The following is a 174,298-nucleotide window of genomic DNA, read 5'->3' as shown; positions in this document are numbered from 1 at the left end:
GTGTGGCTGGAGGCGGGCCGGGTGCCGGCCCGCGCCGAGCTGCGGGACTGGCTGGTGGAGCAGCTGTTCGCGATGCTCGGGGTGACCGTGGCCCGCGACCCGGACGCTCAGTTCTCCACGACGCCGAGCGCGTTGGGCACCAGCCGGTAGGCGTCCTCGGACGGGCTGTTCACGACCTGGCCGCGGAACACCATCGTCGAGGAACCGCCCCCGTCGAGGTTGACACCGTCGACGGCGCCCGCCCGGCGCAGCTGCTCGGCGGTCTCGGCCAGGGTGATGCCGACCGAGGTCGACTCGCGGCCGTCGGCGGTGAGCAGGATCAGCCGTCCCTGCGCGGTGAGGCCCGCGGCGCTGCGCGGGTCGCGGGAGCGGGCGTCCAGCCCGGCGCCGGGTGCACCGTCGCGCAGGATCGGCGACGCCCCGACCGCGGTCCGCGGCGGTGTCCCCGACGCGGCGGCGAGCGCGTACCGGACGGTGACCCGGTCGCCGACGGCGAGCCGTCGCAGCGCGGCGGCGCCCTGGTCGCGGCCGGCGAGGACCTGGTCCCCGGCCGGGATCGCTCCCCCGCCGGGCGGGCGGACCGCGGTGACCGCGCCGTCGCGGACGACGACCTCGACCCGGTCCGGTGCGCACGGCGCGTTCCGGTCGGTGTCGCTGCCGCACAGCGTGGCGGCCCGGTCGCCCGCCCAGTCGGAGGTGAACAGCCCGATCCCGCCGACCGGCACGGCGTAGGCATTGAGGTGTTCTCAGTAGCGGGTTGATCATGTCGTGCGGTCGTACTCGGTGTGGAGTAGTACGAGCGCAGCTGCGGTGATCGCGCCGGTGCGCCAGGGACATAGCGTGACTCGCCGCAACGCGGCGAAGGTGGTCTTGAGCAGGGCGTTTCCGCGTTCGGCCAGAGCACGAAGGGCTGAGTGCAGGGTGTTGACGGTGCGCTGGTTGACCGTCTGCCCGCGGCCGGGGGCGAGTTTGATGGGCACGGTGAGCCGGTCGGCTTCGCCTTCGTAGCCGAGGTCGCCCAGCGCGGCGTGGGTGTCGTCGGTGAACGCGGCCAGGCCCTCGAGCAGCCCGGGGTGGGTACGGGCGCAGCGGGTGTCGTGCTCGCGGCCCGGCCGCACGTCGCTGGTCCATAGCGGCCATCCATCAGGTGCGGTGAGGACCTGGATGTTCCCGCCGTGGCGGCGGTGCTTGCCCGACCACCACAGGTCGACCCCGGGGGTGAGGCCGAGCGCGCGGCACCGGTCGGTGGCGATCAGGGTGCCGTCGAGATTCACGTGGGTGTGCCCGGCTGTGCGGGCGGCGAGCAGGGCTCCGTGCAGGCCGGGTGCGGCCGCGGCGAGGACGTCGATGCCTTCGTGCAGGTAACGGTAGGCCGTTGCAGTGCTGATCGCGTTGTCACCGGCCAAACATCGGACCCGGGTAGCATCACAGAACCAGCGGATCACCAGCACTGCCTGGGCGAACGGGGTCAACGCCCGCCGCCGGGTGCCACGTCGACGGCGTTGAAGGACCAGGAGCCGCGCCAGATAGGCCACGGTGCGCTCCCCGATCGGGAGGACAGCGGTGTAGGTGACAGGATCAGACATGCAGGACCTCGGTGACGGTGTCGATCTGTGCTGGACCGAACCGATCTACCGGGGTCCTGCCCCGTTCCCGCTCATCTCACCACCCTCGGCGTGTCGCCACGACCTGCCACCCCGCTACTGAGAACACCTCATTGAGGGTGTCGATCCGGAGGCGGCCCTGCGGGCCGGTCGCGGAGGCGTCGAGGGTGAGCCGGTCCAGGCGCGGGGTGCCGTCGTCGTCGACGGCGAGCACGTCGCCCTGCTCGGCGCCGGGGACGCCCGGGGCGAGCCGCCGCCCCGGTGGGACGGCGGAGGTCAGCGCGCGGCCGTCGCGGACCGAGGGCCCGGCGGGGGCGTTGCTGCGCCCCAGGTCGAAGAAGTCACCGTTGATCGCGGCTGCCGCCCCGCCACGCTGCGCGTGCGCGGGAACCGAGGACCGCTCGCCGACCGTCGCACCGGTGAGCAGGGTGGCGCGCAGCTCGGCCCGGTTCAGGTCGGCGACGACGACGTCGACGGTCACCGGCCCGGCCGGGGTGTCGACCCGCTCCTCGCGGTGGGTGATGGCGGGGGCCTGCGGGGCCGGGGCGACGGGCGCATCGGCCCCGGTGGACCCGGACGTCGCCGTGGACCCGAGCGCCACGGTGGACGGGGTCTCGCCAATGGAAGCGGTCTCGGCAGTGGACGCGGTCTCCGCGGTGGCCCCGGTGGACGCGGTCTCCGCGGTGGCCCCGGTGGACGCGGTCTCCGCGGTCTCCGCGGTGGGCCCGGGCGCCGCGGGGACGACGGCCGCGACGGGCGGCGCGACCCGGGCGGGGCCCGCGGACGCCTGCTGGGTGACCGGTACCAGCAGCCCGACCACGACCGCCGTCGCCACCGCCGCGCCCCGGCTGCCCGTCCATCCCGCCATGCCCGCACTCCCCCGATCGCCACCCGGCCGGGGCCGAGGTGACCACGCCGGTGCGGCGATGGCGCGGGGCGTCACGCGACGGTGGCGCAGGGCCACCCGGTCGGGGTCCGGTGGTCCCCGACGGGGTGACCGGGGCTCCGTGAACCCGGGCCGTGCGCCCGGGGCTCCGCCGATGATCGCCGGGAGTGGAGCGCCGGAGGCAGTGCACCCGTCCGGCCGCTCCACTCCTGGCGATCACCCGAGCCGGCGCGGGGTCGGGGTCCGGCACGGGGCCGGGGTCCGGTGCGGGGTCAGCGGCTCCGGTGCGGGTCAGCGGGTCCGGTGCGCCGCACCGGGGTGGTCCTTCGCGAGCCGGGCGCCGTCGCCGGTGCCGTACCGCTCGCGCAGGGTGGGGCCGCCCGCGTCGGCGGGGGCGGGCATCCGGCCGCGGCGTCGCAGCTCGGGAACGACGTGGGTCACGACGTCGGCCATCGTCCCCGGGGTGACGGCGTAGGCCAGGTTGAAGCCGTCGAGGTCGGCCTCGTCGGCCCAGCGCTCCAGCTCGTCGGCGACCGTCACCCCGGACCCGACGACGACCGGCCCGCGCCCGCCGACGGTGATGAACTCCGCGAGCTCGCCGACCGTCCAGTCGCGGTCCGGCCCGGTGAACGACGCCAGCGCCGAGCGGGTCGCGTCGGTCTGCACGTACTCGAGCTTCTGCTCCGGCTACGCCCCGGCCAGGTCGACGCCGGACCAGCCGCCGAACAGCGCCAGCGCCGCCGACGGGTCGGCCAGCTCCAGGTACTCGGCCAGGGTCGCGTGGGCGGCGTCGTCGGTCTCCCCGGCGATCGCGGTGAGCATCGCGAACACCTTCACCGAGCGGGGGTCCCGCCCGGCGCGGGCGGCCTCGGCGCGCACCGCGTCGACCGAGCGGCGGACCACCGCGGGCGACGGGCCGGACACGAAGACGGCCTCGGCGTGGGTGCCGGCGAACCGGGCGCCGCGCGGCGACGCGCCCGCCTGGAAGATCACCGGGGTGCGCTGCGGGGACGGCTCGGACAGGAACGGGCCGGGCACGTCGAACCAGCGGCCGTGGTGGGCGATGTCGTGCACCCGGTCCGGCTCGGTGAACACGCCGCGGTCGCGGTCGCGGACCACGGCATCGGTGTCCCAGGAGCCCTCCCACAGCTTGTAGCAGACCTCCAGGAACTCCTCGGCGAGCTCGTAGCGCTCGTCGTGCGGGATCTGCCCGGACCGGCCGAGGTTGCGTGCCGCGGAGTCCAGGTAGGACGTGACGACGTTCCACGCGACCCGGCCGCGGGTGAGGTGGTCGAGGGTGGTGAACCGCCGGGCCAGCGCGTAGGGGTGCTCGTAGGCGACCGAGACGGTCACCCCGAACCCGAGCCGTGAGGTCACCCCGGCCATCGCGGGGACCAGCAGCAGCGGGTCGGCGAGCGGGACCTGCGCGGCGGCGCGGACGGCCGCGTCGCGGGAGCCGCCGTAGACGTCGTAGACGCCGAGGACGTCGGCGAGGAACAGCGCGTCGAAACCGCCGTCCTCCAGCATCCGGGCGAGCGAGGTCCAGTGGTCGAGGTCGGTGTAGCGGTGCCCCTCGTCGGACGGGTGACGCCACAGCCCCGCGGACTGGTGGCCCACGCAGGCCATGTCGAAGGCGTTGAGCAGGATGCGGCCGGTCATGCCACCACCTTCTCGCGGGCGGTGCGGAGCCCGCCGCGGTGGGTCTCGGGCAGCAGGACGGTGGAGACGATGCAGATCGCGAACAGCACCCCGAGGTAGGCCCAGATCAGCCACGGGGTCCCGCCGCCGGCGTAGAGCAGGGCGGTGGCGATCAGTGGCGTCGCCCCGGCGAGGACGGAGCCGACCTGGTAGCCCAGCGAGGCCCCGCTGTAGCGCAGCCGGGTGTCGAACAGCTCGCCGTACCAGGCGGCCTGTGGGCCGTACATGGCGTCGTGGAACAGGTTGACCAGCACGACCATCGCGACGACGACCAGCACGGTGGCCCCGGTGTCGAGGAGCAGGAAGAACACCCCGAGGAACAGCGGCGCCCCGATCGCGCCGAACAGGTAGACCGGCTTGCGGCCGACCCGGTCGGACAGGACCGCCCACAGCGGCGTGGAGAACAGCCCGATCGCCGACGCGATGATCACCGCGGTCAGGCCGGCGCTCTCGGCCGCGCCGGACTCGCCCCGGGCGAGGTAGGTGAGGGCGAAGGTGGTCGCGAGGATGTAGAGCGCGTTCTGCGCGATCCGGCTGCCGACGGTCAGCAGCACGGTGCGCCAGTCGGTGCGCAGCACCTCCAGCACCGGACGGCGGGACAGTGTCCCGGCGTCGCGGGCGGCGGTGAACACCGCGGGGTCGGCGAGGGTGAGCCGGATGGCCAGCCCCACGACGACGAGCACCGCGCTGAGCAGGAACGGGATCCGCCAGGCGCCGGCGAGGAACGCCTCCCTGCCCGCGATCGCGAGCACCGCGGTGTAGACGCCCGAGGCCAGCAGCATCCCGGCCGAGGAGCCGATCTGCGGGAAGCTGCCGAACAGACCGCGCCGACGCTCGGTCTCGGCGTGCTCGACGGCCATCAGCACCGCACCGGCCCACTCCGCGCCGACGGCGAGCCCCTGGGCCAGCCGCAGCACCACCAGCAGCACCGGGGCCAGCAGCCCGACGGTCGGATAGGTCGGCAGCAGCCCGATCAGCGTCGTCGCGACGCCCATCAGCACCAGCGACCCGACCAGGACGGCGCGGCGGCCGATCCGGTCACCCAGGTGCCCGGCGACGACCGCGCCGATCGGCCGTGCCCCGAACCCGGCGGCGTAGGTCGCGAAGGAGGCCAGCACCCCGGTGGCCGGGTCGGCGTCGGTGAAGAACAGCGGGGCGAACACCAGCGCCGCGGCGGTGGCGTAGAGGTAGAAGTCGTACCACTCGATGGTGGTCCCGACGAGGCTGGCGACGGCGGCGCGGCGCGGGGTGGCGCCGGGCGTCGCAGAAGGGGAACTGGACACGGGTGACCTGCCGGTGTGAGGCGGAGCGGGGGGCGTCGGGGGCGGGTCAGCGACAGGCGTGCGACGACAGGCGGCCGTGGTCCAGCCACCGCCGCCGGGTCAGCTCCGAGTGCTCCACGTCGCCCACCCGAGCAGACCGCCACCGCCCGGCGCAACGGAGCGGGACCGGGGTCACCTCCGCCCGGCCACCCTGGCGTGCAGCCGGACCCAGTGCCCCGCGTCGAGGTCACGCGGCAGCGTCCGCGGCCCGAGCCCGCACTCGCGCGCCCAGTCCCGTGCCAGCGCGCGGCCGAACCGCCGCCCGACGACGTCGACGGCCCCGCGACCACGGCCGGTGAACACCGCGTCGACGATCCGGTGGTGGTCCCGGGGCCGGGCGTCGAGCAGCGGCACCTCCCGGCGGGCGATCTCCAGCACCCCGCCGTCGACGGCCGGGACCGGCCGGAACGCCCTGGCCGGGACCCGGTCGTGCAGGGTGAAGGTGAACCACGGCCACCAGCGGGCGGTGAGGGCGCTGGTGCCGCCGACCGCGGCCCGCTTGCGGGCGACCTCCCACTGCACCAGCAGCAGCGCGTGCGCCCAGCGCGGGGCGGCCAGCAGGCGTCGCAGCAGTGGGGTGGTCAGGGCGAACGGGACGTTGGACACCACGTCGACGGGCCGGTCGAGGCGGACGTCGAGCAGGTCGCCGTGGACGACGGTGAGGCCGCCGCCGAAGCGTCGTCGCAGGCGGGCCACCCGGTACGGGTCGAGCTCGACCGCGGTCAGGGGCCTGCCGGGCAGGCGCAGCAGCGCGGCGGTCAGCGCGCCGTCACCGGGGCCCAGCTCCAGCAGCGGCCGGGGCGGGTACCCGGCGACGACGGCGGCCATCGCGGCCGGGACGGCGTCGTCGACGAGGAAGTTCTGGCCGTGCTCGTGACGGCCGAGCGGACGTGGCAGAGGGGATCGCACAGGAGGCTCCCGGATGGGGAGCCGGGGGCGCGGCGGGGCGCCGCCCGGCAGGGGTACGAGGACCGGCTGCTCGGACGGCGGCGCCAGGAGATCGGCAGGGATCAGGTGTGGCGCCGCCGTCGGGCGACGCGCAGGCGTATCGAGGCCACGGGGGCACGGTAGGGGCGCCGGGGGCACCGGCGCACCCGGATTTCAGTCCGTCAGGTCGGCGGGCGGGGCGGGCCAGTGCGGCAGGACGTGGCCGGGGTAGTCCTCGGAGACGGTGTCGGGGAAGGCGGGCGGGCGCTTCTCCAGGAACGACGTGACGCCCTCGGCGACGTCGCGGCCCTGCCCGAGGTGCGCGATCGCGGCCGAGTCGGCGCGGTGGGCGTCCCACGGGCTGGGCGCGCCGAGCATCCCCCACAGCAGCTGCCGGGTCAGCGCGACCGACACCGCCGAGGTGTTGTCGGCGATCTCGCGGGCGATCGCGTACGCCGCGCCGAGCAGCTCGTCGTCGGGCAGGACGCGGGAGACCAGCCGGCCGTCGAGGGCCTCGGCGGCGTCGAACACCCGGCCGGTCGCGGCCCACTCCATCGCCCGGGAGACGCCGACGATCCGGGGCAGGAACCAGCTCGACGCGGCCTCCGGGACGAGCCCGCGGCGGGCGAACACGAACCCGAACCGGGCCGAGGCGCCGGCCAGGCGGATGTCGGCGGGCAGCGTCATCGTCGCCCCGATGCCGACCGCGGGCCCGTTGACGGCGGCGATCACCGGGGTGCGCAACGCCGCCATCCGCATGGTCACGGTGCCGCCGCCGTCGCGGACGACGCCGCCGATGGTGCCGATGCCCGCGCGGTCCGCGGCACGCTCCGGGTCGGTCGGGTCGAACGAGGAGCCGCCGCGGCCCAGGTCGGCGCCGGCGCAGAAGCCGCGGCCGCGACCGGTGAGCACGATCGCGCGGACGGTGTCGTCGGCGTCGGCGCGGTCGTAGGCGGCGATCAGCTCGCGGGCCATCGTCGCGGTGAACGCGTTGAGCCGGTCCGGACGGTCGAGGGTGATCGTGGCGACCCGGTCGTCGACGTCGTAGGAGATCTCGGTGAAGGCGGAAGCGTCGGTGCTCATGACCGGCGAGTCTGCCCCGCCGCGTCACCGGGTGGTCGGGAACCGCCGGGTGTGCACCGTCACGCCGCCGTCCGGCCGGCCGCCGGCGATGGCGGCCGCCCGGATGCAGGCGTGCGTCCACATGTTGAACTGCACCTCCTTGGCCACGCGCAGCGTGTTGTAGAGCACGTGCGACAGCCGGTCCCCGGGCCGTGCCCAGGACTCGATGTCGAAGCGCAGCATCTCCGGGTGATCCGGGTCGCGACGGGTGCGGAAGTCGATCCGACCGGCCTCCAGGTGCCCGTCCAGGGTGACGAAGGAGAACTCGGTGGGCCCGGCGGCGGCCACCCGCACCGGGCCGTCCCACGGGCCGGGCATGCGGATCAGGAACTCGTCGCCGACGTCCATCCCGCCGGGCTCGCCGCGAGTGCGGCGGAACACCGCGAACTCCGGTGACCAGCGGTCGGGGTCCGCGGCGAGGCGCGTCATGAGCTCCTCGGGGCTGCACCGGGACCCGCGGATGCGCACGCCGTAGCGCCGGTGCAGCAGGGTGCCGTACCCGTCCGACGGGCGCTGGACGTCGTCGGCGTCGGCGCCCTGCGGCGAGGCGGGCGGGAGGTCACCCAGGTCGCCGACGACGTCGCTGCGGTGGATCGGTGTGGTGCGCCAGAAGTAGCGCCACGACACCAGCAGCAGACCCACCGGCCAGCGGAGCACCGCCGACACCCGGCGGGACCGCCGGTCACCGGTGACCGGGGTGGTCCGTCCGCTCGTCGAGGCCGTCGTGGGGGTCCGCATCGACCACGGGTACCCCCTGTGCGGGATTACATCCGCCGGCAGCGGGGAACGGACCGCCATGACGGTCGGACGTGTCCTGCACCGGGCCGGTGTGCGCGGTGCCCAGCTCCAGTGGTTCTCCCTCGGCTCGGTGGGCTTCGCCATCGCGCTGTGGCTGCGCGCGAAGACCGTGGACCAGGACGAGCGCGGCAACGCCGAACGCCGCGCGATCTTCGTCGGCCTGTGGCCGTCGATGTTCTGGCTGATCGGCGACGCAATGCGGCGCGAGGAGAAGGGCGCTCGGTCCTGAAGCGCCCCGGCCCCGAGGACCGTCGCGCCGACCTGGACGGGCTCGCCGCACGCGGCGTGAACTTCGACGACGCCGAGACCCCCATCGACTCCCACGACCCGCGCTGGCACGTCGACCACGGCCGGGCGCTGGTCGGCACCGAGCCCCCCGGTGACCCGGTGCCCGACGGCGCCTGGGAACGCGCCTGCGCGATCCTGCGCGACTACCAGTTCACCGCCCCGAACCGGCTGCGTGGCGTGTTCCGCCCGGCCGACCCGCTGCTGGGCCGCGACATGCTGCTGGAGGGCCGGTTCGGGCCGATGCGCTTCCACCTCGGCGTCCGGGTCACCGGGCTGGTCGACGAGACCGTCGACGGCCGGCGCGTCTGGGGCTGGACCTACGAGACCCTGCACGGACACCTGGAGGAGGGCCGGCTCACCTACGAGGTGGTCAAGACCCTCACGACCGGCGACGTCGAGTTCGTCATCCGCGCGTTCTCCCGGCCCGCGCACATCCCGAACCCGCTGTTCCGGCTCGGCTTCGGGCTGTTCGGCCGGGCGGTGCAGCTGGAGTTCTACCATCGGGCCGGGCAGCGGGTGCGTGAGCTCGTCGCCGACGCGGCGGCGGGCAGGCCGCTGCCGCAGCCGCTGCCGGGTGCCGACGGTGTGACCGTCGCCCCGCAGAACGCCGGACGGCACTGGACGGACCCGTTCGCCGTGCTCGTCCGGCATCCGGGTGTCTGACCCGGGTGCCCGACCCGGAGGGAACCTGCAGATGGACGACCCGATCCGGCGGCCGAACCCGTTCCGCTGGGTGGCCTACGCCTTCGGCGCCCGGCTGCCGGCCCGCAACCGGCGCTGGGTGCTCCACGACGTCACCACCCGCACCTGGGTGCTGCGCCACCTCGTCCGCACCACGGTCCAGCTGATCCCGCTGCTGGCCCTGCTGTACCTGGTGGTGCCCGGCCCGCCGTGGGTGCGGCTGGGCGCCATCGCCTCGGGCGCGGTGATCGGTTACTTCTACTCGGCGGTCTACACGGTCGAGGCGTGCGAGACCCGGGTGATGAAGGCCGGCTACCCGGTGGGGGCGGCCGCGGCGACCCGGGAGGCGCGCCGTGCCGAGCAGCACGTCGACGCCCGGCTGCGGCACGACCGGGAGTTCGGGGCGGAACGCGAGCGGGACGACCGCCGGGGCTGAGCGGCCGCGGTCACGCCGCGCCGTCGAGGACCGCCCGGTGCTCCTCGGTGAGGTGCAGGTCCCGGGCGTCGAGGGCCTCGTCCAGCTGGGCGGTCCGGCTGACCCCGACCAGCGGCCATGCCGGTCCGACGGCGAGTTCGCCCGCGAGCCCGGTCCGGCCGTGCCCCCCGGTCATGATCCAGGCGAGCACGACCTGGTTGCGGGTGGCGCCGGTGTCGGCGGCGACGGCGTCGAGCGCGGCCAGCCGTGCGGTGGTGCCGGGGTGGTCGTAGGCGTCGGGCAGGGCGCGGTCGGTGCGGGTCAGGGCCCCGTTGACCAACGGCGTGTAGGCCCACAGGGTCAGGCCCTCGGTCGCCGCGAGATCCGCCGCGCCGGCGTCGAGCAGCATGTGCCCGGAGTCGGGCAGCGCCGCGCCCGGGCGCGGGAGCACGTAGGAGTGCCGGTACTGGACGGCGTCGAACGCGGCGACGCCCTGCGCGGCGGCGGCCGCACGGGCCCGCTCGACCCGCCACGACGCGTGGTTGGACGCGCCCAGCCGCGCCGCCAGCCCGTCGGTGACCAGGGCACCGAGCGCGGCGACCGTCTCGTCGAGGTCGGTGCGGCGGTCCTCGACGTGCGCCCAGAACAGGTCGACCGACCCGACGCCGAGCCGGTCCAGGCTGCCCCGTGCGGCGGTGCGGACCGCGGCGGCTCCGAGCCCGCCCCGCACCCCGGTCTTGGTGGAGATCCGGACCTGCTCGCGGACGCCGGGCCGCGCCGCGAGCCACGCTCCGAGCACCCGCTCGCTCCGGGCTCCCCGGCCGGGTCGTTCCAGAACGCGTAGACATCGGCGGTGTCGAGCCAGACGCCGCCGCGCTCGACGAAGCGGTCGAGCAGCGCGAACGAGGTGGCCTCGTCGACCCGGGTGCCGAAGTTCATGGTGCCGAGCACCGGCTGCGGTGTGGTCACGGGAGTCATGTCCCGAGGATCCGGCCCGACGCGCGCCGCGGTTCACCCGGATACCCACCCCGACACGTACCGGTGCCCCGGGCCGGCGCGCGGCACCCACCGTCGGGGTGTCGCACGGCGGCCCGGGGCGCCGGGTGTGGGATCAGGGGATGACGACCGGACCGGTGGTCGGCGCCGGGTCGTCGGCCCAACGGTGCCCGGTCTCGCGCGGGGTGACGCCGTCCTCGGTCCACGCGGCCAGCAGCTGCGCGACCTTGGCGTGCATCACGGTGCGCAGCCGGTCGAAGGAGTTCTGCGGGTCGTCGTCGACCTCGCCGAGCAGCAGCCACCAGGCCCAGGCGACCGCACCGGCGTTCGCGACGAAGTCCGGCAGCACCGGCACCCCGCGCGCGGCGAGCATGGCCTCGGCCTCCGGGGTCGTCGCGGCGTTCGCGGCCTCGACGATCACGCGGGCGCGGACGTCGTAGGAGTTGTCCGGGGTGATCGCGTAGGAGATCGCGGCCGGCACCAGGATGTCGACCTCGGCCGACAGGATCGCGGTGCGCGGGAGCTGCTCGACGCCGGCGGGCAGCCGGGAGCGGTCGATCTCGCCGTAGCCGTCGCGCAGGTCCAGCAGCGTGGGCACGTCGAGCCCGTCCGCGCAGTGCAGGGTGCCCGCGGCGTCGGCCAGCGTGGTGACCTTCATCCCGGCCTCGTGCAGGTAGTAGGCGGCCGCACCGCCCATCGTGCCGACACCCTGGATCGCGACCGTGGTGTCGGCCGGGATCTGGCCCCAGGACACCGCGGAGGCCAGGCAGGCGTGCGCGACGCCGTAGCCGCCGATCACGTCGCCCAGCTCGAACCCGCCGTCGACCTCGGCCTTCAGCCCGGTGCGGACCCGCTCCAGGGTGGCGGCCGGGTCGGCGGCGCGGCTGATCGCGGCGTGGTAGCTCTGGCCGAGGCCGAGCTTCTCGAAGACCTCGTCGATCAGGTGCTGCGGGACGCCGAGGTCCTCCGCGGTCACCCAGTGCGCGTCGATCCAGGGGCGCATGGCCTCGCAGAAGCGCTGCAGCACCTCGACGGCACGCGGGTCCTTCGGGTCGAAGTCGATGCCGCCCTTGGCCCCGCCGATCGGCAGGTCGAAGGTGGCGGTCTTGTTGGCCATGCCGCGTGCGAGGTCCTCGACCTCGGACAACGTACAGCCGGCCCGCATCCGGGTGCCGCCGGTGGCGAGCCCCGCCCGCAGGGTGTGCACGACCAGGTAGCCGACGGCGCCGGTCACGGCGTCGTTCCACTGCAGGCGCATGTAGGGCTCGGGACGGCGGACGACCGGGGCGACGGTGGGCGCCGGGGCGCCGGGGACGTAGGGGGCGGCCGTGGCCGCCGTCTGCGGGGTGCCCCCGGCCGGGTTCTGCATCGTCGTCATGGCGACCCACCTCCTGCTCGTACTGCACCGGTCGTCGCCACCAGGGGCCGTTCCGGTCTCGTCGACATCGCGGACCTCGTCGTCCCCCCGGCGGCAGTCGTTCCCGACCGGTGGCCCCAGGTTGCGGGCGCACCGGGCCCCGCGTCCATTTACGGATCATTCACGCCGCTGTTCACCGTTCCTGCACAGCGCAATAGGCTCGGTCGCATGGAGCTGTCCCTGTCTCGGCTTCGGATGCTGCGTGAGCTGCACCGGCGGGGAACCATCACGGCGGCGGCGACGGCGCTGCACTACACGGCGTCGGCGGTGTCCCAGCAGCTCGCGCAGCTCGAGCGCGACGTCGGGACGCGGCTGTTCGAGCGGAGGGGGCGCCGGGTCCAGCTCACCGACCTCGGTGTCCTGCTGGCCGAGCACGCCGAGGAGATCCTCGCCTCGGTCGAGCGCGCCACCCAGGCGCTGGAGGAGGCGGGCGAGACCGTTGCGGCGAAGCTCACCGCCGGGGTGTGGGCCTCGGTCGCCTCGGGTCTGCTGCCCGACGCGCTGACCGCGCTGGCCCGCACCCACCCCGGTGTCGAGGTCCGCACCCGCGAGCTCGCCCCGGAGGAGACAGCGGCCGCGGTGCGCGACGGCGAGCTCGACCTGTCGTTCGTCATCGACTACTCGAACTACCCGATGACGTGGGACAAGGGCCTGGAGCGGGCGGTCATCGCCGTCGAGCGGGTCTACGCGGCGGTGCCCGCCGGGGCGGTGCCCGCCGCGAGCGTGATGCTGGCGGAGCTGGCCGAGCACCCGTGGATCGTCTCGCCCGCCCGGTCGCACTTCGGGCAGGCGGCCCGCCTGGCCTGTCAGAGCGCGGGCTTCGAGCCGCGGATCGACCACGAGGTCGAGGAGCAGGCCACCGCCATGGCGATGGTCGCGGCCGGGCTCGGTGTCACCCTGGTGACGGACCTGGGCCTGGCGCTGCGCCCGCCGGGGGTCGACATCGTCGCACTCGGCGACGCCCTCACCCGCACGGTGTCGCTGGCCTACCGCACCACCACCGCGCGGCGGGCCGCGGTGCCGCTGGTGATCGAGGCCGTCCGGACCGCGGCGGCGCAGAAGGGGCTCGGCGCCGACGCCCCGATCCCGGTGCAGCCGGAGTCGCTCGGCCTGACCTGACCCCGTTCCGCGGCGGAATCCGCGGGCCGGTCGAACCGTTTCCGCCGGGGTTCCGAAGAACGGTTGTGCTGACCGAGAACCGGACCGAGGGAAACGGGCCCCTGGTCCTTCCGTCGCGTTCCGTGGCGATCCTGGTGGAACTGCTGGCGATCGCTGCGGCGGTGGCGTCGGGGCACCTCGTGGCGGCCCTGGTGGCGCCGGCGTCGTCACCGTTCGTGGCGGTCGGCGACGCGGTCGTGCGGCTCTCGCCGCAGCCGGTGGTGGAGTTCGCCAAGTCCGCGTTCGGGACGGCCGACAAGCCGGTCCTGCTCGCCGGCATCGGTGTGCTGCTGGTGCTGCTCGGCGCACTGGCCGGGCTCGCGGCGCGCCGGCGGGCGGTGGTGGGAACCGCCGCGGTCGCCGTGCTGGGGCTGCTCGCGGTGGCGGCGGTGCTGACCGGGCCGGTGCCGACCGCGACCGACCTGGCCGCGCCGGTCGTCGCGCTGGTGGTGGGTGTGGCGGTGCAGCGGGGGCTGGACGGCCTCGCCCGCCGTCCCGGCACCACCCGCACCGGGGACGGCGGCGCCGGTGACGGTGACGGTGTCCCCCGGCGCACCGTGCTCACCGGGGCGTCGGCGGCGGTCGCCGCCGGGACGCTCGTCGTGGGCGGGACCGGCCTGGCGCTGTCCTCCGCCGGCAGCGGGATCATGGCCTCACGGGCCGCGCTGACCGGCAGGCTGGCCGCGGCGACGCTCGCCGAGACCGCGCCGCCGGTGCCGGCCTCGGCCGCGTTCCCCCAGCTCGGGACCGTTCCGTTCGTCACCCCGAACGCCGACTTCTACCGGATCGACGTCGCCCTGACGATCCCCGCGGTCCGGGCCGAGGACTGGTCGCTGCGGGTGCACGGCCGGGTCGGGCGCGAGCTCGTCCTCACCGTCGACGACCTGCTGCGACGTCCGCTGGTCCAGCGGACGATCACGATGACCTGCGTCTCCAACACCGTGGGCGGGAACCTGGTGTCCACCGCGGACTTCGTCGGCGTCGAGCTGGCCCCGCTGCTGCTGGAGGCCGGCGTCGACCCGGCCGCGGACCAGATCGTCTCCACCAGCCGCGACGGCTGGACCGCGGGCACCCCGACCGCGACCGTGCTGGAGCCCGGCCGCGGCGCGCTGCTCGCACTCGGCATGAACGGCGAGGCGCTGCCGGTCGAGCACGGGTTCCCGGTCCGCATGGTCGTCCCGGGGCTCTACGGCTACGTCTCGGCCACCAAGTGGCTCGCCGACATCGAGCTGACGACCTTCGCCGAGCGCAGCGTCTACTGGCGCGACCGCGGCTGGGCCGAGCGCGCCCCGATCAAGACCCAGTGCCGCATCGACGCCCCGGTCGGGTTCTCCCGGCTGCCGGCGGGGCGCGTGCAGGTCGCCGGGGTCGCGTGGGCGCAGCCGGTCGGGATCACCGCCGTCGAGGTCCGCGCCGACGACGGCCCGTGGGTCCGCGCCGAGCTGGCCACCGAGGTCAACCCGAACACCTGGCGGATGTGGCGGGCCGAGCTCGACCTCTCCCCCGGCAGCCACACGCTCACCGCCCGCGCCACCGACCGCCGCGGGCTCGTCCAGACCGACGTCCGTGGCGACCCGATCCCGGACGGTGCGACGGGGTGGCCCAGCACCATCGTCACCGTCGTCTGAACCGATTCCCGAGCCGTCGAAAAAAGATCCGGAAATCTTCCGGAACACCCGAACCGCCCGGCCCCACGACCCGAACAATCAATCGACAGTCCATGTAGGACAGACAGTTTCCTCGAAAGGGAATCCAGCCATGCGCGCTTCTCGCACCCTCGCCACCGTCGGTCTGCTCGCCACCCTGTCGCTCGGCCTCACCGCCTGTGGCGGCGGCAGCGACACCGCCGCCCCGCCGGCCGCGGCCCCGGCCACCTCCTCGGCACCGGCAACCACCGCCGCCGCCGACGGCGTCACCACCAACGCCGACGTCTTCGGCCCGGCCTGCAGCCAGCTGCCGCAGGGCAACGAGCCCGGCTCGCTCGACTCGATGGGCCCGCAGCCGGTCGCCACCGCCGCGAGCACCAACCCGCTGCTGACCACGCTGGTCACCGCCGTCGGCAAGGTCCCCGGCCTGGCCGACACCCTGAACCAGCAGAAGGGCATCACCGTCTTCGCCCCGGCGAACGACGCCTTCGCCGCGGTGCAGAAGCAGCTCGGCGAGCAGAAGTTCAACGCCCTGCTGGCCGACACCAGTGCCCTGCAGGGGCTGCTCTCCTACCACGTGACCCCCGAGCGCCTGGACGCCGCGGGCATCGTGGAGAAGAAGACCCTCACCGAGCTGGCCGGCGGCGACCTCACCATCGGCGGCACCCCCGAGGCCCCCACCGTCACCGACGGCCAGGGCAACACCGCGAACATCCTCTGCGGCAACATCCCGACCGCGAACGCCACCGTCTTCGTGATCGACAAGGTCCTCATGCCCAAGAGCTGACGACCGCCGCACGACACGACGGGCCCGGGGTGCGAACCCCGGGCCCGCCGTCGTACGAACACCCTGCTGTCACGACGGACGTGGCGCATCGAGATCGAACCGGGACCCGGTGAGCGCACCCTGCGCGTGCGCGCGACCGAGCGGACCGGCACGGTGCAGACGGAACGGGAACACGGCTCGATCCCCGACGGCGTGACCGGCCTGCACACGGTGCCGGTCGCCGCCGTCGGACGGACGGCCCGGTCCCGCGCCGCGCTCCCCCCGCCGAGTCGATCCGGAAGTCGATGCACCCCTCAGACCGCTCCGCCCCGTCGCCCGTCTCCCGTCGCCTGGTGGTCGCGACCCTGGTCGCCGGACTGCTGGCGGGGTTGTTCGCCGTGCTGGTGCCGTTCGCCCCCGTCGACACCCGCACGACGACCGTGTCCTGGCCGCGGGCGGGCGAGCGGCCCACGTCGACGACGGCGGCGTTCCAGCCCGCCGCGCCGGAGGCGGTGCGCGTCGAGGTGCTCTGCCGGGTGCTGCGCGCCGCGCAGGCCCGCTCCGCCGGAACCGGGGTATCGACGACCGTCGTGGGCTCGGAGCGGCCCGGTGCCCCGGGGACCGGGTTCGCCGTGCTCACCGGGGCGGGCGGGGAGCTGCGGGTCCAGGTCGGCGGCCGCGAGCTGCTGCGCGCGCCCGTCCCGTCCGGCGACGCCTGCGGGCTGGTCCTCGACACCGACGAGGCCGGGTCCCGGGTCACCCTCGGCGACGGCGCCCCGCGCGCCTTCCCCGGCGATGTCGTGCGCGCCGTGGCCGCGTTCGGCACCCAGCTCTCCCCCGCCGACGCCGACGGGCTGCGGGTCACCGCGCGGACCGCGGACTGGTTCGCCGCCGCCTCGTCGCCGGCCAAGACGGCGCTGCTCGGGCTGCAGTGGCTCGCCGCCGCCGTCGCCGCCGTGCTGCTGGCCCGTCTGGCCGGTGACCGGTTCCGGCGCCGCCGCGGGACGGCCCGCGTCCGGCGGGCCCGGCTGGCCGCGGTGGGCACCCCGGCCGGGATCGGGCGGGCCGCCGCGGACGTGCTCGTCGTCGCCACGCTGGCGGGGTGGACGGTGCTCGGGCCGCTGTCGACCGACGACGGCTTCACCGAGGCCATCGCGCGCAACGCGACCGGCACGGCGACCGGCGACTTCGGCAACGTCTACCGCTGGGGCAACGCCTCGGAGGCGCCGTACACGCTGGTGATCCGGCTGGTCCGGGCGCTGGCCGAGACCGGTGTGGGGCCGTTGGTGCTGCGTGTGCCGTCGGTGCTCGCCGGGATCGCGGTGTGGCTGCTGCTGTCGCGGGTCGCGCTGCCCGCGGTGCTGGCCCGCCACCACCGACGGGCCTGGGTGCGGGGCACGCTCGGCGTCGCACTGCTGGCGTGGTGGCTGCCGCTGAACCTCGGGGTCCGCCCCGAGCCGTTCGCGGCGCTCGCGACGACCGCGGCGCTGTGCTGTGCGCTGCGCGCCGCCGCCCGGCCCGGGCTCCGCGGCGGGACGTGGACCGCGGCCGCGGCGCTGACCGCGGGGCTGGCGCTGGCGGTGACGCCGTCGGCGGTGACCGTCGCCGGTCCGCTGGTGCTGCTGCTGCCCGCGCTGTGGCGGCGGGTCGTCCGCCACCGCGGCGGGGGGATCGCCGTCGGGGTGGCGGCGACCGTCGCCGCGGCCGGGATCGCCGCGGCGGGGCTCACGCCGGTGTTCACCGGGCAGAGTCTGTACACGGTCGCGCGGGCCACGCAGATGCACCAGTTCTACGGTCCGGCCACACCGTGGTTCCAGGAGCTGCGCCGATGGGACTACCTGCTCGGATTCGGCACCGAGCAGGGCGGCCTCGGCCGCCGGGTGCCGGTGCTGCTCGCCATCGCCCTGCTGGTCGCGGCGCTGCCGCTGGTCGCCCGCGGCGCGCACCGGTGGGGTCCCGGTCTGCGGTGGGCCCCGGTGCCGCTGGTCGGGCTCGCACTCGGGTTCGTGCTGCTCACCCCGGCACCGTCGAAGTGGACCCACTACTTCGGGACGCTCGCCGGGGTCGGGGCGCTCGCCGCCGCGGCGGGGGTGGTGCTGGTGGTGGCCGCGGCCCGGCGGCCCGGCGACCCGACCGTGCGCGGCGCGGCCGCCGCCGGGACCGTGGCGGCGGCCGTACTCGCCGCGCTGGCCTTCAGCGGGCGCAACGAGTGGTTCCTGTGGTCCGGCTGGGGTGTGCCGCGCGCCGACGGCCCGTTCACGCCGCTGGACTCGCCGCTGGTGTGGGCGCTGGTGGCGCTGGCGGTGCTGGTCGTGTCGGCCGCCGCGGTCCACCGGGCGGGCCGACGAGCAGGTCTGCTGGCAGGTCGACGGGCGGATCACGGACGGCACCGGACCGGGCGGGACTGCGTGGCCCGGGCCGCGGCGGCGCTGCCCGCCGGGGTGGTCGTGGTGGCCCTGCTCACCGGGGTGTCGGTGGTGGTGGCGTCGTTCGTCGTCGCCCCGGTGCGCCAGGGCGGGGGCTACAGCGTCGGCGGACAGCTGTGGAGCGAGCTGACCGGCCGCGACACCTGCGGGATCCTCGACCACGTCACGGTCGGGGTCGACGGGGGCGCGCTGCCCGCCGCGGGCGGCGCCGACACGCTCACCGGGTTCACCGAGGGCCGTGGCTGGGTCGACGCCCCGCCGCGCGGCGGGCTCGCCTGGGGCAGCCTCGACGGCGGAGCGGGCACCACCGGCGAGCTCCGGACCCGCTGGTTCGCCGTCACACCGGGGCCACCGGACCGGGTGCTGTCGGTCGACGTCGCCGGGCGGACCGGGCAGGGCAACACCCTGGAGCTGGAGTACGCCCGCGCCGGTTCGCCGGGCCCGGACGGCCGGGTGTCGTTGGACGACACCGCGACCGGCGCCCGCGGCACCTACCCCGCCGAGCGGGTGCAGGAGGCCGTGCCGCTGGACCGGTCGGGCTGGCGCACCGTGCGGGTGCCCGTCTCCGCGTTCCCGGCGGACGTCGACCGGGTGCGGCTGCACGCCGTCGACACCACCGTCGGGCCGGGCGGCTGGGTGGCCGCCGCCGCCCCGCGGGTGGTCACCTCGGCGCCGGTGGTGCCGATGCTGCGCGACGCCGACGGGCCGGTCTACGTGGACTGGTCGATCCTCTGGGCGGCGCCCTGTCTGCGCGACCTGCCCGCCGTCCGGGCCGGTCTGGTGCAGACCCCGCGCTACCTGGTCCTGGGTCCGTCGTCGCTGGGGTTCGCCGTGGACGTGTCCTTCGCCGACGTCGCCGGGGGCAGCTTCGCGGCGATGCGCCGCACCACCACCGAGCAGGTCGTCGCGACCCGGATCGACACTGCCGACGTCCCGGGCCAGGCCGACTGGGGTGCGGTCGTCCGGATCGACACCGACCTCGCCGTCGACGCCTACGACGTCAGCTCGGTCCCGGTGCGCCGTTGGGGCTGGGAGGGCGACCGGAGTCCGATCGGGTACCCCGCCCTCCCGGTGCCCTGACCCCCGTGGGTCGGGGATGTGTCCGGACACATCCCGCCGCAGGTCCATCCGGTGGACGGCTCCTTGCTCCGGACCGGGTATCGCGATCGAATCATGCGGTGATGCGCACCCTGCTCGAGCCGTTCTGGCCCGGTCGGCGCATCGTCGCGTTCGACGAGCTGTGTCGGTGGGCCGCGTAGCGACCCCCGGGTCGCCGCGTGGCCGCCCCGTGCATCGCGCGCGGGTACGACGCCCGCGTCACCGACCACCACTCCGGAGGACCCCGTGTCCGTCACCGACGAACTGCTCGAGAACAACGCCCGCTACGCCGAGAGCTTCTCCGGCCCGCTGCCGCTGCCGCCGGCACGCAAGATCGCCGTCGTCGCCTGCATGGACGCCCGGCTCGACGTCTACCGCATCCTCGGCCTGGCCGAGGGCGACGCCCACGTCATCCGCAATGCGGGCGGCGTCGTCACCGACGACGAGATCCGCTCCCTGACGATCAGCCAGCGGCTGCTGGGGACCGAGGAGATCATCCTCATCCACCACACCGACTGCGGGATGCTGACCTTCACCGACGACGCGTTCAAGGCCTCGATCCGCGACGAGACCGGCATCAAGCCGCAGTGGGCCGCCGAGGCGTTCGACGACCTCGACGAGGACGTCCGCCAGTCGCTCGCCCGGATCCGGACCAACCCGTTCATCCCGCACACCGACGCCGTCCGCGGCTTCGTGTTCGACGTCGCGACCGGGCGGCTGAACGAGGTGAAGTAGGCCCGCCGCACCGCCCGTGCGGTCGTCGCACCCGTCGCGGCGGGTGCGACGACCGCGGCCCGGGTGCGACCGTCGGCGAACCGCCACCGGGGCCGCGGGGGTCAGGACGGCAGCAGCACCAGCACCGCCGCCCCCGGTGCGCCGGCCTCGCCCAGCAGGTAGGCCGTGCGCTCGACACCGCCCAGGCGTACCCGGGGCCGCCCGAACGCGCCGACCCCGCGGCACTCCCACAGCGGGGCCCGCTCCGGGGCCTCGGCGTGCAGGACGTCGCGGACCCCGCGGGTGCCCGGGGCGGCCGGGTCGAGGTCGGAGGCCATCCGGAACCTGCGGTGCAGTGCGGTGAGCAGCTCGTCGGGGTCGGGGCCGATCCGGGCACGGGCCGCGGGGTCGGCGGCCAGCTGCCACAGCACGTGCCGGCGTCCCGGGTGCCCGTCGGCCGGGCGGCCGATCGCGGCCTCCCAGGCGTCGTTCACCGCGACGACGCCGAGCTGGGCGTCGAGCAGCGCCGCCGGGTCACCGGGCCAGCTCGTGAGCACCGGCAGCAGCTCCTCGGGCGCCGTCGCCGCCGGGGCCGCGCCGTCGCGGGACAGCCGGACCAGGTGTGCGACCCCGGGGGCGTCGATGCCGAGCACCCCGCCGACGGCGGCGAGCACCTCGTCCGAGGCGGTCACCCGGCCCTGTTCGAGCCACGTGTACCAGGTGAGACCGACCCCGGCGAGCGCCGCGACCTCCTCGCGGCGCAGCCCCGGCGTGCGGCGCCGGCCGCGGTCGGGCAGACCGACCGCGGCCGGCGCGACGCGCTCACGGTAGGAGCGCAGGCAGGCGCCGAGTTCCCGGCGGCGGTCGGTCGTCGTCGTGGGCCGCACACGCGCCGACGCCGATCCTGTCACCACGGGTACCCCCATCGGTTCGCTCCTGGTCCGGTCCCGGCCGCCGGCGGACGGTGGACCCCATGATCGGTATCGGTGTCAACCTCGCGGCCGGGCTCGATGATCCCCCACCCGCGAACCTGGTCGAGGAGATCGTGGCGCGGGCGCGGGTGGTGGCCGCCGCCGGGCTGCGCACGGTGTGGCTGCCCCAGGGGTACGGGGCCGACACGCTCACCCTGTACGCCGCCGTCGCCCGCGAGGTCCCCGACGTCGAGCTGGGCGCGTCGGTCGTCGTGGTGCAGCCGCGGCACCCGCGGGTGCTGGCCGCGCAGGCGCTGACCGTGCAGGCGGCGTCCGGTGGGCGGCTCACGCTCGGTCTCGGGGTGAGCCACCCGGGATTGCTGGAGGTGTACGGCATGCCGTTCACGCGGCCGGTGGCCGCGCTGACCGACCACCTCGACGTGCTCGCCCCGCTGCTGCGCGGCGAACGGGTCCCCGGCTCGTCCGGTCCCGGGTCGGACCCGGCGGACACGGCGGTGCCCGGCGCCACGCCCGAGGTCCCGCTGCTGCTCGGTGCGCTGGGCCCGCGGATGCTGCGGCTGGCGGGTGAGCGGACCACGGGCACCATCACCTTCCTCACCGGGCCGCGGACGATCTCCGAGCACGTCCGGCCGCTGCTCGACGCGGCGGCCGCCGGACGGCCGTCGCCGCGGGTGGTCGTCGGGGTGCCGGTGTCGGCGACGACCGCACCGGACCGGGTGCGGGCAGCGGCCGCGGTCGACTACGCGGACTACGCCCGGCTGCCGTCCTACGCCGGGGTGCTGGAACGGGAGGGGCTGGGCTCCCCGGGCGGGCTCGTCGTCGCCGGGGACGAGGACACGATCGCGGCCGGGATCGCCCGCTACGCCGACGCCGGCGCCACCGACCTGCTGGTCAGCCCGCTGGGCGACGCCGCCGAGCGGGCCCGCACCGTGGCCGTACTCGGCCGGATCGCGCGGTCCTGAGCAGTACCGCGCCCGGGCGGTGGCCGTACGCCGGCTGCCCGGTGGCACCGTGGCGCGCGCTCCCTCGCCCGCCGAGATGCGGCCCAGCGGGCGCACGGGGTCACTCCGCGCCCCTTGAGCTGCATCTCGGCGTCGTCCCGGGTCCGCCGGGACGCGACGGGCGTGCCGCGTCCCGGCGGACGGGGATCAGGCGACGCGCGGTCGGCGGCGCAGCGCCGTGCGGGCCGCCGCGAGCTGCTGGGCCACCTCGGCGGTGATCAGCTCGGCGTGCAGGGCGTCGTTGACGGGGTCGCCGCCGCCACGCAGCGCGCGGTGGCGCCGCACGAGGGCGTCGAGCCCGTCGAGCAGCTGGGTACCCGGATCGGTGGTGGGCAGGGTCGGAACGCTCATGGGATGTCTCCTGGTGACGTGGCTGTCGGGGTCGATCGGTCGGGTCGATCGGCCGCGACGACACAGCGTCGAGGAGATCCGCACGTAGTCGATGTGACGCCGCCGGGACAGGACGGTGCGGGTCACGACACCACCCCCGCCCGTCTACCGGCGATCGCAGCGAGCAGCTCTGCGGTGTACTCGTCCTGCGGGTCGTCGAACAGCTCCGCGGTGGGCCGCAGCTCGCGGAGCCGTCCGTCGCGCAGGACGCCGGTACGGTGCGCGACCCGCCGCACCACGGCGAGGTCGTGCGAGATGAACAGGTAGGACAGGCCGTCGCGCTGCTGCAGCTCGGCGAGCAGCTCCAGCACCTGGGCCTGCACCGAGACGTCGAGCGCGGACACCGGCGCGTCGGCGACGACGAGGTCCGGCGAGAGCGCGAGCGCGCGGGCGATCGCGACCCGCTGGCGCTGTCCCCCGGACAGCTCCTCGAGCCGCCGGTCGAGCACCCCGGCCGGCAGCGCGACCCGGTCGACGAGCTCCGCGGCCCGGTCGGCCTGCTCGGCGGCCGACCCGACGGAGAACGCCCGCAGCGGCTCGGTGACGATCTCGCGGACGGCGAACCGGGGGTCCAACGAGGCGTAGGGGTTCTGGTAGATCAGCTGGGCGCGGCGGCGCAGCTGACGCCACGCCTCGCCGCGGACGCGGGTGACGTCCTCGCCGTCGAGGAGCACCTGCCCGGAGGTGGGGTCCTCCAGGCGCAGTAGCAGCCGCGCCGTCGTCGACTTGCCCGAGCCGGACTCCCCGACCAGCGCGACGGTCTCGCCGCGGGCGATCGTGAACGACACCCCGTCCACGGCGCGGTGGGTGCGCCGCGTCCAGGACCCTCGCGCCCGCGGCAGCGGGAACTCCTTGACCAGGTCGCGGACCTCGGCGACCGGGGTCCCCGCCGTGTCGACGGGCGGCAGCACCGGCGGGGCGGTGATCGCGAGACCGGGGGCGGCGGCGAGCAGCTCCCGGGTGTAGGGGTCCTGCGCCCCGGCGAGCAGCTCGGCCGGGGTGCCCTGCTCGACGACCCGACCGTGCCGCATCACGACGATCCGGTCGGCCCGGTCGGTGGCGACGGCGAGGTCGTGGGTGATCAGCAGCAGCGCGGTGCCCCGCTCGCGGCGCAGCGCGTCGAGGTGGTCGAGGATCCGGCGGGCGACGGTCGCGTCCAACGCGCTGGTCGGCTCGTCGGCGACGACCAGCGAGGGTCCGGCGGCGAGGGCGATCGCGATGAGCACCCGCTGGCGCATCCCGCCGGACAGCTGGTGGGGGTACTGCCCGGCGCGGGTCCCCGGATCGTCGAGACCGGCCGCGGCCAGCAGCTCGACGGCGCGGGCCGCGGCCGTGCGGCGGTCGGCGAGCCCGTGGGCGCGCAGGCCCTCGGCGACCTGCACACCGACCTTCTGCACGGGGTTCAGCGCGACGCCCGGGTCCTGCGGGATGAACCCGATCCGGGCTCCGCGCACCGACCGGTAGGCGCGCTCGGACAGCCCGGTGAGGACGGTGCCGTCGAGTGCGACCGTGCCCGCGGTGACCGACCCTGCGGCGGGCAGCAGCCCGAGCACCGCGGAGGCCAGGGTGGTCTTGCCCGACCCGGACTCCCCGACGACGGCGACGACCTCCCCGGGCGCGACGGTCAGGTCGACGCCGCGCACGGCGTGCACCGTCCCGCCACCGGCGGCGTAGGCGACCTCCAGACCCGTCACCTCCAGCAGGGCGCTCATGCCGACCGCCTCCACTCGCCGTCCAGGGCCCGGGCGATCCGGTTGACCGACAGCACGGTCGCGGCGATGACGAGGCCCGGCATCGCGCACACCCACCAGGCGACGGCCAGGTAGTTCCGGCCGTCGGCGACCAGCGAGCCCCACTCCGAGGCCGGTGGCGGGGCGCCGTAGCCGAGGAAGCTCAGCGCGGACACCGCGAGGATCGCCAGCCCGAACTCCAGCACGGCGAGCACGGCGACCGGTCCGGCCGCGTTGGGCAGGACGTGGCGCCACAGCGAGACGTACCAGCGGGTGCCGACGGCGCGGGCGGCCTCGACGTAGAGGGCGCGGCGCACCCGCAGGGTCTCGGCACGCATCACCCGGGCGAAGCTCCCGACGCTCGCCACGCCGACCGCGATCGCCACCTTCACCGTGCCGAAGCCGAGCGCGGTGATGAGCGCGAGCGACAGCAGGATCGCCGGGATGGCGAGCAGCACGTCGACGCCGCGCATGAGGACCTCGTCGACCCAGCCACCGGCGAACCCGGCGACCAGCCCGATCAGCCCGCCCGCGAGGAGCGCGACGGCGACCGCGATCACCGTGGCCTGCAGCGACAGCGAGGCGCCGTGCACGACGCGGGTCCACACGTCGCGGCCGAGGTGGTCGGTGCCGAACCAGTGGCCCGGTCCGGGCGGGGACAGCCGGCGTGCGGTGTCGCCGACGGCGGGGTCGCCGGGGGCGAGCAGCGACGGCACGAACGCCGCGGTCAGCACCAGCAGCACGATCGCCGCGGCGAGCACGAGCCCGGGCCGGGCCCGCAGGAGGCGGCCGAGCCGGGCCGCCGGGCGGCGCGGGGCCGGAACCGGCTCCGCGCCGGGCGCGGGAGCCGGGGTGGCCAGGTCGCGGTCGAGCAGGGTCATCGGGAGCTCCCGGAGGCGACGGCGACCCGCGGGTCGAGCAGCGGGTAGGCCAGGTCGACGAGCAGGTTGACCACGACGAACGCGAGTGCCGCGAACAACACGATGCCCTGGACGACGGGGATGTCCTGCGCCCCGACCGAGGCGACGGTGAGCCGGCCCAGGCCGGGTCGGGTGAACACCGTCTCGACGACGACGGACCCGGCGAGCACGTTGCCGACGACGTAGCCGAGGACGGTGAGGGCGGGGATCGCGGCGTTGCCCAGCGCGTGGCGCAGGTGCACCGCGGCCTCGCCGACGCCCTTGGCGCGGGCGGTGGTGACGTAGGGCGAGTCCAGTGCCTGGCCGAGGCTCTTGGCCAGCACCTGGGCGACGAGCGCGCCGGTCGGGAGCCCGAGGGTGACCGCGGGCAGCACCAGCGACTCCGGACCGCGGTCGCCGACCGACGGCAGCCAGCCGAGGGAGAACGAGAACAGCTGCACCAGCATCAGCCCGACCCAGAACACCGGCAGCGACACCGCCAGCGACGGCAGCGACGCCAGCACCTGCCGCAGCCACGGCGACCGGACCCAGGTCGCCGCGACGGCGACCGCGGTGCCCGCGACGACCGCCACGACCAGCCCGGCCGCGGCGATCTGCAGGGTCGGCGGGAGCGCCTCGGCGACGGCGGTCCGCACGTCCTGCCCGCTGACGAAGGAGGTCCCGAGGTCGCCGTGCAGCGCGGCCCACAGCTTGGTCACGTACTGCACCGGCAGCGGCTGGTCCAGGCCGTAGCGGGCGCGCAGGGCGGCGAGCTCGGCCGGGGAGACCGGCTCGCCGTCCGACGCCGACGCCATGGTCGCGACCGGGTCACCGGGCAGCAGGTACAGCACGACGAAGCTGACCGTCCACGCCGCCCACAGCACGACGGCGGCGAGCCCGAGGCGGCGCAGCAGGTAGGGAAGGGTCATCGCGCGTCGGACTTCCAGGCGTCGTGGAGCTGGATGCGCGAGGACGCGTCGAACGCGACCCCGTGCGCGTCCGGGCCGACGCCGAGCACCGTGGTGAGCTCGACGACGGGCGCGGTGTCGAAGCGCTGCGCGAGCAGCGCCTGCGCCTGCCCGACGAGTGCCGCGCGCCGCGCGGGGTCCACCGTCGCGGCCTGGGCCAGCAGCGGTGCCTGCAGCGGCCCGTCGGGCAACCGGTACCGGTTGACTCCGTCGGTGCCGTAGGTCGACCGCAGGATGTCCGGGTCGGCCCGGGTCAGGTTGCCCCACGCGGCGACGAAGTCACCGCCGTCGAGGACGGCCTGGGTCTCGGCGATCTGGACCTCGCGCAGCGCCACGTCGATCCCGATCCGGCGCAGCTGCTGCTGGATCAGCTCCAGCGCGGGCTTGGTCGTGCCGATGTTCTGCGCGAAGGTCAGCGGCACGGTCAGCCGCTGCCCGCCCTTGGCGCGGATGCCGTCCGGACCGGGCACCCAGCCGGCGCGGTCGAGGGCGGCGGTCGCGGCGGCCGGGTCGTAGCCGACGAGCGCGGACTGGTCGGCGTAGGACGGCGTCGTCGACGACAGCGGGCTCGTCGCCGCGCGGGTCTGGCTCGGGTACACCGCGGCGACGACCTCGTTGCGGTCGATGCCCCGGCTCACCGCCTCCCGGACGGCGGCGTCGGCACCCAGCGGCGTGCCCTGGTTGAACGTGATCCCGAACGGCAGGCCGGGGTTCGGCCGGGCCGGGAGCTGCACGCCCGCCGCGGTGAGCGGGGCCTCGTCCTGCTGGCCGACGCTGGCGATCGCGTCGACCTCGCCGGACTGCACGCTGCCCGCCCGCACCCCGGACTCGGGGACGACGCGGAACTCGGCCCGGTCGAGCCAGGCCTCGCCGGGGTGGGTGAACAGCTGCGAGCCCCAGTCGTAGCCGGCCCGCTTGGCGAGCACGGTGACGTCGTTCTTGGCGTAGCGCTCGAGGGTGAACGGCCCGGAGCCGACGACGCCCGCGCAGCGCTCGTCGTCGGAGCGGGCGGCGCTGGCCGGGGAGAGCAGGCCGAGGCTGTGGGTGGAGGTGCCCTGCAGGAACTGCACGTTGGGCCGGGAGAACCGGACGGTGAACTCGGTCGGGCTCGCGACGTCGGTGCCGACGTACCCGGCCAGGTAGCCCTTGGGCAGGCTGCCGCGGGCGCCGAGCGAGCCGACCCGGTCGAAGTTGGCCTTGACCGCGGCCGCGTCGACCGGGGCGCCGTCGGAGAAGGTCGCGCCCTGGCGCAGCGTGAAGGTCCAGGCGGTGGCGTCGGCGTTCGACGACCAGCGGGTCGCCAGCCACGGCACGATCGCCCCGGTGGACGGGTCCTGGTCGGTGAGCGAGTCGACGATCTGGCGCAGCGAGTAGATCGAGTCGTTGCTCTGCACCTGCTGCGGGTCGGCGCAGCCCTGGTCCGAGGACACCGCGAACACCAGGGTGCCGCCGGGACGGGGCGGCCCGGCATCGTCACCGGCGCCACCGGCGCCCGATCCGCAGGCCGTGAGGACCAGCGCGGTGGCGGCGAGCAGCACCGCGCAGCGGCCGGCGGTCACGCCCCGCCCGGACCCGAACCGGCGGCTCACGCCGTCACAGCCGGGGTGTGGCGCTCGCCGAACCGCGACGGGTGCGCGAGACCGAGGTTCTCCCGCAGCGTCGCGCCCGGGGTGTAGTCGGTCCGGAACACCCCGCGCTCCTGCAGGATCGGCACCACCCGGTCGACGATCTCGTCGAGGCCGGACGGGCTGACGTGGGAGCCGAGGATGAACCCGTCGGAGGCGTCGTTCTGGACGTAGCGGTCGATCTCGTCGGCCACGTGCTCGGGGGTCCCGACGAACACGGCGCGGTCGAACACGTGCTTGACCGTCTCGCGCAGCGAGTACCCGTGGGCATCGGCGAGCTCGCGCCAGGCGGCGACCGTGGCGTGCGCGTCCTGGGTCAGCGGGGCCCGGCCCTCGATCCACTTCGGGGCCTCGGGGGTGGGCTCGACGTCGGGCAGCGGCCCGTCCGGGTCGTAGCCGGACAGGTCGCGGTTCCAGACCATCTCGGCCAGCACGATCGAGGTCCACGGGTCGACCTGCTGGTCGTGGATGTACTCGTGACGCTCGCGGGCCTCGGCGTCGGTGTCGCCGAGCACGACGCCGGCGCTGGGCAGGATCCGCACCTCGTCGGGGTCGCGGCCGGCCTTGCGGACCCGGGCCTTGACGTCGTCGTAGAAGGCGCGGGCCTCGTCGAACTTCTGGTACCGGGAGAAGATCGCGTCGGCGGACGCGGCGGCGAAGTCGCGACCGGCCGGGGACTCGCCGGCCTGCAGCACGACGGGGTGGCCCTGCGGGCTGCGCGGGGTGGTGAAGCGCCCGGCGATGTCGAACTGGTTGCCCGAGACCGCGAAGTCGCCGACGTGGCCGTCGCGCAGGAAGGTGCCCGACGCGGGGTCGGCGACGACGGCGTCGGAACCCCAGGAGTCCCAGAGCGCCCGGACCGCGGCGAGGGTCTCCCCGGCACGCTCGTAGCGCTGGTGGTGGCCGAGGTAGGCGCCGCGGCGGAAGTTCTCGCCGGTGGGGGCGTCGGAGCTGGTGACGACGTTCCACGCCGCGCGCCCGCCGGAGAGGATGTCCAGCGTCGCGAACCTGCGGGCCAGCTCGTAGGGCTCGTTGAAGGTGGAGTTGATCGTCCCGGCCAGACCGATGTGCTCGGTGACCGCGGCCAGCGCGGCGAGCACGGTGAAGGTGTCCGGGCGTCCGACGACGTCCTGGTCGAAGATCTCCCCGCCGCGGGTGCGCAGCCGCAGGCCCTCGGCGAGGAAGAGCAGGTCGAGGCGCCCGCGCTCGGCGGTGCGCGCCCAGTGCTCGAACGACTCCCAGGCGATGTGGCTGCCCGAGGCCGGGTCGCTCCAGACGGTGTCGTGGTTGACGCCCGGGAAGTAGGCGCCGAGCACGATCTGCTTCCTGTTGCTCATGCGGTGGCTCCGGAGAAGGTCGGGACGACGGCGGACACGGCCCCGGCGGCGTAGCGGCTGGCGGGCCTGGGCAGCCCGAAGCGCTCGCGCAGGGTGGTCTCGCCGTAGGCGGTGCGGAACGCGCCGCGGGACTGCAGCTCGGGGACCAGGCCGTCGACGACGGCGTCGAGGTCGGTCGGCAGGACGGCCGGGCGCAGCCGGTAACCGTCGAGCCCGGCGCGGCGCCAGGACAGCAGGGTGTCGGCGAGCCCGGCGGGGGTGGTGGCGAGGATCGCGGCGTCGGAGGAGAGCGGGTCGAGTGCGTCGAGCCGGGCGAGCCGCTCGCGGGCGGCGCGCTGGGTGTCGGCGAGCACCACGACCACGTCGCCGAGGATGCGCAGCGGCGGTGCGGTGCGGCCCGCCGCGGCCTCGGCGGAGCGGACCTGGGCGACGATGCGGGCGGCGTCGTCGGCGTCGTGCGGGGTGGTGGCCACGACGTCGCCGACCCGGGCGGCGAGCAACGCCGGCTCGTAGCCGTGGGCCAGTGACAGGACCAGCGGCTGGCCCTGCGGCGGACGCGGCACGATCGAGGGGCCGGCGACGCCGAAGTGCTCCCCGGCGAAGTCGACCCGGTGCAGCTTGTCGCGGTCGACGAAGCGCCCGGTGAGCGCGTCGCGGATCTCGGCGTCGTCCTCCCAGGAGTCCCACAGCCGGCGCACGACCTCGACGACGTCGGCGGCCTCCCCGAACAGCTCGGCGACCAGCGCGCGGCCGGCCGGGGTGTCGAGGTCGGCGCGGCGCAGCCCGGGGACGGTGCGGCGCCCGAAGTGGGCGGCCTCGTCGGCGCGGACCGAGGTCTGCACCCGCCAGCCGGCACGGCCGTGGCTGTCGTGGTCGAGGGTGGCCAGCGCGGACGCGACGTGGAACGGCTCGGTGTGGGTGGTGGTGACGGTCGGGACCAGCCCGATCCGCGACGTCAGCGGGGCGAGGAAGGCGGCGACCAGCGAGGCGTCGAGGCGTCCCTGGACCCGGTCGGTGCGGCGCTGTGCCCCGTGGAGGTGGTCCCCGGACTGCAGGCCGAACCCGTCCTCGATCGTGAGCAGGTCGAGCAGCCCGCGCTCGGCGGTGCGGGCGAGGTCGGCCCAGTAGCGCGCGGTGAACAGCTCGCCGGGCCGGGCGCCGGGCTCGCGCCAGGCGGCGGGGTGCCAGCCGGCGCCGTCGAGCGCGACGGCCAGGTGCAGCGGCCGGCCTGAGGTGTCCGTTGTGGACATGAGGGCATCGCTTCCTCGTCGCACGGGGCGCGACGGAACGGGTGGGACGTCACGGGGGGGCGGACGCCACCGCCGACGGGGCGCCGGCGGGCGACGCGCAGCGCGGGACGGGGCGGTGTCAGGCCCGACAGGTCGCGCCGGCCACCCGCATCAGGTCGACGTGGCGCCGGTACCGAGGGTGGTGCGCGCCGCGCACCTGCTCCGCGATCGACCGCATGATCTCCTCCATCGAACCCGGCTGGAGCACCCGCACCCGCTGCTGCGGGGGGTTGCTGCGGCGTCGTCGAGCCGGGTCTCTCGGCCGCTCCGGATGGTGTGCACCCCGACTGTAGGGAGCCCGTGCCCGATGGTGTCAACCCGCGGAGCCGGCCCAGTGATGCCCGCCGCACCGAAGCTCCCGACCGGCGGAATCGGGACGCCTAACCGGCTCGACCTGTCCGGACAAGCCGGTCGCTTTCCTGGGGGGTGGACACCAGGTTGTCCGGAGAGGTGACCACGACGCACCCTGGTCGGGTGACGACGAGCCGACGGAGGCCCTCGCGCCCCCACCGGTTCGCAGGGGGTGCGACCGAGCCCTCCCCCCACCAGCCGGCCCGAGCCGCACGGCGCGCGGTGCCAGTGCGTCCGACCGGCCTCGAGCCGTTCTGGCCGAGCCGGCGCGCCCCCGCCTACAGCGAGCTCTGTCGCTGACCGAGCCGTACCGGTCCCCGCTCTTCCGCGGACGGTAACGCTCTTCCGCGGACGGTAACGCCACACGTCCGGCGTCCGACGCATCCGCCGGAACAGGGATCGCCCGCCGGACACCGGTCCGGCCCGCCACCCGTCCCGCATCCCGGCACGCCGTCCCGGCCGGCCGGACCCGGCGCGCCGTGGTCGTCCCGACCGCCCGCCGCCCACCACGGAAGGACCCCGTCCCGCGATGTCCCCGCACGTCCTGCGCCCCGGCTCCCGGGTGCGCACCGCCGCCGTCCTGCTCGCGCTGCTGACCGCGCTCGGACTCATGGCCGGCTGCTCCCGCGCCGCCGAGAGCACCACCGCCGCAGGTGCCACCTCCCCCGCCGCCGAGGTCCGCGTCGGCTACTTCCCGAACATCACCCACGCCCCCGCGCTGGTCGGGGTGAAGCAGGGCCTGTTCGCCAAGGAGCTGGGCAGCACGAAGCTCACCACCCAGACCTTCAACGCCGGCCCGGACCAGGTCAACGCCCTGCTCGGCGGCTCGATCGACGTCGCGTTCATCGGCTCCGGCCCGGCGATCAACGCCTTCACCAAGTCGAACGGCGAGGCGGTGCGTCTGGTCGCCGGCTCCACCTCGGCCGGGGCCCAGCTGGTGACCAGCCCGGACATCACCTCGCCCGAGCAGCTCAAGGGCAAGATCATCGCGACGCCGCAGCTGGGCAACACCCAGGACATCGCCTTCAAGACCTGGCTCAAGGAGAACAACCTCCCGATCGGGGACGGCCCGGACGCGGTGACCGTCCAGAACATCGACAACCCGCAGACCCTCGACCTGTTCAAGCAGGGCAAGCTCGCCGGCGGGTGGCTGCCCGAGCCGTGGAGCTCGCGCCTGGTCGACGCCGGCGCGAAGGTGCTGGTCGACGAGAAGGCCCTGTGGCCGGACGGGAAGTTCCCGACCACCGTCGTCATCGCCCGGACCGAGTTCCTGCAGCAGCACCCCCAGACCGTCGAGGCGATCCTGCGCGGCGAGCAGGCCGCCATCTCCTTCATCCGCAGCGACCCGGCGCAGGCCAAGACCGTGTCCAACGCCGCGATCGGCGAGATCACCGGCAAGCCCCTGGCCGCGAACATCCTCGACCGCGCCTTCACCGAGCTGTCCTTCGACACCGACCCGCTCGCCTCGACCTTCCCGCAGCTGGCGAAGGACTCCGTCACCGCCGGCATCGCGCAGAGCGAGGCGAACCTGACCGGTTTCCTCGACCCGACCGCGATCGACGCGGTCCGCACCAGCTCCGGGGAGGCCGCCGTGGACCCGGCCGGTCTCGCCGCCGCGAACTGACCATCCCGACCGACGAGGGGAACCACCGATGACCGTCGACCTCACCACCCGGCGCCCCCCGGCCCGCGACACGGCCGTGGAGCTGTCGGGGGTCGCCAAGACCTTCGGCACCGGCCCCGGGGCGGTGACCGCGCTCAACGGGATCGACCTGCGGGTCGGCGACGGCGAGTTCGTCTGCGTGCTCGGTGCCTCCGGCTGCGGCAAGTCGACGCTGCTCAACCTGCTCGCCGGGCTCGACGAGCCGACCGCGGGCGAGGTCGCGGTGGGGTCCGCCCGACCGTCGTTCATGTTCCAGGAGGCCGCGCTCATGCCGTGGCTGACCGCGCTGCGCAACGTCGAGCTGCCGCTCAAGCTCGCCGGGCACGGCCGGGCGGCCCGGCGTGAGCGGGCCGAGGAGCTGCTCACCCTGGTCCGGCTGGAGGGCGTGGGCGGGAAGCGGCCGCACGAGCTGTCCGGTGGCATGCGCCAGCGCGTGTCGCTGGCCCGGGCGCTCGCCGCCGCGACCGGACTCGGCGACGAGCCCGGCACCGGCGGGCTGCTGCTGATGGACGAGCCGTTCGCCGCACTCGACGCGATCACCCGAGACGTGCTGCAGGGCGAGCTCCTGCGGGTCTGGCGGGCCACCGGCACGACGATCGTGTTCGTCACCCACGACGTGCGCGAGGCGGTCCGGCTGGCCGAGCGGGTCGTGCTGCTGTCCTCGCGTCCCGGCACCGTGGTCCGCGAATGGTCGGTGCCCGCCGACGGACACGACGCCGAGGCCCAGGCCGAGCTGCACGACGACATCACCGGACGACTGCGGCAGGTGATCACCAGCCATGCCGCGTGAGGACTCCTCGATGACGGTCGTCGACAACGACCGGGACTCCGCCGCCGCGGTCGCCGGGCTCGACGCCCTCGACACCCCGGTCGAGCGCACCACCCCGTGGTGGCAGCGGTTCCTGCGGACCTGGCTGCCACCGCTGGTCGCGCTCGCCCTGATCGTCCTGGTCTGGCAGATCGTCTGGGCCTCGGCGATCACGCCGGAGTACAAGCTGCCCGCACCGGGCGCGGTGGCCGAGGCGTTCGGCGCGACGGTCGCCAGCGGCGAGATCTGGTCGATCCTGTGGACCTCGATCAGCCGGGCCGCGCTCGGCTTCCTGCTCGCCCTGGTGATCGCCACCCCGCTCGGCGTCCTGGTCGCCAAGGTGCCGGTGATCCGGTCGGCGATCGGCCCGCTGCTCACCGGCCTGCAGTCGCTGCCGTCGGTGGCCTGGGTGCCGGCCGCGGTGCTCTGGTTCGGGCTGACCAACACCACGATCTTCTTCGTGGTACTGCTCGGCTCGGTCCCCTCGATCGCCAACGGCCTGGTGGCGGGGATCGACCAGGTGCCGCCGATCCTGCCGCGAGCGGGCCAGGTGCTGGGCGCCACCGGCTACCAGATGGCCCGCTACGTGCTGCTCCCCGCGGCGCTGCCCGGCTACCTCGCGGGCTGCAAGCAGGGCTGGGCGTTCTCCTGGCGCTCGCTGATGGCCGCGGAGATCATCGCCGCCGGCCCGGCGCTGGGGGTCGGGCTCGGCGCCTACCTGAAGAACGGCGCCGACGTGAACGACATCGTCCAGGTGTTCGCCGCGATCCTGCTGATCCTCATCGTCGGCATCGGGGTGGAGCTGCTGGTCTTCCGCCCCCTGGAGCGACGGGTGCTGCGGGCCCGGGGGCTCGCCCTCACCGTCTGACCCGCCGGTACCCGAGCGGGCCGTCCGGACGTACCCCGTACGGACGGCCCGCTCGTGCCGTGTGCTGCCCAGGTGTCCGGACGGGCGATCAGAACCGTTCCCACCAGCCGAAACGCCGTGACCCCAATCCCAACTCCAGGGGTTGGGTTTCGGACGCGGGCCGGTTACCGTCACCGTATGTCCGTTCCGGTTCCGCTGACCACGCGCGCGCACATCGACCTCGCGCGCGTCGCGTCGGCGCTCTGTCGGTCCTGACACCGCTCCCGCCGCGCCGCGCCGCCGACCGCACCGCCCGGCCGACCGCGGCACCCGACGGTGACCGCGACCGCACCACCGGCGAACCACGACCGCGGTGCCGGCCCGGCACCCGGCCCACCGGAACGGTTCCCGCCGGGGTCCACCTCGTTCCGGGGCGGTGCGGCGGTTCCCCACAGCGCCGCCGCACCGGCCCCACCGAGGCACCGGACCGCCCGGCAGCACTGACCCCACCGGCCGACGCGAGGGCACCGGTCCCGCCGTACCGCCCGACGCGTCGAGCCACGGCGTGCCGGCACCGCCGGCGCCCCACCCGCACCCGACCCGCCCGGCGACGGCCCACCCGCACCACACCGCCACGTCCGTCCGGCACCGACCTCCGCACCGGACCTCCGCGTCCGGCATCCGCATCCGGCATCCGCACCGCCCGAGCCGCACCGGCGACCCGGGCCGGCCGGGCATGCCCTCCGAGCCCCAGGAGCCCCCATGACGACCACCTCCGAACGGGAGCGCACCAGCTCCCCACCCGAGGTCGAGACCCTCCGCACCCGCCACACCCGAGGCCCGGACCGGGTGCCCCGCTGGGTGGTCAAGACCGCCTCCCCGGTCGTGCTCATCGCGCTGTGGCAGGTGCTGTCGAGCACCGGGATCCTCCCCCGCGACGTCCTCGCCTCGCCCGCGACCGTCGCGGTCACCGCCGCCGAGATGTGGGCCGACGGCGCGCTGCAGAGCGCGGTGGCCGTGTCGAGCGTGCGGGTGCTGTCCGGCATCGCGATCGGCCTCGTCGCCGCCGTGCTGCTCGCCACCCTGTCCGGGCTGTTCCGCCGCGGCGAGGACGTGATCGACGCGCCCGTGCAGATGCTGCGCACGGTGCCCGTCATCGGGCTCATCCCGCTGCTGATCATCTGGTTCGGCATCGGCGAGGAACCCAAGATCGCGCTCATCGCGCTCGCCGTGACCTTCCCGCTCTACATGAACCTGTTCGGCGGGATCCGCAACGTCGACGCGACCCTCGTCGAGGCCGCCCGCACCCTGGGGCTCGGCTGGTTCGGCCAGGTCCGCCACGTGATCCTGCCCTCGGCGATGCCCCAGTTCCTGGTCGGTCTGCGCTACGCGCTGGGCACCGCGTGGCTCGCCCTGGTCTTCGGCGAGACGATCAACGCCACCTCCGGGATCGGCTACGAGATGAACACCGCCCGGGAGTTCTTCCAGACCGACGTGATCGTCGTCTGCCTCGCGCTCTACGCGGTGCTCGGGCTGGTCGGCGACCTCGTCGTGCGCACCCTGGAGAGGGGGCTGCTGTCGTGGCGACCGGCGTTCAGCGGACGGTGAGCACCACTGCGCGACCCGTGTCGGTCCGGGGCCTCGGCCGGCACTTCGGTGACCGGGCCGTCCTGACCGACCTCGACCTGGACATCGAGCCCGGTCAGTTCGTGGCGCTGCTCGGGGCCTCGGGCTGCGGCAAGTCCACCCTGCTGCGGATCCTGGCCGACCTCGACAACGACGTCAGCGGCGAGGTCACCGTCGCCCGCCGACGGGCCGTCGGGTTCCAGGCGCCGCGTCTGCTGCCGTGGAAGAAGGTGTGGCGCAACGTCGTGCTCGGCCTGCCAGGGCGCCCCGACCGCGCCCGCGCCGAGGCCGCCCTGACCGAGGTCGGCCTCGCCCACCGCACCGACGTGTGGCCCAAGGTCCTCTCCGGCGGCGAGGCCCAGCGCGCGGCGCTGGCCCGCGCCCTCGTCCGTGACCCGGACCTGCTGCTGCTCGACGAGCCGTTCTCCGCGCTCGACGCGCTCACCCGGATCACCGCCCGCGGGCTCGTCGACGAGCTGTGGCAGCGCCACCGGTGCGCGGTGCTGCTCGTGACCCACGACGTCGAGGAGGCGCTCGTGCTCGCCGACCGCGTCCTGGTGATGGACGGCGGCCGGATCGCGCACGACGCACCGGTGGATCTCCCCCGCCCCCGCGACGTCACCGACCCCGACTTCCAGCGCCTGCGTGCCGACCTGCTCGGCCGCCTCGGCGTGCACCGACCCCAGGAGCGCACATGAGCATCGAGTTCATCGGCATGATCGGGACCCAGGAGGTCTCGGAGATCCTGCCGGCCACCGGCCCGGTCCTCGACCCGGCGCTCGTGCGCCGGTTCGCCGCCGTCCACGAGGAGGCCGGCTTCGACAAGGTCCTCATCGGCCACTCGTCGTCCACCCCGGACGGGCTGCAGGTCGCCGCGTACGCGGCCGCGCACACCGACCGGCTCGGCTTCCTCGTCGCGCACCGGCCCGGCTTCACCGCCCCCACCCTGGCCGCCCGCCAGTACGCGACGCTCGACCACTTCAGCGGCGGTGGCCGGGTCGCGATGCACGTCATCTCCGGGGGCAGCGACACCGACCAGCGCCGCGACGGCGACTGGCTCGGCAAGGACGAGCGCTACGCCCGCACCGACGAGTACCTCTCGGTCGTGCGCCGGGCCTGGACCGAGCGCGAGCCCTTCGACCACGCCGGCGAGCACTACCGGGTCGCCGGGGTCGCCCAGGAGATCCGCCCGCTCGGCCCGATCCCGGTGTACTTCGGCGGGTCCTCCGAGGCCGCGTACCGGGTGGGCGGGCGGCACGCCGACGTCTTCGCACTGTGGGGCGAGCCGCTGGCCGGGACCGCCGAGCAGATCGCCCGGGTGCACGAGGCCGCCCGCGCCGCGGGCCGCACCGAGCCGCCCCGGATCAGCGTGTCGTTCCGCCCGATCCTCGGCGACACCGAGGAGCAGGCCTGGGCCCGCGCGCACGACGTACGGGACCGGATCGTCGCCGCCCGCGGCGGTCACGGCTCGTTCACCGGCACCCGGATGCGCGAGCCGGGGGCGCCGGCCAACGTCGGGTCCCAGCGCCTGCTCGCCGCCGCCGAGGCCGGGGAGCTCCACGACCGCTGCCTGTGGACCGCCACCGCGGCGGCCTCCGGAGCGGCCGGCAACTCCACCGCGCTGGTCGGCACCCCGGACACCGTCGCCGCCGCGCTCGCCGACTACGTCGACATCGGTGTCACCACGCTGCTCATCCGCGGCTACGACCCGATCGACGACGCCCGCCGCTACGGCCGCGAGCTGCTGCCCGCGGTGCGCGCCGAGCTCGCCCGCCGCGGCGCGGCCGCCGGGGTGGGGGTCCCCGCGTGAGCGCACCCGCCACCACCGGCACGGTGTGGACGCCCGAGGGGACCTCGCGGGGCACCGTCGCCGTCCTGACCGGCCGCGGCGAGCACCCCGGCCTCTACGCCCGCCTCGGGCGGCGGCTCGCCGTCGACGGGTGGACCCTCGCCGTGCCCGCTCCCGGTGCCGGGGCCGACGAGGTCACCGCCGCACTGGCCGGCGCGACCGGGGCCCGGGTGCTGCTCGGGTCCGACACCGGCGCGCTGCGCGCCTGGGAGCTGGCCGGGGCCGTCCGCCCGGACGGGCTCGTGCTGGCCGGGCTGCCCACGGGCGCCCCGGGCGAGCCGCCCGCGGACCGGGCCGGGGAGCTCGACGCCCGGACCGCCTGCCCGGTGCACCGCGGGCTCCTCGAGTCCGACCCCGACTTCGCCTGGGGCGCGCTCGCGCAGGTCCCGCCCCCGCCGCCGTCCGACCCGCTGCCCGACGCGGCGGTGCTGTGGCTGCACGGCGACGCCGACCCGGTCGCCCCGGTCGCCGGGATCCGGTCGCTGGCCCGTCCGGGCGACGACGTGGCCGTCGTCGTCGACGGGGTGCACGACGTGCTGAACGACCAGTTCCACCGGATCGTCGCCGCACGGCTCGTGCAGTTCCTCGAACGCCTCGCCAAGGGTGCCCGCTTCGCCGAGGAGGTGGCGCCCGTCGCGGCGGGGCCCGCCCGGTCGCGCCGCGCCGCGCCGCTGAACGTCTCCGCGCGGCTCGACCACGCGATGCGCGCACTCGCCGAGCTCGTCGCCGCCGACGGTGCGACCGTCACCTGCGACGCGATGGCCCGCGCCCGAGGTGTCCCGCTCAACTCCCTGGTCAACGTGATGCTCGCGCTGCGCCGGGCCGGTCTGGTGACCAGCCGTCGTGGCTGCGAGGGCGGCTACCGGCTGGCCCGCCCGGCCGCGGAGATCACCGTCGCCGACGTCGTGCGCGCCACCGAGGGCTCGATCGCCTCGGTCCGCGGGACCGGCCCGGCCGCCCCGCTGTGGGCGGACCTGGAGCGCACCGTCGCCGACTTCCTGACCACCCGCACCCTGACCGCCCTGGAGGGCGATACCCGGTGACCACGCACGCGCACGGGACCGACCCGTTCCACCCCGACCTCGCCCCCACCCCGCCGGACCACGCCCGGGTGCACCTCGTCCGCGGTGCCGACCTGTCCGGCGACACCGCCCAGACCAGCGGCATGTCCCGCCGCGAGGCCGTGAGCGGACGGACCGTCGGCTCCTCGAAGCTCTGGACCGGCGAGACCCACGTCGCCCCCGCCACGAACTCCGGCGACCACCACCACGGCGAGGCCGAGACCTCCATCTACGTCGTCTCCGGCCGACCCCGGTTCGTGTTCCACGACGGCACCGGCGAGGTCGTCCTGCAGACCGAGCCCGGCGACTACGTGTTCGTGCCGCCGTGGGTCCCGCACCGCGAGGAGAACCCCGACCCCGAGGTGCCGGCCGTCGTGGTCATCTCCCGCAGCACGCAGGAGGGGATCGTCGTGAACCTGCCCTCGCTCACCCCGCTCACCGACCCGGAGACCACCCCGTGACCCGCCGTCCGCTGCTCGCCCTGCCCGCCCTGCTCGCCGCGCTCGCGCTGCTGCTCACCGGCTGCTCCGGCGCGGCCGACGACGGCCCGGTCGACCTGTCTCAGGTCACCCTGCGGGTCGGTGACCAGGCCGGCATCCAGCAGGCCCTGCTCAACGCCTCCGGCGCGCTCGACGGCGCGCCGTACCGGGTCGAGTGGGCACAGTTCCCGGCGGCCGCGCCGCTGCTGGAGGCGCTGCGCAGCGAGGCGATCGACGTCGGCGTCGCCGGCGACGCACCCACCCTGACCGCGCTGTCCTCCACCGACCGCATCAAGATCGTCGAGGCGACCCGGTCCCCCAGCCAGGGCGGGCTGGCGCTGCTCGTGCCGAAGGACTCGCCGATCCGGTCGGTCGCCGACCTGCGCGGGAAGACGGTCTCGCCGACCACCCAGGGCAGCATCGGGCACTACCTGCTGCTGCGCGCGCTGGAGGAGGCCGGGGTGCGGCCGGACGAGGTCACCATCTCGTTCCTGCAGCCGGTCGACGCCGCCGCCGCGATGAACTCCGGCGCGATCGACGCCTGGTCGACCTGGGACCCCTACACCGCGGTCGCCCAGCAGGAGTCCGGCGCCCGGGTCCTGCGCGACGCGAAGGGCCTCGGTACCGGGCTGACCTTCCTCGACGCCAACACCGCGGCGCTGGACGACGCCGGCACCCGCGCGGCCCTGACCGACTTCACCGAGCGCTACGGCCGCGCGCTGCAGTGGGCCCGGGAGAACTCCCGGGAGAACGCCGCCATCTACGCGGAGCTGACCAAGCGGCCCGCCGCCGTCGCCGACCTGATGGCGCAGCGGGCGCTGCGCGACACCCAGCCGCTGTCCCCGGAGCTCGTCGCCGAGCTGCAGGGGGTGGCCGACCGCTACTCCGACTACGGCGTGCTGCGCAACCGGGTGGACGTGGCCTCCGCGGTCGAGGACCTGCGCGCCCCCTCCGGCTCCTGACCCGGCCGGACCTGCCCCACCGATCGGTGGGGCGGGTCCGGTCCGTCCTGCCGCGCCACGGCGGGCGCGGCGTGGTTCACGTGCGGTAGTCGGCGGCGAACGGCACGGAGCGGGCGGCGTCGGTGACATCGGCGACGCCGTCGGGCGGGGTCCACAGGCCGCGCTCGCGCAGCACCGGCATGACCCCTTCGCCCATCCACCACGCCTCCTCCAGGTGGGGGTAGCCGGAGAGGACGAACTCGTCGATGCCGGCCTCGTGGTACTCGGCGATCCGATCCGCGACCTCGGTGTGGCTGCCGACGAGCGCGGTCCCCGCACCACCCCGGACCAGGCCGACACCGGCCCACAGGTTCGGGGCGATCGTCAGCTCCTCGACCGAGGTCTTGACCCCGCCGTGCAGCGCGCGCATCCGGCGCTGGCCCTCCGACTCGCTCGCGGCCAGACCCGCCTGCACACCCGCGATGGTCTCGGGGTCGAGCGCGTCGAGGAGCCGGTGCGCCTGCGCCCACGCCTCGTCGGCGGTGTCGCGGGTGATCACGTGCAGCCGGATCCCGAAGCGCACGGTGCGCCCGCGGTCTGCGGCGAGCTTGCGGATCCGTTCGATCTTCTCGTGGACGGCCTCGACCGGTTCGCCCCAGGTCAGGTAGACGTCGGCGTGCTCGGCGGCGACCTGGGCCGCGGCCGGTGAGGAGCCGCCGAAGTAGACCGGCGGGACCGGGTCGGGCAGCCGCGACAGCGACGCCTGCTCGACCCGCACGTGCTCGCCGTCGAGGTCGACGGTCTCGCCGCGCCACAGCCGGGTGACGACCGAGAGGAACTCCCCGGTGCGGGCGTAGCGGGAGTCCTTGTCGAGGAAGTCGCCGTAGGCGCGCTGCTCGCGCGACTCGCCGCCGGTGACGACGTTGAGCAGCAGCCGGCCGCCGGAGTGCCGCTGGAAGGTGGCGGCCTGCTGGGCGGCGAGCGTCGGGGAGATCGACCCGGGCCGGAACGCGACGAGGAACCTCAGGCGCTCGGTGTGGGCCACGAGCATCGCGGTGGTGAGCCACGCGTCCTCGCACCAGGCGCCGGTCGGGGTGAGGGCACCGTCGAACCCGGCCTGCTCCGCGGCACGAGCGACCTGGGTGAGGTAGCCGATCGAGGCGGGGCGGAGGGCGCCGGCGGACCCGGTCGCGTTCCCGTGGCCTCCCCCGACGAGATGGCGGCCGGCGCCCATCGTGGGCAGGAACCAGTGCAGCGTGACTCCCATCCGGCAGACGCAACAGGGCGGAACCGGCCGGCGCAAGTCGGTGGGGACCACGGTCACACCATGCTCCACAGTGGACCGTCCACCCCGCGGGACACCTGTCCGGACGCCTGGGAGCGGGTCTCCCACCAGGCAGGACGCCGGTGATCCGGGTCGCCGACGCCTTGGGAAGCGGAGCCGGTCGCGGCTACCGTGGACCCCGTGACCGGATCGGTGCTGTTGACCACGCGGGGCCATGTCGACCTCGCGCGCGTGGCGTCGGCGCTGTGTCGTCGCCCGCTCCGCCGCCGCTGAGGCCGCGCACCCACAAGCCCGGATCCGCTCCGCGCCCGCCCCACGCGCCCGCCGCACCGGGACCGCCTCCGACGGCCACCTCCGGCCGGCCCGCCTGCCGCAGGGCGGAGCGGACCCGCCCGTGCGACCGGCCCCGCACGGCGGCGACCGTCCGTGCCCCGACCCCGCCACCACCGCGCCACCACCCCGCCACCGTGCCCGGCGCGCCACCGGCCCCACCGGAAGGACCCCCATGACCACGACCTCCCCCGCCCCCACCGGCACCGACGGCCGGGCCGCCTGGACCGACGAGCAGCTCGACGCCGTCTTCGCGCCGGTGTTCGCCCGCATCGCCGAGGGCGCGGTCGCCCGTGAGCAGGGCCGCACCCTGGCCCACGACGAGGTGGCCGCGCTGCGCGCGGAGCGCTTCGGCGCCCTGCGGCTGCCCGTGGAGCTCGGCGGCTACGGCGCCACCGTGCGCCAGCAGTTCCGGCTGCTCGTCGACCTCGCCGCCGCTGAGTCGAACCTGCCGCAGGCACTGCGCGTGCACTGGTGGTACGTCGACGACCTGCTGCTGGCCGCCCCGGGCCCGGACCGCGACGCCCGGCTGGCGGCCGTCGCCGAGGGGCGGCTGGTCGGCAACGCCATCACCGAGCCCGGCGTCGGCGCGATCGACCGCTACCGCACCACCCTGACCTCCGACGGCGACGGCTACCGCCTCGACGGCACCAAGTACTACTCGACCGGCAGCCTCTACGCCGACCAGATCCTGGTCGCCGCCGACCTCGACGGGCAGCGCGTGTCCGTGCTCGTCGACGGCGACGCCCAGGGCGTCGTGCAGCACGACGACTGGGACGGCTTCGGGCAGCGCCTCACCGCCAGCGGCACCACCGAGTTCCACGGCGTCGCCGTCCCCCGCGAGCGGGTCCTCGGACCCGGGTACGGCACCGAGGGCCGCGGCTGGGGCACCTCCTACCTGCAGCTCGTCCAGCTCGCCGTGCTCGCCGGGATCGCCCGCCGCGCCACCGACGACGTCAGCGCCTGGGTCCGCGAGCGCACCCGCACCTTCACCCACGCCCCGGCCGACCTGCCCCGCCACGACCCGCTCGTCCAGCAGGTCATCGGGCGGCTGTCGGCGGCCGCCTGGTCCTCGCGTGCCCTGGTGCTGGCCATCGCCGAGCAGCTCGACACGCTGCTCGCCGCGGGCGGGGAGGACCCGGAGCTGCTCGACCGGGTCGAGCTCGACGTCGCCCATGCCCAGGCCACGATCATCCCCGCGGTGCTCGACGCGACCACCCAGCTGTTCGAGGTCGGCGGTGCCTCCGTGACCTCGGAGAAGCTGCGGCTGGACCGGCACTGGCGCAACGCGCGGGTCATCTCGGTGCACAACCCGTTGATCTACAAGCTGCAGTCGGTCGGGGACCACGTGCTCAACGGGACCGACCTGCCCTACGCCTGGAGCGCCGGCAAGCGATGAGCCGCGCGATCGACCCGGCACCGCGCCGCATCCATCTGAACGCCTTCGACATGACGTGCGCCGGGCACCAGTCACCCGGCCTGTGGCGCCACCCGCAGGACCGCTCGCACACCTTCCACGACCTGCGCTACTGGACCGAGCTGGCGCAGCTGCTGGAGCGCGGCGGGTTCACCAGCCTGTTCATCGCCGACGTCGTCGGCCTCTACGACGTCTACCGCGACGGCCCCGAACCGGCGATCCGCGACGGCGTGCAGGTCCCCGTCGGCGACCCGACCCTGGCCGTCTCGGCGATGGCCGCGGTCACCGAGCGGCTCGGCTTCGGGATCACCGTGTCGCTGACCTACGAGAAGCCCTACGCGCTCGCCCGGCGGTTCTCCACCCTGGACCACTACACCCGGGGCCGGGTCGCGTGGAACGTCGTCACCTCCTACCTGGAGTCCGCGGCCCGCAACCTGGGGCTGGAGAAGCAGGTGCCGCACGACCGGCGCTACGACGTCGCCGACGAGTTCATGGAGGTCTGCTACCAGCTGTGGGAGGCGTCCTGGGACGACGACGCGGTGCTGCTCGACCGGGACAAGGGTGTCTACACCGACCCGGCGAAGGTCCGTCCGATCGGCCACCACGGCGAGTTCTTCGACGTGCCGGGCATCGGCCTGACCGAGCCCTCCCCGCAGCGCACGCCGACGATCTTCCAGGCAGGCGCCTCCGCACGCGGCACGACGTTCGCCGCCCGGCACGCCGAGGGCGTCTTCGTCATCTCCCCGACCCCGGAGACACTGGCCCCGCGGGTCGCCGAGCTGCGCAGGCAGACCGCCGAGCAGGGCCGCGACCCCCGTGCGGTGAAGGTCTTCACGATGGTCACCGTGGTCACCGGCGCCACCGACGAGCAGGCCAGCGAGCGCTACGCCGACCTCGCGCAGTACGTGAGCCTGGAAGGTGCCCTCACCCTCTACGGCGGCTGGTCCGGCCTGGACCTGTCCACGATGGACCCCGACGAGCCACTGCGGTTCGCCGAGACCGAGGCCATCCGCAGCGCGGTCGAGCTGTTCACCACGGCCGATCCGACACGGGAGTGGACGCCGCGGGCGATCGCCGAGCACATCGGGATCGGCGGGATGGGCGCCGTCGTCGTGGGCGGGCCGCAGACGGTCGCCGACGAGCTGGAACGCTGGGCCGAGGTCGCCGACGTCGACGGCTTCAACCTCGCCTACGCGGTCACCCCCGGCACCTTCGCCGACGTCGTGGAGCACGTGGTGCCCGAGCTGCGCCGGCGTGGGGTGCTCGCCGAGGCCCCGGAGGGCGCGACCCTGCGCGAGCACCTGCAGGGTGCGGGCCAGGCACGGGTCCGTGCCGACCATCCCGCGGCCGTCCACGCCCGGCGCCGGGGCGCCGCCCCCGCCTGACCCCGGTTCCCGGTCCGGACCCGGCCCCGGCCCCACGGTCCTGCTCCCCACTGCACGAGCGGACCGGTCGTACGGACCCTGCCGGACGACCGGTCCGCTCGTGCGGGGCGGGTGTCAGATCCGGGCGGGGACGCGGGGCACGGTGTCGACGAGGCGGCGGGTGTAGTCGTGCCGCGGGGTCCCGAACACCTGGGCCGGCGTGCCGAGCTCGACCACCTCCCCCGCCCGCAGGACGGCGACGCGGTCGGAGACCCGGTCGACGACCGCGAGGTCGTGGCTGACGAACAGGCAGGCGAACCCCAGCTCGCGCTGCAGCGACGCGAACAGCTCCAGCACCTCGGCCTGCACCGACACGTCCAGCGCGCTGGTCGGCTCGTCGGCGATCAGCAGCCGCGGCGACAGCGACAGGGCCCTGGCCAGCGCGACCCGCTGGCGCTGCCCGCCCGACAGCTCGCCGGGCCGGCGGGTCGCGAACTCCCGTGGCAGGCGGACCGACTCCAGCAGCTCGCCCACCCGGGAGCGCAGCTCCGGGCCGGTCCGGGCGCCGTGCACCCGCAGCGGCTCGGCGACCGAGTCCTCCACGGACCGGCGCGGGTCCAGCGACGCCGCCGGGTCCTGGTGCACCATCGCCAGCCCGCGACGCACCCGGCGCAGCCCGGAGCGCGACAGCCCGGCCAGGTCGGTGCCGTCGAGCAGCACCCGGCCCTGCGCCGGCGGGAGCAGCCCGGCCGCTGCCCGGCCGATCGTGGTCTTGCCCGACCCGGACTCGCCCACGAGCCCGACGACCTCGCCGGGCGCCACGTCCAGGCTCACGGCGTGCACGGCCCGGAACGCGGGCCGGCCGCGCCGGGGCGGGTGCACCACCGACAGGTCCTGCAGGGACAGCACCGGCACCGGCCCCTCCGGGTCGCGCGGCGCGGGGACGTCGGCGGCCTGCGCCACCGCCGCGACGGCGCTCCCCCGCGGCCGGTCGGCGAGCGTCGGCACCGCCGCGAGCAGAGCCCGCGTGTAGTCGGTCGCCGGCCGGTCGAACAGGTCCGCGACGGAGCGCTGCTCCACCACCCGGCCGCGGTGCAGCACCACGACGCGGTCGGCGAGCTCGGCGACGACGCCCATGTTGTGGGTCACCAACAGCACGCCCACGCCGGTGCGGTCGCGCAGGTCGCGCAGCAGCTCCAGGATCCGCGCCTGCACGGTGACGTCGAGCGCGGTCGTCGGCTCGTCGGCCAGCAGCAGGTCCGGCTCCCCGGCCAGCGCCAGGGCGATCACGACGCGCTGCTTCTGGCCGCCGGAGAGCTGGTGCGGGTAGGACCGCACGCGGCGCTCGGGCTCGGGCAGGTCGACCAGCCGCAGCAGCTCCACCGCCCGGCGGCGGGCCTGCGCGCGCGGCACCCGGGCGTGCGCCCGGATCGCCTCGACGAGCTGCCAGCCGACCGTGCGCACCGGGTTCAGCGCGGTCTGCGGTTCCTGGAACACCATCGCGGCGCGGGTCCCGCGGACCCGGTCCAGCGCCTCCTCGGGTGCGCCGAGGACGGAGTCCCCGGCGAGCTCGACCGAGCCGGACGCCGTCGCGGCGTCGGGGAGCAGGCCGAGCACCGACCGCGCCGTCAGCGTCTTGCCCGACCCGGACTCACCGACCAGCGCGACGACCTCCCCGCGGCGCACCGTGAGGTCGACGCCGTCGACGGCGACCGTGTCGCCGAAGGAGATACGCAGGTCCCGCACGCTCAGCACGGTGCTCATCCGGCCACCCGCCGTCCCGCCGCGAGGGCCTGCGCGACGAGCAGGAAGCCCAGCGTCAGCATCGTGACCACGGCCAGCGGGCCGAGCGCCATCGCCGGGTTGACGTCGAGGTACAGCACCGAGTCGGCGACGATCGACCCGAGCGAGGGGTCCGGTGGCCGGACCCCGATACCGATGAAGCTCATGGCACCCTCCACGAAGACGGCGACGGACAACGACACCGCGACCTGCACACCGGCGGGCTCGGCGGCGCCCGGCAGCACGTGGCGGCGCAGCACCCACCAGCGCCCGGCCCCGACCACGGTGGCCGCCTCGACGTAGGGCATCTCCCGCACCCGCAGCGCGGCACCCCGCACGAGCCGCCCGAAGATCGGGATCTCGGCGAGGACGATCACCACGACCACCGCCGTCGTGCCCGGCCCGAGGACCGCGGCCAGTGCGATCCCGAGGATCAGCACCGGGAACGCGAGCAGCACGTCGAACACCCGCTGTGCGACGACGTCGACGGCCGCCGACAGACTCGACACCAGACCGACCAGGCCACCGGCGACCGCCCCGAGCGGCACCGCGACCGCGATGATCGACAGGTTGGCGAGGATGCCGTACAGCGTCCGGCTGAAGACGTCGCGGTTCACCTCGTCGGTGCCCAGCCAGTGCGCACCGGACGCGGGCAGCAGGTTCGCACCCGGGATCTGCGCCAACGGGTCGTACGGCGCGAGCAGCGGTGCGGCGAGACCGGCGAGCACGACGACGCCGACGAGCACCGCCCCGACCAGCCCGCGCCCGCGGTACAGCGCCGACAGCGCGTGCGGGCGGCGGGTGGGACCGGGCCGGGCCGGCGCGGCCGTCCTCGCCGGGAGGATCTCGCCGGGGGCGGTGACGGTCATGCGTTCCCTCCGATCCGCACCCGCGGGTCCAGCGCGGCGTGCAGGATGTCGGTGACCAGCTGGACGGCGACGAACACCGCGACCGACAGCAGCAGCAGGACCTGCACCACCGGGTAGTCGCGGCGGCTGATGCCCTGCTCGATCAGCTGACCGAGCCCGGGCCAGGTGAAGATCAGCTCGACCAGGACGGCGCCGCCGAGCAGGTTGCCGATCTGCAGCCCCAGCACGGTGGCGACCGTGGGGAGCGCGGCGGGCAGGGCGTGGGCGAGCACCAGACGCCGGCGGGGCACGCCGAGCGCGCGGGCGGTGAGCACGTAGGGCTGCGCGAGCTCGGTGCGCAGCGACTCCACGACGAACCGCGACAGCGCGCCGGCGACCGGCAGGGCCAGGCACACCGCCGGCAGCAGCAGGTACTGCCACGTCAGGTCGGGGCGGGCGAGGAACCCCCCGGGCGGGGTCCCGCCGGAGGGCAGCACCGGGAAGGCGACCGCGAACAGCAGCACCAGCACCACACCGGTGACGAACGTCGGGACCGCGAGCGCCAGCGTGGTGAACCCGGTGACGACGGTGTCGACCCACCGGGCCCGCGACAGCACGGCCGCGACCCCGACGACCAGCGACAGCCCCACGGCCAGGACGAGCGCGGCGCCGGCCAGCCAGAGCGTGTTGACCAGGCCGGCCGCCACCAGGGTGCCGATCTCACCGCCGATCAGGTACGAGCGGCCGAGGTCACCGGTGAGGACGTTCCCCAGCCACAGCACGTACTGCTCCCACACCGGCCGGTCGAGCCCGAGCGAGACCCGGATCGTCTCGACCACCTCGGGCGAGGCGTCCGGCCCGGCGAGCGTGGTCGCCGGGTCGCCGGGGACCAGGCGCAGCAGACCGAAGATCAGCACCGAGGCGAGGAACAGCACCGCGACCGCCGACGGCAGCCGGGAGATGACGAAGCGCAGCATGTCAGGCCGCCGTGTACGCGTCGGTGAGGTCGATCTCGGCCCGCTTGGACCAACCGACCCCCTGGACCCGGTCCGAGGCGGCGAGCTGGTTGAGCACCACGCCGATCTCGACCAGGAACAGGTGCTCGAGCAGCTCGTCGGACAGCGCCGTGTAGGCGCGGCCGAGGCCGGCGGTGTCGGTCGCGGGCAGCGTCCACGCGGTGGCGGCGGCCCGCTGGTAGTCGGGCGAGACGAACCGCGAGGAGTTCTTCTGCGCGTTGAAGGGGTAGGCGCTGACGGTCAGCGTCGACGGGGTGTGCTGGGCCCACGAGTGGAACGTCGTCCACAGCCCGGGGAACTGCGCGCCGATCAGCTGCTTCACGAACTGCGCGGAATCGACCGGCTGCAGCGTGGTGGTGATGCCGATCTCGGCGAGGTCGGCCTGCACGATCTGCGCGACCGGTTCGTGGACGGGGTGGCTGGCCGGGAACGTCAGCGGCTGCGGTGGCACGGTGCCGACCTCCGCGACGAGCGCACGGGCCCGGTCGAGGTTGCGGGTGTAGGTGGCGTTGCGGGCCTCGTCGTAGGCCGGGGAGCTCTTCGGCCACGGCAGGTTGATCGGGTAGCCGGAGCCGCGCAGCACCTCGTCGACGACCCGTTGCCGGTCGATCGCGTAGGCGACGGCCTGGCGGACCCGCACGTCGGACAGCCCGGGGGCGGTGACGTTCGCGCCCACGTAGGTCTGCAGCTCCGCGCCCTCCATGGTGATCGCGTGGAAGCCCTCGGCCGCGTCCAGGGTCGCGATGTCGCGGAACGGGAGCCCGCCGACGACGTCGAACCGGTTGGATCGCAGGCCGGCCAGCAGCGCCTGGGCGTCGCCGCCGATGCTCAGCTCGACCCGGTCGAGATAGGGCCGCTCGGGGTCGCGGAAGTGCTCGTTGCGCACGTAGACGATCGAGGTGTTCGGGGTCCAGGACTCGAACCGGAACGGGCCGGTCCCGACGAACGCCTCGCCACGCCCGAGCGCGTCGATGGTCGCGGAGTCCAGGATCGGGACGGTGTCGAGCAGGTCGAGGATGTTCGACAGGGGCTCCGCGAGCCCCAGCACCACCCGGTGCGGCTGCGAGGTGTCGAACGAGGTGACGGCGGCGGCGGTGCTGCGCAGCTGCGCGGTCCACTTCGGGTCGGCGTAGGTGCGGATCGAGAACTCGACGTCGGCCGAGGTGAACGGCCGGCCCCGCTCGGTGCCGCGGCCGTGGAAGAAGACGTCGTCACGCAGCTGCAGGGTCACCGTGCGGCCGTCCGGGCTGATCTCCCAGGACGTCGCGAGCCGCGGCTGCGGCTCGAACCCGGTGTTCGGCCGGCGGACCAGGGTGTCGTAGACCAGGCCGACGGTGGTCGTGACGCCGTCGTTGGAGTTGGTGAGGAAGTTGCCGGGCACCAGGTCGGTCCGAGCGGCCAGCTTCAGGGTCCCGCCGCGCACCGGTGCGCTCGCGGCGGCGTTCCCGGCGGCACGCCGCTCGTCGACGGCGGAGGCGCACCCGGTCAGGCCCGCACCGGCCGCGCCGGCGGCCAGGACACCGAGTCCGGCGCGGCGCAGCAGGCTGCGCCGGTCGAGCGGGGAGGACAGGAGTCGGGTGGTCATCGGTGGTTCGCCTCTCGGGGGGTGGTGGGGGTCGGGAACGGCCGAGGCGCCGCGCGCGCGTCGGCGGCGACCGCGGCGGCGCGGCGGGTGGTGCCGAGCGGGTCGGCGTAGATCGGGCGCAGGCCGGCGGTGCACGCGGCGACCGCCTGCAGTGCGGACCCGAAGGTGCCCGCCTGCAGGCTGATCGGCGGGAGCGCGCTCGCCTCGGCGAAGCTCCGGGAGACGTGGGCGAGCCCGGCCCGGTAGGCGGTGAACGCCTGCCCGGCGAGGACGACGCGGTCGGGGTTGAGCACGTCGCGGACCAGCGCGACGCCGCGGCCCAGCAGGGCGGCCCGCTCGGCGAGCAGGTCGTGCGCCCGTCGGTCGCCGCCCTCGGCCGCGCCGACCACCTTCTCGATCACGGGTGCGTCCACGATCCCGGCCGCGTGCGCGGCGCGGGCCACGGCGGAGTCGCCGGCGGCGGCCTCCAGGCAGCCGGTCCGCCCGCAGTGGCAGCGTTCCCGCCCCAGCACCCCGTCCCCGCCGACGGGCAGGTGGCTGACGGTGCCGGGTCCGCCGGCGGGGGCGTGCACCCTGCCGTCGACGGTGAGCACGGCACCGACGGCCTCGCGGGCGTAGACGTGCAGGGTGGTCCCCTCGTCGACGTGCGGGGACAGCAGCGACTCGGCGCCGGCCATCGCCTCGATCTGCGGGACGACGACGACCCCCGGCAGCCCGACCCGGTCGACGATGTCGGCGAGCGGGGCGGGGTCCCAGCCGAGCCGGGGGTGACCGAACCGGTCGCGCTCACCCGACACCTGGCCGCCGACCACGAGGCCGACCTGCAGCACGGTCCGCCCCGGGCCGCGGGAGGCGAACCGTCGCAGCCGGGCGGCGAGCCCGGCCAGCGCGGTGCCGGGCTCGGCGTCGCGCGGGGTGGGCACGTCGGTCGCCGACACCACGGTGCCCCGCAGGTCACCGACGGCGAGCGTGGTGCGGTGCAGACCGACGTGCAGGCCGAGCACGCCGAACCGGTCGGTGTCGATCTCCAGCGGGATGCGGGGCCTGCCGACCGTGCCCGTGGGCACGAGGTCGGGCCGCTCGCGGACCACTCCGGCGGCGACGAGCGCGACGACCTGGCGGTTCACCGTCGCGTGCGACAGCCCGGTGGCCGTGACGAGCTCGTCGCGGAACACCACCCCGGCTCGCCGGACGGCGCCGAGCACCGCCGCCGCGGCCGGCACGCCCGCCCCGGTGACCGGCTCGGGGGCCGCGGCGCGCACGACGGCGCGGTGGGCGGGACGGTGGCCGCCGACGTGGCGGACGTGGTGCGGACGGGGCCGGGCCGACGGGCGTGCGGTCGGGTCGGCGGGGGCGGAGGGGAGGTCGGCAGGGGGTCCGGGCGTGGTGGGGCCGGGCATCGGCGGTCCTCGGGGCGCGGGCCACGACGTCGCGCGGCCCCTCGGTGGGGTCCGCGGCGCGCGGTGGCCGGGTGGTCCTGGGTGTCGGCGGGCCCCGTCCGGGCCGCGGCGGCGGACGGTCGGGGCACGGCGGCGCCGGTGGGACGTGGACCCGGCGGGGCCGATCGAGGGGGCGCGCGGTCCGGGCGGGACAGTGCGGCGGGACCGCGGGTGCGGTGGCGCCGCGCCCGCTCCGGGGTCGCGGGACGCGTCAGGGCGTCGGGTTGGTCAGACCGGTCGACAGAGTGCGGTCGCCGTGCGGCACAGATCGACGTGCCGGCGCAGGACCAGGAAGGGCAGGACGCCGGGGACCAGGCCGCGGCGCACGCCGGGCCGCGGCCCGGGTCGGTCGCGGTCGTCACTCACACCGGTGACGCTAGCAGCGGCCGGGAGACCGGGTCGATGCCTGGAATCACGGCAGCGGATCACATTGACAACCGCGGCCCGCGCGGTCCCGGCGCAGGGGTTGGGATCGGCATGAGCGCAACCGTTGCCGCCGCCGCGGGCGCCTCCCTACCGTCGACGACGTGCCGGGACCGTGGTGCCCCGCTCCCCCACTCCGTCCGGAGTGGACGGTGGGCGGCCCGCCCGCCGGCGTCCTCCCGCCCCTGCCGCCGCGACCGGCGCCCCCGGGCCACCCGCACCCCACGTCTGGAGATCCGATGACCCTGCAGGCCGAGAACCCGACCCCCACCGCAGCCGCGCAGCCCGTCGTGCGCAAGGTCGGCGGACGCATCGGCGCCCGCGTCGAGGGCGTCCGCCTGGGCGGCGACCTCGACGCCGCCACCGTCGCCACGCTGCGCGCGGCGCTGCTCGAGCACAAGGCGCTGTTCTTCGGCGGACAGGGCCACCTCGACGACGAGTCGCACCTCGCGTTCGTCTCGCTGTTCGGCAGCCCGACCACCGCGCACCCGACCGTGCGCGGCGAGAAGACCCACGTGCTCCCGGTGGACTCCGACCGCGGCAAGGCCAACAGCTGGCACACCGACGTCACCTTCGTCGACCGCATCCCCGCGATCAGCTCGCTGCGCACGCTGGACCTGCCGCCCTACGGCGGCACCACCGTGTTCGCCAACACCGGCGCCGCCTACGCCTCGCTCCCGCTGCCGCTGAAGAACCTCGTCGACGAGCTCTGGGCGGTGCACACCAACGCCTTCGACTACGCCCGCGACGCCGAGACCACCACGGCGCCCGACGACGACCGGATCGCCGCCTACCGCGCCGAGTTCCGTTCCACCACCTACGAGACCGAGCACCCGGTGGTGCGCGTCCACCCGGAGACCGGCGAGCGGGTGCTCGTGCTCGGCCACTTCGTCCGGGAGTTCGTCGGGCTGAACTCCAAGGAGTCCCAGACCGTCTACCACCTGCTCCAGGACCGGATCGTCCGGCTGGAGAACACCGTGCGCTGGAACTGGTCCGACGGCGACTTCGTGCTGTTCGACAACCGGGCGACCCAGCACTACGCCGTCGCCGACTACGACGACCACCACCGCGCCCTGCGCCGGATCACCCTGGCCGGCGACATCCCGGTCTCGCCCAGCGGAGCGCGCAGCGTCGTGCGCACCGGCGACTCCTCGCACTACACGAACTAGGCCCGGCCGCCGGCCCGGCGCCCGCCCCCGCGGACGCCGGGCCGGCCCGCGTCACGCGCCCGTCCGCTTCCCGCCCGTCCCCGCCCGGAGGTCCCGTCGTGCCCACCGATCCCCCGCCCACCGCGGCCTCGCCGGTCCCGTCCGTCCCGCCCGGCGCACGGGGCTACGACGGGTTCGGCGGCACCATCGGCCGGACCGCCGCGACCTCGACGCGCTGGTGGCCGCCCGAGCCCGAGCGGGTCCGGCGACCGAACGTCGTCGTGGTCGTCGTCGACGACCTGGGCTACAGCGACATCGGCCCGTACGGCTCGGAGATCCCCACCCCGCACCTCGACCGGCTGGCCGAGGCCGGGCTCACCCTGGCCGAGCACCACACCGCACCGCTGTGCTCCCCGGCCAGGGCCGCGCTGCTGACCGGGCTCAACCCGCACCGGGCCGGGTACGGCTGGGTCGCCAACGCCGACCCCGGCTTCCCCGGCATGCGCCTGGAGCTGGGCGACGACGCCGCGACCCTCGCCGAGCACCTGCGCGCCGGCGGGTACGCCACGTTCGCCGTCGGCAAGTGGCACCTGGTCCGCGACGCGAACCTGGCACCCGGCCGGCCGCGGGACTCCTGGCCGACCCGGCGCGGGTTCGACCGCTACCACGGCTCGCTGGAGGGCCTGAACTCCTTCTTCCACCCCAACCAGATCACCGTCGACGAGCACGCCCTCGACGTCGACGAGTACCCGCCGGGCTACTACGTCACCGACGACCTCACCGACCGCGCGTGCGCGATGGTCTCCGAGCTGCGCGCGCACGACGCCACCCGGCCGTTCCTGCTGTACCTCGCGCACGTCGCGATGCACGGACCGCTGCAGGTGCCCGCCGCCGACCTCGCCGACCAGGAGGGCCGCTACGCCGCCGGGTGGGACGCCGTCCGCGAGGCCCGCTTCGCCCGCCAGCTCGACCGCGGCCTGTTCCCGCCCGGCACCCGGCAGGCCCCGCGCAACCCCGAACCCGGCTACGACGTGCCGCCGTGGGAGTCGCTGTCGCCCGACGAACGCCGCCGCTACGCCCGCTACATGGAGGTCTACGCGGCGATGGTGTCCACCGTGGACGCCTCGCTCGGCCGGGTCACCGCCCTGCTCGAGGAGCTGGGCGAGCTCGACGACACGATCATCGTGTTCACCTCCGACAACGGTGGCACCGCCGAGGGCGGCCCGGAGGGCACCCGCAGCTACTTCACCCGCTTCGTGCACCATCCCGTCCCCGCGGACTGGGAGCGCGACGTCGACCACGACGAGTCGCTCATCGGGTCCGAGGAGCTCGGCGTGCACTACCCGCGCGGCTGGGGACAGGTGTCGAACACCCCGTTCCGGTTCTACAAGGGGCAGACCTACGCCGGCGGGGTGCGGGTGCCGCTGCTGGTGTCCTGGCCGCGGGGCCTGCCCGCCGGACGGGTGCTGCGCGACTACACCTACGTCACCGACCTGGTCCCGACGCTGCTCGCGCTGACCGGGGTGCCCCGGCTCGCCGAGCGCGCGGGCACGCCGACCGCCGAGCCCGACGGCGTCGACCTGGGCGGGTTCCTGCGCGGCGAGGTGACCGCGAGCCCGCACATCGAGCAGTACTCCGAGATGGGCGGGCACCGCGGCCTCTACCGCGACGGCTGGAAGCTGCTCGCCCGCCACGAGCCGGGCCACCGCGACATCGACGACCCGGTTTGGGCGCTCTACGACGTGCGCACCGACCCCGCCGAGCTGGTCGACCTCGCCGCCGCCCATCCGCAGCGGGCCGCCGAGCTCGCCGCGGCCTGGGAGCGCACCGCCTGGGAGAACACCGTGTTCCCGCTGCTCGACCGCGGTGACCTGGCGGTGCGACGGCCGGGCGAGGCCCGCCTGGCCGAGCCGGTGCGGATCCTGCCCGGCACTCCGGTGCTGGAGCGCTACCGGTCCGCGCAGCTGGTCGCGTTCCGGTCGTTCGACGTCGAGGTCACCCTCGGCGGGCTCGCCCCGGGCGACGAGGGCGTGCTCGTCGCGCACGGCGACGCGTTCGGCGGCTACCTGCTCGCCGTCGAGGACGGGCGGCTGGTCGTGCTGCACAACGCGGGCGGCCGGGTGTCCACCGCGGACGGCCCGGCCCCGGCCGGAGCCCGCAGGGTCGTCCTGTCCGTGACGGCGACCCCGGACCTGCGCTGGCACCTCGCCGTCTCCGCCGACGGGGTCCCGGTCACCGCGCTGCCCGACCGGTGGGCGCTGACCGGGATGGCACCCTGGACCGGCATCTCGGTCGGCCGCGACGCCCGCGGGCCGGTGTCCTGGGCGCTGCGGCGGCGGCGCGGGATCTTCCGGTTCACCGGCGACCTGCGCGCGGTGACCTACCGGCCGGGCGCCCGCGTCGTGCCGGACGAGGTCGCCCGCACGGTCACCGCCGAGGCCGCGTCCCGGGCGGACTGACCCGTCGAACGGGCGGCCGGGCGGCGCCGTCGCGCTTCCCCCGTCCGCCCCCGGGCCGACCCCCACCGCCCGCCGTGCCTCAGCGCAGGCACGCCCAGAACCCGGTCAGCGCCGCGGCCCCACGGGCCGGCTCACGGGTCATCCACCAGTGGCCGAGACCGTCGAGGACCGCGACCCGGGCCCCGGCGCGGGTGGCCGCCCGGCGGCGTTGCTCCTCGGTGCCGACGACGTGGTCGGCGGTCGCCAGGACGGCGAGACCCGGCCGGGCCGCCGCGCGTTCCAGCGGCAGGCCGAGGCCGGGCGCACCGGCCGCGGCGGCGGACCGGTACAGGGAGAGCACCGCGCGGCCCATCTCCTCGCCCTGCCCGGCCGCGACGCGCGCCGCGACCGCCCGACCCATCCCGCGTTCCACCAGCACCGCGGCGCGCTCGGCGGGCGCGGCACCGAAGCGCGCCGCGACGTCGGCCTCGCCGACGCCCGGGGTCTGCCAGCGGCGGGCGAGCTCGTGCCACTCGTGGTCCGGGTCGAACACTCCGAGGGCGTCGCTGACCCAGCTGCGGACCAGGTGCGGGTGGCTCAGCACGACGTTGAGGACGTGGATGCCGCCGAAGTCGTGACCCACCAGGTCCACCGGCTCGCCGAAGGCCGCCAGCTCGCCGGCCAGCCAGTCGCGGTAGCCGGCCGGGGTGGCCTCGAACCCGGCGGGCAGGGGCGCACCGAAACCGGGCGGCGACAGGCACACCACGTCGGTCCGCGTGGGCGCGAGCTCCGCCAGCAGCAGGTCCCAGACCGCCGCCGTCTCGGGGTTGCCGTGGACGAACACCGCGGGCATCAGCCCGTCACCGGCGTCGTCGGCTGCAGGACCGACTCCACCAGCGCCTCGGTGCGCAGGTGGGTGATCGCCTGGTACTCGGGATCGCGCACCATGGCCGCGAAGGCCTCCCGGTCCGGGTAGCGGACCAGCACCACCATGTCCCACGCCTGCCCGCTCTCGGCGACCAGCGCCGGCTCACCGACACCGAGGTACACCACCTGCAGGCCGTAGCGGGGGTTGAGCTCGGCCCGGAGAGCGTCGGCGTAGCGCTGGTAGCTCTCCCGGCCGCCGTCCGGGCGGAACCGCAACAGGTTCAGCATCACGACCGGGCCACCGGGGTCGTCGGCCAGCAGGGCGTCCAGGGCGTGGTCTTCGATCTCGATCATCGGAACCTCCTGACACCCACCCTACACATACTTGTTGGATGACACGCAAATTTGTTTGCTAGTGTCCGGCCATGCGCCGTACCCAGCAGGAACGCCGCGACCAGGCCGAAGCCGCGTTGCTCACCGCCGCCGCCGAGCTCGTCGTCGAGCAGGGCGTGCGGTCGCTGACGCTCGCCCGTGTCGGGGAACGGGCCGGGTACAGCCGCGGCATCGTCACCCACCACTTCGGCGGGAAGCAGGCGTTGGTGGAGCGGCTGGCGCGCGCCACCCAGGCCGGGTTCGTCCCGGGACTCGACGACCTCCCGCCCGGCCTCGACCGCCTGCTGCGGCTGATCGACGGCTACCTCGGGGAGCTCGGCCGGATCGGTGCGTTCCACCAGGCCTTCCTGCTGCTGTGGGCCGAGGCCGCCACCCAGCCCGAGCTCGCCCCGATCTTCCGCGAACGGGACGCGGCCTTCCGCGCCGACCTGCGCGACGACGTCGAGGCCGGCATCGCGGACGGCAGCATCACGGCGGACGCCGGCGCGGACGAGGTCGCGACCGCCGTCGTCGGGCAGCTGCGCGGGATCGCGTTGCAGCGGCTGCTCGCCCCGGACAGCGTCGACACCGAGGCGCTGCGCCGGAGCGTCACCGCCCAGTGGCGCCGTGCCCTGGCCCGGTAGCCCGCTCCAGGTCCCGCAGCCACGGGGGCGCCGACACCGGGGCGGCGCCATAGGGCGCCCGTCCGGTCCTGGGAGAGGGCGCCGGATTCCGCTCCCGGCACCGCGTCGTCGGGTGCCCCACAGGGGTGCGACCCGGCACCGCCGGCCGGACCGATCGCGCAGGACGATCGACGGCGATGGCGGATCGTCGTTGGACACCGCCGGTCCCGGCCGCCTTGACTCGGACGGTGGCCGTCCCCGCTCCCCCGCCGGCCGCCCGCCACCACAGCTCGCACTGGGGTTCGTTCCGGGCCGTCACCTCCCCCTCCGGGCTCGCCGTGTTCCCCCGGCCCGGCGACCCCGACCCGTCGCCGCTGCTCGGCAACGTCGCCTCCGCCGTCGACCACCCGGCACGGGTGCGGCGCCCCGCGGTGCGGCTCGGGTGGTGGACCGACGGCCCCGGCCCGGACGCGCGACGCGGCGCCGACCGCTGGGTCGAGGTCGGCTGGGACGAGGTGCTCGACCGGCTCGCCACCGAGCTCGCCAGGGTCCGCGACACCCACGGCCCGCAGGCCGTCTACGGCGGCAGCTACGGCTGGGCCAGCGCGGGCCGGTTCCACCACGCGCAGAGCCAGGTCCACCGCTTCCTGAACACCGTGCTCGGCGGGTACGTGCGCTCGGTCGGCACCTACAGCGCGGCCGCCGCGGAGACGGTGCTGCGCCACGTGCTGGGCCCCACCGACGTCGTCTCCAAGGGGCCGGTGACCTGGGACCAGGTGGCCGCGCACACCGACACGGTGCTCGCCTTCGGCGGGATGAACCTGAAGAACTCCACGGTCGGGGCGGGCGGGATCAGCGCCCACGTGGAGCGCTCGGCGCTGGCCGCGGCAGCCGCGCGCGGCGCGCACCTGGTGAACATCGGGCCGCTGCGCTCGGACCTGCCGGCGCAGGCGCGCCCGCGGTGGCTGTCGCTGCCGCCGGGCACCGACACCGCGCTGATGCTCGGGCTGCTGCACACCCTGCTCGAGGAGGACCGGCACGACCGGGCGTTCCTGGACCGGTACTGCGTCGGCTGGGACCGGGTCGCCGGGTACCTGCGCGGCAGCGACGACGGCGTCGTCAAGGACGCCGTCTGGGCGGCGGGGATCACCGGGGTGGCGGCCGAGGCGATCCGCGGGCTCGCGCGGTGCGCGGCGGCCGGGCGGACCCTGGTCACCGTCGCGCAGTCGCTGCAGCGCGCCGAGTTCGGCGAGCAACCGGTCTGGGCGGGGATCGCCCTGGCCGCCGCACTCGGCCAGATCGGGCTGCCCGGCGGCGGGTTCTGCTACGGGCTGGGCTCGATCGGGCACTACGGCAGGCCCCGGGTCGACGTCGCGATCGGGGCGCTCCCCCAGGGCACGGGTGGCGTCGACGAGGCGATCCCGGTGGCCCGGGTCGCGGACATGCTGCTGCACCCCGGCGAGCTCTACGACCACGACGGCCGCCGCGGCCGCTACCCGCACGTGCGACTCGCCTACTGGGCGGGCGGCAACCCGTTCCACCACCACCAGGACCTCGGGCGGCTGCGCCGGGCCGTCGCCCGGCTCGACACCTTCGTGGTGCACGAGCCGGCCTGGACCGCGACCGCCCGGCACGCCGACGTCGTGCTCCCGACGACCTGGACGATCGAGCGTGACGACATCGGCGCGAGCCGCCACGACCCGGTGATGACCGCGATGCACCGGCTCACCGACCCGCCCGGCGAGGCCCGCGACGACCATGCCGTCCTCGCCGCGCTCGCCGAGAGGCTCGGCGCGGGCGCGGCGTTCACCGGCGGCCGGGACACCGACGGCTGGCTCGCCCACCTCTACGAGGTGACCCGCGCCGACCTGGCCGCCCGCGGTCTGCCCGCTCCGTCCTACGGCCGGTTCCGCGTCGAGGGCGAGCTCGCGCTCCCCACCCGTCCCGACGACGGGGACGTGCTCGCCGCGTTCCGCGCCGACCCCGCAGCGCACCCGCTGCCGACGCCGTCGGGCCGCATCGAGCTGTACTCGGCGACCGTCGCCGCATTCGGCTACGCCGACGCCCCCGGGTACCCGGTGTGGCGGGCACCGACCGACGCGCCGACCGCGCGGCACCCGTTGTGGCTGGTCGCGAACCAACCGGCGACCCGGCTGCACTCGCAGCTGGACTTCGGTGCGCACAGCGCCGCGCACAAGATCGACGGCCGCGAGGTCGTCGCCGTCCACCCGGACGACGCCGCGACCCGCGGCATCGCCGACGGCGACCTGGTCCGGCTGCACAACGACCGCGGGGCCTGTCTGGCCGCGGCCCGGGTCACCGACGAGGTGCGGGCCGGGGTGGTGCAGCTGCCGACCGGGGCCTGGTTCGACCCACTGGACCCGGCGGCGGAGCGGCCGTTCTGCGTGCACGGCAACCCGAACGTGCTCACCCGCGACGTGGGCACCTCGCCGCTGGCGCAGGGCTGCACCGGCCAGCACGCGGCCGTCGAGCTGACCCGCCACGACGAGCCGGTGCGCCCGGTGGGGGCGCACCGGCCGCCGGTGTGACCCGGGCGCGGGTCAGGCCGGGGACCAGCCCCAGGCCGGGGCGACGGCGGCGAGGTCGGTGAGCAGCCGGACGTTCGCCCCGGGCCCGAAGCCCGGTGGCAGGAACAGCACGACCTCGTCGGCGGCGGCGATCCCGGGGTCGGCGAGCACCGAGGCGGCGACCTCGTCGGGGGTGCCGTGGTGCACCGGGCTGATCCGCTGCCCGGCCGGGAGCTGCGCGCCGACCACCGGTTCGAGTGCGCCGCGCGGCCGGGACGCGGCCATCCCCTCGGTGCGGCGCTGGTGGTCGTAGGCGGCGTAGGTCTCGCGCAGCGCCGCGGTGGTCCCGGGCAGGATCGACGCGGCGACGGCGACCGGCGGCGGGGTGGAGCCGTGCACCTCGTACCAGGTGTCGCGGTAGGCCGCGATCACCCGGGCCTGGTACTGCGCGAACGTCTCCCCCTCGGCGAGGCCGTGCAGCACGGTGCCGGTGATCAGGCCGAGCCCGAGGCGGGCCGCGCGGCGCGCGGAGTCGGTGCTCGCCGCGCCGATCCGCAGCCGGCCGCGCAGCCCGGGGCTGTGCGGGGTGACCCGGATCGGGGTGCCGACCGGGGCGCCCTGGCCCGGCCCGTCGACGACGTGCAACGGCTCGCCGGACACCCCGGCGAGGAACCGGTCGAGCCGGCGCAGCGCCTCGGTCCGCGGGTCGGTGTCGACACCGCCGAACACCGCGTCCCACGACGCCTGGGAGCCGGTCGCGAGCGCCAGCTCCAGCCGGCCGCCGACGAGCAGGTCGGTGGTCCCGGCGGCCTCGGCGAGCAGCACCGGGTCCTGGTAGCGCATCGGGAGCACCGCGGAACCGAGCCGGATCCGCGACGTGTGCTGCCCGACGGCGGCGAAGAACGGCAGCGGCGAGGACAGGTAGTGGTCGAAGTGACGCTGGTAGGCCCACCCGGCGTCGTAGCCGAGGTCCTCGGCGGCCCGGTAGAGCGCGATCCCCTCGGCGAGCCCGGCGGCGGGGCCGTGGTCGTCGGACCAGGACACCCGGGTGTTGAAGCCGAGCCCGGTCACCGGGCGAGGCCCGCCCGCCGGAGCGGCCGTCCGTGGGCCCGACGCGGTCGACGACGTGGCCGGGGCGTTCACGCGGCGGCCCGCCCGGTCCCGGGCAGCGAGGCGAGCAGCGTGCGGGTGTACTCCGCGCGCGGCTCGTCGAAGATCGACGCGACCGGACCGGACTCGACCACGCGTCCGTGCTGGAGCACCGACACCGTGTGCGCGAGCTGGCGGACCAGTGCCAGGTCGTGCGAGACGAACACGTAGGTGAGCCCCAGCTCGGCCTGCAGCCGCAGCAGCGTCTCCACGATCCCGGCCTGCACCGTGACGTCGAGCGCGGAGGTCGGCTCGTCGAGCACGATCACGTCCGGTCGCAGCACCAGGGCGCGGGCGAGCGCGACCCGCTGCCGCTGCCCGCCCGACAGCGCGGCCGGGCGCCGGTCGAGCAGCTCCTCGGCCAGACCGACCGAGGCGAGGGCGGCCCGCACCAGCGCGGTGCGCTCGCCGCGGTCGCCGACCCGGAACCGGTCCAGCGGCTCGCGGACCAGCCGTCCGACCTTCCATCGCGGGTCCAGCGAGGTGAACGGGTTCTGGTAGACGAGCTGCAGGTGGCGACGGATGTCGCGCAGCTCGGCGCGCGAGCGGCCGTGCAGCGTGCGACCCGCGACGACGATCCGCCCGGCGTCGGGCCGCTCCAGGCCGAGCAGCATCCGGACCGCGGTCGTCTTGCCCGACCCGGACTCACCGACCAGCGCGTGGGTGGTGCCCGACGGCACGCGGAACGACACATCGTCGGCGGCGACGACACCGCCCGGGAAGGTCTTGGCGACGCCGTCGAGCTCGATCCGCGGCTCGGCCCCGGACCGTGCCCGTCCGACCGCGCGCAGCTCGGCCCAGCGGTCGGGGTGCAGCGCGGGCACGTCGGCGTGCAGCCGGCGCGCGTACTCCGAGGCCGGGCGCTGCGAGACCTGCCGGGTCGGGCCGGTCTCCTGCACGGTGCCGTCCTTGAGCACGAGCAGCTCCTCGGCCCGGTCGGCGGCGACGGCCAGGTCGTGGGTGATCAGCAACAGCCCGATCCCGAGCTCGGTGCGCAGACCGGTGAGCAGGTCGAGGATGCGGCGCTGCACGGTCACGTCGAGCGCCGAGGTCGGCTCGTCGGCGACCAGCAGCGACGGCTGGGGCAGGACCGCGAGGCCGATGAGGACGCGTTGCAGCATCCCGCCGGAGAGCTGGTGCGGGTAGGCACCGTAGACCCGGACCGGGTCGGGCAGCCCGACGCGCTCCAGGGTGTCGAGCACCAGGGCGCGCCGGTCCGCGGGCGCGACGCCGGCGGCGAGCGCGGCCGCCTCCAGGGCCTGCGAGCCGATGGTGCGGACCGGGTTGAGCGAGCTGGCCGGATCCTGCGGGACGAACCCGAGGGTGCGTCCCCGCAGTGGCCGGAACGCGCGCTCGGACAGGCCCAGCACCTCGCGGCCGTCGACCTCGACCCGGCCGGTGGCCCGGCCGGGTGTGGGCAGCAGCCGCAGCAGCGAGCGGGCGATCGTGGACTTGCCCGATCCGGACTCGCCGATCACCGCGAGCGAGCCGCCCGCGGCCAGTGTCAGGTCCACACCGGACACGACGCGGTGGTGGCCGTAGTGCACGGTCAGGTCCGAGACCCGCAGCAGCGGCGGTCCGGGCAGGTCGGTGGGTTCCGCGGCGCCGGCGGGATCGGCACCGGTGTCGGTGTCGGTGTCGGTGTCGAGGACGGTGCCGGTCAGTCGGTCGTGCGGAGCCATCGGCTGATCCTGTTCACGGAGAGGACGGTGACGATCGTGACGAGTGCCGGCGCCCAGACGAGCCAGGGCGCCAGCGGGTAGTCCTTGCCGGTCGCGACGAGCAGACCCCAGTCCGAGGCGGGCGGCGGGTCGCCGTAGCCGAGGAACGCGAGGCTGGCGATGACCAGCACCGAGAGCCCGAACTGCAGGACGGCGAGCTGCAGCACCGAGCGCGAGGCGTTGGGCAGGACGTGGCGCAGCAGCACGTGCCAGCGGGAGCCGCCGAGCAGCAGGGCGGCCTCGACGTAGACGGCCGAGCGGGTCTTGAGCACCTCCGAGCGCATCACCCTGGCGAACACCGCGATCGCGGAGATGCCGGTGGCGACGGCGGCGTTGATGGTCTGGAACCCCAGCGCGCTGACGATCACCACGGCGAGCAGGAAGCTGGGGATGGCGAGCAGGACGTCGACGAGCCGGGCGAGCACGACGTCGACGAGGCCGCCGAGGAACCCGGCGAGCAGCCCGATCGCGCCACCCACGAGGACACCGATCGCAACCGCGACCAGCGCGCTGGTCACCGAGGACGCGGTGCCGTGCACGATCCGGGCGAACACGTCACGGCCCAGCTGATCGGTGCCGAGCAGGTGCCCGGCGCCGGGTGGGCGGAACAGCTCCGAGGGGATCCCGTCGACCGGGTCGTGGCTGGTGAACAGCCCGGGCGCGACCGCCCAGGCCAGCACGAGCGCGACGACCACGAACGAGGCCAGCACCGTCGGCGGCGCCCACCGACGGGTCCGGGCGGCGCGGGCGTCCGGCTCGGGTGCCCCGTCGGTGCGGGTGAGGGCGGGGGCGCTCATGCGGTCACTCCTGCTTCCTGGCGGGCCACCGGTCGCACCCGCGGGTCGAGCAGCGGATAGACCAGGTCGGCGACGAGGTTGACGACGACGAACACGACGGCGGCGAGGGTGACCACCGCCTGCAGGACGGGCAGGTCCTGCATGGCGACCGAGCGTTCGACGAGACTGCCGAGCCCGGTGCGCCCGAAGACCGCCTCGATGATCACCGCGCCGCCGAGGACCTCACCGACCATCAGCGCGAAGACCGTCACCACCGGCAGCGACGACGGCCGGAGCAGGTGCCGCGCCAGCAGCCGGGTCCGGGTGAGCCCGCGGGAGCGGGCCACCGCCACGTACTCCTGGTCGGCCTCGTGGTCGAGGTTGGCGATGAGCACCTCGGCGATCTGGGCGGAGACCCAGATCCCGAGGGTGAGCGCCGCGAAGAAGGTCGCGACGGCGGAGTCGGCGTCGATGGCCCGGAACCACCCGAGCCGGAAGGAGAACACCTGGATCAGCAGCAGCCCGACCAGGAAGGTCGGCGCCGACAGCGACAGCGCGGGCACCGACCGCAGGATCGAGCTGTACGGGGCGGGCAGCCGGTGCACACCGAACGCGACGCCGAAGGCGATCACGACGGCGATCGTCATGGCCGATGCGGCGAGCGCCAGGGTGGAGGGCAGCGCCTCGGCCACCATCCCGGACACCGGCAGGTTGGACCGCAGCGAGAGGCCGAGGTCGCCCGTCACGAACCGGGACGCCGACTCCCACAGCTGGACCGGGACGGGGCGGTCGAGGCCGTAGTAGGCCACGATCCGCGCGATCTCCTCCTCGGTGAACCCGTTCTCGGGGTTGCGCAGCGTCGTCGTCACCGGGTCGCCCGGCAGGACGCTGATCACGACGAAGGTGAACACGTAGGCGAGGGCCACCACGACGAGCGACTGCCCGGCGCGGCGCAGCGCGTAGCTGACGTAGTCCCGGTTCATCGCGCGATCAGTCCTGCAGCCATGCGGTGTAGTAGTTCGCGTAGGCGACGCCGTTGTAGGTCACGCCCTGCACCCGCGGGGACTGCGCGTAGATGCGCTGCACGATCTGGGTGATCGGCACGAAGTACCCCTGGTCGAGGACGTGGGCCTGCAGCTGGTCGAGGAGCTCGTTGCGCGCGGCGGGGTCCTTCGCCCCGGCGATGCCGTCGGCGAGCTGGTCGAGCTTCTGGTCGCTGCGGCCGAGGCCGAACCAGTTCTCCCCCTTGTTCGCGTCGGTGAGCACGCCGGAGACGGTGCCGGCGTCGATGAAGCTGCGGGTGACCTCGTAGGCGGGCACCGTGGGGCTCCCGACGACGACCTTCTGCGTGTAGTTGACGACGTCGAGTGCCTGGATCGGCGCCTCGATCCCGACCTTGCGCAGCTGCTGGGCGATCAGCTCGTCGATCGCCCTCGAGGTGGCGAGGTAGGGGTTGGGGTGCAGCGTGACCGAGAGACGCTTCCCGTCCTTGACGCGGATCCCGTCGGGGCCGGGCACCCAGCCGGCCTGGTCGAGCAGCGCCGTGGCCTTCGCCACGTCGAAGGCGAACGACGACGAGTGGTCGGTGGCACCGGGGACGTTGCTCTGGATGAACGACTCGGCCTTCTGCCAGTCCGGGGTGTAGACGGTCGCGATGATCTCGTCGCGGTCGATGGCGTGCTGCACGGCCTGGCGGACGCGGACGTCGTCGAACGGGGCGACCGTCGTGTTCAGCGCGAAGCCGTTGACGAAGCCGAGGTAGCGCGGGGTGGCGGTGGTCAGGCCCTGCGCCTTGAGCGTCTCCAGCTCCTTGGGCGAGGGGTTGTAGGCGACGTCGGCCTGCCCGGACTGCACCGAGGAGGTGCGGACCTGCTGCTCGGAGACGACCTTGTAGGTCAGCGTGTCGATCCGGGCCGGGCCCTGGTGGTCCAGCGCGGCGGGCGCCCAGTCGTAGTCGGGGCGCTTGCGGAGCACGACGTTGTCGTCGTCGCGCCAGGACTCGACGACGTACGGGCCGGAGCCGATGTCGTTCGACAGGTCGGCCTGCTGGGCGGCGGGCAGTGCGAGCGTCTTCGGCGAGATCAGGATCGAGCCGTGGTAGCCCAGGGTCGGGATGAAGCCCAGCGTCGGCGAGCGGAACGTGACCTGCACCGTCGTGGGGTCGACCGCCCGGGCGGCCTGGTAGGTCTTCGGGAACAGCCCGATCGGCTTGATGCCCTCGTCGGGGCGGCCCTTGGCCCAGATGTCGAGGTTCGCGACGACGGCGGCCGCGTCGACCGGGGACCCGTCGGAGAACGTGACACCGGGACGCAGCTTCAGGGTGAACTCGGTGGCGTCGGCGTTCTGCTGCCAGCTCTGCGCGACCCACGGCGACACGGCGCCCTTGTCGTCGACGTAGACGAGCTTGTCGGTGACGTGGCCCCACACGTGGCCCTGGAAGCTGGAGATCGAGCTGTCGTTCGGGACCCAGGTGTCGCCGAGCGAGTCGATGAGGAAGGTCAGGTCGCCGCCGTCGGTGGGGGCGCCGGCGGCGGTGTTCTGCACCGCTCCGGTGCCGCAGGCCGACGCGAGGACGGCGGCGGCGAGGACACCGGCGGCGGCGCGCAGCACCGACCGGCGGGAGGGGGTGGTCATCGGGGGTTCTCTTCCTGCGGGGTGGGGCGGGACAGGAGGCGGCGGCCGGCGTCGAGGAACGCGGCGTCCGCCTGCGGCGGGTGGACCCGCACGCAGAGCACGTCCCGCAGGTGCCGTTCGAACGGCAGGTGTCGGGTGAGCGCGGGGTTGCCCAGCGCGGCGACGGCGGTCTCGACCGCCGTGATCGCCGAGCGGGCGATCTGCACCTTGAGCAGCGAGAGCTGCGGCAGGTGCGAGGTCTCGCCGGAGCCCGCGCGCAGCAGGGCCCCGTACAGGAGGGTCTCGGCCTGCGCGACGTGGGCGTCGATCTCGCCGGCGACGGTGCGGATGCGGTCGGTCTCGGCGATCGGGCGCCCGAGCGCGGTGGGGACCCGCTCGCGGGCGTAGCGGACGAACGCGGCCCGGGCGGCGCGCGCCACCCCGACGTAGAGCGCGGGGTGGCCGAGGCTCGCCGGGCCGGTGACGGCGGCCGGGTCGCGGTAGACGCCGTCGTCGCCGCGGGGGATCTCGACGAACGCGTCGAGCGGGAGCGCGACGTCGTCGTAGACCACGTCATGGGTGTTCGAGGCGCGCAGGCCCAGGTGGTCCCAGGTCTCGACCCAGCTGATGCCCGGGGCGTCGGCGGGCACGAGCAGGTGCCCGACGCGCGGCTCGTCGTCGTCGGTGACCGCCCAGACCACGTGGTGGGCCAGCGCGGTGCCACCGGTGGCGTAGGCCTTGCGGCCGGAGAGCGACCAACCGTCGCGGGTGCGGCGGGCGACGGTGGCGGGCAGCCCGCCGCGGGCCGGGGCACCCAGCTCGGGCTCGGCACGCACCGCGTTGATCAGGACCGGCTCGTGCACCGAGCGGCGCAGGATCTCCGCGTAGGTGGCCTCCGGCCAGGTCGCGGCGGCGGCCTGGCCCTGGTGCGCGTTGAGGGTGTTCGCGGTGATCAGGGCGACCGAGGGGTCGCCCTCGCCGAGCGCGACGAGGATCCGGGCCGCGTCGAGCAGCGACACCCCGGGGCCGCCGTGCCGCCGGGCCACGGTGGCGGTGAGCAGCCCGGCCCGGTGCACCGCGGCGATGCCCGCCTCGGGGACGGCACCGCTGCGGTCGTAGGTCTCGGCCGTGGCGGCGAGCTCGGCGGTCACCGCGGCCAACGCGGCGTCGGACAGGTCCGGGACCGGGAGCGCCGCGGTCCGCTCGTCGAGCGCGGTCACAGGACACCGGCCAGCGCGTCGGCGTCGAAATCAGGGGCGAACGCGCCCGGGTGGTCGGCCTGCAGGGTGCCCCGGCGCCCGGTGGCGTCGCGGTGCGCGAGCTCCTCACGGACCAGGGGCAGCACCCGGCGGCCGTAGTCGGCGGCGTCGGCGAGGGTGTCGTAGCCGCGGATGGACACGAGGTCGGCACCCAGGTCGATGTAGTCGACGATCGCCGCGGCGACGGTCTCGGGGGTGCCGACCAGCGCGGTCGACGCACCGCCCGCGTTCGTGACGGCGGCGGTGCGGGTCCACAGCGCACGGTCGTAGACCTCGGCGCGAGCGGCGAACTCCAGTGCCCGCTGCGAGCCGACGTTCTGCGGGCTGCCGGTGAAGCGGTGCTTGGTCGCGCCGCGCCGGAAGCTCGCACCGATGGCGTCGGCGTAGCGGTAGGCCTTGGCCCACGCCAGCTCGTCGGTGCGGTCGACGATCGGGCGGAAGGTCACCCAGATCCGCGGCCGCGGCCGGCCCGCGGCGTCGGCGATCGCGTGCACCCGGCCGATCTGGGCGCGGATGTCGGCGAGCGGCTCGCCCCAGAAGCTGAACACGTCGGCCTGCCGGCCACCGATCTCGAACGCCTCGTCGGACTGGCCGCCGATGGAGATCGGGATGGTGTCGCCGTAGGGCGCGAAGCCGGGCCCGAAGTCGTCGAAGCGGTAGAACTCCCCGTCGTGGCCGAACGCCTCGGTCTCGGTCCAGGCGCGGCGCAGCAGCGTGATGAACTCGCTGGTGCGGGCGTAGCGGCGGGCCTTGGGCAGGTAGTCGCCCTGGCGGGCCTGCTCGGCGTCGCTGCCGCCGGAGATGAGGTGGACGACGGCGCGCCCCTCGGTCAGCTGGTCGAGCGTGGCGAGCTGCTGGGCCACCACCAGGGGGAAGGCGGTGTTCGGCCGGACGGCGACGATCGGGCGCAGCCGCTCGGTGAGCTGTCCGACCGCGGAGGCCACGACGAAGGAGTCCGCGGTGTTCGAGCCGTAGGGCAGCAGCGTGTAGTCGTAGCCGGACTCCTCCAGGGTGCGCACGTAGCGCCGGAAGTAGGGCAGGTCGATGCCGCGGGTCGGCAGCGGGGCGAGCTCGGTGGAGGGGTTCAGGTGCGACAGCGAGATGAACTCGACGCGGCGGGCGGCCGTCTCGGGAACGGTGTCGGACGGGGCGGTCACGGGCGTGTCGGGCACGGTGTCTCCTCGGTGCGGGTACGGGCGGACGGCCGGGGCGCGGCGGTGCGGCACGTCCGGGGCGGGTGTCGGGTCACGGGTGGGCGGTCGGGCGCTGCGGCCCGGGGAGGTCAGAGGGCCTTGCCGGGGTTGAGGACGCCGCGGGGGTCGAACACCGATCGCAGCCGCTGCTGCAGGTCCACCAGGTCGTCGCCGAGCTCGTCGCGCAGCCAGCGGCGCTTGAGCAGGCCGACGCCGTGCTCCCCGGTCAGCGTGCCGCCCAGGCGCAGTGCCGTCGCGAACACCTCCCCGGCGACGTCCCACACCTGCTGGTCGAGCTCACGGCCCGGTTCGAGGACGAGGATCGGGTGCAGGTTGCCGTCGGCGGCGTGCGCCATCGTCGCGATCCGGATCCCGCTGCGGGCCGAGATCGCGGCGATCGCGGTGACCGCCTCGGCGAGCCGCGAGCGCGGCACCGCGACGTCCTCGACGAGGACCCGGCCCAGCCGCTCCAGGGCCGGCAGTCCGGCGCGGCGGGTGGCGAGCAGAGCCTGCGACCCGGCGTCGTCGGTGGCGAGGTCGACCCGCGACGCGAGCGGGGCGACCACGGCGCGCACCGCGTCGATCTCCGCGGCGGCGCCGAAACCGTCGGTCTGGACCAGCAGGAACGCCGCCCCGTGCGACGCGGCCCCGCCGGCCGCGGCGATCGCGTCCAGGCACGTCGTGTCGAGCAGCTCGGCGACGGCGGGCTGCAGCCGGGCCGCGGTGATCGCGGCGGCCGCGGCGGCGGCCGTGGTGACGTCGTCGAACCAGGCGGCCAGGGTCGCGGTCGCGACCGGGACCGGCCGCAGCCGGACGGTCGCGCCGACGACCACCCCGAGGGTCCCCTCGGAACCGACGAACAGCCCGGTCAGGTCGTAGCCGGCGACGCCCTTGACGGTGCGCCGTCCGGTGGCGACCCGGCGGCCGTCGGCGAGGACGACGTCCAGGCCGAGCACGGCCTCGCGGGTGACGCCGTACTTGGCGCAGCGCAGCCCGCCCGCGTTGGTCGCGATGTTCCCGCCGATCGTGGAGATCGCCGCGCTGGCCGGGTCCGGGGCGTAGCGCAGGCCGTGCGCGGCGGCCGCGGCATCGAGGTCGGCGGTGAGGACCCCGGCCTCGACGACGGCGAGCTCGTCGACGGGGGAGATCTCCACGATCCGGTCGAGACCGCTCAGGTCGAGCACCACGCTCCCGGCCCCGGCGACCGCTCCCCCGGACAGCCCGGTCCCGGCCCCGCGGACGACGACCGGGGTGCCGGTGGCGTGGGCGTGGGTCAGCAGCTCGACGACGTCGTCCACCGAGCGGGCGGCGACGACGGCATCCGGGATCGAGCCCGGGTCGAACCCGGAGCGGTCCAGGCGGGCGGCGGTCCGGACGGCCGGGTCGGTGCTCCATCCCGTCAGGGCGGACGGGTCGGTACGGGGGTGGGTCACGGTGCTGACGGCACGGCTGGGCGCAGGGAGGTCTGCTTCCGGTTCGGCGCCCCGCCGCGGACCGCAGGGCGGTACGGCGGGGGCGGGCCCGCCGGGAGGGCGGGTCGGGAGGGCGGCGCGCGGTGGGGGCACGCAGGGACCGGAGGAGGGACCCGGGGGGCGGCGCTGCGGCCGGGTCTCAGCGGGCGCGACAGCCCGCGGAGAACACGGTGCCGTGGTCGATCACGCGGCGCCGGGTGAACCCGGTCGGCGCGGGCGGCGGGCACGACGGTGCCGGACGGCGGCGCGGCGCCGCGGGCCCGGTCGAGGTCGTCGTGTCCACACCGACGAGTGAATCCCGGACGACCGGTCGGGGTCCAGCGACGAATCGGGATCGGTTCCGATCACGCGACGCGATCGATGACCGCGTGGCGCCCCGTCCGGGCGGCGTGCGGGCCTCGGCGCCGGTCACGGCCGCGCCCCGGTGGCGACCGGGCGCGCCGGGTCGTTCGACCACGCCGACCAGGACCCCGGGTACAGCGCGGCGCGCACACCGACCGCGGCGAGCGCGGCCACCTGGTGGGCGGCGGTCACCCCGGATCCGCAGTAGACACCGACCGGCCGGTCGAGCGCACCGAGCGCGGCGAAGCGGGCGCGCAGCGCGGCGGGGTCGCGGAAGCGGCCGTCGGGGGCGAGGTTGCCCCCGGTGGGAGCGCTCACCGCGCCGGGGACGTGCCCGGCGCGCGGGTCGACCGGCTCGGTCTCACCGCGGTAGCGCTCCCCGGCGCGGGCGTCGAGCAGCAGCCCGTCGCGGGCCAGCGCGGCGGCGGAGTCGGCGTCGAGGACCGGCAGCGCGCCGCCGGTGAGCACGACGTCGCCGGGCTCGGGGTCGGGCACGTCCCCGGACTCGACGGGCAGGCCCGCGGCGGTCCAGGCGGCCAGGCCGCCGTCGAGCAGCCGGACGTCGTCGTGCCCGGCCCAGCGCAGCAACCACCACGCGCGCCCGGCGGCGAGCCCGCCGGTGGCGTCGTACACCACGACCGGGCGGTCGGCGCGCACGCCCCAGCGCCGCGCCGCCGTCTGCAGGGCCGCGACGTCGGGCAGTGGGTGGCGGCCGTCGCGGGGGTCGTCGGAGTGCGCGGCGAGCTCGGTGTCCAGCGGCACGTACACCGCGCCGGGCAGGTGCCCGGCACGGTGGTGCTCGCGCCCGTGCGGGTCGCCGAGGGCCCAGCGGACGTCGAGCAGCACCGGCGGGGTGTCCCCCGCCAGCTCGGCGGCCAGCGCACCCGCGTCGACGAGCACGGACACCGAGGGCAGGGTCGCGGCCAGGTCGGCGTCGTCGAGGTCGTGCGCCCCGGCCCCGTCGGCGACGGCGCGGCGCACCCGGTCCGCGACGGCGGCGTTGCGCGGCGCCGTGGTGCCGTGCAGACCGGCGAGCAGCACGATCTCGCCGTTGAGGAAGTCGGTCTCCGGGCTCACCCCGCGGCGCAGGCTCTGCCAGGTGGAACGCCCCGCGGCCGGTGCTCCGGGCACCGGCCGCACCACCAGCGAACCGAGGTCCGCGGTGGACTCCGCACGGTGGTCGGCCGGGTCGACGCCCGCGGCCCGGTACACCTCGCGGGCCTCGGCGCGCAGCGCGGCCGCGGCCCGCTCACGCAGTCGCCCCGGCGGGTAGAGCGCGTCGAGCGCGTTGCCCAGCACCTGCGGGAGCTTGCCCGCCTTCCAGCGCGGCACGTCGTCGACGAGCTGGGTGGGGTGGCGGGCCGCGGTCAGGTCGGCGGCGATCTCCTCGGCGCGCGCGTCGCGGCCCGCCGGGTACCGGCCGAGCCAGACCAGCCCGGCCGCGGGTGCGCCCGGCGAGACGACCTCGCCGGGGGTGAGGTAGGCCGTCGGCGAGCGCACGACGGCGCCGTACACGGTCGTGAACCGGCGCAGCGCGGCCCGCTCGGTGTCCAGGCCGTTCTGCAGCACGACGACCGGGAGCGACACGGCCGCGGTGCCGTCGGCGACCGGGCGTGCGGCCCAGTGGGCCAGCGCCGCGTCGGCGTCCTGGGCCTTCGTGGCCAGCAGGAGCACGTCGTCGGCGCGCAGGGTCACCTCGTCCTGCGCGGCGGCGGGTACGCCGACCCGCCGCTCCCCCTCGGGACGCAGGTACCGCAGGCCGCCGCGGAGCGCGGCGAGCTGCGCACCGCGGGCGACGAGCACGACCTCGCGCCCGGCGAGGTGCAGCTCGGCGGCCAGCGTGGCGCCGACCGCCCCGGCGCCGACCACGACGTAACGCGTCACCGCGGCACCGCCGCGACCTCGACCCGGGCCAGCGGGGACCCGACACGCAGCCGCTCCAGGAACAGCACCGCGGTGGCGGCGGCGATGCGGTGGGTCGCGTCGTTGAGGGCGTCGTGCACACCGCCGGCGACGCCGACCAGCTCCCCGTCCGGGAGGGCGGCGTAGAAGTCGCGGACGTCGGCGAGCGGGCTGACCGCGTCGGCGGCGCCGTGCAGGCCGAGGACCAGCACCCCGATCGCGGCCGGGCGGGCCCGGTCGACCCAGCCGTCGGGGAGCCGGCCGGTGAGCGCGCCGCGGCGGACGGTGTCGTCGGCGTCGAGGCGGCCGCGATGGGTCGGGCAGGACGTGCGCAGCGCGAGCTCGTCGGCCCAGTCCGGTGCGCCCGGGGTGGTGTGCAGCGGGAGCCCGGCCAGCACGAGGCCGTCGATGCCGGCCGCGCCGTCGGCGACCAGCCCGGCCGCGAACAGCGCGCCGGTGTCGGAGCCGACCAGCACCCGCGGCGGCGGACCGGCCTCACCCGGCTCCTCGGACGGGGTGCGGTCGAGCAGCGAGCGGATCTGACCCAGGGTGCGGGCGGCGTCGACGGTGGGGTCGCTGACCGCCCAGACGCGGTAGCCGTCGGCGGCGATGCGCCTGCCGAACCGCTCGTAGACCGCGGCGTGCTCGCCGCGGCCCGGGACGACGACGACGGTGCCGCGGGGACGGATGCCCTCGGGCTCGGTCCAGGACGCGAGGACCGGGGTCGTGCCGACTGCAGTCATGGAGGACTCATCTCTTTCTCGGGTGACGTCGTCTCGGGTGACGCCGGAGGACACCGGCCCGGGGAGGGCCGGCGGAGGGCGACCGGGGCCGCGCGCTCCGGACGGGTCGCGACCGACCCGTGGTTCAGCGGGCCGGACAGGCCGCGGAGCAGACGGTGCCGTGGTCGACGACCCGGCGACGCGTGAGCCCGCCGTCACGGCACGCGACGGCGGCCGGAACGTGCCGGCCGGGGGTCGCGGAGCGCGGGCGGGTCATGCCCACCATCACAGACGGCCGGGGCGCCCGGGTCCAACGACGAATGCGCATCACAACCGATCGCGATCCGCGATCATTGTCGGTAGCCTCGGTACCGTGCCCGCCGTCCTCGACATCACCGCGCTGCGGAGCATCGTCGCCGTCGCCGACCAGGGCGGGTTCCACCGCGCGGCGCAGTCCCTGACGTTGTCCCAGTCCGCGGTCAGCCAGCACGTCCGTCGCCTGGAGAAGGCCGTCGGACGCCCGCTGGTCCGCAAGGACGGCCGGGTCAGCCGGTTCACCGCCGAGGGCGAGGCGCTGCTCGGCGAGGCCCGTCGCATCCTGGCCGCCCACGACGACGCACTGCGCCGTCTCGGCGTCGGCGACACCCGCGAGTCCCTGGTGCTGGGCTCCACCGAGCACGCCGCGGACGAGCTGCTGCCCCGGGTCATGGAGCGGCTGCAGGAGGTGTTCCCCGGTACCGCGGTGCGCTTCCGGCTCGACCGCTCCAGCCGGCTGAACGACGCCGTCGACCGCGGCACGCTCGATCTGGCGATGTACATCGGCGACGTGGTCGAGGGCCCCGGCGTCGCCGCCGGGGCGATCCCGCTGACCTGGTACGCGGCGCCGGGCTGGCGTCGTCCCGCGGACGGTCCGGTGCCGCTGGTCGTGATCGACTCGCCGTGCACCATCCGGCGTCGCGCCCTGCAGACGCTGTCCGCCGCCGGGATGGCGGCGACCGTCGTCGGGGAGGCCGCCTACCTCGCCGGGGTGCTGAACGCGGTGCGCGGTGGTCTGGGGGTCGCGCTCGTCGCCGGGCTGGGCGACCCGCCCGAGGGGCTGGAGGAGTGCACCGACCTGCCCGGGGCGCCGTCGGAGCCGCTGCACCTGCGGGTCCGGGCCGGGGCCGACCCCCGGCTGGTCGAGACGGCCAGCGCGGCGCTGGCCGCGGTGCTGCCGCCGGCCGGGGACCACCCGCCCCCGGCCGGCTGACCGCTCGCCGCTCAGGACGCCGCCCGGCGCGGCAGCCCGGGCGGGTTGATCCGGGAGTCCTGCAGCGCCTCGTTCTCCAGGTGCCACCGCGCCAGCACCTCGCCGTACTTGCCGCTCGCGATGAGCGCGTCGATCGCCTCGTGGATCGGGCCGACCAGCCCGTCGCCGCGGCGGGTCATGGCCGCGATGTCGGCCTGCACTCCCCCGCCGCCGCCGTTGAGCGAGCCGACCGCCTTCGTCGTGCCACCGGTGGCGACGTGGTAGGCGACGCCGGGGTTCGGGCCGAGGTAGGCGTCGAGGCGTCCGGAGTCCAGGGCGAGGTAGTAGTCACCGGTGTTCTGGTAGTACTGGATCGTCGCCGGTGCGACCCCCGCCGCCTCGTTCTGCCGGTTCCACTCGACCAGGATCTGCTCCTGGTTGGTGCCGGGCGCGACACCGATGGTGAGCCCGGAGATGTCGGCGGGCTTCTCGATCCGCTCCACCCTCCCCGCGTTGCGGGCCTCGAAGGTGACGGTGTCGACGCGGTAGGTCGCGAAGTCGTACTTGTCCTTGCGCTCCTCGGTCACGGTGATGTTGGAGAACCCCGCGTCGTAGGTGCCGGACTCGACCCCGAGGAACAGGTTCTCCCACGACGTCGGCTGCAGGTCGAGCCGCAGCCCGAGCGTGTCCGCGACGAGCTGGGCCAGGTCCGGCTCGACGCCGATGACGGTGCGGTCGTCGTCGGCGCGGAAGGACAGCGGCGGGTTCCCGCTGCCGGTGGTGGCCACGGTGAGCTCTCCCGACTCGCGGACCGCGGCGGGGACCGTCGCGGCGATGGCCTCGATGCGGTCCGCACGGACACGGTTCTGCTCCGGGCTGGTGTTCACCGCCGTCCCGGGGTCCACCGGGGCGGCCTGGTCGGGATCGGCGCCGGCGCAGCCGACGGCGGCGACCAGGGGCAGGACGAGGGCGACGGCCGCGAGGCGCAGGTGGCGCAGCGGCCGGGGGATCCGGGACATCGATACTCCTGTGGGGAGGTCGGCGCAGACCGGGGTCAGCGCAGGACCGCGCCGAGGAAGGCGCGGGTACGGGGTTCACGCGGGGTGTCGAGCACCGCGGCGGGCGGGCCGGACTCGACGACGCGGCCCTCGTCGAGGAACACGACGGTGTCGGCGACCTCGCGGGCGAAGCCGATCTCGTGGGTGACCACGACCATCGTCGTGCCGTCCCGGGCGAGATCGGAGATGACCTCGAGGACCTCGCCGACGAGCTCCGGGTCGAGCGCGGAGGTCGGTTCGTCGAACAGCAGCAGCTGCGGGTGCAGGGCGAGCGCGCGGGCGATCGCGACGCGCTGCTGCTGACCGCCCGAGAGCCGCCGCGGGTACTCGTCGGCCTTGTCGGCGAGCCCGACCCGGGCGAGCAGCTCACGGGCCTCGGCGTGGACGGTGGCACGGTCGCGGCGTTGCGCCGACAGCGGCGCCTCGACGACGTTCTCCAGCACCGTCAGGTGGGCGAACAGGTTGAAGCTCTGGAACACGAAGCCGATCCGGCTGCGCCGGCGCAGGATGCGCCGCTCCGGCAGTTCGTGCAACCGGTCGCCGACCCGCCGGTAGCCGATCAGCTCGCCGCCGACCCGGACCGTGCCGCGGTCGACCTTCTCCAGGTGGTTGATGGTGCGCAGCAGGGTGGACTTGCCCGACCCGGACGGCCCGATGACGACGGTGACCTCGCCGGGGGCGACGGTCAGGTCGACCCCGCGCAGCACCGGCAGCGGACCGAAGCTCTTGTGCACCCCGCGCAGCTCCACCATCGGGGCAGTGCCGGCGGCGGTCATGCCGTGGCCCCCCGCCGGCGCCGTCCGGACACCGCGGCCCGCGCGCGTTGCAACGGGGTCGGTGGCAGCGTGCGCTGCGCGCCGCGGGCGTAGTACCGCTCGACGTAGAACTGGCCGACCGACAGCGCACTGGTCAGCACCAGGTACCAGACGGCGGCGACCAGCAGCATCGGGATGACCCGTCCGGTCCGGGTGTAGATGACCTGCACCTGGTAGAAGAGCTCGGACAGCGCCATGATGTAGACCACCGAGGTGCCCTTGACCAGGCCGATCAGCTCGTTCGCCGCGGTCGGGACGATGATCCGCATCGCCTGCGGCAGCTGGATCCGCCGGAACCGGCGCCAGGCCGGGATGCCGAGCGCGGTGGCGGCCTCCAGCTGGCCGGCGTCGACGCCCAGGAACCCCGAGCGCACGACCTCGGCGGCGTAGGCGGCCTGGTGCAGGCCGAGCCCCAGCACCGCGGCGGTGACCGGGCTGACCAGCTCCATCGTGCCGAACTCGACGAACGACGGACCGAACGGGATGCCGATCGAGAGCCGGTCGTAGAGCAGGGCGAGGTTGTACCAGAACAGCAGCTGCAGGATCAGCGGCACGGACCGGAAGATCCAGATGTAGGTCCAGCTGACCGAGCGCAGCAGCGGGTTGGGCGAGAGCCGCATCACCGCGAGCACCGTGCCGAGCACGAACCCGACGACGATGCCGAGCACCGTGAGCTGCAGCGTCAGCAGCACCGCGTTCACGATGGACGGGGCGAACAGATAGCGGCCGACGGTCGGCCAGTCCCAGGCCGGGTTGGTGACCAGCGCGTTGACCGCCATCGCGGCCAGGACCGCCACCACCGCGGTCCCCGCCCACCGCCACGGGTGCCGGGCCGGGACGACCCGCAGGCCGGCGTCGTCGTCCCCGGTGGGCGGGACGGCGCCCGGGGCGGCCCGGGCCTCGGTGCGGCTGCTCACGCGAAGCCCCCGGTCAGGTACTTCTCGAACGGGTGCGGCCCGACCGTCTCCGGGTGCAGGGTCCGGTCGTAGAGCGGCGTGTAGCCCGCGGCGAGGTAGAGGTGGCGGGCCTCGGGCTGGCGCGGACCGGTCGTCAGGTAGATGCGCCGGTAGCCGCGGGCGGCGATCGTGTCCTCCAGCTCGGTGAGCACCCGGCGGGCCAGGCCGCGGCGGCGGTACGCCGAGCCGGTCCAGATCCGCTTGAGCTCGGCGGTGTCGGAGTCCCACCGGCGGAAGGCGCCCCCCGCGACGGGGGTACCGCCGTCGAGCAGCAGGACCACCCCGCCGGACGGTGGGGCGAACCGGCTCGCCTCGCGGAGGGTCTCGGCGTCGAGGTCGCCGAGGGTGTGGCCGTAGCGGACGCCGTACTCCTGGTCGAGCTCGACCAGCATCGGGCGGACGAGCGGGTCGGTGTAGGCGACCCAGCGGACCTCCGGGCGGGCGGAGGTGGTGGGCGGGGCGGGGTGGAGCGCGGTCACGGTGGGGACCTCTCGGTGCGAGCGCTGCCCTCGGGCAGGCGGGGACCGGCCGGCCGCGGTGGCGGGCGGTCCGGTGCGGGGCACGGGTGGAGAGGTCAGCGACAGAGCGCGGCGCCGGTGCGGCACAGGTCGACGTGCCGGCGACGGACCCAGCGCAGCCGGATCCGGGCCCGCTGCCCGGCGTCGGGCCGGTGCCTCGCGGGGCGGTGGGGCATCGGGGTCTCCCATCGGACCCGGCGGTAGCACCCTGCCCGGAACGGGGCGGGTTGCTGCGGCGTCGACGAGCCGGGACTCTCGACCGCTCTGGATGGACCTCACCACTGCAGCCGACGCACCGATCCGGTGTCAAGCGCGGACCGGGAGATCGGTCGTGGCATCACAGTGGGACGGCACGGTGCCCGGGCGCAGTGGCGCACCCCGTCGGCGCGGGCGGATCGCCGGACGACCCACCCGCGCCGCGGAGCGGGGTGCTCAGGTCGCGGCGGCCTCCTTCACCGCCGCCCCGACCCGGGCCCGCAGCTCGGCGAACTCCGGCGAGCCGCGCAGCGCCTCGGCGTCCACACCGGAGCGCGGCAGGTCGATCCGCAGGTCCAGCGCGATCCGTCCGGGGCGGGCGGTGAGCACCACGACCCGGGAGCCGAGGAACACCGCCTCGTCGGCGGAGTGGGTGACGAACACGCTGGTCCGGCCGGTCTCGTGGCTGACCCGGCGCACGTCGTCCTGCAGGCGTTCGCGGGTGAGCGCGTCGAGCGCGCCGAAGGGCTCGTCGAGCAGCAGCAGGTCCCGGTCGGCGGCCAGCGCCCTGGCGATCGCGACCCGCTGCTGCTGGCCGCCGGAGATCTCCCAGATCCGCCGGTCCGCGACACCGGTGAGCCCGACCCGCTCCAGCAGCCCCTCGCGGGCCACGGGACGGTCGGACGGGTTCACCCCCGCGTACTTCAGGGCGAGGTCGACGTTGCCGCCGACGCTGCGCCACGGGAACAGCCGCGGCTGCTGGAACACCACGCCGGCGCCGACACCCGGCTCGGGTGCCCGGCCGGCGACGGTCAGCGTCCCGTCGGTGGGCCGCTCGAACCCGGCGACCAGCCGGAGCAGAGTCGACTTGCCGCAGCCCGAGGCCCCGACCAGCACCAGGAACTCGCCGCGCTCGACGGTCAGGTCGAGCGGTCCGAGCGCGTGGACCCGGTCCCGGCGGCCCGGGTAGGAGTGCCCGAGCCCGGACGCGGCGATCGCCGGCACTCCCTCCCCCGCCGCGGCCCCGGTGTCGGGGTCCGTATCAGTGTCGGTGTCGGCGTCGGTGTCAGCCTGCGGCGAGGACATCCGGGAGACCCTTCGTGTAGATCGCCTTCTGGAAGGTCGCGAGGTCCGGCGCCGTGGGGATCTGCTTCTGCGCGGCGAGGAACTGGGCGGCGCTCTGCAGGTTCTGGGCGAGGTTGCCCGGGGCGCCGTCGGTGCCGAGCCACTCGGCGGAGGCCAGCTCCTGCGGGGACAGGAACACGCCCTGCTTCAGCTGGGACGCGGCGTTCTCGGGGGTCGTGCCGATCTCGGCGGCGACGGCCTGCGCGGCGGCCTGCGGGTCGTTGCGCACGGTCTCCAGGGCGCGGGCCTCGACCTTGCGCCAGGTGTCGACGACCTCGGGGTGCTGCTCGGCGAACGGGGTGGAGACCACCCCCAGGTCGAGGGTCGGCTTGCCGGCCGTGGCCAGCTCGCGGCTGGTGACCAGGGTCTTCCCGGTCTTGCGGAGCTCGTCGAGGGTCGGCAGCCAGGTGTAGACGGCGTCGACGTCGCCGCGCTCCCAGGCAGCCAGCGCGGCCTGCGGCTGCAGGTCGATCAGCTGCACGTCGGTGGGCTTCAGACCGGCACGGTCGAGGGCGGCGAGCAGGCTGTAGTGCGAGGTGGACGCGAACGCGGTGGCGACCCGCTTGCCGCGCAGCCCCGCGACGTCGGTGATCCCGGTGGCGTTGCGGGCGACGAGCGCCTCGTTGTCGCCGGCGACGTCGAGCACGAACGCGACCTGGTACGGGATGTTCAGCGGCGCGGAGAGCCCGCGGGCGACCGGGCTGGACCCGATCGCACCGAAGTCCAGCTCACCGGCGACGAACGCGGTGTTGATGTCCGCGCCGGAGTCGAACTTGGTCCACTGCACGTTCCAGTCGGGCAGGGCGTCCTCCAGCCAGCGGTTGTGCTTGGCGACCAGGTCGCCGCTGGGGAAGCTCTGGTAGGCGATGCGGATGGTCGGCTTGCCGGAGTCCTGCCCGGCAGGGCCGACGGCGCAGCCGGCGAGGACGCCGACAGCCAGCAGGCCCACGAGCAGTGCGGTCAGTCGGGTGCGGATGGTCATGCTCGTCCCCTCCACGGAACGGTGCGGCGCTCGACGGCGCGCAGCAGCGCGTCGATCACCAGGCCGGAGATGCCGATCGCGAAGATGCCGACGAGCACGACCGGGGTGTTGTTGTAGTTGCTGGCGTCCTTGACCATCCCGCCGATGCCGGGGATGCCGTTGAACAGCTCGGCCGCGACGACCGAGGAATAGGCGATGCCGACGGCCAGCCGGATGCCGGTGAAGGTCTCCGGCAGCGCCGACGGGACGATGACGTCCCGCACCACCTGGCCGCGGGTCGCGCCGAGCGCGCGGGCCGCCTCGACCAGCCCGACCGGTGCGGCGGCGACGGCCGCCGTGGTGGCGACGGCCGCCGGTGGGAAGGCGGCGAGCGCGAGCAGGGTGATCTTCGGTGCCTCGTCGATGCCCAGCCAGATGACCAGCAGGAAGAGGTACGCCAGCGGCGGCAGTGCCCGCAGGAACGTCAGCCACGGCTCCAGGACCCGGCGGACCCAGCCGACGGTGCCCATGAGCAGACCGACCAGCACACCGACGACCACACCGAGGACGACACCGGCCAGGACCCGGCGCAGGGTCATGTAGAGGTGCTCCCACAGCAGGTAGCCGCCGTAGCCGCGGGTGCCGTCGTGGGTGGTCGACACCTCCACGAACGCGCGCCACACCGTCGACGGGTACGGCACGAACGTCTCGTTCCAGACCCCGCTCGCCGCGGCGGCCTGCCAGACGGCGAGGAACACCAGCACCGACAGGACCGGCAGCAGCGCGGTACGGGGGTCGAACGCCAGGCGGCGCGGGGACGGGGGTGCGGCACGAGCCGCACCGGACGGAGTGTCGGTGGACGCGGACACGGTGGACCTCTCGGCGGGCACGGGGCGCGGACCGGCGCCGGGGTGGGCCGGGTCGTCCGCGCGCGGACGACGTGCCGGGGGCGGCCGCAGGCGCGGCCGTCGGCACGGGTGCGGACGAGGGCTCCGTCGTCTGAGGGCTCGCCGGTCACGGTTCGGGTGCAGCTCGCCCTCCACCGGGGCCCGCGGGAGCAGGGGCCGGCGGGCCGGACGGGGCGTGCACGGTCAGCGGCAGCCGACCGTGCACGGGGGACGGTGGCCGGACGTCGCGCGTCCTGCCGTCGTCCCCGCGGCACCGTAGAACAGATACCGGACGGCTGTGCCGCGGACAAGGACGGACCCACTGTCAGGAACACCACGCACCGGCCCCGTAACACCGGCCGGACCGTCCCGGTCTCCCGACCGGCGGGGCGGAGACCCACGTTGTCCGGACCGCGACCGTCGTTCGTCCACCGACCGGACGGGGGGGGCGGGCGTGGCTTGCCGCCCGTGGAGCGGATCAGACACGATCGCTCCCATGACCGGAACCGCGCGTCTCGTCGCGCGCCTGCACGTGGACCTGGGTCGTACCCGGTCCGCACTCTGTCGCTGACCCGGTCACCCCCTCGGCCCGCAGCCCCACCGCACCCCCGCCCGGCGGCGGTGCCGGCCCGCTGCGCGCACGCCCGTTCCCGCCGCACCGACCTCGTCCGGGAGGACACCCATGACCGCAGTCCGTCCGAAGCAGACCGTCGTTCCGTTCGTCGTGCACTCCGAGGGCACCGGGGTCTTCCAGACCCTGCGCCCCGAGGGCGACGTCGGGCACGTCTTCACCGCCGACGCCTACCCGGCCTTCGGCGGTGCCGACTCCGCGCCCAGCCCGCTGTTCTACGCACTCGGCTCCCTGACCTCGTGCAACCAGGTGACGGCGAGCCTGGTCGCGAAGGACCTGGGGATCCGCCTGGGCCACTGGACCTTCGAGGTGCGCGGTGACCTCGACACCGCGGTGCTCGTCGGTGGCGCCGAGGGCAACGCCAACTTCGACCGGGTGCAGGTCCGGGCCACCGTCGAGACCGACGCGACGCCCGAGCAGTTCGAGCGGCTGGTGTCGGAGACCGCGCGGCGGTGCCCGGTCACCCAGCTGTTCGAGCGCAGCGACCTGGAGTTCGCCAACGACTGGACCCCGGTGGCGCTGCCCGACGCCGGCTGACCCGGCACCGCCGTCCCGCTCCCCGCACCGCACGGGCGGGCCGGTCGCGCTGGACCAGTGCGACCGGCCCGCCCGTCGCGCCGGGCACCGGCCGGTGGGAGGGGCCGGGGTCAGGCGGCGGCGGTGAACCCGGCCGCACGGCCGGCGTCGTCGGGGCCCCACAGCGTCGTCGACACCTCGCGACGCACCAGCGGCACCACCTCGGTCGCGAACCGGGTCAGCACCTCGTGCTGGCGTGCGTAGGGCAGCACCGGGTTGACCGACACCGACTGGACGTCGTGGCCGTAGGCCCCGTGGTAGTCGAGGATCTTCGCCGCGACCCGCTCCGGGCTCCCGACCAGCGCGGGGCCGTCCGCCACCGCCTCCTCGACGGTCGCGAACGAGGTGGCCTTGCCCGGACGGTCGTCCCCGGCGTGCGCGGCCCGCATCTTCGCGGCGAACCCCTCGTAGACCGGGCGGTACTCCGCGATCGCCTCGGCGTCGGTGTCGGCGAGGAACAGCCCGCCCGAGCCGGAGCCGACGTAGCCCAGCGCCGGGTCGTGGCCGTGCTCGACGAGCTTCTCCCGGTAGCGGTCGATGAGGACGCGGTAGTTCTCCCGCGGCTGCAGCGCGTTCGCCGAGAAGATCGGGTCGCCCCAGCGGGCGGCGAGGTCGACGGCGACGGTCGAGGTCGCCGAGCCGTGCCAGATCCGGAACGGGCCCGCGAACGGCCGTGGGAAGGTCGTCACGCCCGCCAGGTCGGCGTGGTGGGTGCCCTTCCAGTCCACCCCGTCCTCACGCAGCAGGCGGCGCAGCAGCTCGTAGTTCTCGGTGAGGTACTCGTACTGGCGGCCGAGCTCGAGCCCGAACATCGGGAAGTGCCGGTCCTCGTTGCCCTTCCCGATCACGATCTCCAGCCGGCCGCCGGAGAGCTGGTCGACCGTCGCGTAGTCCTCGGCCACACGGACCGGGTCGAGCAGCGACAGCACCGTCACCCCGGTGGAGAGCAGGATCCGGGACGTGGCCTGGGCGATCGCTCCCAGCAGCACGGTGGGCGCGGACGAGACGAACTCTCCGGCGTGCCGCTCGCCGACGGCGTAGGAGTCGAACCCCAGCCGCTCGGCGAGCACCGCGGTGTCCACCACCCGACGCAGTCGCTCGTGGGTGTCGACGATCTCGCCGGTCACCGGGTGCGGGGCGTGCGGAACGATGTCGAGAACCTGGAACCTCATGGGAAGCACCGCCTCACGCGCGGCCGCGCCGCACGCGTCGTCATCGGACGTGCCGGGTGGGGCCGGGCGCCGGCGGAGCGCGGGTGCGCCGGGGGCGTCCCGGCCGGACCGGGCCGTCGCGCGGTCCCGCGGACGGGCGGCGCGGCGGGGCGGCCGGCACGACGTCGACGGTAGCAAGCAGCACCGGGGTTGCGCCCCCGTCGCGCGCGGGGTGAGGATCGGCGGGCGACGGCGTCGCCCCGGGCCGGACCCGCTCGGAGCGCACCGCCCGACCCGCGCCCCGGCCCGCCCACGTCCCGCGTCGGGCTCGCCGGGAGCGCACACCCCTCGCCCGGCCCGGTCGTCGCGACCGCCCCGGGCACGTCCGGAGGTCTGCCGTCGTGCCCGTACCGCTGTCCGTACTCGACCTCTCCCCGGTGCCGGCCGGTTCGACCGTCGCCGACGCCCTGCGGGACACCCTCGACCTGGCCCGCTCCGCCGAACGGGCCGGCTACGCCCGGTTCTGGCTCGCCGAGCACCACCTCAACCCGGGCGTCGCGGGGGCATCGCCCGCCGTCCTGATGGGCGCCGTCGCCGCCGCGACCACCACGATCCGGGTCGGTTCGGGGGCGGTGCAGACCGGCCACCGGACCCCGCTGTCGGTGGTGGAGGACTTCGGGACCCTCGACGGGCTGCACCCCGGCCGGATCGACCTCGGACTCGGCCGCTCCGGCGGGCCGCGCCCGCCGGCCCGCGAACCGGACGGACGCGGCGACCGCGTGGTCGACGGCGTGCTGATCCCCGCCCCGGTGTCGCTCGCCGCGCTCGCGACCTCGCCCCGGTTCCGCGCCACGACGGTCGCGCTGCGCCAGCCGGGGGCGCAGGCGCCGCCGTACGAGGCGTTCCTCGACGCCGTCGAGGGGCTGATCGCCGGCACCTGGGCCCCGGGCGGGGTGCAGGTCCGGGCCGTCCCCGGCGAGGGGGCCGGCCTGCAGACCTGGGTGCTCGGCTCCAGCGGCGGGGAGAGCGCCGTGCTCGCCGGGCGCCGTGGGCTGCCGTTCGCGGCGAACTACCACGTCAGCCCGGCAACGGTGCTCGACGCCGTGGCCGCCTACCGGGAGGCGTTCCGGCCGTCGGACCGGCTGGACCGACCGCACGTGATGGTGTCCGCGGACGTCGTCGTGGGCACCGACGACGCGCACGCCGCCCGGATCGCGGCGGGCTTCGCCCCGTTGGTGCACAGCATCCGCACCGGGGTGGGCGCCATCCCCTACCCCCGCCCCGAGGACGCCGTGGCACTCCCGGCCGACCCGGCGCTGGTGACCGACCGGGTCGCGACCCGCCTCGTCGGCGGGCCGGCCGCCGTCGCCGACGGTCTGGAGCGGCTGCGCGCCGTCACCGGCGCCGACGAGCTGCTCCTGACCACCATCACCCACCGGCACACCGACCGGGTCGCCTCGCAGGAGCTGCTGGCGCGGGAATGGGCCACCCGGGCCTGAGATCCCACCCAGCGGGACGCACGGGAGCCGGCGGTCCGCACACCTCCTGTCACCCGTCCCGCGGTCCGGACACCGTTTTGTGAAGGTCCGGACGCCGTGGTCACCTGGTGGCATGAACACCGGCCGGCGCACCCCGTCACGCACGGTCGCCGTCGGTCCAGGCCGGGACCTCACCCGTCGTCGCCACGTGGACCTGCTCCGCCTCGCCGGCTGCACCTGTCGCTGACCGCGGCGATCCCGCCGCGCCGTGCCGCCCGTGCCGCGGGCCGCCCCGTCGTGCGCCCACCCCTGCCCACCCCTGTCATCACCGTGAATCCCGGGAGCCATCGTGTCCACGACCTGGACCCCCGCACCGGCCGACGCCGGTGCACCATCCGCCACGCCGTCGTCACCCGTCGTCGCACCCGTCGCCCGCCGGACCCGGCGCCGCCCCGACCTGCGCCGCTGGATCTCCCCGGTCGCCCTGATCGTCGCGTGGCAGCTCGCGTCGTCGACCGGGCTGCTCGCCGAGGACGAGCTCGCCTCGCCCCTGCGGGTGGTGACCGCCGCCGTCGACCTCACCCGCAGCGGGGAGCTGCCCGAGGGGCTGCTGGTCTCGCTCGCCCGGGTCACGACCGGGCTGGTCCTCGGCCTGGTCGTCGGGGTCGGGCTCGGCGTGGTCTCGGGGCTCTCGCGCTGGGGCGGGCTGCTCGTGGACCCGCCGGTGCAGATGCTGCGCACGCTGCCGCACCTCGGCCTGGTGCCGCTGTTCATCCTGTGGTTCGGCATCGGGGAGCTGCCGAAGGTGCTGCTCGTCGCGCTCGGCGTGCTGTTCCCGATGTACCTCAACGTGCACTCCGGGGTCCGCGGGGTGGACCCGAAGCTGATCGAGGCGACGTCGGTGTCCGGGTTCACCCGCGCCGAGCAGCTGCGCCACGTGGTGCTGCCCGGCGCGATGCCCTCCACCCTCACCGGCCTGCGCCTGGCACTGGGGATCGCCTGGCTGTCGATCATCGTCGCGGAGACGACGTCGGCCGACGCCGGACTCGGCTACATGATCATGAACGCCCGCGAGTTCCTGCGCACCGACGTGATCGTCGTGGGCCTGGCGGTGTACGCGCTGCTCGGCCTGGGCACCGACGCCCTGGTGCGCCGGCTGGAACGCCGTGTCCTGGCCTGGCGCCCGGCCGGACCGGCGGGGGCCGACCGATGAGCGCCCGCGTGCACGACCTGGTCCGCGAGTTCGACGGCCGCCGGGTCCTCGACCGGCTGGACCTCACCATCGGCGACGGCGAGTTCGTCGCCCTGCTCGGCCGGTCCGGCTCGGGCAAGTCGACGCTGCTGCGGCTGCTCGCCGGCCTCGACGACGCCTCCGACGCCGGGGTGTCGGGCACCGTCGAGGTCCCCGGCTCGGTCGCGGTGGCCTTCCAGGAGCCGCGGCTGCTGCCGTGGCGCACGGTCCGCGACAACGTCGCCCTCGGCCTGCACCGCGACCTGGGCGGCGACACCCCCGCCGGGGTCGCCGACGCCGCGCTCGCCGAGGTCGGGCTGACCGCACGGGCCGACGCCTGGCCGCTGACCCTGTCCGGCGGCGAGGCCCAGCGGGCGTCGCTGGCCCGGGCCCTGGTCCGCGAGCCGGACCTGCTGCTGCTCGACGAGCCGTTCGGCGCGCTGGACGCGCTGACCCGCATCACCATGCACCGGCTCGTCCTCGACCTGTGGCACCGGCACCGCCCCGGCGTGCTGCTCGTGACCCACGACGTCGACGAGGCGCTGCTGCTCGCCGACCGGGTGCTGGTGCTGACCGACGGCCGCATCGGCGACGAGCACCGCCCCGGCGACCGCCCGCGCGACCCCGAGCGGCTCGCCGCGCTGCGCCGCACCGTGCTCGACGAGCTGGGGGTCGCCGCCGATGCCGCGTGAGCGTCCCCGTCGCACCCCGGATGCGGTCGTCGCGACCCGTGCGGCGGGTGCGACGACCGCCGCGCGGGTGCGCCGGCGGGTCACCGTGCTGGCCGTCGCGGTCGCGGCGCTGGTGCTCGCCGGGTGCTCCTCGGTCCCGGTGTCCCGGCCCCCGGTGCAGCCGCCGGTCGACCCGGCCGCGCTGGCCGGGGTGACCCTCGTCGTCGGGGACCAGAAGGGCGGCTCCCGGTCACTGCTGCGGGCCGCCGACCTCCTCGACGACCTGCCCTACCGGATCGAGTGGCGCACCTTCACCGCCGGTCCCCCGCTGATCGAGGCGGCCCGGGCCGGCGCGATCGACGTCGGCGGCACCGGCAACACCCCGACGATCTTCGCCGCCGCGGCGCGCGCCCGGGTGCAGGTCGTGTCGGCCAACCGCGGCAACGTCACCAGCGACGCGATCCTCGTGCGCCGCGACTCGCCGATCCGCACCGTCGCCGACCTGCGCGGGGCGCGGATCGCCGTCGGGAAGGGCACGTCGGCGCACGGGCAGGTGCTGTCCACGCTGCGGGCCGCCGGGATGACCCTCGACGACGTCGACCTGACCTTCCTCGCCCCCGCCGACGCCTACGGCGCGTTCCGCCAGGGCGACGTCGACGCCTGGGCCGTCTGGGACCCCTACACCTCCCAGGCCGAGCTCGACGACGGCGCCCGGATCGTCGCCGACGGCACCGGCAACGCGAACGGCTACGGCTTCCAGGTCGCGTCCAACGCCACCCTCGCCGACCCGGCCCGCAGCGCCGCACTGGCCGACTACCTGGCCCGGGTCGCGGCCGCCCAGGTCTACTCCGACTCCCACCGCGAGCAGCGGGCCCGGGTGTGGAGCGAGGAGACGACCATCCCGCTGCCGATCACCCGGCGGGCCGTCGCGCGCGGCCCGGACCTGCCGGTCCCGCTCGACGACACCGTCGTCGCCTCCCAGCAGGCGCTGGCCGACGCGTTCTCCGAGGCCGGGGTGATCCCCGGCCGGGCGGACGTCGGCGCGTTCGTCGACCGCCGCTACGAGGCCACCACGCTGGCCGCGGCCCGGGACGGCATCCCGGGCACCCCCACCGACCGACGGACGGGAGCACGATGAGCATCGTCCCGCACTGGTTCCTGCCCACCTCCGGCGACGGCCGCACCATCGTCGCCCGCCGGCACGCCGACCGCGGCGAGGCCGGCTCGACGGCCCGCGAGGCGAGCATCGACTACCTCGCCCAGATCGCCAGGGCCGCCGAGGCCCAGGGCTTCCACGGCGTCCTCACCCCGACCGGGACCTTCTGCGAGGACGCCTGGCTGACCACCGCGGCGCTGCTGCGCGAGACCCGCACGCTGCGCTACCTCGTCGCGTTCCGGCCCGGTGTGCTCTCCCCGACCCTCGCCGCCCAGATGGCCGCCACCTACCAGCGCGTCTCCGGCGGCAGGCTGATGCTCAACATCGTCACCGGCGGGGACGCCGTCGAGCAGCGCCGCTTCGGCGACCACGCCTCCCACGACGAGCGCTACGCCCGCACCGACGAGTTCCTCACCGTGCTGCGCGGCGCCTGGTCGCCCGAGCCGTTCGACTTCACCGGCGCCCACTACGACGTCGACGGCGCCACCACCCTCGCCCCGCCGGATCCGCTGCCCCCGGTCTACTTCGGAGGCTCCTCCGACGCCGCGCTGCCGGTCGCCGCCCGGCACGCCGACGTCTACCTGACCTGGGGCGAGCCACCCGCTGCCGTCGCCGAGAAGATCGGGCGGGTCCGCAAGCTCGCCGACGACCTGGGCCGCAGCCCCCGCTTCGGCATCCGGCTGCACGTGATCACCCGCGACACCGCCGACGAGGCGTGGGCCGAGGCCGCCCGGCTGCTCGACGCGCTCGACCCGGCCGAGATCGAGCGCGCCCAGGCGACCCTGCGGGCCAGCCAGTCGGTCGGACAGCAACGGATGCTCGCGCTGCACGGCGGCTCGGCCGACGCGCTGACGATCGCGCCGAACCTCTGGGCCGGGGTGGGTCTGGTCCGGGGCGGTGCGGGGACCGCGCTGGTCGGGTCGCACACCGAGGTGGCCGACCGGATCGCCGAGTACCACGAGCTGGGGATCGACGAGTTCGTGCTGTCGGGCTACCCGCACCTGGAGGAGGCCTACCGCGTCGGCGAGGGTGTACTGCCCGAGCTGCGCCGGCGGGGCCTGCTCGCCGAGCCGCCCCGCTGAGCGACCGGCCCCGGGTCAGCGGAGCCAGTCGGCCAGGTCCCAGCCGGTGCGCTCCGCGACCCGCGGCACGTCGTCGGCGAACAGGGCCAGGGCTGCGGCACGCTCCTCGGCGGTGGGGCCGCCGGTGCGGCCGTGCACGTCCGGGCGCACGTGGTGGCGGGGCACCCCGGTGACCACCCCCGTCGCGACGCCGAGGAAGGCGCACACCCGGTCCGCCGTACCGGCCGGGTCGTCGCGCAGATCCCGGTAGCGCAGCAGCAGCACCTGCTCCCGGGGGAACAGCGTGTCCAGGTGCGCGAGCTGCTCCCCGTAGCGGCCCTGGGCGGCGTAGTGCCAGAAGTGCGCCCAGCCGGCGTCGATGCGGCGCTGCTCGTCGCGCAGCGCCGTCAGGAAATCGGCCTCCGGTTCCAGGCCCGCGCCGCGCAGGTGCGCCCAGTTCGAGTGGGCCCGCTCCACCGGGTCGCGCAGCACCGCGACCAGCCGGGCGCGGGGCAGCAGCCGGGCGATCCGGTCCTGCGCGACGGTGTCGTAGAGGTAGAACACCGTCGACTCGCCGCAGCGCGCACCGGGCGGGGCGGCGTCGAACAGCGCCTCGTAGTCGGCATGCCGCCACACGTGCTCACCCCAGGTCGGGACGTCGCCGGGGCCGCCGCCGGAGGTGGGCGGCGGACCGTCGGTGAGGAAGAACTTCGGTTCCTTCGGCTCGGACAGGAACAGCTCCGGATGGCCGGCCAGCGCACGGTGCAGCGCGGAGGTGCCGCACTTCGGCGCGCCGAGCAGCAGGAAGTCGGGCAGCCGACCCACTCAGACCGTCCCGGCGACGGGCACCGGCGCACCGAGCAGCTCGGTGCGCAGCTCGTGCGCCCCGTCGGCGCGGGTGACCTCGTAGAACAGCCGCCAGCCGCCACCGGGGGCGGCCACCACCGACAGGTAGCGCAGTCCGCCCGCCCCGTGCGGGGAGGCGGCGACCGGGCCGTCGCCGTCCGCGGTGAACTCACCCGGCGCACCGGTGCCGCCGAGGGCCAGCCCGGTGCGCTCCTCCCAGTTCTCCGCCGCGGTGGCGCGCCCGTCGTAGGTCGCGGCCCAGCGGCCGTCGACCCGGAACACCGCGGAGATCCGGACGCCGCGGGCGTCCCAGCGGTCCGGACGCGGGCGCAGCGCGGTGCCCGCGTGGCTCCAGGCCAGCCCGTCGGGCGAGGTGTAGTGCTCGGTGGTCATCCGGTCCTCGTGGCCGGGCAGCTCGAGCGGGTGCACCGAGGCCCACAGGTGCCAGGTGCCGCCCTCGCGCACGACCACCGGGTCCTTCACCGCGTGCCGGTCGTCACCGGGCAGCACGGTGCGCCGGGGCGCGGTGGGCAGCTCCTCGACGGTGCCGGCCTCCAGCACGTCGACCCACCAGTGCTTGGAGTCCGGTGTGGCGCAGGAGACGTAGAGCCGCCACCGGCCCTGCTCGGTGCGCACCAGCGCGGGCCGTTCGAGCGACTCGGAGCCGAAGCGGTCCTTGGTGACCTCGGCGACCGGGGTGACGGCGACGCCGTCGGCCGACCGCGCCAGCACCACCGCGAGGCCGCGGCCCTCGCCGAGCGGGGCCCGCAGCCGGTAGGCGAGCACGTAGCCCCCGTCGCCGTCAGGGACGGCCGACGGGGCGCCCGCCCAGTGCCCGGCGCCGTCCCCGGGCGGTGCGACGGCGACGGCGGCGCCGTCCAGACGTGGCAGTGGCAGCGGGGTGCTCATGCGGTCTCCCGGGTCGTGACGTCGCGCGGTCCGGCCAGACCACGGCCGATGAGATGGTCGACCAGCAGCGTCACCGAGTCGGCGACCGGCTGGGTGTGGGCGGGCAGCACCAGGTCCGGCGACGGCGGCACCTCGTACGGGTCGTCGACGCCGGTCAGGCCGCTGATCTCCCCGGCCCGCTGCCGGGCGTAGAGCCCCTTCACGTCGCGCGAGGCGGCCACCTCGACCGGGGTGCTGACGTGCACCTCCAGGTAGGCGGTGCCGTTGGCGGCGTGGGCGCGCCGGACGTCGTCGCGGACGTCGGCGTACGGCGCGATCGCCGAGACCAGCACGAGCACGCCGTTGCGGGCGAGCAGCTCGGCGACCCAGCCGATCCGACGGATGTTGATCGCCCGGTCATCCCGGCTGTAGCCGCGGGCAGCGGCCAGGTGCGGGCGGACGGCGTCGCCGTCGAGGACCTCGACCCGCAGGCCGCGGGCCCGCAGGACCGGCTCGCAGGCGTGGGCGATGGTCGACTTCCCGGCGCTGGGCAGGCCGGTGAGCCAGACGGTGGCGCCCGGGGCGGGCAGGACGTCCGTGGGGGGCATCGCGCAGGTCTCCGCGGGAGGCGCCCGGCGGCGGAGGCGTTCCGGGGCCGGGTGGCGGGTCGCGCGTCGCGGCGGTGACGGCCGGCCCACGCGGGAGCGGCCGCCCGGGCCACGGACGCGCGAACGGTCCCCCCGATCGTGGCCGCTCCGACCGCTGCGCCGCAACCGCCGGACGGCGGCGCGCCCGGCCACCGTGAGCTTCGTCGCGGCGGTGCGGTCCGGGTGGTTCGTCCGATGTAGGTTCTCCGATCGTGCCGACCGCCCCGCCGCGGCCGGTCGCGCCCACCCGGCGGGACCCGGTCCGGTGGCCCGGTCTCCCCGGTCACGCCCCCGGAGCACCTGCTCCCGCCCGGCGTCACCCCCGCGGGGCGCCGTACCCGGTGCCCGGCACATCCCCCGCTGCACCGCCGCACCGGCACCCGGACGCGACCCGTCCCGGGGCCGGAGCCGAGAGGAAGTCCGATGCGCCTGCCACGCGCACTGTCCCTGCTGGTCCCCGTCGCCGTGCTCGCCGTGCTGGCGGCCGGCTGCTCCGCCCCCGGTGAGTCCTCGTCCGGTGGTGGTGAGAGCGGGTCGCGGACCGTCCGGATCGGCGTCTCCGACGGCGCCGAGCCCTACTGGAAGGTCTTCACCGACAAGGCCGCCGCCCAGGGGATCACCGTCGAGCTGACCAACTTCACCGACTACAACCAGCCGAACCCGGCTCTGGCCCAGGGCCAGCTGGACCTCAACCAGTTCCAGCACCTGCAGTACCTGGCGAACTACAACGTCCAGAACAACGACACGCTGGTACCGGTCGGTGCGACCGCGGTGTACCCGCTGCCGCTGTACTCCACGAAGCACACCGACCTGGCGCAGATCCCGCAGGGCGGGCAGGTCGTCATCCCGAACGACGCGGTGAACCAGGCCCGGGCGCTGACCGTCCTGCAGTCCGCCGGTCTGCTCAGGCTGACCGACGGGGGCACCACCACCTCCACCCCCGCCGACATCGACCGCGCCGCCTCGAAGGTCACCGTCACCCCGGTCGACGCGGCCCAGACCGCGGCGAACCTGGCGAGCGCCGACGCCGCGATCGTCAACAACAACTACGCGCAGTCGGCCAACCTGACCCAGGACCAGGTCCTCTACCAGGAGGACCCGGACTCGGAGAAGGCCAAGCCCTACATCAACCTGTTCGTCGCCCGGGCCGACCAGGCCGACGACCCGGTGTACGCGACGCTGGTCCGGATCTACCACGACCCGGAGGTCCTCGCCGCCGCCCGCCGCGACCTCGGCGACGGCGGTGTGTTCCGCGACAACTCCGCGGAGGACCTTCGCCAGACCCTGGCCGGCATCGAGCAGCAGCTGCGGGCACGCTGATGGCGGAGCCGGTGATCTCGTTCTCGGGCGCGACCCGCACGTTCCCGGCCCGCCGCGGCCCGGGGGTCACCGCCGTCGACGACGTGGACCTCGACATCGCCGAGGGCGGGATCACCGGCGTGATCGGCTGGTCGGGGGCGGGAAAGTCCACGCTCGTCCGGATGATCAACGCACTGGAGCTGCCGACGTCGGGCACCGTCACGGTGCGCGGGCGGGTCACCTCCGAGCTGTCCGAACGGGGCCTGCGCGAGCTGCGCGGCGAGGTCGGGATGATCTTCCAGCAGTTCGCGCTGATGAACTCGCGCACGGTCGCCGGCAACGTCGGCTACCCGCTCGCCGTCGCCGGCCGCTCGCGGGAGGAGCGCCGGGCCCGCGTCGCGGAGCTGCTGGAGTTCGTCGGGCTCGCCGAGCTGGCCGGGCGCTACCCGGCGCGGCTGTCCGGTGGACAGAAGCAGCGGGTCGGCATCGCCAGGGCGCTCGCCACGTCGCCGTCGATCCTGCTCGCCGACGAGGCGACGAGCGCGCTGGACCCGGAGACGACCCGGGAGGTGCTGGCCCTGCTGCGCCGGGTCAACCGCGAGCTGGGCACCACGGTCGTCGTGATCACCCACGAGATGGAGGTCGTCGCCGACGTGTGCGACCGGGTCGTGGTCATGGAGGAGGGCAGGGTCATCGAGGACGGCGAGGTGTACGACGTGTTCGCCGCGCCGTCGCACCCGGCGACGCGCCGCTTCGTGCACGGCGTCCTGCAGGACGTGCCGTCGCCGGAGACGCTCGCCCGGCTGCGCGAGCGCCACCCCGGCCGGCTGGTGACCGTCGGCGTCGGCGGGCCCGGCTCGGCCGCCGCCGACGCCCAGGACGCGATCGCGCGGGTCCCGGCCGCGCACGGGGTCCGCGCGACCGTGGTGCACGGCGGCATCCGCGAGCTGTCCGGTCGCCCCGTCGGCAGCCTCACCCTGGCCCTGACCGGCGACGACGACGCCGTCGACGCCTGTGTCGACGAGCTCTCGCGCATCACCCGGGTCACCCCGGACGCCGTCACCACCCAGGACGAGGAGTCCGCATGAAGGCCGACTGGGAGACCCTGAGCCCGGTGCTGTGGCTGTCGGTGCTCCAGACCGCCTACATGGTGTTCTGGACGATGCTGCTGGCCGGGCTGCTCGGGCTGCTGCTCGGCGGCGCCCTGCACACCACCCGTCCCGGCGGCCTGTACGCGCACCGCGCCGTGTTCGGCGTGCTGAACGTGCTGGTCAACATCGTGCGGCCGATCCCGTTCATCATCTTCATCACCGCCGTGGGCCCGCTGACCCTGCTCGTGATGGGCACGACGATCGGCACCCGCTCGGTGCTGTTCCCCATGGTCGCGATGGCGACGTTCTTCATCGGCCGCATCGTCGAGCAGAACCTGGTGTCGGTGGACCCGGCCGTCGTCGAGGCGGCGCGGGCGATGGGCGCGAGCCGGTTCCGGATCGTGTGGAGCGTGCTCGTGCCCGAGGCGCTGGCACCGCTGGTGCTCGGCTACACGTTCGTGTTCGTCGCGGTCGTCGACATGTCGGCGATGGCCGGTTACGTCGGCGGCGGCGGGCTGGGCGACTTCGCGATCACCTACGGCTACCAGCAGTTCGACTGGCCGGTGACGCTGCTGACGGTGGCGATCATCGTGGTCGTCGTGCAGTGCGCGCAGCTGCTCGGGAACACCCTGGCCCGGAGGGTGTTGCACCGGTAGGAGCCACGTCGGGAGGACACGCATGCCACGCAAGCAGATCCACCTCGCCGCCCACTTCCCGGGCGTCAACAACACCACGGTCTGGAGCGACCCGGCGTCCGGCAGCCACATCGAGTTCGAGTCGTTCGCGCACTTCGCGCGGACGGCCGAACGGGCGAGGTTCGACTTCCTGTTCCTCGCCGAGGGCCTGCGCCTGCGCGAGCACCGCGGCGAGATCTACGACCTCGACGTGATGGGCCGCCCGGACACCTTCACGATCCTGAACGCCCTGGCGGCGGTCACCGACCGGCTCGGCCTCGCCGGCACGATCAACTCCACCTTCACCGAGCCCTACGACGTCGCCCGCCAGTTCGCGTCGCTGGACCACCTGTCCGGCGGCCGGGCCGCCTGGAACGTGGTGACCTCGTGGGACGCGTTCACCGGTGAGAACTTCCGCCGCGGCGGCTTCCTGCCGAAGGAGAAGCGCTACTCCCGGGCGAAGGAGCAGCTGGCCGCGACCGCCGCGATCTGGGACTCGCGCACCGGCGCAGGCGACCGCGGCGAGTTCGCGTACACCTCCGACCAGTTCGACGTGCACGGCCGGTTCTCGCTGCCGCGCAGCCCGCAGGGCCGCCCGGTGATCCTGCAGGCCGGGGATTCCGAGGAGGGGCGCGAGTTCGCCGCCGCGTCGGCCGACGCGATCTTCTCCCGGCACGCCGAGCCCGAGGCCGGACGGGCGTTCCTCGCCGACGTGAAGGGCCGCCTCGCCCGCTACGGCCGGGCCTGGGACGACCTCAAGATCCTGCCCGCCGCGACGTACGTGCTGGGTGACACCGACGCCGAGGCCGCCGAGCGCGCCGAGGTGATCCGCTCCCAGCAGGTCAGCCCGCAGACCGCGATCGTGTTCGCCGAGCAGCTGTGGAACACCGACCTGTCCGACCGCGACCCGGACGGCCCGCTGCCCGAGTTCGACCCGGTCGAGGGCGAGCTGGTGTCGAAGGGGCGCGCCAGCGTGCGCCAGTACCGGGACCCGAAGGCCGTCGCCGACCAGTGGCGCGCCCTCGCCGCGGAGAAGGGCCTCTCGCTGCGGGAGACGGTGATCGAGGTGACCGGGCGGCACACCTTCGTCGGGAGCCCCCGAACGGTCGCCGACGCGATCGACGACGCCGTGCAGTCCGACGCCGCGGACGGCTACGTGCTCGTCCCGCACGTCACCCCGGGCGGGCTCGACGAGTTCGCCGACACGGTCGTGCCGCTGCTGCAGGAGCGCGGGTCGTTCCGCACCGACTACACCGGGACGACGCTGCGCGAGCACCTCGGGCTCCCGGCCGTCCGCTCGACGACCGACCCGACCGAGGCGGCGACGGCGGCTCCGACCGCGGGCTGACGGTGCCGCCGACGGTGCCGTCGTGCTCGACGGCGGCTCCGGCAGTCGACGCGGCCGACGGCGCCGGATCCGATCGGGCCGCGGCGGGCCCGGCGCTCAGGGGCGCTCGTCGTCGCGGCCCTCGGCCTGCTCCCGGGCGACGTTCTCCCGGTGCGCCCGGACCGCGATCCAGGCCATCACCACCGGGATGCCGAGCAGCAGCCCGAACGACAGCAGCCCGGCGATCCAGTCGCCCGGCACGAGGACCAGCACGATCACGGTGATCGCGACGGCCTGCAGGATCCGGTCGGCACGGCCGCCCGCGGCACGCGATGGCCGGTGCGGTGCGGTCAGCTCGGTGTCGAGCCGCGGGTCGGAACGGCGCAGCTCCTGCTCGAGGGCGGAGAGGCGGAGCTCCTCGTCGCGGTCCAGGGGTCGCGCAGACGGGTGCGGATCGGGATCGCCGGTCCCACCGCCGGGCGACGACGGCGGCAGGGGCGGGGGTGTGACGGACATCGTGACCTCCTCGGTGCCACCGACCGGGTTCCCGCTCCCGGCCACAGCCATCCGGGATGTGCTGAAGATGTCACCGATCCTACCGAAACGGACATACTCCCGCCGCTGCACGCGGCAGGCCCCGGCGGCAGGATCGGCCGCATGGAACGCTGGACCGATCTCGTCGAACGCCACGACCCCGCCGGAGTCCTCGACCGGCTCGACGGACGGCCCGCCCACGAGATCGCCGACGCGCTGGCCCGGATGCAACCGGTCGACGCGGGATGGGTGTTCCGGCTGCTCGACAAGGACCGCGCGCTCGACGTGTTCGAGGAGCTCGACCCGGTCGACCAGCAGGAGCTGCTGGCCGGGCTGCGCGACGACGCGGTGACCGCCCTGGTCGAGGACATGGATCCCGACGACCGCGCACGGATGCTCGGCGAGGCCCCGGCGAAGGTCGCGACCCGGGTGCTCGCCGGGCTCTCGGCCTCGGAGCGGGAGATGACCGCGGCGCTGCTGGGCTACCCCGACGGCTCGGTCGGGCGGGTGATGACCCCGGAGACCGTCGCCGTACCGCTGCACAGCAGCGTGACCGAGGCGCTGGCCGTCGTGCGGCGCAAGGGCGCCCGGGCCGAGACCGTCTACACCCTCGCCGTCACCGACGCCGGGCGCCGGGTGATCGGCACCGTCTCGCTGCGCGACCTGGTGCTGGCCCGCCCGGACGACGCCGTCGCCGACCTCGTCGACGACGGCGCCCCACGGGTGCGGGCCACCGACACCGCCGAGGACGCCGCACGGCTGATGGGTGAGGCGAACCTGCTCGACCTGCTGGTCGTCGACTCCGAGGACCGGCTGCTGGGCCTGCTCACCATCGACGACGCCGTCGAGATCCTGGAGCGCGCCGATACCGAGGACACCGCCCGCCAGTCCGGTGCGGCCCCGTGGTCGGGCCACTACATGTACGTGCGGGTCACGAAGCTGGCGCGCACCCGCGCGGTGTGGCTGGCGGTGCTGCTGCTCGCCGCGGTGCTCACGGTCAACGTGCTCCAGATCTTCGAGGACGCCCTGGAGCAGGTCACCGCACTGGCCCTGTTCATCCCGCTGCTCGTGGGCACCGGCGGCAACGCCGGTGCCCAGTCCGCGTCGGCGGCGGTCCGGGCGATCGCCGTCGGGGAGGTGCGGCTGGCCGACCTGCCCGCCGTCGTCTGGCGGGAGCTGCGGGTCGGGCTGCTGCTGGGCACCCTGCTCGGCGCGCTCGGCCTGCTCGTCGCGTCGCTGCTGGTCGGGGTCCAGGTCGCCGTCGTGGTGGCGGTGACCCTGGTGGCGATCTGCGGCTGGGCGGCGACGGTCGGAGCGACGATGCCGCTGCTGGCCCGCCGGGTCGGGATCGACCCGGCGGTGGTGTCCGCTCCCCTGGTCACGACCCTCGTCGACGCGACCGGGCTGCTGATCTACTTCTCGGTCGCCCGGCTGGTGCTGGGGCTCTGACCCGCGCGCACGGTGTCGTCGCCGTGCCCGGTGGCGTCGCCGTGCCCGGTGGCGTCGCCGTGCCCGGTGGCGTCGCCGTGCCCGGTGGCGTCGCCGTGGCCGGTGGCGTCGCCGTGACCGGCGGCCCCGCCGTCGTCGGAGCCGGTGCCCCCGGAGCCGGTGCCGGCAGCACCGGAGGGGGCGTCACCGGCCGCGGCGGCGCGGCGGCGCGAGACCACCAGGCTCGCGACGGCGGCGACGGCGATCGTCCCGGTGATGACCAGCAGCGACAGCCAGATCGGCACCTCGGGCACCGGCACCGGCTGCCCGCCGTTGATGAACGGCACGTTGTTCTCGTGCAGCGCGTGCAGGGTGAGCTTGACGCCGATGAACGCGAGGATCACCGAGAGGCCGTGCGCCAGGTAGATCAGGCGCTCCAGCAGGCCGCCGATCAGGAAGTACAGCTGGCGCAGGCCGAGCAGGGCGAAGGCGTTCGCGGTGAACACCAGGAACGGCTCCTGGGTGAGGCCGAAGATCGCCGGGATCGAGTCGAACGCGAACAGCAGGTCGGTCAGCCCGATCGCGACGATGACCAGCGCCATCGGGGTGAGGAGCCGCTTGCCGTCGATGCGGGTGACGAGCTTCGCGCCGTCGTACTCGGTGGAGGTGGGCAGCACCCTGCGGACCAGGCGGATGAGCCTCGAGTCACCGGCGTCGGCCTGCTCGTGGTCGTCGGAGGACAGCGCCTCGCGGATCTGGGACCAGGCGAGCCAGAACAGGATGATCGCGAACAGGTAGAACACCGCGACGAACTGCTCGATGATCACCGCACCGACCGCGATGAACGCACCGCGCATGACGATCGCTATCGCGATGCCGATCAGCAGCACCTTCTGCTGGTGCACCTTCGGCACCGCGAAGCTGGTCATGATCAGCAGGAAGACGAACAGGTTGTCGACCGAGAGGGCCTTCTCGGTCAGCCAGCCGGCCATGTACTCGCCGCCGTACTGCCAGCCCGAGAAGACACCGACACCGACACCGAACAGCAGGGCGATCGCGATGTAGCCGGCCGACCAGATCGCCGACTCGCGCAGCGTGGGCTCGTGCGGGTCACGGGCGTGCCCGACGAAGTCGAACACGAGCATGCCGATGACGACGGCGACCGTCGCCAGCCACACCCAGAGGGGAACGTTCATTGCGGGATCCTCCAGCGCAGATAGGGGCGCTGAAGGTCTCCTCCGCCCGCCGCGGTGACCGCGATGGACCGGCGCCACCGGGACCAGCTCGTCCTGGTTCCGTATTGACGGCGACGCCGTGTTCGGGAGTACTCCCCTTCGACCGGGCAAACGCTAGGGCATGGCTCTGGGTTCCGACAACGGGGGGTACGCGAGCCTCATCACATCTGTCCGTTTCCGCCGTCGAACGCGCGGTCCCCGCCGACGGCCCGGAACCGGCCCCGGAGCCGGCCCGGGGCTCTCAGCCCGCGGCGAGCCGGACGGTCGCGACCTCGCGGGCCGGCTGCACCGGACGGGGGGCGGCGGGCAGCCTGCGGACGGCGGCGCGGGCCGTCGCGGAGGTGGCCGCCCGCGCGGCGGTCGGGCGGGCCGGGAGGGCCCCGGACCCTGCCACGGCCGGACGGGTCACGACGGGCAGCGGCCCGGTGCCCGACACCCGCGGCGCCGGGACGGTCGCGGCGGCGACGTGCGCGGGCCGCACCGGCTCCTCGGGCAGGACCGGCGGCACCGGCGTCGCCGGGCCCACCGCCACGGCGGGCAGCGGCCGGGACGGAGCGGGCTCGTCGCGGAACGGCGTCGGGACCGGCGACGGCCGGGTGTGCCCGCTCCCCCGCTCCAGCCGCTCACAGCGCTCCCGGCCCCGGCCCGCGACCCGTGCGGCCAGCCGCAGCGCGGTGCGCGGCGCCTCCAGGTAGCCGACCAGCGCCCGGTACACCCAGCCCGGCGCGGACAGCGTGCGGCCGCGGGCCAGGTCGTCGAGCGAGCGGCGCACGACGTCGCAGGGGTCGAGCCACAGCGGGCCCTGCGGGTCGTCGTCGGTCCGGATCCGGCCCGCGGCGACCGCGGTCACGGTCACCCCGGTGCCGTGCAGCGACGCCGCGACGGTGTCGCTGAACGCCAGCACCCAGGACTTCGACGCGCCGTAGGCGTTGCCCCCCCCCGAGGGCAGGTACCCGGCGACGCTCGCGATGTTGAGGACCCCTCCGTGGCCGCGGGCGGTCATCGCCGGGACCGCCGCGCGGGTGAGGCGCATCAGGGCCGTCACGTTGAGGTCGATCTCGCCGGCGAGCACCTCGACCGGCGCCTCGGCGAACACCGCGTCGGTCTCGACGCCCGCGTTGTTGACCAGCACGTCGACCGGCAGGTCCCGGTCGGTGATCCGGCGCTCGACGGCCGCCAGCCCCGCCGGGTCGGTGAGGTCGGCGGGCAGCGTCTCCACGATCGCGCCGGTGGCCCGGCCGACGGACTCGGCGACCTCGGCGAGGCGGGCGGCGTCGCGCGCCACGAGGACGACGGAGTACCCGCGCTCGGCGAGCTCGCGGGCGTAGACGGCGCCGAGCCCTCGGCTCGCTCCGGTCACCAGTGCAGTCGGCATGTCCGGGACGCTAGGACCCGGACGCTGTGGTGCCCCTGAGAAGGTCACGGCCCGCTGAGAGCCCGCTGAGACCCCTCCGGGACCACCGGGACCGGTGACCCCGGGCCCGCCGCGTCGTTCCACATCGCAACGCCATCTGGACTAACGTGCGCCCCCATCCGCAGCAACCGCGGGTACCGGTCGAGACGAGGAGGTCCCTGTGGCAGGCAAGTTCGAGGTGTACGAGGACCGGGGCGGAAAGTTCCGGTTCCGGCTCAAGGCGAGCAACGGACAGGTCGTCGCGGTCGGCGAGGCCTACGAGACGAAGGCGGCGGCGCACAAGGGCTGCGAGGCGGTGCAGCGCGCCGCGGACGGCGCCACCGTCGCCGAGGTCGACGCCTGACCGACCACCGACTCCCCGGAGACGACCGCACCCCTCGTCGGACGCGCCGCGCCCGACGAGGGGTGCGGTCCCCGCGTTGCCCCGCAGCGGCTCCGACGGGTTGTGGGGGCCGCGGCCCGGGGTTACGGTGATCGTCCGGCTCCGATACGTACCGTGTCCAGGGAGCCGATCCGAGATCCGTTCAACACGCAGCGGACCCCGCACTGCCATCGGCGATTGCGAGGGACCATGCACAGTCCCACACTTCCCACCCGGCCCGCGGAGCGCACCCGCGACGGCCGCCACGGCTACGACGACCTCATCCCCGACCTGCACCAGCTGGCGGCCACCCCGGACGGTGCACCCGGCCGGGCGGCGTTGCGCGACCACGTCATCACCGAGTTCCGTCCCCTGGTGCGCAACCTGTCCCGGCGCTTCGCCGCTCCCGGCCGGGGCGCCGAGGACATCGAGCAGGCCGGCATGCTCGGCCTGGTCAAGGCGGTCGACCGGTACGACCCGGGGTCGGCGACCGGGGGCCCGCTGGGCTACCTGGTGCCGAGCATCCGCGGCGAGATGAAGCGTCACCTGCGCGACCACTCGTGGTCGGTGCGGGTACCGCGCGACCTCAAGGAGTTGGCCGTCGCGGTCGGCCGGATCGCCGACGAGATGGGCCAGCGCCTCGGGCGCCCGCCGCGGCCGTCGGAGATCGCCGAGCAGGCCGGCGTGTCGGTCGACGAGGTCGTCGACGCGCTCGGCGCGCTGGAGTCGCACCACGCCAGGTCCCTCGACGCCCCCGTCGGCGACGGCGACGGCCCCGGTCAGACCCTGCCGCTCGTCGAGCGGTTGGGCGGAGAGGACCCGGCGCTGGACCTGGCGGCCCACGGCCCGGGCATGCGGGCGGCGCTGGCCGAGCTGCCCGAGCGCGAGCGCCGCATCCTGGTGCTGCGCTTCTACGGCGACCGGACCCAGTCCCAGATCGCCGCCGACCTGGGCATCTCCCAGATGCACGTGTCCCGGCTGCTGTCCCGCACGCTGTCGCGGCTGCGCGAGCGGCTCACCGGCGACTGACCCGTGCGGGCCTCCCCGGCGGGGGCCTCCCCGCGACCTCCCGGTGTCAGCCGGGCAGGGTCTCACCACCGACCGGGGCGAGCACCTCCCCGGTGTAGTACGAGGACAGCCGCGGCGCGGCGAAGAACACGAAGGACGGGGCGATCTCGTCCGGGGACGCGGGCCGCCCCATCGGGGTCTGCTCCCCGAAGCCCTCGACCTTCTCCTCCGGCATGGTCGCCGGGATCAGCGGGGTCCACACCGGGCCGGGTGCGACGCAGTTGACCCGGATGCCGCGCGGGGTCAGCGACTGGGCGAGCGAGGACGTCAGCGACTGCACCGCGCCCTTGGTGGCGGAGTAGTCGATGAGGCTCTTGTTGCCGCGCAACCCGTTGATCGACCCGGTGTTGACGATCGCGCCGCCGTCGGGCAGGTGCGCGAGGGCCGCCTTGGTCACGCGGAAGTAGCTGTGGATGTTCACCTCGAAGGTGCGCAGCCAGGCATCGTCGTCGATGTCGGTGAGATCGTCGACGGGGTCCTGGGTGGCGATGTTGTTGACCACGGTGTCCAGGCGGCCGAGCTCGTCGACGGTGCGGCGCACGACCTCGGCGCAGTGCCCGGCGTCGCCGAGGTCACCGGGCAGGGTCAGGCAGCGGCGGCCCTCGTCGCGAACGAGCCGCGCGGTGTGCTCGGCGTCGGTGTCCTCGTCGAGATGGGCCAGGGCGACGTCGGCGCCCTCCTTGGCGAAGGCGACGCAGACGGCGCGCCCGATGCCGGAGTCGCCGCCGGTGACCAGTGCGACGGTGCCGGCGAGCAGGTCACGGCCCCGGTAGCCGCGCATCTCGTCGCGGGGCTCGGGGGTCATCGCCGCGGTGTCACCGGGCGGGGTCTGCTGCTGAGCGGGCGGGCTGTCGGGCACGGGGGCTCCTCACGGTCGTCCCGCGTCGGTGCGACGGCGGGCGGGAGACCGACGGGCACGACCGAGGGGGTCGACGGCCGCGCCCGACGACCGGACCGCGGCTACCCGTGGCTCCGGCAGCGAAACGGTGCGCGTGTGCCGGACGGCGGGCGGGGTAGTCCGGTCCGCGTGCGGCCGGCACGGTCGCCACGACAAGGAGAGGAGACCCCGATGGACGCGCAGCGGGCACGGTCCCTGCTGACCGAGGAGCTGGACCGGCTGGAGGGCGGTACGGTCGCGACCGAGCGGCCGGCCCCGGGCCAGGACCGCGTCGGCGACGGTCTCGACTTCGGCGACGAGGGCGCTCGGGCCTACGAGACGATGGCCCACGACCTGGACGAGAACACCCGCCGCGCCCGCACACGGCGGGTGCGCGCGGCGCTGACCCGCCTCGACAAGGGCGAGTACGGCCGCTGCGACGTGTGCGGCGGACGGATCGACGACGAGCGGCTCGAGGTGCGCCCCGACACCGACCGCTGTCGCGAGCACCCCGAGGACGACGCGCAGATGCCCGGCCCGGTCGAGGGCTGACCCGGACCGACGCCGACGGGGCCGGCCCTCCCACCTGGGAGGACGGCCCCGTCCGTCGTACGTGGGGAGCTCAGGCGGTCGCACCCTCCGGGTGCACCGGGTGCCTGCCCTCGGCGAACTCCTCGACCAGCTTCGCGCAGAACGCGTCGAGGTCGTCGGGGTTGCGGCTGGTGACCAGCCCCTCGTCGGTCACGACCTGCTCGTCGACGACGGTCGCGCCGGCATTGCGCAGGTCGGTCCGGATGCTCGGGAACGAGGTGAGGGTGCGGCCCTTCACGACGTCGGCCTCGACCAGCGTCCACGGCCCGTGGCAGATCGCGCCGACCGGCTTGCCCGCCGTGAAGAACGCCTTCACGAACGCCACCGCGGTGGCGTCGGCCCGGAGGTTGTCCGGGTTCACGGTGCCGCCGGGCAGCACCAGGGCGTCGTAGTCGTCGGCGGACACGTCCGCGACGGCACGGTCGACGTCAAGCTTTTCGTCCGGGTTGATGTCGGCCGACATCGACTGGATCGGGTCCGTGGACAGCGAGACCACCTCGACCCGCGCGCCGGCCTTGCGCAGCTCGTCGCGGGGCTGGACCAGCTCGACCTTCTCGACGCCGTCCGTGGCCAGGATCGCGACGGTCCGGCCCTGCAGTTCGTTCGCCACCGTGGGTTCCTCCTCGGTCTCGTGCTCGTGCGGTGTCCCGTCCCGCCTTCCCGCTGTGGGCGCGGTCAATCGCGCACGAGGGACCGGCATCTGTCGCCGTCCTCCCCGCCGGGCTAAGCTGCCTGGGTAGCTCAGCGATACCCAGGGGGCGGGATGGACGCACGGACGGCGGCGGCGTCCCAGGTGTGCTCGGTGGCCCGCACCGCGGCGCTGCTGGCCGACCCCTGGACGGTGCTGCTGGTGCGCGACCTCGGCCGCGGGATCACCCGCTTCGACCAGCTGGCGCGCGGCCTGGGTGTCGCGCGCACCGTGCAGAGCCGGCGCCTGTCCGAGCTGGTCGACGACGGCGTCGTCGAACGGGTGGACTACCGCGAACCCGGGGCGCGGACCCGTGCCGAGTACCGCCTGACCCGGCGCGGCCGCGATCTGGGCGTCGTCCTGGCCGCACTCATGGACTTCGGTGACCGGCACCTCGCCGGCGACGCCGGACCTCCCGTGGTCCGCGTGCACACCGGCTGCGGCGCCCCGGTGCGCCTGGTGAGCGTGTGCGGTGCCGGACACCGTCTGGGCCGTACCGACGAGGTCCACCTCGAACCGGGGCCCGGAGCCCCCGACACCGACACCGACACCGACACCGACACCGACACCGACACCGACCAGGAGCCACGATGACCTCCGCAGCAGGGCCCGCCACCGGGCCGGCCGCCACGCGCCGCCGCGAGCACGAGTGGACCGACCCGATGGCGCTCGCCGCCGCCGCGTCCGGTCTGGACGGACTGGAGTACCTGCGCCGGATCGTCGACGGCCGTCTCCCCGGCGCGCCCGTCGCGAGTCTCGTCGGCTTCCGCGCCGTCTCCGCCGAGCACGGGCGCGTCGCGTTCGCCTTCGAACCCGGCGAGCACCAGTACAACCCGATCGGCTCGGTGCACGGCGGGGTGTACGCCACGCTGCTCGACTCCGCCTGCGGGTGCGCGGTGCACTCCACGCTCCCCGCCGGGACCGGCTACACCAGCCTGGACCTGTCGGTGCGCTTCCTGCGCCGGATCACCGTCGACACCGGCACCGTGACGTGCACCGGCCACGTCGTGCAGGCCGGGCGCCGCACCGCGCTGGCCCGGGCCGAGCTGACCGACGCCCGGGGGAGGCTGCTGGGCGAGGCCACGTCGAGCTGCCTGATCCTGCCCGGGGACTGAGCTGCCCCCGCCCGCGGGACTGAGCTGCCCCCGCCCGGGGGGCCGAGCTGACCCTGCCCGGGGGCCGGGCTGATCGTGCCCGGGGGGCGAGCCCGGCTCAGCGCGGGACGATCGGGCCCTGGGTCGGCGCGACGCCGGAGCGTTCGGCGCGCTGCGCGGCCTCGACGCAGGTCGCGGCGCGGACCGCGCCCGCCGCGTCCGGGCCGGTGGCGTAGCGCGCGGGCCCGGGGAGCTCGGGGGTGAGGGCGCGCGCGTCGTCGGTGACGGCGGCGAAGCCCTGGCGCCCCCACACCCACACGGCGCGGTCCCCGGCGCCGCGCACCGTGCCGGTGATCGGCGCCGAGACGAACGTGAGGTCCCCGTCGGTCGCGGTGAACCGGGCCGCGCCGGGCACCGCACCGGCCGGGAGCGCACCGGAGAGGGCGTCGAGGAGGGTCCCCTGCGCGGGGGTGCACGAGCGCAGCGCGGCGGCCGGGTCGTCGACGGCGAGCCGGGCGAACTCGGTGGCCGGGTCGATCTCGCGGGACGCGCGCGCCTCCCCCGGTGCGACGAGCGTCCCGACACCGACGACGACGGCGGCCAGCACGCCGGCGCCCACCAGCAGGACGCCCGCGCACCAGGCGACGGTCCGCAGGACCATCGGCCGCGATCCGCTCATGACCACAATCTATCCGCGCACCGGGACATCGGCCCCGCGAAACATGATCGGTTACCGAGCGGTGACACCGGCCGGGTCGTTCACCGCCCCGATCGGGTCGGCGCAGTTCCCTTCCCCATTCGCGCGGGGTAATGCGCGGAATGCGACCACCGAACCATTCTGTGACGATCGGTGCACGTTCTCCTACCGAGCGTGGTCGGCGTGGTCGTGGTCGGCGTGGTCGTGGTCGGCGTGGTCGTGGTCGTGCCCGGCCGGGCGGGCGGCGAGGTCGGCGGCCCGGGTGAGCACCTCCGCCCCGTCGAGACGGCCCGCGGCGACGAGCGCGTCCTCACAGGCGGCGAGCCAGCAACCGTAGTAGGGGGCGGCGGGATCGGCGGCGATCCGCGCGACCAGCCGGTCGCGGAACCCGTCCCAGGTGAACACCCCCGCCTCGGCGAGCGCGACGGCCAGCCCGAACGCGCGCCCCTCCCAGGGCGCGGCGAACACCAGCTCCCCGTTGCTGCGCGGCGGGGCCGCGGGACCCGTGGTGTCGAGCACCGGCCCGCTCACGACGGCCCGGCCACGTCGGCGACCCCGACCATCGCGTCCCGCCCGACCAGCCCGGCGAGCTGCTCGACGGTGAACCCGTCGGTGCCGGCGGGTCGGCGCGGCAGCACGAGGTAGCGGACCTCGGCCGAGGAGTCCCACACCTCGATCCGGCGCTCCGGGGGCACGTCGAGCCCCATCTCGGCGAGCACGGTGCGCGGCTCGCGCACGACCCGGGCCCGGTAGGCGGGGTCCTTGTACCAGCTCGGGGGCAGGCCGAGGACCGGCCACGGATAGCAGGAGCACAGCGTGCAGACCACGACGTGGTGCACCTGGTCGGTCTGCTCCAGCACCACCATGTGCTCGCCCTGCGGTCCGCTGAACCCGAGCGCGGCGATCGCCGCCGTGCCGTCGCGCAGCAGCCACTCCCGGTACTCCGGGTCGGTCCAGGCGCGGGCGACGACCGTCGCCCCGTTCAGGGGACCGACGTCGCGTTCGTAGGTGCGCACGACCCCGTCGACGACGGCCGGGTCCACCAGCCCCCGTTCGACCAGCAGCTCCTCCAGCGCCGCGGTGCGCAGCGCCGGACCGGGATCGTCGTCGGTCATCGTGGCTCCAGGTAGGACTCGAACAGATCGGCGTGCACGATCACGTCCGGGTGCGCGCCGGGGCCCCACACGTCGGGGGCGGCGAAGGCCACGGTGTACACGTGCTCGGGGTGCTCCCCGGCGAACACCGCGTGGGTGTCGGGCAGCACGTGCGCGGGCCGGACCGCGGTCACGGCACCGGGCGCTCCGCGCAGATAGCGGGGCAGCTTGCACGGTCCCCGCCCGACCGGCCCCGCCGACGGCGCGGGCGGCGCGACGTCCGGGGGCTCCCGGCGGGCGCGGACCGGGTCGCCGGGGGCGAAGCGCGGCGCGGCGTCGACGGTGCGCAGCGACCCGGGCGCGGTGGGTGCGTAGTCGGGCTTCGCCAGGGGCGGGTCGGCCGGCTCGGGCACGTCCTCGCCGCGGGTGTGCCGGGCACGGGCCTCCACCGCGCCGGGAGCCAGCACGCCCGAGTCGACCAGCATCAGCTCGGCGGCATGCAGCCAGCGGCCGTAGTAACCGTCGTCGAGGTAGCGGGTGCGGTCCAACCGGGACAGCGCGTGCCGGAACGCGTCCAGGTTGCGTCCGGAGATCCGGCCCATGGTCAGCGCGGTCAGTGCAAACGCCCGCCCCTCCCATGCCCGGGCGAACGGCGGCTCGGGCTCGACGTCGCCCGGGGCGACGACCCGGCCCCAGCCCGTCGTCCCGCCCAGGTCGGCCGGGTCGTCAGGGTCGACGGACCCGTCCACTCAGGACCCCAGGGCCAGGACGTTGCAGACGTCGCCGCGGCCGCCGGTCGAGGTCAGGCCGCGCTGGGAGCGGATCCGCTCGGCGAGGAACGCCGCGTCGGCGCCCACCCCGGAGAACCGTCCGGACCCCCAGGTCCACTGCCAGGGCAGACCGAGGAAGAACAACCCGGGAACGCTCGTCACGCCGCGGCTGTGCACCGGCGAGCCGCGGCCGGTGAACACACCGAGGTCGACCCAGGAGAAGTCCTGCCGGAACCCGATGCACCAGACCACCGAGGTGATCCCGGTGTCGGCCAGCGCCAGCTCGGTGATCTCGCGCTCCGGGCGCCACACCGGGGTGTAGCGCTCCTCGACCGGGGCGTCGATCCCCTTGTCGGCGATCCAGCCGTCGATGGTGTCCTTGATGGACTCGCTGACCTCGTCGGCGTGGTCCAGGGAGGACTCCAGGTCGGGGGCGAAGGTGAGCCGCCCCGCGGCGTGGTCGGTGAGCGCGCCGTAGAGCCGCATGCCCTCGGTGGCGAAGCGGCGCAGGTCGATGTCGCGACCGCCGTCGCGGCCGGTCACGTAGTGGTTGGCCTGCGCGCGCACGGCCTCGCGACGCGGGTGCCGGGTGACCGGCATCCGGTAGTAGCCCATCTCGTCGAGCCAGTCGGTGACGTCGCGGCCCCGGTAGAAGCGGGCCACCCGCGGCGCGTGCCCGACGACGAGGTGCACCGTCCGTCCCTCCAGGTGCAGGTCCTCGGCGATCTGGGCGCCGGACTGCCCGGACCCGACCACCAGCACCTCCCCCGGCGGCAGCTGCCCGGGGTTGCGGTAGTCCTGGGACCCGATCTGCGTGATGCCGGCCGGCAGCGGCTCGGACAGCGGCGGGGTGAGCGGTGTGTGGTACCCGCCGGTGGCGACGACGACCTGGTCCGCGGTGCACCTCCCGGCGGAGGTCTCGACGACGAAGGTCCCCCGCTCGTCCTGGTGCACGCGTCTCACCTCGACGCCCTCGATCAGCGGCGGGTCGACGAACGCCCGGTAGGCCTCCAGGTAGTCGACGATCTCGCTGCGGACCATGAACCCGTGCGGGTCCGGCCCGGCGTAGGGGAAGTCCGGCAGGTCGCACTGCCAGTTCGGCGTGACCAGGCTGAACGTGTCCCAGCGGTGCCGCTTCCAGGACGAGGCGACGACGTCGCGTTCGAGGACGAGGTGGTCGATGCCGCGCACGTCCAGGCACCGGCTCATCGACAGACCCGCCTGCCCGCCGCCGACGACGACGACCGTCCGGTGCTCACCGTCCAGCTCGGCGGGCGGGGGACGCCGGTCCTCGCGTCGGATCATCGCGGTCATGGGGCCTCCTCGTGGGTGGTCGGGGAACGGACCCACCGTCGACCCGTCGCATTACCGAATCGTGTCGTTCGGACGACGGGAGTATTGCCCCGTGTTACGCAACACGACGGTCACACAGGGCCGATCCGGAATTGTTGTCGTAGTCCGCTCTCAACGTTCCGGCAACAGAACACTGGTGTCGTAGTGATCGCCGGAAACGGTGGGACCCGATCCCATCGCATTCTCCCTCTCCGGCGCTCCCACGCACACGTTTCCCGGCGTGGATCCGTCACACCACGAGGAGCATCCCCATGACCAGCGCCGAGCTGTCCGACGTCGAGAAGAAGAGCCTCGAGGAGATCCCGCACCCCTCGCTGCCCGAGGGTTCAAGCATCTACGGCGGGACGAAGGTCTTCCCCGACCTGCAGGCCGAGGACGGCGAGACCTACTTCACCCTGGTGCACGGCATCGCCCACGAGTCCTCGGTCAGCTTCGTGGCCGTGCTGCAGGCGACCCGTGCCCTGCGCAAGGGCTTCGAGTCGGCCATGTACTTCTACGGCCCCGGCTCGCTGAACTGCCTGGCCACCCGCGGCTTCCCGACCACCGGCACGTCCGCGTTCCCCGGCGAGCACAACATCAACGACCAGCTCAAGACCTTCATCGGCGAGGGCGGCAAGGTCTACTGCTGTCGCTTCGGGCTGTCGCTGCACGGTGCCCGCGAGGAGGACCTGATCGAGGGCGTCATCCCGACGCACCCGCTCGACGTCCAGGACGCCCTCATCTACTACGCCCGCAAGGGCGCGATCATCAACTCGACCTACCAGCTCTGAGGAGACGGCGGGACGCCGTCGCGTACCGGATCCCGCACCGAGATGCAGCACAGGGCGCCCCGTCGCCCGCCACGCCCGCCGTGGGCTGCGTCTCGGTGCGGCCGGGCGCACCGGTCGCCCCGCCGCACCCGGCCCGTCGCATCCGGCCCGTCGCACCCGGCCGTCGCATCCACGGAGGTCCGCCGCATGTCCGCACCGTCCCGTACCGAGCCCGGTCTGCGGGCCCGCGCCGAGCTCGCCGTCCGCGGCGTGGGGCTCGACCCCGACACCGACTCCGACACCGGTTCCGGCACCGGCGCTGACACCGGCACCCGGCCGGACCGACCCTCCGGCGTGACCGACCTCGGCTCGGTCATCCCGCTGCGCCGCCCCGGCGGGGCGGGACCGTCCGCGGACGGGCACGTGCTCGTCGACGGGCTGGCGACCACGGTCCCGATCGTCGCCGACTCCCCGTACCGGCTGCGGGACGGACGGCTGCTGCGCCGCGAGCCCGGCGGCGGCGTGACCGACATGGGCGTCGCCGTCGACACCGTCGCCCGGCCGGCGTTCTACGACCTCACCACCGCCGACGGCGTGTCCTACGAGAAGATCGCCCGCCTGCACGGCAACGACGTGCTCGCCTCGACGGTGGTGCAGACCTGCGTGCGCTACGGCGAGGCCGACCGCTGCCGGTTCTGCGCGATCGAGCAGTCCCTGGCCTCCGGCGCGACGACGGCGGTGAAGACCCCCGACCAGCTCGCCGAGGTCGCCGAGGCCGCGGTCCGCCTGGACGGGGTGCGTCAGATGGTGCTGACCACCGGCACCTCGAACGGCCGCGACCGCGGCGCCCGACACCTGCTGCGCTGCGTGCGCGCGATCCGCGAGCGCGTCCCCGCGCTGCCGATCCAGGTCCAGTGCGAGCCGCCCGCCCCCGACGACCTCGGCGTGGTCGCCGAGCTGGCCGCCGCGGGTGCCGACGCGATCGGCATCCACGTCGAGTCCCTCGACGACGACGTCCGCCGCCGCTGGATGCCCGGCAAGGCCACGGTTCCGCTGTCCCAGTACTGGGCGGCCTGGGACGAGGCCGTGCGGGTGTTCGGCCCGAACTCGGTGTCGACCTACCTGATCGTCGGTCTCGGTGAGGACCCCGACGAGCTCGTCGCCGGCGCGGCGGAGCTGGTCGCGGCCGGGGTGTACCCGTTCGTCGTCCCCTACCGGCCGCTGCCCGGCACCCTCGCGTTCGCCGACGGGGTGCCCGCACCCGCCCCGGACCTGCTCGCCGACGTCACCGAGCGGGTCGCCGCGGTGCTCCGCGCCGCCGGGATGCGCGGCGCCGACCAGGCCGCGGGCTGTGCGGCCTGCGGGGCGTGCAGCGCCCTGTCGGCGGCGGGGGGCTGAGCGTGAGCACCACCGACCCGCGCCCCCGCTTCGTGACCGGGAAACCCCGGCACCTGACCCCGGCACCGCGCTGGATCGCCGACGAGCTGCTCGGCGGCCGCCCGACCGGCGCGGGCGACCCGCCCGCGATCACGATCCGTGAGGCCCGCGCCGACGATGCGCGCGACCCCGGCGTCGCCGCGTACCGGGCGCTGCGCCGCGCGGTGTTCTGCGTCGAGCAGGGCCTGTTCCCCGACCGACCCACCGCCGACCTCGACGACCACGACGCCGACGGCCGCGTCGTCGTCCTGCTCGCCCACGACGCCGACGGGACCCTGCTCGGCGGGGTACGCCTCGGCCCGGCCAGGGCGGCCCACCCCGACATCGGGTGGTGGACCGGCAGCAGGCTGGTGGTGGCCCCCGCCGCACGCCGCCGCGCCGGTGTCGGGGTCGGCGCCGCGCTGGTCCGCGCCGCGTGCGCGCGCGCCGAGGCCGCGGGTGCCCTGCGCTTCGACGCCGACGTGCAGGCCGCGGGCGCGGTCCTGTTCGAGCGGCTCGGCTGGACCCGGGTGCGCGACAGCGTGGTCGCCGGGGCCCCGCACGTCACGATGCGGTGGCCGGTGACCCGCGTCCAGGATCTCGTCGTCGCCACCAAGGCCCCGTTGGGGGCGCTGGTCGGCGGGCTCGGCCCGGCCGGGTTCGTCGGCGACGACGGCGCCCCCGTCCCGGGCAGCGACCTGATCGCCTGCTGCGACGCGATCGTGCCCGCCATGGTCGAGCGCGACCCGGAATGGGCGGGCTGGGCCGGGGTGCTGGTCAACGTCAACGACCTCGCGGCGATGGGCGCCGCCCCCGTCGGACTGCTCGACGCCGTCGGCGCCCGGGACGCCTCCTTCGCCCACCGCGTGCTGAGCGGCGTGCGCGACGCGGCCGCCGCCTACGGCGTCCCGCTGCTCGGCGGGCACACCCAGCTCGACGTGCCCGCGTCGCTGTCGCTGACCGCGCTCGGGCGCACCGACCGGCCCGTCCCCGCCGGTGGCGGGCGAGCCGGGCACCGGGTGCGGCTCACCACCGACCTCGGCGGCGGCTGGCGACCCGGCTACGCCGGACGCCAGTGGGACTCGACCACCTCCCGCACCCGCGCTGAGCTCGCCGCGACCGTCGGCGCCATCGGCCCGGACGCACCGCACCGCCCGGCCGCCGCGAAGGACGTGTCGATGGCCGGGCTCGCCGGAACCCTCGGCATGCTCGCCGAGGCCTCCGGGGTCGGCGCCGTGCTCGACGTCGCCGCCGTCCCCCGCCCCGACGGTGCCACCGCGGGCGACTGGTTCACCTGCTTCCCCGGGTTCGGTCTGCTCACCGCGGACGACCCCGGCGCCCCCGCCCCCGACGCCGGTCCCGCGGTCTCCGCCGAGTGCGGCGAGCTCGTCCCCGGTGCCGGGGTCCGGCTGCGCTGGCCGGACGGCGAGGAGACCGAGGCCGTCGCCGCGGGCGTCACCGGCATGGGCCGCGCCGGCACCCCCGCCCCCCACCCTGAGGAGACCCGATGACGCCCACGACCTTCGGTGCCGCCGCGCAGGGCTTCGTCCGTGACCTCGACGAGGACTTCGACCGGATCGCCGCCACGATCGCCCGCGCCCGCGCGGCCGGGGTGCAGGTGCTCGCGCTGCCCGAGGCCGCGATGGGCGGCTACCTGTCGTCGCTGCACGACGTGCCCGGCACCCCGGCCGACCGGCCCCCGCAGCTGGACCCGGACGGACCGGAGATCCGGCGGCTTGCCGCGCTGGCCGGGGACATGGTCGTCGCGGCCGGGTACTGCGAGATCGGGGACGACGCGTCCGGCGGGCTGCCCTACAACTCCTGCGTCGCCGTCACCGGTGACGGGGTGCTCGGCCGGCACCGCAAGGTGCACCAGCCGATCAACGAGAACTCCAGCTACGCCGCCGGTGACCGGTTCGCCGCGTTCGACACGCCGTACGGCCGCACCGGCATGATGATCTGCTACGACAAGGCGTTCCCCGAGGCGGCCCGCGCGCTGGCCGACGACGGCGCCCGGACCGTGCTGTGCCTGTCGGCGTGGCCGGCGTCGCGGACCAACCGGGCCCCGGTGCTCGCCGACGACCGGTGGGCCCGCCGCTTCGACCTGCACGACCGCTCCCGGGCGCTGGAGAACCAGATCGTCTGGGTCTCGGCGAACCAGGCCGGTACCTTCGGCGACATGCAGCTGGTGGCGAGCGCGAAGATCGTCGACCCGGGAGGCGAGGTGCTGGCGACGACCGGCAGCGAGGCCGGTCTGGCCGTCGCGACCGTCGACGTCGACCAGTCCGTGGACGCCGCCCGCCGCGTGATGGGGCACCTGCGTGACCGCCGTCCGGCGGCCTACGGACCGGGTCCGGTCCGCGCGGGGGTGTGAGGTGCGTGTCGCCGCGGCGGCCGCGAACTTCACCCGGGACGTCGCGTTCGACCTGGAGCGGATCGGCGTGATCGTCGCGCACGCCCGGGAGCAGGGCGTGAGCGTGCTGGTGCTGCCCGACGGCGCGCTCGGCGGCTACGTGCACGACCTGCGCAGCCCCGACCCGGCCGACGACGCGGTGCTGCCGCCCGAGCTCGACCCGGACGGCCCCGAGGTGCGCGCGGTCGCCGCGCTCGCCAGGGAGATGGTGGTGTGCGTCGGGTTCTGCGAGGCCGGACCCGAGCCGGGGGTCCGCTGGAACTCCGCGGTCTGCCTGACCGGCGACGGCGTGCTCGGCAGGCACCGGAAGGTGCACCAGCCCGCGGGTGTGGCCGGGCTGTTCGCCGCCGGGGACGGGTTCACCGCGTTCGACACCCCCGCCGGCCGGATGGGGATGCTCATCGACCACGACAAGACCTTCCCCGAGTCGGCCCGCTCCCTGGCGCTCGACGGCGCGCAGCTGCTGGCCTGCCTGTCGGCCTGGCCGACCTCGCTGACCAACCGGGCTCCCCGGATGGCGCAGGACCGCCAGGCCCGGCTGTTCGACCTGTACGACCAGTCCCGCGCCGCGGAGAACCAGGTGCTGCTGCTCTCGGCGAACCAGAGCGGGCGCAACGGCTCGCTGCACTTCCTGGGCCGGGCGAAGGTCGTCGGGCCGGGCGGGGACATCCTGGCCCGCACCTGGTCCAAGGGCGGGCTCGCCGTCGCCGACGTCGAACCCGCCGAGATGATCGGCTCCGCCCGCGCGGTGCTGCACCACCTCAAGGAACGCCGACCCGACCTCTACCGGGGCTGAGCGGTGCGGATCCGGCTGTCCACCTACTCCACCAAGCCGCGCGGCGGGGTCGTGCACACCCTCGCGCTGGCCGAGGCGCTCGCCGCCGCCGGGCACGACGTCGCGGTGTTCTCACTGGCCCGAGGCGGGGACGCCGGCTTCTTCCGGGCCGTCGACCCCCGCGTCGCGGTGCACCTGGTCGAGGTGCCCGAGATCGACGGCGAGACCGTCGGCGCCCGCATCCTCCGCTCGATCGACCTCCTGGCCGCCGGGTTGGCCGAGGCCCCGCCCGTCGACGTGCGGCACGCCCAGGACTGCCTGTCCGCCAACGCCGAGGGTCGCGCGCACGGCTACGGCTCGCTGCTGCGCACCGTGCACCACCTCGACGAGTTCAGCACCCCCGAGCTGGCCGCCTGCCACGAACGCGCCCTGGTCGGACCGGCGGCGCTGGTGTGCGTCTCCCGGGCCGTCGCCGCCGAGGTGCGCGCCGGCTGGGGCCGGGAGGCGACCGTGATCGGCAACGGCGTCGACGCCGCCCGCTTCGCCCGGGCCGCCGACACCGGCGCCGGCTCGCCGTGGCGGGACCGGTTCGGTCGCTACGTGCTCTCGGTCGGCGGGATCGAGCCGCGCAAGGGCACCGCCGACCTGGTGGAGGCGATGGCGCTGCTCGGCCCGGGGGCCCGCCTGGTGATCGGCGGCGGCGAGACGCTGTTCGACTACCGCGACTACCGGTCCCGGGTGCTCGCCCGGGCCGAGGAGCTGGGCGTCGTCCCGGAGATCCTCGGCCCCGTCGACGACGACGCGCTCCCCGGTCTCATGGCCGGCGCGGCGGCGTTCGCGTTCCCGTCGGCCAAGGAGGGCTTCGGCCTGGCCGCGATGGAGGCACTCGCCGCCGGGGTCCCGCTGGTGACCCGGGACCTGCCGGTGCTGCGCGAGGTCTTCGGCGACGCGGCACGGTTCGCCCACGACCCGGCCGGTTTCGCCGCGGCGCTCGCCGACGCGCTGGCCGCCCCCGACCCGCGGCGCGCGGCCGCCGGGCGGGCACTGGCCGCCGCACACACCTGGTCGGCGGCGGCCGAGCGGCATGCGGACCTCTACCGCGCCCGTCTCGCCACCGTGGGGTGACGGCGGACACACCGACTGCGCTAGCCTGGGGCGACCACACGACGTCGACGTCCGGGGGGTACGCCGATGCCTGCTCACGAGGCACCCGCTGCGGCCACCGTCGTGCCCCTGTGCCGCGCCGCCCGCCACGGCGACGCCGCCGGGGCCCGCTGCCCGCACTGCGCCCGCCCCACCCGCGACGACCGCGACGCCGTCGTGCTGCCGCTGCCCCGCCTGCGCGGCCACGAGGTGCTCGCCGGCGAGCTCTGACCACCGGTCGCACATCGGTCGCGCACCGCTCCGCCCCCCGCGGTGGTGACCCGCCTGTACCCGCGCCGATCGCCCTGTACCTGCGCTGGTCCGCCGCCGCGCGGGCATCCTCGTTCGCGCGGTGATCCCTTGTTCGCGCCGTGATGCGCCGGGCGCGCGGTGATCCGCCGTGCGCACGGTGATCCGCTGCACGCACGGTGATCCGCTGCACGCGCGTGCCCGGATGCGCGCACCGAGCGGATCAGCGCGCGCACCGGGGATCACCGGTACCGGTGCCCGTCCACAATCGTGGGATTGCTCCACAGGAGGCGAACCCGTCCCGGTGTGGTGGCCGGATCCGGGCAGGGTCGGGACCGTGGACGAACCGCTGCTGCGCCGCGACCTGCTGAGACTCGGGACGACCGAGGCCGAGATCCGCACCGCCCTGCGCACCGGTCGCTGGACCGGTCTGCGTCCGGGCGTGTACCTGGAGACCGGCGACGAGCGTCTGCGGTTCGCCTCCACACGGCACGCGACCCTGGTGGAGGCGACGTTCCCCACCCTCGCCCCCGGGGCCGTGGTCAGCGGTCCCTCCGCCGCCGTGCGGCACGGCCTGCCGGTCTGGGGCGTCCCCCTGACCACGGTGCACGTCACCCGGGACCGCCCGTCCGGCGGGCGCGGCGGGCCGCGGCTGCGCGTGCACGCCTCACCCCTGGCCGACGGCGAGGTCGTCGACGTCGACGGCATCCCGACGACGTCGGTGGCCCGCACCGTCGTCGACGTGGCCCGCACCGCGCCGTTCGAGACCGCCGTGGCCGTCGCCGACGCGGCACTGCACCGGCATCTGGTCACGCCCGACCGTCTGCGCGACGCGGTGCTCGCCGCCTGCGGACGCCACGGGATCGGCCGGGCCCGGGCCGTCGTCGCGTTCGCCGACGCCCGCGCGGACGGGCCGGGCGAGTCGCGCAGCCGCGTCCGGATGGCGCGCCTGCACGTGGCGACCCCCGTACTGCAGCACCCCGTGCTCGACGACCGCGGTCACCGGATCGGCGTCGTCGACTTCTGGTGGCCGGACCACGGGGTGATCGGGGAGTTCGACGGCCTGGGCAAGTACGGGCGGTCGGTGCGTCCGGGAGAGGGCGCGGCGGACGCCGTCGTCTGGGAGAAGCGACGCGAGGACGCCCTGCGGGCCCGCCCCGAGGTGCGCACGGTCGTGCGCTGGACCTGGGACGACCTGGACGACTTCGCCGCCGTCGCGCACCGTCTCCCCCGCGCAGCATGATCCGCACCCCGCGCGGTGATCCGCTGTCCGCGCGTGCCCGGACGCGCGCGCGGAGCGGATCACCGCGCGGCGGTCGGATCACCGCGCGGCCGGCGGATCGACGCAGCGGCGGCAGGTCCGCGCAGCGGCGGCAGATCGATGCGAAGCCGGCAGATCCTCGCGACGCCGGCAGATCGGTGCGCCGGCAGGTCGGCGCTGCGGCGGATCAGCGCAGCGGATCAGCGCGGCGGATCAGCGCCGCGGACCGGCCTCGGGACCCCGGTCAGTCGGGCGGGCGCAGGACCGTCGACCCGAGTACGCGGCAGGCGAGCAGCGCCACCTCGACGTCGAGCCGGTCGTCGCCGAGGGGCCGGCCCCGCACCTCCTCGGCGCGGCGCAGCCGGTACTGCACGGTGTTCTTGTGCAGGTGCAGCTCGCCCGCCGCGGCGGCGAGGCTGCCGCCGCCGCGCAGGTAGGCCGCGAGGGTGTCGCGGAGCCGGGCGTGCTGCTCGTCGTCGATCGCGAGGTCGCCGAGGATCTCGGCGACCCGGTCGGCGAGCAGGTCGGTGCCCGCGTCGAGCAGCAGCAGCGGACCGAGGTCGTCGGCGGTGGTGACCGGCAGTCGGGCGGCGGGAACGGCGGCGGTGACGACCTCCTGCACCCGGCGGGCCCGGCGGTGCGCGCCGCGGAACCCGTCGAGGCCGCGGCCGGGTCCGCCGAGCGCGACCCACACCGGGCCGGGCGGCAGGGTGACCGGGCCACCCCCGCCCTGGTACCAGGCCCAGGAGGTGACCGCGTCCGGGGCGACGACCAGCGGGGCCCGCGAGCAGCCCAGGGCGACGCCGAGGTCGGCGACGGCGCGTTCCAGGGCCCGGCCGGGATCGGGGGCGTCCGGGTCGACCCAGAGCACCGCGGCCGCGTGCTCCCCCGCGACCGGGTGACCGAGCGCCGCCTCGACCTCGGTGACGGTCCCGCCGCGCCCGGCGAGCACGGCGTCGACCATCGCGAGCCGGGCGGCGTCGCGGCGGCGGACCCAGCCGTCGCGTTCGGCCTGGTGGACCGCGACCATCTCCTCGGAGACCCGGTCGACGTAGCCGAAGGCGACCGCCGTGAGCGCGCCGACGGCGTCGCCGACCTCGGCGGTCCCCAGCCCGGACCCGGCGATGCGGCCGATGAGCTCCTGCTGGAACACCGACTGCCCCAGCCGGTAGGCCCGCAGGACGACCGTGACCGGAACCCCCTGCTGGGCGAGGCGGCGGGCGATCTCCCCGGCGACCGGGGGCAGCGGCACCTCGTCCGGCGCCCGGCCGGTCAGCACGGCCAGCGCCCCCTCCAGCGACCCCTGCACGGTGGCGACCAGCAGCTCGCGCACGCGGGGGTCGCGGCCGAGCTCGGGCAACCCGGCGTCGATCTCGGCGAGCACCCGGGCGCCGAGCGCCTCGACGTCGTCGCGGACCTCGGTCGCGAGGCGGGCGAGCAGGTCGGTCACCGTCGACACGGGACCGACCGTAGCGCGACGCCCGCCCGGCTCCGGGGATCCGGTGCGGGGCGGGCGTCGCGCGGAGGTGCTCAGCTCTCCAGGGCCAGCGCGCGGGCGGGGCAGGCGCGGACGGCGGCGTCCACGTGCGACCGCTCGGACTCGGGCGGGTGCTCGTCGCGGACGACGACCACGTCGTCCTCCCCCACCTCGAACCAGCCGTCGGCCATCGCCTCACACATCCCGATGCCCTGGCAGGCGTCGAGGTCGGCGACGATGCGCATCAGACCTCCTCGGTGGTGAGCGCGACGAAGTCGACCTTCTCGCGGACCCCGCAGTCCGGGCAGCACCAGTCGTCGGGGATCTGCGACCACGGGGTGCCCGCCGGGAAGCCCTCGGCCTCGTTGCCCACGGCGACCTCGTAGGTGTAGCCGCAGCCGGGGCAGCGGGCGGCGGTGACGGCGTCGCTCTGGGCCCGCCGGGTGACGTCGGCCGCGGTCTCCGCGGCCGGGGCCGGGTCGGCGGGCGGCGGGTACGCGGCGAGCAGCTTCTCGCGCTTGCCGGGCTGCAGGTTGGCGTAACGCAGGTCGCCGTCGTAGTGGGCCACCACCAGCGGGTCCATCAGCCGGCGGAACACCGGCGGGACGGTCGCGGCCAGCATCATCCCGGTGTAGCCGGTCGGCAGGACCGGGGCCTCCGGGAAGTCGCGCAGCGTCTGGAACCGGCGGACCGGGTTCGCGTGGTGGTCGGAGTGGCGCTGCAGGTGGTAGAGCAGCACGTTGGTGGCGATGTTGTTGGAGTTCCAGGAGTGCTCGGGCAGCACGCGCTCGTAGCGGCGGCGGTCCGGCGGGCCGACCTTCTGGCGCAGCATCCCGTAGTGCTCCATGTAGTTCACCAGCTCGAGCAGGGTGAACCCGAAGACGGCCTGGATCAGCAGGTAGGGCAGCACGCCCCAGCCGAACAGCGCGATGATCGCGCCCCAGAGCACCACCGACATCAGCCAGGCGTTCAGCACGTCGTTGCCGATCCGGAACGGGTGCCGGTCGCGGCGGGCGTAGCGCTTGCGCTCCAGGCGCCAGGCGCTGGTCAGCGAGCCCAGCACGGTGCGCGGCCAGAAGCGGTAGAAGCTCTCGCCCATCCGGGCCGAGGCCGGGTCCTCCGGGGTGGAGACGCGCACGTGGTGGCCACGGTTGTGCTCGACGTAGAAGTGGCCGTAGAAGCTCGGGGCGAGCGCGATCTTCGCGGCCCAGCGCTCGACGTCCTCGCGCTTGTGGCCCAGCTCGTGGGCGGTGTTGATCGCGACGCCGGCGACGGTGCCGAGCGTGATCGCGAGGCCGATGTTGCCGACCACCGGGGCGCCCGCGGTGGCGATGTACCACATTCCCGCGAACAGGCCCGCGTACTGCAGCGGGAGGTAGGCGTAGGTGACCCAGCGGTAGTAGCGGTCCTCCTCCAGCTCCTCCATGATCTCGTCCGGCGGGTTCGTCGGGTCCTTGCCCGCGAACAGGTCGATCACCGGGACGATCACGAGGACGACGATCGGGCCCAGCCACAGCGCCACCGACCAGCCGGTGGCCAGGTGCAGCCCGATCGCGAGGAACGGGAGCACCGGCACCAGCAGGCCGAGCAGCCAGGCGTAGCGCTTGCCGTCCTGCCAGGTGTGTTCACCGTTCACCGGTTCGGACAGTGCATAGGTCCGCATCGGGTTCCTCCTCGCGTCGGCTCTGACGGAACGTCGCGAGCAGACGTTAGGGAGATCGGTCCGCGATTCCTCGGTCGTCGGGACCGAAGATCGGCGCCCCGTTCGGTCCCGCGGACCGAACGGGGCCCTGTTCAGCGGTCCCAGCGGAACAGCTGGACCGCGCCCACCGCACCGACCAACACCGCGACGACCAGCCCGACGACGGCGCCGGTGTCCGGCGGGACCCCGCGCCACGCCGTGCCGAGCAGCTCCGACGTCGCGCCGTAGGGCAGGGTCCGGCCGATCTCGGCGAGCGGGCCGGGCAGCGTCCGCGGGTCGCCGAACATGCCGCCCAGGAGCCCCGTGGCGAAGAACAGCAGCACCCCGCCCGCGACGGCCGCGTTCGCCGTCGGCGCCAGCGCCGCGACCAGCGCCCCCACCGCGAAGAACGCCGCCGTGCCCAGGACGAGCCCGCCCAGCGCCGCCCACGGCGCGGCGGGCATCCGCGCGCCGAACACCGGCACCGCGACCGCCAGCGCGACGCCGACACCGGCCGCGACCTGCCCGACCCCGACGACCGCCTGCGCGACCAGCACCGGGGCCGGGCCCGCGGGGGTGACCCCGAGCCGGCGCAGGACCCCGCCGCGGCGGTAGGACGCGACGAAGCTCGGCACGTTCACCATGCCGACCAGTGCGAGCACCGTGGCGACCGCGATCGGGAGCCCGACGACCTCCACCACCGAACGGCCACCGAGCACGTCGGGGGGCAGCTCCGGCACCGTCGCGCCGACCATCACCAGGATCAGCAGCGGCAGTACCAGCGGGACCACCAGTCCCGCGGTGTCCCGGGCGACCATTCTGGACTCCGCGGCGACGAGTGCCCGCCACCCGGCGAGCGGCAGCCCGGACCGGACCGGGGCGCTCACGCCGCCACCTCCCCCGCCGTCGCCGGGCGGTCGGCGCGGACCCGGTGCCCGGTCAGCGCCAGGAACGCCTCGTCGAGGCCGGGGCGCTCGGCACGCAGCCCGGTGGCGACGACACCCTGCCGGACGAGCTCCGCGCCGACCGGGCCGAGCAGCTCGCCCTCGCCGGTCACGGTGACGTCGTGCCCGACCCGGCAGACCTCCGCGACGCCGGGCAGGGCGAGCAGCGCGGCCCGGTCGAAGGCGGCGTCGGTCCGGAACCGGACGCGGTCCGCGAGCCCGGCCGCCGCGACGAGCCCGGCCGGGGCGGCGTCGGCGACGACCCGGCCGGCGTCGAGCAGCAGGACCCGGTCGCAGAGCCGCTCGACCTCGTCCATCCGGTGGCTGACCAGCAGCACCGCGACCCCGTCGGCGGTGAGGTCGCGCACCAGGTCGAGCACGGTCTCCCGGGAGGCCGGGTCCAGACCGGTGGTCAGCTCGTCGAGGATCACCACCCGGGGTGCCCCGACCAGCGCGAGCGCCACCGACAGGCGCTGGGCCTGGCCGCCGGAGAGCCGGTCGAACCGGGTCCCGGCCTGCGCGGACAGCCCGACCGCCTCGAGCAGCTCCACCGGGTCGCGCCCGGTGCGGTGCAGGGACCGGTGCAGGTGCACCAGCTCGGCGGCGGTGAGCATGTCGTGCAGGGCGGCCTCCTGCAGCTGCACCCCCAGGACCGCGCGGACGGCGCGTCGGTCCCGGCGCGGGTCCAGCCCGAGCACCCGTACCGTGCCGGAGTCGGGGGCGCGCAGCCCCGCGACGCACTCGACGGTCGTCGTCTTGCCGGCCCCGTTGGGTCCGAGCAGCCCGACGACCGACCCCGCGGGCACCGACAGGTCGACCCCGTCGGCGGCCACCGTCTCGCCGTAGCGCTTGTGCAGCCGGTGCACCTCGATCGCATCCATGCCGGTCACAGTGGCGGCCGGACCGGGGCCGGGGTCAGTGCCGGACGTCGTGAACCCGGGCCATGACTTCCGGCACTGGGGACCCCGCCGCACCGTGCCCTACCGTGTCCGACGTGCGCCGGATCGACCCGAACGTCGTGGCCGGACTCATCATGAGTGTGCTGTGCGGGGTCCTCGCCGTCCCGGTGGCGCTGGAGCAGGCCGCCGGCGCCGCGAGCCCGCTCGGCCCGCCGTGGCTGTGGTGGGTCGCCTACGCCGCGTTCCTCGTCGCGCTGGTGGTGGGGGGCTGGCTGGACGAGGTCGTCGGCGTGACCGCGACCCGGGCGCTGCTCGCGCTGATGGTGGTCGCCGCGGCGGCGCTGGTCCTGATCGGCGCGCCGTTCGGCTGGCTGCCGATCTTCCTGGTCGTGACCGCGGCCATCTCCACCTACCACCTGCCGGGCCGGGTCACCGCGGCGATCGTCGTGGTCAACGTCGGGGTGGCCGCGGTGGCGACGCTGATCGCGGGGGATTCGGTGCAGGTCGCGGCGGTGACCGGCGCGATCTACCTGCTGCTGCAGAGCGCCTCGGTGCTGCTCCTCGTGACGCTGCACCGCGAGGAGGCGTCACGACGGCGGCTGGCCGCCGCGCACGCCGAGCTCGCGGCCGCGGGCGCCGCGCTCGCCGAGACCAGCCGGACACAGGAACGGCTGCGGATCTCCCGCGAGCTGCACGACCTCGTCGGGCACCAGCTCACCGCCCTCGCCCTGGAGCTGGAGATCGCCACGCACACCGGCGCCGACCCGGGCGGGCACGTCGCGCGGGCCCGCACGCTGGCCGGTGACCTGCTCACCGACGTCCGCACGACCGTCGGGCAGCTGCGCGGCCGCGCCCCGGACCTGGCGGCCACCCTGGAGAGGATCGCCGGGCAGCTGCCCCGCCCGGTGGTGCACGTGTACGTCGCCGACGGGGTCGCCGCCGACGAGGAACGGACCCTCGCGGTGGTCCGCTGCGTGCAGGAGATCCTCACCAACGCCATCCGGCACGGCGACGCGGACACCGTGTGGATCGACCTGTCCCCCGTCCCCGGCGGCGGCCTGCGGCTGTCCGCCCGCGACGACGGCCGCGGCCCCGCCGCCGACGTGGTCCCCGGGAACGGGCTGCGCGGCCTGGCCGAACGGGCCGAGGCGTTCGGCGGGTCGGTCGACTGGGGCCCCGCCGCACCGCGCGGGTTCGTCGTCACGGCGGTGCTGCCGTGACCGGGCCCACGACGTCCGGTGGCCGGCCGGTGCGCGTGGTGCTCGTCGACGACCAGACCCTGGTCCGGCACGGCATCCGCGGGCTGCTCGGCCTGGCCGACGGGGTCGAGGTCGTCGCCGAGGCCGGGGACGGCGCGGAGGGGGTGGCCGCCGTCGTCGAGCACGACCCGGACGTGCTGCTGCTGGACCTGCGCATGCCCCGTCACGACGGGCTGTGGGCGCTGGCCGAGCTGCGCTCGCGCGGGCTCGACGTGCCGGTGCTCGTCCTCACCACCTTCGACGACGACGAGCTGGTCCTGTCCGCGCTGCGCGCCGGGGCCCGCGGATACCTGCTCAAGGACGTGACCCTCGACCAGCTCGTCGGCGCGGTGCGGACCCTCGCCGACGGCGGCACCCTGATCAGCCCGGCCGTCACCGACCGGTTGCTGCGCGCGGTGCGCGACGGCCCGCCCCCGGCCGACGACGGCTCCGGCGTCGCCCCGCAGGACCTGTCGGCCCGCGAGGTCGAGGTGCTGCGGCTGCTCGCCGCCGGGCACAGCAACCGTGAGATCGCGCAGGTCCTCGTGCTGGCGGAGGGCACGGTGAAGAACCACGTGTCCAGCGTGCTGCTGAAACTGGGCACGCGGGACCGGACCCGCGCGGTGCTGCGGGCCCTGCACCACGGCCTGCTCGACCCGCCACGGGGCCGGGACGGGGCCTGACCCGGCCGTCCGACGGTGACGTGGCGGCGGGTCACGATCGCGCTCCGTGGTCACGGGTGTCACCCGTTCCGACGCGATTGAGCTGCCCGTTCCCGGGTAACCCTCACTCAGCCGGGTGAGGATCGACGGAAGGATCGTCATGACCGACACACAGAGGGTCCTCCGTTCCGGACTCCGTCGGTGTCGTCGTCGGACGGGCGCCTGCCGCCGATCCGCCGGCGGCCTCCGGTGACGCCGGACCTCGCCCGGGCCACCGACGCCGTCAGCAGGCTGATCGACGAGCTCGGTCCGGCCGTCAGCCGGGACGCCGTGGTCGCCGCCGTCGCGCAGGCCTGTGACGACCTGCGCGGCAGCCCGGTGGGTGCGCTGCCCGAGCTGGTCGAGCGGCTGGCCAGGGCCCGCCTGGAGCAGTCGACCGCAGGCCTCTGAGCCGCCCGCTCCGGCATGGGGAGCCGGGCGTCCGGGTACCCCCGCCCGATGAGCGACGACGAGAACGACACCGGACGCGCGAGTCCCCCGATCGACCCGGCACGTGCGCTCGACGAACTCGAGGAACGCGTGCTCGGCAAGCGGGTCGACGCCGGCGACACCGAGGCCGACCGCGAGGAGTCCTCGGACGACACCACGTCGGAGGGCTCGGCCGAGCCGGAACCCGTCGAGGGTGCCGGCGAGCCGGGCGACGCCGGAACCGGGGTGGACGCCCCCACCGACTGAGGCCGTCCCGCCCATCGGGCGCTCCCCGCGGGCCCCGGCACGGTCGTCCGGGTCCGGACGCAGCCCGACCGGACCCGGACGCACTGCGTCATGTCCCGACGGTGACGTACGGAACACAACCGACATAAGGTGCCTTCTCGACGATGCCGTCCCAGGAGGTACCAATGACCGACGTGTCCGACCGTTCCGCACCACCGGGTACCGGGACCCGTTCCCGCGCCTGGGTCATCGCCCTGTGCTGGACGGCGATCGTCGTCGACGGCTACGACCTCATCGTCTACGGCACCGTGCTGCCCACCCTGATCTCCGGCGAGTGGGCGCTCGACGCGGGCACCGCGGGCTGGATCGGGTCACTGGCACTAGTCGGCATGCTCGTCGGCGCGCTGCTCGCCGGGACCGTCACCGACCACATCGGCCGACGCCGACTGATGATCATCTGCATCGCCTGGTTCTCGGTCGCGATGGCGCTCTGTGCCCTCGCGCCGTCCCCGGAGGTGTTCGGCCTGCTGCGGTTCGTCGCGGGCATCGGGCTGGGCGGGGTGGTGCCGACCGCGATCGCGCTGACCGTCGAGTACGCCCCGGCCGGGCGGCGCAACGCGGCGAACGCCCTGATGTTCTCCGGCTACTCCGTCGGCGGCGTCGTCGCGGCGCTGTCCGGGATCGTGCTGCTGGAGCAGCTGGGCTGGCGGGCGCTGTTCTGGATCGGCGCCGGGGTCGGCGCGGTGCTGCTCCTCGTCGTCGCCGTGGCGCTGCCGGAGTCGGTGGCCTACCTGGTCGGGCACGGTCGCCGCGCCGAGGCGGCCGCGCTGGCCGCCCGCTACGGGATGCCGGTCCCCGACGACGCCCCGCCCGGTGCCGGCCGCGCCGGGCTGCGTGCGCTGCTCGACCGCCACCACCTGCGCGGCACGCTGCTGTTCTGGGTCGGCACCGGGTTCGGGCTGCTGCTGGTCTACGGCCTCAACACGTGGCTCGCCCAGATCATGCGCCAGGCCGGCTACCCGCTGGGCGGGGCACTGGCGTTCCTGCTGGCGCTCAACCTGGGCGCGATCGTCGGGGCGCCGCTGCTCGGGGCGCTCGCCGACCGCATCGGGCCGCGCCCGGTCGTCACCGGGATGTTCCTCACCGCGGCGGCGTCGATCCTGCTGCTGATGAACCGCTTCCCGACGCCGGTGCTGCTCGGCCTGATCGCCGTCGCCGGGGCCTGCACGATCGGCACGACGATCATCGTGAACTCCTACACCGCCACCTTCTACCCCGAGCACCTGCGCGCCGCCGGGCTCGGCTGGTCGCTGGGGATCGGCCGGATCGGGGCCATCGCGGGTCCGCTCTACGGCGGCGTCGTGATGGCGACCGGGGCCGGGTTCGCCGCGAACTTCCTCGCCTTCGCGATCCCCGCCGTGCTCGGCGCGATCGTCATGGTGCTGGTGCCGCGGGGCGCCGCGACGCACCCGTGACGGGGCACGTGCGCAGGCCGCGCGCGACCGTCGACACCACCGGATGATCGCCGGGAGTGGAGCGCGCAGCGCAGTGCGCCGCCCCGTGCACTCCACTCCCGGCGATCACCGACGGCCCGGCGTCACCGCCCGGACAGGCGCGAGCGCAGCCGCGCCACCGGCCCGGGGGTCGCGAGCCGGTCGGCGACCAGGAACCCCGACGCCCCGCCCAACCCCGGACCGGGGTGGGTGGACGCGCCGATCTGCCACAGCCCGGGCACCGGCGTCGCGTGCCCGCCGGAGGTCGGCAACGGCCGCCACCAGAAGTTCTGGTCCAGCTCGGCCGACCCGGCGTAGGGGTCCCCGCGCAGCGCGTTCGGGTTGTGCGCGGCGATCGCGGTCGGGTCGAGCACGTCGACCCGGCCGACGAGCTCGCGCAGGCCCGGCGCGTGCGCGGCGACCCGGTCGAGGACCCGCTCGGCGTAGCCCTGGGTGAGGGTGGCGTCCCAGCCGTCGGCGGTGTCCAGCTCGCCCGCCGCGTCGCCGACCGGGGCGAAGGGCAGCTCCTGGAGCTGCAGCCACAGCGCGGCGGCGCCCTCGGGGACCCGGGTCGGGTCGAGCACGTGCTGCTGCCCCACGACGACGGTCGGCCGGCGCGGCAGCAGCCCCGCCTCCGCCTCGGCGCAGGCGATCGCGGTCGAGTCGGACCCGTCGCAGACGTGGACCAGGGGGACCTCGCGCAGCCGGGTGTCGGCCCACGGGACCGGCCCGGACAGCGTCACGTGGATCTGCATCGCGGCCCGACCCGGGCGGTAGCGGGCGGCGGCGTCGGCCACCGGCGGCGGCACCACGGTGGGCGGGAGCAGCGAGCCGTAGAGCGCCGGCGGGGTCACCGAGGCCAGCACCGCGCGCCGCGCCCGGAACGCGAACCCGTCACCGGCGACGCCCGTCGCGCGCCCGGAGGCGACCGTGACCCGCTCGACCCGGCAGCCGGTGTGCACCGCGACGCCGAGCTCGTCGAGCAACCGCTCCCAGGCGGTGAGGAAGTGGCCCGCCCCGCCGGTGACGACCGGCAGCCCGGCACCGTGCATGGTCGCGGCGAAGATCGGGACCATGAGCCCGCCGGACGCGGAGTCCGGGGCCAGGCCGGCGTGCAGCAGCCACGGCGCCCAGAGCCGGTCGGTCTCCGGACCGGTGAACCGGGCGCGCATCCAGGACCGGCCGGAGGTCAGCGCGTCGCGGGCGTAGGTCTCCATCCCGGCGACGCCCGCGGCGCGGGCCAGCGTCGCGACCGGGCCGAGCGTGCCGGGGGCGTGCAGCTCGGCGCCGAGGAGCCCGCCGATCCCGGCGGCGTGCGCGCCGAACCGGTCGACCATGGCGCGGTAGGCGTCGCGGTCGGCCGCCTCGGCGAACCCGGCGACGGTCGCCTCGACCGACCGGTGGGCGAGCGCGACCGAGCCGTCGCCCGCGACCGTCGCGGTGAGCGGGCCGTCGGTGTTGGCGTAGGCGAGGCCGTGCCGGTGCAGGTCGTCGCCGAAGGCGGCGTAGGCCGGGCCGGTGACGAACAGCGGGTGCCAGCTCGACCAGGTGTCGTGGACGAACCCGTCGTGCTCCTCGGCGGCGACGAACCCACCGACCCGGTCGTGGTCGTCGACGAGCGCGACCGACCAGCCCCCGCGGGCGAGTCGGGCGGCCGCGGCCAGACCGTTGATGCCGCCGCCGACGACGACGGCGTCGTACGTGGCGTGCACGGCTCAGCCCTCGACCAGTGCGAGCACGCGCGCCGGGCTGCCCGAGCCGCCGACGATCGGCAGCGGGCACACCACCAGCACCGCGCCGGTGGCCGGGAGCTGGTCGAGGTTGCGCAGGCTGGTCAGCCCCCACTTGTCCGCGCCCATCAGCTCGGAGTGGCACGGGAACGCCGGCTCCAGGTTCGGCGCCTGCCCCGCGTCGGTGCCCACGGTCTCCACGCCCAGGCCGGTGATCGGGGTCTCGCGCGCCAGCCACCGCGCGCACTCCGGGGCGACGCCCGGGGTGTGCGGGCCGTTCTCGTCGGCGTTGGCGAAGGCCGCCCCGTCCTCGCCGCGGGCGGACCACCCGGTGCGCAGCAGCAGCCACCCGCCCGCGGGCAGCGGGCCGTTCTCCGCCTCCCACGCCGCGACGTCGGCGATCTGCAGCAGGTAGTCGGGGTCCTTCTCGGCCTCGGCGGTCCGGTCGATCACCGCGACCGGCGCGACGAGGGTCGACAGCGGCGCCTGCGAGACGTCGAGGCCGTCCCTGCCGGTGATCCAGTGGTTGGGCGCGTCGAGGTGGGTGCCGGTGTGCTCGCCGGTGCGGATGTTGTTCCAGTACCAGGCCGGGCCGCGGTCGTCGTAGCGGGAGATCTCCTCCAGCTCGAACCGCGCGGTCTGGCCGAACGGCTCGGGCAGCTCGAGGATCGGCGTCGAGGCCTGCAGCGGGGTCGTCAGGTCGACGACCCGGACCGAGCCGGAACGCGCGGCGTCGAGCAGGGCGGAGAGGACGGACACGGGGACCTCCAGGTCGGTCGGGACGTGCCGGACAGCTTCGTCGCACCGATGCGTGTCCGGCCATCCGTTCCGCGCGGCGGCTGTCCGCTCAGGGTCAGCCGCCCAGGGGTCGGCCGCCCGGGGTCAGCCGCGCAGGGTCTCCGACGGCGACTCCCCGAACCGCTCCCGGTAGGCGACGGCGAACCGGCCCAGGTGCGCGAAGCCCCAGTCCGCGGCGACCTGGGACACCGTGCGCCGGGTCGGGTCGGACTCGGTGAGCTCGGCCCGCACACCGGCCAGCCGTGCCTCGCGCAGCCGCGCGGTCGGCGTGGTGTCGAGGTGGCGGCGGAAGCCCTCCTGCAGGCTGCGGACCGAGAGCCCGACGGCCTCGGCGACGTCGTCGACGGTCAGTGGCTCGCGCGCGTGCCCCTCGATCAGCGCCTCCGCGCGGCGGATCACCTTCGGCACCGCGGGCGGCGGGTCGGCCGCGGCGAGCAGCTCGTCGCTGGACGAGTGCGGCACCGCGGCGAGCAGCTGGCTCATCAGCAGCTGCTCGGCCTGGGCACGCAGCACGGGGTGGGTGAGGCCGCCGGGGCCGTCGAGGTCGGTGCGGACCATGTCCACCGTCGACAGCCAGGACCGCGCGGCCGGGGTGGTGAGGTCGACGCTGGTCGCCAGCCGCAGCGGCTTCGACGGCGGGCGGCCCAGCAGCCGGTGCAGCTGCCCGGTCAGCGCCTCGCGCTCGACCCGCACGATGAGCTGCTCGTTCCCGGACTCCCAGGTCATGTCGAGGCCGGCGTCCGGGTCGGGCACCGACGCCGTGCGGGCGTCGGAGACGACCTCGGTGCCGCCGGTGCGCACCAGGGCGCGCCCGGAGAGCGGGATCTGGACCAGGACGAACGAGCGCAGCGGCTGCGGCCTGATCCGTACCGCCGACCCGTAGGACAGGTAGGACAGCCCGACCGCCCCGAACGCGGCCGTGTTGAACCGGACCGGCGCCGGTGTCGCCCGGTCCACCGGCTCCAGCCGGTGCGGGCAGAACACCTCGCCGACCCGCTCGCGGGCCTCCTCCAGGTCCGGCGAGTGCACCCGTCGGAAACCGCTCAGCACCTCGGTCATGGCACCTCCTCGTGCTCGACCCCGGTTCGTGCGTCCCGGCCGCGTCCCACGGACAGCGACCGCGTGGTGGGGATAGTCACGCCCACCATATAGCCAAATGATGACTGCCATCACGCGTCCGCTAGATGACCGTCATGTTTCGGAGGCTCCCATGACTGACCTGCACGGCCGCACGGTGCTGGTGACCGGCGGATCGACCCTGGTCGGGCACGGTGTCGTCCGTGCCCTGCACGCCGTCGGGGCGTCCGTCGCGATCGCCGACATCGACGAGGCCGGCGCGAAGCCGCTGCTCGACGAGCTCGGCGGGCGCGTCGCGTTCCACCGCACCGACATCACCGACGACGACGCGGTGGCCGCCACCGTCGCCGCCGTCGCCGCCCCGTCCGGCCTGCACGGCCTGGTGAACCTGGCGTGCAGCTACCTCGACGAGGGCGCCGACACCGGTCGGGCCGACTGGCTGCGCGCGCTGGAGGTCAACCTGGTCAGCGCGGTGCAGGCCACCCGGACCGCGCGGCCCCACCTCGCGGCGGCCCGCGGCGCGGTGGTCAACCTGACCTCGATCTCGTCGAAGGTCGCCCAGACGGGGCGCTGGGTCTACCCGGCGTCGAAGGCCGCGCTGGTGCAGGTCACCCGCTCCATGGCGATGGACCTCGCCGGCGACGGCATCCGGGTCAACTCGGTCTCCCCGGGCTGGACCTGGTCGAAGATCATGGACGACCTGTCCGGCGGCGACCGTGCGCACACCGACCGCGTCGCCGCCCCGTTCCATCTGACGGGCCGCGTCGGCGACCCGGACGAGGTCGGCGCCGTCGTCGCCTTCCTGCTCTCCCCGGCCGCCTCCGCCGTCACCGGCGCCGACTGGGCCGTCGACGGCGGCTACTCGGCGATGGGTCCGGAGCAGGCCGTTCCCGCCATCCCCCAGCTCGCGACCGCTTCGGAGTGACCACCATGAAGATCGCCGTCGTCGGGGCCGGATTCGCCGGCCTCTCCTCCGCCAAGGTCCTGACCGGTTTCGGTCACGACGTCACCGTGTTCGAGAAGGCGCCGGACGTCGGCGGGGTGTGGAGCGCGAGCCGCCGCTATCCCGGCCTGACCACGCAGAACGACAAGGGCACCTACTCGCTGTCGGACTTCCCGATGCCGAAGCACTACCCGGAGTGGCCGTCCGGGCAGCAGGTGCAGGAGTACCTGGAGTCCTACGCCCGCCACTTCGGCATCCGCGACGCGGTGCGCACCGACACCGAGGTGCTCTCCGCCGAGCCGCGCGAGGGCGGCGGCTGGACCGTCACCACCGCGGGCGCGTCCGCCGGGGTGGGCGAGTTCGACCACCTCGTCGTCGCGAACGGGATCTTCTCCGAGCCGTTCCTGCCGCCGCTGCCCGGTACCGAGGAGTACCGCGCCGCGGGCGGGCGGTACTGCGCGCCGTCGGACTTCACCGACATCGACGACGCCCGCGACCGCGACGTCGTCGTGATCGGCTACGGCAAGTCCGGCTGCGACGTGGCGGTGGCCCTGAACAGCGTGTCGCGCACGACCACCGTGGTGGCCCGCGAGCTGCTGTGGAAGATGCCCCGCCGGATCGGCGGTGCCCTGAACTACAAGTACCTGCTGCTCACCCGACTCGGCGAGGGGCTGTTCCGCTACGCCCACCTCGCCGGCTTCGAGAAGTTCCTGCACGGCCCGGGCAAGGGCGTGCGCAACGGGATGATGTCGAGCCTGCAGGGCCAGATCGTGCGCCAGCTCGGGCTGCAGAAGCTGGGCCTGGTGCCGGGCGGGTCGCTGGAGGACATCGCGCGCTCCACGGTGTCGCTGGCCACCGAGGGCTTCTACGAGGCCGTCGCCGACGGCTCGATCACCGTCCACCGCGACACGCTCATCAGCGCGCTCGGTGCCCGCGACGGCAGGCCCGTCGCGATCCTGTCCGACGGCACCGAGGTCCCGGCCGACGTGGTCGTCGCGGCGACGGGGTTCCACCAGCGGGTGCCGTTCCTCTCCCAGGACGTGCGGGACCGGCTGGTCGACGAGCGCGGCAACTTCGAGCTCTACCGCCAGATCCACCCGCACACCGTGGCGGACCTGAGCTTCTGCGGGTACAACTCCTCGTTCCTGTCCCCGCTGTCGGCCGAGGTCGCGGCGCTGTGGATCGGGGTGCACCTGGCGGGCGGGATCGACCTGCCGTCGGTGGAGCAGCGGCGCGCCTTCGTGCAGGAGCGGCTGCGGTGGATGGAGGAGCGCACCGAGGGCAAGCACGCCCGCGGTACGAACATCATCCCGTTCTCGCTGCACAACATCGACGAGATGCTCTCCGACCTGGGCGCCGGCATCGGACGGCGCCGCCGCCTGGCCGAGTGGCTGCTGCCGGTCGACCCCGGTGTGTACGCCCGGATCACCGCCGAGCTGACCGCCCGGCACGCCCCGCTCACCGCGGCCGGGGCGGACCGGCGGCCGGGGGCCCCGTTGCGGGCCGCCGGGTGACGAGCACCGCTCCCCCGCGACGCGCCGCACCGTCCCTCCCGGACGGTGCGGCGCGTCGCCGCGTTGCGGGGGCCGACCCGACCACCGCCCCAACCACCGACCCGACCACCGCGCCGACACCCCGCCGTCGGCCCGGCGCACGGCCCGGCCGACGCTCGCGGCCGTACGATGCCGACGTGACGACCGTCGCCGAACCGGAGGAGATCCTCGCGCCCGTCCCGCCGCGACGGCTGATCGTGTCGGTGTACGGGCTCTACGCCCGCGAACGCGGCGGCGCCCTGTCGGTGTCGTCGCTGGTGCGCCTGCTCGGCGGGCTCGGGGTCGACAGCCAGGCCGTGCGCTCGGCGGTGTCGAGGCTGAAGCGGCGTGGTCTGCTGGAGCCGCAGAAGGTCGGCGGCGACGCCGGGTACCGGCTGTCGGCCGCGCTGGCCGACGTGCTCGCCGAGGGCGACGAGCGGATCTTCTCCCGGCGCCGCGCCGGTGCCGGGGAGGGCTGGCTGCTGGTGGCCTTCTCGGTGCCCGAATCGGCCCGTGACCAGCGTCATCAGCTGCGCAGCCTGCTGATCCGGCTCGGCCTGGGCACCGTGGCTCCGGGCCTGTGGGTCGCGCCGGCGCACCTGGAGGCCGAGGTCTCGCACGCGCTGGACCGCGCCGGTCTGCGCGGGTACACCGAGCTGTTCCGCAGCCGGCACGTCGCCGGACGCCCGCTGCGCGAGACCGTCGCGTCCTGGTGGGACCTCGACGCCCTCGCCGCGCAGTACTCGGCGTTCGTCGCCCGCCACGAGCCGGTGATGCGCGCCTGGCGCGACGCCGACGGCACAGCCGAGCAGGCCTTCGCCGACTACGTGACGCTGGTGACCGTCTGGCGACGCCTCCCCTACCTCGACCCGGGCCTGCCGCTGGAGGCGCTGCCCGAGAACTGGGTCGGCGACCGCGCCGAGGACCTGTTCGGCGACCTGCGGGCCCGGCTGGCCGGCCCGGCACGGGAGCACGTCAGCAGCGTCCTGGACGCCTGAGCCTCCGGGAACCGCGCCGTGCGACCGGTGGCCTGCGGGGGCAGCGCAGTCGTGCCCACCGGCCACGGGCCCCGTGCGTCGCCGGAGCAGGGACGGGCCGTCGCCCGGCAGGACGATCACGGGCAGGCGCCCGCCCGGCTGGGCGACCGCCCGGCTGGGCGACCGCCCGGCTGGGCAACCGCCCGGCGGAGCGACCACGCGGGCAGGAGGTCGAACGATTCGCTTACCCGGTAAGCGAGTTCGCCGGGGTCGGGCGCCGGGGCGACGGCGCCGCACCGCACCGCGCCGCACCGCGCCGCGAGTGCACCCTGCCCCGGGTCAGGCCGAGGGCCGATGGCACCCGGGATCCGCCGGCACCGCACACCACCTCCGGTGAATTCGCTTACCGGGTAAGCGAATTCACCGAACCCCCTGGTCCGGCACGCTCCACCCGGCCACGGGACACCTCCGTCCACGCCGAAGCCCACGCCGGAGCGCCGGGCCCGGTGGTCCGGACCCGGCGCGCGCGGGCGGGTGGCCGCGCTCAGACCCGGCGCGCCGCGACGGCCTCGATCTCGATCAGCGCCTCGGGCTGCCACAGCGCGGTGACCCCGACACCGGTCATGGCCGGGTAGGTCCGCCCGCACAGCTCCTTCCAGATCGCGCCGATCTCCCTGCCGCGGGCCTGGTAGCCCGGCACGTCAAGCAGGTAGATCCGGACCGACAGCAGGTCCGCGGGCTCGGAGCCCGCCGCGCGCAGGGCGGTGATCACGTTGGTCAGGGCCTGCCGGAACTGGTCGACGATGTCGCCGTCGACGATCGTGCCGGTCGCGTCCATCGCGGTCTGGCCGGAGAGGTGGACGGTGTCGCCGTGGCGGACGGCGTGGGTGAAACCGGACGGCCTCGCGAGGGTGTCCGGGTTGATGAGCTCGACGTCGGATGCGGTGCCGGTGGTCATGTCAGTGCTTCCCCTTCTTCGACGGGACGGTGGTGGGCAGCCCGGCCCCGGACAGCTGCTCCCGCAGGGCGGCGCCGTCCTCGTCGGCCAGGGCGGCGGACCGCAGCCGGGCGAGCACCGCCGCGGCGTCGGCACGGCCGCGCAGCTCGCCGGCGGCCCGGCAGAGCAGGGCGAAGCTGTCGTTGCCGTGGGCGTAGGTGGCTCCGTAGCCCTTGAGGACCTTCTGGCAGACGACGACCTCGGTGGCGAGATCGGTGTCCTCGGCGGCGATCCCGAGCGCGAGCGCCGTCCACGCCTCGATCGCCTTCTGCTCCTCGACGAACCGCAGCGACCGCGGCCGCAGCGGACGCATCCGCGCCATCGTCGCGAGCATCGCGTAGCCGGTCACCGAGGTGGTGTCGAGGACCATGCCCTCACGGGTGACCCGGTCGACGGTGCGGGTGAACGCCCGCGACCGGCGCAGCACCTTCCCGAGCCGGTACGGCAGCGTGTCGGTGATCTCCTCGGCCTGCGGGTGCAGGTACTCGCGCACCTGGGACAGCTGCGCCGAGGTCACCCGGGCCTCCTCACGCACCCGTTCGAGACGGCGCTTGCGGGTCTTCTGCAGCGCGACGTGGATCGTGTCCTGGTAACACATCCACAGCGCCAGGTGCCGGGCCGCCTCGGTGGTGAGGCGGGCGGCGCCGGCCCGGTCGGGGTCGACGGCGGCGAACGCGCGGACCCGTTCGAGGTATCGGGCGGCGTAGTCGAGGTCCTGGTAGACCCCGGTCCGCACGAGCCCGTGCAGGACCGTGGACCGCGCCGCGGCCGGCAGGTCGGCGACGGTGCGGGCGAGCGGCCGCAGGTCCTCCCCCACCAGGGACTCCGGGTCGGTGGCGGCGATGTCGTTGCGCCGCGCCTCCTCGCGCTCCTTGCGCTCCTCGGCGGAGACGGGGCGGGGCCCGATCGCGATGTCGACCGTCGCCGGCGCGCGGGGCGCGGGCGGGGCGGGGGCGAGCGCGGCGGTGGCGGCGTCGAACCCGCCCGCGAACGCGGCCAGGCTCGGCTCGACGCCCTTGCCGGCGTCGCGGATGGCCTGCTCGAAGCGGTCCCGGGAGAAGGGCAGCGCCCCCGACCCGGCGAGCGCCCCGAACAGCGCCGCGGAGATCACGCTGCGGTGTTCCTCGGCGATCGCGGCGAAGTCCGCGGCGACCAGGTGCCGCGCGGCGCGGCCCGCCGCGGCGACGAGCTCGTCGGAGTCGACGCGGCCGTCACCGAGGTGCATCTTCTCGTCGATGGAGTAGACGCGGTTCGTCGAGGTGATCAGCGTGGTGCGGTCGGGGGTGGCGAAGCCGCGTTGCACGGCGCGGCCGCACTCCATCAGCTCCGAGGCGACGACGACGTCGACCTCGCCGGGCGTCGGGAACACCGACAGCACCGGCTCGGCCCGGCCCGCGCCGTCGGCCGAGTCGCTCTCGGGCAGCGGAGGGTGCAGCTCGGCGTAGTAGACGGTCGCCCCGGTCCGCTGGGCGACGCCGGCGACCGAGGTGGTCTGCGCGTGGTAGCCGGCGGCCTCGGCGACGGCGACGACCCAGTCGGCGAGCACCCCGCCGCCCTCGCCGCCCATCGCGAGGATCGCGAGGGTGATCGGGCGGTTCCCGGCGTACCAGGACGCGGTGCCGGTCCGGGTCGGTGCGGGCATCACGGTGGGCATCAGGCTGCCTCCATCCGGGCGGCGCGGCGCTCCAGGCCGCGTCCGACGAGGGTGATCCACCAGGACCGGACGCGGGCGCGGACCCGCTCGCCGGCCGTGGGGTTGTCGACGACGTCGGTGCGGTAGAACGACGGGCACAGCACCGCCGCGTGGGCGTTGTTGCCGCAGACCCCGCACCCGACGCAGGAGTCGAGCACGGTCGCGATCGGGTCGGTGCGCAGCGGGTCCGGGTTGTCGGTGATCGTCAGCGACGGACAGCCGGAGATCCGGATGCAGGCGTGGTCGCCGGTGCAGGTCTCCGGGTCGACGCCGAATCGTTCGCGCACGACGCGCTCGCCGCGCTTGAGCCTGGCCGCGCGGTCCTTCTTGACCCGGCGCTGCCGGTTGAGCTGGCACTCCGACTGCATGACCAGCAGCTCGGGGCCGGGCTCCCTGCGGCGGAACGCCTTCAGGAAGGTGTCGCGGACGCGGGCCACGTCGTAGGTGTGGTCGATCGTGGTGGCGTTGGTGATGCCGAGCCCCCGGGCGGCCTTCTCGATGGGGTGCTTGGTCGAGCGGCGCTCGAGGTCGGCGTGGCTGGACAGCACGTCCTGCCCGCCGGTGGCGGCGGCGTAGTCGTTGTCGACGACCACCATGACCTGGTCGGACTTGTTGAACACCGCGTTCCCGACGCCGGACACGAGCCCGTTGTGCCAGAAGCCGCCGTCGCCCATGATCGACACGGGCCGCTTCTCGGCGCCGCCGCCGGCCAGCGCGGACGAGCCCGCGGCGCCCATGCCGTAGCCCATCGTCGTCGCGCCCAGGTCGAACGGGGCGTTGATGGCGAACAGGTGGCAGCCGATGTCGGCGGAGATCTGGTGCTGCCCGGTCTCGCGCTCGGCGAGCTTGAGGCCGGAGAAGATCGGGCGCTCCGGGCAGCCGGTGCACAGGCCCGGCGGGCGCGGGCGCACGACCTCGGCGGCGACCCGCGGCGCGAACGGGCTCGCCGGGTCGGCCGGGTCGCGCAGCAGCGACGGCCGGTGGGTGACGACGTCGGGGGCGTACTTGCCGAGGAACTGGTCCAGTCCGCGGGTGATGACCTGGGCGGTGTACTCGCCGCCCGCGGCCAGCATGTCCTTGCCGTGCAGCACGGTCGGGACGTCGGCACGGCGCAGGATCGCGTGCAGGTTCTGCTCGATGTAGTCGGGCTGCCCCTCCTCGACCATGATCACGGCGCGCTTGCCGGCGCAGAACTCGACGATCTCGGAGTCGACGACCGGGTAGGTCACGTTCATGACGTAGGTCGGGACGCGGGTGCGGCCGAGCGTGTCGGAGGCACCGAGCAGCTCCATCGACCGGTTCAGGGTGTTGTACAGCCCACCCTGGACGATGATGCCCACGTCGGAGGCGGTGCCGTCGCCGGGGAACAGCTCGTTGAGTCCGTGCTCCCGGATGAACTCGACCGCCCGGGGCCAGCGGTCCTCCAGCTTCTCCCGCTCGTGGGCGAACGACGCGGGCGGCAGCACGATCCGGTCGACGCTGCGCCGCGGGGCGTCCGCGGCCTGGGCGACGGTCATCGGCGGCCGCACGTTGTCCTTGGCGACGAACTCGCCGTGCAGGTGGCAGGACCGCAGCCGCAGCTCCAGGAAGACCGGGGTGTTCGACGCCTCGGACAGCGCGAACCCGGACTCCACCGCGTTCACGATCGCGGTCGTGTCGGCGCGCGGGTCGAGCAGCCACATCTGCGACTTCATCGCGAACGCGTGCACCCGCTCCTGCATGATCGAGGAGCCCTCGCCGTAGTCCTCGCCGAGGATCACCAACGCACCACCGGTGACCCCGCCCGAGGCGAGGTTGGCCAGGGCGTCGGAGGCGACGTTCGTGCCGACCGGGGACTTGAAGGTGATCGCGCCGCGCAGCGGGTGGTGCACCGACGCGGCCAGCATGGCCGCGGCCGTCGCCTCGGAGGCGGAGTTCTCGAACCGGACGTCGAGCTCGTCGAGGATCTCGCGGGCGTCGCCGAGGACGTCCATGAGGTGCGAGATCGGCGCGCCCTGGTAGCCGCCGACGTAGGCGACGCCGGACTGCAGCAACGCCTTCGTCACGGCCAGGATGCCTTCGACGTGCAGCGTCTCGCCGGCACCGGCGCGCAGCTTCTGCACCTCGGCGGCGAAGGACCGTTCGGCCATGGCCGTCCTCTCGTCGTGGTGGTCGTGGTGGTGGGTGTGGTCGTCGGCACCGACGCTAGGCACCGGATCGCGTGGCGCCTATCCCGTGGACGTGGTCGCTGTCCGATCGGCGCCGCGAGGCGGGTACGGGGGCGGGTACGGCGGTCAGACGCCCACGTCGGTCAGGTGCTCGAAGCGCAGTCCGAGGTCGGTGACGGCGACGGCCACCGAGGCGAGCGCGGCGCGCAGGTTCGCGGCGACGCAGGGCGAGAGGTCGTCGCGGCGCAGCGCGGCGACGATCCGGTCGTAGACGTCGAGCAGGGCCTGCTCGGCGTCGTCGAGCGGGACACCGAGCAGGTCCGTCGCCCGGTCGGCGGCGGCGCACGGGGCGGACGGCGCGGTGGTCGTGGTGGTGGTCGTGCTCATGGCGGGCTCCTCGCGGGTCGGGTCGGCGGCGGGCCCGGTCAGACGGCCGGACGCAGGTCGGTGAGCCGCTTGGCCTTCAGCTCGAAGCGGGGCAGCTCCCCGGTCGCGGCGCGGCGGACGTGGAAGCGCAGGCCCTCGTGCGCGTCGGCCAGCTCGGCCGCGACCCGCCCGGAGAGCAGGTCCCAGGCGGTGCCGTCGACGGTGGCCGCGGGTTCGAGCAGCAGCTCGATCTCGTCGCGGTCGCCGGGGCGGGAGATGCGGATCTGGAACTCCTCGATCCCGTCGAAGCCGCGCACGATCGCCTCGACGGCGCCGGGGTAGACGTTGGTGCCGCGGACGAGCTTCATGTCGTCGACTCGGCCGATGATCCCGCCCTGGTACAGGTCCCAGGTGCGCCCGGAGGTCGTCGCCGTGCCGGGGACCTTCACCACCAGGTCGGCGGTGCGGTAGCGCAGCAACGGGGTGGTCGAGCGCCCGAAGGAGGTGCAGACGCGCTCGCCGCGCTCGCCGTAGCCGACCTCGCGCCCGGTCTCGGGGTCGATCACCTCCTCCAGGAGGTGGTCCTCGATGACGTGGCAGCCGCCGGGCTGCTCGGCGGGGGTGAACATGACGATCGTCGACACCTCGGTCATGCCCGCGGTGTCGTAGGCCCGCGCGCCCCACTTCCGCTCGATCAGCGCCGTGGTCTCCGGGATCGACCCGGCGGGCTCGCCGGAGAGGATCACCCGGCGGACCGGGCCGTTCACCAGGTCGATGCCCAGCTCCTCGGCCTCGGCGGCCAGGCGCAGCGCGTAGGTCGGGGTGGACGCGACGACGGTCGCGCCGAAGTCGTGGATCTGGCGCACCCGCTGGGCGGTGGACTGCGCGCCGCCGGGGATGGTCAGCGCGCCGATCTTCTCCAGCCCGTTGTGCAGGCCCCAGAACCCGATGAACGAGCCGTAGCCGAACGCGACGTAGCCGACGTCGCGCGGGCGGACCCGGGCGCCCCACAGCGCGTAGCACCACATCTCCGCCGACCACGACCAGTCCTTGCGGGAGTCCAAGGCACGCAGCGGGGTGCGTCCGGAGGTGCCGGACGTGGTGTGCAGCCGGATCGCCGACTCCGGCCCGGTGACCGGCAGCTCGCCGAACGGCGGGTGCGTGTCCTGGGAAGCCATCCACTCCTCGCGGGTGAGGAACGGGATGCGCGCCAGGTCGTCGCGGGTGCGGATCCGGTCCGGGTCGACGCCGGCGAGGGTGCGCCGGTAGTACGGGCTGCGGTCCTTCGCCCAGGCCAGCACCCGGCGCAGCTTCGCGAGCTGCAGCTCGACGAGCTCCGCGCGCGGCATGAGCTCGGTCTTGGGGTTCCAGAACGGCTGGTCGGTCACGACGTCCCCTTCTCCCGGCGCAAGCCGTATGTCGCTGACGTGACGACAGTCATCACAGCACGGAACGGCGACTTCCGACAACCCCCGTCACCGAGGCACCCGGGGGACGAGATCAGCACGTCATGGCCGCGAAACGCGGACGCTGTCCACCTGACGCAGATGATCGCGGCGCGCTTGCCGCGACACCGTTCATCGTGTTTCAGTGGTTCTCGTCAAGAAATCGACACAACCGGAGGTCGGGATGCGCCTGGCGACCCTGCGCCGCGCGGACACCACCGTCGCCGCCGTCGCCGCCGACGGGCGGTGGGTGCCGCTGGGGTACCGCGACGTCGGTGCGCTGCTGGCCGACCCGGACGGCCCCGGCCGGGCCCGCGCCGTCGCCGCACCGGGGGCGGTCCCCGGGGGCGAGGACCTCGCCGCGGTCGTCCCGCACCCGGCGAAGGTGGTGTGCTGCGGGCACAACTACGCGGGACACATCCGCGAGATGGGCCGCGAGCTGCCCGCCCACCCGACGCTGTTCACCAAGTTCGCCGACACCCTCACCGGGCCCGCGGACACCGTGACGGTGCCGGACTGGGCCGAGGGCCTGGACTGGGAGGCCGAGCTCGCCGTCGTCGTCGGGGCACCGCTGCACCGCGCGGACCGCGACGAGGCGACCGCCGCGATCGCCGGGTACACCGCCGCGAACGACCTGTCGGTCCGCTCCTGGCAGCGCCACACCGGGCAGTGGCTGCCGGGCAAGGCGTTCGACGCCACCACCCCGCTCGGCCCGGTGCTCGTCACCCCCGACGAGCTGGACCCGGCCGCCGGCCTCGCGCTGACCTGCCGGGTCGGCGGCGAGCTCGTGCAGTCCGGCGACACCGCGGACCTGGTGTTCGACGCGCCCGCGCTGCTCGCCTACGTCTCGGCGTTCACCCGGCTGTCCCCCGGCGACGTCGTGCTCACCGGCACCCCCGCCGGGGTCGGCGCCGGGATGTCCCCGCCCCGCGCCCTGGCCGACGGCGACGTCGTCGAGGTCGAGCTGGCCGGCGTCGGCGTCCTGACCACCCCGATCCGCATCGAGAAGACCGGCACCGAGCACAGGGAGTGCGCATGAGTGAGCAGAGCAAGGACGCCACCGAGCTGGCCTGGTCGGCCGTCCCCGTCGTGACCCGGGCCGGGTCCGAGGACACCGGCACCGGCCAGTCCGGTGGCTGCGTCCGTGTCTCCGGCGTGTCGCCGCAGCACACCCCGGCCACCCGGATCTGGTTCGGCCGGGTCTCCAACGAGCCGGGCTACCGCTCGCTGCCGCACCACCACGGCGAGGCCGAGACCGGCGGCTACGTGCTGTCCGGCACCGGCCGCATCTGGTACGGCGAGAACTACGAGCAGTGGATCGAGATGACCGAGGGCGACTTCGTGTTCGTCCCGCCGTTCATGCCGCACGTCGAGGGCAACATGTCGACCACCGAGGAACTGGTGTGGCTGACCTGCCGGACGCCGGACAACATCGTCGTCAACCTCCCCGAGGTCGACGACGCGAGCCTCGAGGGATACCGCCGCGCATGAGCACCGAGCACACCACCCCCATGCCCGCGGACACCGAGCGGTCGGTCGCCCCGCTGCTCGCCGCCCTGGACCTGCAGAAGGACGGCGACGACGCGTTCCTCGCCCGCCACCAGGTCATCCCGTCGGGCCGCGCCTACGGCGGCGAGCTCGTCGCACAGGCCGAGCGGGCCATGACCCTCACCGTCGGCGAGGACCGCCGCGTCGCGAACCTGCACGGCTACTTCCTGCGCGCCGGCGACGTGCACACGCAGACCCGCTGGGAGGTCGAGCGCGTCCGCGACGGCCGCGGCTTCTCCCACCGCGCGGTGCGCGGCCTGCAGGGCGGCAAGGAGATCTTCCGGGCGATGGCCCAGTTCGCGGTGCCCACCGCGGGCGCCGTCGAGCACTCCGACACGCTGCCGCCCGAGGCGGGTGACCCGAGCGAGCTGCCGAGCACCGCCGACGTGCTCGTCGGCGCGGACACCCGCGACGCCGAGTACTGGCGCTTCCACCGCGGCTTCGACATCCGGCACTCCCCCTCGGCGCTCTACACCGACGCCGGCGGCGAGCGCGTCGCCCGGCAGACCGTGTGGCTGAAGGCCTGGGAACGGCTGCCCGACGACCCGGCGATCCACCGCAGCGCCCTGGCCTACGTCTGCGACTACACCCTGCTCGAGCCGATCCTGCGCCGCCACGGCTCGGCCTGGGCCGACGACGGCGTCGTCACCGCCAGCCTCGACCACGCCATGTGGTGGCACCACGACGGCCGCATGGACTCCTGGGTCGCACTGGTCCAGACCTCCCCGGTCGCCACCCGCGGCACCGGGCTCGGCACCGCCCGCCTCTACTCCGCCGACGGCCGGCTGCTGGCCTCGGTCGTCCAGGAAGGACTGGTGAGTCTCCCGTGAGCTCTCCCGTGAGCGCCGCAGCCTAGAAGATCGTCTCCGTCGGTGGCGGCCCCGGTGGGCTGTTCTCGGCGATCCTGCTCAAGAAGTCCGACCCGTCACGCGAGGTGGTGGTCTACGAGCGCAACCGCGCCGACGACACCTTCGGCTTCGGCGTCGTGTTCTCCGAGGAGACGCTGGACAACATCCGCGCCGCCGACCCGGAGTCGCTCGACCGCATCGCCGCGGAGTTCCGGCACTGGTCGGCGATCGACGTCGACGTCCTCGGGGTCCGCGAGCGCAGCGACGGGCACGCCTTCGCCGCGCTGGAGCGCAAGCGGCTGCTCGGCATCCTCGGCGAGCGGGCCGCGGAGCTCGGGGTCGACCTGCGCTTCTCCACCGAGGCGCCGGACCTGGACACCCTGCGCCGCGACCACGACCTGGTCATCGCCGCCGACGGCGTGAACTCCCGCATCCGCGAGGCGCTGGCCGAGGAGTTCCGGCCCACCCTGGACCGGCGGACCGCCCAGTACGTCTGGTTCGCCACCACCCGGCCGTTCGACTGCTTCACCTTCCAGTTCGTCGAGACCAGGTTCGGGCTGTTCTGGGCGCACATCTACCCGTTCGACGGCGAGCGCTCCACCTTCATCGTCGAGACCGACTCCGACACCTGGGAGCGGGCCGGGCTCGCGGAGTTCGCCGCCGCCGAGCGCAGGCCCGGCGAGAACGACGAGCGCTCCCTGCGCTTCTGCGAGGAGGTCTTCGCCGACCTGCTCGACGGCCACGGCCTGATCGGCAACAACTCCGGCTGGCTGTCCTTCGGCGTGCTGCGCAGCGGGTCCTGGCGCGCCGGGAACGTGGCGCTCGTCGGCGACGCCGCGCACACCGCGCACTTCTCCATCGGCTCGGGCACCAAGCTCGCGCTGGAGGACGCGATCGGGCTGGTCGGCGCGGTGGACCGGGAACCGACCGTCGAGGCCGCGCTCAAGGCCTACCAGGAGGACCGCAAGCCGGTCGTCGAGTCGCTGCAGCGCTCCGCGCAGACCAGCCTGGAGTGGTTCGAGGGCGTGCGCCGCTACCGTGGCCTGGCCCCCGAGCAGTTCGTGTTCCAGCTGCTCACCCGCTCGCAGCGGGTCACCTACGACAATCTCAAGCTGCGCGACGCCGGCTACGTCGGCCGGGTCGACGCCTGGCTCGCCGACCGCACCCGCGAGCTGGGCTGCGACGTCGAGACCGGGACCCCGCCGATGTTCCACCCCTACCGGCTGCGCGGCATGACCCTGGCGAACCGGATCGTCGTCTCGCCGATGGCACAGTACTCCGCCGTGGACGGCGTGCCGACCGACTGGCACCTCGTGCACCTCGGCGGGCGGGCGCAGGGCGGCGCCGGGCTCGTCATGACGGAGATGATCTGCACCTCCGCCGACGGCCGGATCACCCCCGGCTGCCCCGGCCTGTACACCGACGACCAGCGGGACGCCTGGGCACGCGTCGTGCGCTTCGTGCACGAGAACACCGGCGCGAAGATCGCCGCCCAGATCGGCCACGCCGGGCGCAAGGGCTCGACGAAGGTCATGTGGGAGGGCATCGACGAGCCCCTCCCCGACGGCAGCTGGGAGATCCTGGCGCCGTCGCCGGTGCGCTACCGGCCCGACAGCCAGGTCCCGCGCGAGGCGACCGAGGCCGACCTCGACCGGGTCGTCGCCGACCACATCGCCGCGGCCCGCCGCGCCGCCGACGCCGGGTTCGACATGATCGAGCTGCACTTCGCGCACGGGTACCTGGTGTCGAGCTTCCTGTCCCCGGTGTCGAACCGGCGGACCGACTCCTACGGCGGCAGCCTGGCGAACCGGGCCCGCCTGGGCCTGCGGATCCTCGACGCCGTGCGCGAGGTGTGGCCGGCCGACCGGCCGATCAGCGTCCGGATCAGCGCCACCGACTGGGTCGAGGGCGGTTTCGACGGCGACGACGCGGTGGCCCTGGCCCCGATGCTGCACGCGCACGGCGCGGACATCGTCGACGTCTCGACCGGCCAGACCAGCACCGAGGCGAGGCCGCGCTACGGGCGGCTCTACCAGACGCCGTTCGCCGACCGGATCCGGCAGGAGACCGGTGTCCCGACGATCACCGTCGGCGCGGTGTCCAGCGTCGAGGATGCGAACACGATCATCGCCTCCGGCCGGGCGGACCTGTGTGCCATCGCCCGTCCGCACCTGGTGGACCCGTACTGGACGCTGAACGCGGCCCTCGACCAGGACTTCCGCGGGCACGCGATCCCGAAGCAGTACCGGTCGGGGCTCTCGCCGCGGCGCCGCGCACAGGAGCCGTGAGCCGCGTCCTGCCCCTGCGGGTGCCGCGCGGACGCCGACGGGCCGGGCCGGGCGCGTCGGTGCTCCGGGCTCATCGCGCGACCTCCTCGGCCAGCGCGGTCATGCCCGCCGCGACCTCGGCGAACGACGTCGACAGCGGTGCGAGCCCGATCCGGATGCCGTCCGGGGCGCGGAAGTCGCCGATCACGCCGCGCTCCCACAGCCGGGCGTTGACCTCGGCGAAGTCGGACCGGCGCAATGTGACGTGCCCGCCGCGGCGGTCGGGGTCGCGCGGTGAGGCGACCTGTACACCGTGCCGGGCGAGCAGGGTGTCGGCCAGGTCGAGTGCGAACGCCGTCAGCCGCAGCGACTTCGCCCGGACCGCGTCGATCCCGGCCTCGGCGAGCAGCTCCACGCCGCACTCCAGCGGCACCGAGGCCAGCACCGGCGGGGTGCCGGACAACAGCGCCCGCACGTCGGGCGCGGGCTCGTGGCCGGGGCCCATCGCGAACGGGGCGCGGTGGCCGAACCAGCCGGTGATCGGCTGGCGCAGCGCGCCGGTGTGCCGGGCGGCGAGGTAGCCGAACGCGGGCGCGCCCGGCCCGCCGTTCAGGTACTTGTAGCCGCAGCCGACCGCGAGGTCGGCGCCCCAGGCGTCGAGCTCGACCGGGACCGAGCCGACCGAGTGCGACAGGTCCCAGAGCACCAGGGCGCCGGCGTCGCGCGCGACCCGGGTGATCGCGGGGCCGTCGGCGAGGAACCCGGACCGGTAGGCGACGTGGGACAGCAGCACCAGCGCGGTGCGCGGCCCGACGGCCGCCGCGACCTGCTCCGGGGTCACCCCGGCGGCCGGGTCGGACTCGATCCAGCGCAGCGACGCGCCGCGCTCGGCGGCGATGCCCTCGACCACGTAGCGGTCGGTCGGGAAGTTGTCGGTGTCGACGACGATCTCGTCCCGGCCGTGCGCCGCGCGCTCGTCCAGGGCGGCGCGGGCCAGCTTGTAGAGCAGCACCGTGGTGGAGTCGGCGACGACGACCTGCCCCGGCCCCGCCCCCAGCGCGGCGGCGCCGATCCGGTCGCCGAGGGTGCGCGGACGGTCGATCCAGCCCTCGTCCCAGCCGCGGATCAGCCGGGTGCCCCAGTCCGCGCGGACGAAGCGCTCCATCCGCTCGGCAGCCGCGCGCAGCGGGCGGCCGAGGGAGTTGCCGTCGAGGTAGGCGACGACGCCGTCGGCGGGCAGGAACCGCTCCCGGAGGGCGGCGAGCGGGTCCTCGGCGTCGAGGCGGGCGGCGACGGACGCCGGGCCGGGGTGGACGGTCACGGGGCCCATCCTGCCGGGTTCCGGACCCTAGCCGCGCCAGCGGCGCTCGTAGCGTTCCCGCGCGGCCTCGCGGGTCCCCTCGTCGGCCTTCTCGCGCACCGCGGCGGCGTGCCCCACCGGGTACCCCGCCTTAGCGACGCGGTGCTCGGCGGACTCGTACATGTAGGCGAGCGAGTAGAAGTAGCCGAGGATCGCCCCGGCCAGCACCGACAGCGCCCGGACGTACACCGGGCCGGGGATCAGCAGGTAGAGCAGCACGCCGATCGGCAGCAGCTGCACGGTGGTGCGCACCAGGTGACGCAGCTGCCAGGTCCGGGTGGTGACGTCGTGCAGGACCCAGCCCCGGAACCGGGAGGGCAGCCCGGCGCCGTAGGCGTAGGCCAGCCACTGGACGGGGTTCGGCCGCTGATCCATTGTTGGTCCCCCAATTCTTGGTGCACCAACAATGTACGATGGGTGCCATGCCGAGCGCATCCCCGGGTGACGACGACCTCCTCCGGCTCGACCGTCAGGTCTGCTTCGCCCTCGCCGTCGCGGCCCGCAACGTCATCGCGCTGTACCGGCCGCTGCTGGAGCCGATGGGGCTGACCCACCCGCAGTACCTGGTGCTGCTCGCACTGTGGGAGCGCTCCCCGCGCTCGCTCGGCGACCTGGCCCGGGAGCTCGCGCTCGACCCCGGCACGCTGTCGCCGCTGCTCAAGCGGCTCGAGGCCGCGGGCCTGGTCGACCGGCGCCGGGTCCCGGGTGACGAGCGGACGATGGCGGTGTCGCTCACCGACGCCGGGTGGGCGCTGCGGGCGCGGGCCGAGGCGATCCCGGCGGCGATCGTGGACCGGCTCGGGATGCCGCTGCCGGAGCTGGAGGAGCTGCGGACGGTGCTGGACCGGGTGATCGCCGCGTCGCGCGGCTGACCGGGGCGGTGGTGCGGGACCGGTCGCCGGCCGTACCGTCTCCGCCGTGCTGATGACCGCAGGCAAGGCCGTCCTGCTCCTGGTCGACCTGCAGGAGCGCCTGGTCCCCGCGATGCACGACGGCGATCGCGTCGTCGAGCGCGCCGCCCGGCTCGCCGAGGCCGCGACCCTGCTGGAGGTCCCGGTGCTGGCCACCGAGCAGGTCCCGGAGAAGCTCGGCCCGACCGTCGAGCGGCTCGCCGGCCTGCCGCACCTGGTGATGCCCAAGACCCGCTTCGCCGCCGACGACGGCGTGCTGTTCCCGCCCGGCCGCACCGAGATCGTCGTCGCCGGGGTGGAGGCGCACGTCTGCGTGCTGCAGACCGTGCTGGAGCTGCGCGCCGAGGACCGCCGGGTGGTGGTCGTCGCCGACGCCGTCGGGTCCCGGTTCCCGCAGGACGAGCAGCTGGCGCTGGAGCGGGCGCGCTCGGCCGGGGCGGAGGTCGTCACCTCGGAGATGGTGCTGTTCGAGTGGCTGCGCGACGCCGCGCATCCGCGCTTCCGCGAGGTCCAGAAGCTGCTGAAGTAGGCGCGTCACCCGTTGCGGGGCTGCAGGTAGGCCGGGTCCGGGTCGGGCAGCGGCACGTCGGCCCGCCCGGCGACCAGCGGGTCGACAGCGGCGAAGAACGGCGGCGCCGCGACGGTCCCGCCGAACGCGCCGTGCCCGCAGTCGCCGAGGTGCACGGGGTCGCCGGGGCAGATCTCCGACGGGTTCGGGCCGTCGGCGAACACCATCGAGGACCCCGCCACGCCGTCGATGCCGCCGGTGGCCCCGACGAACGCGACCGACTCCGAGGAGTTCGTCGTGCCGGTCTTGCCGATCGTGGGGCGCGTCCAGCCCTCGGCCCGCGCCGCGGCCGCCGAGGTGCCGGTCACGGTGTCGCCACCGAGCCCGGCGGCCAGGGTGTGCGCGACGCCGGGGGCGACGGCCTGCTCGCAGGCGGGCCGGTTCACCGGCACCGCCGCACCGTCGCGGCCGGTCACCGACAGCACCGCGTCCGGGGCGCACCAGACGCCGTCGCTCTGGATCGTCGCCGCGACGTTCGCCTCCTCCAGCGTGGACACCGGGCTGACCCCGAGGGTGAACGACGGGAGGTCCGCGAAGAACTGCGACTGCGGCGGGGAGATCCGCGCGTCCGGCGACGAGGGGTCCGGCGTCCCGCCCACCGCGTTCGACGCGAGGGTGTCGCGCAGCCCGAGCCGGCGCGCCATGTCCACCACCCGGGGGATCCCGGTGCGTTCCTCGAGGTCGACGAACGCGGTGTTCGGCGAGGTCGCGAGCGCGACGGGCAGCGGGATCGGGTCCGGGTAGTTCGGGGTGTCGTTGCTGACGGGGTAGCAGCTGCTCCCCGCGCCGGGGAAGCACGCCGAGGCCGGGTCGGGCAGCGTGCTGTCGTAGCCGACGGTGCCCGCCTCCAGTGCCGCGGCGGTGGTGAAGATCTTGAAGGTGGAACCGGCACCGAAGACGTTCGACGGCGCGGCGACGAGGTCGCGCGTGGTGTCGCCGGCCGCGGCGTCGGTGCCGGGCCGGCGGTTGGCGACCATGGCGAGGATCTGGTGGTCGCCGGTGGCGGCGTCGCCGTGGCCGGGCCGGATCAGCGCCAGGGTGTTGGCGACGCCGTCCTGGGTGCGCGGCACGTTCGCGTCGACCGCCTGCTGCGCCGACGCCGTCGCGGCCGGGTCGAGGGTGGTGCGGATCGTGTAGCCGCCGGTGTCGAGCTGCTGCTCGGTGAACCCCGCCTTCTCCAGCTCGGACACCGCGTACTCGCAGAGGAACCCGGCGCCGTCGGTGGCGCCGTAACAGTTGTGCCCGGGGACCTGCGGCCCGCCGGGGCGCACCCCGAGCGGCGCGGCCGTGGCCTCGGCAGCCTGGACCGGGGTGAGCGACCCGGCGTCGCGCATCGCCGCGATCACGGTGTTGCGCCGGTCGGTCGCGGCCTGCGGGTGGCGGAACGGGTCGAACAGGGTGGGGTTGTTGACCGCGCCCGCGAGCAGCGCGGCCTGCGGGACCGTCAGGTGCGCGGCGTCGGTGCCGAACCAGGCGCGCGCGGCGGCCTCGACGCCGTAGACGTTGCCGGTGAACTCGACGGTGTTGAGGTACCCGGCGAGCACGTCCTGCTTGGACGTGCTGTGCGCCAGGCGCTGGGCGAGCACCGCCTCGCGGATCTTGCGGGTCGGGGTGTCGGCGTGGTCGGCCCGCTGGGCGGCGGGGTCGTCGCGGTCGACGACGTCGATCAGCCAGTTCTTCACGTACTGCTGGGTGATGGTGGAGCCGCCCTGCACGGCGCCGCCCGCGGCGTCGGTGACCAGTGCGCGCAGGGTGCCGACGGGGTCCACCCCGGACTCGTCGAAGAACCGGCGGTCCTCGACGTCGACGATCGCGGCGACCATCGACGGGGAGATCCGGTCGTAGGGGACGGGGATCCGGTACTGCTCGTCGAGGTAGGCGATCGGGGTGCCGTCGCGGTCGGTGAGGACCGTCGCCGCGGGCAGCGACGCCGCGTTCGGCAGGTCGCCGGTCGTCCCCGGTGGCACGACCGAGGCGACGGCGGCGACGCCCGCCGCGGCGGGGGCCGCGCACCCGGCGAGGACGAGCCCGCCGGCCAGGATCCCGATCCCGAGCCGCCGCAGCACCGACGGGTCCGGGCGGCGCCACCGTCGCCCGGTGCGGGTCTCCCGGAGACGGTCGTTCCAGTGCTGTGCGATCAGGCGTTCCCCCACGCGGGCGATTGTGCGCCGCAACGCTGAGGGATGCCTGAGGCGCGCCCGCGCGAGTCGCTGAGAGTCAGCCGGTCAGGGCGGCGAGCGCGGTCCGGGCCTGCTCCCGGAACCGCTCGACGTTGCCGAGCTTGACGTCCTCGTAGCCGCGCACCAGGTCCACGGTCTCGGCGACGGCGACCACACCGTCGACGGTGTCGTGCGTGAGCCGGTCCAGCGCGGCGCGGACCAGCGTCTGGTACTCCCCCACCAGCTCGCGCTCCACCCGGCGGACCCCGGCGCGGCCGAACACGTCCAGCGGGGTGCCGCGCAGCCGCCGGGCCGCGCGCAGCGCGCGGAACGCGGGGCCGGCCAGCCGGCCGTCGAGGGCGATCTTGCGGTTCATCCCCAGCGCGCGCAGCACCGGCGGGTGCAGCATCACCGAGACCCGGGCGTCGGGACCGAACGCGGCGTCACGGCGGGCGGTCTCGACCGGGTCCAGGTGCAGGCGGGCGACCTCGTACTCGTCCTTGTAGGCCATGAGCCGGTGCAGGCCGCGGGCGTAGGCGGCGCCGACGCGCTCGCCGGCCGCGTCCCCGGCCCGGGCGGCGGCGATGGCCGCCACCCGGCGGACCTCCTCGGCATAGCGGTGCGCGTAGGCGGCGTCCTGGTAGCCGGTGAGGTCGGCGATGCGGGTGGCCAGCGCCTCGGCGAGCTCGGAGCCCGTGGCGACCGAGCGGGCCAGCGCCGCGGACACCTCGTCGACGGCGACCGGGGCCGGCTGCGGCGCGAGGAGCGCCCGGCGCACGGCGGCGGCGTCGATCGCGGCGGCCCGGCCCCAGCGGAACGCGGTCAGCGTGGTCTCCACGGCCGCGCCGTTGACCCGGATCGCCTCCTCCAGCGCCTCGACCGACACCGGGAGCACCCCGTGCTGGTAGGCGGCACCGAGCAGCAGCATGTTGGTGGGCAGGTGGTCGTCGAACAGCGCCTCGGACAGCGTCTGGGCGTCGACGGCGAGCAGGTCGCGGGCGACCGCGCCGATCCGCTCGACTGCGTCGTCGGTGGAGCCGGGCAGCACGACGCGTCCGGTGACCATGGCCGCGGTCGGCACGAGCGAGGTGTTGACGACGGCGACGGTGTGCCCGGGCCGGGCGACCGCGAGCGTCGCGTCGGAGGCGGTGCCGACCAGGTCCATCCCGATCAGCACGTCCGCGGTGCCGCGGGAGGCGCGCAGGATCCCGTGGTGGGGCTGCTTGGCGATCCGGACGTCGGAGACGACCGGGCCGCCCTTCTGCGCGAGCCCGACCTGCTCCAGCCCGGCGGCGAACAGCCCGTCGAGGTGGGCGGCCATCTGCAGGATCGCCGAGGCGGTGACGACGCCGGTGCCGCCGATGCCGGGCATCCGGATCAGGGTCGCGTCCTGGTCGACCCGCGGCTCGGGGGCGACGAGCGTGACCGGCAGCGGCGGGATCTCCCGGCGCGCCCGGGTGCCGGGCACCACCGTCAGGAACGACGGGCAGTCGCCCTTGAGGCAGGAGTAGTCGGTGTTGCAGGACGACTGGTGGATGGTGGTCTTGCGGCCGAACTCGGTCTCCACCGGCAGCACCGACAGGCAGGTCGACTGGTCACCGCAGTCGCCGCAACCCTCGCAGACCCGCTCGTTGATCAGCACCTTCTCCGCCGGGGCGGGCAGCTTCCCGCGCTTGCGCAGCCGGCGCTCCTCGGCGGCGCAGCGGTCGTCGTGGATCAGGACGGTGACGCCGTCGAGGGCCACGAGCTCCTGCTCGACCGCGGCCAGCTCGTCGCGGTGGCGGACGCTCGCGATCGGGTCGAGGGCGATGCCGCGGTAGTCGCGCGGGTCGTCGGTGGTGACGACGATGCGGCGCACGCCCTCCAGGGCGAGCGAGCGGGTGATGTCGGGGACGTTCATCCGTCCCTCGGCGCGCTGCCCTCCGGTCATGGCGACGGCGTCGTTGTAGAGCAGCTTGTAGGTCATGGTGACCCCGGCGGCGACGGCGGCGCGGATCGCGAGCGAGCCGGAGTGGTGGAAGGTGCCGTCGCCGAGGTTCTGCACGAGGGTGCGGTCGTCGGTGAACGGGGCCAGGCCGATCCACTGGGCGCCCTCGCCGCCCATCTGGGTCAGCCCGATCTGCCGGCCGCGGTGCTCACCGTCGAGGGCGATCATCGCGTGGCAGCCGATCCCGACGCCGACGAGCGTGTCGTCGCCGGTGCGGGTGGAGGTGTTGTGCGGGCAGCCGGAGCAGAAGTACGGCGTCCGGTTCCCGAGCAGGTCCAGACCGATCCGCGACGGCTTCGGCGGGGCGAGGCGCTCCAGGTGCACGCTCGCCGCGGCGGGCAGCGTCCGTCCGGCGGCGGTGAGCCGGGCGGCCAGGGCGCGGGCCACGTCCTCGGCGCCGAGCTGGCCGCGGGCGGACAGCAGCGGGCGGCCGCGGTCGTCGCGGCGGCCGGTGACCGTCGGCCGGTGGTCGCGCCCGTAGAGAGCGTCGCGCAGGTGGCCCTCCAGGAACGGCACCTTGTCCTCGACCACGAGCACCTCGGCGCAGCCCTCGACGAGTCCGGCGAGCGCGTCGGCGTCGACCGGGAACGGCATGGCGAGGCGGATCAGACGCACGCCGAGTGCGTCGAGCTCGGCCTCGCCCAGGCCCAGGTCCTCGCACGCCCGCAGCACGGTGGCGTACCCGGTACCGGAGGCGAGCACGGCGAGGTGCGGGTCGCGGGAGGTGAAGGTGACGCGGTTGAGCCCGGTCTCGCGGGCGTACTGGCGGGCCAGGTCGAGCCTGCGGGTGAGCTGGTCGTGCTCGGCCTCGACGGCGGCGGGCCCGACGAGCGGGCCGGCCTGCGCGCGGTCGGTGGCGGGCGGGGCCGGGACGCCGACCAGCTCCGGGCGCAGCGCGCCGAGGTCGACGGTGCAGGAGGCGTCGGCGACGTCGGCGATGATCTTCAGGCCGGTCCAGAGCCCGGTGGCCCGGGACAGCGCGACCGCGTGCAGGCCCAGCTCGATCACCTCGGCCACCGAGCCGGGCGCGAGCAGCGGCATCGTCAGGGACTGCGCCATCGGCTCGCAGGAGCTGGGCACGGTGGAGGACTTGCAGGACGGGTCGTCGCCGATGATCGCGACGGCGCCGCCGAGCCGGGCGGTGCCGGCCAGGCTGCCGTGCCGGATGGCGTCGGCGGCCCGGTCGAGGCCGGGGTTCTTGCCGTACCACCAGCCGACGACGCCGTCGTGGCGGCGACCGGGGACGGCGTCGAGCAGCTGGGTGCCGGCGACGGCGGTGGCGGCGAGCTCCTCGTTGAGCCCGGGCCGGAAGACCACGCGCTCGGCGTCGAGGTGGGTCCGGGCGCGGCCGAGCTCGGCGTCGAAGGTGCCGAGCGGGGAGCCCTGGTAGCCCGAGACGAACGAGGCCGTGTCGAAGCCGCGCGCGGTGTCGAGGCGGGCCTGTTCGAGCACGAGCCGCACCAGCGCCTGGATCCCGGTCATCGGAGCCCGCCCGTGGGTGGCGAGGTACTTGTCGTCCAGCACGGTCATCGGTGACAGCTCCTCGTCGGGTGGGCGGCGCGGCCCGCTCAGGACAGCGTGACGAGCGCCACGACGCAACAGCCGAGGGGACTCTGACCGAGAGAACGCAACGGATACCGTGTGGCGGCCACACAGGAGTGAATCCGTTGCGCCGGAGGTGCTGTGCCCGAGACCGAGGTCGACGAGCTGGACCACGCGATCCTGCGGTTGCTGCACGAGGACGCGCGCCGCACCTACGCCGACATGGCCGCACGGGTCGGGCTGTCCACCGCCGCGACCAAGCGCCGGGTCGACCGGCTGCGTGAGTCCGGGGTGATCACCGGCTTCACCGTGCAGGTCGACCACGCCAAGCTGGGCTGGCCGGTCGAGGCGTTCAGTGAGATCCGCTACGCCGGCACCGCCAGCGTCTCGGAGATCGTCGACACGGCGTCGCGCCAGCCGGAGGTGCAGGCGGTCTACACCCTCGCCGGTGACCTCGACGCCCTGGTCCAGGTCCGGGTGCGCGATCTCGCGCACCTGCAGGAGGTCATCGACCGGCTGCGGCGCAACGGCACCGTCACCGGGACCCGGACGCTGATGGTGCTGGGGCGCTGGACCCGCACGTGATCAGTTGCCTATCGCAACGATCCGACCGATCATGACCGGGTGCTCGTTCTCTGCAGTGTCACCGGTTCGCCCTCGCACGGCCGGGCCGTGCTCCCCTTCGCCCGGGCGCTGGGCGATGCCGGCCACCGGGTCGTGGTGGCGTGCCCGCCCGACGTCGCGGGGGTGTTCGACGGTGCGCCCGTCGTCGTCGAGCCGGTGCTCCCGACGATGGCCGACGCCGCCGGACACCTCGGCCCGGTTCTCGCCCGGCTCGGCGGGCCCGCCGCGCTGGCGACGCTGACCCCGGCCGAGGCGACGACGGCGCTGCTGCCGACCCTGTTCGCGGGTCCGCAGGTGACGGGCTCGGCGCGGGCGCTGCTCGCACTCGTGCGGGCCCACGGGGTCCCGGACCTGGTGCTGCGCGACGGCGGCGAGACCGCGGGGTTCCTGGTGGCCGAGCACCTGGGGGTGCCGTGCGTGGCGGCACCGTCGGGCGCGGGCAACGTCCTCGCCCCGCACGTCGTCGCCGACGCGCTGACCGAGCGTCGCGAGGAGCTCGGCTTCGCCGTCCCGGACGACCCGGCTGCGCTGCACCGGTGGGGGCGGCTGGACTGCATGCCGCAGCAGTTCTCGCTGGCCGAGCCGCAGGTGGCGCCGGCGCGGGCGTTCCGCCAGGACGACCAGGTCACCCGCGGCGAGACGGTGCCCGGCTGGGTCGCCGCGCTGCCCGGGAACCGGCCGCTCGTCCTCGCGGGACTGGGGACGGCGATGCCGGCGATGGCCGGACGTGCCCAGCGCCGCGCCCCCGTCGACCCGCACGCGGCGCTGCGCACCGTGGCGGAGGCGGCGTCCCGGCTCGACGCCGAGGTGGTGCTGTCCACCGGCGGCCTGCCGGTCGACGACCTGGACCTGCCTCCGCACGTGCATCCTGCTTCGTGGGTGCCGCAGCCGCTGCTGCTCCAGGTCGCGGACCTGTTCCTCACCCACGGCGGCTACAACGGCATCCGCGAGGCCGTGCGGCACGGCGTCCCGCTGGCGGTGCTGCCGCAGTTCGGGGACCAGGAGCACAACGCCGGGCGGGTCGCCGAACTCGGGCTGGGCTCGCACTGCGCTCCCGACGCCGCCGAGATCGCGGCGACCTGCACGCGTCTCCTGTCCGACGACGACGTCCGCGCGCGGATCCGCTCGGCCCAACGCGCGATGCTGGCGCTGCCGCCGGTGGAGGACGCGGTCGGTGTCCTGGAGGACCTGGCCGCGCGCCGGGTAGCCGTGCTGGCGGCCTGAGCCGCAGGGGTCAGGCGGGCGGGCCGTGCGGGGCGCGGGGCCCGCAGGCGACGACGGTGCGTGCCCAGGTGCCGAACAGCACGAGCACCCCGAGCACGGTGACGACCAGCCCCGGTCCGATGTCGTCGGTGCCGGCGACGGCGGTCTGGCGCGACCACACCGCCCAGAGCCCGGTGACCGCGCCGACGCCGGTGACGGTGGCCGCGGTCCAGGCCAGCGGCCAGAAGCGGGTCAGCAGGGCGAGCACCGACACCCCCACCGCGACGACGGCGACCACGGTGAACAGCCACGGCAGCGGCCCCATGGCGGCCCGGCCGGTGAGGACCTCCCACCCGGCGCCGTGGGTCGACCAGGGCATGAGCAGGGCGGCGACGACGGCGGCGACCCCCGCCCCCGCGACGACCGACGCCGGACCGGGGTCGATCCAGCGGTCGACCCGCCACGCGATGCGGGTGAGCTCGTCGGCGAGCTCGGGTGTCGCCTGCGGGGACAGCGCGCCCGGGCCGGGCGTGCGCGGTGCACTCATGCGGCTCCCTCGTCGTCACTGCGGTGTCGTCGCTGCATGTAGTCGCTGCGGTAGCGGGATGTCGGGAAGGCTATTGCACCACGCCGGTACCGGTCGCGACGCCGCCGACGGGGTGGCTCCGGGGGCCGGTCGGCGAGCCCGCCGTGCGCACCGCTCGGCGGTCGCGGCGGTTCCGGAACGGCCGCCGCGGTCGGCACCGCTCGCCTAGGCGGCGCGGACGGCGCAGCGGCAGGGCGCGCCCTGCTGGCAGCCGCAGCCACAGGTACTCGCGCATCCGCACGCCGAGGTCGCCGCGCCCACCGGGGCCGGTGCCGCCGAGCCGCCGCAGCAGCCGCCGTCGAGGCAGCTCAGCCGGGGGACGGCCGCGGGCGGTGGTGCCGGAGCCGGAACGGCGACGCCGAGCGCGGCGAGGACCCGGTCGGTGAGATCGGGGACCGGTTCCGCCGGACCGACGCGGGCGAGCCGGCCGAGCCGGTCGGCACCGTCGGTGAAGGCACGGCAGGACGCGCAGCCGGCGAGGTGGTCCTCGGCCATCGCGCGCTCGTCGTCGGCCGCCTCGCCGTCGAGCCGGGCGGACAGCACCTCGCGGTAGCCCTGACAGTCCATACCATCACTGTCGTACACGAGGCCCGTCCGGTTCCACCCGACCCCCGTCCGTGTTCCGCGGTCCGTACGGCGCGTTCCTCGGTGACCGCGGCACCTGACCTCGTGCCGACAGCTCCGCGGGCCCTCGGGGAACCCCGTCCCTTGCGCTTCCCACGCGCAGCAGAACGACGCCACCGGCGTGCGTCGCCCCGCTCCCGCCGCTCGCACCGGTACAGCAGCGTCGTCTGGTGGAGCAGCATCGTCGATCAGGCAGTGTCGGCGGTGGAGCCAGCATCCTCGGTGAACCGGGGGTCGCCGTGGCCCCGGCCCCGGGCCGAGTCCCCGCCCACTCTCACCCCGCATCGCCCTGCCTTACCGCGCCTCATCCATCGCCGCGGGTGCGTTCGACCTCGCACACCGTCCTACGACCTCGCAGACCCTGCAGCAGATGCGAGGTCACAGAAACCTGTGCCCCGTGCCCCGCCCGGCTCACAGCCGGCGCAGAACAGAACAGAACGGGACAGAACGGGACGGGACGGGACGGGACCGACTCCACAACCGAAAGCGGGCCCAGAGCACAGGCACACAACGCCCCGCACCCCGCCGGGCGCACTGTGGGCAGCGCTGTCGTGCCCTGGCAGCCTACGGAGAGCCGACCGGAACAGAACCCAGAAAACAGGAAACGCCCCGGACAATGAAGTCCGGGGCGTTTCCTGATCATGTTGAATGTCGGCGGCGACCTACTCTCCCACACCCTGGCGAGTGCAGTACCATCGGCGCTGGAAGGCTTAGCTACCGGGTTCGGAATGGGACCGGGCGTTCCCCTACCGCAATGACCACCGACAACACTATTCAACAAACCCCCACACAAACATGGGGGGACCTACGAACACACAACCCGCACAGGGTTGTGGGCTCAGGGTCACACAGTGGATGCGAACAACTCGTTGTGGCAAGCCCTCGGCCTATTAGTACCGGTCAACTCCACCCCTCACAGGGCTTCCATCTCCGGCCTATCAACCCAGTCATCTCCTGGGAGCCTTACCCACTCAAAGGTGGTGGGAGACCTCATCTTGGAACAGGCTTCCCGCTTAGATGCCTTCAGCGGTTATCCCTCCCGAACATAGCCAACCAGCCGTGCCCCTGGCGGGACAACTGGCACACCAGAGGTTCGTCCGTCCCGGTCCTCTCGTACTAGGGACAGCCTTCCTCAAGTCTCCAACGCGCGCGGCGGATAGGGACCGAACTGTCTCACGACGTTCTAAACCCAGCTCGCGTACCGCTTTAATGGGCGAACAGCCCAACCCTTGGGACCTACTCCAGCCCCAGGATGCGACGAGCCGACATCGAGGTGCCAAACCATGCCGTCGATATGGACTCTTGGGCAAGATCAGCCTGTTATCCCCGGGGTACCTTTTATCCGTTGAGCGACACCCCTTCCACAAGGTGGTGCCGGATCACTAGTCCCGACTTTCGTCCCTGCTCGACCCGTCAGTCTCACAGTCAAGCTCCCTTGTGCACTTACACTCAACACCTGATTGCCAACCAGGCTGAGGGAACCTTTGGGCGCCTCCGTTACTCTTTGGGAGGCAACCGCCCCAGTTAAACTACCCACTAGGCACTGTCCCTGAACCAGATCATGGCCCGAGGTTAAGACACCCAATTCGACCAGAGTGGTATTTCAACAACGACTCCACCACCACTGGCGTGATAGCTTCACAGTCTCCCACCTATCCTACACAAGCCGAACCGAGCACCAATACCAAGCTATAGTAAAGGTCCCGGGGTCTTTCCGTCCTGCCGCGCGTAACGAGCATCTTTACTCGTAGTGCAATTTCGCCGAGTCTGTGGTCGAGACAGCGCCCAAGTCGTTACGCCATTCGTGCAGGTCGGAACTTACCCGACAAGGAATTTCGCTACCTTAGGATGGTTATAGTTACCACCGCCGTTTACTGGCGCTTAAATTCTCCGCTTCGCCCCACAAGGGGACTAACAGGTCCTCTTAACGTTCCAGCACCGGGCAGGCGTCAGTCCGTATACATCGTCTTGCGACTTCGCACGGACCTGTGTTTTTAGTAAACAGTCGCTTGGGCCTGGTCTCTGCGACCGGCCATCCCTAGCCCGCACGGGGCATCAAGACAACCGGCCCTCCTTCTCCCGAAGTTACGGAGGTATTTTGCCGAATTCCTTAACCACAGTTCGCTCGATCGCCTCGGTATTCTCTACCTGACCACCTGTGTCGGTTTGGGGTACGGGCCGCAACAGCACTCGCTAGAGGCTTTTCTCGACAGCATGGGATCACCCTCTTCGCCTCAATCGGCTACGCATCACCTCTCACCCTTCACGACCCCCCGGATTTACCTAGGAGATCAGGCTACAGGCTTACACCACGACAACCACCGCGTGGCGGAGCTACCCTCCTGCGTCACCCCATCACTTGCCTACTACCAGATCGGATCCCACGCTCCCCCACAAACAACACTCCCGAAGGAGCGAAGGTGGGTTCGGATGGTTAGCATCACCAGCCTCGGCATGGACGCACTATCACGAGCACGGGAATATCAACCCGTTGTCCATCGACTACGCCTGACGGCCTCGCCTTAGGTCCCGGCTCACCCTGGGCGGAACAACCTGGCCCAGGAACCCTTGGTCATCCGGCGGCAGAGATTCTCACTCTGCATTCGCTACTCATGCCTGCATTCTCACTCCCACACCCTCCACCCGTAAATCACTCCCGGGCTTCACCAGACGCAGGACGCTCCCCTACCCAACAACACCACAAAGATGTCATTGCCACGGCTTCGGCGGTGCGCTTGAGCCCCGCTACATTGTCGGCGCAGGACCACTTGACCAGTGAGCTATTACGCACTCTTTCAAGGGTGGCTGCTTCTAAGCCAACCTCCTGGTTGTCCGGGCGATCCCACATCCTTTCCCACTTAGCGCACGCTTAGGGGCCTTAGCCGGTGATCTGGGCTGTTTCCCTCTCGACCACGAAGCTTATCCCCCGCAGTCTCACTGCCGCGCTCTCACTCACCGGCATTCGGAGTTTAGCTGACTTCGGTAAGCTTGTCGGCCCCCTAGGCCATCCAGTGCTCTACCTCCGGCGAGAAACACACGACGCTGCACCTAAATGCATTTCGGGGAGAACCAGCTATCACGAAGTTTGATTGGCCTTTCACCCCTACCCACAGCTCATCCCCCAGGTTTTCAACCCTGGTGGGTTCGGGCCTCCACGACGTCTTACCGACGCTTCACCCTGGCCATGGGTAGATCACTCCGCTTCGGGTCTACACCCCGCGACTCAACCGCCCTATTCGGACTCGCTTTCGCTACGGCTACCCCACACAGGTTAACCTCGCCACGAAGCATAACTCGCAGGCTCATTCTTCAAAAGGCACGCCATCACCCCGCAAGGCTCTGACGGCTTGTAAGCACACGGTTTCAGGTACTATTTCACTCCCCTCCCGGGGTACTTTTCACCTTTCCCTCACGGTACTTGTCCGCTATCGGTCACCAGGTAGTATTTAGGCTTGACGGGTGGTCCCGCCAGATTCACAGCGAATTTCACGGGCTCGCTGCTACTCGAGAACAATGCCCACAACAGAACCAAACATTTTCGCGTACGGGGCTATCACCCACTACGGCCGACCATCCCAGAATCGTTCCGCTAACACCGGTTCATGCTGTCCCACCCTCGGCAGAAGATGAACGACACGCCTCACAACCCCGCACCCGCAACGCCTGCCGGCTTGACACGGACACGGTTTAGCCTCATCCGCTTTCGCTCGCCACTACTCACGGAATCACTATTGTTTTCTCTTCCTGTGGGTACTGAGATGTTTCACTTCCCCACGTTCCCTCCACGCACCCTATGAATTCAGGTACGGGTAACGCCCCATGACGGGCGCTGGGTTTCCCCATTCGGACACCCTCGGATCACAGCTCGGTTGACAGCTCCCCGAGGCCTATCGCGGCCTCCCACGTCCTTCATCGGCTCCTGATGCCCAGGCATCCACCATGTGCTCTTAACAACTTGACCACAACAAGATGCTCGCATCCACTATGCAACACTCAACCCACAACCACACCCAACCAAGAACAACCACCACCCACCACAAGCAGGCGTTAGGAAGCCCCCGACCAGAGCGGCCAAAGAAAACAACCCGTTCACCAGGTGTCTCCTCAGGACCCAACAGTGTGCCAAGCCAAACCGGTCCAACGAACTGCGTTCCACCCAACGCACCCAACCCACAGACGGAGCTGATGATGCGATTCAATGAAGGAACCACAGAAACCCACAGAGCAAAACCCTGCAGAGCCATGTGATGCCCCATCACATGATGGGACTCCTTAGAAAGGAGGTGATCCAGCCGCACCTTCCGGTACGGCTACCTTGTTACGACTTCGTCCCAATCGCCAGTCCCACCTTCGACAGCTCCCTCCACAAGGGTTGGGCCGCCGGCTTCGGGTGTTACCAACTTTCGTGACGTGACGGGCGGTGTGTACAAGGCCCGGGAACGTATTCACCGCAGCGTTGCTGATCTGCGATTACTAGCGACTCCAACTTCACGGGGTCGAGTTGCAGACCCCGATCCGAACTGAGACTCACTTTAAGGGATTCGCTCCACCTCACGGTCTCGCAGCCCTCTGTATGAGCCATTGTAGCATGTGTGAAGCCCTGGACATAAGGGGCATGATGACTTGACGTCATCCCCACCTTCCTCCGAGTTGACCCCGGCAGTCTCCCATGAGTCCCCACCATAACGTGCTGGCAACATGGAACAAGGGTTGCGCTCGTTGCGGGACTTAACCCAACATCTCACGACACGAGCTGACGACAGCCATGCACCACCTGCACACCAACCACAAGGGAAGCCCTATCTCTAGGGATGTCTGGTGCATGTCAAACCCAGGTAAGGTTCTTCGCGTTGCATCGAATTAATCCACATGCTCCGCCGCTTGTGCGGGCCCCCGTCAATTCCTTTGAGTTTTAGCCTTGCGGCCGTACTCCCCAGGCGGGGCGCTTAATGCGTTAGCTGCGGCACAGAAACCGTGGAATGGTCCCCACACCTAGCGCCCAACGTTTACGGCGTGGACTACCAGGGTATCTAATCCTGTTCGCTCCCCACGCTTTCGCTCCTCAGCGTCAGTATCGGCCCAGAGACCCGCCTTCGCCACCGGTGTTCCTCCTGATATCTGCGCATTTCACCGCTACACCAGGAATTCCAGTCTCCCCTGCCGAACTCAAGTGATGCCCGTATCGACCGCACGCTCAGAGTTAAGCCCCAAGTTTTCACGGCCGACGCGACACACCGCCTACGAGCTCTTTACGCCCAATAATTCCGGACAACGCTCGCACCCTACGTGTTACCGCGGCTGCTGGCACGTAGTTGGCCGGTGCTTCTTCTCCAGGTACCGTCAATCACTCTTCGTCCCTGGCGAAAGAGGTTTACAACCCGAAGGCCGTCATCCCCCACGCGGCGTCGCTGCGTCAGGCTTCCGCCCATTGCGCAATATTCCCCACTGCTGCCTCCCGTAGGAGTCTGGGCCGTGTCTCAGTCCCAGTGTGGCCGGTCGCCCTCTCAGGCCGGCTACCCGTCACCGCCTTGGTAGGCCATCACCCCACCAACAAGCTGATAGGCCGCGGGCCCATCCCCCACCGAAAAAACTTTCCACCACCAACCATGCAGCCAGTGGTCCTATCCGGTATTAGACCCAGTTTCCCAGGCTTATCCCAGAGTGGAGGGCAGGTCACCCACGTGTTACTCACCCGTTCGCCGCTCGTGTACCCCCGAAAGGGCCTTACCGCTCGACTTGCATGTGTTAAGCACGCCGCCAGCGTTCGTCCTGAGCCAGGATCAAACTCTCCAACAAAACCCTGACTTGCAACAAACAACTAGCCACAACACCCGACGGGATCGAATGCTGCAACCAAACAAACAATCTGGCACAAAACGCCAAACCGATTCAATATAGCTCGACACACTGTTGAGTTCTCAAAAGACACCCGCACCGCAATCACCCAACCCCCACACAAGGAAGCGGGATCCTGAAGACGGATCGCCTCGACCCGCCAAGACAACCACACCGAGAAACTCGGCGAACCACCAGGGGGTCAGCTGTCCGCGGGGCCTGTTGACCGAACCACTCAGGGCCCGTTCTGTCCGGCTCACTCGCTGACGGAAAGAAAGTTACACCCCCCGTCGGACGCCGTTCACAGGGGGGTCGGTTTTCGACGTCTCCGCAGGTCAGGGGCGCTCAGACCGGGGGCCGGACGCGGACCGGGCGGTCGGGTCCGGCGGGTGCCCGTCGTCGGTGGTGCTCCCGGTCGTCCGCCGGGGGTCAGGCCGCCTGTGCGGCAGGCCGGCGGAGCAGACCGCGGCGCTCGCGGCGGTGCTCGGCCTCCCGGATCCCGCGGGCCGGCAGCGACAGCCGCCAGATCGAGCGGGTCGCCTGCCAGAACTGCCGAGGGAAGGGGCCCGTCGTGTACGGCAGGTCGTACTTCTCGCAGAGGGCGCGGACCTTCACCGCGATCTCCGGGTACCGGTTCGACGGCAGGTCCGGAAACAGGTGGTGCTCGATCTGGTAGCCGAGGCTGCCGGACATCACGTGCATCAGGCGGTTGCCGGTGAAGTTGGCGGAGCCGAGCAGCTGGCGCAGGTACCACTCGCCGCGGGTCTCCCCCTCCAGCTCCTCCTCGGTGAAGACCTCGGCGCCGTCCGGGAAGTGCCCGCAGAAGATGATCGCGTAGGACCAGATGTTGCGGACGATGTTGGCGGTGGCGTTCGCGGTCAGCGTCGAGACCGCGGCAGGACCGGTGAGCAGTGGGAACAGCAGGTAGTCCTTGCGCATCTGACGGGCGTGCTTGCGCCCGACGTCGAGCAGCTTGCGCCGGAACTCCTCGGGGTCCTCGATCTGCCACCTGATCAGTCCCTCGACGTCGAGGTCGTGCAGCGACACCCCGTGCTCGAACAGCAGCATGAGCAGCACGTTCCAGAACGGCTGGCCCAGGTAGGCGGGGTGCCAGGGCTGGTCGGCGCGGACCCGGAGGATCTCGTAGCCGACGTCCTTGTCCTTACCGATCACGTTCGTGTACGTGTGGTGCAGGTAGTTGTGCGAGTGCCGCCACTGCTCGGCGGGACACACGTTGTCCCACTCCCACGTCGACGAGTGGATCTCCGGGTCGTTCATCCAGTCCCACTGGCCGTGCATGACGTTGTGCCCGATCTCCATGTTCTCGAGGATCTTCGCGACCGAGAGCATGGCCGTGCCGGCGAGCCAGAGCGGCGGGATCCGGCTGCCGAACAGCGTCACCCGCGCGGCGACGTTGAGCCGCCGCTGCCAGGTGATCGTCGTGCGGATGTAGTCGGCGTCGTACTGGCCACGACGCTCCTCGACGTCGGCGCGGATCGCGTCGAGCTCACGCCCGATCGCCTCCACGTCGGCGTCGGTGAGGTGGGCGAACTCCTTGACGTCGGCGATGGCCACGACGTTCCTCCAGGGTGTGGGCGGTGCCGGACTCTCGGGGTCGGATCTCGGGGGCAGATCACGGGTCAGATCTCCAGGACGCAGTCACCGGCGGCGGCGGTGATGCAGGTCTGGATCCTCTCGGCGGGGGTGTCGGGGTCGCCGCGGCGTTCGGTGCCGTCGCGCAGGTCGCGGACCGACCCGGACCGCAGGCCGACGGTGCAGGTGTGGCAGATGCCCATCCGGCAGCCGTAGGGCAGGTCGAGACCGGCCTGCTCCCCCGCGTCGAGCAGCGTGGTGGCGCCGTCGATCTCGACGGTGGTGTCGCCGTCGTCGGAGGAGCGGGCAGCGGAGCCGCGGCGGACGAAGGTGACCGTGCCGCCCTCCGCCTCGCCCCCGCGCAACGACGCGGAGAAGCGCTCGACGTGCAGTGCGTCGCCCCGGCCCGCGGACTCCCACAGCTCCTCGGCCTCGTCGAGCATCGCCTCCGGCCCGCACGCCCAGGTACTGCGCTCGCGCCAGTCCGGGCAGTACTCGGCCAGCCCGGCGGGGGTGAGCCTGCCGCGCTCCCCGGTGAGGTGCAGCTGCACCCGCAGCGACGGGTGTCGCGCGGACAGCTCATCGAGCTCGGCGGCGAAGATGACGTCGCCGTCGCGCGGGGCCGAGTGCACGAGCACCACGTCGGTCACGGTGTCGCGACGGTCCAGGGTGCGCAGCATCGCCATGATCGGGGTGATGCCGCTGCCCGCGGTGAGGAACAGCAGCCGCTCCGGTGGCGGGTCGGGCAGCACGAACTCGCCCTGCGGCAGCGCGAGGCGCACCACCGTGCCGGGCCCGACGCCGTCGACGAGGTGGCGGGACAGGAAGCCCTCCGGCATCGCCTTCACGGTGATCGAGATGTGTCTGCGGTCGCGGCGCGGCTCGGAGGTCAGCGAGTAGGAGCGCCAGTGGAAGCGGCCGTCGACCTCGACGCCGATGCCGACGTACTGGCCGGCGCGGTGGTCGAACGACCAGCCCAGGCCGGGCCGGATGACCAGGGTGACGGCGTCGGCCGTCTCGGGTACGACCTTCACCACCCGCCCGCGCAGCTCCCGCACCGACCACAGCGGGTTGAGCAGCAGCAGGTAGTCGTCGGGCAGCAGGGGCGTGGTGAAACGGGCGGCCGCCTTCCGTGCGCGGCGCAGTCCCCTCGGCAGTACGGCGTCGGTCATGACCCACCTCGTCGTCGCGGTCGGGACCATCGGACCCGATCTCGAAGGCGACGGCAAGTTGGGATGGCGACACCCTCGCCACCAGTGAGGACGAGGTCGTCCCCCGACCTGCGGGAACGTTACATCGGTTTCGTCGGCAACGATGTCGAGATCAGCTGTCTAGGATCGTCGGGGTGGCGGACTTCCCGATCGAGGAGCTGGCCCGCATCCCGGCGGCGGCCGAACCGGCCGGCGAGTTCCGTCACCGCAACCCGGTCGTCGACCCGGACTGCCTCTACGTCGCGGTCAGCCAGTCCGGCGAGACCGCCGACACCCTCGCCGCGGTGCAGGAGCTGCGCCGCAAGGGCGGACGGGTGATCGGCGCGGTGAACGTGATCGGCGCGGCGATCTCCCGCGAGTGCGGGGCCGGGGTGTTCCTGCACTCCGGGCCGGAGGTGTCGGTCGCCTCGACCAAGGCCGTCACGACCATGAGCGTGACGTTCGCGATGCTCGCGGTGCTGCTGGGCCGGGTGCGGGACCTGTCGGTGGCCGACGGGCGGCGACTGCTCGACGGGCTGGCCGCGCTGCCCCGCCACGTCGAGGCCGTCCTCGCCGAGGACGCCGCCCACGGCACGGTCGCCGCGGTCGCACGGCGGTGGGCGCACGCGTCGTCGATGTTCTTCGTCGGACGCACCCGGGCCAGCCCGGTCGCGCGGGAGGGCGCGCAGAAGCTCAAGGAGATCTCCTACTGCCACGCCGAGGCCTACCCCGCCTCCGAGCTCAAGCACGGCCCGCTGGCGCTGGTCACCCCGGACATGCCCAGCGTCGTCGTGGTGCCCGACGACGAGCTGCTCGCGAAGAACGTCGGCACGATCGAGCAGATCCGGGCCCGGGGCGGGCCGGTGATCGCGGTGACCGACGCCGAGCTGCCCGCCGGGCTCGCCGACGCCGTGCTGCGGGTCCCGCGCACGGAGCCGGAGCTGGCCCCGATCCTGCTCGGGATCCCGCTGCAGCTGCTGGCCCGGCACACCGCCGTCGCGCTCGGACGCGACGTGGACCGGCCGCGGAACCTCGCGAAGTCGGTGACGGTGGAGTGAAGGTCCTCGGGTTGCACGTCGCCGCGGAGCGGGGTGGGCCGATGCACGACGCCCGGCGGGTCGAGGTGCTCGCGGGCAGCGGCGTCGTCGGCGACCGGTACTTCGGCACCCGGCACCGGCACGTGTCGGTGCAGAGCCGCGACGAGCTCGACGCCGCGGCCGCCGAGCTCGGTGCGCCGGTCCCCTCGGGCCGCACCCGGCGCACCGTCACCCTCGACCACGGCACCGTCCCCACCACGCCCGGGACCCGGCTGCGGCTCGGCGGGGTCGAGCTGGAGGTGGTGCGCCGGGCCGCGCCCTGCCGGGTGATGGAGACCGCCGTCGGACCGGGGGCGCGCCGCGCCCTGCACGACCGCGGCGGCGCGGTGTGCCGGGTGCTGAGCTCCGGCACGATCGCCGTGGGGGACGCGTCGGCCGTGGTCGACGCCGCGGTGGCGGCCCCGCCCTCAGCCGACCGGGGTCTCCGCCGCGGCGCGGCGCCGGACCAGTAGCGACAGCAGGACGGCCAGCACCCCGACCCCACCGGCGACGGCGAACGCGGCGTGCAGCCCGCTCGCGTCCGGGGAGGCCCCCGCGGCGGCCGAGCCCAGCGCGGCGACGGTGACGAACAACGCCGTCCCCAGCGCGCCCGCGACCTGCTGCAGCGTGGAGAGGATCGCGCTGCCGTGGGAGTACAGCTCGTCGGGCAGCGAGCCCAGCGCCTCGGTCATCAGCGGCGTCATCATCAGCGCGAGCCCACCCATCAGGACCAGGTGGAAGGCCACGACCACGCCGAGCGGGGTGCCCGGGCCGAGGGTGGAGAACAGCAGCAGGCCGGCCGCCATCAGCACCGCGCCCGGGATCACCAACGGCCGGGCCCCGACGCGGTCGAACAGCGCGCCGACCGGACGGCCGAGCAGCCCGAGCAGCAGCCCGCCGGGCAGCACCACGAGCCCGGAGACCAGCGTGCTCGTGCCGAGCACGGTCTGCAGGTAGAGCGGCAGCAGCACCGCCGCGACGCCGATCAGCGACAGGAGCACCAGCGCGGTGAGCACCAGCGCCACGACGAACTGGCGTCGCCGGAACGGGCGCAGGTCCAGCAGGGCACGGCCGTCGCGCATCAGCCGCAGCTGGCGCAGCACGAACACGGCCAACGCGACCAGCCCGACGACGACCGGCACCCACGGCGGGAGCCCCCCGCCGCCGTGGCCGCCCAGCGAGGACAGCCCGTAGACCAGCCCGCCGAACCCGACGGCGGACAGCAGCACCGAGACCACGTCGAGCGGGACCGGGCGGCCGCCGCCGTCGATGCGCAGCCAACGGCCGCCGGCCGCCATGGCGAGCACGGCCAGCGGCAGGACCAGCCAGAACATCCAGCGCCAGCCGAGGCCGGACAGGATCGCGCCGCCGATCGTCGGACCGATCGCGGGCGCGACGGCGATGACGATCGTGATCGTGCCCATCGTCGCGCCGCGCCGCTCGGCAGGCACCAGGCGCAGGATCGTGGTCATCAGCAACGGGAGCATCATCGCCGTACCGCCCGCCTGCACGATGCGGCCGACGAGCAGCATCGCGAAGCCGGGCGCGAACCCGGCCACGGCGGTGCCCACGGTGAACAGCCCGAGCGAGGCGAGGAAGACCTGCCGCGGGGTGAAGCGGTCGAGCAGGTAGCCGGTGGTGGGGATGACCACGGCCATCGTCAGCAGGAATCCGCTGGTCAGCCACTGGGTGGTGGTGGTGGGGACGCCGAGGTCGACACTCAGGTCGCGCAGTGCGACGCTCAGCACGGTCTCGTTGAGGATCATCACGAACGCGGCGCCGACGAGGACCGCGATCAGCGCTCCGGTCCGGCTCGCCGGTACCTGCTCGGTACGGGACGGGGTGGTGGTCACGCGGGGTCTCCTGCCTGGGGAAGGGTCGTGGTGGCCGCGCGCAGGGCGCGGCCGAGTCGGCCGACGGGGTCGGCGCACCGCACGCCCGCGGCGAGCTCGGCGGCGAGGTCCTCGTTGCTGATCCGCAGGGCGGCGGCGACGGCGGCGGCGTGCACCCGGACGTCGAGGTCTCCGGGTTCGCGGCCGGCGCGGGCCGCGATCACCTCGGCGAGCACCGGCTCGGCCCGCTCGTGCACCGCCAGCCACACCGCCCGCAGACCGGGCTCGGTGCGCGACAGCGCGATGACGGCCATCGCGGCGTCGGCGTCGGCGGCGTCGCGCGGGTCCTCCGGCGGGCGGTACTCGGCGATCAGGTGCTCGTCGAGGCTCACCCCCGCCGGCCAGCGTCGCAGCGTCGCGACGACGGCGTCGATGCTGCGGGCGAGGACGGGCTCGACGCAGCTCTCCTTGGTCCGGAACCAGCGCCACAGGGTGCGGCCGGACAGTCCGACCTCCTCGGCGATCCGCTCGCCGCTGGTGGCGTGCACGCCGTGCTCGCGGAACAGCGCCACGGCCGCGCGGGAGATCTCGAGGCGCTGCAGCTCGCGCCGGCGGTCGCTCATCGGCGCCCGCCCGCGTCGGGTGTCGTCGAGTGTCTTCATGTCACTGCCCGACAGTAATGAGACGGGTCGGGGCCGACCACGAGACACTCGTCTCACAGTGCCTTTTTGGCAGTTCGTGCCACCCTGGTGCGGCAGCTGATCATGCGATGCCGAGGGAGCCACCAGCGTGACGACGACCGGGACCACCGGGACCACCGACCCCACCGCGGCCGACCTGGACCGGCTGCGGGAGCGCTACCGCGCCGAGCGCGACCGCAGGCTGCGACCCGACGGCGTCGCCCAGTACCGGTCCTCGACCGGGGAGTTCGGCTTCTACGCCGAGGACCCGTGGTGCGAGCCCACCGACCGCGACCCGGTCCGTGACGAGGTGGACGTGTTGGTCGTGGGCGGCGGCTTCGGCGGGTTGGTCGCCGCGGCCCGGCTGCGGCAGGCCGGCCACGAGCGGATCCGGATCGTCGACGTCGCCGGGGATCTCGGCGGGACCTGGTACTGGAACCGCTACCCCGGGATCGCCTGCGACATCGAGAGCTCGATCTACCTGCCGCTGCTGGAGGAGCTGGGCGGGATGCCCAGCCGTCGCTACCCGCCGGGCGGGGAGATCCGGGCGCACGCCCGCGCGATCGGCGAGCACTTCGACCTCTACCGCGACGCCCTGTTCGGCACCGAGGTCACCACCCTGGTCTGGGACGACGACACGTCGGCCTGGCAGGTCGGCACCGACCGCGGCGACACGGTCACCGCCCGGTTCGTGGTGATCTCCTCCGGGCCGTTCAACCGGCCCAAGCTGCCGGGGATCCCCGGGATCGCCGACTTCGCCGGGCACACCTTCCACACCAGCCGGTGGGACTACGACTGGACCGGCGGCGACGAGCGGGGCGGCCCGCTCGACCGGATCGGCGACCGCACGGTCGCCGTGGTCGGCACCGGGGCGACGGCGATCCAGTGCGTCCCGCACCTGGCCGGGGCCGCGCGGCACCTCTACGTCGTGCAGCGGACGCCGTCGTCGGTCGACACCCGCGACGACGCCCCCTACGACGAGGCCTGGTGGCGGTCGCTGGCCCCGGGCTGGCAGCGACGCCGCCGCGAGGACTTCCTGGCCCTGATGGACATGCGTCCGGCGCCGCACGGCTCGTTCGGCCCCGACGGCGTCGCGGACAAGTGGACCGACACCGCCCCGGTCCGGGGCGCACGGCGGCTCGCCCGGACCCGGGGCGTCGAGGAGCCGGCCGAGGCGCTGGAGATCGCCGACGCCGAGAAGATGGACGAGATCCGGGCCCGGGTCGACGCGATCGTCACCGACCCGGCGACGGCCGCGGCGCTCAAGCCCTGGTACCGCCAGATGTGCAAGCGCCCCACCTTCAGCGACACCTACCTGCAGACCTTCAACCGGGACGACGTGACGCTGCTCGACACCGGCGGACAGGGCGTCGAGCGGATCACCCGCGACGGCCTGGTGGTCGACGGCGTCGAGTACCCGGTGGACGCGATCGTGTTCGCCACCGGGTTCGAGCTCGGCGCCGACCCCGCCACCCGGGCCGGAGCCGACATCCGCGGCCGCGGCGGCGTCACCCTCGCCGAGCACTGGGCGGACGGGCTGTCCACGCTGCACGGCTGGGTCAGCCGCGGCTTCCCCAACCTGTTCCACGTCGGGGCCGGGCAGAACTCGGCGTCGCCGAACTTCGCGCACGTGCTGGAGGAGCAGGCCGGGCACATCGCGGCGGTCTGTGCCGAGGCCGCCCGGCGCGGGGTGCGGATCGTCGAACCGACCGCGGAGGCGGAGGCCGCGTGGGTCGCGACGATCCGCGAGCGGGCCCGCGACCAGCAGGGTTTCCTCGCCGAGTGCACGCCCGGCTACTACAACTCCGAGGGCCGCCCGCGACGGCGCTCCGAGCAGTTCGGCGGCGGTCCGGTCGAGTTCCACCAGATCCTGCGCGACTGGCGCGCCGGCGGGATGGACGACGTGCTCTCCGGCGGCACCCCGTGAGCGTGCGCCCGGTCGCCGGGCCGGACCGGGGGCCCGTGCGGACCGCGCCCGGGCTGCGTGCCGAGCCGCTGTGCCCGCCGAACCCGCTGTGGGCGTCCAACGGGATCGTGGCCGGTCCGGACGGACGGCTCTGGATCGCGCAGTTCCTCGGCGGCACCGTGTCCGCGTTCGACCCGGCGACCGGCGGGCTCGAGACGGTGCTCGGGCCGGACGGGCCGCTCACCGCGCCCGACGACCTCGTGTTCGGCGCCGACGGCGAGCTGTTCGTCGTCGACCTGCCCGCGGGGCTGGTGTGGCGCCGGGCACCCGGCGGGGCCATGACCGTCGTCGCCGACGGGATCACCGCCCCGGACGGGATCGCCTGGCACCGCGGACGGCTGTTCGTCAACGAGCTGTGCCCGGACGGCCGGCTGCTGGAGATCGACCCGACCGGCGGGCCGCCGCGGGTGCTCGCGACCGGGCTCGCGCTCGGCAACGCGATGGAGGTCGGCCCGGACGGGCTCCTGTACTACCCGCACCTGCTCTCCGGCGAGGTCTGGCGGGTCGACCCGGACGGCGGCGCCCCCGAGCGACTGCTCGCCGGGCTGGACCGGCCGGTGGCCGTGCGCTTCGACCCGGGGGGCGGGCTTCGCGTCCTGTCCAACGGCGGCGGCGCCCTGTGGACCGCGGAGGACGGTCGGGTCACCGCCACCCTCGACACCGGCGTCGGCGGCGCGGACAACGTCGTGTTCACCGCCGACGGGTCGGCCTGGGTGACCGGGGCCTTCCACGGCGGGCTGGTCCGGGTCGGCGTCGACGGCACGGCGACCACGGTGCTGCCGCCCGGCCTCTGCGGCCCCTGGGGCGTGGCCGCCGACGGGACGGACGCGCTCGTCGCCGACCACTTCTCCCTGGCCCGGGTGGGTGGCGGCGCCGTCACCGCACTCGGCGACGTCGTCACCGAGGTCCGCGGCGGGATCCGCGGACTCACCCGGCACCACGGCGACACGGTGGTGACCACCGGGACCGGGGTGTGGCGCGGCCGTCCCGGCGCCTGGACCCGGGTGGCCGACGGGCTGGCCGGGGCGACCGGCGTCGCCGCCTGCCGGGACGGGCTGCTGGTCGCCGAGACCGGCGCCGGGCGGGTCCTGCACCTCGGCGACGACGGCAGCGTGACCGTGCTCGCCACGGGACTCGACGGGCCGGTGGACGTGGCCGTCGACCCGACCGGCGCCGTGTACGCCACCCTGACCGGCAGCGGGCAGGTCGTGCGGCTCGACCGCGACCCCGCCGGCGACCGGCGGGACGACCGCTGCACCGTCCTCGCCGCGGGGCTGCACCGGCCGGAGGGACTCGCCGTCGCCGGGGGCGCGCTGTGGTGCGCCGAGGCCGCCGCGGGACGCCTGCTGCGGATCGACCCGGTGGACCGCACGGTCACCGTCGCGGCGTCGGGGCTAGCCTTCGACGTCCGGCCGCCGCACGTTCCCGCCGACTGCCGCAGCGGCGCGGCCACCCGGCCCGCCCCGTTCGCCGGGGTCGCCGCGGCCGGGGACGGGTCGGTGCTCGTCGCGGTGAACGGCGAGGGTCACGTGCTGCGGGTCGGCCCCTGACCGGCCGCCCGCTCGCCGTCGACGCCGTGGATCGCGGCGTCGACGGCCGCCGACAGCCGCGCGCGCAGCTGTGCGGCCGGCGGGCGGCGCCCGTCGGCGGTGGCGGCGGCGATGTCCTCGGTCGCGACCCGCAGCGCCCCGTTGAGCGCCGCAGCGTGCACCCGCACGGCGACGTCGCCCGCGTCGCGGCCGAACCGGCCGGCGAGGATCCCGGCCAGGACCGGCTCCGCACGCTCCTGCACGACCAGCCAGATGGCGCGCAGCGCGGGCTCGGAACGGCTCATCCGGATCACCTCGAAGACGAGGTCACCGTCGTCGGGGCCCGCATCGGGGTGCTCGGCGTAGTCCCGTGCGAGGTGCTCGGCGAGCGGGGTGTCGTCGGGCCAGCGGGCCAGGCTCGCGGTGAACGCGTCGGTGGCCAGGCTCAGCACCGGCTCGACGCAGCTCTCCTTGGTGCGGAACCAGCGCCAGAACGTGCGTGCCGAGAGCCCCACCGCCTCGGCGATCTGCTCACCGCCGGTCGCGGCGACGCCGTGCTCGCCGAACAGCCGGATCGCGGCCCGGGAGATCTCCAGGCGCTGCAGGGTGCGGCGGCGGTCGCTCATCGGCCGCCGACCGCGCCGGACCGCCGTCCCCTCCGTCACACCGCACCCCCGAGTGCTCGCCGGGCGGTCAGCCTAGTCGGCGCGCGTTGGCACGCACCCGGGTGCGGATCGGCTCCAGGGCACGCCCGAGGGTCGCCGGTCCCGGCGGCGAGGTGGCCAGGACGACGGCGGCCCGGGAGAACCCGTCGACCTTCTCCGCCCACATCCGGTGGAACTCCCGGACCTCGCGTGCCGGGGGCGGGAAGCCCGAGGTGAGCATCCGGGCGGTGCGGCGTGCGACGACCAGCGGCGCGAACACCGCGATCTCGGTGAGCGAACGGAGGGCACGAGTGGTGGCGGGCACGAGACGGACGGTAGCCCCCGCCTCCGACACCGGCCCCCGCCTCCGACGCCGAGAGTCCGCGCGCCGGTCACCGAGGGCTCGCCGCCGGTCACCGCCGGTTCGGTGGCGACACCCCCTCCCGCGTTAACGATGGAGTGCGGGGCCACGACAGGTAACCGAACGCGACCCCGGGGAGGGCTCACACGCATGGCCGTCGAGACGTTCTGGGACGGGCTGGAACGGCGCATCGCCGCCGGCGAACCGCCGTACGGGGAGCACCCGGGCGTCGCGCCGGACGGGGTGACACCCGAGGCGCTGCGCCGCGTCCTGGACCTCGAGGCGCACCACCTGCGCCGCTCCGGCACCGCACCGGTCGCCCAGCACCTGCTCGCCGGGGCCGTCCTGGCCGGGGAGGCCGCACTGGCCGGGGCGGCCCGGGCCCGGCTCGCCGCCCAGGGTGTCCCCGCGCTGACCACCCGCTGGCGCACCCGGCCGCCGTCGGCGGCGCTGAGCCGGGTCCTGGAGGGCCACGGCGACGCGGTCGTCGCGCTGCTCGCCGGGCCGGACGGCCTGCTGCTGTCGCTCGACGCCTCCGGCGAGAGCGGCGCCTGGGACACCGCGACCGGACACGCGGTCCCGGACCCGCTCGCCGGGCCCGACGGTCCGCGGCCGCCGACCTCCGCGGCCCGTGCCCGGACGGTCGCCCTGTCCCCCGACGGCGGTCTGCTCGCCCTCGCCGGGGACGCCCCCGGCGTGCGGGTGCTGGCCACCGACGGCCCGGCCCGCGGCGCCGAGGTCACGGCCCTGGCCGGGTCGCCCGGCCCGGTGACCGCGCTCGCGGTGACCGGGGCCTCCCCGACCCGGGTGCTCGCGGGCGGCGCCGACGGCGCGGTGCGGGTGTGGGACGCGACCAGCGGCGCGGCCGTCTCGGTCGCCCACGGCCACGTCGGCCCGGTCACCGCGCTGACCGCGACCGGCCAGGGCACCGTCGTGTCCGGCGGGGCCGACGGCACGCTCCGGTCCTGGGACCCGGCCAGCGGGGCCCCGCTGGGGCTGCTGGAGGGCGGGCCAGCCGTGGTCGCCGTGGTCGTGCCGACGGCGGGACAGCTGCTCGCGGCCACCGCCGACGGCGCCCTGCACGTGTTCGCGCTGGTCGACGGCGTGCCGCAGGACGCGGTGCGGCTCGAGGTCCCCGGCGACGAGGTCGCGGTCACCGCGGCCGCGCGCGCCGGCGAGGGCCGGGTCGTCGTCGGACGGGTGGACGGGACCGTCCAGCTCGTCCCGACCGCCGGCCCCGGCCCGGTCACCGAGCTCGCCGGGCACGGTGCCGCGGTCCGCGCGGTCGTCGCCGACCCGGCGGGCACCGTCGTCGCGTCCGGGGACGACCACGGCCGCGTCCTGGTCTGGGACCCCGCACGGGCCCGGCCGGGCACCGGCGGACCCGCCGGGGTCTCCCCCGCGGTCGGCGCGGTCGCCGCGACCGGGAGCCTGGTCGTCTCGGCCGGCCGCCGCTCCGACGGGGTGCTCGCCCACGACCCGGCCACCGGCACGCGCCGCTGGAGCGTCCCGGCCGGCGCGGGCCCGCTGTGGTTCGACCCCTCCGGCACCCGGCTGTTCGCCGTCACCGGGACCTCGACCGTCGAGGAGCGCTACGCGACGACCGGGGTGCGGGCCGGTGCGGTGTCGCTGCCCGGCCGTGTGCTGGCCGGGCGGGGCGCGCTGGTGGTGACCGGTGAGCCGGACGGCACGGTCGCCGTGCGCGACGCGCGCACCGGGCGTGCCTTCCGCACCACCCGGCTGCCGTCGGCACCGCGGGTGGCCGCGCCGACCCCCGGCGGGGCGACCGTGCTGCTCGCCGCGGACGGTCTGCTGGTCTGCTGGCGGCCCGCCTCCGCGAAGGTGTCCATCGTGGCGCTGCCGGCCGGGCTGGTCACGGCCGTGGCCGTCGACGACGACGGCTGCCACGGCGTGGTCTGCGACGCCGACGGCCGGGTGCACGTCTGGCGGGCCGGGTCGGCCACGGTGACCACGGTGCGCGCCGACGCGGCGCACCTGACCGCGGCCGCCGGCGCGGGCCGGTGCCGCGCGGTGACCGCGGGCTCGGACGGCTCCGCGGTGCTGTGGGACCTGACCTCGGCGACCGCCCTCGGCCGGGTTCCGCTCGACGCGCCGCTGACCGCGGTCGCGGTCGGGGGCGGGACGGTGGTCGTCGGCGACGGGTGCGGCGAGGTGCACTGAGGTGTTCTCAGTAGCGGGGTGGCAGGTCGTGGCGACACGCCGAGGGTGGTGAGATGAGCGGGAACGGGGCAGGACCCCGGTAGATCGGTTCGGTCCAGCACAGATCGACACCGTCACCGAGGTCCTGCATGTCTGATCCTGTCACCTACACCGCTGTCCTCCCGATCGGGGAGCGCACCGTGGCCTATCTGGCGCGGCTCCTGGTCCTTCAACGCCGTCGACGTGGCACCCGGCGGCGGGCGTTGACCCCGTTCGCCCAGGCAGTGCTGGTGATCCGCTGGTTCTGTGATGCTACCCGGGTCCGATGTTTGGCCGGTGA

The 174,298-nt window shown here is 74.7% G+C and carries 159 protein-coding genes, 3 rRNA genes, 3 pseudogenes and 2 riboswitches; of the genes and pseudogenes, 74 read left to right on the top strand and 91 right to left on the bottom strand.

All coding sequences use genetic code 11. The features are described 5' to 3' along the window. Positions 1–107: 107 nt before the first annotated feature. The 9 genes from Ae331Ps2_RS19180 to Ae331Ps2_RS19145 form a co-directional block, all read right to left on the bottom strand. Entirely contained in the window at positions 108–725 is a 618-nt protein-coding gene (locus Ae331Ps2_RS19180; RefSeq protein WP_075307337.1) for a phosphodiester glycosidase family protein, read from the bottom strand. Positions 726–761: 36 nt separating this feature from the next. Continuing rightward, positions 762–1,586, bottom strand: coding sequence for a transposase family protein (locus Ae331Ps2_RS19175; protein ID WP_075313133.1), 825 nt, complete (start codon positions 1,584–1,586; stop codon positions 762–764). A gap of 76 nt (positions 1,587–1,662) precedes the next feature. Continuing rightward, a complete protein-coding gene (locus Ae331Ps2_RS19170; RefSeq protein ID WP_139318770.1) occupies positions 1,663–2,472 on the bottom strand; it encodes a hypothetical protein in 810 nt (269 codons plus the stop codon). A gap of 309 nt (positions 2,473–2,781) precedes the next feature. After that, positions 2,782–3,156: a hypothetical protein gene (locus tag Ae331Ps2_RS34325; protein WP_337819520.1), complete on the bottom strand. Its 375-nt coding sequence runs from the start codon at positions 3,154–3,156 to the stop codon at positions 2,782–2,784. Positions 3,157–3,177: 21 nt separating this feature from the next. Beyond that, positions 3,178–4,149 carry an NtaA/DmoA family FMN-dependent monooxygenase gene (locus Ae331Ps2_RS19165; RefSeq protein WP_337819521.1) on the bottom strand — a complete coding sequence of 324 codons (972 nt, stop codon included), beginning with the start codon at positions 4,147–4,149 and terminating at the stop codon, positions 3,178–3,180. After that, a complete protein-coding gene (locus Ae331Ps2_RS19160; protein ID WP_075307341.1) occupies positions 4,146–5,471 on the bottom strand; it encodes an MFS transporter in 1,326 nt (441 codons plus the stop codon). Before Ae331Ps2_RS19160 ends, Ae331Ps2_RS19165 begins: the two co-directional genes overlap by 4 nt. 171 nt (positions 5,472–5,642) lie before the next feature. After that, on the bottom strand, positions 5,643–6,407 hold the full coding sequence (locus Ae331Ps2_RS19155) for an rRNA adenine N(6)-methyltransferase family protein (protein WP_139319025.1): 765 nt from the start codon (positions 6,405–6,407) through the stop codon (positions 5,643–5,645). A gap of 204 nt (positions 6,408–6,611) precedes the next feature. Continuing rightward, on the bottom strand, positions 6,612–7,520 hold the full coding sequence (locus Ae331Ps2_RS19150) for an enoyl-CoA hydratase-related protein (RefSeq protein ID WP_075307347.1): 909 nt from the start codon (positions 7,518–7,520) through the stop codon (positions 6,612–6,614). Positions 7,521–7,544: 24 nt separating this feature from the next. Then, on the bottom strand, positions 7,545–8,297 hold the full coding sequence (locus Ae331Ps2_RS19145) for a DUF1990 family protein (RefSeq protein WP_083695753.1): 753 nt from the start codon (positions 8,295–8,297) through the stop codon (positions 7,545–7,547). Positions 8,298–8,355: 58 nt separating this feature from the next. On the opposite strand from Ae331Ps2_RS19145, the gene Ae331Ps2_RS19140 reads away from it, so the two are divergent. From Ae331Ps2_RS19140 to Ae331Ps2_RS19130, 3 genes are read left to right on the top strand one after another with little or no spacing between them, the layout of a single operon-like run. After that, on the top strand, positions 8,356–8,586 hold the full coding sequence (locus Ae331Ps2_RS19140) for a hypothetical protein (protein WP_043277734.1): 231 nt from the start codon (positions 8,356–8,358) through the stop codon (positions 8,584–8,586). 56 nt (positions 8,587–8,642) lie between these two features. Further along, positions 8,643–9,308, top strand: a complete 666-nt coding sequence (locus tag Ae331Ps2_RS19135; protein ID WP_233147600.1) for a DUF1990 family protein — start codon at positions 8,643–8,645, stop codon at positions 9,306–9,308. A 31-nt stretch (positions 9,309–9,339) separates the two neighbouring features. Further along, positions 9,340–9,762, top strand: coding sequence for a DUF5313 family protein (locus Ae331Ps2_RS19130; protein ID WP_075307349.1), 423 nt, complete (start codon positions 9,340–9,342; stop codon positions 9,760–9,762). Positions 9,763–9,772: 10 nt separating this feature from the next. Here Ae331Ps2_RS19130 and Ae331Ps2_RS19125 read toward each other — a convergent pair whose 3' ends face one another. The 3 genes and pseudogenes from Ae331Ps2_RS19125 to Ae331Ps2_RS19120 all read right to left on the bottom strand — a co-directional run bounded on the left by Ae331Ps2_RS19125 (position 9,773) and on the right by Ae331Ps2_RS19120 (position 11,995). Further along, complete coding sequence (locus tag Ae331Ps2_RS19125) at positions 9,773–10,540, bottom strand: aldo/keto reductase (RefSeq protein ID WP_233147601.1); 768 nt, start codon at positions 10,538–10,540, stop codon at positions 9,773–9,775. 92 nt (positions 10,541–10,632) lie between these two features. Then, a pseudogene (locus Ae331Ps2_RS34320) lies at positions 10,633–10,680 on the bottom strand (hypothetical protein); the annotation flags it as partial. A gap of 172 nt (positions 10,681–10,852) precedes the next feature. Further along, the gene (locus Ae331Ps2_RS19120) at positions 10,853–11,995 is read right to left on the bottom strand and encodes a Glu/Leu/Phe/Val dehydrogenase dimerization domain-containing protein (RefSeq protein ID WP_075312057.1); all 1,143 of its coding nucleotides are present in this window, start codon (positions 11,993–11,995) and stop codon (positions 10,853–10,855) included. A 327-nt stretch (positions 11,996–12,322) separates the two neighbouring features. Between Ae331Ps2_RS19120 and Ae331Ps2_RS19115 the strand changes: the two genes are divergently transcribed. The 5 genes from Ae331Ps2_RS19115 to Ae331Ps2_RS19095 all read left to right on the top strand — a co-directional run bounded on the left by Ae331Ps2_RS19115 (position 12,323) and on the right by Ae331Ps2_RS19095 (position 19,983). Further along, positions 12,323–13,273, top strand: coding sequence for a LysR family transcriptional regulator (locus Ae331Ps2_RS19115; RefSeq protein ID WP_075307351.1), 951 nt, complete (start codon positions 12,323–12,325; stop codon positions 13,271–13,273). A gap of 122 nt (positions 13,274–13,395) precedes the next feature. Continuing rightward, positions 13,396–14,940, top strand: a complete 1,545-nt coding sequence (locus Ae331Ps2_RS19110) for a molybdopterin-dependent oxidoreductase (protein ID WP_249265580.1) — start codon at positions 13,396–13,398, stop codon at positions 14,938–14,940. A 130-nt stretch (positions 14,941–15,070) separates the two neighbouring features. Then, on the top strand, positions 15,071–15,745 hold the full coding sequence (locus tag Ae331Ps2_RS19105; protein ID WP_075307353.1) for a fasciclin domain-containing protein: 675 nt from the start codon (positions 15,071–15,073) through the stop codon (positions 15,743–15,745). Between the two features lie 332 nt (positions 15,746–16,077). Next, positions 16,078–19,230, top strand: a complete 3,153-nt coding sequence (locus Ae331Ps2_RS33990) for an arabinosyltransferase domain-containing protein (protein WP_158071508.1) — start codon at positions 16,078–16,080, stop codon at positions 19,228–19,230. Between the two features lie 264 nt (positions 19,231–19,494). Beyond that, on the top strand, positions 19,495–19,983 hold the full coding sequence (locus Ae331Ps2_RS19095; protein WP_020622184.1) for a carbonic anhydrase: 489 nt from the start codon (positions 19,495–19,497) through the stop codon (positions 19,981–19,983). A 101-nt stretch (positions 19,984–20,084) separates the two neighbouring features. Here Ae331Ps2_RS19095 and Ae331Ps2_RS19090 read toward each other — a convergent pair whose 3' ends face one another. Further along, entirely contained in the window at positions 20,085–20,849 is a 765-nt protein-coding gene (locus Ae331Ps2_RS19090; RefSeq protein WP_075307357.1) for a helix-turn-helix domain-containing protein, read from the bottom strand. 86 nt (positions 20,850–20,935) lie between these two features. Between Ae331Ps2_RS19090 and Ae331Ps2_RS19085 the strand changes: the two genes are divergently transcribed. Then, positions 20,936–21,856 (top strand): TIGR03564 family F420-dependent LLM class oxidoreductase, encoded by a 921-nt coding sequence (locus Ae331Ps2_RS19085; RefSeq protein WP_043276436.1) that lies wholly within the window; start codon positions 20,936–20,938, stop codon positions 21,854–21,856. A 186-nt stretch (positions 21,857–22,042) separates the two neighbouring features. On the opposite strand, the gene Ae331Ps2_RS19080 is transcribed toward Ae331Ps2_RS19085, so the two are convergent. The 8 genes from Ae331Ps2_RS19080 to Ae331Ps2_RS34315 all read right to left on the bottom strand — a co-directional run bounded on the left by Ae331Ps2_RS19080 (position 22,043) and on the right by Ae331Ps2_RS34315 (position 30,311). After that, a complete protein-coding gene (locus Ae331Ps2_RS19080; protein ID WP_020622181.1) occupies positions 22,043–22,246 on the bottom strand; it encodes a hypothetical protein in 204 nt (67 codons plus the stop codon). Between the two features lie 122 nt (positions 22,247–22,368). Next, on the bottom strand, positions 22,369–23,997 hold the full coding sequence (locus Ae331Ps2_RS19075; protein WP_075312061.1) for an ABC transporter ATP-binding protein: 1,629 nt from the start codon (positions 23,995–23,997) through the stop codon (positions 22,369–22,371). Next, entirely contained in the window at positions 23,994–24,896 is a 903-nt protein-coding gene (locus Ae331Ps2_RS19070; RefSeq protein WP_075307359.1) for an ABC transporter permease, read from the bottom strand. Before Ae331Ps2_RS19070 ends, Ae331Ps2_RS19075 begins: the two co-directional genes overlap by 4 nt. After that, positions 24,893–25,843 (bottom strand): ABC transporter permease, encoded by a 951-nt coding sequence (locus Ae331Ps2_RS19065; RefSeq protein ID WP_075307361.1) that lies wholly within the window; start codon positions 25,841–25,843, stop codon positions 24,893–24,895. The genes Ae331Ps2_RS19070 and Ae331Ps2_RS19065 overlap by 4 nt, the downstream gene beginning before the upstream one ends. Then, complete coding sequence (locus Ae331Ps2_RS19060; protein ID WP_233147603.1) at positions 25,840–27,471, bottom strand: ABC transporter substrate-binding protein; 1,632 nt, start codon at positions 27,469–27,471, stop codon at positions 25,840–25,842. Before Ae331Ps2_RS19060 ends, Ae331Ps2_RS19065 begins: the two co-directional genes overlap by 4 nt. Then, entirely contained in the window at positions 27,468–28,844 is a 1,377-nt protein-coding gene (locus Ae331Ps2_RS19055; RefSeq protein WP_075307363.1) for an NtaA/DmoA family FMN-dependent monooxygenase, read from the bottom strand. The genes Ae331Ps2_RS19060 and Ae331Ps2_RS19055 overlap by 4 nt, the downstream gene beginning before the upstream one ends. Further along, positions 28,841–30,094 carry an LLM class flavin-dependent oxidoreductase gene (locus Ae331Ps2_RS19050; protein ID WP_075307365.1) on the bottom strand — a complete coding sequence of 418 codons (1,254 nt, stop codon included), beginning with the start codon at positions 30,092–30,094 and terminating at the stop codon, positions 28,841–28,843. The genes Ae331Ps2_RS19055 and Ae331Ps2_RS19050 overlap by 4 nt, the downstream gene beginning before the upstream one ends. 118 nt (positions 30,095–30,212) lie before the next feature. After that, positions 30,213–30,311, bottom strand: a complete 99-nt coding sequence (locus Ae331Ps2_RS34315) for a putative leader peptide (RefSeq protein WP_337819522.1) — start codon at positions 30,309–30,311, stop codon at positions 30,213–30,215. 5 nt (positions 30,312–30,316) lie between these two features. Further along, positions 30,317–30,411, bottom strand: a riboswitch (SAM riboswitch). A 602-nt stretch (positions 30,412–31,013) separates the two neighbouring features. On the opposite strand from Ae331Ps2_RS34315, the gene Ae331Ps2_RS19045 reads away from it, so the two are divergent. From Ae331Ps2_RS19045 to Ae331Ps2_RS19005, 10 genes are all read left to right on the top strand, one after another. Further along, the gene (locus Ae331Ps2_RS19045) at positions 31,014–32,108 is read left to right on the top strand and encodes an ABC transporter substrate-binding protein (protein WP_075307367.1); all 1,095 of its coding nucleotides are present in this window, start codon (positions 31,014–31,016) and stop codon (positions 32,106–32,108) included. Between the two features lie 28 nt (positions 32,109–32,136). After that, entirely contained in the window at positions 32,137–32,937 is an 801-nt protein-coding gene (locus tag Ae331Ps2_RS19040) for an ABC transporter ATP-binding protein (RefSeq protein ID WP_075307369.1), read from the top strand. Positions 32,938–32,947: 10 nt separating this feature from the next. Next, entirely contained in the window at positions 32,948–33,823 is an 876-nt protein-coding gene (locus tag Ae331Ps2_RS19035) for an ABC transporter permease (protein ID WP_233147604.1), read from the top strand. Positions 33,824–34,000: 177 nt separating this feature from the next. Continuing rightward, positions 34,001–34,078, top strand: coding sequence for a putative leader peptide (locus Ae331Ps2_RS34310; protein ID WP_369804876.1), 78 nt, complete (start codon positions 34,001–34,003; stop codon positions 34,076–34,078). Between the two features lie 486 nt (positions 34,079–34,564). After that, a complete protein-coding gene (locus Ae331Ps2_RS19030) occupies positions 34,565–35,410 on the top strand; it encodes an ABC transporter permease (RefSeq protein WP_075307371.1) in 846 nt (281 codons plus the stop codon). Positions 35,411–35,427: 17 nt separating this feature from the next. Further along, positions 35,428–36,126, top strand: a complete 699-nt coding sequence (locus tag Ae331Ps2_RS19025; RefSeq protein ID WP_249265275.1) for an ABC transporter ATP-binding protein — start codon at positions 35,428–35,430, stop codon at positions 36,124–36,126. Beyond that, entirely contained in the window at positions 36,123–37,238 is a 1,116-nt protein-coding gene (locus tag Ae331Ps2_RS19020) for an LLM class flavin-dependent oxidoreductase (protein ID WP_075307375.1), read from the top strand. Before Ae331Ps2_RS19025 ends, Ae331Ps2_RS19020 begins: the two co-directional genes overlap by 4 nt. Continuing rightward, the gene (locus tag Ae331Ps2_RS33400) at positions 37,235–38,320 is read left to right on the top strand and encodes an Rrf2 family transcriptional regulator (protein ID WP_075307377.1); all 1,086 of its coding nucleotides are present in this window, start codon (positions 37,235–37,237) and stop codon (positions 38,318–38,320) included. The genes Ae331Ps2_RS19020 and Ae331Ps2_RS33400 overlap by 4 nt, the downstream gene beginning before the upstream one ends. Positions 38,321–38,388: 68 nt before the next feature. Further along, positions 38,389–38,799 carry a cupin domain-containing protein gene (locus tag Ae331Ps2_RS19010; protein WP_075312065.1) on the top strand — a complete coding sequence of 137 codons (411 nt, stop codon included), beginning with the start codon at positions 38,389–38,391 and terminating at the stop codon, positions 38,797–38,799. Further along, positions 38,796–39,779, top strand: a complete 984-nt coding sequence (locus Ae331Ps2_RS19005; RefSeq protein ID WP_020623945.1) for an ABC transporter substrate-binding protein — start codon at positions 38,796–38,798, stop codon at positions 39,777–39,779. The genes Ae331Ps2_RS19010 and Ae331Ps2_RS19005 overlap by 4 nt, the downstream gene beginning before the upstream one ends. Before the next feature lie 76 nt (positions 39,780–39,855). Here Ae331Ps2_RS19005 and Ae331Ps2_RS19000 read toward each other — a convergent pair whose 3' ends face one another. Further along, positions 39,856–41,025: an LLM class flavin-dependent oxidoreductase gene (locus Ae331Ps2_RS19000; RefSeq protein ID WP_075307379.1), complete on the bottom strand. Its 1,170-nt coding sequence runs from the start codon at positions 41,023–41,025 to the stop codon at positions 39,856–39,858. A 189-nt stretch (positions 41,026–41,214) separates the two neighbouring features. On the opposite strand from Ae331Ps2_RS19000, the gene Ae331Ps2_RS34305 reads away from it, so the two are divergent. The 3 genes from Ae331Ps2_RS34305 (at position 41,215) to Ae331Ps2_RS18990 (ending at position 44,175) form a co-directional block, all read left to right on the top strand. Further along, positions 41,215–41,316 (top strand): putative leader peptide, encoded by a 102-nt coding sequence (locus tag Ae331Ps2_RS34305; RefSeq protein WP_371336394.1) that lies wholly within the window; start codon positions 41,215–41,217, stop codon positions 41,314–41,316. 232 nt (positions 41,317–41,548) lie between these two features. Next, positions 41,549–42,772 (top strand): acyl-CoA dehydrogenase family protein, encoded by a 1,224-nt coding sequence (locus tag Ae331Ps2_RS18995; protein WP_075307381.1) that lies wholly within the window; start codon positions 41,549–41,551, stop codon positions 42,770–42,772. Further along, complete coding sequence (locus Ae331Ps2_RS18990; protein ID WP_075307383.1) at positions 42,769–44,175, top strand: LLM class flavin-dependent oxidoreductase; 1,407 nt, start codon at positions 42,769–42,771, stop codon at positions 44,173–44,175. Before Ae331Ps2_RS18995 ends, Ae331Ps2_RS18990 begins: the two co-directional genes overlap by 4 nt. Before the next feature lie 114 nt (positions 44,176–44,289). On the opposite strand, the gene Ae331Ps2_RS18985 is transcribed toward Ae331Ps2_RS18990, so the two are convergent. The 6 genes from Ae331Ps2_RS18985 to Ae331Ps2_RS32115 all read right to left on the bottom strand — a co-directional run bounded on the left by Ae331Ps2_RS18985 (position 44,290) and on the right by Ae331Ps2_RS32115 (position 51,190). Then, complete coding sequence (locus Ae331Ps2_RS18985) at positions 44,290–45,918, bottom strand: ABC transporter ATP-binding protein (RefSeq protein ID WP_075307385.1); 1,629 nt, start codon at positions 45,916–45,918, stop codon at positions 44,290–44,292. Continuing rightward, entirely contained in the window at positions 45,915–46,805 is an 891-nt protein-coding gene (locus tag Ae331Ps2_RS18980) for an ABC transporter permease (RefSeq protein WP_083695750.1), read from the bottom strand. The genes Ae331Ps2_RS18985 and Ae331Ps2_RS18980 overlap by 4 nt, the downstream gene beginning before the upstream one ends. Continuing rightward, a complete protein-coding gene (locus Ae331Ps2_RS18975) occupies positions 46,802–47,761 on the bottom strand; it encodes an ABC transporter permease (protein WP_075307387.1) in 960 nt (319 codons plus the stop codon). Before Ae331Ps2_RS18975 ends, Ae331Ps2_RS18980 begins: the two co-directional genes overlap by 4 nt. A gap of 1 nt (position 47,762) precedes the next feature. After that, positions 47,763–49,385, bottom strand: coding sequence for an ABC transporter substrate-binding protein (locus Ae331Ps2_RS18970; protein ID WP_075307389.1), 1,623 nt, complete (start codon positions 49,383–49,385; stop codon positions 47,763–47,765). Then, a complete protein-coding gene (locus tag Ae331Ps2_RS18965; protein ID WP_075307391.1) occupies positions 49,382–50,785 on the bottom strand; it encodes an ROK family protein in 1,404 nt (467 codons plus the stop codon). Before Ae331Ps2_RS18965 ends, Ae331Ps2_RS18970 begins: the two co-directional genes overlap by 4 nt. A 267-nt stretch (positions 50,786–51,052) precedes the next feature. Next, positions 51,053–51,190, bottom strand: coding sequence for a putative leader peptide (locus tag Ae331Ps2_RS32115; RefSeq protein WP_158071509.1), 138 nt, complete (start codon positions 51,188–51,190; stop codon positions 51,053–51,055). A 296-nt stretch (positions 51,191–51,486) separates the two neighbouring features. On the opposite strand from Ae331Ps2_RS32115, the gene Ae331Ps2_RS18960 reads away from it, so the two are divergent. After that, positions 51,487–52,416, top strand: coding sequence for a TauD/TfdA family dioxygenase (locus Ae331Ps2_RS18960; protein WP_020623340.1), 930 nt, complete (start codon positions 51,487–51,489; stop codon positions 52,414–52,416). 98 nt (positions 52,417–52,514) lie between these two features. Continuing rightward, positions 52,515–54,854: an arylsulfatase gene (locus Ae331Ps2_RS18955; RefSeq protein ID WP_075307393.1), complete on the top strand. Its 2,340-nt coding sequence runs from the start codon at positions 52,515–52,517 to the stop codon at positions 54,852–54,854. A gap of 79 nt (positions 54,855–54,933) precedes the next feature. Here the strand turns inward: Ae331Ps2_RS18955 and Ae331Ps2_RS18950 are convergent, their stop codons facing one another. Both Ae331Ps2_RS18950 and Ae331Ps2_RS18945 read right to left on the bottom strand, forming a co-directional pair. After that, a complete protein-coding gene (locus Ae331Ps2_RS18950; RefSeq protein WP_075307395.1) occupies positions 54,934–55,686 on the bottom strand; it encodes an alpha/beta fold hydrolase in 753 nt (250 codons plus the stop codon). Beyond that, positions 55,686–56,054 carry a DUF1330 domain-containing protein gene (locus tag Ae331Ps2_RS18945; protein WP_020623337.1) on the bottom strand — a complete coding sequence of 123 codons (369 nt, stop codon included), beginning with the start codon at positions 56,052–56,054 and terminating at the stop codon, positions 55,686–55,688. Before Ae331Ps2_RS18945 ends, Ae331Ps2_RS18950 begins: the two co-directional genes overlap by 1 nt. Before the next feature lie 71 nt (positions 56,055–56,125). On the opposite strand from Ae331Ps2_RS18945, the gene Ae331Ps2_RS18940 reads away from it, so the two are divergent. Both Ae331Ps2_RS18940 and Ae331Ps2_RS18935 read left to right on the top strand, forming a co-directional pair. Then, positions 56,126–56,716, top strand: a complete 591-nt coding sequence (locus Ae331Ps2_RS18940) for a TetR/AcrR family transcriptional regulator (protein ID WP_020623336.1) — start codon at positions 56,126–56,128, stop codon at positions 56,714–56,716. Between the two features lie 227 nt (positions 56,717–56,943). Next, on the top strand, positions 56,944–59,244 hold the full coding sequence (locus tag Ae331Ps2_RS18935) for a molybdopterin-dependent oxidoreductase (protein ID WP_249265581.1): 2,301 nt from the start codon (positions 56,944–56,946) through the stop codon (positions 59,242–59,244). Between the two features lie 12 nt (positions 59,245–59,256). Here Ae331Ps2_RS18935 and Ae331Ps2_RS18930 read toward each other — a convergent pair whose 3' ends face one another. From Ae331Ps2_RS18930 to Ae331Ps2_RS33860, 12 genes are all read right to left on the bottom strand, one after another. Beyond that, the gene (locus Ae331Ps2_RS18930; RefSeq protein ID WP_075307399.1) at positions 59,257–60,294 is read right to left on the bottom strand and encodes an LLM class flavin-dependent oxidoreductase; all 1,038 of its coding nucleotides are present in this window, start codon (positions 60,292–60,294) and stop codon (positions 59,257–59,259) included. A gap of 68 nt (positions 60,295–60,362) precedes the next feature. Beyond that, positions 60,363–62,054 (bottom strand): ABC transporter ATP-binding protein, encoded by a 1,692-nt coding sequence (locus tag Ae331Ps2_RS18925; protein ID WP_075307401.1) that lies wholly within the window; start codon positions 62,052–62,054, stop codon positions 60,363–60,365. Then, positions 62,033–62,890, bottom strand: coding sequence for an ABC transporter permease (locus tag Ae331Ps2_RS18920; RefSeq protein WP_020623332.1), 858 nt, complete (start codon positions 62,888–62,890; stop codon positions 62,033–62,035). Before Ae331Ps2_RS18920 ends, Ae331Ps2_RS18925 begins: the two co-directional genes overlap by 22 nt. Next, positions 62,887–63,852 (bottom strand): ABC transporter permease, encoded by a 966-nt coding sequence (locus tag Ae331Ps2_RS18915; protein WP_020623331.1) that lies wholly within the window; start codon positions 63,850–63,852, stop codon positions 62,887–62,889. Before Ae331Ps2_RS18915 ends, Ae331Ps2_RS18920 begins: the two co-directional genes overlap by 4 nt. A gap of 7 nt (positions 63,853–63,859) precedes the next feature. Continuing rightward, positions 63,860–65,503 (bottom strand): ABC transporter substrate-binding protein, encoded by a 1,644-nt coding sequence (locus Ae331Ps2_RS18910; RefSeq protein ID WP_075307403.1) that lies wholly within the window; start codon positions 65,501–65,503, stop codon positions 63,860–63,862. After that, the gene (locus tag Ae331Ps2_RS18905) at positions 65,500–66,702 is read right to left on the bottom strand and encodes an acyl-CoA dehydrogenase family protein (RefSeq protein WP_075307405.1); all 1,203 of its coding nucleotides are present in this window, start codon (positions 66,700–66,702) and stop codon (positions 65,500–65,502) included. Before Ae331Ps2_RS18905 ends, Ae331Ps2_RS18910 begins: the two co-directional genes overlap by 4 nt. Then, positions 66,699–67,913 carry an LLM class flavin-dependent oxidoreductase gene (locus Ae331Ps2_RS18900; RefSeq protein ID WP_233147606.1) on the bottom strand — a complete coding sequence of 405 codons (1,215 nt, stop codon included), beginning with the start codon at positions 67,911–67,913 and terminating at the stop codon, positions 66,699–66,701. The genes Ae331Ps2_RS18905 and Ae331Ps2_RS18900 overlap by 4 nt, the downstream gene beginning before the upstream one ends. A gap of 110 nt (positions 67,914–68,023) precedes the next feature. Continuing rightward, a complete protein-coding gene (locus Ae331Ps2_RS18895) occupies positions 68,024–69,367 on the bottom strand; it encodes an FAD-binding oxidoreductase (RefSeq protein WP_075307408.1) in 1,344 nt (447 codons plus the stop codon). Positions 69,368–69,545: 178 nt separating this feature from the next. Next, positions 69,546–69,689: a hypothetical protein gene (locus tag Ae331Ps2_RS32110; protein WP_020622810.1), complete on the bottom strand. Its 144-nt coding sequence runs from the start codon at positions 69,687–69,689 to the stop codon at positions 69,546–69,548. 125 nt (positions 69,690–69,814) lie between these two features. Next, a complete protein-coding gene (locus Ae331Ps2_RS34300) occupies positions 69,815–71,632 on the bottom strand; it encodes a rhodanese-like domain-containing protein (protein ID WP_075307410.1) in 1,818 nt (605 codons plus the stop codon). Beyond that, entirely contained in the window at positions 71,629–72,393 is a 765-nt protein-coding gene (locus Ae331Ps2_RS18885; protein WP_075307412.1) for an alpha/beta hydrolase, read from the bottom strand. Before Ae331Ps2_RS18885 ends, Ae331Ps2_RS34300 begins: the two co-directional genes overlap by 4 nt. 124 nt (positions 72,394–72,517) lie before the next feature. After that, positions 72,518–72,649 carry a hypothetical protein gene (locus tag Ae331Ps2_RS33860; protein ID WP_255407920.1) on the bottom strand — a complete coding sequence of 44 codons (132 nt, stop codon included), beginning with the start codon at positions 72,647–72,649 and terminating at the stop codon, positions 72,518–72,520. Between the two features lie 96 nt (positions 72,650–72,745). On the opposite strand from Ae331Ps2_RS33860, the gene Ae331Ps2_RS18880 reads away from it, so the two are divergent. Then, entirely contained in the window at positions 72,746–73,621 is an 876-nt protein-coding gene (locus tag Ae331Ps2_RS18880) for a LysR substrate-binding domain-containing protein (RefSeq protein WP_075307414.1), read from the top strand. A gap of 11 nt (positions 73,622–73,632) precedes the next feature. On the opposite strand, the gene Ae331Ps2_RS18875 is transcribed toward Ae331Ps2_RS18880, so the two are convergent. The 7 genes from Ae331Ps2_RS18875 to Ae331Ps2_RS18845 all read right to left on the bottom strand — a co-directional run bounded on the left by Ae331Ps2_RS18875 (position 73,633) and on the right by Ae331Ps2_RS18845 (position 80,097). After that, positions 73,633–74,619, bottom strand: a complete 987-nt coding sequence (locus Ae331Ps2_RS18875) for an ABC transporter substrate-binding protein (protein ID WP_083695742.1) — start codon at positions 74,617–74,619, stop codon at positions 73,633–73,635. Positions 74,620–74,654: 35 nt separating this feature from the next. After that, on the bottom strand, positions 74,655–75,434 hold the full coding sequence (locus tag Ae331Ps2_RS18870; RefSeq protein ID WP_075307416.1) for an amino acid ABC transporter ATP-binding protein: 780 nt from the start codon (positions 75,432–75,434) through the stop codon (positions 74,655–74,657). Then, positions 75,431–76,390, bottom strand: a complete 960-nt coding sequence (locus Ae331Ps2_RS18865) for an amino acid ABC transporter permease (RefSeq protein ID WP_226359841.1) — start codon at positions 76,388–76,390, stop codon at positions 75,431–75,433. Before Ae331Ps2_RS18865 ends, Ae331Ps2_RS18870 begins: the two co-directional genes overlap by 4 nt. Continuing rightward, positions 76,387–76,908, bottom strand: a complete 522-nt coding sequence (locus Ae331Ps2_RS31320) for a GNAT family N-acetyltransferase (protein ID WP_020627245.1) — start codon at positions 76,906–76,908, stop codon at positions 76,387–76,389. Before Ae331Ps2_RS31320 ends, Ae331Ps2_RS18865 begins: the two co-directional genes overlap by 4 nt. Before the next feature lie 221 nt (positions 76,909–77,129). After that, a riboswitch (SAM riboswitch) is annotated at positions 77,130–77,222 on the bottom strand. A gap of 157 nt (positions 77,223–77,379) precedes the next feature. Beyond that, entirely contained in the window at positions 77,380–78,228 is an 849-nt protein-coding gene (locus tag Ae331Ps2_RS18855; RefSeq protein ID WP_075307418.1) for an ABC transporter ATP-binding protein, read from the bottom strand. Continuing rightward, positions 78,209–79,249 (bottom strand): glycine betaine ABC transporter substrate-binding protein, encoded by a 1,041-nt coding sequence (locus Ae331Ps2_RS18850; RefSeq protein WP_075307420.1) that lies wholly within the window; start codon positions 79,247–79,249, stop codon positions 78,209–78,211. The genes Ae331Ps2_RS18855 and Ae331Ps2_RS18850 overlap by 20 nt, the downstream gene beginning before the upstream one ends. Next, a complete protein-coding gene (locus Ae331Ps2_RS18845; RefSeq protein WP_075312076.1) occupies positions 79,246–80,097 on the bottom strand; it encodes an ABC transporter permease in 852 nt (283 codons plus the stop codon). The genes Ae331Ps2_RS18850 and Ae331Ps2_RS18845 overlap by 4 nt, the downstream gene beginning before the upstream one ends. Positions 80,098–80,797: 700 nt before the next feature. Here Ae331Ps2_RS18845 and Ae331Ps2_RS18840 point away from each other — a divergent pair. Next, positions 80,798–81,283: an OsmC family protein gene (locus Ae331Ps2_RS18840; protein ID WP_075307422.1), complete on the top strand. Its 486-nt coding sequence runs from the start codon at positions 80,798–80,800 to the stop codon at positions 81,281–81,283. Positions 81,284–81,393: 110 nt separating this feature from the next. Here Ae331Ps2_RS18840 and Ae331Ps2_RS18835 read toward each other — a convergent pair whose 3' ends face one another. Next, positions 81,394–82,494, bottom strand: coding sequence for an LLM class flavin-dependent oxidoreductase (locus tag Ae331Ps2_RS18835; RefSeq protein WP_075329766.1), 1,101 nt, complete (start codon positions 82,492–82,494; stop codon positions 81,394–81,396). 380 nt (positions 82,495–82,874) lie between these two features. Here Ae331Ps2_RS18835 and Ae331Ps2_RS18830 point away from each other — a divergent pair, with 380 nt between their 5' ends. From Ae331Ps2_RS18830 to Ae331Ps2_RS18810, 6 genes are all read left to right on the top strand, one after another. Next, on the top strand, positions 82,875–83,972 hold the full coding sequence (locus Ae331Ps2_RS18830; protein WP_075307426.1) for an LLM class flavin-dependent oxidoreductase: 1,098 nt from the start codon (positions 82,875–82,877) through the stop codon (positions 83,970–83,972). A gap of 112 nt (positions 83,973–84,084) precedes the next feature. Further along, positions 84,085–84,198, top strand: coding sequence for a putative leader peptide (locus Ae331Ps2_RS34295; protein ID WP_020621591.1), 114 nt, complete (start codon positions 84,085–84,087; stop codon positions 84,196–84,198). 210 nt (positions 84,199–84,408) lie between these two features. After that, positions 84,409–85,164, top strand: coding sequence for an ABC transporter permease subunit (locus Ae331Ps2_RS18825; RefSeq protein WP_170918330.1), 756 nt, complete (start codon positions 84,409–84,411; stop codon positions 85,162–85,164). Then, a complete protein-coding gene (locus Ae331Ps2_RS18820; protein ID WP_075307428.1) occupies positions 85,161–85,874 on the top strand; it encodes an ABC transporter ATP-binding protein in 714 nt (237 codons plus the stop codon). The genes Ae331Ps2_RS18825 and Ae331Ps2_RS18820 overlap by 4 nt, the downstream gene beginning before the upstream one ends. Continuing rightward, positions 85,864–86,991 carry an ABC transporter substrate-binding protein gene (locus Ae331Ps2_RS18815; RefSeq protein WP_020621594.1) on the top strand — a complete coding sequence of 376 codons (1,128 nt, stop codon included), beginning with the start codon at positions 85,864–85,866 and terminating at the stop codon, positions 86,989–86,991. The genes Ae331Ps2_RS18820 and Ae331Ps2_RS18815 overlap by 11 nt, the downstream gene beginning before the upstream one ends. Further along, entirely contained in the window at positions 86,988–88,091 is a 1,104-nt protein-coding gene (locus tag Ae331Ps2_RS18810; RefSeq protein WP_075307430.1) for an LLM class flavin-dependent oxidoreductase, read from the top strand. The genes Ae331Ps2_RS18815 and Ae331Ps2_RS18810 overlap by 4 nt, the downstream gene beginning before the upstream one ends. Before the next feature lie 15 nt (positions 88,092–88,106). Here Ae331Ps2_RS18810 and Ae331Ps2_RS18805 read toward each other — a convergent pair whose 3' ends face one another. The 3 genes from Ae331Ps2_RS18805 to cysC are packed head-to-tail and all read right to left on the bottom strand — an operon-like array spanning position 88,107 to position 90,412. Beyond that, positions 88,107–88,895 (bottom strand): sulfotransferase, encoded by a 789-nt coding sequence (locus Ae331Ps2_RS18805; protein ID WP_233147607.1) that lies wholly within the window; start codon positions 88,893–88,895, stop codon positions 88,107–88,109. Then, positions 88,896–89,825 carry a hypothetical protein gene (locus Ae331Ps2_RS18800; RefSeq protein ID WP_075307432.1) on the bottom strand — a complete coding sequence of 310 codons (930 nt, stop codon included), beginning with the start codon at positions 89,823–89,825 and terminating at the stop codon, positions 88,896–88,898. Continuing rightward, entirely contained in the window at positions 89,822–90,412 is a 591-nt protein-coding gene (gene cysC, locus Ae331Ps2_RS18795; protein ID WP_075307434.1) for an adenylyl-sulfate kinase, read from the bottom strand. The genes Ae331Ps2_RS18800 and cysC overlap by 4 nt, the downstream gene beginning before the upstream one ends. A gap of 462 nt (positions 90,413–90,874) precedes the next feature. On the opposite strand from cysC, the gene Ae331Ps2_RS18790 reads away from it, so the two are divergent. The 4 genes from Ae331Ps2_RS18790 to Ae331Ps2_RS18775 are packed head-to-tail and all read left to right on the top strand — an operon-like array spanning position 90,875 to position 94,863. Then, a complete protein-coding gene (locus Ae331Ps2_RS18790; RefSeq protein ID WP_020625323.1) occupies positions 90,875–91,771 on the top strand; it encodes a MetQ/NlpA family ABC transporter substrate-binding protein in 897 nt (298 codons plus the stop codon). Next, on the top strand, positions 91,771–92,838 hold the full coding sequence (locus tag Ae331Ps2_RS18785; protein WP_075307436.1) for a methionine ABC transporter ATP-binding protein: 1,068 nt from the start codon (positions 91,771–91,773) through the stop codon (positions 92,836–92,838). Before Ae331Ps2_RS18790 ends, Ae331Ps2_RS18785 begins: the two co-directional genes overlap by 1 nt. Beyond that, on the top strand, positions 92,835–93,497 hold the full coding sequence (locus tag Ae331Ps2_RS18780) for a methionine ABC transporter permease (RefSeq protein WP_075307438.1): 663 nt from the start codon (positions 92,835–92,837) through the stop codon (positions 93,495–93,497). The genes Ae331Ps2_RS18785 and Ae331Ps2_RS18780 overlap by 4 nt, the downstream gene beginning before the upstream one ends. A 22-nt stretch (positions 93,498–93,519) precedes the next feature. Continuing rightward, complete coding sequence (locus Ae331Ps2_RS18775; protein ID WP_075307440.1) at positions 93,520–94,863, top strand: NtaA/DmoA family FMN-dependent monooxygenase; 1,344 nt, start codon at positions 93,520–93,522, stop codon at positions 94,861–94,863. A 96-nt stretch (positions 94,864–94,959) separates the two neighbouring features. On the opposite strand, the gene Ae331Ps2_RS18770 is transcribed toward Ae331Ps2_RS18775, so the two are convergent. Beyond that, a complete protein-coding gene (locus Ae331Ps2_RS18770) occupies positions 94,960–95,358 on the bottom strand; it encodes a DUF3040 domain-containing protein (RefSeq protein ID WP_158071510.1) in 399 nt (132 codons plus the stop codon). A 141-nt stretch (positions 95,359–95,499) separates the two neighbouring features. Between Ae331Ps2_RS18770 and mgtE the strand changes: the two genes are divergently transcribed. Continuing rightward, on the top strand, positions 95,500–96,825 hold the full coding sequence (gene mgtE, locus Ae331Ps2_RS18765; RefSeq protein WP_075307442.1) for a magnesium transporter: 1,326 nt from the start codon (positions 95,500–95,502) through the stop codon (positions 96,823–96,825). Here the strand turns inward: mgtE and Ae331Ps2_RS18760 are convergent. Continuing rightward, entirely contained in the window at positions 96,789–98,000 is a 1,212-nt protein-coding gene (locus Ae331Ps2_RS18760; protein ID WP_075307444.1) for a TerC family protein, read from the bottom strand. The two genes, mgtE and Ae331Ps2_RS18760, sit on opposite strands and share 37 nt — an antisense overlap. A 280-nt stretch (positions 98,001–98,280) precedes the next feature. Further along, positions 98,281–99,414, bottom strand: a complete 1,134-nt coding sequence (locus Ae331Ps2_RS32605) for an SDR family oxidoreductase (protein WP_075329765.1) — start codon at positions 99,412–99,414, stop codon at positions 98,281–98,283. Positions 99,415–99,613: 199 nt separating this feature from the next. On the opposite strand from Ae331Ps2_RS32605, the gene Ae331Ps2_RS18750 reads away from it, so the two are divergent. Together Ae331Ps2_RS18750 and Ae331Ps2_RS18745 are read left to right on the top strand one after the other, a co-directional pair. Continuing rightward, positions 99,614–99,796, top strand: a complete 183-nt coding sequence (locus Ae331Ps2_RS18750) for a DUF1508 domain-containing protein (RefSeq protein ID WP_075307450.1) — start codon at positions 99,614–99,616, stop codon at positions 99,794–99,796. 228 nt (positions 99,797–100,024) lie between these two features. Next, on the top strand, positions 100,025–100,843 hold the full coding sequence (locus tag Ae331Ps2_RS18745) for a SigB/SigF/SigG family RNA polymerase sigma factor (protein WP_020622521.1): 819 nt from the start codon (positions 100,025–100,027) through the stop codon (positions 100,841–100,843). A 46-nt stretch (positions 100,844–100,889) separates the two neighbouring features. On the opposite strand, the gene Ae331Ps2_RS18740 is transcribed toward Ae331Ps2_RS18745, so the two are convergent. Beyond that, on the bottom strand, positions 100,890–101,687 hold the full coding sequence (locus Ae331Ps2_RS18740; RefSeq protein WP_075312080.1) for an SDR family oxidoreductase: 798 nt from the start codon (positions 101,685–101,687) through the stop codon (positions 100,890–100,892). 264 nt (positions 101,688–101,951) lie between these two features. Here Ae331Ps2_RS18740 and Ae331Ps2_RS18735 point away from each other — a divergent pair, with 264 nt between their 5' ends. Beyond that, positions 101,952–102,311, top strand: a complete 360-nt coding sequence (locus Ae331Ps2_RS18735; RefSeq protein WP_020622523.1) for a TraR/DksA C4-type zinc finger protein — start codon at positions 101,952–101,954, stop codon at positions 102,309–102,311. A 70-nt stretch (positions 102,312–102,381) separates the two neighbouring features. Here the strand turns inward: Ae331Ps2_RS18735 and Ae331Ps2_RS18730 are convergent, their stop codons facing one another. Next, positions 102,382–102,960: a type 1 glutamine amidotransferase domain-containing protein gene (locus Ae331Ps2_RS18730; RefSeq protein ID WP_020622524.1), complete on the bottom strand. Its 579-nt coding sequence runs from the start codon at positions 102,958–102,960 to the stop codon at positions 102,382–102,384. A gap of 153 nt (positions 102,961–103,113) precedes the next feature. Here Ae331Ps2_RS18730 and Ae331Ps2_RS18725 point away from each other — a divergent pair, with 153 nt between their 5' ends. Both Ae331Ps2_RS18725 and Ae331Ps2_RS18720 read left to right on the top strand, forming a co-directional pair. Further along, complete coding sequence (locus Ae331Ps2_RS18725) at positions 103,114–103,632, top strand: helix-turn-helix domain-containing protein (protein WP_075329764.1); 519 nt, start codon at positions 103,114–103,116, stop codon at positions 103,630–103,632. After that, positions 103,629–104,153, top strand: a complete 525-nt coding sequence (locus tag Ae331Ps2_RS18720; protein WP_075307454.1) for a PaaI family thioesterase — start codon at positions 103,629–103,631, stop codon at positions 104,151–104,153. The genes Ae331Ps2_RS18725 and Ae331Ps2_RS18720 overlap by 4 nt, the downstream gene beginning before the upstream one ends. Positions 104,154–104,250: 97 nt before the next feature. On the opposite strand, the gene Ae331Ps2_RS18715 is transcribed toward Ae331Ps2_RS18720, so the two are convergent. The 5 genes from Ae331Ps2_RS18715 to Ae331Ps2_RS18695 all read right to left on the bottom strand — a co-directional run bounded on the left by Ae331Ps2_RS18715 (position 104,251) and on the right by Ae331Ps2_RS18695 (position 108,007). Further along, the gene (locus Ae331Ps2_RS18715) at positions 104,251–104,811 is read right to left on the bottom strand and encodes a hypothetical protein (protein WP_139318771.1); all 561 of its coding nucleotides are present in this window, start codon (positions 104,809–104,811) and stop codon (positions 104,251–104,253) included. 183 nt (positions 104,812–104,994) lie between these two features. Beyond that, positions 104,995–105,360 (bottom strand): nitrile hydratase accessory protein, encoded by a 366-nt coding sequence (locus Ae331Ps2_RS18710; RefSeq protein WP_075307458.1) that lies wholly within the window; start codon positions 105,358–105,360, stop codon positions 104,995–104,997. Beyond that, entirely contained in the window at positions 105,357–105,944 is a 588-nt protein-coding gene (nthA, locus tag Ae331Ps2_RS18705; protein ID WP_075307460.1) for a nitrile hydratase subunit alpha, read from the bottom strand. Before nthA ends, Ae331Ps2_RS18710 begins: the two co-directional genes overlap by 4 nt. Further along, entirely contained in the window at positions 105,941–106,672 is a 732-nt protein-coding gene (locus Ae331Ps2_RS18700; RefSeq protein ID WP_075307462.1) for an SH3-like domain-containing protein, read from the bottom strand. The genes nthA and Ae331Ps2_RS18700 overlap by 4 nt, the downstream gene beginning before the upstream one ends. Next, entirely contained in the window at positions 106,673–108,007 is a 1,335-nt protein-coding gene (locus Ae331Ps2_RS18695; protein ID WP_170918290.1) for an MSMEG_0569 family flavin-dependent oxidoreductase, read from the bottom strand. A gap of 290 nt (positions 108,008–108,297) precedes the next feature. Between Ae331Ps2_RS18695 and Ae331Ps2_RS18690 the strand changes: the two genes are divergently transcribed. The 8 genes from Ae331Ps2_RS18690 to Ae331Ps2_RS18660 all read left to right on the top strand — a co-directional run bounded on the left by Ae331Ps2_RS18690 (position 108,298) and on the right by Ae331Ps2_RS18660 (position 116,034). Continuing rightward, a complete protein-coding gene (locus Ae331Ps2_RS18690) occupies positions 108,298–108,816 on the top strand; it encodes an MSMEG_0572/Sll0783 family nitrogen starvation response protein (RefSeq protein WP_020623507.1) in 519 nt (172 codons plus the stop codon). Positions 108,817–109,002: 186 nt separating this feature from the next. Further along, positions 109,003–110,193, top strand: coding sequence for an MSMEG_0568 family radical SAM protein (locus Ae331Ps2_RS18685; RefSeq protein ID WP_083695735.1), 1,191 nt, complete (start codon positions 109,003–109,005; stop codon positions 110,191–110,193). Positions 110,194–110,195: 2 nt separating this feature from the next. Then, positions 110,196–111,722: an MSMEG_0567/sll0787 family protein gene (locus tag Ae331Ps2_RS18680; RefSeq protein ID WP_233147608.1), complete on the top strand. Its 1,527-nt coding sequence runs from the start codon at positions 110,196–110,198 to the stop codon at positions 111,720–111,722. Then, positions 111,719–112,585 carry a carbon-nitrogen hydrolase family protein gene (locus Ae331Ps2_RS18675; protein WP_020623658.1) on the top strand — a complete coding sequence of 289 codons (867 nt, stop codon included), beginning with the start codon at positions 111,719–111,721 and terminating at the stop codon, positions 112,583–112,585. The genes Ae331Ps2_RS18680 and Ae331Ps2_RS18675 overlap by 4 nt, the downstream gene beginning before the upstream one ends. Position 112,586: 1 nt before the next feature. Further along, complete coding sequence (locus Ae331Ps2_RS18670) at positions 112,587–113,420, top strand: carbon-nitrogen hydrolase family protein (protein ID WP_075312088.1); 834 nt, start codon at positions 112,587–112,589, stop codon at positions 113,418–113,420. A 3-nt stretch (positions 113,421–113,423) separates the two neighbouring features. Then, positions 113,424–114,524: an MSMEG_0565 family glycosyltransferase gene (locus Ae331Ps2_RS18665; RefSeq protein ID WP_075307464.1), complete on the top strand. Its 1,101-nt coding sequence runs from the start codon at positions 113,424–113,426 to the stop codon at positions 114,522–114,524. A gap of 66 nt (positions 114,525–114,590) precedes the next feature. Further along, positions 114,591–114,773 carry a hypothetical protein gene (locus Ae331Ps2_RS31315; RefSeq protein ID WP_139318772.1) on the top strand — a complete coding sequence of 61 codons (183 nt, stop codon included), beginning with the start codon at positions 114,591–114,593 and terminating at the stop codon, positions 114,771–114,773. A gap of 355 nt (positions 114,774–115,128) precedes the next feature. Continuing rightward, positions 115,129–116,034 (top strand): hypothetical protein, encoded by a 906-nt coding sequence (locus Ae331Ps2_RS18660; protein WP_075329763.1) that lies wholly within the window; start codon positions 115,129–115,131, stop codon positions 116,032–116,034. 262 nt (positions 116,035–116,296) lie between these two features. On the opposite strand, the gene Ae331Ps2_RS18655 is transcribed toward Ae331Ps2_RS18660, so the two are convergent. From Ae331Ps2_RS18655 to Ae331Ps2_RS18635, 5 genes are all read right to left on the bottom strand, one after another. Then, positions 116,297–117,511, bottom strand: coding sequence for a CdaR family transcriptional regulator (locus Ae331Ps2_RS18655; RefSeq protein WP_075307466.1), 1,215 nt, complete (start codon positions 117,509–117,511; stop codon positions 116,297–116,299). A gap of 71 nt (positions 117,512–117,582) precedes the next feature. After that, positions 117,583–117,774 carry a ferredoxin gene (locus Ae331Ps2_RS18650; protein ID WP_020622593.1) on the bottom strand — a complete coding sequence of 64 codons (192 nt, stop codon included), beginning with the start codon at positions 117,772–117,774 and terminating at the stop codon, positions 117,583–117,585. Beyond that, the gene (locus Ae331Ps2_RS18645) at positions 117,774–119,192 is read right to left on the bottom strand and encodes a fatty acid desaturase (RefSeq protein ID WP_075307468.1); all 1,419 of its coding nucleotides are present in this window, start codon (positions 119,190–119,192) and stop codon (positions 117,774–117,776) included. Before Ae331Ps2_RS18645 ends, Ae331Ps2_RS18650 begins: the two co-directional genes overlap by 1 nt. Before the next feature lie 131 nt (positions 119,193–119,323). After that, entirely contained in the window at positions 119,324–120,097 is a 774-nt protein-coding gene (locus Ae331Ps2_RS18640) for an ABC transporter permease (protein ID WP_075307470.1), read from the bottom strand. Continuing rightward, positions 120,094–121,035, bottom strand: a complete 942-nt coding sequence (locus Ae331Ps2_RS18635; RefSeq protein WP_043277435.1) for an ABC transporter ATP-binding protein — start codon at positions 121,033–121,035, stop codon at positions 120,094–120,096. The genes Ae331Ps2_RS18640 and Ae331Ps2_RS18635 overlap by 4 nt, the downstream gene beginning before the upstream one ends. Positions 121,036–121,139: 104 nt before the next feature. Here Ae331Ps2_RS18635 and Ae331Ps2_RS18630 point away from each other — a divergent pair, with 104 nt between their 5' ends. The 5 genes from Ae331Ps2_RS18630 to Ae331Ps2_RS18610 all read left to right on the top strand — a co-directional run bounded on the left by Ae331Ps2_RS18630 (position 121,140) and on the right by Ae331Ps2_RS18610 (position 125,142). Next, positions 121,140–122,273: a sensor histidine kinase gene (locus tag Ae331Ps2_RS18630; protein WP_083695733.1), complete on the top strand. Its 1,134-nt coding sequence runs from the start codon at positions 121,140–121,142 to the stop codon at positions 122,271–122,273. Continuing rightward, on the top strand, positions 122,270–122,974 hold the full coding sequence (locus Ae331Ps2_RS18625) for a response regulator transcription factor (RefSeq protein ID WP_233147609.1): 705 nt from the start codon (positions 122,270–122,272) through the stop codon (positions 122,972–122,974). Before Ae331Ps2_RS18630 ends, Ae331Ps2_RS18625 begins: the two co-directional genes overlap by 4 nt. A 180-nt stretch (positions 122,975–123,154) precedes the next feature. Then, complete coding sequence (locus Ae331Ps2_RS18620; RefSeq protein ID WP_075307472.1) at positions 123,155–123,403, top strand: three-helix bundle dimerization domain-containing protein; 249 nt, start codon at positions 123,155–123,157, stop codon at positions 123,401–123,403. Between the two features lie 48 nt (positions 123,404–123,451). Then, positions 123,452–123,688 carry a hypothetical protein gene (locus Ae331Ps2_RS18615; protein ID WP_139318774.1) on the top strand — a complete coding sequence of 79 codons (237 nt, stop codon included), beginning with the start codon at positions 123,452–123,454 and terminating at the stop codon, positions 123,686–123,688. A 164-nt stretch (positions 123,689–123,852) separates the two neighbouring features. Continuing rightward, the gene (locus tag Ae331Ps2_RS18610; protein ID WP_075329762.1) at positions 123,853–125,142 is read left to right on the top strand and encodes an aromatic acid/H+ symport family MFS transporter; all 1,290 of its coding nucleotides are present in this window, start codon (positions 123,853–123,855) and stop codon (positions 125,140–125,142) included. A 122-nt stretch (positions 125,143–125,264) separates the two neighbouring features. On the opposite strand, the gene Ae331Ps2_RS18605 is transcribed toward Ae331Ps2_RS18610, so the two are convergent. The 3 genes from Ae331Ps2_RS18605 to Ae331Ps2_RS18595 form a co-directional block, all read right to left on the bottom strand. Next, positions 125,265–126,872: an NAD(P)/FAD-dependent oxidoreductase gene (locus tag Ae331Ps2_RS18605; RefSeq protein ID WP_075307478.1), complete on the bottom strand. Its 1,608-nt coding sequence runs from the start codon at positions 126,870–126,872 to the stop codon at positions 125,265–125,267. A gap of 3 nt (positions 126,873–126,875) precedes the next feature. Continuing rightward, positions 126,876–127,649, bottom strand: a complete 774-nt coding sequence (locus tag Ae331Ps2_RS18600) for a cyclase family protein (RefSeq protein ID WP_075307480.1) — start codon at positions 127,647–127,649, stop codon at positions 126,876–126,878. A 123-nt stretch (positions 127,650–127,772) separates the two neighbouring features. Further along, positions 127,773–128,747 carry an AraC family transcriptional regulator gene (locus tag Ae331Ps2_RS18595; protein WP_075307482.1) on the bottom strand — a complete coding sequence of 325 codons (975 nt, stop codon included), beginning with the start codon at positions 128,745–128,747 and terminating at the stop codon, positions 127,773–127,775. Between the two features lie 151 nt (positions 128,748–128,898). Here Ae331Ps2_RS18595 and Ae331Ps2_RS18590 point away from each other — a divergent pair, with 151 nt between their 5' ends. The 3 genes from Ae331Ps2_RS18590 to Ae331Ps2_RS18580 all read left to right on the top strand — a co-directional run bounded on the left by Ae331Ps2_RS18590 (position 128,899) and on the right by Ae331Ps2_RS18580 (position 132,238). Beyond that, positions 128,899–129,690: an SDR family oxidoreductase gene (locus tag Ae331Ps2_RS18590; protein WP_020623151.1), complete on the top strand. Its 792-nt coding sequence runs from the start codon at positions 128,899–128,901 to the stop codon at positions 129,688–129,690. Between the two features lie 5 nt (positions 129,691–129,695). Then, entirely contained in the window at positions 129,696–131,222 is a 1,527-nt protein-coding gene (locus Ae331Ps2_RS18585; RefSeq protein WP_075312094.1) for an NAD(P)/FAD-dependent oxidoreductase, read from the top strand. Between the two features lie 176 nt (positions 131,223–131,398). Beyond that, positions 131,399–132,238 (top strand): PaaX family transcriptional regulator C-terminal domain-containing protein, encoded by an 840-nt coding sequence (locus Ae331Ps2_RS18580; RefSeq protein WP_075307484.1) that lies wholly within the window; start codon positions 131,399–131,401, stop codon positions 132,236–132,238. Positions 132,239–132,761: 523 nt separating this feature from the next. Here Ae331Ps2_RS18580 and Ae331Ps2_RS18575 read toward each other — a convergent pair. The 5 genes from Ae331Ps2_RS18575 to Ae331Ps2_RS18555 all read right to left on the bottom strand — a co-directional run bounded on the left by Ae331Ps2_RS18575 (position 132,762) and on the right by Ae331Ps2_RS18555 (position 138,808). Next, positions 132,762–133,175: a RidA family protein gene (locus Ae331Ps2_RS18575; RefSeq protein ID WP_020625041.1), complete on the bottom strand. Its 414-nt coding sequence runs from the start codon at positions 133,173–133,175 to the stop codon at positions 132,762–132,764. A 1-nt stretch (position 133,176) separates the two neighbouring features. Next, positions 133,177–134,868 carry an indolepyruvate oxidoreductase subunit beta family protein gene (locus Ae331Ps2_RS18570; RefSeq protein WP_198932204.1) on the bottom strand — a complete coding sequence of 564 codons (1,692 nt, stop codon included), beginning with the start codon at positions 134,866–134,868 and terminating at the stop codon, positions 133,177–133,179. Next, a complete protein-coding gene (locus tag Ae331Ps2_RS18565; protein WP_075312098.1) occupies positions 134,868–137,036 on the bottom strand; it encodes an indolepyruvate ferredoxin oxidoreductase subunit alpha in 2,169 nt (722 codons plus the stop codon). The genes Ae331Ps2_RS18570 and Ae331Ps2_RS18565 overlap by 1 nt, the downstream gene beginning before the upstream one ends. A 144-nt stretch (positions 137,037–137,180) precedes the next feature. Further along, a complete protein-coding gene (locus tag Ae331Ps2_RS18560) occupies positions 137,181–137,441 on the bottom strand; it encodes a hypothetical protein (RefSeq protein ID WP_075307486.1) in 261 nt (86 codons plus the stop codon). 38 nt (positions 137,442–137,479) lie between these two features. Continuing rightward, positions 137,480–138,808 carry a phenylacetate--CoA ligase family protein gene (locus Ae331Ps2_RS18555; protein WP_083695731.1) on the bottom strand — a complete coding sequence of 443 codons (1,329 nt, stop codon included), beginning with the start codon at positions 138,806–138,808 and terminating at the stop codon, positions 137,480–137,482. A 241-nt stretch (positions 138,809–139,049) separates the two neighbouring features. Between Ae331Ps2_RS18555 and Ae331Ps2_RS18550 the strand changes: the two genes are divergently transcribed. The 4 genes from Ae331Ps2_RS18550 to Ae331Ps2_RS18535 are packed head-to-tail and all read left to right on the top strand — an operon-like array spanning position 139,050 to position 143,549. Beyond that, positions 139,050–139,904: a fumarylacetoacetate hydrolase family protein gene (locus Ae331Ps2_RS18550; RefSeq protein WP_075307488.1), complete on the top strand. Its 855-nt coding sequence runs from the start codon at positions 139,050–139,052 to the stop codon at positions 139,902–139,904. Further along, a complete protein-coding gene (locus tag Ae331Ps2_RS18545) occupies positions 139,901–140,356 on the top strand; it encodes a cupin domain-containing protein (protein ID WP_075312102.1) in 456 nt (151 codons plus the stop codon). The genes Ae331Ps2_RS18550 and Ae331Ps2_RS18545 overlap by 4 nt, the downstream gene beginning before the upstream one ends. Continuing rightward, on the top strand, positions 140,353–141,243 hold the full coding sequence (locus tag Ae331Ps2_RS18540) for an acyl-CoA thioesterase II (protein ID WP_082375496.1): 891 nt from the start codon (positions 140,353–140,355) through the stop codon (positions 141,241–141,243). The genes Ae331Ps2_RS18545 and Ae331Ps2_RS18540 overlap by 4 nt, the downstream gene beginning before the upstream one ends. A 29-nt stretch (positions 141,244–141,272) precedes the next feature. Continuing rightward, complete coding sequence (locus tag Ae331Ps2_RS18535) at positions 141,273–143,549, top strand: bifunctional salicylyl-CoA 5-hydroxylase/oxidoreductase (RefSeq protein ID WP_083695729.1); 2,277 nt, start codon at positions 141,273–141,275, stop codon at positions 143,547–143,549. Between the two features lie 70 nt (positions 143,550–143,619). On the opposite strand, the gene Ae331Ps2_RS18530 is transcribed toward Ae331Ps2_RS18535, so the two are convergent. Both Ae331Ps2_RS18530 and Ae331Ps2_RS18525 read right to left on the bottom strand, forming a co-directional pair. Further along, positions 143,620–144,849: a kynureninase gene (locus Ae331Ps2_RS18530; RefSeq protein ID WP_233147610.1), complete on the bottom strand. Its 1,230-nt coding sequence runs from the start codon at positions 144,847–144,849 to the stop codon at positions 143,620–143,622. 27 nt (positions 144,850–144,876) lie between these two features. After that, entirely contained in the window at positions 144,877–145,263 is a 387-nt protein-coding gene (locus Ae331Ps2_RS18525; protein ID WP_020625051.1) for a DUF5313 family protein, read from the bottom strand. A 47-nt stretch (positions 145,264–145,310) separates the two neighbouring features. On the opposite strand from Ae331Ps2_RS18525, the gene Ae331Ps2_RS18520 reads away from it, so the two are divergent. After that, positions 145,311–145,760: a MarR family winged helix-turn-helix transcriptional regulator gene (locus tag Ae331Ps2_RS18520; protein WP_020625052.1), complete on the top strand. Its 450-nt coding sequence runs from the start codon at positions 145,311–145,313 to the stop codon at positions 145,758–145,760. A 52-nt stretch (positions 145,761–145,812) separates the two neighbouring features. Further along, positions 145,813–146,328 (top strand): isochorismatase family protein, encoded by a 516-nt coding sequence (locus Ae331Ps2_RS18515; RefSeq protein ID WP_170918331.1) that lies wholly within the window; start codon positions 145,813–145,815, stop codon positions 146,326–146,328. Between the two features lie 5 nt (positions 146,329–146,333). Here the strand turns inward: Ae331Ps2_RS18515 and Ae331Ps2_RS18510 are convergent, their stop codons facing one another. Together Ae331Ps2_RS18510 and Ae331Ps2_RS18505 are read right to left on the bottom strand one after the other, a co-directional pair. Next, positions 146,334–148,520: a transglycosylase domain-containing protein gene (locus Ae331Ps2_RS18510; protein ID WP_249265582.1), complete on the bottom strand. Its 2,187-nt coding sequence runs from the start codon at positions 148,518–148,520 to the stop codon at positions 146,334–146,336. Between the two features lie 64 nt (positions 148,521–148,584). Beyond that, on the bottom strand, positions 148,585–152,043 hold the full coding sequence (locus tag Ae331Ps2_RS18505) for an indolepyruvate ferredoxin oxidoreductase family protein (RefSeq protein ID WP_075307497.1): 3,459 nt from the start codon (positions 152,041–152,043) through the stop codon (positions 148,585–148,587). Between the two features lie 153 nt (positions 152,044–152,196). On the opposite strand from Ae331Ps2_RS18505, the gene Ae331Ps2_RS18500 reads away from it, so the two are divergent. Continuing rightward, on the top strand, positions 152,197–152,640 hold the full coding sequence (locus Ae331Ps2_RS18500; RefSeq protein WP_020627910.1) for an Lrp/AsnC family transcriptional regulator: 444 nt from the start codon (positions 152,197–152,199) through the stop codon (positions 152,638–152,640). A 39-nt stretch (positions 152,641–152,679) separates the two neighbouring features. Further along, a complete protein-coding gene (locus Ae331Ps2_RS18495) occupies positions 152,680–153,903 on the top strand; it encodes a glycosyltransferase (RefSeq protein WP_075307499.1) in 1,224 nt (407 codons plus the stop codon). A gap of 10 nt (positions 153,904–153,913) precedes the next feature. Here the strand turns inward: Ae331Ps2_RS18495 and Ae331Ps2_RS18490 are convergent, their stop codons facing one another. The 7 genes from Ae331Ps2_RS18490 to Ae331Ps2_RS18460 all read right to left on the bottom strand — a co-directional run bounded on the left by Ae331Ps2_RS18490 (position 153,914) and on the right by Ae331Ps2_RS18460 (position 163,692). Further along, positions 153,914–154,429, bottom strand: a complete 516-nt coding sequence (locus tag Ae331Ps2_RS18490) for a hypothetical protein (RefSeq protein ID WP_075307501.1) — start codon at positions 154,427–154,429, stop codon at positions 153,914–153,916. A 204-nt stretch (positions 154,430–154,633) separates the two neighbouring features. Further along, positions 154,634–155,035 (bottom strand): zf-HC2 domain-containing protein, encoded by a 402-nt coding sequence (locus Ae331Ps2_RS32105; protein WP_075307503.1) that lies wholly within the window; start codon positions 155,033–155,035, stop codon positions 154,634–154,636. A 706-nt stretch (positions 155,036–155,741) separates the two neighbouring features. Next, positions 155,742–155,858, bottom strand: a 5S ribosomal RNA gene (gene rrf / locus Ae331Ps2_RS18480). Between the two features lie 104 nt (positions 155,859–155,962). Further along, positions 155,963–159,053: ribosomal RNA gene (locus Ae331Ps2_RS18475) — 23S ribosomal RNA — on the bottom strand. Positions 159,054–159,368: 315 nt separating this feature from the next. Further along, positions 159,369–160,888, bottom strand: a 16S ribosomal RNA gene (locus Ae331Ps2_RS18470). Together the 16S, 23S and 5S rRNA genes form the textbook arrangement of a ribosomal RNA operon. A 468-nt stretch (positions 160,889–161,356) precedes the next feature. Next, positions 161,357–162,502, bottom strand: a complete 1,146-nt coding sequence (locus Ae331Ps2_RS18465; protein WP_075307505.1) for an acyl-CoA desaturase — start codon at positions 162,500–162,502, stop codon at positions 161,357–161,359. A gap of 65 nt (positions 162,503–162,567) precedes the next feature. Continuing rightward, the gene (locus Ae331Ps2_RS18460) at positions 162,568–163,692 is read right to left on the bottom strand and encodes a ferredoxin reductase (RefSeq protein ID WP_075307507.1); all 1,125 of its coding nucleotides are present in this window, start codon (positions 163,690–163,692) and stop codon (positions 162,568–162,570) included. A 188-nt stretch (positions 163,693–163,880) separates the two neighbouring features. Here Ae331Ps2_RS18460 and Ae331Ps2_RS18455 point away from each other — a divergent pair. Further along, positions 163,881–164,768, top strand: a pseudogene (locus tag Ae331Ps2_RS18455) (SIS domain-containing protein); the annotation flags it as partial. Between the two features lie 41 nt (positions 164,769–164,809). After that, entirely contained in the window at positions 164,810–165,259 is a 450-nt protein-coding gene (locus Ae331Ps2_RS18450; RefSeq protein ID WP_175581806.1) for an MOSC domain-containing protein, read from the top strand. Here the strand turns inward: Ae331Ps2_RS18450 and Ae331Ps2_RS18445 are convergent. Beyond that, entirely contained in the window at positions 165,215–166,639 is a 1,425-nt protein-coding gene (locus tag Ae331Ps2_RS18445) for a DHA2 family efflux MFS transporter permease subunit (RefSeq protein WP_075307511.1), read from the bottom strand. The two genes, Ae331Ps2_RS18450 and Ae331Ps2_RS18445, sit on opposite strands and share 45 nt — an antisense overlap. Further along, the gene (locus tag Ae331Ps2_RS18440) at positions 166,636–167,280 is read right to left on the bottom strand and encodes a TetR/AcrR family transcriptional regulator (protein WP_020624045.1); all 645 of its coding nucleotides are present in this window, start codon (positions 167,278–167,280) and stop codon (positions 166,636–166,638) included. The genes Ae331Ps2_RS18445 and Ae331Ps2_RS18440 overlap by 4 nt, the downstream gene beginning before the upstream one ends. 127 nt (positions 167,281–167,407) lie before the next feature. Here Ae331Ps2_RS18440 and Ae331Ps2_RS18435 point away from each other — a divergent pair, with 127 nt between their 5' ends. Next, positions 167,408–169,225: an NAD(P)/FAD-dependent oxidoreductase gene (locus tag Ae331Ps2_RS18435; protein ID WP_075307513.1), complete on the top strand. Its 1,818-nt coding sequence runs from the start codon at positions 167,408–167,410 to the stop codon at positions 169,223–169,225. Next, the gene (locus tag Ae331Ps2_RS18430; protein WP_139318776.1) at positions 169,222–170,814 is read left to right on the top strand and encodes a hypothetical protein; all 1,593 of its coding nucleotides are present in this window, start codon (positions 169,222–169,224) and stop codon (positions 170,812–170,814) included. The genes Ae331Ps2_RS18435 and Ae331Ps2_RS18430 overlap by 4 nt, the downstream gene beginning before the upstream one ends. On the opposite strand, the gene Ae331Ps2_RS18425 is transcribed toward Ae331Ps2_RS18430, so the two are convergent. Beyond that, positions 170,790–171,419: a TetR/AcrR family transcriptional regulator gene (locus Ae331Ps2_RS18425; protein ID WP_060711301.1), complete on the bottom strand. Its 630-nt coding sequence runs from the start codon at positions 171,417–171,419 to the stop codon at positions 170,790–170,792. The genes Ae331Ps2_RS18430 and Ae331Ps2_RS18425 overlap by 25 nt on opposite strands. A gap of 67 nt (positions 171,420–171,486) precedes the next feature. Further along, positions 171,487–171,762 carry a hypothetical protein gene (locus Ae331Ps2_RS18420; protein WP_075307515.1) on the bottom strand — a complete coding sequence of 92 codons (276 nt, stop codon included), beginning with the start codon at positions 171,760–171,762 and terminating at the stop codon, positions 171,487–171,489. Positions 171,763–171,948: 186 nt separating this feature from the next. Between Ae331Ps2_RS18420 and Ae331Ps2_RS18415 the strand changes: the two genes are divergently transcribed. Both Ae331Ps2_RS18415 and Ae331Ps2_RS33385 read left to right on the top strand, forming a co-directional pair. Further along, positions 171,949–173,979 (top strand): WD40 repeat domain-containing protein, encoded by a 2,031-nt coding sequence (locus Ae331Ps2_RS18415; protein ID WP_075307517.1) that lies wholly within the window; start codon positions 171,949–171,951, stop codon positions 173,977–173,979. A gap of 128 nt (positions 173,980–174,107) precedes the next feature. Beyond that, positions 174,108–174,298: pseudogene (locus Ae331Ps2_RS33385) on the top strand (IS5/IS1182 family transposase); the annotation flags it as partial.

The organism is Pseudonocardia sp. Ae331_Ps2 (assembly GCF_001932405.1).
Taxonomy (GTDB): Bacteria; Actinomycetota; Actinomycetes; order Mycobacteriales; family Pseudonocardiaceae; genus Pseudonocardia.
The sequence above is the reverse complement of the archived record's forward strand: the minus strand, read 5'-3'. Positions and strand labels throughout refer to the sequence as shown.

Excerpts from the sequence above, each read along its gene's own strand:
- nthA (WP_075307460.1), bottom strand. The coding sequence starts at position 105,944 with ATGACCGACGACGATCCCGGTCCGGCGCTGCGCACCGCGGCGCTGGAG.
- Ae331Ps2_RS18540 (WP_082375496.1), top strand. The coding sequence starts at position 140,353 with ATGAGCACCGAGCACACCACCCCCATGCCCGCGGACACCGAGCGGTCG.
- Ae331Ps2_RS18820 (WP_075307428.1), top strand. The coding sequence starts at position 85,161 with ATGAGCGCCCGCGTGCACGACCTGGTCCGCGAGTTCGACGGCCGCCGG.
- Ae331Ps2_RS18770 (WP_158071510.1), bottom strand. The coding sequence starts at position 95,358 with ATGTCCGTCACACCCCCGCCCCTGCCGCCGTCGTCGCCCGGCGGTGGG.
- Ae331Ps2_RS18780 (WP_075307438.1), top strand. The coding sequence starts at position 92,835 with ATGAAGGCCGACTGGGAGACCCTGAGCCCGGTGCTGTGGCTGTCGGTG.
- Ae331Ps2_RS18835 (WP_075329766.1), bottom strand. The coding sequence starts at position 82,494 with ATGAGGTTCCAGGTTCTCGACATCGTTCCGCACGCCCCGCACCCGGTG.
- Ae331Ps2_RS18920 (WP_020623332.1), bottom strand. The coding sequence starts at position 62,890 with ATGAGCGCCCCCGCCCTCACCCGCACCGACGGGGCACCCGAGCCGGAC.
- Ae331Ps2_RS18695 (WP_170918290.1), bottom strand. The coding sequence starts at position 108,007 with ATGACCGCGATGATCCGACGCGAGGACCGGCGTCCCCCGCCCGCCGAG.
- Ae331Ps2_RS19055 (WP_075307363.1), bottom strand. The coding sequence starts at position 28,844 with ATGAGCAACAGGAAGCAGATCGTGCTCGGCGCCTACTTCCCGGGCGTC.
- Ae331Ps2_RS34310 (WP_369804876.1), top strand. The coding sequence starts at position 34,001 with ATGTCCGTTCCGGTTCCGCTGACCACGCGCGCGCACATCGACCTCGCG.
- Ae331Ps2_RS18550 (WP_075307488.1), top strand. The coding sequence starts at position 139,050 with ATGCGCCTGGCGACCCTGCGCCGCGCGGACACCACCGTCGCCGCCGTC.
- Ae331Ps2_RS18570 (WP_198932204.1), bottom strand. The coding sequence starts at position 134,868 with ATGCCCACCGTGATGCCCGCACCGACCCGGACCGGCACCGCGTCCTGG.
- Ae331Ps2_RS19120 (WP_075312057.1), bottom strand. The coding sequence starts at position 11,995 with ATGCGCCTGCAGTGGAACGACGCCGTGACCGGCGCCGTCGGCTACCTG.
- Ae331Ps2_RS18740 (WP_075312080.1), bottom strand. The coding sequence starts at position 101,687 with ATGACCCCCGAGCCCCGCGACGAGATGCGCGGCTACCGGGGCCGTGAC.
- Ae331Ps2_RS18985 (WP_075307385.1), bottom strand. The coding sequence starts at position 45,918 with ATGAGCACCGTGCTGAGCGTGCGGGACCTGCGTATCTCCTTCGGCGAC.
- Ae331Ps2_RS19075 (WP_075312061.1), bottom strand. The coding sequence starts at position 23,997 with ATGAGCGCCCTGCTGGAGGTGACGGGTCTGGAGGTCGCCTACGCCGCC.
- Ae331Ps2_RS18925 (WP_075307401.1), bottom strand. The coding sequence starts at position 62,054 with ATGGCTCCGCACGACCGACTGACCGGCACCGTCCTCGACACCGACACC.
- Ae331Ps2_RS18440 (WP_020624045.1), bottom strand. The coding sequence starts at position 167,280 with ATGAAGACACTCGACGACACCCGACGCGGGCGGGCGCCGATGAGCGAC.
- Ae331Ps2_RS18950 (WP_075307395.1), bottom strand. The coding sequence starts at position 55,686 with ATGCCCGCGGTGTTCGTCCACGGCAACCCCGAGACGGCGGCGGTCTGG.
- Ae331Ps2_RS18690 (WP_020623507.1), top strand. The coding sequence starts at position 108,298 with ATGACCAGCGCCGAGCTGTCCGACGTCGAGAAGAAGAGCCTCGAGGAG.
- Ae331Ps2_RS18635 (WP_043277435.1), bottom strand. The coding sequence starts at position 121,035 with ATGGATGCGATCGAGGTGCACCGGCTGCACAAGCGCTACGGCGAGACG.
- Ae331Ps2_RS18610 (WP_075329762.1), top strand. The coding sequence starts at position 123,853 with ATGACCGACGTGTCCGACCGTTCCGCACCACCGGGTACCGGGACCCGT.
- Ae331Ps2_RS18675 (WP_020623658.1), top strand. The coding sequence starts at position 111,719 with ATGACGCCCACGACCTTCGGTGCCGCCGCGCAGGGCTTCGTCCGTGAC.
- Ae331Ps2_RS18910 (WP_075307403.1), bottom strand. The coding sequence starts at position 65,503 with ATGACCACCCCCTCCCGCCGGTCGGTGCTGCGCGCCGCCGCCGGTGTC.
- Ae331Ps2_RS18725 (WP_075329764.1), top strand. The coding sequence starts at position 103,114 with ATGGACGCACGGACGGCGGCGGCGTCCCAGGTGTGCTCGGTGGCCCGC.
- Ae331Ps2_RS18965 (WP_075307391.1), bottom strand. The coding sequence starts at position 50,785 with ATGCCCGGCCCCACCACGCCCGGACCCCCTGCCGACCTCCCCTCCGCC.
- Ae331Ps2_RS19040 (WP_075307369.1), top strand. The coding sequence starts at position 32,137 with ATGACCGTCGACCTCACCACCCGGCGCCCCCCGGCCCGCGACACGGCC.
- Ae331Ps2_RS18585 (WP_075312094.1), top strand. The coding sequence starts at position 129,696 with ATGAAGATCGCCGTCGTCGGGGCCGGATTCGCCGGCCTCTCCTCCGCC.
- Ae331Ps2_RS18650 (WP_020622593.1), bottom strand. The coding sequence starts at position 117,774 with ATGCGCATCGTCGCCGACCTCGACGCCTGCCAGGGCATCGGGATGTGT.
- Ae331Ps2_RS18575 (WP_020625041.1), bottom strand. The coding sequence starts at position 133,175 with ATGACCACCGGCACCGCATCCGACGTCGAGCTCATCAACCCGGACACC.
- Ae331Ps2_RS19105 (WP_075307353.1), top strand. The coding sequence starts at position 15,071 with ATGCGCGCTTCTCGCACCCTCGCCACCGTCGGTCTGCTCGCCACCCTG.
- Ae331Ps2_RS18715 (WP_139318771.1), bottom strand. The coding sequence starts at position 104,811 with ATGAGCGGATCGCGGCCGATGGTCCTGCGGACCGTCGCCTGGTGCGCG.
- Ae331Ps2_RS18800 (WP_075307432.1), bottom strand. The coding sequence starts at position 89,825 with ATGAGCACCCCGCTGCCACTGCCACGTCTGGACGGCGCCGCCGTCGCC.
- Ae331Ps2_RS19165 (WP_337819521.1), bottom strand. The coding sequence starts at position 4,149 with ATGACCGGCCGCATCCTGCTCAACGCCTTCGACATGGCCTGCGTGGGC.
- Ae331Ps2_RS18785 (WP_075307436.1), top strand. The coding sequence starts at position 91,771 with ATGGCGGAGCCGGTGATCTCGTTCTCGGGCGCGACCCGCACGTTCCCG.
- Ae331Ps2_RS18720 (WP_075307454.1), top strand. The coding sequence starts at position 103,629 with ATGACCTCCGCAGCAGGGCCCGCCACCGGGCCGGCCGCCACGCGCCGC.
- Ae331Ps2_RS18450 (WP_175581806.1), top strand. The coding sequence starts at position 164,810 with ATGCACGACGCCCGGCGGGTCGAGGTGCTCGCGGGCAGCGGCGTCGTC.
- Ae331Ps2_RS19150 (WP_075307347.1), bottom strand. The coding sequence starts at position 7,520 with ATGAGCACCGACGCTTCCGCCTTCACCGAGATCTCCTACGACGTCGAC.
- Ae331Ps2_RS31315 (WP_139318772.1), top strand. The coding sequence starts at position 114,591 with ATGCCTGCTCACGAGGCACCCGCTGCGGCCACCGTCGTGCCCCTGTGC.
- Ae331Ps2_RS18790 (WP_020625323.1), top strand. The coding sequence starts at position 90,875 with ATGCGCCTGCCACGCGCACTGTCCCTGCTGGTCCCCGTCGCCGTGCTC.
- Ae331Ps2_RS18810 (WP_075307430.1), top strand. The coding sequence starts at position 86,988 with ATGAGCATCGTCCCGCACTGGTTCCTGCCCACCTCCGGCGACGGCCGC.
- Ae331Ps2_RS18460 (WP_075307507.1), bottom strand. The coding sequence starts at position 163,692 with ATGACCGACGCCGTACTGCCGAGGGGACTGCGCCGCGCACGGAAGGCG.
- Ae331Ps2_RS18515 (WP_170918331.1), top strand. The coding sequence starts at position 145,813 with ATGACCGCAGGCAAGGCCGTCCTGCTCCTGGTCGACCTGCAGGAGCGC.
- Ae331Ps2_RS18875 (WP_083695742.1), bottom strand. The coding sequence starts at position 74,619 with ATGTCCCGGATCCCCCGGCCGCTGCGCCACCTGCGCCTCGCGGCCGTC.
- Ae331Ps2_RS18870 (WP_075307416.1), bottom strand. The coding sequence starts at position 75,434 with ATGACCGCCGCCGGCACTGCCCCGATGGTGGAGCTGCGCGGGGTGCAC.
- Ae331Ps2_RS19085 (WP_043276436.1), top strand. The coding sequence starts at position 20,936 with ATGATCGGTATCGGTGTCAACCTCGCGGCCGGGCTCGATGATCCCCCA.
- Ae331Ps2_RS19115 (WP_075307351.1), top strand. The coding sequence starts at position 12,323 with ATGGAGCTGTCCCTGTCTCGGCTTCGGATGCTGCGTGAGCTGCACCGG.
- Ae331Ps2_RS18590 (WP_020623151.1), top strand. The coding sequence starts at position 128,899 with ATGACTGACCTGCACGGCCGCACGGTGCTGGTGACCGGCGGATCGACC.
- Ae331Ps2_RS18850 (WP_075307420.1), bottom strand. The coding sequence starts at position 79,249 with ATGACCATCCGCACCCGACTGACCGCACTGCTCGTGGGCCTGCTGGCT.
- Ae331Ps2_RS18840 (WP_075307422.1), top strand. The coding sequence starts at position 80,798 with ATGACCGCAGTCCGTCCGAAGCAGACCGTCGTTCCGTTCGTCGTGCAC.
- Ae331Ps2_RS18545 (WP_075312102.1), top strand. The coding sequence starts at position 139,901 with ATGAGTGAGCAGAGCAAGGACGCCACCGAGCTGGCCTGGTCGGCCGTC.
- Ae331Ps2_RS18520 (WP_020625052.1), top strand. The coding sequence starts at position 145,311 with ATGCCGAGCGCATCCCCGGGTGACGACGACCTCCTCCGGCTCGACCGT.
- Ae331Ps2_RS18645 (WP_075307468.1), bottom strand. The coding sequence starts at position 119,192 with ATGCGGACCTATGCACTGTCCGAACCGGTGAACGGTGAACACACCTGG.
- Ae331Ps2_RS18940 (WP_020623336.1), top strand. The coding sequence starts at position 56,126 with ATGCGCCGTACCCAGCAGGAACGCCGCGACCAGGCCGAAGCCGCGTTG.
- Ae331Ps2_RS18990 (WP_075307383.1), top strand. The coding sequence starts at position 42,769 with ATGAGCCGCGCGATCGACCCGGCACCGCGCCGCATCCATCTGAACGCC.
- Ae331Ps2_RS18415 (WP_075307517.1), top strand. The coding sequence starts at position 171,949 with ATGGCCGTCGAGACGTTCTGGGACGGGCTGGAACGGCGCATCGCCGCC.
- Ae331Ps2_RS18970 (WP_075307389.1), bottom strand. The coding sequence starts at position 49,385 with ATGACCACCCGACTCCTGTCCTCCCCGCTCGACCGGCGCAGCCTGCTG.
- Ae331Ps2_RS18560 (WP_075307486.1), bottom strand. The coding sequence starts at position 137,441 with ATGAGCACGACCACCACCACGACCACCGCGCCGTCCGCCCCGTGCGCC.
- Ae331Ps2_RS19145 (WP_083695753.1), bottom strand. The coding sequence starts at position 8,297 with ATGCGGACCCCCACGACGGCCTCGACGAGCGGACGGACCACCCCGGTC.
- Ae331Ps2_RS19045 (WP_075307367.1), top strand. The coding sequence starts at position 31,014 with ATGTCCCCGCACGTCCTGCGCCCCGGCTCCCGGGTGCGCACCGCCGCC.
- mgtE (WP_075307442.1), top strand. The coding sequence starts at position 95,500 with ATGGAACGCTGGACCGATCTCGTCGAACGCCACGACCCCGCCGGAGTC.
- Ae331Ps2_RS19130 (WP_075307349.1), top strand. The coding sequence starts at position 9,340 with ATGGACGACCCGATCCGGCGGCCGAACCCGTTCCGCTGGGTGGCCTAC.
- Ae331Ps2_RS32105 (WP_075307503.1), bottom strand. The coding sequence starts at position 155,035 with ATGGACTGTCAGGGCTACCGCGAGGTGCTGTCCGCCCGGCTCGACGGC.
- Ae331Ps2_RS18815 (WP_020621594.1), top strand. The coding sequence starts at position 85,864 with ATGCCGCGTGAGCGTCCCCGTCGCACCCCGGATGCGGTCGTCGCGACC.
- Ae331Ps2_RS18595 (WP_075307482.1), bottom strand. The coding sequence starts at position 128,747 with ATGACCGAGGTGCTGAGCGGTTTCCGACGGGTGCACTCGCCGGACCTG.
- Ae331Ps2_RS18615 (WP_139318774.1), top strand. The coding sequence starts at position 123,452 with ATGAGCGACGACGAGAACGACACCGGACGCGCGAGTCCCCCGATCGAC.
- Ae331Ps2_RS18915 (WP_020623331.1), bottom strand. The coding sequence starts at position 63,852 with ATGAACCGGGACTACGTCAGCTACGCGCTGCGCCGCGCCGGGCAGTCG.
- Ae331Ps2_RS18745 (WP_020622521.1), top strand. The coding sequence starts at position 100,025 with ATGCACAGTCCCACACTTCCCACCCGGCCCGCGGAGCGCACCCGCGAC.
- Ae331Ps2_RS19140 (WP_043277734.1), top strand. The coding sequence starts at position 8,356 with ATGACGGTCGGACGTGTCCTGCACCGGGCCGGTGTGCGCGGTGCCCAG.
- Ae331Ps2_RS18490 (WP_075307501.1), bottom strand. The coding sequence starts at position 154,429 with ATGAGTGCACCGCGCACGCCCGGCCCGGGCGCGCTGTCCCCGCAGGCG.
- Ae331Ps2_RS18980 (WP_083695750.1), bottom strand. The coding sequence starts at position 46,805 with ATGACCGTCACCGCCCCCGGCGAGATCCTCCCGGCGAGGACGGCCGCG.
- Ae331Ps2_RS18525 (WP_020625051.1), bottom strand. The coding sequence starts at position 145,263 with ATGGATCAGCGGCCGAACCCCGTCCAGTGGCTGGCCTACGCCTACGGC.
- Ae331Ps2_RS19080 (WP_020622181.1), bottom strand. The coding sequence starts at position 22,246 with ATGAGCGTTCCGACCCTGCCCACCACCGATCCGGGTACCCAGCTGCTC.
- Ae331Ps2_RS19020 (WP_075307375.1), top strand. The coding sequence starts at position 36,123 with ATGAGCATCGAGTTCATCGGCATGATCGGGACCCAGGAGGTCTCGGAG.
- Ae331Ps2_RS19050 (WP_075307365.1), bottom strand. The coding sequence starts at position 30,094 with ATGTCCACAACGGACACCTCAGGCCGGCCGCTGCACCTGGCCGTCGCG.
- Ae331Ps2_RS33860 (WP_255407920.1), bottom strand. The coding sequence starts at position 72,649 with ATGACCCGCCCGCGCTCCGCGACCCCCGGCCGGCACGTTCCGGCCGCC.
- Ae331Ps2_RS18885 (WP_075307412.1), bottom strand. The coding sequence starts at position 72,393 with ATGACTGCAGTCGGCACGACCCCGGTCCTCGCGTCCTGGACCGAGCCC.
- Ae331Ps2_RS18975 (WP_075307387.1), bottom strand. The coding sequence starts at position 47,761 with ATGCTGCGCTTCGTCATCTCCCGGCTGCCGTCGGCGGTCGCGGTGCTG.
- Ae331Ps2_RS18685 (WP_083695735.1), top strand. The coding sequence starts at position 109,003 with ATGTCCGCACCGTCCCGTACCGAGCCCGGTCTGCGGGCCCGCGCCGAG.
- Ae331Ps2_RS18995 (WP_075307381.1), top strand. The coding sequence starts at position 41,549 with ATGACCACGACCTCCCCCGCCCCCACCGGCACCGACGGCCGGGCCGCC.
- Ae331Ps2_RS19170 (WP_139318770.1), bottom strand. The coding sequence starts at position 2,472 with ATGGCGGGATGGACGGGCAGCCGGGGCGCGGCGGTGGCGACGGCGGTC.
- Ae331Ps2_RS18565 (WP_075312098.1), bottom strand. The coding sequence starts at position 137,036 with ATGGCCGAACGGTCCTTCGCCGCCGAGGTGCAGAAGCTGCGCGCCGGT.
- Ae331Ps2_RS19030 (WP_075307371.1), top strand. The coding sequence starts at position 34,565 with ATGACGACCACCTCCGAACGGGAGCGCACCAGCTCCCCACCCGAGGTC.
- Ae331Ps2_RS19175 (WP_075313133.1), bottom strand. The coding sequence starts at position 1,586 with ATGTCTGATCCTGTCACCTACACCGCTGTCCTCCCGATCGGGGAGCGC.
- Ae331Ps2_RS18960 (WP_020623340.1), top strand. The coding sequence starts at position 51,487 with ATGACCCTGCAGGCCGAGAACCCGACCCCCACCGCAGCCGCGCAGCCC.
- Ae331Ps2_RS18945 (WP_020623337.1), bottom strand. The coding sequence starts at position 56,054 with ATGATCGAGATCGAAGACCACGCCCTGGACGCCCTGCTGGCCGACGAC.
- Ae331Ps2_RS18735 (WP_020622523.1), top strand. The coding sequence starts at position 101,952 with ATGGACGCGCAGCGGGCACGGTCCCTGCTGACCGAGGAGCTGGACCGG.
- Ae331Ps2_RS19000 (WP_075307379.1), bottom strand. The coding sequence starts at position 41,025 with ATGGGAGTCACGCTGCACTGGTTCCTGCCCACGATGGGCGCCGGCCGC.
- Ae331Ps2_RS18855 (WP_075307418.1), bottom strand. The coding sequence starts at position 78,228 with ATGTCCTCGCCGCAGGCTGACACCGACGCCGACACCGACACTGATACG.
- Ae331Ps2_RS18425 (WP_060711301.1), bottom strand. The coding sequence starts at position 171,419 with ATGAGCGACCGCCGCCGCACCCTGCAGCGCCTGGAGATCTCCCGGGCC.
- Ae331Ps2_RS19065 (WP_075307361.1), bottom strand. The coding sequence starts at position 25,843 with ATGACCCTTCCCTACCTGCTGCGCCGCCTCGGGCTCGCCGCCGTCGTG.
- Ae331Ps2_RS18775 (WP_075307440.1), top strand. The coding sequence starts at position 93,520 with ATGCCACGCAAGCAGATCCACCTCGCCGCCCACTTCCCGGGCGTCAAC.
- Ae331Ps2_RS19070 (WP_075307359.1), bottom strand. The coding sequence starts at position 24,896 with ATGACCCTGCTCGACCGCGACCTGGCCACCCCGGCTCCCGCGCCCGGC.
- Ae331Ps2_RS32605 (WP_075329765.1), bottom strand. The coding sequence starts at position 99,414 with ATGCCGACTGCACTGGTGACCGGAGCGAGCCGAGGGCTCGGCGCCGTC.
- Ae331Ps2_RS18760 (WP_075307444.1), bottom strand. The coding sequence starts at position 98,000 with ATGAACGTTCCCCTCTGGGTGTGGCTGGCGACGGTCGCCGTCGTCATC.
- Ae331Ps2_RS18505 (WP_075307497.1), bottom strand. The coding sequence starts at position 152,043 with ATGACCGTGCTGGACGACAAGTACCTCGCCACCCACGGGCGGGCTCCG.
- Ae331Ps2_RS34295 (WP_020621591.1), top strand. The coding sequence starts at position 84,085 with ATGAACACCGGCCGGCGCACCCCGTCACGCACGGTCGCCGTCGGTCCA.
- Ae331Ps2_RS19035 (WP_233147604.1), top strand. The coding sequence starts at position 32,948 with ATGACGGTCGTCGACAACGACCGGGACTCCGCCGCCGCGGTCGCCGGG.
- cysC (WP_075307434.1), bottom strand. The coding sequence starts at position 90,412 with ATGCCCCCCACGGACGTCCTGCCCGCCCCGGGCGCCACCGTCTGGCTC.
- Ae331Ps2_RS34315 (WP_337819522.1), bottom strand. The coding sequence starts at position 30,311 with ATGCGGTCGATCGCGGAGCAGGTGCGCGGCGCGCACCACCCTCGGTAC.